Genomic DNA, 224,649 nt, shown 5'->3' with positions numbered 1-224,649 from the left:
TTGATTTCCGGATGTGACGCTTTTGCATCGCATCCGGCATTTCACAGATACAAAGCCGGGAAAATCAAATTTTCCACCCCGCGCTCGCGCAATTTTTGCGCGAGGATCTCCACATCCTCCGGCGTGGCGCTCGGCCAGTCTTTTGCTTCGCCGTATACCCCGTGCGCATGAAAGGCATTCAGTCGCACCGGCACGTCACCTGAACGTGTGATAAACGCCGCCAGCGCATCGATATGCTGGAGATAATCCACCTGACCAGGAATAATCAGCAGGCGCAGTTCCGCAAGTTTCCCTTGCCCGGACAGAAAGGTAATGCTTTGTTTAATCAGCGTGTTATCGCGACCAGTCAACTGACGATGACATGCGCTATCCCAGGCTTTTAAATCGAGCATCACGCCGTCGCACACCGGTAGCAATCTTTGCCAGCCGGTTTCGCTCAGCATGCCGTTGCTGTCTACCATGCAGGTCAGGTGTTGCAACTGCGGATCGGTTTTGATCGCGCTAAACAGCGCCACAATAAACGGTAGCTGGGTCGTCGCTTCGCCGCCGCTGACCGTAATTCCCTCAATAAACAGTGCTGCCTTGCGAATAGACTGCAGCACCTCATCAATGCTCATGGTCTGCGCCATCGGCGTAGCCTGCTGTGGGCACATGTGCAGGCAGGTGTCACACTGCTGGCATACGTCGGACTGCCACCACACTTTTCCTGCACTCAGGCTGAGTGCCTCATGCGGGCAATGCAGGACACACTCCCCGCAGTCATTGCAGCGTCCCATCGTCCACGGATTGTGGCAATTTTTACAGCGCAGATTGCACCCCTGCAGAAACAGAGCCAGGCGACTGCCCGGCCCGTCGACGCAGGAGAAAGGGATAATCTTACTTACCGAAGCGCATCTGCTGTTCATGGCTAATCACGCGAGGTTGTCGTTCCAGAATGCGCGTATTGCGCGCGGCTTCTTCGCCCAGCCAGGTTGTGTTGGTGCGAGAACCTGCGGCGCGATATTTTTCCAGATCCGACAGGCGCACCATATAACCGGTGACGCGAACCAGATCGTTACCGCTCACGTTAGCGGTAAATTCACGCATCCCGGCTTTAAACGCGCCGAGGCATAATTGCACCAGCGCCTGGGGATTACGCTTGATGGTTTCATCCAGCGTGAGAATGTCGCTGATACCGGCGTGATAATACGCGTGATGCGGCGCAACGGTCTGCAGGTGAGTGATTGGGTCCGGTTCATCGCCGTAGGGCAGACGTGCGCCCGGCGTGGTGCCGATGTCAGAACTGATCCCCGACTGTGCATGCAGCATCGCGCGCTGATTCCAGCCATATTTCACTGGCGTGCTTTCTACAAATTCCGCCAGTTGGGCGCTAATGCGATAGCCAAGCTGATTGGCAAACTCATCTTTCCCGTAACGCGCGCATTGCCCTGCTTTTTCACACAGCAGATTTACCGCCTCCGCCAGGCCATACATACCGAACATAGGCACAAAACGTTTGGGATCAATCAACCCTTCCTGCACCAGGAAGCTATTCTCAAAGAAATGTGATTTTTCATAGAGGAATTCACATCGTGCATCAATGATGGCGATTTGCTGCTGGCAGTAGTGCGGTAGGGTGCACGTAAAGAAGTCATCGACAGAGGTGCTGCGCTCTGCGATGGCTTTCAGATTGAGCCTGACCAGCGTACTTCCGCCGCCAGCCAGCGGCAGTGAGTTGTAACAACTGACGACGCCGTAGTGGCTTTTTGTGAAAATTTTATCATTTTCAGGGCCGTTGGAAATGTGTGGTTTACTGCATTCACAGATATTTTTCGCCACGTTAAGCAGCAGATCGTCAGGGGTGATTTGCGGATCATAAATAAAAGTAAGATTAGGTGAAACCTGCTTTAACTCTGCATCTGCGCGTAAAATTGCGCGTGTAATCGGCGTGTCGGCTGGACCAATGTTGGCATGCATAAAAGCATCTGGCAGGGTGCGGTCGAGATAACGCCAAAAACGTTTTATTCGAATATCGATCTCATCTTGTGTTAGAATTCTAACATATGGTTGCAGTAGAGCATCGAGCTGACCGAGATAGACCGGCGTCGACGTTACTGACGGAACGTGATGGTACAGGATGGTGAGTAAGGATAACGCGTCATCAAGATCCTTTGCTCCTTCCAGCTCCAGCCATGATGAACCGTTGGCCAGAAAACGCGCGTAGTCGGGTAAAACATAACGCGGTTTGAACGGGGCATGGCCTTCGTACATATCGCAGATCACCCCGTCATCCAGCGCCTGGCGTGCTTCAGCAGGCAGTTGCGGGTAAGGCAGTGCGTTTTCAGCCTCCAGCGCCAGAAAGTGGCGTTTCTGCTCAGGGCTGAGCACCGGACTGGTCACGATTTGTTGGCAACGCTGTTGCAGCGCGAGTTGGCTTGAAGTGGGCATCGTTGATTCCTTTTTATCCCGGAGGTGTAACGCCATTGTAGAAAGCACACCGCCACACTTTTGATCAGAATGTGCCTGATGCCACCGCATTCCCTCTGGAAAGGCAATTTATTTGAAGTAGATGTCATATTCTGCAAAATCTCGTAAATATAAATCCCAAGTCTGCCATTCTGACCAACTCCGTTATGTGGTTAAGCTTCATAATGAAGGTGACACTGGCAAAGACGCTGCAGTTCTGAGTTTTGATGCGTTCGACGATGCCATAAACGGTTCTGTTGCATTAAGGCTGTGGCAGGTAACGTACTGTTTTTTGCGATGTTACCTGCTCATGTCTCTGCTCCGAAAAGCCTTTAAACGTTTATATTACCCTGTCGATATTATCGCGCAATGTGTTCGCTGGTATCTGGCTTACTCCCTGAGCCTCCGTAATCTGGAGGGAATGATGGCGGAGCGCAGTATTGTCGGTGACCATTCCACGCTCCATCGCTGGGTTATCCGTCTGGTAACATTACAGGATAAGACATATCGACGGCATAAGCGCGCCGTGGGGTACCGCTGGCGAATGGAAGAAACCGACAGTAAAGTCAAAGGTCAGTGGAAATATCTCTACCGTGCGGTGGATACTTCAGGCCAAACTATCGACTTCTTGCCGGCCGCTAAAGGGGTCTGAAGCGTATTGCAGAACTGACGGATCTCGACCTAGGCAATTATGACGATCGTTTCTTGCTGTATGTCGCCGCCCAGCTTGATGAGGGAGACTGAGCCGGCACGGCGGGGATGATCATTTTTGTGACAGGGAGGCCTGCGATACTCCCTGTCCGATGACCTGTTGCCATTGTAGGGGGGCCGTGGTCAACAAAAACTGGCCACGGTTTTAGAGCTTTCCCAAAATAATCGCTCTGATTCATTCGGCGTCAACCCACCATTATATTGGTGGGGTCTGAGCTGGCTGTAATAACCAATGATGTAATTCGTTATTGCTCTGCTGGCCTCATTAAAATTTGTGTATCCACTGTTGGACACCCATTCCCTCTTCAGGCTGCGGAAAAATCGTTCCATCGGGCTGTTGTCCCAGCAATTACCACGCCCACTCATGCTTTGCTTTATTCTGTATCGCCACAGTAACCGTCTGAATTCTCTACTGGTATAGTGACTTCCCTGATCCGAATTATACATAACTCCTGTCGGTTTTCCCCGAGCTTCCAAAGCCATCGTCAAGGCTTTTCCCGTCAGGCTTGAGTCCGGCGAAAACGACATCGCCCAGCCGACTGGCTTACGGGAAAATAAATCCAGAACAACAGCCAGATAGGCCCAGCGCTTTCCCGTCCAGATGAACGTCACGTCACCACACCAGACCTGATTAGGCTCTGTTACAGCAAACTGGCGATCCAGATGATTGTAAGCGTCTCAATTAGACCGTCTGTGCAGCAGACTCCCGTTCCGGTTAAAATACTCTCAGTATGACAGTAAGCGGGAACCCGCCAGAATTTTGCGGGCAAAATAAAGAAGGAAAAGAGCACTCAGTGACGCTGACAAAAAAATCGGGCCATCTGGCGTGGTGTGCCCTGGTCGCGCTGGCGCTGGCCAGACAGAACGGCGATGTGCGGTCACCGGCACAGGAAAATCTCTTTCTCACCCGCTGGCTGGCCACCGCGCTGAAGCAACGGCGTTTTTCGCGTGATGTGGCGCCCGATATCGGGTGGCTTCTGAAACAGGGACGCCAGCAGGGTATCAGCGCGAATCTGACCAGCAAGCTGAGTTACCTCTGGCGTTCCTGCTCCGGCGAACTGTCTGAGCAGAACGACCTGTTCCGGCTGACGTATGCCCTGGAAACCGCGAAAGACATGCACTGGCAATACCGCCTGCTGAGCGACAGGGAGTGGACCGGACGGTATGCCGTGGTCCTGAGTGCCGGCGTGAACGGCATTTATCTCTCACAGACCAACCTCGACGCGGCATTCGACGACGACGGGCGACAGATAAATCTGCTGACAGCGCGTCTGACGGGGAACGTGGCAGGGGTGATGAAACTCTTTAACCGCTGTGGCTGGCAGGCAGAGCCTGAGTCAGGTGCCTCCCTGCCACACCAGTATTCGCTGATGGCCGGCGACGGATTGCCATCCGCGGAGCCCTGTCATCCGTTAACGACCTGAAACACAGGTGGCGCCACTGAGACTGACTTCCGGTCGCTTATGTGACAACTCATGGCATTACTGCTCCCGGAGGAACGGTAATAATGACGTGGAACCAAAAAAATCCGGCCCCGGGGCCGGATAACAGCGCTTGTCACGACAGGGTAAAAATATCCTGCCTGAACCCATATAATGGCCTCATCTCAATATCAGTATCTGTATTTAATCTTGTTAAAATGTATTATTTAATTACCGGATAATGCATTTGTAATATTCAGCAATATAATAACAGAGATAATACCCGGCGTTATTTCTCCCGCAGTCAGCCGGCAGATTTTATTCCCCTTCCTTATTTCTTTTTCCTGGCGCAGGAATGTTTTTATTCCGGCCCGGGTGACAGCCCCTTTTGTGATTTATATCACCCTTCAATATATTCGCGATTATTTTGTAATAATTGTATTTCCGATCTTATCATCTGTTATCAGATCGTTTTGAAGATCATCAATCTGATAAATGGCATTACAGAGCTATTTACTTTTATTTTATGCTGTTAATAGTGAAAATGGAGATCTCAGATCTGTTTTTACCGCATTAATCAGATCTATATACTATCCGCTAACACCTTTACCGGAATTTTCCGCTTATCCCGCCGCGACGCGGGCCGGACTTTTATTGTCTGACACAGAGGGCCCATGACTTATGGAAACACCTGGTCTTCAGCACCGCCGGAATTTCGCGCAGGACCTGCAGCGCCTTTTTCCGGGAATTACGGTGAGATACACCGACTACTATTACCGGCTGACCAACCGCTATACGCGCGATGATCTCATCGTCCTGCCTCTGCAGGACTCCCTGACCGAACTGACCCTGCACCGGATACTGGCCCTGCGCCGCCGTCTGCCGCCGCCGGTGCTGTTTGCTGCCCTGACTGACCCGGCCGACGAGGGGCGTCGCTGGTTTATCCGGATGCTGGGCGGCGAGATGGTGGATGCAGGCAACAGCTTCTCCCATATTGCCCTGACCCTGAATGCCTTTATTACCGGCGGCGCTGAGCCGGCGGACTGTCCGCTGTCCTCCCTCACTGAAACAGAATGGCTGTCCCTGAAGCTGGCCATGTGCGGTCAGGGACAGAAAGAGATAGCACACTATACCGGTGTCACCCTCTCCGCCGTGAGTCAGCGTATCCGCCATGCGCTGGACAAGCTGGGGGTGACCGGGCGCGCCGTACCGGCGACGCTGCTGGCGCAGGTCACGCATAATCCGGCCAGCCACCTGACGCTGATGGAGCTCAGCGCAGCCGGGCTGAATGATGCGGGCTTTCCGGACATGCCGGAGCGGGTGGTCCCGGACCGCCCGCAGGACCGGGTCTGCAGCCCGGGGCTGACCACCACTTTTTTCTGACGCAGGACGTTCCGGAGATAAGGATGGCGAGCCACAAGGTGTATCAGCGGGTCCTGTGGGCGGTGACGGCCGGTCTGTTTGTTGCAGCCGGGGGCGTGGCCGTGGCGCTTTATTACGTCATCACACTCTGACCCGAAAATCCCGCATCCCGGGGGTGTTTTTTCGCCGGGAGAGCCGGCCCGGTTTTTCATTCTCATCACAGGAGGCAGAGCACCGAACGACACCAGACCACTGACTGCATCTGCCGCAGACCGGCTTCACCGTTTCTCCCGGCGCTCCCCCCCTTACTCAGGGCAGGTTTTCCGGGGACCGTGCCTGAATTTTACCGCCTGCTTTTCCCCTGGCCCTGCCACGGGGACGGCCCGGTGCTGCCGTTATTCCGCCCACAGAGCGGTTATCTGTCTGCCGGCAGACATTTTATTCCACTGAGATTACACGCAAGGATATTTATGAACAGGAACAAATGCGGTCCGCAACAGGGGGGCTTCTCCGTGCGGATGCGACGGCTGGCATGGCTGAATATCGCCGTCCAGATGGCCTTCCCCCTGGCGGGAGCCTTCACGCCGGCGATAGCCGGGATGAACCATGAGCAGCATCTGCTGAAACAGACGCCCGGCACCGTGGCCGGGCAGCCGACGACAGTCCATACCCTGACGACGGGAGAGACCGTGGCCACCGTGGCCAAAAAATACCACATGAGTGTGGATGAACTGCGTCAGCTCAACGCCCTGCGCACCTTTGCCCACGGGTTTGACCACCTGCAGCCGGGGGATGACCTGGATGTGCCCGTGGCACCGCTGGCGACGGTGACATGGGACACCCGTCAGACGACGGGGTCAGCCAGCGATACGCGGGCCGAAGACCCGGCGATGCAGGTGGCCTCCGCCGCCTCGCAGGCCGGCGGGTTCCTGGCAAACCATCCCGACAGTGACGCCGCCGCTTCCATGGCGCGCGGGATGGCCAGCGGGGCGGCCAGCGAAGCCGCCCAACAGTGGCTCAGCCGCTTCGGGACAGCCCGGGTACAGCTGGACACGGATGAGCATTTCTCACTGAAAAACTCACAGCTTGACCTGCTGGCCCCGTTATATGACAGCCAGACAGGCCTGCTGTTCACACAGGGCAGTGTGCACCGGACTGATGACCGGTCCCAGACCAACCTGGGTCTCGGCTACCGCTGGTTTAATGATGGCTGGATGCTGGGGATGAACACCTTCTGGGATAACGACTGGTCCCATAACCACACCCGGGGCGGGGTCGGTATGGAGTACTGGCGGGATTTCCTCAAAGTGTCGGCCAACGACTACTTCCGCCTGTCCGGGTGGAAAGACTCCCCGGATGTCGAGGATTACCAGGAGCGTCCGGCCAACGGCTGGGATGTGCGCCTGCAGGGCTGGCTGCCGGCGCTGCCGCAGTTGGGCGGGAAGCTGGTTTATGAACAGTACTACGGGGACGAAGTGGCGCTGTTTGACGAGGATAACCGGCAGCGTAATCCCCACGCCATCACGGCGGGGCTGACCTACACCCCGGTGCCGCTGCTGACCTTCAGCGCGGAGCAGCGCCAGGGCGAATCCGGAGAGAACGACACCCGTTTCGGGGTGGAAATGAATTATCAGCTGGGCATTCCGTGGCGCCAGCAGCTTGACCCGGCGGGCGTGGCCGCCCTGCGGACGCTGAACGGCAGCCGGTATGACCTGGTGGAGCGTAATAACAACATTGTACTGGAATACCGTAGGAAAGATGTTATCAGACTGAGGATGGCTGACCTGGTGACCGGCCACGGGGGCGAGAACAAATCGCTCGGCGTGTCGGTGACCAGTAAGTATGGCGTGGACCACATAGACTGGACGGCGCCGGCGCTGCTGGCGGCGGGCGGAAAGATAGTGGCCAACGGGGGAAGTGACTACAGTGTGGTGCTGCCGGTGTGGCAGTCTGCGCCGTCGGCCGTGAATAACTACACGGTGAGTGCGGTGGCGGTGGACACGAAGGGCAATCGCTCGGAACGCAGCCAGACGCAGGTGACGGTACAGAAGCCGGATATCAGTCAGCAGAACAGTACCCTGACGCCGGTGCAGAGCACATTACCGGCGGACGGCAGGACGACGGAAACCCTGACGCTGACGATAAAAGACGGGAACGGCGCGCCTGAGGATGTGGCGCTGGCCGACATTCACATCAGCACCACGCAGAAGGTGACCGCGGTGCAGGGGACACAGGACATTACGGTCAGCGACCCGGTCAGGAAGAACACAGGGGTCTATGAGATGACAGTGACGGCCGGGACGAAGGCGGAGACGGCGACGGTCAGCGCGACGGTGGATAATGTCGCGGTTAAACCGGTCACCATTGCGGTGAACAGTACGGCGCCGTCAGAACGGCACTCGGCCATCAAAACCGACAGCACCACTTATGTGTCCGGTTCAGATATGCTCATCACGGTGACGCTGAAGGACGCGCAGGACAACGCCGTGACCGGGGCAGCGTCCTCGCTGACGGTGGATGTAACGGTCCCGAACGCGACCCTGAAAACCGGCAGTCGCTGGCAGGACAACGGCGACGGGACCTACACAGGGACGTACACGGCCACTACGGCGGGGACGGGGCTGAAGGCGAAGGTGAAGCTGAGCGGCTGGGGCACGGCGACGAAGTCTGAGGCGTATGCCATTACAGAGCCCGTCACAATAAAAGGCGTCTCCGCAAATGGTTATACTTTTAAAAAAGACGCCGGCTTCCCGACTACGGGCTTTAAGGGGGGCTGGTTTACCCTTGTGCTAAGCGGTGGCAGCGCCTCAGATTTTAACTGGAGGGCAGATGCCTCTTGGGTGAGTGTAAACAATGGAGTTGTGTCATTCACTGGCACGGGAAACGGTAAAAAGGTCACCATCACCGGTACCCCGACCAGCGGCCAGGGGGAAACCATCAAGTACAGTTTCACGCTCAAGAGCTGGTTTATCAATCGCGGCAAGACACTAGCTAACTGGTCTGAAGCCGGTGCATACTGCACTACTCAGTCCGGCTACAGTCTAGCGACTGTGCAACAGCTTAACGGCGGTGGCACACGCGGCGCTCTGGGCGGCTTGTGGAGCGAGTGGGGGAATTTATTGGTGTATGGTGGTACGGGTTTCTCCGGCTACCTCTACTGGTCGTCGGAGCAGAAGTTCAGCGGATTCCACAACGACGTCAGCCTGCGCTATGGCCTCGCCCTCAGCTACGACGACAGTGTCCCGAACTACGTGGTGTGTCGTCAGGGTCTTTAGCGTTTAGTCTTTAGCTTTTAACCTTTGTTTTTTTACTTTTAATTGTTTTTATCTTCCCCCGTGCTTACGCAGGGAAGCCTGAGGAGAATGAATGATGGATATAAAGGAGAGGCTGGCGCTGAGTGCCCGTACGGATACGTCCTGCAAATCCCGCGGTCTCACTTTCCCGGTCCAAGGGCAGCAGTAGTGCCCGTGACCACTGTTCGCGGTGTTTGCTAATCGTGCGGGGAGCGAAGGTCTGCACCCCGCTTTCTGTAAACCATAACCTCATCCAGTCAAAATCCCGTTCAGTGTACCCGAATCGGGTTTTGTCCGGGTGGAGCGTAAAACCGTAGTCCTCCAGTTCGTGTTTCAGGTCGCGAACCGCCCGGCGTAATACCCAGCGGGTGGGCGCGAGAAGCAGAACGTCATCCATGTAGCGGATATACCGGACGCGTGGATGGTGGATTGCCATCCGGGTGTCCACGTTATACAGGTGAAAGGCGGCCAGCTGCGGGCTTAGTGTGGAATGTGCCGGGGTCTTCCACGTTGTAGTGCAGAAACTGCCCCAACAGATTACGCAACACAGGGTCTGTGACATACCGGTAGAGCTGGTGGTACTCTGCCGCCCGCCCGCGTGGTCCCTGATATGCTCACAGAGGGGATGGGCCGGCAGCTGTTTTTCCAGTACCCCGGTCAGCATTTTTATCACCAGGGCATCACGCGACGACCAGAGTGCGACAGTTTCTCCGTAAGCCTTTTTGACAACCAGCAGGGGAGAAAAAATATAGTTACCTGAATTAATAACCGATGCGAGGAGACGTCTCCGCTCCTGTGTCCAATGAAAGCGCAGGTCCCATATATCAGCATTGTCGGGATAATGTCGGCGATGCTGAATCAGCCACTGATACGCATTATCAACATGCACAGGGGGGAAATGGGGTATGTGTTTTTTTCGGGAGTCGCGGGGGAGATATTGACGGGGATGCGTTCTTTTTTTGATGCGGAGACGAGGAGATGTTTCATGGTCGTCATTATAACGTGCGAAAGCGGTGCAGTCACTTCATCAAACCGGATGACGGCACTTGGTTGAATATTTTTCATAAATGGAACTGTTGCGTAAGTTTTTACTATTGTGGTGTCGCCTGAATGCGGAACGGTCTTAAAAATACAGGCGCTGATTTATGCAACAGGACCTTCATATGAGTAAATATAAATATACCGATATGGAATATTAAAAATATTTCGGCAGGGCAATATATTCTGAAATATACAAACACATTTTTGTGTTTGTAATTTATTTTAAAAAATATTATTTTAATTCCCTGTAAGTTGAGTGCTTACATCGATATACCCTGAGAGTATTATTTTTAGCCACGGCCCGAAATGTTAACTATCCGACAGGCCGTGGCCCTTTTTATTCCGGCGTCTTCGCCATTACAAAATGAAAAATACCCGGCAAACCAGTTACTTTTTCTTTAAATAAGAAACCTTCATTAACAGTGCCGGCGGTTCATGTAAATAAAAAACACAGCTTCATCCAGATGCCGAGTTCTTACAGACTTGCCTGTTGCGTATTAACATGAATGGATACCGCCCGGATGGCCAATAGCTCGCCGCTATCTCGGCAATACGACCAGGGAAACTAAATCAGATAACAAATAGCGCACGTGCCCTTGTTGCCGGAGGATGGAGAATAAGCCTTGTCAGTCGTTGCCTCCGGGGGCACGTGCGTAACTGTATGCAATGGGCCGTCGGTCGAAGAACTGACAGGATCGTTGGTCCAAGCGTAAACCTGATGATACTGAAGCGCTTGCCCGTATCCATACCTTTATCGGCGATCTGCCCACCAATGGTTATCGTTGGGGCCCTGCTGCGCAGACAATCAGAAACTGACGACATTGCAGTGATCAATGCCAAACGCGTATACCGCATCATGTGTCAGAATACGCTGTTGCTTGAGCGTAAACCGGCAATATATCGTCCTCGGAAGCGGGCGCATACAGGAAAAGTGGTCACTGGAAAAAGTAACCAGCGGTGGTGCTCTGACGGCTTCGAGTTCAGCCATGATAACGGTGAAAAACTGCGTGTCACTTTCGCGCTGGACTGTTGCGATCGCTAGGCACTGCACTGGACGGCCAGTACCGGTGGATATGACAGTGAAACCGTGCAGGATGTGATGCTGGGAGCAGTGGAGCGTCGCTTCGGTAACAGTCTACCGGCATCCGCCGTTGAGTGGCTGACGGATACCGGGGCTTCACCTTTGCTTTGATCTGATGCATCACCAGCACAATACACATTCTGTATGTTTATTAACCAGGACGTCGCCTAAGGAGCATCATATGTCACAAAATGAACAGTTCTGTCAGGCTTGCGGAATGCCGATGCCCGCACCTGATGCACACCGTGCCAGCGTTCAATATTGCGCGTAATGCAGCGACAGCAACGGCAATCTTAAATCCTGGGAAGAAGCGGTATCAGGCTTAGTCAGCGTCGCAAAAAGTCGGCCCAGAAGAAGCACAGAAGCGGGCAAAACGTTATCTGACGGCGATGCCAGCCTGGGCTCATAAAGCGGACGAGTGATTTGAGCTGATTATCTACACTCCCCCTGAATCCATTAAGGAGAGCCAATGTTTTCTTACATTATGCTCGGAACCAACGACCTGCCACGCGCCATTACATTCTACGATCCGCTGATGGAATTACTTGGTCATCCGCCCGCAGGACGCAACGAGGAAGGCGCGTCCTGGGGCACATTTAGTGCGAACACGACTACCGGCCTTTGCGTGGGGCGACCATTTGATAAACAACCGGCGTCCGCTGGTAATGGGACCATGGTGGCATTAAATGCCGCGTCTGTAAAACAGGTACAGCAGGCCCATACTCTCGCTCTGTAGCTTGGCGGCACAAATGAAGACGTTGCGGGCTATCGACCTCAGTACGGTGACGGATTCTATTGCGCCTATGTACGTGAGCCGGATAGCAACAAGCTTGCTTTCGTCTATTACACCGCACAATCCTGAGAACGATAAACCGGGGGCCTCAGGGCCCCTACCTGCCGCTCGTATATCCTTTATAAAACCCGTTCCAGACCAAACAGTTGCGCATTCTAAAGTCGTTCTCACGTTCAAAAACACAGTTGCCATTTTGCCTGAAGCCATGAGCCTGCTGGCAATATAAGTCGCGCAACCGCATTTGATATCGATCGGTGCCAACGATCGATACCGATAAATTGATCTATCAAAACGATTATCTTTCATGCGCCAGGCCTAGTTATCCTTGTCTTATATTGCTCGCAGAAAAGTCTTTCATTACGGTTAGTTATCTGGCCGAGGCTTGCTGCGTCCATTTTCTATGTAATCCCCATAATGAGGTCACCAGGACGCGGAAAGATGAAGAGATGTGCACGTTGCAACAAAAAAAGAAGCGTCCTTGAGCAGTGGCTCTCCTTTGATAAAGAATTCTGCGACGCGTGTTTATTTGATATCGACGAGGAAATCAGGGAAAGACGGATTATCCCAATCAGACGCCTCAAGGATGACAACGAAGGAAAATCGTAGTTCAATGAAAAATAGAATCGATGTCAGCGTCATTATCCCTGCTTACAACGCCGCTGCGACCATTGTAAGTCTGGTTAATAAAATCCTCAGTGAAACCCGCGTGGCTATTGAACTTATCATTGTCGATGACGGTTCTACTGATGAAACAGTTAACGTTCTTCGTCAAATCCATGATGACCGACTCATTCTCATCAAGCAGGCCAACGAGGGGGTCTACGGAGCACGCAATGCAGCACTAGACATCCATCGGGGAGAGTGGGTTGTTTTCCTCGATGCTGACGATGATATTGCCGACGGGTTTATTGAAAAAAGATGGCAAGCAGCTACCGCGTCGCAAGCCGACGTCGTGATCTTTAATGGCTGGCATTCTGGCGCTGACAACCATCGCAGAGCTGTTCACACAAAGCAGCCCTATGGGACGACTCTGTCAGGTCATGAATGGATTTGACACTGTGTTACACACCGCGAATGGCCGCATTTTCTGTGGCTGCAGATGGTCAGGTCATCCTATATTAGACAACACTCACTATGCTTCCAGCCCGGCAAGAGCCATAAAGACATTCTGTGGACGGTTCATCTTGCGGCGAGTAATGGCCGGTTCTGCATATTGGATATTAAGGATTATATCTACACAAGCAACATAACCTCCATAACGCATCGGTCTAACTACTACGATGTTCGTGCAATAAGTTATGTTGAAGTGATCGCAGAAATCATCCACGTAGCAGAACTGGAACAAAACAAAAAAGAAAGGTATTTTTGTACAGACATGCGCTGGTAGAGACTCGTCACTTTTTGGGACTTTACCGAAAGAAAATTCGGGGCAAGTCAGTTATGGCAGTCTACTTCAAAGCAAAAATTTCCCAGAGCTGCCTTGCCAAAGGCATAAACAGTTTTAGCGATATATTTTTTTTCTTAAAACTGACGTGGAAAATTCTATAAATATAAACTGAAACCATTTGTCCAATGGGGGCCAGATAAAGTCAATTTATGGCAAAAAGGGAAAAACAAAGCCTATTATCTGTCATTTCTACATTGACCAATGCCCTGCAAAGGATTAATGAATATCACTCATAGTCCCTATCCTCCCCCTATGATTATCAGTGAGCACAAACCCGTTAACATACCCTTATCCACCAGTCTGGTGGATAGTGGGCATGATAGAAGAATGATATCTGTCGAACATTCTGGCGATATCATGCAGGGAATCACCTTGCTTATATCTGTCCCAGATAATCGCTTTCTGTTCTGGCGTGTAGTTAATGCGCGTTCTTTGTTTCATAGCAAAGTCCCCCTTGATTAAGGATAGCGTTGCATCGACCCGTTGAACTCACAGCGAAAAGCGGACCTTCAAATCCGAACAGGTTCAATTGATTAACCTTGGCTGTCAGTTAAGCCATCGTTAACATGAAGCCGATCGAATAATTCCCTATCGCATTTTTTACAAATACGCAGTGGCAAGAAAGATAGATTCTGGCTCATGACAAGTTGAGTTGTTCATTTGTATAAAGAGACTTCGCCTTCAGGACGCGTTTTGAACCTGCGATGCATCCACAGGTATTGCTCAGGAGCACGGAGAATTTCACGCTCGATGATCTTGTTCATATAAGCCGCTGCGGCGACCTTATCTTCCCCTGGATAACCTGCCAACGGATTGCTGATATACATGTGATAACCTTTTTTATCGCTACGTCGAACCATGCTAAGTGTTATCAAGTGTGCACCAGCGAGTTTTGACAGAGCATACGTTCCGTTCGTCGTGGCTGCTTTTTTTACCGAGAAAAAAGGTGCAAAAACGCTTCCCTTAGACCCATAATCCTGGTCTGGTGCAAACCAAACGGCTTCACCTGCTTTTAGCGCATGAACAAAACCTGATAAATTACGTCGATTAATCATAGCCTTATTTGAACGCATACGCCCTTTTGTCTGTACCCATTCCATTAATGGATCATTGTGTGGGCGATACGTTGCCATCATAGGATGGCATAACCCCATTACTCTTCCACACAACTCAAGGGACATAAAATGAATCCCGACAACCATTACTCCTTTTGTCGCGCCGGTCAGGTTTTCAAGCCCTTCGACATCAAACCATTTTTTGACTCTCGCATCGCTCCAGAACCAGGCCATTCCTGTTTCCATCAGTCCCAGCCCGAGAGAAACAAAGTTTTTATTGACCATCTGGCTCCGGGCAAACGGTGTCATCTCGGGAAAGCACAGTTCGATATTTCTAATCGCAATTCCTTCCCGGCGTTTCAGAAAGGGTCTGGATATTTTTCCAAGGCCAGAGCCCAGAGTATGTAAAACCGGGTAAGGAAGTTGAACGAGAAGCCACAGCAGACCCAAACCAGACCAGGTAAGCCAGTGGCGAGGATGAAGTAAATTATGAGTAAAAGTCTGTGCCATAAATTTCCTTAATGCTAATGAAGGTTATAACGCAAAAGGAAAACAATGAAGCAATTCGTCTTTAGCGATACATTTTGTTTTAGACAATTTGAAGTCATCTAAATTCAGAAAAAAAATAACTTTGCAATGACTGGTAAAGAATTTAAAGAGTCAGGAATGAATTGTAAGCCAGCAAAGTTATTCTGTTATAAATCCATATTTTATCATTGATACTCAAGAAATTGTCTTCTTGATTCATCATCATCAAGGTACTCAAAAGAAAGAAGCCGAATTTTGGTAAGTTTATAAAACCACTCACAATCGTTTCGTTGAATAATTTCGCCTGGTTTGAAACATATCCCGGATGCCACCCGAATAATCGCATATTTACCATTACTAAACCTGACCCGGTGAATACAGAAAGGTTGGCCAGCCTGTCCGTGACAGCTGTTCGACATGATATGCCCTTCAATAAAAACAGATTTTTTAGATTTCATTATCATACCCTCGACAACAGCAGTACAGGAGGAATGTTGTCATTTTCCGACATCACTGACGTTAAGTGGCAGAAGCTGATCAGCCGCCGATACACCAGCATTCTGAAGGTCTGAACAACAGTCCGCAGGCAGGGCACTCAAGAACCGCATCTTTTCTTAGTTTACCTGCTTTCTGATCGGCTCTGTGTGCACATACCGGGCAGGCAACATGAACCGGTCTTTCTTTAAAATACCTGAGCCCATTTGTATAAGACATAAATAATTCTCTGAGGAATAGAGTAATTATTATACGCTTTAATATAAAAATAACTGGCATAAGTTATGTTAAGTTGTGTCTGAATCAGGATATCAGATATTGAAAATTGAACGTCTTATTTATGATACACTACCCTTCCGTGAGAAATTTAAGATGAAATCAGAAGACACCCTTGACTGGTATCCGGCACAATTACCGCCTGTGAAAATTATTCTTGGAGAAGCCGTGCTGGCTGTGGGTAAACAGGGCCGACCGATTAATACCCGCACCTTGCTGGAATACCTTCAGGTCATGCAGGACAAACAAAAAAGGCGGGATGACAAAATCGCCATGCAGACTGCGATTGATGTTCTCAGGGATAATCAGCGCATTAACGGTAGACGTTAATGCACCTCCGGGATCAGTGTCAGTTCTGAATGATCTCAACCGTATGGTTTTGTCCATCATCCTTCAGCGGTATTCTGTCATCAGGGAGGAGAACACCATCCAGCGTCACGCAATATTCTGCATCGCCGCGTGAAACACTAATCTGATAATGGCTTTCACCATATTGATATGCCATAGAAAAAGACGACCACTCATCCGGTAACCTGGCATGAACACTAAAGTCAGTGCCGGAACGTTTTATCCCCAGTAATTCCTCGGTAAGTAAACGCCAGGCCCAGGCTGCTGAACCGGTATACCAGCTCCACCCTGCACGTCCGGTATGGGGAGCGACGCTGTAGACATCAGCACTCATGACATAAGGCTCAGCTTTATAAATCCCGACAGAGTCCGCATTCAGGGTATGATTTATAGGGCTGAGCATTGACCAGAGTTGCCAGGCTCGTTCGGCATTCCCCATTCGGGCAAAGGCCATCACTGCCCAGATGGCGCCATGCGTATACTGCCCTCCGTTTTCCCGCACGCCGGGCAGGTACCCCTGTATGTAGCCCGGATTTGGACCGTGTCCGTCGAAAGGAGGCGTTAACAGTTTGATCAGCCCTCCTTCGTTATCCACAAGGTGCTTATCCAGCGCCTGCATGGCCTTTGCGCACCGTCCCGGGCTCGCAGCGCCGGACAATACAGACCAGCTCTGCGCAATCGCATCAATCCGGCAGTCCTGTGAGGTTTTCGATCCCAGGGGAGTACCATCGTCAAAATAACCGCGCCGGTACCATTCCCCATCCCAGGCGTGGGTTTCGAGATTACTTTGCAGGCGCAGAGCCTGTGAACGGCACATCGCGGCGACGCTTTCATCCAGCCTGCGCTCCGCCAGCGCTGCAAACCGCTGCAAAATGTCGTACAGGAAGAAGCCCAGCCAGACGCTTTCACCTTTGCCTTCGATACCCACCCGGTTCATCCCGTCATTCCAGTCACCAGCCCCCATCAGCGGCAGGCCATGCTCCCCGAAGCGAAGTCCATAGTGAATAGCTTTGACGCAGTGTAACCAGAGTGTCTCTTCGGTGCCGCTGATGACCGGCGTGTCATAGACAGACTCTTCACCAGGCTGAAGCGAGCGTCCCTCCAGATAAGGAATGCGTATTTCCAGTGCATCCATATCCCCCGTCGTTTCAACATAGTGGCAAACAGCAAGCGGCAGCCAAAGATAGTCATCGGAACAGCGGGTACGCACACCATTGCCGTGTGGCGGGTGCCACCAGTGCTGCACATCCCCCTCGATAAACTGCCGTGATGCACAGAGTATTATCTGTTCACGCATCCGGTCCGGAGCAGCGTGGCTCAGAGCCAGCGTATCCTGCAGCTGATCGCGAAAACCAAATGCACCGCCAGACTGATAGTAGCCACTCCGGGCCATAAGACGGCAGGCGACCGTCTGATACAACAGCCAACCATTAACCAGTAAATTTACGGACGTGTCGGGGGTGTTAACCACGACTTTATCGAGAACATTGTGCCAGTGATTATGAATCCGGTTCAGCTCCTGGCGGACCGTATCCTCGTTCATGTAGCGGGCCAGCGTCTCCTGAGCACAAACATCATTCTCCTCTGCGCCGAGGATAAAAATAAACGTCCTCTGGTCCCCGTCAATTAATGTAACCGCCGATTGCACCGCTCCGCAGGGATCCAGACCGGCCCCCGTCTTACCAGAAAGCTTTTGCAGTTTCATGGCCGAAGGGGCGTGAAGGGAACCATTACGGCCAATAAACTCCCGGCGATCCCCTGTCAGAGAACAGTCATTACCGCTGACGGCAAAAAATGCAGTTCGGCCGCCACCATTATCACCATAAAAGTTATTCGCAAGCACCCCGCAGCCGCCGGGCGTTCTGGCCACATGTGTCACAATGTGAGGGGCTGAGCGCGTTCGTGTTTCTCCGAGCGTCCACTCTACATAGCCTGTGACGGAAAGTTGACGTGTCCGTCCCGAAGAGTTACTGAGCGTCAGGAGCACCAGTTTAACCGGATCTTCTTCAGCAACTAGGACCGTCAACTCGCTGTCTATACCACTCTCACGATGGGCAAAAACGCTGTAGCCAAAACCATGGCGGGTCAGGTAATCACCGTGTCCGCGAACAGGTAAAGCCGTCGGCGACCAGCACTCCCCGCTCTCTTCATCGCGCAGGTAAAATGCCTCGCCGCTGCGATCGCTCACCGGATCGTTCTCCCACGGCGTCAACCGGTATTCATGGGCATTCTCATACCAGGTATAGGCCTGCCCTGCCTCTGAGATCACACTGCCAAAACGAGAATTTGCCAGTATGTTCGACCAGGGAGCCGGTGTAAGCGCATTTTCCCGAAGGACGATCTGATACTCCCGCCCATCCTGAGAAAATCCACCGTACCCATTGAAATGGCATAACTGACTGGTATCAGGGCTCCAGTCCGTATGTTGATTACGCTCGCGCACAGCACGCGGAATGAATGCCCTTGCCGGCGATTTCAGGGTATGAATACGCTGTTTAAGCTGCTCATTAATACCCCCTGCGCGGTCATCAAGATAAAGACAGGCCACGCTCATCAAAAGCAACTTATCCTCAGCGGAGAGATGCTCACCGTTCCGGACAAAAAGCCCGCCCTTTTTATCCAGCAGACTGGCTTCAGACCCGGCATAAATTAACTCCATAATCTGATTTTGTAATCCCTGCTGGTAGCCGCCGGGGCTGTTATTCAGGATAACCAAATCAACATCCAGCCCTTTCTGTCTCCAGTAACGGTGTGCCTGAATCAGTGTGGTCACTGAGGTGATACTTTCCTCGCTGGTTATACTCAGCAGCACTATCGGCAGATCCCCTGAAATTGCCCAGCCCCACAGTCCGGACTGGCCACGCCGGTTGCGGCCGATCGCCTGGCCTTCGGCGCGCAGCTCCTGGACAGGGTAAAGCACAGCGCTGGCGAGACTATTGAACAACGTGGCATCATCTTCACTGGCGTTCATCTGGCGCAATACCACCAGACTGTGAGACCAGGCCAGTTCAAAGACGCGATCGGCGATAGGGTAATCGCGATATTTCTCCAGCAACGCCAGGCTCTGCTGACGGGTCTCGCTGATGCCATAAATGATATCAATCGTAACCGGCTGCCCCGGCTGCAGAATGATGGCGTTGCGAATTGCCAGTATCGGATCCAGCACCGAGCCCGACGTGTTACTTAGCATCCCTCCCGTCTCTATTGCCTGGGCATTCGCAGGGTTTCTGCCACGTCCAATAAATCTTGCCCTGTCCGTTTCAAACGACACGTTATGTCGGTTATCGCCATGCACCACCATCATGTGAAACAGGCAAGGGCCCGGTTCATCCGGTGAGCGCGGGCGCCGGTGGCAAAGAATAGCGTCACGCTCAGGAGCCAGCTCAGTCTGAATAAACAAATTGCTGAATGCTGGGTGTGCCAGATCGCTGGCATCAGGTGCCAGTACCACTTCAGCATAGGTTGTCAGCTCCAGAGAGCGAGGCTTGCGACCACGATGAATCAGTGTGAGCCGTCGTAATTCAACATCATCCTCCGGAGAGATCACCACCTGAGTTTTGACGCTGAGTCCCCCGAAGCTGCGTCTGAATTCTGCCCCCGCATCGGTGAACAACACTTCCTCGTCTTGTCCGCTGGTGTAGCCTGTCGGTTGCCAGGTATTGCTCCACACATCTCCCGTCTGGGTATCGCGGATGTAGCAGAATGCTCCCCAGTTATCACGGGTGGTATCACTGCGCCAGCGCGTTAGTGCAATATCATTCCAGCGACTGTAACCACCGCCCCCCGCGGTCAACATCAGATGATAATGGCCGTTGGACAGCAGTTGAATATCCGGGGCGGGAGTATCCACGCTATAGAAAATACGGGGTTCATAGCGGACGGGTTTGACCATGCCCTCATGAGATTCAAAATGACGGCGCGGACTGTACAGATCGACCGCATCCGGCACGCGCTCCTGTAACAGCAGACTCGCTGACCGGAATACCGTGCTGGACATAAAGCGTTCAGTCATGGGGGCGTCAAGCAGCACATGAGCCAGCGCCTGAAATGCCATACCCTGGTGATGCGCCATCCAGGACTGTACCACCGCATAGAGCTGACCGGTTGCAAGACGTGAGGGGGTATAGTCCAGCGCTTCATAAAAACCGTATTCTCCGCGTGCACCATTTTTTTGCAGCCTGAACAGGTTCTCACAGGCTCTCTGTGGGGAAACCATCAGCGCCAGCAGCGTGGCGTAAGGAGCAACAACCATGTCATCGGCAAGTCCTCTGCGTAGACCGAGCCCCGGTACGCCAAATGCCTGATACTGATAATTATGCTGAACATCAAAAGCATGATAGCCAGACTCTGAAACACCCCATGGTACCCCGCGTTCTTTCCCCCAGTGAATCTGGCGCATAACCGCCGACTGACTCATTTCATCGAGCAGGCTGCCGGGCCAGGTGGGCATCACCAGATTCGGCATCAGATATTCAAACATGGATCCGCTCCATGACATCAGGGCAGTTTCATTATCAATCGTTGTAAACAATCGACCCAGCACGTACCAGCTTTTAAGAGGCAGCTGATTAGTCGCAATGGCAAGAAAACTGGTCAGGCGGATTTCAGACGGCAGGAGATCGTAGTGGCTCTTGTCAGGCATATTGGTGTCACAGTTATAACCGACGCTGAGCAGACTGGTTGCTTCACTGTACAGAAAGGCGAAATCCATCCGGGCATGCTCATCCAGCCGCTGTTCCAGCTCGGTGATAATATTGAGTCGCATTCGGGCCTGCTCCGCCACTGACGCCGGAGGCGTTCCTGTACCGGTTAATGTCGGACGGGCAAGCTCGCTCAGCGTCGGCAGCTTCTGTTCATTCCAAGATGCAGGCAACCAGCCAAGCAACAGAGACCACTCATGGCAAAGCTGAACCAGTTGATGCTCCAGATGTCCAGCCCAGCGCATCTGAAGAGGAGATCCCTGATGACATGCGCTGGTCAGATGGTTGCACTGGGTGCGCATGCTTTTCAGTTCGCTGAAAAGCGCCTGCGGAGAGAGCGACACCGCGTTCAGGCAATGCTTGCGCAGCAGTCTCAGGTTGTCAGGTGGGTTCTTACCCCACTGTTTTTCCAGAATATCTAGCGTATCGTTCAGTCCTGCCAGTATCTGTTGGTTGCTTAAAACAGGCTGATGACGCATGGCGGACAGGCCTGCACGCAGGGTCAATAAATGCCCGGCCATATTGCCGCTGTCGACGCTGGAGATATAGCGTGGACTTAGGGGGACCAGCGTACGGGTGTCATACCAATTGTAGAGATGGCCCCGGTAGTGCTCCATTTTATCCATCGTGTCGAGCGTGAGCGACACGCGCCGGAGCACCTCTCCGCCAGGCAGGTAGCCAAAGTCCCATGCCGTCAGGTTAGCCATAAGTGAAAGACCAATATTGGTAGGAGAAGTTCGGTGTGCCACCGTCGGTTGCGGTATTTCCTGATAATTATCAGGCGGAAGCCAGTTCTCTTTTGCTGTGGCAAATGTTTCAAAAAAAGCCCAGATTTCACGGCTTGTCTGGCGTAACAGCTGTTTTTGTTCCTGATTAGGCGAAAAAACCTTACGCACGGGCTGGCGACTCAGCCAGCTCATCAGCAGCGGTGCCACACACCATACCAAACCGATCGGTAACGCAATCCCCAGCAGCTGTGGGGCAAATTGTCCGGTCAGTATTGTCAGCGCCACGCCACCGGCAACGTTCAGCCACATCGCCTGATAAAAACGTGCAACAGTGGGTCTGGCCTGACTGCTGTCCTGGCTGTGGCTGACCCACTGGCTGAGGTGACGCCTGCTTATCCCCAGTCGCCATAGCGTCACGGCGATCGCTTTCAGCGAATATCCGGCTTCGTGCGGCAGTATCGCAAAATTAAGGCTGATACCTGACAGACGCTTTAGCGCGCCCGCCCCCACCAGTAACAGATGCGGCTTCACGCGGCGACGCAGAGGTTTATGCAGAAGGTCGTGGCTAATGCAGAGGATGGCTGGCAACAGCCATATCAGCAACAGTATGCCCAGCCAGTAAACCGGATTGGGTACCCAAAGCAGAGTGAAGAACAGCAATACCAGTAAGGAGGGGGCGACCAGACTGCGACGTAGATTATCGAGTAATTTCCAGTAAGAAAGCGCGGTCAGCGGATTCCTGACCCGGGTTCCATCGGCTTTTCTGACGCGTGGTTTTAGCCAGTTAAGCAGTTGCCAGTCACCCCGGATCCAGCGTGAACGTCGTGCAACATCCGACAGATAATTATTAGGGTACTGTTCGTACAGTAACACCTCGCTCAGCAGACCCGAACGTGCATAGCATCCTTCAAGCAGATCGTGGCTGAGTACCAGATTTTCCGGGCAGATGTTGGTAGTGGCCTGCATAAAAATATCAACATCGTAAATCCCTTTGCCCACAAACGAGCCTTCCCCAAAGAGATCCTGATAAATATCCGAAGACATCATCGAATAAGGGTTATTGCCCGGTACGCTGCTACGCAGGGCTGCGTAACGCCCCTGACCGTTGCGTGGTATCTCCTCCGCAAGACCGGGCTGTAAAATACCGAATCCTTTGACAACCCTCTGGCGTACCGGATCATACTCAGGCGTATTCAGCGGATGCGCCATCGTCGCGACGAGTTTGTGTGCCGTATCGCGCGGGAGCACCGTATCGCTGTCCAGGGTAATGACGTATTTTATGTGACCCGGTAAAAGGTGGGCAGGCATCTCTGCAACGCTGACGAATTGCGTTCCGGGATGGCGCAACCAGCTGTTCAGTAACGCCAGTTTTCCCCGCTTGCGTTCATAGCCCATCCACGCTCCTTCCGAGGGGTTCCATTCAGGCTGGCGATGTAACAGATAAAAACGTGGTCGGCCGGAGGGGTAGCGGCGATTAAGCGCCTGCGTATCGGCGATAGCCTGTCTGAGCAGCGCGTGACTTTCCGGCGAGGGTTCATTTTCAGAATCAGCAAAATCAGTGAGCAGCGCGAACCTGAGATTTTCGTTTTCATTCCCCAGCCAGCAGACTTCAAGACTGGTGAGGAGCTGGCTGAAACTTTCGTGGCTGGTCAACATGCAGGGAATGACTAACATGGTGGCACTGTCAGCGGGAATACCGGCTGAAAAATCCATCCCAGGCAAGGGGCGAGGAACGCGAAAACGGGTGGTTGCATCACTGAGCAAATCGCTCATTAACTGAGTTAATGCGATAATCAGAGGTAATATCACCGCGATCAATAGCCAGTCTGCGCCCTGCATGGCGGTTTCGTGCAATATTGCTGCGGTCGCTGCGGTTGTCAGCAACGCCAGGCTTCCAAGCCATAACTGCAGGGTTATTCTGTTGAAACTGTGCCGCAAGCGTATGAGCCTTGAGGCGTCTGCTAGGAGATGAATATCCAGCGCCTGTCGACCTTCGCCCGCAAGATAATAACCAACATGATGTTCCGGTGTATCAGGCGCTTTTTCCTCTGAAAACGCCAGCGCCTTCTCAGCAACCTCAGGCTCGCTGAGACCGCTGTCTCTGGCCAGAACCTCAACTACGTGCCGGTAATGATCCCGGGTATTGAAGTGCATCCGGGGATAGATGCCGGCGGGATCATTGCGTAATGCCTGTTCGACAACGCTTATCGTTTCGGCGAAATCAGCCCAGTCCGTTTCACTCAATAAACGCAGGCCGGCGATGCTGTTACTGACGGACAGCTGGCTGGCGGCAAGCTGCTGATTGAAACTATGTATGAGAACGTCAGTGGTGATCCCCTGTTCCCGAAGGCACTGATCAACCCAAGTCAGAGGTAACGACAGCGCGTTGCCATGCCCCTGCAGGCGCCGCACCAGCTCTGCGACAAACGCACTGGTTAAAGGAGGTCGGGAGCGCGCCATATCGGCAACCACCATGATTAAATCACCAGGCGCACTCTCTGCGCATTCGACAATCCTTGTTATCCACGTATCAGCAAGGTTTCTGTCCTGCTGCGCTTTTATCACTTCCATACTGATACGACGAAGATTTTCAATCAGCGCAAGGCGCAGCATTCCCGGTAACGCCCAGACTTCACCCAGCGTCAGCGGCGTCACCTGTTGATAGGCAGTGAGATAGCTGGTCAGGCTGGCGCCATCCCAGCGGCCATCGCCATGAGCAATGGCCTCTGATGCAATATGATAAATTCGTGGGCAATTCAACGGCGATACCAGCGACGGAAGACCTTTGCCAAAGCTTTTCGGCAGATGCTGGCGGACAGTGCGGATTTGTTCCTCAATCAGATAATAATTGTCCAGCAGCCATTCACCGGCGGGCATGATACTGGTCTTTTTACCCGCGTTAAGCTCATAGCAGTTTTGGGTAATGACGGCCTCATTGTCGCCAAGCCGTTTCAGAAGATAATAAGGATGCCTATCCGGTGATACTTTATGAGTCCGCGCCAGCTTCTGGCCGTAGCGTTCCATCTGGACGGTCGAAAAGAGTTCTGACCGCGGCGAGCTTTCACCGGCAGGATCGTTCGCCGAAAACGTTATGTTTTCGGCAGCATTCATCAGAATACGGGAGCGGTTAAACCACGCTCTGGGGATCATTTTCATAGCATTGCTCTGATGCAACGTTAGCGCGCAGGAGCAGTTGCGAAATCAGTTCAGAAACGTTCTCTCAGGATGGGCGTCAGGCATCAGGGATTTAACAGCTGCCGGAATCTAACATAAGTATAGGACATGAGCTCTGTTCTGCGGTTTTGGTCGAGCTAGCGTCGGGAGATAAACAGAGCCTTACATCCGGGGCAAAGCATGGTTTGGTTGAGCCGGACTTTTGACAACGGTTGTACTGATTTTAAACCACAAACAGGACAGGCAGCAGTGGCAGTAGACGCACTGCTGAAGAATTTCATTGCGTAATTGATAACAGACATAACCATTAACCTTTCAATGAATGAGCTTCACCGTACCACATGTGGTTAAGTTTTAATCTATCTATTTTGACACACTGAAAATCAGGAAAGATAAATGTTCGCAGCCACAGGCCCCCTGAGACCGTTTATCCGGCAAAACTCTATGCGGCTTCCAGGGATGAGTAATTCTGATTCGCGAGAGTTAACGGCTGAAATGTGAAGCAGAACGTCTTTTCGTCCATCAGATGGGATGATGAGGCCTTTACCACTAAGAATATCAAAGCTTTTGACAATTCCTGTCATTTTATGGGACAAGTCAATTCCTTATTGAAAACACGTAAAGACTATACATTGAAAATGGCATTCAGCCACTTTTATTTTTCCTACAGGACCTCTGGACGGCTAAAAGATAATTTGCTTATATCAATTCCCTGTGCCTTAATGAATCCCATCAGTTCGATGTACTAATGAAAGTTAGAAATTTTCCGGGCAGTTCTCATTACCAGGCGCTATCGTTGATATCCCCTCTTTTTGAGTTCATACGTTTACTATCAATACAATGATGCATAACTGGAGTCAGTATGACCTCTAGAATTACAGGCCTGGTAAAATGGTTTAACGAAGACAAAGGTTTTGGCTTCATCTCTCCTCTTAATGGCAGCAAAGATATCGTTGTCCATTTTTCTGCGCTTAATGGCGACAACTTTAAAACTTTATTTGAAGGACAGAAAGTTGAATTCGCCATTCAGATCGGAGACAAAGGTCCTGCGGCTGCAAACGTAATACTTTGCGATAAATAAATCAATGTGGATCTGCGATAACGATGAAGGATTATCCCTGAGTAGACAGATTCATAACTTAAATCAGTGAAAAGCCGTTGATTCTTAATATCTGATCAGCATATTTTTCACAATTATGAGTGCGCTGACCGATGTAATGGAGTGCAGGACTACAGCATAAAAATTTTAAAAGCACAAACTAACTGCTTGTTAAATAAGAAGTGCGTAATGAGCGAGGCTATCTCCGAAAGCACCACGTAATGGCTTTGACCTTAATGGCATCTGCCAGTTAACACCCACGAGAGAACAGGGTAATAGAATATGATTAAAGTCCTTGTTTTCTTTAATGCTGAATCCTGTAAAGTCATGACCGTTCTGGAAGGTATATCCTCTATCAGGCAGGAATATCCAAACGGTGAAGAAACACATCTTCGGATTATGTCTGCAGGTTTTCCTTCCTTAACTGGCGATCATGGTATTGTTTACGTGGCTACTGACAGGGAGTTAACGTCACAGGAGATACTTGATGCGGTCAGGAAATATTTATAGCATTTTTGTCATGCTCTCTGCTCCAGGTTTAATTGCATGCTTACCCTATTTATCAGAATCGAACAAAAAATGAGTTAAAAATATTTATGGCCTGCTAACAGCAGGTTTTTTTTACATTACACTTTTTTAGAAACACCTCAATATAGAGAGAGTAATTCGCTACCCTCTGACAAAATGCAGGTGTCTCTCACCTGCGTGCCATCTTGCCATTTGTGAAAAATCTTACTAAGTGGCCGCGCTAATTCACTAAATGTCTCTCCTGATTTAAGCTCACCAGATATGACTGAAGCAATAGTTATGAGGGTATAAAAAGGCTCTCTGGATGGCTCCTGGCATCATAGTTTTTAGTACCTTCAAAAATGCAGGGACATTTTGTAGGAGTTGGAATTTAGTTCTTGCACATTATTCTTAATTTTGTCTTGCGATAAGAGATTTATATAAGTAGTCTAAACCTCGTTAATAACAATATGTACCAATCTGATTAAAATGCTCAGTAAGAAAAATCGGGTTGATGAGCAACCGTCGACATTGGTATTTGCTGAACAACGAAAAAACTTTAAAAGGTCTCTTTATGTCAGATGCTCTTACACAGTTAAACAATATCCGTACCTTACGTTCTCAGACTCGTGAAATGTCATTAGATGTACTGGAAGATGTTCTGGAAAAGTTTAAAATTATTCTTATAAAACGACGAGAAGAAGAGACATTACGTCTTGCAAACGAAAGTCAGCGCCGCGATAAACTGGCAACACTTCGTCAGATGATGCTTGATGAGGGTATCGACCCCTCCGAACTTTTAGCTGCTATTGGCTCTCCGGGTAAGGCTAAAAGGACGCGCTCCCCCCGCCCCCCGAAGTATCGATATACTGACGAAACTGGAGAGTCAAAAACATGGTCAGGTCAGGGGCGAATGCCGAAGCGGATCTCAAATCTTATTGCTGAAGGTGGGGAATTAAAAGATTTCGAAATCAGCTAAAAAGAGCCGGGTATAACCCGGCTCTTTTTTGTGTAGGCCTCAAGTTGCCTTAGAGAATAGTCGAGAAACATTTAGTTCTGTCGATGTAGCCGAGAAGCTGTTTAAAATCACAGTGCTGCTTAAGAGACAAACCGGTTATCTTGCAGATCGTTACAGCGAGCAAAAAGAGAGCCATCAGGAGCTTTCATCCCCATTCAATTAGGACAATATATAATGTATGTTCTTCGTGAATCCATACTGCATGAGCTTAACAACGTCCGTTATTGGCACAGAGCGGACAAGCTCACTGGGCCAAAGGTCTGCTGTGAGCGAGGTATAGTCATTCGCACCCTGAGAATTACACTTTTAAGTGATTCAGGGTATGCGCTTACTGGTTACGAATATTGAGCGAGAATCACGTGATGATCGCCGCTTTTCTTTCGAGCCAGTAGGTGCTCCACGTTCGCTAACGAATACTCAGGGCATGCAGATAAACTGCTGGCTATATTTCTTTCGAAGAGCGTGGAATGCATACCAATCCCCGATAAAAAGGAGTTGGTGATGACTGCGATTAATCAATTTGCTGTGCACGTTGGTCTGGACTGGGCAGATAAAAAGCACGATGTCTGTGTTCAGTTTAAAAACGGTGAACGCACATTCCATGTGATTGAGCATACGCCGGAAGCGCTTGATGTCTGGCTTACCGAGTTACACCAGAAGGTAAAAGGCAGGATCGCTATCGCCGTTGAGCTGAAGAAAGGTCCCGTGGTGTATGCTCTTCAGAAATATCCATTTATCACCGTTTTCCCCGTCCACGCTTTGTCTCTGGCTCGTTACCGGCAAGCCTTCTCGCCCAGCGGCGCTAAAGATGATCCGCAGGATGCTGAGCTGGCATTAGAGTTAATGCTGCGTTATCCCCAAAAGATAAAAGCCATTGAACCCGATAATGCGGATATTCGCTTACTTCAGCAACTGGTAGAGCAGCGTCGTCAGCTGGTTGAAGATAAACGCCGTTTTGTGAACCGACTAATCAACACGCTTAAACAGTATTATCCTCAGCCACTGGAGTGGTTCTCACATCGGGGTAGCTTACTATTGTGTGAGCTGATTATCCGGTAGCCCAGTCTGCAACAACTGAAACGAGCGAGGCGCGACACGATCCGCAACTTTCTGAATGCCAAAGGTGGCCGCGCAATGGCTCTTACCGAGCAACGTGTTGTGAGTATTGATAACTCCATCCCGTTGACGACAGATCCGAGTGTTATAGAGGCTAATGCTTTGATGGCAACAGCACTGGCGACACAAATTAAAGTCGTGAGTGAAATCATCAAAACCTATGACGAACGAATCGAAGCGTTGTTTGATACATTGCCAGATGCGAAGCTGTTCAAATCACTTCCGGGCATGGGGCCGTGTATGGGCCCACGAATGCTTGCTGCACTTGGTGATAACCGTGGCCGGTTTAACAGCGCTGAAGAAATTCAAAACTACGCAGGTATTGCACCGGTGACAGAACGAAGTGGCCAGAAATCCTGGGTTCACTGGCGATGGCAGTGTGCCAAGTTCGTCAGGCAGACCTTTGTTGAATGGGCTGCCAAGACGGTTAATTCATCATACTGGGCCAAACTGTATTATCAGGGCCTCAGAGAGAAGGGCAAATCTCATCAGTCTGCGATCCGGGCACTGGCGTTCAAATGGATAAGGATCATTTACCGCTGCTGGAAGGCCAGAACCCAGTACGATGAAGCAAAATATTTGCTGGCTCTCGAAGCGCGACACTCGCCCTTGCTGAAGCCATAAAAAGCTTGTCGAATGTCTCAGGGCGTGAAGCGGACATTCCAACCTGTAATGGGCAGCACGTTTAAATAATCATTATTCATTCAAAGCATTCTTACTACGCTACCTAACCAACCGGGGAGATGTTCCTTATACCATTTGAGATATAAGGGCAATGCTGTCTTTTGCCGCTCATCAAGTAGCACAACCACTTCAGTGACAATCCACGCTTTGGTAATAGCAATTTCTCTCGCTAACCAATTGTGATTATTATAAAAAGATAATCGACAATAACGTTCTGCAAGATTAATGAATGTTTGCTTCGTACCCATTCCCTTGATAAGAGGTGCCAGGTCGATAGCGGGACTCCCTTTTCCAAACCTCTCCCAGTCAAAAAGAACCAGATCACCGTTAACTCTTCTTCCCCAGTTTCCAGCATTACTATCGCCAGAAACCAGACTTTGGTAGCCAAACAAAACATCACTACACTGCTGAAATCGGCGTAGTTGCTGTGCACTTTCTTCAGGTAATGCCAAGAGTATGAGGGATTTTTCGAGCGCTAACTCTGACCATAAGTGAGTATGGTAGAGCCATTCAGAATTCACAGGATATCGATGTAAACGCCCCAGCATAGCTAATGCTTCATCTGAGGCTAAATAGGCCTGCTCAACCTGATGAGGGATATATTCCATTCTTAACTTACGCAGGACGGCATCAACGGATAAGAGCTTTGGAGTAGCGATCTCTGCCTGATTAAGTTTTGTCGCAGTGTGTTGATAAAAAGCGAACTCCACTTCTCCAACAGGAAACTTTTCAACGACCTGGTGACCGAAGTTATCTAAAGCCAGCGCCACGTTAGCGGTGCCCATTTTGGATAAGTCCCTAGCAGACATACATTATCCCTATAGCTTAGAGGTTTAGTTATTCTGGTTTAAAGTGTAATGCAAGTTGGATGTTACATCGACAACGCTAAGCCAACCATCAACATCGCCTAAGGTTAGCAACGGCCGCAATTGGCACGAAGCAGACAAGATAATTGGGCTGGATCTCCGCTATGAGCGTGAAGCGGAAGTTGGCACTTTTGTGGGGGCAGTCCAACTATAGGGCAGGATCGTCTACCGGGGCGGGGTCAGTCCAGCCACCTAAAAGGATGACTACCAAAACAGTGGCAATTCAGTTCTCGTTAATCGGGAAACTCAGAGCGCAGTATCCTGTGGTCACACTTTGCCACGTGTTCGGGGTTCATCGTAGCAGCTACAAATACTGGGGAAAAAGCCCCGAAAAGCCAGACTGCAGGCGAGCTGTGTTACGCAGTCAGGTTCTGGAACTGCATAACATCAGCCATGGCTCTGCTGGCGCAAGAAGTATCGCGATTATGGCAACCCTGAGAGGCTTCAGAATGGGACGCTGGCTTGCCGGCAGGTTCATGAAAGAACTGGGGCTGGTGAGTTGTCAGCAGCCTACCCACCGGTATAAACGTGGTGGTCATGAACACATCGTTATCCCGAATCACCTTGAGCGACAGTTCGCAGTGACAGAACCTAACCAGGTGTGGTGCGGCGATGTGACGTATATCTGGACAGGTAAACGTTGGGCTTACCTCGCTGTTGTTCTCGATCTGTTTGCAAGGAAACCGGTGGGCTGGGCAATGTCATTCTCGCGGACAGCAAGCTGACCATCAAAGCGCTGGAAATGGCGTGGGAAGCTCGCGGTAAACCAGCCGGGGTGATGTTCCATAGTGACAGTAATAATGCCGATGTCAGCCTTTACCACCACTCAGTTTGCCGTTTAACCCGATTGGTGTGATTACTGATGCAGTGAAGACCTTCCCGCATCCTGACTCACACAGCGATCGACCTTTTGTGTCCTGCCCTGGACCCGTCGGTTGCCGGAAGCGCCTTCATGCGAGGCATCTCCTCACCGATGCGCGTGACTCAAGAAGGGCCTGACGGCTTGTCTCGTTACTGTCCTGTCCGGGTTATCTGTCTGGAGATTCAACTCTGTTTCCTCACAGGAGCTCTGTCATGGCTGATAAAGTTACCGAAGCCGCCGTTGTGGGTGGCGTGGATACACATAAAGATCTGCACGTTGCCGCTGTCGTTGATCAGAACAATAAAGTCCTGGGGACCCAGTATTTCGCCACAACACGACAAGGTTACCGGCAGATGCTGGCATGGATGACCTCATTTGGGGCATTAAAGCGAATTGGTGTTGAGTGTACAGGCACCTATGGATCAGGTCTGCTTCGCTATTTGCAGAATGCCGGGTTAGAAGTTCTTGAAGTGACCGCACCAGACCGGATGGAACGACGCAAACGGGGTAAAAGTGACACGATTGATGCTGAGTGTGCTGCTCATGCCGCATTCTCCGGAATAAGAACCGTCACACCCAAAACACGCAATGGCATGATTGAGTCTCTTCGGGTGTTAAAAACTTGCCGCAAAACAGCGATATCGGCCCGAAGAGTCGCTCTCCAGATTATCCATTCCAATATTATCTCTGCCCCGGATGAATTACGTGAACAGCTCAGAAATATGACGCGCATGCAGCTCATCAGGACTCTGGGATCCTGGAGACCTGATGCCAGTGAATACCGCAATATTACCAACGTTTATCGCATTTCATTAAAGTCCCTTGCCCGACGCTATCTCGAATTACATGACGAAATCGCTGATCTGGATGTCATGATTGCGGCAATTGTCGATGAGCTGGCACCTGAACTAATTAAACGTAATGCTATTGGATACGAAAGCGCTGCACAGTTGCTGATCACTGCCGGAGATAATCCCCAACGGTTAAGATCCGAATCAGGTTTTGCGGCACTGTGCGGTGTCAGCCCGGTTCCTGTCTCTTCTGGAAAAACGAACCGTTATCGACTTAATCGGGGTGGAGATCGTGCTGCAAATAGTGCACTTCATATCATCGCTATCGGACGTTTACGAATTGACGATAAAACGAAGAAATATGTTGCCAGGCGAGTAGCCGAAGGACATACAAAAATGGAAGCAATACGCTGTCTTAAGCGCTATATCTCACGCGAAGTTTATACATTACTACGAAATCAAAATAGGCGGGTCAACAGCATCCCGATAATGGCTTGACTCTTAGAAGGGCGTCCAGGGTAGCCACTATACAAGCAGGCAGTTCCGGCAGTTACTGTGGCGTTGCCGGATCAGGCAGAGTATGAGCCGACGTGGAAACTGTTGGGACAACAGCCCGATGGAACGCTTCTTCCGGAGTCTGAAAAACGAGTGGGTGCCAGTGACAGGTTATATAAACTTTAGCGAAGCTGCTCATGCGATCACAGACTATATCGTCGGGTATTACAGCTCGCTAAGGCCGCATGGCTATAACGGTGGATTACCTCCAAACGAATCGGAAAACCGATACTGGAAAAACTCTAAAGCGGTGGCCAGTTTTAGTTGACCACTACAAGAGTGAGAACACCAGTTACTAAGTAGGTGTACAGCACGGAGATTTCGTTGACCAGCTTCGATTGCCTCTTCAAATCTTTTTTTATCTTCAAAATCATCCATTTAGACAACACCCTTATAAGGAACATGTACTCATCTAAAATGCTGTAACTGGATTATTATACCTAAAACAATGAATACTGTGTATTATGAAATGTGATATAAGTCAATTAGTTACATATAAAAACCAACTCACATCCAAAGGGATAGTATTTCGAGGTTTGTAGCATCATTAAATGTGAACTTATTTATCGCCACCTCAAGTTAACTAATAAATAATTTATAATTTACATATACTTCTGGAATTTAGAAACCTTATGTCTAATAGTTAAGGAAGTTAATAATCAACTTGAGTGTGATTCATAAAAAATAATTACTATTTTCAGCCCCTCCATTATGGAGGAGCAATAATTGTATAGTTTTCCTGTATTCCTAACGATCCAGTTAGGCTTAGAGAAATCTAATTATGAAGCACTCCTGAGAGCAACCCTTCCAACTTTATCGATATAATCCGAATACCACTGCATCATCTCTCTCCTGCCTTCCAAATACAACGCATGGTTGTACGTCCCACGAATCGCATTCTTATCGACATGCGCAAGCTGGGTTTCAATCCATGCCGTATTGAACCCTTCCTCGTGCAAAATCGTACTCATCGTGTGACGGAAACCATGCCCCGTTACCTTCCCCGTATATCCAATCCGCTTAAACACCTGATTAATACTCGCTTCACTCATCGTCTTGCGAGGATCATTACGTCCCGGGAACACCAGTGGATATTGCCCAGTCATCACTTTGAGCTGTTGTACGATTTTCAGCGCTTGGGTAGAGAGGGGGACAAGGTGAGGCCGTTTCATCTTCATTCGGTCGGCAGGAATTTCCCACACCGCTTTCTCAAGATCAAATTCACTCCAGAAAGCACCTCGGAGCTCGCCAGTACGAACTCCCGTAAGGATCAGCAAACGAGCGGCAAGAACAACTAATGGGCTGCCTGTATAGCCAGAGAGAGCTTTAAAGAAGTCTGGTAACTCCTCAACTGTAAGGAAGGGATAATGCTTCGATTCATGTCCTGACATCGCGCTGGTTAGATCCGCCGCAGGATTGTATTCCGCACGACCGGTAACGATGGCGTAACGAAAGACTTCGCTGCAGCGCTGGCGAACCTTCTTAGCCTTCTCTGTCGCGCCACGGCTTTCCATTCGACGCAGCACACTCAGCAGAACCAGTGGTTTGATTTCATTCACCGGAAGTTGGCCGATATAGGGGAAAATATCTTTATTGAAAGCTTCGATAATGTCGGAGGCATAGCCTTCTGACCACCGGCTCACCTTCGTACCATGCCACTCAAGTGCCACAGACTGAAACGTGTTGTTGAGTTGCACATCGCGAACTAGCTTTTCTTCTTTCTTGGCAAAAGATGGATCGATACCCTCAGCCAGCTTTTTCTTGGCGTCGTCACGCAGTGCTCTTGCTTGCGCAAGCGACACTGCTGGATAGACACCGAAAGCCAGACGTTTCTCTTTTCCATTGAAGCGATACTTCATCCGCCAGTATCTGGAACCAGAGGGAACAACCTCAAGATACAAACCAGCACCATCTGCCAGCTTATAGGCTTTCTCTCTGGGTTTAGCAGCGTCTACCAGTCTCGCATTAAGTTTCATTGGGGGCATCTCCCTGGACCGAATACAGAATGCCCCCACTTATGCCCCCAACTGTGACTTGATTTCGGTTGAGTCCAGTTGATAACAGGAGATAAGATACGGGCCATGAACCGCAGTATACGGGCTTTTAGTTGATTTCGGTAGACTTGGGAAGAGTTTGAAATGGTGCCGATAATAGGAGTCGAACCTACGACCTTCGCATTACGAATGCGCTGCTCTACCAACTGAGCTATATCGGCCCTGAAAAGGACATGTCCACGAATGTGAGCACGGGGTAGAAGGTTAAAACTAACCGGGCGACGCGTCAATGGCCTTGCGAATCAAACGCCTATTTTTGCATCATCCGGTATCAATTAGGCACGAATCGTGTCGTCACAGGAATGCTTGTACGCGGTCGGGTAATTCTATAACCGGCGACAAACACGCAGCTCATAGTGTTCCCATTCCAGCCCAAAATGTATCCGCAGTTGCTCCTCTTCAAAATCAATATGCAATCTGGCAACCGCCAGCATAAACAGCGGTACAACCCGTATCCCAACCAGACTGACGTTCTTTGGGCGTGACATGGAATTTTGTTTTTTCACCGCGAAGAACCGTAACCAATGCACGAAGATTCATGGCGAACAGTGAAAGATAGGACGATTTGCCATCCCATGCGGATATCCCCCACATACCGAACATAAATGCCAGCTCGGAGAATAGAAAGAAGGGTAAAAAGTGGAGATAAAATGGCGTGGAGTAGGCCGAAACAGGAGGGATCCCGGTAAAAAGATACACCAGCGGCGAGATTAAAAAGACGGTATTCCACAAGCAAGCAAGGTACGACCAGAAGGTAGTACCGTACATTAACGTCTGCGCAATGCTCAGTTTAATCTTACTATTCCTGAATATCGTGTCGTGAAGGAGGATATCGAGGGAACCTGCCGCATATTTAAAACGCTGGATCATCCAGGTCAACAGATCCTGCGGCGATAACATTTTTGATTCAATCTCAGGATGCATGACCGAGCGCCAGCGATGTTCGCGATCCCCGTGCAGCAGAATAGAGGTATAGATATCTTCAGAGACATGGAATTTATAGGGGGTTAGCTCAGTGTCATAAGCCACATGCATTTTCATGGCCTGGCGTTGCTATTCCCGCAGCGCACTGTCCGGCACCTCCCGGGTGTAACGCGCGATTTCCGATTCCACTGTATGAGCATAATGACGTAACGCACTTTGCATGATGGCTTCCCGGCGATGAATGGACGCAGCTCCACAGCAAAATGCGGTATTAGCCCAGTTTCTGCGCCGCAGTATGACGTCGTAAAATATCTGCGGATCGTTAAAAAAGGGGGTCACGACCAATGGTGTGCGGACCCACCAATTTTTCCACAAACCTGCCAAATGCGTGGCCCGGTCGGCCTAACTTTTCTCGCAGTACTTTGGGCAGACGCCTCCCGGCAGGGAGATCATAAAACCACTGGGGAGTCTGAATCCAGGCGACGGCCGGGGCGCGAAAATAACCCAAGGTATTGGTTAGGATGGTGGAGAAAACGCGAGTGTCTGCATCGCATATGACGATAAAATCGCCGTAGGTGTGCTCCATACCGTTGCGTAGGTTATCGGCCTTAAAACCAACATTATATATTGTTGATATTGTCATTATTCTCACTATTCTTATTTTACGGCATTTTAGCTTTGTTGATACATTCGAGTTGACACATTTTACTGATCGCTATTCTGGCGTGGCTTACGCTATGTACCCGGTCAGTGAACAGGTAAAAGAAGCTTGGTATAATGAAATTAATTTTTTACAAATAGGCCCACATCAGTCACAGATCCTGGGGTTATATTTTTATCTACTCATTCTTAGGGTGAAAGCAGCATTCCGTGCCTGAGAATAGGGTTTCGCTAATAATTTCTGTGGGCTTTTTCTAAATGTGTTTCATTTTCACCTTTTAGAATGAATTAACCAAGTCTGGTTGATTCCCTGTTTAACATTTTTTAGTCTGGATTATATTATCCTCACTATCTTGAACTATTGGGGTACTAATGAGGATTTATGGGGCTCAATGAAAATAAATGCAATGATAACGAATATCATAATCGTTCTTTGATGGCGAAAAAAAGTACGATGGTGAGTGTGGTTGTTAATATATTCTTATCCTGCGCTCAGATTTTGCTGGGAATATTTTCTGGATCACAGGGGCTAATCGCTGACGGTATACATTCGTTTTCTGATTTGGTTTCGGATTTTGTCGTTTTGATTGCCAATAAAAAAAGTCGCAAACCTTCTGACGAAGATCACCATTATGGTCATGGACGCTATGAAAATGGGGCTTCGTTGATTATTGGCGCAATCCTGTTCCTTGTCGGATCCATTATGATTTGGTCCGCAAGCGGCAAGCTGTGGCACCCTGAAGCCATTTCAGAGGTGCATATTATTGCGTTGTGGGTAGCACTGTTCGCGCTGGTAACTAAGGAACTGCTATTCCGCTATATGCTGGCTGTCGCGACACGCATTCAGTCGTCTCTGCTCATTGCTAACGCCTGGCATGCACGATCTGATGCCGCATCATCAGTAGTCGTGTCTGTCGGGATTGTCGGCAATTTACTTGGTTTTCCATGGGTTGATCCGGTAGCAGCAATGGTGGTTGGTGTTCTGATTGCCCGTATGGGCTACACTTTTGCCGCCAGTGCACTTCATGACCTGATGGATCGTTCAGCAAGCACGGAGATGGAAACCGCAATTAAAGCAACTATTCTCGCTGTCTCTGACGTCCTCGGAGTACACGATCTGAAAACACGAAAAACGGGCGATCTCATACTGGTAGATGCACATATTGAAGTTGATGGAGGGCTTTCTGTCAGTGAAGGGCACAATATTGCCAGAGCAGTACGCCAGGCAGTGCTGGAAAATAAAAATGTGCTGGATGTCATGATCCACACAGACCCTTATCAGGGAAATGGATTGCCCGTTTGTTAATTATTCCAGGCTTATTGTTTCCTCCATAAACACGTAGTCAAGATGACATCTTAAAATATAGAGTGATCTGACTACGCTATTTTTCATGACCGCGCCGGATGTCCGTCAGCAACAGGTTGGCGGACGCCATACTCAGAGAAAGTCTGTCCTGCACTACAGGTACATCTGAATTACGCTCTTTTCTGAACCGGAAATTATTCATGCGACCTGTGCCATGACATAACGGCGAGTAGTTTTGCCATCCTGCACCAGCCTGTCATTCCGGCAAGCATCAGACCCGTTCCCACAAATCTGGGATAACATACAGCACAGGGGGGGGGGGCAGGAATAGTCCTGCCCAGTTGAGATGTCCATTTCGAGGATGCAGATGTTTTCATGGACGATTTTATTGCGCGATGCTGAGTTGTCGTCGGTACATTTCCTGGCTGAGTGCTCCCAGCGATAACTTGATACGATGTTCGTTATACCATAGTATAATCATCTGAATTTAAAATTCCTATTAAATAGCATCATGGAATCATTGAGGTAACTCTTAAATATCCACTATACGGTCCTGCCGTAGTGTTTTTATTCGTAATTGATATATTTCGCATCAGTGTCACCGGTGAGTTTTTGACTCCTGGCGAAGTTATCGTGTCGGATAAGCCATCAATGCCAGTTGCATTTATTTTTAAATTCGCCTCCCCCACGTCATCAGTAAACTCATACTCAAGGTTTATTTTTGTATTGAGCACATTACTTTTTGTCGTTATGGTAACAGGAAGGGACTTAACCTCATCAAACAATACTTGACCAAAAGCAAGACTTGCAGGAGATATTTCAACAGAAACATCAGCTATTTCAGTGTAATTTACTGTACCAACGGCAACGCCAGCAGAATATGTACCCCACGGAGCGGTCCATAATATATTTCCGTCAGCATCCCGTATCTGAGGCGGCGGATGTCCGCCCTGGTTTCTGTCACTCAGATACACTTGAAAGGTATACGAAGTCCCGACAGGGACTGAGGGATGGCACATTCCATCCTCAATCCCGAAGTAACGTCCTGCGGTCATGGTTGTATCTACGATATAACCATATCCGATCTTTTTTCCTGAGAATCTTGAGTCTATCGGCACCTTAATTTCCGGTACGTTATTTCCCAGGCCCACACTCTCATATCCATACTCAGTCATCTTAACTATTGGTTCTAACCTGGCGGACTCATGACTATAGTTATTTATCTCATCCCAGGCAGTTTGCTTAACCGACATGGTAAATGGACCATCATGGCTGAGAATATTTTTCCAACCAGTTAAATAATAAGGGAGTTGATTATTATTGACGCTCGAAAACACCGGTCCAACAGTTCCCGCATTTAATACATAGACTAAACCCGGCACGGATAAATCAATATCTGGTGGGATAGTCCACCTGGAATCGGTAACTTCTTGTCTAGTGTTTGCCGGAAGTCCTGCTGTGACAACGACACCGCACACAGCCTCGATATAGAAGGGGGTAATTCCAGTAGCTATGAAAATAATAAAAGATAATTTGTTTTTTTTCATTCTGACATATCCAATCAGGGATTATTTATTGTAAATATGATAGCGGCTGTGAGTTTAGTGCCGGCCACAATTCCCGCTCCTGACCTCACCGTTGTTACCGGTGTGATAATACAGGTTCTGGTTGAATCACCGGGGCAAAATGGTTTACCCGTATCAGCTCCGGATATTGTGTTAAACTCAATAGCAGATGACTGACTATCCTTAAGAGAAAGATACGCTGGGGTAACGTTACCTGTCGTTTCATCCTGCATCTGAATTAATCTTTTGTCATCCACTGACAAGCTACCAGTGACCACCCCAGCATTTATCGAGGATCCCCTGCTGTATTTGCATTCAATTTTTAAGGAAAATGGCGCGTGTATTTTCTCCCCCAAAGTAATATCACCAAGGTTAACTTCCTGCGTGTTACTGCCATCAGAGAAACTTACATTGCAGGGTGGAGCAACAAAAGTAGCGGTGATGGGTATTAATTTTGTGGCTGATGAAGTAGCTGCACTGGAGCATAAAGGCATCACAGTAAAAAAAAGGGAAAGGAGGTTATAGTAATTTATTTTCATGACCACTTTACTCATTTTAATTTCAGAAATAGACACCCAGAACACTAGCCATTTACACAGAACACTGTGTTTATTTATTTCTTTTCATTATAAAAATATTCTTCTGTCAGTTCAGGGTCAGCGTGACCAGCACATTTGCTGCAGCCTGTCCGGCACGCGCTGTGGATGCGTCAAGAAACACAGTGAAATCCATATTCTTTCCCGTCAGTGCAAGGGGTTCGTTGAGTCTGGCAGACATCCCGTCACTGACCCGCTGAAAACTGACTCTCCCCCCATTCAGAACCAGTTTTCCATCATCTGAGTCCGCATGGCTGAAAGTCAGCGTGGCGGAGGGTAGAATGGCCGGTGCAGTCACAATACTGAAGCTGAGTGGGCGGGTAAGTATCTGGCTACTGCCTGTCGGCACATCGCCAAAATCAATGGTATCCGGCGTCAGTATAAATTTCACTGGCGTAGCCTTTCGCGTGCAGGTGACAGAGGGCCATGGCTGAGCTGACTCGGTTGTCAGGTCCCCCTGCAGGGAAAAACTTCCGGTATAACCTTGGATATAAGTCACCGGTCCGAGCGTCCAGGTGATAGTGTGGTCCTGAAATTCATCCGGAGGTGCTACCGGAAAATCCAGAGGCGTCGCCTTATTACTGGTCACTCCATTCAGTGCCAGCGTGCTGTAAACCAGGGTATTGAGTATCTGTGAATTACCTGTAGTCTCGGTAACTATCACATCATTGGTATAATTCACAGGACACTTGCTGCCAAAGCTGAGGGTTCCGGGTGTGCTGTAAACGCAGGCTGTAAGCACAGTCTGCCCTGTTCCTGTTGACATCCTGTCCGCATCAAACCAAATGCCAATGTAAGCCACTCCTCCTTCCTGATTAACAAAAGCCCTCACAAAAGAATATCTGGTGTTATTTCTTATCACTTCATCATTAGCGTAAGCCGGAAGTCCGGGTGACTGTGAATCATTTGTCCGGATGATGCGGTTTTTATTGAGAGTGACTGTACCCATCCACAACGTCCCAGTGGCAGATGGCGGCAAAGTAAACGTTCTCCCCCTTATACTGATGTCTCCATTTTTGAGGGTACAGTCATATGTCCATGCCGCCCGGGCAAACGGAGAAGATAAAATCAGCAACGTCAGTACTGCGCAGCGTATCTGTTTATTCCTTTTCATTACCTTCCTGTCCAAAGCCTTTTGAAACACCATCATGGATACATCACGCTGAACCGTACGGTGGCCGTGGTCTGCCCCCGGGGCGTGTCTGGCATCACCCGCGTCGATGGCGTCACCGTGCAGCTGCGGTTGTCCGTCCCGGCACAAAATCCCAGTGTTCCATCGGTCGCCCCGCCACCTGTCAGGTCGATGTCCTTATTCCCCGCGCTCAGCCAGAACGCAGCCGGCGTGCCACTGCCTCCTGCCGGACCGGTCATCGCCATTTGTGTACTGCTCCCTGCGACCAGCACACTCCCCACCTGCTCACCGTAAATCACCGTGGAGACCGGGGCCGGGCAGCTGATATTGATCTTCACCGGATAATGGGTCTGTGTCCCGTTTAGCAGACTGCCAAGAAATACCGTGTCCGGCACCGTCAGCGTGCAGGGAGGTACCGTGAAGGTCGCCTTTATTGTCACTGTTGCCGTGGCCGTCGTCGCCGCCCGCACTGGATGCAGACCGGCTATCGAAATACCTTCCAGCCCGACGATGTTCTGTACCCGTTTTGCCGTCCAGTCGGCCATTTTTAACGATAGCGCCGCATGGCAGATTGCCCCCAACACACCATAAATCAGGCTACCGGTCATAAGCTGGACCACCGTACCCGTAATGGCGTAGTGCCAGTAATTGTAAATATCGACGTTCATCGTTTTGGTCAGACGGGTGACCAGCATGGCGACATTGAGAAGAAAAATAACCGGGATAATCATGGCGCCAATGGCAGTCGCATAACCAACGCCGGAGGCGGGTCCTGCGCCAACGTCAAAGACATGCAGGGTCAGGCCGAAGCGTTCAATCATCACTTTAATAGGGGGACTGAGGCTGTCGATCGCCATGACGATCACCAGTCCCATACCGACAAAACCGATCCCGACCGTTACCCCTGCCTTAATCGCCTGCAGCCAGGGGATGCGGAAGATAAGGCCAATTACGATCATGATGATAGGGACGAAAACGGTACCGCCGAGAGACAGGATGTAATCAAACATAATGCCTCCTTTTATTGGGTTAACAGAGCCTTGATTTGTTGTTTTAACGCGTCGTCGTTGATCCCTGTGAGCAGGGCGGCGCCATTAAGCGTAGGGATGCCGTAATCACTGTTGGTTCGCATGGAGGTAACAATAAGGTCCATACCGTTACAGTTAAGAGGGATCTCATTCAGACAGCATTGGGCGGTAGTGGCTGCAATGCCCTGTTCAGTCAGGAACTCTTGCAGCTTGTGTGCAATCATGGTTGAAGTCGACATGCCGGTACCGCATGCCACAAGGATCTTTTTCATAATGGATGTGCCTCTTGTGTAGCGCCTGAATCAGGCTCAATGGGGAAATGTGCTGCTGGCATACCTGCCAGAGCAGTCAATAAGCGGATGCAGTCAGTCAAATCACGCAGGCTGGCAACCTCCGCCGGAGAATGGGTATAGCGACAAGGAATAGAGAGACTGGCGCAGGGAATACCATCCTGCTCAACCTGGATATAACCGGTTTCTGTTATCACGCCGGGAGCCACTTCTCGCTGCACCGGAATGTTGTGTTCAAGAGCCGTCTGTTCCAACATCCGTATCAGGCGAGGAGGCGTGATTAATCCTGCCAGCGTTCCCCGACCATGGTAGTTCAGGCAGGTGATCCCAACGCCCTGATTAATCCTGACTTCGGAATAATCGTGTAAATCAGGGGTGTCACACGATGGCGTGATATCAATACCAATCGCCAGATCTGGTTTTACACGGCGTAATACGGGAACAATGCCACGGATATTAAATTCTTCCTGTACCGAAGCCACCAGATAAACAGCGATATCAAGCTCCGTAGTACTGATAGCATCCGCTACACCGAGCAGCGCAGTACAGCCCAGACGATCGTCAAGCGCTTTACTGCACACCAGATCGTTTGCCAGGAGTTGGGGCGGGTTATACAGAGTGACAGGCGTACCGACCTGAATGCCCATCCGTAAGGCGTCATCTTTGTCTTTGGCGCCAATATCAATCCACAGTTTGTCTACGGAAGGTGACTGCGTGCGCTCGTCGCCTTTGGCAAAGTGGTATGACTTAATCCCGATACATCCCATCACCGGCCCATTGTCCCCGGCGAGGGTGACGACGGAACCAGCCATAGTGACTTGCGCAGGACCGCCTACGCGTTCAAAACGTAAAAATCCAGACGGCTCTATTTTGCGAACCATAAAACCGACTTCATCCATATGCGCAAAAATCATTAGTCTCAGTGCATCAGGTTTATCACTACCGTAGCGTGCGACGACATTCCCAAGCCTGTCTCCCCAGACCTCTTTTGCATGACGCCTGAATTCGCGCAGCATGACATCAGCGACTGCGTTTTCGTGTCCTGAGATCGCATTATGCTGCAAAAGCGAGAACAGGGTTTCCTGAACAGAAAATGACATAGCTATCTCCGTAGAACGTAAAACAATCACTCGTTGAGCGTTTTATAGGCGCTCACTGGTCGAATAATTGTGAGAACGCTCACGTGAAAACGCGCAAAGCTGCACAAATAAAAAATAATGTGAACCGGGTGGAATAAAAACGCTCAACGTTTGTGAAAGTTACGGGCTGGAGAGACCAGTATTTATGCTTGAAATAATGAGGATGAATAAAACGCGGTAACTGTTATCGCCCACTTTGTTGCAGGACGCTCCCTCTTTATGCCTGTGTATATCCAGGTTTTCTACCAAGGGAGCGTAGAACTTAATGGCATGTGGTAAATCGTTAGTATCCTGGTGATAAAAGAAAATATAGCAGTACTTATTGCGCTGAATGAATTGTAGCGAGCCAGTGAGAGATATTGTCCGTCAGAGCATCGTTCCTGAAGAGTGCGCTGCCGGATACTACACGATCCACTCCGCTGGCGATGATCTCTGGAAGTTCTTCCAGGTTTAGCGAACCATCAACTGCCAGCAGAATGGCGTCTCGCTTGCCGGCTGCATTGAGTAATGCGACAACCTGCGCGATGCGTCTCAGTAACGCTGACTTGCTGAGTTTGCTACCGTAGCCGGGATTTACCGCCAGAATTTGTATTATTTCAACGTCTTCAATGACCGGTAGAATATATTCCAGTGGTGTTGCAGGGCACAGGCTAATCCCTCGCAAAAGCGGCATAGTGCCACCGGAAACTTCAGCATTTTGCTCACCAAGCCAATGAAGCATATGGTGTAGATGCGGCGTGTTTTCCACCTGCAACGTGACGCAGTGTGCTCCTGCCTTTACGCTTGCCTGCACAACGGGCCAGGGATTATCCACCATAAGGTGGACATCCTTAATCATCTGCTGTGGCAACTGTGCGATAGCCCAGGGGCCAACGGTGAACTGAGGGCAAAAATGTCCGTCCATCAGATCCAGGTGAATAACGGGTTGTTCAAGCGCGCGAAGATTTTGCTGATACTCCCCGAGTTTGAGCCACTGACCGGCAAGAATGCCGATGCTTAACGGGTAGTGCTTCATTAACGATACGCACTCTGTGCGATTCAAACCGGAAAAGGAACGGTTCATTTTTAGATCCTTATGGCATCAATCCATTGAAGACGCGTTTTTTTCGTGGGCAGCTCATCAGTGATTCCAGTTTTTCCACACAGGCAAGGTAGTGGGGCGTAGTTTTATGGAACGCAACGGCGGCTTCATCCTTATAGGCTTCATAAATATAAAAGCGGCTCTCAACTTCCGGATCCTGCAACACATCGAAGCGGAGATTCCCCTCTTCACGCACCGACCCCAAATGATTGAGGCGAAATACCTCGATAAACTCGTCGACTTTATCTTCGTGGACGTTAATTTCCACCAGAGTGACATGCATACTTTTCTCCTTAAAACGCATGGGCCCACCAGGGCAGGCCCATACCCTTTTTAGTTTTTTTCGCTCAGATAGAGTTCGTACGCGCGTTCAGCGGTTTCATTACGATGCACCACCGCGTGGACGGCCTTCATCATGGCGACTGGGTGCTCGGACTGGAAGATGTTACGCCCCATATCGACGCCGGATGCGCCCTGATCGATGGCCTGCCAGCACATCTCAAGCGCTTCACGTTCAGGTAATTTTTTACCACCCGCGATAACAATCGGAACCGGACAACCCGCGGCGATGCGCTCAAAACCTTTATCGACATAGTAGGTCTTGATGATCTGCGCCCCCATCTCTGCGGCGATACGGGTGGCGAGTGAGAAGTAGCGCTGATCGCGAACCATGTCTTTCCCCACGCCGGTCACCGCCATTGTTGGCATGCCGACTTTAATGCCGGCATCGATCAACTGAATGATATTTTTGATCGACTGATGTTCATACTCACTGCCGATATACACCTGTGCCGCTACGGCGCAACTGTTGAGACGAACGGCATCATCCATGGAGAGCGCGACCGCCTCATTGCTTAACTCGGTGAGAATTGAGTTAGCGCCTGAGGCGCGCAGGACTACCGGTTTGTTGGTGGCGGGGGGGACCACACTGCGCAGGATGCCGCGTGTGCACATCAGTACATCAGCGAGAGAGAACAGGGGAGCTATATTGATATCAATACGCTCCAGTCCTGTTGTTGGTCCCTGAAAATAGCCATGGTCAAACGCGAGCATAACCGTTCTTCCGGTCTCAGGATTAAAAATGCGCGACAGTCGGGACTGCATCCCCCAGTCAAGTGCGCCGCATCCCTTAAGTGTGAACGGGGTATTGCGTTGCGGCGTATCGGTATGGAAATCCTTACCATCTTTGATGTCATCTAAATCAGCCATTTTTTACTCCACGGTTACGGAATGAAAATCAGAAATCGTATTTGTCGATGTTATCTTTAGTGAACACCACGCGTTCAGGCAGAAGCACAATGCCATTTCCCTTCGCCTCGTAGCTGTAGCCCTGCACGCTGTTCGGCGAGACTTCAACTTGCCCAACACCCGGAATCTCCAGCTTGTCCCCAATGTTCATGTCGCCTTTTTTCAGCAAGGCATCAGCCACGTATATGGAAATCTTGCCTTGCTGGACCACGTCCCAGAGGCCAAATTCTTTTACCGTGCCGCGTTCAACATAAGGACGCATTACGTTTGGTGTGCTGAAACCGACAATCGCCACGCTGGTATTCTTCAGGTTCTCAGCGGCCTGAGCTGCAGCAGGAAGGGCGTTGGCATCCGGCGCAATGATGGCGTCGAGATCGGCATAAGCTTTAATAATGCCTTCTGCGGTTTGCAGCGATTTGGTGGCGTCGTTATAGCCAAACTGAGTGGTGACAACTTCCCAGCCCGGATGATCTTTGGAGATCTTATCTTTGGCCTCTTTCACCCACTGATTCTGATCGGTTACGGTCGGGCTGGAGTAGAAGAAGGCCACTTTGGCTTTCTCTTTTTTGACCTGGTTTGCGGCCATATCAACCAGCATGCCGCCTAACTGCGCTGGTGTACCCTGGTTGATGTAGTACGAGCGACATTCCGGTTTGGTGTCAGAATCCCATGTCAGAACTTTCACACCGCGTTGCATGGCGCGCTTTAACGCCGGGCATAACCCATCAGGTGAAACAGCGGAAACCACAATGGCGTTATACCCCTGGTTAACAAAGTTATTGATGAGTTGAACCTGACCAGAGACGCTGGGCTCTGTCGGACCGTCATAGGTAACATCGACACCAAGCTCTTTACCGGCCTCCAGGGCACCGTTACCACCACTGGTAAAGAACCCCACCCCAACCAGTTTCGGGATAAATGCGATTCGCTCTGCGGCATAAGCGTTGAGGGTGAACGCCGCCAGGCTAAGGGTACTGATTACGGCAATTTTTTTAATGCTCTGAATAGTCATGTACTTTTCCTTTAGGGCAATGGGTTTCAGGCCTGCCGAACAGCGCGACGACGTGCCATCCAGTCTTTAATTTGCTGACGATGCAGGCTGACGGAACGACCTACGACAACGACAATAAGTAATGCACCAGAGAGGGCGCTGGATATCTGGTTAGGCACGCCAGCCATCTGCAACCCCTGCTGCAGATAGCCCACTAACAGCGCGGCGATGGCTGTGCCGAGAATTGACCCGGAACCGCCATAGATGTTGGCACCGCCCAGGACGACCGCCGTAATGGCCGGCATCAGGAAGGAGGCCCCCAGATCGGAGCGAGCAGAGCCAAAGTAAGAAACCAGCAGCACCGCTGCGACTGCCGATGCAAAGCCGGTCATCGCGTACAATGCGTATAGCGTCTGATTCACCGGGATAGCGCTATACAGCGCCACGCGGGGGCTTTGCCCAATCAGGAAGACATTTCGTCCGGCGTGGGTTCGGTGCATCAACAGCCAGAAAAAGAGCACGCTGACGAGAAAGAAGATCAGTGGCACGGGCAGGCCCAGCACATCAAGGTTGGCAAAATCGGTGAAGCCCTGTGGGAAGCCGCCAATACCTTCATAACCGGTCGCCCCTGCCATCCCCGACAGCAACAATGCGCTGCCGCCAAACAGGTACAACGTTCCCAGCGTGATAACCAGAGGATTCACGCCCGTGTAGATAATCAGCCCGGCGTTGATCAATCCGCACAGCGCGCCCAGCGCGAGCGTCAGGATAATGGCCAGCGGCAACGGTACGCCCCCCTGGAACATCACGCCCAGCGCGATAGCGCACAGCCCCATCGTGGAGCCAAAAGAGATATCGATCCCGCCGCTGACGATCACCATGGTTAAGGGGAGGGCAACAATACCAATGCAGATAAAGTCGCTGGTGCTGAACAGCAGTACGTTCAGATCTAGCAGTCGAGGGTTCAGAGCGCCAAATCCCAGAATTTCAATCACCAGTAGCGCGGCGAGCGCCAGTTCCCAGCCGTAACGATGTAAACGAGTCATCAGGCAACCTCACGTTTTTTAGCGGTGCGCACAGTATCCGCGGCGCTTTTTGTCGACGGACACGGCTGAGACTGCGGAGTGAAGCGGGCATATTTTTGTCGGCGGATATTACGTTCCAGCGCGCAGCGCAGTCGGCCGTCAAATACCAGCACCGCCAGCAGGACCAGACCGGCAATAAAGTCATTCCACCAGGCCGGAATGCGCAGCAGGACCAGTACGCTATCGATTTGAGTCAGGAAATAGGCACCAAGCACGGCGCCAATGATTGTCCCGGAACCGCCCAGCAGACTGATTCCACCCAGTACGCAGGCAGCAATGGCTTTCATTTCCAGCCCGGTTCCGGTCTGATTAGGGATGAAGCCAATCTGAGAAGCAAAGACGATCCCAGCCAGCGCCGCCATGCAACCGTTGAGCGAGAAGGCCAGAATACGGATGGCTTCGGTACGTACTCCCAGTTGCCGTGCGCCCTGCAAATTATCCCCGGTGGCATAAAAACAGCGACCAAAGGCGGTTTTTGCCAGTAGCCAGGCCATCAGCAGCATCAGGAGTAGGGTCAGCCAACCGATGGCGGAGATCCCGAGGAAAACCGGGGCGGAGAGTTGCTTAAGCTGTGCAGGCAGTCCTTCAATCCATTTACCGCCCGTCCAGAGCAGCATGACGCCGCGATACAGACCCAGCGTTCCTAACGTGGCAACAATTGCCGGGATTTTCAGCCAGGCGACCAGCACGCCATTAATAACCCCCGCCAGCAATCCCAGTAGCAGCGTCGCTACGCAGGCCACGGGCAAGGGATATCCCGCGTTCAGCAGCAGCCCCAGCAGCACGGCGCACATCCCGGTTATCGAGCCGACCGATACGTCGATGTTGCGGGTCAGCATCACCAGCGTCGCTCCCATCGCCAGCAGCATGAGAATTTGGGCGCTGCTGAAGATCATCGTCAGCGTCTGAACACTGAGGTACTGGCTGTCAAGCATCCCCGGCAGAACGAACAGCAACAGCACTGCCAACAGTGCGGTTGCCTCGCGATTATTCTGAATAAATTTCAGCATGGCGCCTCCCCGGTATGTGGCGTAGTCCCTGACGGGCGGTCGCCGAACGCAACGTGCATGATGGTGTCGACATTAATCTCGTCGCCCTGCAGGGCATCGTTGCCTGTTTCCCCCTGGTGCATGACGTAAACGCGATCGGCCATCTGTTCGATCTCCTCCAGATCGGACGAGATGAACAGCACCGCGACATTCTGAGCCGCAATACTGCGGAGCAACTGGTAGATGTCGTTACGGGCAGAGACGTCCACTCCGCGCGTCGGCTCATCCACAATCAGCACTTGCGGCGAAGCTTCGAGGCATTTGGCGATCAAAATTTTTTGCTGATTACCACCGGAGAGCGTGCGGGCAGGTTGTTCGGGATCGTTCAGCTTGATATTGAGCGCGCGGCGATAACGTTCGAGCGTGGCGCTGTCTTTTGCCGGATTTGCCCAGAAACCGCTGTGGTTATGGGTTAATGCGCAAACATTCCACGCCAGCGAGGCATCCAGATTCAGTCCTGATGATTGCCGATCCTCCGGTAGATATACCAGACCATGCTGCAGACGCTCGCGTGTGGAAAGCGTGGAGATATCCTTGCCGCCGAGTACGACGCGTCCGGCCCGCAGAGGTCGTAGCCCGTAAAGCGTTTCTGCAAGTTCGGTGCGCCCGGCGCCGACCAGGCCAGCCAGACCTAAAATTTCCCCGGCACGAACCTCGAAACTGACGTTCATGAATCCTTCACCGGTGACATTTTCGAGGCTCAATACTGGTGTGCCTGCATCGTGCTGCGGACGGTTGCCAGGCAATTCCAGCCACAGTTTCTGGGTCGCGCTCAGCGTGTTAGTACGTGACGCTGGCGTAATGGCCTGGATAATTTCGTCTGTGCTCAGGTCCGCCGTTTTACCGGAGAGCGCAATGGTTCCGTCCCGCATCACGCTAATGTAATCCGCAATCTGGCGTATCTCAGGCAGCTTGTGGGAGATGAAAACGATCCCTACGCCGGCACTCAGCAACTCACGCAGACGACTGAACAACCGATCTGTTTCTGCTGGTGTGAGTGAGGCTGTGGGTTCATCAAGGATCAAAATTCGCGAATCGCGCATCAGCCCGCGCAGGATTTCGACCATTTGCCGGTCGGCGACATCCAGTGAACCGGCCTGGCTGTTGATATCAAACTGGCAGCCCAGCGCGGCGAGCATCGCGCTCATTTTTTGCGCCGAGCTTTGGTGTTTGGGCAGACCAAACAGGACATTCTCTTTTACCGTCAGGCTGGGGAAGAGCAGTGGCTCCTGTGGTACAAGGTAGATCCCCAACTGATGCGCCAGGATCGGCGTCAGTTTTGTACAGCGGGATCCTTCAATCTCAATGCTTCCGCTGTCCGCCGGAGTAATACCGGCGATAATTTTCATCAGCGTGGATTTCCCGGCACCATTCCCTCCCAGCAGCGCATGGACTTCGCCTTTGCGCAAGGTAAAGTTAATACCTTTCAGTACCTTAACGCCGGAGTACTGCTTACAGACAGACTGTGCGCTGAGTAGCGGAGCGATTTTTTCGTGACTCATTTACGTGCCACCTCCGTTCGGCCTGGGTAGAATCAGGTTGAACAAATGTATTGAGCGATTCGAATTGTTCATAACCTTATGACCTAACTGCTCATAAAACCGACGAATAGATCACGTTTTATGCTAAAATGATCGGAGTAATTAAATTTGTTCAATAAAAAGCCACCGAAATGTGGGTTTAATCACAGTTATTAACTACCAATGAATGAACAATTGCGTTCAGAAATTCGATATGTTCAAAGTGAAGACAGAATGATGACTATTAACGACCCGATGATTTCCGGGCAAGGGATGTGTGAAGAAGAGTTGGTGGCACGCATTGCGTGGTTCTATTACCACGACGGTATGACGCAGAGCGACATCAGCAACAGGCTGGGGCTGACGCGGCTTAAAGTGTCGCGCCTGCTGGAGAAGGGGCATCAGTCCGGGATTATTCGTGTACAGATTAATTCTCGCTTTGAAGGCTGTCTGGAATATGAAACTGAATTACGTCGTCGCTTTGAGCTGAACAATGTACGGGTCATCCCGGGACTTCCCGGAGCAGATGCCTGCGTTCGCCTGGGGATTGGCGCCGCGCATATGCTGATGGAGTCACTCCAGCCACAGCAGATTCTGGCGGCCGGTTTCGGCGAAGCGACCATGAACACGTTAAAGCGACTGAGCGGATTTATCTCTGCTCAACAAATTCGCCTGGTGACGCTCTCGGGTGGCGTGGGGCCTTACATGACTGGGATTGGACAACTCAACGCGGCCTGTCCGGTCAGTATTATTCCGGCTCCGCTTCGCGCCTCCTCAGCAGAGATTGCCCGGACGTTAAAAAATGAAAACAGCGTCCAGGATGTCCTGCTGGCTGCCCAGGCTGCCGACGCGGCCATTGTCGGTATCGGCGCAATCAACCAGAAAGATGAGGCCACCATTATTCGCTCAGGCTATATCACTCAGGGTGAACAGCTGATGATTGGCCGCAAAGGCGCTGTAGGCGACATTCTGGGCTACTTCTTTGATGGCGAAGGGCAGGTGATTCCGGATATGAAGATCCACGATGAACTTATCGGGTTAACCCTCAATACCCTGAAGACGATCCCGACGGTGATCGGTGTTGCCGGGGGCGTGAATAAAGCGGAAGCGATCGCTGCGGCGATGAAAGGGGGTTATATCAACGCATTGGTCACTGACCAGGAAACTGCCGCCGCTATTGTCAGCGGGCAGTAATGCGTATCTGCCGTGCAGTCGCGCGGCAGGGAAGTAACAGAATTTCCGTTTGTACTGTGGAGAAAGCATTGACGACCTGACAAATATAATAAGCCGAGGACAAAAACGATGGCCCGACTCTGTACCCTCTCTGAATCAGCACATTACCTGATGGCACTGGACGCCGGAACCGGAAGCGTTCGCGCCGTGATTTTCGACCTGGAAGGTAAACAAATCGCGGTGGGGCAAGCGGAATGGCGGCATCTCGCCGTACCGGATGTGCCCGGCTCGATGGAGTTTGATCTGGGGAAAAACTGGCAACTGGCCTGTGAGTGTATTCGTCAGGCGCTGCATAACGCCGGGATTGCGCCAGAAGCGATTGCTGCCGTTTCAGCCTGTTCGATGCGTGAAGGCATTGTGGTCTATGATGCAGAGGGGACGCCTGTCTGGGCCTGCGCAAACGTGGATGCCAGAGCGGCACGGGAAGTCAGCGAACTTAAGGAGATCCACGATTACACCTTCGAAAGTGAGGTCTATCGCAGCACGGGACAGACGCTGGCGCTGAGCGCCATCCCACGCCTGCTCTGGTTGGCGCATCATCGTTCGGATATCTATCGTCGCGCCTCAACGGTCACGATGATCAGCGACTGGATGGCCTACATGCTCAGCGGTGAGCTGGCGGTGGATCCTTCCAATGCCGGAACAACGGGCCTGTTGGACCTCAAAACGCGAGACTGGAAACCGTCATTGTTGCAGATGGCAGGATTGCGGTCGGATATTCTCTCACCGGTTAAAGAGACAGGAACGCTCCTGGGAAGGGTGACGGCCCAGGCTGCTGCACAGTGCGGGTTGAAAGCAGGTACGCCAGTGGTAGTAGGCGGCGGAGATGTTCAGTTGGGCTGCCTTGGCCTTGGGGTCGTACGTCCGGCGCAAACCGCCGTGCTGGGCGGCACATTCTGGCAGCAGGTGGTGAATTTATCCGCTCCGATTGTTGATCCGGAGATGAATGTGCGCATTAATCCGCACGTCATTCCGGGAATGGTGCAAACCGAATCCATCAGCTTTTTTACTGGCCTGACGATGCGCTGGTTTCGTGACGCTTTCTGTGCAGAAGAAAAGCTGATCGCTGAGCGTCTGGGGGTAGATACCTACACCCTTCTGGAGGAGATGGCTTCCCGGGTACCGGCAGGTGCATGGGGAGTGATGCCAATTTTCTCTGACCGGATGCGTTTCAAGAGCTGGTATCACGCCGCTCCTTCGTTTATCAACCTGTCCATCGATCCGGAAAAATGCAATAAAGCTACGCTGTTTCGTGCGCTGGAAGAGAATGCGGCCATTGTATCGACCTGTAATTTGCAGCAAATCGCCGATTTTACCGGCATCCATCCTACTTCACTGGTATTTGCTGGGGGGGGCTCGAAGGGCAAACTCTGGAGCCAGATTCTGGCGGATGTATCAGGGCTGACGGTTAATGTGCCGGTCGTCAAAGAGGCAACGGCGCTCGGCTGCGCCATTGCTGCCGGTGTCGGGGCAGGGATCTGGTCATCTATGGCCGAGACCGGTGAACGACTGGTACGCTGGGAGCGGGAACATGTGCCGGATAAAGAGAAGCACGAGCTTTATCGGGAATCACGTGAGAAATGGCAGGCGGTATATCAGGAGCAGTTAGGTCTGGTCGATCACGGGTTGACGACCTCTTTGTGGAAAGCGCCGGGTTTATAACAGGAGATCGCCATGATTAAATCGAACGAAGCGCAGCATGAGTACCGTTTTGGTGATAGCGGCCCGAAATATCTCATTCGCGGTCCGGTATGTGACATGGGCGTCGTCATGCTCCAGCCCGGTCAGTCTTTTCCCAACCATCGTCACATCGAAGCCTGCGAGATTTTTTATACCCTGGCAGGTGAAGTGACGTTATATCTGAACGGTGAGCCCTACACGTTAGGCTCGGGGGATGTTTTGCACTGCGATCCCGGTGAAGCACATTTTCTGGTGAACAGAGGTGAGGTTCCGTGGAAAGGCGTCTTTGTTAAATCTCCGCATATTCCGGGAGACAGTCATCCGGTTGAGCCGACGACGTATTAGCCTCTGGTATTTTAAGTAAATCGACTCCATTAGATGAAGGCTGGGGCGGGTGATGTTACTCGCCTTGCTCCATTTATCGAATGTAGACATGGTCGAATCCTACCAACTTGCCGGGCCTCTGGCATATTGCTACCGCGCTATTGTCTATACCTAATCGCGACCGCGGGGCTTTTCTTGCCGCCGTAATAATACAAAGTAAATTTAAAGAAAGTCTGAATTATGAAAATCAGCCTCTTCTCCAGCTTGATTATCACCAATACAGCCTCTGAGTATATTTACTCAGAGGCTAATCTTTGATTTTAAGTACTGAATAATTAAAGTTTGCTCAGAGTATCATTTCCCTCACATACGATATTCGATCATCCCGCTCTTTTTAGCAACCCAGTCATACAAGCGTTGTCCACGCAGATTGGTTTCATGTGTATGCCAATATAATCTTGACGCGTGGTGTTTTTGAGCCTCTTGTTGAACATACTCGATAAGCTGTTTACCGATGTGTTGTCCGCGTACATCTTCGCTAACAAATAAATCTTCAAGATAGCAATAATTTGAATCTGTCCAGGTTGAACGGTGAAAGAGATAATGCACCAGACCTACTATTTTTCCATCATATTTAGCGACAGCACAATAAACAGGCTCGCACGGCGTAAGGAAACGCTCCCATGTTAATTTTGTTACTTCCTCGGAAATTTTAGTGCGATAAAATGTTTGGTAGTTTAGCCATAAAGGAAGCCAGTTGGTGTAGTCTTGTTGTTCTGCGGTTACTATAGTAATAGTCTTTTTGTCGTTCATATATTTATCCTGATATTATAAGAATAATGTGCCCGGATGATTATCCTGGATTTTTTATAACTTCTTGTAAAGTGACACTTTTCATCAATTGATAGGATCCACTTTTAGCATAAAGGTTAATAAAATGAAGAAAAACAATGCACCTTTATTTCAAGGATTTGTTTTAGGCAACGGCATCGTGAAGGAACAGATCTATCACACACTCCGTGATCACATTCTTACAGGCCGATTACCCGCAGGAACAAAAATGCCTTCAACCCGGGCGTTGTCCGAGATGATGTCAATTTCACGCAACTCGGTGATTGCCGGTTATGACCGGTTATTAGATGAAGGGTATATCCTGACCCGAAAAGGGTCTGGTACGTATGTAGCGCACAATATTCCGGATCTAAGTATCAGCAATAGTTATCCGAAGATAGAGTTAGGGGAAGTCGTCGCGCCAGATGAACAAGTAAACAACCGAAATGACCCGGTTCTGGATTTATGGTCGAATGAGTATGAAGGGCGCGGCATGAACCGTCTGTTTGCGGTTGGCGTTGGGTGCACGGATCTCTTCCCACATGCGTTATGGGGAAAACTACTGCAGCGTGTCTGGAGACAATCCAGGCATCAACTGGGCGCTCACACTCATCCTTGCGGCTATCTTCCTCTGAGAAAAGCGGTTTGCCGTTATATCAAAACAACGCGTGGAGTGAACTGTAACGAAGATCAGATCATTATCGTAAATGGCATCCAACAGGCATTGAACATTACTGCGCGAGCGCTACTTTCAACGGGAAGTGATGTTTGGCTGGACAACCCTGGTTACAAAGGTGCGCGAGGGGTTTTTATGTCAGTTGGCGCTATGGTTAGGCCAGTCCAGGTAGATAGCGAAGGAATGAACGTCCGCTATGGCATTGAGAATTTTCCAAACGCTAATCTCGCCTATGTTGTTCCGTCGGATCAATATCCATTAAGCGGATCGTTGAGTTTAACCCGGCGTTTTGAATTGCTGGAATGGGCGAAGTCAAACCAGGCATGGATATTTGAAGATGATTATAATAGCGAATTCCGGTATGCCGATCGTTCTTTACAAGCATTACAGGGATTAGATCAGAATCAACGGGTAATCTATGCTGGAACATTTTCTAAAATGATGTATCCAGAATTCCGTTTAGGTTTTTTAGTTGTCCCTCCTGGTTTAAAAGAACAGATTATGGTGACGAAATATTTTACCGATCTCGGCACCAGCTATCTTGAGCAGGCAGTGATGACGAGTTTTATTGAGGATGGGCATTATGCCAGTCATGTGCGTCGAATCCGCAAGGCGTGCTATGAAAGAAGAACGACGCTGGTCAATGCCATTCAGGATTATCTCGCTGATAAAATGATCGTTCAGCCTTCTGACTCCGGCGTTCATATTGTGTGTTGGCTACAAAATGGCTTAACCGGAAATGAAGTTGAAGAGAAAGCCAGATTACTTGGCATGGGAATACTCTCCCTAAGCCGTTATTACCACGGGGATGTCTTACGACAGGGGATTTTAATTGGCTTTGCCAATCATCCGTCAGAGGAAATTGTTGATGGGATACGTCGCCTTGCTCAGGTTATTTAAATTGTAACTTATTCAATTTTTATCATTAATACAGTGGATCCGTAAAAAATACGCATTGTGGTTCTTTTGGCCTGGTCAGTTTGATCATACTCTGCGCGGGTTTAATCCTGTTTTGTAAGAGGTACGGATATGTCAGACATCTTTAATCAATTCCATCAACCCATTGGTATGTCTTTGTCTGACTGGCGTGGAGCCCCTTTTCCCGAGGCTCAACAAATTACAGGTCGCTATTGCCAGCTTGAACGTATTAACGCCGCTCGCCATGCAAAGGGTCTTTACGAAGCGTACTGCGAAGCGAGTGATTTTCGCGACTGGACTTACTTGCCGGTAGGACCCTTTGAGACCTTTGATGCCTTCTTCGTTTATTTAAAAAAGATTGAAGAACAAACAGATCCCATGCATTTTGCCGTGATCGATTTAGCCAGTATGAAACCTGTGGGTACGTTTGCGCTTATGCGTATTGATCCCTCCAATGGTGTGATTGAGGTTGGGCACATTTCTTACTCCCCTCTGATGAAACGCACGCGAGCGTCAACGGAAGTCATGTCATTGGTTTTAAAGTACGTTTTTGAGGACCTGGGCTATCGTCGTTTTGAATGGAAATGTGATGCTTTAAATGCGCCTTCCCGTGAAGCGGCAGAGCGCTTTGGCTTCAGTTTTGAAGGCATATTTCGTCAGGCTATCGTTACCCGTGGACGTAATCGTGATACTGCATGGTACTCAATCATTGACGGGGAGTACCCGACGCTCAGACCCGCCTACGATATGTGGCTCGATGAGGGTAATTTCGATAACCAGGGACGGCAGATTAAGCGTCTTGCAGAGCTGATGAAAAGGGCATAATTAAATTACATTTCCAGCTACCATCCTAGTGAGAAATTAAAACCGACCTGCGTGCTGCCTTTATTGCTGCTATTTTTCTGATACCCCGCCTGTAACGTGTAGGCGGCATTCGCGGTCACGTTACCCGTCAGGCCTATCGCCATGAATGGTCTTAATCTATGATTTTCATGAGGTTTGTTGCTGAATCCCCCGGCATATTCAATATCCCCTTGAAAGCCATTAGAACGGCTGGAGAGATTGGTGCTGACGCCGAATTGCGAATTGAGCCTGAGCGTTTTGGCGAGCTGATACTGAGTTTTGAGCCCGGTCTGTAATTCTGTTGTGGCTATTTCAAGTCGCTCAAAATGTGCAGGGAAGGCTATATCTCTGTTCTCCTGATAGCCATCGCGGGTCAAGGATGAATACCGAAGCCCGGTAAATGGGCTGAAAAAAAACGGTTCCGAGACGACAAAGGTATAACTTGCCTCGGCCGATGCAGTATAACCCTTAATGGTCGAGTGACCTTTTCCTGCCTCGGTGTTAGCTCGTGTATTACGTTGGATAGTAACGTTATCCCGGATCCCTGCCATTGAGAGAGCGACAGTCAATCCTGCGGGTTGTGTTCCCCGGTGGTATTGCAGATATCCGGCGATACCAGGGTGTAGGTTGTTACGAAAACGATAATTATCGTTGATCCTGCCTCCGAGCGGAAAACTCAATGCGATCCCCGATACCAGTGAACCATCCGCGAGAAGTGACATACTGGCATTGAAGCCCGCACTATCCCGGCGATTGCCTTGCATCGCGTCGGCCTGGAAAAAAGACTTCAGGCAGTAACGGTTGCCAGGGGTACTATAGCAACGTTGGTCCGACAGTGATGTTAATGCCTGCTGGTATAAATCCAATACCTGGTAGCTTCTCTTTGCTGTGTCGGCCATTGCCTGGCGGCTATTGATAACATCAATGATAGTGATCTCCGGTTTTTCCTGAGGGATGTCCTGTGGCGGCGTCACGGGCGGATTAACCGCTGGCGGCGTCACTGGCGGATTAACCGCTGGCGGTGTCACGGGCGGATTAACCGCTGGCGGTGTCACGGGCGGATTAACCGGCGGTGGTGTCACGGGCGGATTAACCGGCGGTGGTGTCACGGGCGGATTAACCGGTGGCGGTGCCACGGGGGGATTTACCGGAGGAACAGGCGCGGGGTATTTTATTCTCCAGAGAGTGGCGTGAGTTTCTCCTGCATCAGTGTCAGCACTGCCTGCAATAAGGGTTCCATCGTGATTAACAACCCGCGCCACAGAACTGCCGCTGTTGTCCCGGCGTAAAGTCCCGAGTCCCGTCATCTTCGCGTTTCCCTGACGGTACAGGTATGCCTGGGAATCGCCTGAATCGGTATGCGCGCTACCGACAACAACCTGACCATCAGCAGAAATGGCATAAGCGTAGGAAGGACCGTTATTATCTGTTTGCAGCGATCCAAGATTGGTCATGCGCCGATCGCCTGCATTATACAAAAATGCTTGTATCCCGCCACTGTCGCTGGCGGCGTTCCCGACAATAATGTTACCATCGGCCGAAGTGGCCAGGGCCAGCGAAGAACCGCTATTATCAGCGCGCAGCGACCCTAATCCTGTCATCTGTAATTCATCGATAGAATAGCGGAATGCCTGGCTGACACCTCTGTCGGTTTGTGCGGAGCCGACGATGATTTTTCCATCGGCAGAAATGGCTGTCGCCTGTGAACTGCCCTTATTGTCACTGCGTAGCGTCCCTATCCCTGTCAGGTGAGTACTTCCATCACGATAGAAAAAGGCCTGACTGCTACCGTAGTCGGTATCTGAATTTCCAGTAAGAATGCTGCCATCATCTGAAACCGCGGTGGCCGAAGAATAACCCTGATTTTTAGCGCGAAGTGTGCCCAGATCGCTCAGGCTGCCACTGCTCACCAGATAACGAAAAGCGTGAGAATAACGAGCGTCGACATCAGCCTCTCCAACAACCACCTGACCGTCACCCGATAAGGCATGAGCGCTGGAATAACCGATATTATTCGCCCTGAAAGTACCGATTGGCGTCAGATGCGTATCGCCAATGCGGAAAACAAAGGCCTGGCTTCTGCTGGTATTGGTATCCGCCCAACCTGCAATAACGCTCCCGTCATTGGAAATGGAGGTTGCTTCTGAATACCCTTGGTTATCACTTTGCAACGTACCTAAATCATGCGCAATAAGATTATCCAGATTGATAATAAACGCCTGGCTGTTTTGCTTGATGGTGACCGTTCCCACCGCATGAGAACCATTTTCGGCAATGGCGGTAATTTTGGAGGTGGCGTTATCGGGAAAATTGCCAGCAATATCTTGGGGATCAATAGTCAAAGGCTGCGCTGACGCGCCTGAGTTGATTAACAGCCAGGAATATAACAATGTTTTTACTTTCATAACTAACTATATACCGTGAAAATTTTTGTCTGTGTTATATGAATTCGGAGGGGAGTTGATGAGATTTATCAACTAAATAATGATTGTGGTATTAATGGCTAAATAAAATTATCTTATTTTGTGATAATTGAGATAACAATTGGATATCCATTACTAAAAGTGCAGTTGTACGCTGAAAATAACAATCCCAGGTAATATCACCCCACCTTCAACACTGGCAGATTTATTAATGTTATATTGCAAAGCATGATAGATGTAAGGTGCAAATCCTATGCCGGTAACATCCTTAATGTTTTTATAGACTCCTTCATCGCCACAATGGCTAAAGGTGTTGAGGAAAAACTCCCCGGCATAGGCATATCCACCTTTAAAGATCCAGCGTCCCTCGGTAATCCAGTCTTTGCGTACGCCTAGCAGTAAACATCTGTCAGCAAAACTATTTTTCAGTGAACCGATGGCCAAACTATAGTCAGAATCCGGGCTAAGCCTTCTCTCAAAAGCAACATACTGATTCTGAAAATATTGGGTATAGCTTTTGGCTGGATTATAGGCATGATAAACGAATGCGGTCGGATTGATCGCATACAACGTTTTCTCGCTACACATCGCAAATGTTGAATAAGAAAGGATTAACACTGCTACTAAATACTTCATGGACAACCTTGTTCATTAGCTGGAAATTATACTGGATGGTGAGTCACCAGATTAGCGATCCTGATTTATAAATCAGGTTGTGTAAACTGGCAGGAGTATAATTAAATCTTAGGTGTAGCATAAACCTGCATGGTTTTAGGAAAATAATATTTAAATACGGTATGGCTTGCAGCAATCAAAAATAAACCGGAGACAGTCCATCGCTCCCTCCGGTTTCAGGATTATTTCAGCCGGGGCTCAAGCCAGACCAGCGCCAGTGTGGAGAGCGCGCACATCAGCAGAATGCCGACAAACCAAAATAGATACCACATCGTACACTCCTCCCTAATAAAGTTCGTGGTTGTCGCGGCGGATCGTTTCTACATTTATGCGCCCCAGCATCTTGTAATAACTCCACACGGTATAAAGCAGAACGATCGGTAAAAAAATCAGCACAATAACCAGCATGATGCTGAGCGTCATCTGGCTGGAGGTACTGTCCCACACCGTCAGGCTGGAGAGCGGATACGCGCTTGAAGGCATCACAAATGGAAACAGGGTAATGCCGGCGGTGAAGATCACGCAGGCCTGAGTCAACGAAGCAAACAAAAATCCCCACACGGCCCGATGCTGGTCGCAGGTATAGAGTGTCAGCATCGGGAAAATCATGCCCAATAGCGGGATCAACAGCAGTGAAGGTGAGTTTTCAAAGTGCCCCATCCACGCGCCCGGTGCGATCGTTACGACTTTTAATAGCGGGTTGGAAGGACCATTAGGATCCTGGTTAAGCAGCACAAAGCCGTCAATCCCCGTCCACAGCCAGTATCCGGCTAGCAGGAAACAGAGCACTACCAGCATCGCGCTGCGGCGGGTGGCAGATAACGCACGCTGGCGAAGTATGCCGTCGGTTTTCAACTGTAACCACACGCCTCCCTGCAGAATAACCAGCATCAGGCTTAATGCGCCGCACAGCAGGGCAAAAGGAGAAAGTAGCTGCCAGAAGGTACCCAGATAGTGCACATGAAGCTGTGGCGTGAAGAGAAAAGGTACCCCTAAAAACAGATTACCGAACGCCACGCCGAAGATAACCGGCGGCACCAGACTGCCGATCACCAACCCTGTGTCCCACATGGCTCGCCAGCGTGCATTGGCTATTTTTCCACGGTAATCAAAGGCCAGCGGGCGAAAAAAGAGCGCGCACAACACCAGAATCATCGCCACATAAAACCCCGAAAATGCGGCGGCATAGACCCGCGGCCAGGCTGCGAATAATGCGCCGCCCGCCAGAATGAGCCACACCTGATTACCTTCCCAGTGCGCCCCGACGCTATTGATTAGTACCCGACGTTCCTCGTCGTTGCGCGCGATCAGCGGCAACAGGCAACCAACCCCCATATCAAACCCGTCGGTGACCATAAATGCCACCAGGATGATGCCAATCAGCAGCCACCAGATGAGCCGCAACGTTTCATAATCCAACATGATTATCTCCTTTATCCCTGTTGTTGCGCCGGTTGCTGACGTTGCATCGTATCCGGGCCCAGACGCGCGTATTTCTGCATCAGGTAGACCTCTGCAATTAAGAACAAAGTGTAAAGCGTCAGGATTAGCCCCATGGAGAAGGCCAACTGGCCTGCGGTCAGCGCGGAGTGGGCGTACCAGGTTGGCAAAATATCCTGAATCGCCCACGGCTGACGGCCAAACTCCGTCATAAACCAGCCAGCTTCAATGGCAATCCACGGTAGCGGCAAGCTCCACAGCGTCATGCGCAGCACCCAGCGATGCTGGTCGATGCGCCTGCGTAAGGTTTGTATTAGCGCAATCGCCATTACCAGCAACAGCAGCGAACCGCATGCAATCATGATGCGAAAGCTCCAGAATACCGGCGCAACTTGCGGGATTGCGCCGCGTTGCGCTGCCTGATATTGCTCAGGAGTGACATGGTTCATATCAGGCGCGTAGTTTGCCAGCAGAATGCCGTAACCCAGATCTTTTTCCACGTCGTAAAACGCCTTGAGCACCTGTGGCGTACGGTTACCTTTGGCGATTTCCTGCATCAGCAGCCACGCTTCCCGACCTCGTTGCAGGCGGGGGAGAGCATCCGCCATCAGGTTTTTCAGCCCGGGAACAGGCGTGTCTAAAGAGTGCGTCGCCAGGATGCCCAGCAGAGCCGGTATCTTCACGGCAAAGGCGTTGCGTTCTTGTTCTTGCTGCGGCCAGGCGATCAGATGAAAGGGGGCTGGTGCTGGCTCGGTCTGCCATTCACCTTCCATTGCTGCCAGTTTTACCGGCTGGCGTTGTGCCACCTCATAGGCTGAGCTGTCACCCAGTTGCAGGGTGCCGAGAATCGCCAACGTGCCAAAGACGGAGCCCACTGCGAAGGAGCGTTGGGCGAACTCGCGATTGCGACCCCGCAATAGATACCAGGCGCTGATGGACATCACAAACATAGCGCCTGTGACATAACCGGACATCACGGTATGTACAAATTTCACCTGGCTGATGGGGTTAAAGACCAGCTCGCTAAAGCTGCTCATCTCCATACGCAAGGTATCAATATTAAAGTGAGCGCCGGTGGGATATTGCATCCAGCCGTTGGCGTTGAGGATCCACAGGGCCGAGATATTAGAACCAAACGCGACCAGCCAGGTGACCATCAGGTGTTGGTATTTGGTTAAGCGTTGCCAGCCGAAGAAGAACAGACCAACGAACGTCGATTCGAGGAAGAAGGCCAGCAGGGCTTCCATTGCCAGAGGCGCGCCGAAAATATCACCCACGTAGTTGGAATACAGCGACCAGTTAGTGCCGAACTGAAACTCCATGGTCAGGCCGGTCGCCACGCCGAGCGCAAAGTTAATCCCAAATAACTTACCCCAGAAACGTGTCATGTCGCGGTAGACTGTTTTGCCGGTCACCACATAAATGGTTTCCATGATGGCCAGCATAAAAATCAGCCCCAACGTCAGGGGAACAAACAGAAAATGGTATAGCGCGGTCAGCGCAAACTGCCAACGCGATAAGTCAATGACGTCCCACATGCGAACTCCATCAGGCATTAGAGAGAGAATAGGTAAGGAAGAAAACGTCAGACCCGCTGCAAAAAATACGCGGGTCCGAAGAGAATGTTCAGGCCGGTGGGCCGGATGCCAGCCAGCCGCAGACTTCATCCAGGCGCTGGAGCGAGTCGCGAAGATCTTCCGGCGCAGCCTGCACCAGCTCTGGTAATGGGCAGATCTCATAACTTTCGAGCAGAAGCCCTTTCAGGGTATCCAGACAGCGCACATGCCAGACATGGCGCAGCGCCGTGGCATCGATTTGGCTCTCGCCGTAACCGATAGTGCGGATCTGGATGCGTCCTTCGCCACATAATCGAGCAAGAAACAGGCGATCCGCATCGCTAATCGGAAGTTGGGTGAGGTTAATGCTATGGGGTTGCAAGGCCGGATCGCGCACGTGCGCCAGCAGTTCCTGTGCCAGCGTCAGGCCATTCATTAGCCCGTCCACCGGCGGGGGCAACAAGCTGTCGTCCGGCAGTGTATTGAATGTTGCCGCCAGCCACAGCGCCCGCGGCGCGCTACCTGCTTCCAGATGCTCCTCCCACTGTCCCTTGTCATTCTGACTACGTACCCGCCAGATACCGCAGAAAATCGACTCCTGAATTTCGCTCGTTCTGCCGTCAGCATGCTGGATGCGCACTGAAACTTCGCCTTCGCCGAGTAGCGTATTTAAAAACGTGAGATCGTCTGCGTTGAGCGCGGATAATTCCCACCCCAGCACGTCCTGTTTGGCCGGAATACACCTCCTGAGCTGGTGGCGCACATCGGCTAACAATCCCATTACCGCCGGACTGTGCGGGCAGTTTTCCAGGGACGCCATGCTGGGGTCGCTGTTAACCTGGCAGGTAAGGGGCAAAGGATTCATGCTGAAGCTGTCATCATTTGGCTGCGTCCCCGGCCCCAGAAGATGAAAAAAAGTGTCGCTCATCGTACGGACTCCGGCGGCATGTGTGGTTCAACTAACGGGCGCATCAGGTTAAGCAGATCGGCCCACGTGTGGATACCGCTGAGAATGCCGCGCAGTTCGCCGTGGATAAACACCAGTGTGGCTGGAAAGCGGAATACGCCAAAACGATCGCCAATCGCCTCACTGTGCTCAAGATCCGTCATGGCGATATGCCAGTCAAACTGGGGAAACTCGCGGAGCAACTCAGCAATCATCACCGGGTTATCGCTGACTTCGGGGGTCCGGCGGGGATCGCTACTGAGCAGCACCACACCGTCGCGAACGTGGGTTACCCAGTCATCCAGTTCGGAGGCGTTTAGCGGCTGCCAGCCTCGCGCTATCATACGTTGCCATAGAGTAGAAAACGGGTTGTCATTCAACATCTTGCTTATCTCTCCAGCGTTACGCGATACTGGCGAATACGCACGCCTTCATAGTTTTCCATCGACAGACATTCATAGTTCAGGCAACGCGTGTCATCGTTGGTCTGTGGCACAACCCCCCACGCAGCCAGTTGCGTAAGTGCGGCCTGCTCCGCCGCCGGAAGCTGAGCGCGGGCGATGTCGGTCAGGCTGCCGCCATAGTCGTCCAGCTGTACCGGTTGAAGTCCTACAAGGGCGATGTGCGGGGGCAAATGACCGCGAATGTCCGCCAGCGCCAGCACTTCGGAGAAACTGTTCTGGTGCAGACTCATTTTTTTGGCGCTGAGGTAACTGGGGACTTTTTCACCGGCGTAGGTTTGCAGGGTACCCGGCATGAGTCCGTAGTCGATGGCGTCCAACAGTAGCAAATGACTGGCCTGCTCAACGTAGCCCAGCAGATTCAGTCCCTGCGTGCCGCCGTCGACGATTTCAACGTATTCCGGCCAGTGATAATGGGCGTACAGGCGCTCGGCGACGCGAATGCCAAATCCTTCGTCTGCCCACAGCAGGTTGCCTAGACCCATCACGATGACGTGTGGTTCACTCATAACGCCTCCTTGTCGTGCTGACGACGGTTAAATTTGTGGCTACGGTAGCCGTTGACCATGGTGGAGATGACGGTATCGTCAGACATGATGTCCTCGCGAATCGCCATGTAGACATGACCAACAATGAAGGCCGCAATGAACCACATCCCCAGCCGATGCCAGCTGTGGATGTCGAGAGAGTTGCCGCCGGTCCAGTAGAAAAACTCCGTCACATAGCGAAAAGGGGTAAAAATGGCGTACTGGCTGTGCTCGCTGTATAAGGCGAAGCCGGTGAGGATCATAAAAACGGAGAGCAGGAAATAGCCGAACATTGCCGCCTGTGCGACGGGGTTATGGCCGATATCATTTCCCGGTTTTTTCTCCAGAAACAGATACCAGCGCACCACCGAATACGCGCCATGCCACCAGCTACGACGCCAGACCGGCACGATAAACAGCTCGCGCGAATAGCGGTTCCCGACGAAGGCCCAGTAAATTCGACCCAGCAGGATCACCGTGAACACCATGGCGGCGGCGAAATGCACCAACCGGATGTCGCCCATATAGAACAGATATGTGGCCTCGCCGCTGACCGACGGCAGTGGTCGGCCAATGAAGTAGCCGGTCACCATCAACACCAACATGCAGCCGACCGTCAGCCAATGCCACAGGCGCACAGGTGCTTCAAACACATAGTGGCTGATAGCGGTATCACGCGCCTCCCCGGCGCGGGGGGATGTCTTTCCAGTCATCGTTCCTTTCCTCAGCGATTAGCGAACCTGGACGGCGATGAGTTCGCTGCCGTCGTCGCCGAGCACGTGTGTTGAACATGCCAGGCAGGGGTCGAAGCTGTGCAAAGTGCGCAGGATCTCCAATGGCTGATCGGGAATCGCCATTTGAGTACCCATCAATGCCGCCTCGTAAGCGCCAATTTGTCCTTTTGGATCGCGTGGGCTGGCATTCCAGGTGGTCGGCACCACGCACTGATAGAGATCGATTTTCCCGTCGCGAATCGATGCCCAGTGACCTAACGCGCCGCGCGGTGCTTCGGTAAAACCGATCCCGCGGCACTGCTGCGGCCAGCTCTCTGGCTCCCATTTTTCGGTGTTTGCGGTTGCCAGATTGCCGTTTTTCAGGTTAGTCATCAGCTTGTCGAAGAAATATTGCAGTTTGCTCACGGCCCACTGGGCTTCGTGTGCGCGACACAGAATACGCCCCAGCGTTGACTGCATACCTGACAGCGGCAGCTTGAGGGCAGACATCATGCGATCGACGGATTCAATCGTGGCGGCATCCCCTTTGTGATAGGCAATCAGCGTGCGCGCCAGTGGGCCAACTTCCATGGCATGTCCGCGCCAGCGCGGAGCTTTAATCCACGAATAGCGTTCCTGTTCGTTGAGCTGCTGAATATCAATATCGCTGCCTTTGACATCACCCGGGTTATACCAGGGTTCAGTGATTCCTTCGAACGGGTGACGGCCTAATTGATCGTCCGGATAACGGTACCAGGCATGATCGACAAACTCCTGAATTTGCTGTTGATCGGCCAGATCCACTGGCAGCACGTTTTTAAAATCACCGTTAATCACCGCACCGCCCGGCATTAGCAGACTCTTTTGGCTGAAGTCATTAGCGATATCCGGGAACGCGCCATAGCTCAAAACGCACTTATCAGAAAGCCCGGTGCCAATCTGGCTCCAGGACTTATTGAACTGGCCAATAGCCAGCGCGTCCGGAACCATGACGTTGTTGATGAAGTCGGCGGTGCGGGTGATTATCGACTGCACCAGGTTCAGGCGTTCCATATCAACCGCACCTACCGCGCCGCGCTGATCGATATTAATCGCGCACGGCATACCGCCGACAATCCAGTTAGGATGCGGGTTCTTACCGCCGAACACCGTATGGATTTTTATGATCTCGCGCTGAAAATCGAGTGCCTCCAGATAATGGGCAAAACCCATCAGGTTAGCCTCAGGCGACAGTTTGTACTGCGGGTGACCCCAATAACCGTTGCGGAAAATCCCCAACTGACCGCCGTCGACAAATTTCTTCAGGCGATTTTGGACGTCAAAGAAGTAGCCTGGGGAGGACTTTGGCCAGGCGGAAAGGCTTTGGGCAAGTTGTGATGTGGCGCGCGGGTCTGCTTTCAGGGCATTCAGAACGTCAATCCAGTCCATTCCGGCTAACTGGTAAAAGTGTACCAGGTGATCGTGGCACCAGAGTGTGGCCAGCATAATATTGCGAATGATGTTGGCGTTGTCGGGTACCTTGATGCCAATAGCATCTTCAATGGCATACACCGATGCCAGGGCATGTACGCCGGTGCATACTCCGCAAATACGTTCGACAAACGCCCAGGCGTCACGTGGGTCGCGCCCCTGCAGAATGATTTCCAGTCCGCGGAACATGGTGCCGCAGGAAACCGCGTTGGTGATGATGTTCTGCTCATCAATGTTCACTTCACAACGCATGTGTCCTTCAATGCGGGTTATTGGGTCCACAACCAGACGGCGACCCGCATTGTTTAACGTGTATCCCTGGGTTTGATACGAATTGCTCATGCCTGGTTATCCTCTTTGTCCGGCTGCGGTTGTTCGGCTTCAGTTAATTGCTGTTTGTGGCGGTTATGTTGATTGACGGCGCTGGCAACCGCATGGACGCCGACGCTGGCCGCCACCACGCCGAGCGCGGTGAGGCCCACTGTGTCGGCGGTTGAATGGGTGCCCATCTGTGGAATATCGACCACACGGCTGTAGAACGAACCGCGATCCCAGAAGCCGTTCTCCGAACACCCCAGACAACCGTGACCGGACTGGATGGGGAAAGAAACACCGCCATTCCAGCGGGTAGTGGAGCAGGCGTTATAGGTGGTTGGCCCTTTGCAGCCCATTTTGTACAGGCAATAGCCTTTGCGGGCAGCGTCATCGTCCCAACTTTCAACGAACTCTCCAGCGTCAAAGTGGGCGCGGCGATAACATTTGTCGTGAATACGCTGACCGTAGAACATCAGCGGACGCCCCAGACGGTCGAGTTCAGGCAGTCTGTCAAACGTCACCATGTAGGTGATTATGGCGCTCATGACGTCCGGAATCGGCGGGCAGCCGGGCACTTTCACGATCGGCTTATCGGTAATCACTTTATCGATCGGAGTGGCCTGGGTTGGGTTAGGCCTCGCAGCCTGCACGCAGCCCCAGGAGGCGCAGGTGCCCCAGGCGATGATCGCGCTGGCTCCGGCGGCGGCTCTTTTCAGTTTTTCAATAAACGGTCGCCCGCCGCTAATGCAGAACATCCCTTGTTCTCCCAGCGGAGGATTACCTTCGACTGCCAGAATGTATCGGCCGTGGTAGCGGCTTAGAATGTCTTCAAAAACCTCTTCGGCCTGTGTTCCGGCGGCTGCCATCAGGGTGTCGTCGTAATCAAGGGAAATCAGAGAGAGGATGACGTCTTTGGCGAGTGGGTGAGAGGAGCGGATAAATGATTCGGTACAGCAGGTGCATTCCAGACCGTGGATCCAGACGACCGGGATCCGGGGTTTGTTTTCCAGCGCCCAGGCGATTCTGGGCGTCATTCCGGCTCCCAACCCTAGCGATGTTGCCGCGAGACTACAATATTTAAGAAAACTGCGTCTGCTCACGCCCTTGCGGCGCATCGCCTGATAAAAGGTCTCCTCGTTATTCGTATTCATAACACGCGTTTCTTCCCCCGTTGAGTTCTGGCGTACGCCGCCAGCGATAATCTAAAAAAGCCTATCCGATTAGCGGGGAGAAACAATGCAAAGCATGTGGTTATGTCCTATTGCGATATTTTCGTGCCTGTTATCTGTTTTTCGCTTTTTGGCAATAAAAAAACGCACAGGGGGGACCACCCTGTGCGTCGGGTTTATCGCGGAAGAACTTAAACCCCAAGGCGATCGCGTAAGCTGTAATATGCCGCTCCCATGGCTGTAAACGGAATGCGCAGGCTGCGGCCTCCCGGGAACGGGTAGTGCGGCAGTTTGGCGAACGCGTCAAAACGCTCGGCATCCCCGCGCAGTAGTTCGGAAATCAGGCGTCCGGCCAGGTGAGTACAGGTCACGCCGTGGCCGCTGTAGCCCTGCATATAGTAAATGTTGCTATCAAGACGACCGAACTGCGGCATGCGCGACAGGGTTAACAGAAAATTACCGGTCCAGCGGTAATCAATCTTTACCCCCTGCAATTGCGGGAAGGTCTTCAGCAGTTTCGGCATCACCAGACGCTCAATATCGTCCGGATCGCGGGCGCCGTAGACTACGCCACCGCCGTACAGCAGGCGGTTATCGCCGGTCAGACGGTAGTAATCCAGCAGGTAGTTACAATCTTCCACACAGTAGTTTTTTGGGATCAGCGAGCGCGCCATCTCCGCCGACAGCGGTTCGGTGGTTAACACCTGCGTGCCGCATGGCATGCTGCTTTTTGCCAGCGCAGGTTCCAGTTTGTCGCCGAGGTAGGCGTTGCCCGCGACAATCACAAAACGTGCCGTAACCTGACCTTTTTCGGTGCTAACTACCGCCGGGGTGGTGTGCTGAATACGCGTCACAGGTGATTGTTCGAAGACGCGCCCACCGTTCAGACGAATGGCGTTAGCCTCGCCAATCGCCAGGTTGAGCGGATGAATATGACCACCGCTGTGGTCGAGCAGTGCCCCGACATAACGATCGCTGCTGACTTCGCGGCGAATTTCGCTGCTGTCTAACAGTTCAAGCTGCGTATTGCCGTAGCGTTCCCAGTTCGATTTCTGCTCCTCCAGCGTTTCCATCTGCTTGTGGTTCAGAGCCACAAACAGCCCGCCAGGACGATAGTCGCAGTCGATCTGATAACGTTTGATACGTTCGCGAATGATATTGCCGCCTTCAAACATCATACTGCCAAGCATTTTAGCGGCGTCCGGGCCGTAGGTGCGTTCAATGACGTCGATATCGCGACTGTAGGAGTTTACCAACTGGCCGCCGTTGCGCCCGCTGGCCCCGAAGCCAATTCGTGCGGATTCCAGTAGCACTACGTCGTAACCCATCTCTGATAAATGTAGGGCAGAGGAGAGTCCGGTATAACCGCCGCCGACGACGCAAACATCACAGCTCACCGATTCGCTAAGGGTAGGAAACGGTTCGTACTGATTGGCGCTTGCGGCGTAATAACTGCTGGTATGTTCAGTCATGATTAAGACTCCAGGGAGATCCAGATGGTTTTTAATTCGCTAAATTTTTCCAGCGCATGCAGGGATTTATCGCGTCCGTTACCGCTTTGTTTATAGCCGCCGAATGGCACGGTCATATCACCGTCGTTATAGTTGTTCACGAAGACGGAACCGGCCTTCAGGCGGCGACTCATGCGGTGCGCGCGCGACAAATCACGGGTCCAGACTGCGGCGCCCAGACCGTAGTCGCTGTCGTTGGCCAGCGCCAGAGCTTCGGCTTCATTGCTAAAACGGGTGATGACCAGTACCGGCCCGAAGATCTCATCGCGACTGACGTGGGCTTGCGGCGCGGTGTCGACAAAAATAGTCGGGCCGATGGCCGCCGGGTGTACGTGGCTGCGGCCATCCAGCGCCAGCGTGCCTTGCGCTTCACCGTCGCGAATAAAACTGTGTACGGTGTCGGCATGCGTGTTGTCGATAAGCGTGCCCATCGTGGTTTCCGGATCCAGCGGGTTGCCCGGCTGCCAGTTTTTCGCCTGTTCTTTTAAAAGCGCGATGAACTCGTCGGCAATACTCTCTTCCAGCAGCAGACGCGTACCGGCAATACAAACCTGGCCCTGGTTATAGAAAATACCTGCCGCGGCATTGGCGGCGGCTTTCGGCAGATCCGGGCAGTCAGCGAACACGATGTTGGCGCTTTTACCGCCGGCTTCCAGCCAGACGCGTTTCATATTGCTGTCGCCAGCGTCCTTGAGCAGTTGTTTGCCGGTGCGAGTCGATCCGGTAAAAGTGATCACATCGACATCCGGGTGCTGAGACAGCGCCTGGCCTGCTTCATGACCGTATCCGCTCACAACGCTGAGCACGCCATCGGGCAAACCTGCTTTTTTAGCCAGTGCGGCCAGGCGAATCGCGGTCAGCGGTGATTTCTCCGAAGGCTTGAGGATCACGCTGTTGCCCGCAGCCAATGCCGGACCTAGCTTCCAGCAGGCCAGCAGCAGGGGAAAATTCCACGGCACGATAGCCGCAATTACACCCACCGGCTCGCGCACAATCAGCGCCAGATCGTTTACCGGGGTGGTGGCTACTTCGCCATAGACTTTATCTATCGCTTCGGCGTACCAACGGATGGCGCGCGCTGCGCCTGGAATATCATCACGCAGGCTATGGCGGATAGGTTTACCGGTGTCGAGTGTTTCCAGTAGCGCCAGCTCCTCGTGATGCTGCTCCATTAAATCCGCGAGCGTGTGCAGTACTGCTTTGCGCTCTGCGGGTGATGCTTGCGACCAGTCCCCACGTTCAAAGACGCTGCGGGCTGCGGTGACCGCGCGGTCTACATCCGCTTTTTTGCCGCGGGCGACTTTCGCCAGTGGGCGCTGTCCTGCTGGATCCAGCGTAATAAAGGTTTCGTTATCGGCGGCCGCGCAATATTCGCCGTTAATAAATAAACGGGTTTCTGGCGAATAATGGCTGGCTTTCTCACGCCAATATTTAAGATTCTGAAAGTTCATAGCTACCCCTTTTATATCAATAAGATAAAGTTCGTTGCTGATCTATTCAGGCAAAATCAGGCTGCACGATGCCCCAGGGATGTACCCTGTTAATGCGCGTTATTTAAGAAGGCCTGAGAAACTCAGGCCGGTACTAATTAGAATGTGGTGGGAGTGTGGGCACTGATGATGCGGCAGATCCCTGCCGAGGTGTTGCTGAAGCTATGGGGTATGCCGGTGTTAATGGCATAACTTTGTCCTGCAACAAGATGATACGTTTGACCGTTGATGGTCAGTATCACTTCACCTTCCAGTATTGTGCCAATCTCTTCACCCTGATGTTTAATTCTCTCCCCGGTTGTCGTGCCTGGCTGATAGGTCTCAAACATCATTGCCAGCGTACGATTCGGATTGCCGTTGTGTACCAGCTTCATGGATACTCCCTGACTTCCGATCTCAATCAAATCCTCCTGATTGATAACCACCTGCGGTTCGTCAGGCTTTTCCGGTTCCGCGAAGAACTCGGAGAGCGACAGCCCATAGACTTTCAATAGCTTTTGCAGCGTACTGATGGCAGGACTAACTTTATCCTGCTCTATGGTGCTGATGGCGCTATGCGTTAACCCAGACAGTTCGGCGGCACGACGCTGCGAAAGACCCAATTGCTGGCGGATCTCTGACAAACGTTTACCCGGCGCCAGGCCGTCATCGCTCATAATTGCATTTCCTTAACTGTAGTAGTCAGAGTCGCTGTTTTTCAGCGAGGTGGTTCTGACAAGCGGTGATAAAACCTTCAAGTAACATACGCGACAGGGCGTATTCGCTACTGTTCCATTCCGGGTGCCACTGCACGCCGAGCGCGAAAGGATGGTCTTGAACGCTGGCTGCTTCCACTAATCCGTCCTGCGAGCGTGCTTCCACGCGCAACTGCGGGCCAAGGGTTTTTGCACCCTGACCATGCAAGGAGTTAACCCAAAACGTGCTGCAACCTGGTATTAGCTGAGATAGCAATCCTCCCTGTTGAACCTGAACTTCATGAGATGGCGCATATTGCTGCTCCACCGGGAGTTCCGCATCTTCACGATGTTCCAGAAACTGTGAGTGATCGCACAGGCGACGATACAGAGTCCCGCCAGTGGCGACAACTAATTCCTGTAAGCCCCGGCAGATGGCGAAAATGGGAATGCGCCTTTCGAGCCCGGCGGTAATTAGCGCCATGCTCAGAAGATCACGCCCGGGATCGGCGTCAGACTCATCGCCATTTTCACCATAGAGGTGCGGCTGCACGTTGCTTGGGCTTCCAGGCAGGAAGATACCATCCAGTTTTGGTAACAGTGCGTTCAGTAATTCGGGTTCCGCGAGTGCATGAGGCAGCGCTATCGGTAATCCACCGGCATGTAATACCGCATTCAGGTACTTTTCTTGCAGAGTCTGGGTCTCATGACCCTTAAGCCTGTTTCTACACATCACTACACCAATAACTGGCTTGTCAAATATATTGCCCATGATCGACCTCACGTTTTGGAATAAATTATTGCCAAACGGTTCCATGTTGTGCCATTCCGTTCATTATTTTCTCAATCTAGCAGTGGAATAACCTTCTAGTAAACTTAATTTAACATTTGACAAACAATTTATTTGCATCCAGAGTCGAAAGGTGGACATTATATTTAACAGTCAAATCACAGAACAGCTTACAGGCCAACGGCGGTGAATCATGGAAACCAATATCGTAGAAGTTGAGAATTTTGTGCAGCATTCTGAAGAGAGACGAAGTAGCGCGTTTGCGCGTGAGGTTAAGCAGTATCTGGAACGCTATCCCAATACGCAGTATGTGGATGTGCTGTTAACCGATCTTAATGGGTGTTTTCGCGGTAAGCGCCTTCCGGTTGCGGGATTACATAAGTTAGAGAAAGGCTGCTATTTTCCGGCATCCGTTTTCGCGATGGATATTCTCGGCAATGTGGTCGAAGAGGCGGGATTAGGTCAGGAGCTTGGCGAGCCGGATCGGACCTGTGTACCGGTACCAGGCACATTAACCCCTTCGGCTGCCGATCCGGAATTTATTGCGCAGATGATGCTGACGATGCTGGATGAAGATGGCGCTCCCTTTGACGTTGAGCCGCGGAACGTTCTGAACCGACTCTGGCAGAAACTTCGCCAGCGCGGTCTGTTCCCCGTCGTAGCGGTAGAGCTGGAGTTCTATTTACTCGATCGTAAGCGCGATCCTGAAGGTTATCTGCAGCCGCCGTGCGCGCCGGGTACGGACGATCGTAATACTCAAAGCCAGGTTTACTCCGTTGATAACCTGAACCACTTTGCAGATGTCCTGAACGATATTGATGAACTGGCCCGTTTACAATTGATCCCGGCTGACGGTGCAGTGGCTGAAGCCTCTCCCGGGCAGTTTGAAATCAACCTCTACCATACCGATAACGTGCTCGACGCCTGCGACGACGCGCTGGCACTGAAACGCCTGGTACGGCTGGTGGCGGAGAAACACAAGATGCATGCCACGTTTATGGCAAAACCTTATGAGGAGCATGCAGGGAGCGGGATGCATATCCACATCAGCATTATGAATAATAAAGGCGAGAACGTACTGGCCGATGCGAATGGCGATGATTCTGCGTTACTTAAGCGTGCGCTTGCCGGGATGATTGATCTGATGCCCGCGTCAATGGCGCTGTTGGCGCCGAATGTGAACTCTTATCGCCGCTTCCAGCCGGGGATGTATGTTCCAACTCAGGCTTCCTGGGGGCATAACAATCGTACGGTGGCGCTGCGCATTCCTTGCGGCGATCGAGATAACCATCGGGTTGAATATCGCGTGGCGGGGGCGGATGCCAATCCGTATCTGGTAATGTCGACCATTCTCGCCGGGATCCTTCACGGTCTGGATAACGATCTGCCGTTGCAGGAAGAGGTGGAAGGTAACGGCCTGGAACAGGAAGGGTTACCGTTTCCTATCCGTCAGAGCGATGCGCTGTGGGAGTTTATGCAAAACGATCGCTTGCGCGAATTACTTGGTGAACGTTTTAGCCACGTATACCACGCCTGTAAAAACGATGAGCTGATCCAGTTTGAACGCCTGATTACCGACACGGAAATTGAGTGGATGTTGAAAAACGCCTGACTACCCTGCAGGCCATTTAAAAAGAAGTCGCATCATGCGGGCTGAGCGGAGCCAGCCCGTCAAAATTGCAGGACTACCTGCCATTTCCCGGATGTCGCGTAATGGAGCGCGGGCGACAACGGGTCTTCAGATAACCGACAGAGTTTGTGACGAGGAAATGTGATGATGCCAATGTTTAAAAACCCGCCCCGCGTGAGCATCCATGGCTCCCGCAGTAATTACGGACCACTTTTGTACCGTATGACATTAACATCTTATTTTTGGCGGTTCGCCCCGACACGACCCCGATCTGCTGTACCCACGTTTCGAACGCAGATCTGGGCGCGTAGCGGGGAGGAAAGCTATGTCGACTAATTCTTCTGCCGATCTCGCAGCCCAGCCAGGCAAAGCACAGCTGCGCAAATCTCTCAAGCTGTGGCAGGTGGTGGTGATGGGGCTGGCTTACCTCACGCCGATGACGGTGTTTGATACCTTTGGCATTGTTTCAGGTATCAGTAATGGTCATGTTCCGGCGTCCTACCTGCTGGCTCTGGCGGGTGTACTGTTTACCGCCATCAGTTACGGCAAGCTGGTACGCCAGTTTCCACAAGCCGGTTCGGCTTACACCTATGCGCAAAAAGCGATCAACCCGCATGTGGGGTTTATGGTTGGCTGGTCGTCACTGCTTGATTATCTTTTCCTGCCGATGATTAACGTTCTGCTGGCGAAAATTTACCTTTCCGCGCTGTTCCCGGGGGTTGCGCCATGGATTTGGGTGGTGGTGTTCGTGGCGATCCTCACCGCGGCAAATTTGAAAAGCGTTAATTTGGTGGCGAACTTTAATGCACTGTTTGTACTGGTGCAGGTCGCGATAATAGTGGTATTCATTTTCCTTGTGGTGCAGGGGCTGCATAAAGGCGAAGGGGTCGGCACCGTCTGGTCGCTGCAACCGTTTGTCAGTCAGAATGCGCATCTGATCCCGATTATTACCGGGGCGACCATCGTCTGCTTTTCGTTTCTCGGTTTTGATGCGGTGACGACGCTTTCAGAAGAGACGCCAGATGCCGCACGTACTATCCCGAAAGCCATTTTTCTCACCGCGCTGTACGGCGGACTGATCTTCATTGCCGCCTCGTTCTTTATGCAGTTGTTCTTCCCGGACATTAGTCGATTTAAAGATCCGGATGCAGCGCTGCCGGAGATTGCGTTGTACGTCGGCGGCAAACTGTTCCAGTCTATTTTTCTGTGTACCACCTTTGTGAATACGCTGGCATCCGGTCTGGCGTCGCATGCCAGCGTTTCGCGTCTGCTGTACGTGATGGGCCGCGATAATGTCTTTCCGGAGAAGTACTTCGGTTATGTCCATCCGAAATGGCGCACGCCTGCGCTGAACGTCATTATGGTCGGGATTGTGGCACTCTCGGCGCTGTTTTTTGACCTGGTGACCGCCACGGCGTTGATTAACTTTGGCGCGCTGGTGGCCTTTACGTTCGTTAATCTTTCCGTGTTTAACCACTTCTGGCGTCGTGAAGGACGTAAGCATACCTGGCAGGAAAAGTTGCACTATCTGGTACTGCCGATGGTCGGCGCTGCTACCGTTGCCGTACTGTGGGTGAACCTGGAGGTGACATCGCTGACGCTTGGGCTGGTGTGGGCCGGGCTAGGGCTGATTTATCTCGCGTACCTGACCGGACGCTTTCGCAAACCGCCGCCGCAGTTTGACGCTGCGAAATCTGAGCGCGCCTGGGAGTGATAGAAATAACATTCAGCTAAATGTCCCTTCGGGCGTAAACCACAGGGCGTGCCGTCAGGGACGCCCTCAGCTGTAAAAAGAGTTCGGGCCTCGTAAATTCTTCGTAGAGAGATATGGCACCAGGTTGGATAAGCTTTTAATGCCACCCTTTTTCTCTTCGAGGTTCATATGCCAAAGCATATTGATTTAGCACAAGTCAAAGCGATGAAAGTGGTTAATTATGCCACGTTGCGTGAAACGCTAAAATCAGGTGACCTTTTTTTCGCCTCCGGAGACTACCTGGTATCAAAAGCAATTGAAAAGGTGACGGATTCGCCATGGAGCCATGTGGGGATTGTTTTTGTTTTACCGCAAATAGATCGCGTGTTGCTCCTGGAAAGCGTGGAAGATATGGGGGTACGACTCGCTCCATTATCAAAATATCTATCTGATTATGATGATATTGGAAAACCTTATAAAGGCCGGGTTGTTCTTGCTCGATATGATACGTTGGCTAAATCTGCCGTTGAGCAAATAGCCGCTTTTGGTCTTAATGAGCTAACCCGCCCATATGATAAAGAAGAAATAGCACGCATCCTTGCGAGGATCGCACTTGGGAAAGGAAAAGCGAAAAAGGACAGGGAGTACATTTGCTCTGAACTCGTCTACGCTTGCTTCAACAATGCCGGAGTTAACATTGCATATAATCCGAAAGGATTTATTAGCCCTGAGGATGTATGGCAGGATTCTCATATTTCTTTGATAAATAGAATATTGTAAAGGCCGCCATTATTCAGAATAGTATCTAATAGTGGTGCAATCACGGCATCATTACAGAGATTAAAATGGGTTCAGCCGGCGGTGAATCATCACATGCCTATATCGGAGGGACAAGGATAACTACTTTCAGACGTCGGGTGACGGTGTTTTCTGCTGTATTTATTAATGCCGTGAGACGTGTGGGCTATAGTAAAGGAGGCCGTTATTTCTCATCATTAATAACCGGGAGTAGGGGATACGAATGAAGAAGATACTGATGCTGGTCGGGGATTATGTCGAAGATTATGAAACGATGGTGCCTTTTCAGGCGTTGCAAATGCTGGGCCATCGTGTTGATGCCGTCTGTCCGGATAAAAGTCAGGGTGATTACGTTCAAACTGCTATTCATGATTTTGATGGGGCGCAGACCTACAGTGAAAAGCCCGGGCATCGTTTCACGTTGAACGCGAATTTCTCTGACGCGCGGGCGGTAGATTACGACGCGCTGCTAATCCCCGGTGGGCGAGCACCAGAATATCTCCGACTCAATCCGGATGTCATTAAACTGGTGCAAGATTTCAATGCTGCTGATAAACCCATCGCTGCAGTTTGTCATGGACCTCAGCTGTTAGCTGCTGCGGGGGTGTTAGAAAATCGGACCTGTAGCGCCTATCCGGCTTGTGCGCCAGAAGTTCGTTTGAGCGGCGGACATTACGCAGATATTGGCATTGATCAGGCCCACGTTGATGGCAATCTGATTACCGCGCCTGCATGGCCAGCGCATCCGCAATGGCTGGCTAAATTTGTGGAAGTATTAATGAAGTAAGCGATGAGAAAGTCGGTATAACCCGTCCGGCTATACCGACTGCGCATATTACCTCTGCATGAGGGCGAACACGCCCCAACCAATGTATTCCCGGGTGAAGGCAACGTGGCGTTCTGGTGAACTTCTCAGTTGCTCTGTAACTTCTGGGGCAAATTCATCGTCCGGGTTTGCCTCCAGCCACCGGCGCATCGTCAGCCACTTTGCCGCCTCGTATCTGTCCCAACCTTCCTGGTCAGCCAGTACCATTTCAACCATGTCGTAACCGAGCAGGCCGAAAGACGAAACGAGTTCAGGCAGAGAAAGAAAATCAGTCATCGCAGTAGCGCCGCAGGCCTGGGCAATCTTCTCCGTTGCGGGGATCTGACGCCAGTACGGTTCGCCGATGAGCATGATCCCGCCTGGTTTGAGGCTCTGCTTCAATTGTTGGACCGTTCCGGCGACGCCACCGCCAATCCAGGTCGCGCCAATGCAGGCGGCGATATCAAATTTTTCTTCGGCAATATACCCCGTTGCATCGGCATGAATAAAACGCACGTGCTCAGTGACGCCCAACTCCCTGGAGCGCAGGGTAGCTTGCTCACTGAACAGCAGACTCATGTCGATACCCAAGCCGGAAATACCGTGATCGCGTGCCCAGGTGCACAACATCTCACCCGAACCGCTACCGAGATCCAGAATGCGGGTGCCCGGGGGCATCCGTAAAACCCGACCTAACGTAGCGTATTTCTGCGCGGTGAACGGGTTATGGATGCGATGTGCGCTTTCGCTGATAGTAAAAATCTTCGGGATATCCATTTCTCTCTCCTTAGCGATTATCCAGTTGGGCGCGAACGTTGTTCAGCCCGGTAGTATTGATACGGTAGGGCTGACCATTGACGGATTTGATCAGTTTTTTGGTTCTGAGCTTTTTGAATACGTCAAGGGTACAGTCGCAGAGCAGCAGCCCTTCGCGGCTATAGCATTCGACAGAAGTTACGCGGCCTGAGGCATCACGGACGTGAACAATACGGCCCCCTTTGGCGAGAACGTGTAAAGTACGTTGTTCCTGACGGGATAAATTCATACTGGAAAACCTGTTTAATCATCATGTGCAAAACGTGCAAACACACAACGGTGTCCGCATTCGAATTCGGCGCATTGATAACCAGTCCGGCCTGAAAAGGTCGGGAAGCTGATTATCAGATGATTACATTCTCCAGCATCAAAGCCTCGGGTTGAGTTGAAAGGTATTTACCTGCTGAATCATACCAGCAAGGAAATTCAGGGGAAAACCCCTTTTGGAGTAAGTGTGATCTGTAACGAAAAATTGTATTTCTTTTATTTACTAACTTTTTAATTCTCGTTAAGTGAAAACGCATTGATTCATTAAAGTAATTTAATGTTCCATTATCACCAGTAACGTTATCGGTAGCCATGCAGCATTGTTGCTTTTATCCGTATTACATCATTGATTAGTTTGATTTAATCTTCTTGTTGGTTGTTTAAACACTTTGATAAATACTCCTGTATTATAATTGTAGCTTTAAATCAAATTTTCAATTTGATGGTTTTGGGAATTTTCTTAACGTGGCTAAGTGTGTATACTCGATCCTGCAAGAAGCTCTTCTGTTATCATTAAAACTATAAGTATGTCCTTGACACCCGTATTGCCTCTGCCCTGAATCTCTTCTCGGGGGAGAGGTTTTTTTTGCCTAGGTGTTATTTGGTTAATTACCATAAATAGAAACCTAAATATTAATGTTATTAATATTTAAGTTTTGTTTTCTTAATTATGACGATGCTGTTTTGTCGAAGTCTACGGCTGTGTTGTAATCGTATTACTCTGAAGCTATTTCGTACTGAAATAGTATAAATGTAACTATGTTTGTATGGGTATTATATAGTTTTTCTTATAACTGCCTTTTTTTCAGTGCGATAGAAGTTTTTTGCTTTTGAGGTAATTGTGATTTTGTTCACGGATTTTAGTGTGCTAAGTGGCTATTTGTAGAGAGGTGCAAACGGTTGCATGTAGCTGATACAGTATTTGTTCATTAAAAAAATATAGCGATAGTATGTCTTGTGCCAATAAAGAACACAGGAATCTAAATGATTTCTATTATCTCTTAGGTTAGGCATACTGTTTATGACTTCTGTTAGCTTAACGCCATGGGAAATAGCAGTAAAAACAGACAGGGAATATGATTTTATCAATCAGAAAGGAGTTTTATAATCACAGGTATAATTACTGGCCTTTTTTATCTTCCTTTACATAAATCGTTGTCGTAATGCCCATAAAATCAGCGTTCCAGGATGAACGCTGATTTTATTTGGTTTCAGATAATTCAACCCGCGCTGCATGCCGAACACCTCTCGCAGTACCTCGTAAATGACAAATTAAAGGATCTCCAGGAATGGATATTGTTGAACGTTTTATTAACTACACGAAAATCAATACCACGACGTCACGGGAAAACGGCGCTAATGGGATAATGCCTTCTTCTCCCGGTCAAATGGAACTGGCAAAACTGCTTGCAGCAGAACTTGAAGCATTAGGAATGGAAAACATTAAGGTCAGGGATACCGCTATTGTGACGGCAACCCTACCAGCAAATACCGACGACACAATTCCGGTCGTCTCCTTTTTTGGTCATCTGGATACCAGTGCGGAACAAACCGCAGACACCAAAGCACAGCGCCTGCATTATCTCGGTGGGGATTTATGCCTGAACAAAGCGCTGAATATTTACCTGCGCGAAAGTGAATTCCCGGAACTGAAAAATTATATCGGTGATGACCTGCTGGTGACCGACGGGACCAGTCTGTTAGGTGCTGATGATAAAGCCGCCATCGCTGCGATCATGAATGCTCTTGCGTATCTGGTCGCTCACCCGGAGATTAAACATGGGCCGGTAAAAGTGGGGTTTGTCCCGGATGAGGAGCAGGGCTTGCGTGGCGCAAAAGCGTTTGATGTTGCCACGTTTGGCGCTGATTTTGGCTATACCCTGGACTGCTGCGGTATCGGTGAGTTTGTTTACGAGAACTGGAATGCGGGTGATGCGGAAATCATCTTTACCGGCCAGTCCGCACACCCAATGTCGGCCAAAGGTAAGCTGAAGAACTCGCTGCTGATGGCGCATAAGTTTATTTCCATGCTACCCGGGGGAGAAGCGCCTGAGTATACGGAAGGGCGCGAAGGTTATTACTGGGTAAAACAGCTGCAGGGGAACAGTGCCCGCACGGTACTTAAGCTGGATATCCGCGATTTCAGTGAAGAAGGTTATAAGGCACGGATGGCGTTTATCCGCCAGCTTGCCGTCAGCACCTGTGCGCTGTGGGGAGAAAACAGCGTGGTCTGTCATTTAGCCGATCGCTATCAGAATGTGTTTAATAGCCTACAAGGTGATGCGCGTTATCCGATTGATATTGCATTACGCGCTTATCAGAAATGCGGCATAACGCCAGCCCCTGTCGCCATGCGTGGCGGATATGATGGTGCCGTGTTGTCGCAGAAAGGGTTGCCATGCCCAAATATTTTCACCGGTGCCCATAACTTCCATTCAATTTATGAGTATTTGCCGGTGCGTTCCCTTCGGGCTGCCAGTGATGTTGTGGTGGCTGTCATTGAGGAAACTTATGCTGAGTTCGCGCAGCGGGGAACCCAGCCATGATTCAGGTGTTAATAGCGCTACTGGTTATCGTGGTGGTCGCGCGTCTGATTCTGAAAGGTTATCGCGCTGAGCCCGTACTATTCATTGCAGGCTTAGTCCTGATGATTTGCACCGCGTTAACCGGATGGGGTTCCGTATTACCGAAGGGCGTTGCCAGTACGGGAATTTCATTTCTCGATCCTTTTGAGGTGATGCGCGATCTCTTCAGCACGCGCGCCGCCGATCTCGGTCTGATGATCATGGCGTTAATGGGATTTGCGCATTACATGGATCATATCGGCGCAAATGAAGCGGTCGTGCGTGTCGTCACGAAACCCTTACGGGCGCTGCGTTCACCCTATGTGCTGCTCTTTTTCTCCTACCTGCTCGCCAGCCTTCTGCAACTGGCCATTCCTTCAGCAACCGGGCTTGCCGTATTGCTGATGGGGACGATGTTCCCCATTATGCTGGGATTAGGCCTCTCAGCAGCCTCAGCTGCCGGGGTCATTGCGACTTCGCTTGGCGTGGCATACACCCCGACGGCAATCGATGCTATCAGGGGGTCTAAAGCGGTGAACATGGATGTGGTGGAATATGTTGTCTACCACCAGGGACCCGCCGCGCTGGCTACGGTTCTGGTCGTCGGGGTATGTCATTTTTTCTGGCAGCGGCATTGCGACCGTAAAGCAGGGACGTTACCGCGGGAAATAGGGAGCGCTGAGGTGACTGACTCAGGAAAAGCCCCTGCTTTTTACGCACTGCTCCCCATGCTTCCGATACTGATGGCTGTGGGATCATCCGAAATGTTCGTCAGGGGGATTAACCTGAATATCATCACTATTGTCCTTATTTCAATGACCATTTGTATGCTGATTGAATGGATTCGAGTGCGTGATTTAAAGTCGGTATGCGAAGGGTTCAGCCATTTCCTCAAAGGAATGGGGACCGCGTTTACCGGTGTGGTTGGACTGCTAGTTGCTGCAGGGGTTTTTGCTCACGGCATCAAAGTAATCGGTGCGATCGATCAACTCATTCTGATGGCAGAACACGTGGGATTACCGCCGTTTGCTATGGCGGTGGTGTTTGCGCTGGTGACGCTGGCCGCGGCTATCATTATGGGCTCGGGGAATGCACCATTCCTCGCCTTTGTTGAGCTCATTCCGCAAATCGCCGCCAGCATGGGCGCTAACGCCGTTGCTATGATCCTGCCGATGCAGCAGGCGTCGCATATGGGCCGGGCAATTTCGCCGGTTTCCGGCGTGGTGATTGCCGTTTCCAGTGGGGCGAAAATAACCCCATTCGATGTGGTGAAGCGTACTGCCGTACCGTTGATTGTGGGGTTTGTGACTCACACCCTGATCATCGGTATTTTCTATTAACGGTATCTGAGACAAGCCAACCTCCTGTGCATCGACTCGGGGGGGGGCTTTTTTGTATTGGACGAAATTAAAAGCGTTAATATTACTGATACCTCTTTAAAAAAAACGGCCTGTGGCCGCGAGGCTATCCGTTGCGTTGCGTAGGCAAAAATGTGATTTCATCAGGATATTTAAAGTCTGTTTTGTGTTGAAAGGGGGGATTTCCTGGAATGTCAGGCGGAACATGCCAGGATATTTCCTCAAATCAGCAATTTTTGAAATTTTATGATAATCATATTGCTAACGAAAGGCGGAGTTGATAACTGGTAAGTATTATTAGTTTTTGTCTTTATTATATAATTCTTATTATTTATTGCTGAACCACACTGTCATCAATGATTAATAAGAATAATGTATTGAAATTGCATTTTTATTACATAGTGATAATTTAATCTGGATCATATTTTGATGTTTTTAGTTGTAGTAATTTTTCAAATGGAATAATGCAATGTTTACATGTATCAATGATTTATTTGGGCAGGTTTAAGTGGTAAGGGATTCAGGAAAAGTTAGTACGTTACGACACCATTATCAGGATGATCTTGAAGCATTTACCTGGAGTGCATTAGTCGCAATTGGTATCGCAATACAGGACCGCAAGATTCACTCTAAAATGTCAGAGCATCTTTTTATTATGCAATGGCTGGCGATCGCTAAAAAAAGAAAGCTCTTCTCAAGGAACGTCGTCAATGAACTTCAATGGTTAATTGATGAAGGAAAGAAAAAAAGTCTCAATGCGCAACTTAAATTTAAAATAGAATATCTATACTCAACGTCGAGTGGTGATGTATCGATGCAAAATGACTACTTTAAGTTTACTCATTCGATTGAGGTATTGAGAAATAATGGCTGGGAAAGCTTTCTGCTTACGCCAGAGAAGTGGCGTGATCTGCATGAAAAGATTAAAGTAAGAGCAGGTGATTTTATTTTTATGGATGACACACGGCTTCAGGAGTGTTTTGGCGTACAGGGTGAGATTGTCAAACCATTCTGTATCCGGGTATATGGTGATGTTGAGTTTGCCAAGTTAACTTTCATTAAACATAACCTTCCGGCTGAGTTTGTAAAGCACATTTCAAATGAATTTTATCACTTCCATTTTCTTTTGGTAAGTAATGCTTAACTGAAGAAATGAGCAGTGTGCTGTTAATTAAAACATTGTGTTGATCAACATGTGAGATTATCGGATATAAACCACGTTCCAGGGATAGCGAATGTTTACTCGAAAGTTAGTGATTACCAGCGAATGGATAAGGTTATCTGATATTCCAGACAGCGTGTCCATTTCTTTTCGCGGAGTTCTCGAGATAGCTGAAAGCACAGGCGCGCCAGAAGCCAGTACACCTTTGTTACGTTTAGAAAATGAAATGGCGCAGATCGTTGTTGATTCGTTGTCCTGGGTGCGGGCGCCCGTCGATTATCAGGAAGAGGTTACCGTTCATATCTATAAGTAATATTAATGTTGAATGGTTTTGACCTTATTATTGCCGATACAAAAGGGTGGCTGTTAATCGCAGTATGTACACCTGTGTAATTAATTTATTACGTGAGAATGAATGCGGAAACTTTCTAATAATTAACCATTTTACAGGTTAAGATATTGCGTGATGTGTCGATAACTATTAAGTCGCAGATGACTTTATTGTTATGGAGATGTTTAAATGTTAAAGGATATGAGAATTAAAACCAGCCTGTTATTATTGCTGTTGCTATTTACTTTCATGCAGTTTTTTTCCAATGGATTTGAGTTGGTAGATCTCAAAGGAAATCAAAAAAACACCTTGTTACTACATAATATCATTAAGGAGCAGGATACACTGCATAATGTCGTTGAGGCTGTTTATAAAGTAAGAAGCGTGCTTGATAATATTCAACAACATAATCCGACTGATGTCCAACAGACATTACAACAGGTGCAAGATCAGCTGGCGTATGCCAGAAAACAGTTCGATGTTTTCTGGGGGATTCCTGGCTTGACTGCTGACGATCCGCAAATCGGTAAAATTATCAGAACGGCTTTTGAGCAACAAATGGATGCTGAACAAAAGTCTGTTGATAAATTAAACGTGACGCTTTCCAGCAATAGTGTGATTAATACACAAGAAAATGCTAATGCAGAACTGCTCGCGGCCCGCAAAAATTTTGATAACGAAGTGACGAATTATTACCAGTCAACAATGCTGATTGGTGAGAAGATCGTTGCACAAACACACGTTCAGTTTAATAACTCAATCCTGAAGGTATCGGTGATCCTGGTCATTACGGTGCTTATCTTCTTTATTTGTAACTTCTGGTTGAACCGGACCATCATTCAGCCTTTAAAAATCGTATCTGAGCATTTTGAGCGGATTGGTAAAGGTGATCTAAGCCATCCTGTCAAGGTGTCGGGTAACAATGAAATCGGGGTATTGTGCTTAAATTTGCATAATATGCAAAACGGCCTGCGGGAGACTGTCAGCACTATTCGTGATGGTGTTGAATCGATTAATGTCGGTATGCAGGAAATTGCTTCCGGTAATTCCGATTTATCAACTCGTACGGAACAACAGGCTGCGGCAGTAGTGGAAACGGCAGCCAGTATGGAGCAGATTTCAGTTACCACAAAAAATAATACGGATAAGTCACATCAGGCATCCGTCATGACCAGTGAAAGTACGGAAATGGCATTGCGTGGTGAGCGTTTAATGAGCGATATGGTTGAGAAAATTCACTTGATCAGCCGAAATGCGCAAGGCGTGAACGAAATATCCAATGTTATTGATAGTATTGCTTTTCAAACCAATATCCTGGCATTAAACGCGGCGGTGGAAGCTGCACGCGCGGGTGAGTCCGGGCGTGGGTTTGCCGTAGTGGCGAGTGAAGTCCGAACCCTTGCGCAGCGCAGCGCCTCCTCGGCGAAAGAGATCAGTGAACTGGTTGCCAAAGCGGCAATTAGCGTTAAAGAAGGGGTGGAAATAGCCGAAAATAGTGGCGCCATGATGGCGGATATTGCGAAGGCAATACGCAACATTAATGTACTAATGGAAGATATATCCGGAGCATCAGGGGAACAAAGTCGCGGCATAGAGCAGATCCGTGTTGCCGTGACTCAAATGGAGCAGGTGACCCAGCAAAATGCCTCGTTAGTGGAAGAAATTGCTGCGACGACTGGCAGCGTGGAAGAACAATCGGCAATGTTATCTGAGGCGGTGGCTGTGTTCCAGGTGGAAGAAAAATCGTAGCATAGTATTCAAGGCGTTAACCAGACGCTGCTCATCTCATCAGTAGGTTATTCAGCCTGATGAGATGGCTGGCTACTGAGAAACTTTTTATCACTTAATTGATAATGGTTCTCATTATTATTGTTGTGTTCTGCGCGGAATGGTAATGTTGCTATCAGTCATAAACCATTAATCCCATTTTCTGTGCAGAAGAGAGCATGAACAACACCACCGGCCAAAATACATCCGCACGCCTGACACGTACCTACTCCGTCAGTGAATTTATGGATTTTGGTGAGCGCTACGGAATTGATTACCGCTTTCCGCAACTGTCGCAAAAGCCAGCTTTACTTCACTCCAGTCCCGTACTGCAGGGGAATGTCGAAGAGATGACATTACCCTGCGGGATGTGCGTCACCCACTCTGATGTCCAGGTGCTGCAACCCTACGAAACCACCTCCCGTCATAGTAGCCCCCTGTATATGCTGGTGGTGCTGGAAGGCTGTGTGATCCTGACGATCAACGGGCTGGAACACGTGGTGCGCTCCGGGATGGCGTTTAGCTCGCGCCTTAGCGAACACCAGACCATGAATGCCCGTCACGCTGCGCACTGCAAACTGCGTACGTTATCGCTGGGGCTGTATCCTGATGGCGCGTGGCGTACGGGGTTGCTGGAGGCGTTGATGCGCGAGTGGGAAAGATGCCTGACGCCGACGCTTATCTGGCAGGTGCCGGGTTTTTTGCTTAGCGGATTACAGTATGCCCAGCAAAGTACGCTCAGCTATGTTTCTCGCCAACTGATGCTGGAAGGGCTAATTCTGCAGTTGTTTGGCCACGGCCTCAGCATTTGTCAGCTGGAGAGCGGTAAGCGCCAGGCCGCCAGCAGCGAACAGCAGCGCCTCGAGATCGTGCGCCGACTGCTGGAGCTGAGTCCTGAGAATGACTACACCCTCAGTGCACTGGCCCAACGCGCAGCGATGAGCCCCAGCAGCCTGCGCAGCAAGTTCCGTGCGGCGTATGGCTGTTCCGTTTTTGACTACCTGCGCGACTGTCGCCTGGAACGTGCGCGCGGCTATTTACTGGAAGGATACAGCGTACAGCAGGCAGCCTGGATGTCGGGATACCAGCACGCCACCAACTTCTCTACCGCTTTTCGTCGTCGTTACGGCTTTTCGCCGGGCGATATGCTCAAACTTTGCTAATCCATTTTTGCGTTTTGCGCACGTTTCTGCCTGACAATTTGGCACTGCGCATAGGCAACCTGGCATCCGGCATAGCTATCTCTGCCAGCAAAAGGGTAATAATTCTCACTTACAATTAGACATGCCTTGGGAGATATTCATGTTCGCGAAGACTCGGTTGGCGCTGATGGTGGGATGGGTGACCGGTAGCGTAGCTTTTCCTCTGCTGGCGCAGGAAACAACAAAAAACGATACGGTGGTGGTTACCTCGCAAATGCAGAGCGGAGCCACCAAACTTGCCACGCCGGATATTGAAACCCCACAGTCGGTGTCAATTATTACTCGCGAACAGTTTGAAGAGCAGGGCGCTACCAGCGTGCGTCAGGCCGTCAGCTACACGCCAGGGGTGTACAGCAACCAAATTGGCGCCTCTAACCGTTTTGATTACATCGTACTGCGCGGTTTCTCCGACGGTAGCCTGGACAACGTTTATCTCGACGGCCTCAAGATGATGGGCGACACCAATTCGCACAGCTCGTTGGTGGTCGATCCGTGGTTCCTTGAAGATATCGAAGTGGTACGCGGCCCGGCTTCCGTACTGTATGGCCGTTCCTCTCCGGGCGGTATTGTGGCGCTGACATCACGTAAGCCGTCGTTTGATGCGGGCGGAGAAGTGAAGCTGTTTGCTGGCAACAACAACCAGCGCGGCGCGGCGTTTGACGTTACCGGGGCGCTGGATGATAACGATCGCGTCGCCGCACGACTGAGTGGAATGACGCGTTATGCGGACTCGCAGTTTGGTCCCTTGAAGGAAAAACGTTACGCGCTGATGCCGAGCCTCACCTGGCGCATCACCGATCAAACGCGTCTGGATCTGATGGCCTATCTGCACCGTGACCCCGAAGGTGGTAGCCACTCCGGTTTGCCGTATGACGGTACCGTGGTTCCACATTACGGCCAAAAGATCTCCAACACCTTTTATGAAGGCGAGGATGATTACGATAAATACGATCGTCGCGAAAACATGGTGGGCTACAACATTGAGCACCTGTTCGACAGCGGCTGGTCGGTACGGCAAAAGCTGCGCTATCTGCATACCGACGTTGAACTGAACCAGGTGTATGCGGCAGGCTGGCTGAATGAAGCCGAGCTTAATCGCGGCTACTCAGGTTCTGATGAAAAAATGTCGGCGATTACGCTGGATAACCAGCTCGATGGCAGCTTTGATACCTGGCAGGTTAACCACCGTCTGCTGGTGGGGATCGACTATCAGGATCGCAGTAACAATACCACCGGCTACTACGGGGCGTTTCCGCCGATTGATGCCTTTAATCCGGTGTATGGTGCAAAGCCTGAGTACATCAACATGTATGCGCGTGAGAAGCACAAACTACGTCAGACGGGCTACTATTTGCAGGATCAGATGTCATGGGATCGCTGGCGTATTACGCTCGGTGGTCGTTACGATCAAGTCAGCGTATCTAACATTGATAAGCAAAACGATACCCGCAGCGACCTGGATAAAAACAACTTCAGCACCCGCGCCGCGCTGCTTTATCTGTTCGATAATGGTTTTGCACCGTACGTGAGTTATTCCACTGCCTTTACGCCAACCAGCTTTGCTGATGAGAACGGGAATCTGCTGGACCCGATGAAAGGTAAGCAGTGGGAAGCCGGCCTGAAATATGAGCCGGAGGGACTCAACAGCCAGTTTAGCGCGTCGGTGTTCCGTATCAATCAAACCAATATCGCCACCAAAGAAGAACCGACCGATCCGTATCGCTCGATTGGGGAAATTGAGTCTGAAGGGATAGAACTGGAGGCGATTAGCCAACTGACGGAGAGTTTCCGTCTGCAGGCGGCATATACCTATACTGATATTCGTTATAAGAAAAGCAGCCCGGCAGAGCAGGGCAAGCGCGCGGTATACGCGCCGCGTAATCAGGCCAGTACCTGGCTGAGTTACGATGTAAAAAGCGGCCCGCTGAACGGTTTGACGCTGGGCACAGGTGTGCGTTACGTCAACGGTATTACCAGCGACCGCCTGAATACTCACACCCTGCCTTCCTACACGCTGGTGGATATGGCGGTTGGCTACGACTTAATGAGTATTGGTATTAAAGGTTGGAGCGTGCAGTTGAACGTCAACAATCTGACCGACAAGCGTTACGTTGCGGCCTGTAATTCGCTCTCATACTGTTATTTCGGCGCCGAGCGTAGCATTGTCGGTAGCGTGTCCTGGAAATTCTGATGCTTCAGCCGGATGGCGGCGCTGACACGTTATCCGGCCTAAGGGGGGCACACTTATCCAGGCCGGATAAGCGAAGCGCCATCCGGCTGGGTGGCGCGGTTATTGCGTAAAACCGTTTTGCATACAAATCTGCGCGCTGGTTCTCAGAGTAAAGGCGACTTTATCTGGGTACTGGCTGTAATAGTTATGTTCTTCTTCCAACCCTTTCGCCTGCGCCAGACGTACCGTTTCCAGCGAGCAGGTACGGTAGATAAGGTCTTTATTCATATTGCTTTGCTTCTCGCGCTGTTTATCTGCAGACAGCGCCAGCCAGCTCTCGGACAGCGAGTAATCGTAGACCACTCGATTTCCTTTTGCCTGCACGTTCTCAATGGTAATGAATTCGTCGATCTTTAGTCTTGGCTGCCCACGCATTTTTTTCTTATCTTCTGCGGCGGCATATTGCGCCAGCGCATTAATATCCATCCCGGCTATTTTCTGCTTATAGATATCGACATACGCGGCGGGTTGCTGATAATGCTGAGTATAAGCATTTCTTAATTCTCCGTCGCTCATCGTACAACCCGCCAGAAACAGAGGTAATAGCAGCGCCAGTTTTAGTTTAGTCATGATGTTGTCCCGTTCATTATTGTGGTCCCGGTCACCCATAACAGCTATTACGGGCGATATTTAAGGTTGTATAAACGGGGAGGCGGGGGGACAAGTTCAAAAGTCTTAAAATGGCGTATCAGGCGGCAAACCCTGCCAGAATTGGCAGGGTTTTTGAGCATACGGTAAAGAATTAATGGCCGATCATTTTGGCCTTCGGGATCAACTGGAAATACATATGATCCGGCACCGGCGTCTGCCAGACATTGGCATACATCGCATAGCCTACGGCGGCAAACAGAATACCGAGCAGCAGTAGTGTCATTGTCCACCCTGATAACCTACCTTGTCGCCACCATGGTTTAGACGCTGCACTGTGCCCTGATTGCGCGCCAAGTGGTGTTTTCAGTGACATGGTCAGTGTCAAGGCCACCGGGCAGGATTCAACACAGGTCATGCATCCCGTGCATTCCACGGTACGCACCTGAATCAGCTTGTCGACCGGGATATTCGACGGGCAGTTTTTCGCGCATTTCCCGCAGTCGATGCAACTGTCAGCGTTGCGGCGGATTTTAAACGGCGAGAGCAGCGAAAACAGACCAAGCAGCGCGCCGTAAGGGCACAGATAACGACACCAGGCGTTGCGAATAAACAGGCTCAGGACGCTGATACCTCCTACGAAGATGAGCGTGGCGGAGCCAATATGGCGAAAGAAATCGAGCATCTTCACATCGATAATGATGCCATAGGCCGACGTCAGAAAATATTGGATCCCCTGAGCAGGCATCGACAGGGCGATATACAGGAAGAAACTCAGCAGCAGATACTTCAGGCTGAGCAGCGGGATATCCAGCCAGCGCGGTAGCGTGAAGTGACGACCAAATACTTTTTTTCCCAGATTCCCGAGCAATTCGGAAAGCGTGCCCACTGGGCACAACCACGAACAAAAAGCTTTTTTTAACAACAGGCTAATCAGGATAAACGCAACTAACAGCAGCATAGAGGCGGCATGGATGGGCGGAAGAAAACCAGTCTCCAGCGTGTAACGGATATTCATCAAGCCCGCTATCGGCAGCCATCCCTCAATACCGCCGGGTCTTGATATATAGACGCTGTTACCGGCGGTTTCAAAATAGCGAACCCAGTACCAGAACGTTACACCTATATAAATATTGATAGCCAGCAGCAGAAACTGGGTGGCTTTTCGCCAGCTGCTGGCGTTGCGCCAGTCATTCCACGGCAGTTTGCCCCCGCTTGTGCCTGGACGGCGCTGCCAGCGCATTCTCTTCTTCCCGTTCATGGTCTTCTACATTCCCTCATATTTTCCCACTTACATTCAGCGGGGTTAGCTCAGGGATATGCTTACGCGACTCATATATGATGTATTTGATTTGCATCTTATTAAGCGAATGATAACGGTCATTCATGGTAAACCTCAACGCGGTCGCGGCCATTGCTTTTTGCCAGATATAGTGCGCGATCGGCTTTATCAACCAACTGTTTATAGTCGGGATGATAGTCATATTCGGCAATACCAATACTGACGGTAATAGAAAATGACTCTGTTGCTGAGGTTGTCATGCGCATCTCGGCAATCTTCATGCGCAGTGTTTCCAGAATAATACTGGCCTGCGATTTGTCAGACTCGACGAGCAGAATCATAAATTCTTCGCCACCATAGCGGAATACGTAATCGCTGCTGCGGATATGATCATATATGATCGCTGCAACGTTTTTGAGCGTCTGATCGCCGGTGTTATGTCCGTAGCTGTCGTTGATTTGCTTAAAGTAGTCAATATCCAGCATTGCCAGGGTAAAAGGCTTACGCGTATGCAACGCCAGCGAAATCTCACGGCGCATAATCGTTGGAATAAAACGCCGGTTAAGCAACTGAGTCAGTGAGTCCTTACCATTTTCCTGCTTAACCAGCGCGTCAAACATTGAGGCGAGCAGGAAATGGATTTGTGCCGATAGCTGGCGAATATCCTGCAATAAGCTCATCCGCTCAGATTCTGTCGGCTGATGCTGATGCGACAGGGTGGTTGTCAGACGGCTGTCGATCTCTGTAATCAGTGATTCCATCTTTTTCAACAGATTGCTGCTGCCGAGAATGTGTTTTCCCTTGTGTGAGAACCACATACCGAAATCAGAATTCGCCAGAAGCACCATCTCACCGAAAGGCATTCCGGTGGCGATGTTATAGATAAACTGGTTTTCCCAGTCGGTAAATGAACGGATTTGCCGCTCGCGCTCGACGTTAACGTCATCGTAAATAGTCTGCAGGCGGTACTGTTCCTGCGTATGCATTGAGTTTTGAAAACTGGGGGAATAGGAGACCGTCATAGCCTCCAGCGCCGTGTCCATTGCCAGGCTGCTGAAACAGATGGCATCGCTCAGCAGGACGGATGAGTCATGCGCTTTGTTTTTCAGGACCCGATACAATTCATCTTTCAGTTTACGCGCGCCGCGGTTCACCAGATCGATGGGCAGACCAATACGGGCATGCACCACGCCAATTTTGCGCTGTTTGGCCAGGAGTTGTGAGAGATCTTCATGCGCGCTACCAAGGACACTGCGCAGCCAGTCAAACATGCTGCCGCTGAGGCGGGTGCTGACCTGCTCTGTATTGAGGAACAATGCGCTCTCCGCGTGGGAGAGCATATAGTCATAAAAAACGGTTACTAAATGACGAATCTCCTCATCGCTTAATGACATCAGGAGCGAATGAACTTCAGGAGATGTTTGACGTAACAGCGCCTGCCATTCTGTAAGGAGTAATGTGTCGTTTACCGGATCAACTTGTTCCATCTCACAACCACTCAAAATACGATTAAAAAATTCAGGCGGTATTACGGACAATTACCTCACGATGGTCAAGTTAAACTCTCTTATCGATGGCTAATACCCTCATAAATAAGCCTGAGCGCGAAGATACCAATAATTGCGCCAATCACCCGACTGGCAACGCGTTGGATTCGGCCATATGCACGGCGTACAGCGGGTAACGAAAATGCCTGGCTGAGAAAAATACGCCAGATAATGGAAGACAACACAATACCAGCCCAGGCCATCAGCCTGGCCCACGTTGGCGTGTCTGCGCTTAAGGTGACCGAGAAGATACTAATAAAAAACAGTACGGTTTGCGGATTAGATAAATCCGTTAATAACCCACGGCGGAAAAACACATACCACGGGGCGGAAAGCGGCTGCTGTAACGTTGGCATTTGCGGTGTCGCCTGATGGCGAATGCTATTCCAGGCAAACCACAGCAGATAGGCGCCGCCAACAATCTTAATCAACGAAAATATCTCTTCACACTGGGTGATGAGCGTCGCCATACCAAACAGGCCAAGGCCGGAGTAGAACGCATCGCCCAGGGCCACGCCCAGACCGGTCATCACCCCCGCACGCCGCCCTGACGCCAGGCTGGTTTGCACCACCACAAACAGGTTCGCGCCGGGATTAAAAAAGGTTAAAACAAACAGGCTGACGGTGAGCACGACGGCATGTAGCGGTTCCATAGACAACCATTCCTCAAATATTCATAAAGTTAACACTATAATTTCAGCGAGCGGGCTGTTCTGAGGATCAACTCACACTGGCTATTGAAACTTTGAACAAGTTGATGTGCTGATACTCGATGGTGCAGTTTTATCTGCGCCACAAAATTTCTATATATTTCTGCTGAGTGTGGATTTTTTATCCAGTTTGGACTAGTTATTAATCATCCTTGAATCGCGTTATCTCATGTTCAGGGATGGATGATGGCATCATAACAAAACTTGGAGCTCGTCTATGAAAACTGGAATTAAAGTACTTATTGGTGCATTAGCTTTTGTCGTGACCAACGCATATGCCGCAGAATTTATGACAAAACTTGAGTTTGAAAAGGTTGAGTCGCAGTACACAAAAATCGGTGATATCTCAACGAGTAATGAAGTTTCTGTCGCAGATGCCAAAGAAGAACTGCTGAAGAAAGCCGAACAGAAAGGTGCCGATGTTGTGGTATTAACTTCCGGTCAAACGGATAATAAAATCCATGGCACAGCCAATATCTACAAGAAAAAATAATACGCTGCTGTAAAAATCACGACTCCCGTCGGTCATTGTGCTGGCGGGTTTTCTTTTAATCTACGCCAGAATGTGGTTCGGCTTACCCCGAGATATCGCGCGGCCGCAGTTTTATCACCATTAAATTGCGCCAGTACCTGCTGCGGCGTTAGCGCTGAGGATACCTGTGGCGTGTCAGCCGCAGCGGCCAGTTCTGGTAACAGCTGCTGCAAAAATTGTATGTTTAGTTCCGGCTGTGGCTCGACGCTTAAGAACAACGCAAGGCGCTCCATCATATTACGCAGTTCGCGGATATTTCCCGGCCAGCCATAATTCAGTAACGTCGGCTGACTCAGACTCAGCCCCTTGCGCACAGACTCAGAAAACGGCACGTCCAGATCCGCCAGCGACTGTTTTAAAAAACCTTCCGCCAACGGCAGGATATCGGGTAAGCGCTCGCGTAGCGGCGGCAGCGTGAGGCGTAATATGCTCAGGCGATAAAACAGATCGGTGCGAAACTCACCCTGTTTCATCTCCTGCTCCAGGTTGCAGTGCGTGGCGCTGATCACCCGTACATCGACCGGAATCGGCTGATGTCCCCCGACCCGGGTAACCTCTTTTTCTTCCAACACGCGCAGCAGCCGGGTTTGTAACGGCAGCGGCATTTCGCCTATCTCATCAAGAAACAGCGTTCCGCCGTGGGCGATTTCAAACAGGCCCGCGCGTCCTCCCCGACGGGAGCCGGTAAAGGCGCCATCCTCATAGCCGAACAGTTCCGCTTCCAGTAGTGATTCGGTGATGGCCCCGCAGTTGACGGCGACAAACGGCGGCGAAGGTTTACCGCGCCGATTCTCCTGACGGGTGAAAAACTCACGATGAATGGCCTGCGCCGCCAGCTCTTTACCGGTGCCGGTTTCGCCCTGAATCAGCACCGGGGCGCGGGAGCGGGCGTAAAGCATAATCGTGTGCCGCACCTGTTCCATTTGCGCAGAGTGGCCGCGCATATCCCCCAGCGCATAGCGGGTACGTAGCGTATCGCCGGACGCGTACTGACCGTTTCTGTGCAGCGTCAGACGCGTCATATCGAGTGCATCAACAAAGGCCTGGCGCACGGTGGCCGCCGAATAGATAAAGATGCCGGTCATGCCTGCTTCTTCAGCCAGGTCAGTAATCAACCCCGCGCCGACTACCGCTTGTGTACCGCTGGCCTTCAGTTCGTTGATTTGTCCACGAGCATCTTCTTCGGTGATATAGCTGCGCTGTTCAAGTTGCAAATTGAAGGTCTTTTGAAAGGCGAGAAGCGCAGGGATAGTTTCCTGATAGGTAATGACACCAATCGACGAGGTGAGCTTACCTGCTTTTGCCAGCGCCTGTAGCACGTCAAACCCGCTGGGTTTAATCAGAATAACCGGGATCGATAGACGGCTTTTCAGATACGCCCCGTTGGAGCCTGCCGCAATGATGGCATCGCAACGCTCGGTGGCCAGCTTCTTTCGGATATACGTCACCGCTTTTTCAAAACCCAACTGAATAGGGGTGATGGTTGCCAGGTGGTCGAACTCCAGGCTGATGTCGCGAAACAGTTCGAACAGACGGGTGACAGAAACCGTCCAGATAACCGGTTTGTCGTCGTTCACCCGCGGCGGAAGATGCCTATCAGCCATAACCAACCCAAAAAAGTAAGGAACCGAATAATGGGTTTAGTCGTGTTTCATAAATGTTGCAATGAAACGTTAAGGTCGGTTTCATGAAACGATAGCTGACACGCTTTTGTACAACAAAGATACAGGAATTTATTTTAATCTATTGTTTTTGAAGGTGAATATATAAATTGATTAAAAATTAAGGTCTTTGGCATATCCCTTGCTTTAGGTAAATCAACGAATGCTAACAAGTTGATAACAAGAGGACGGGATATGTCTCAACACTCCCCAGGGCTGGCGTTTCGCGCTGCGCTCACTAAAGAAAATCCATTACAAATCGTTGGCACCATCAACGCCAATCACGCTCTGCTGGCCCAACGCGCCGGGTATCAGGCGATTTATCTCTCCGGCGGCGGTGTGGCGGCAGGGTCGTTAGGGCTGCCGGATCTCGGTATTTCTACCCTTGATGATGTGCTGACCGATATTCGTCGCATTACTGATGTTTGCCCGCTGCCCTTGCTGGTGGATGCGGATATCGGGTTTGGATCGTCAGCGTTCAATGTGGCGCGTACCGTGAAGTCGATTTCCAAAGCTGGGGCTGCCGCGCTGCATATTGAAGATCAGATCGGCGCCAAGCGCTGCGGCCATCGCCCGAACAAAGCGATCGTCTCTAAAGAAGAGATGGTCGACAGGATCCGCGCTGCGGTGGATGCACGTACCGACCCCAACTTTGTCATCATGGCGCGGACCGATGCGTTGGCAGTGGAAGGGTTAGAGGCGGCCATCGATCGTGCCCAGGCGTACGTCGAAGCCGGCGCGGACATGCTGTTTCCGGAAGCCATCACCGAGCTTGCGATGTACCGCCAGTTTGCCGACGCGGTGCAGGTGCCGATCCTCGCCAACATTACTGAATTTGGCGCTACGCCGCTGTTCACCACCGATGAATTGCGTAGCGCGAACGTTGCGATGGCGTTGTATCCGTTATCGGCCTTTCGCGCCATGAACCGCGCTGCGGAAAAGGTTTACAACGTGCTGCGCCAGGAAGGAACGCAGAAGAGCGTGATCGACATTATGCAGACGCGCAACGAACTGTACGAAAGCATCAATTACTACCAGTTCGAAGAGAAACTCGACGCGTTGTATAGCAAAAAGTAACCGTCTTAGGCCGGATAAGGCACAGCCGCCATCCGGCAATAAATTTGTACCCTACATATTATAAAAATGACGAGGACAACATGAGCGACACAACGATCCTGCAAAATAGTACCCATGTCATTAAACCTAAAAAATCGGTTGCGCTGTCAGGCGTTGCCGCCGGAAATACCGCGCTGTGTACCGTAGGCAAAAGCGGTAACGACCTGCACTATCGCGGTTACGATATTCTCGACCTGGCGCAGCAGTGCGAATTTGAAGAAGTCGCACATCTGCTGATCCACGGGAAATTACCCACCCGCGATGAACTCACCGCCTATAAAAGCAAACTCAAAGCGCTGCGCGGACTGCCGGCTAACGTGCGCACCGTGCTGGAAGCGCTGCCTGCCGCCTCGCATCCGATGGATGTGATGCGCACCGGCGTCTCCGCGCTGGGCTGTACGCTGCCGGAAAAAGAAGGTCATACCGTCTCCGGTGCGCGCGATATCGCCGACAAGCTACTGGCGTCGCTTAGTTCAATCCTTTTGTACTGGTATCACTACAGCCATAACGGCGAGCGTATTCAGCCAGAAACTGACGATGATTCTATTGGCGGTCACTTCTTGCACCTGCTGCATGGCGAAAAGCCGTCGCGAAGCTGGGAAAAAGCGATGCATATTTCGCTGGTGCTGTACGCCGAGCACGAATTTAACGCCTCCACCTTTACCAGCCGCGTGATTGCCGGGACCGGCTCCGATATGTATTCCGCGATTATCGGCGCGATTGGCGCACTGCGTGGTCCGAAACACGGCGGAGCGAATGAAGTGTCGCTGGAGATCCAACAGCGCTACGAAACGCCGGACGAAGCCGAAGCGGATATCCGTAAACGCGTGGAAAACAAAGAAGTGGTGATTGGTTTTGGTCATCCGGTTTACACCATCGCTGACCCGCGCCATCAGGTGATCAAGCGCGTGGCGAAACAGCTTTCTCAGGAAGGCGGTTCGCTGAAAATGTACAACATTGCCGACCGTCTGGAAGACGTGATGTGGGAAACGAAAAAGATGTTCCCCAACCTCGACTGGTTCTCGGCGGTCTCCTACAACATGATGGGCGTCCCCACTGAAATGTTCACCCCGCTGTTTGTCATCGCCCGCGTCACCGGCTGGGCGGCGCACATCATCGAACAGCGTCAGGACAACAAAATTATCCGTCCTTCCGCCAATTACACCGGCCCGGAAGATCGCGAATTTGTCCCGATTGAAAAACGTTGCTAATTCAAAAACCTCTAAAGATAAAAAACAGGAAATGTACCCTATGTCCGCACATATTTCGAACGTCCGCCCGGAATTTGACCGTGAAATCGTTGATATCGTTGATTACGTCATGAACTACGAGATCACCTCGAAGGTGGCGTATGACACCGCGCATTATTGCCTGCTTGATACATTAGGCTGCGGCCTGGAAGCGCTGGAATATCCGGCCTGTAAAAAACTGCTGGGACCGGTCGTCCCAGGTACAGTGGTGCCGAACGGCGTACGCGTACCTGGCACCCAGTTCCAGCTCGACCCGGTGCAGGCGGCGTTTAACATCGGCGCGATGATCCGCTGGCTGGATTTTAACGATACCTGGCTTGCCGCTGAGTGGGGTCATCCTTCCGATAACCTCGGCGGTATTTTGGCCACGGCTGACTGGCTGTCACGCAATGCGGTGGCGGTGGGGAAAGCGCCGTTGACCATGAAAAAAGTGCTGACCGGCATGATCAAAGCTCATGAGATTCAGGGCTGTATCGCGCTGGAAAACTCGTTTAATCGCGTTGGTCTCGATCACGTCCTGCTGGTAAAAGTGGCCTCCACGGCGGTGGTCGCTGAGATGCTCGGGCTGAACCGGGATGAAATTCTCAACGCCGTGTCGCTGGCGTGGGTCGACGGGCAGTCGCTGCGTACTTATCGCCATGCGCCAAATACCGGTACGCGTAAATCCTGGGCAGCAGGCGATGCGACCTCACGCGCGGTACGTCTGGCATTGATGGCGAAAACCGGTGAGATGGGGTATCCGTCCGCGCTGACGGCGAAAACCTGGGGCTTTTACGATGTCTCTTTCAAAGGCGAATCGTTCCGCTTCCAGCGCCCGTACGGCTCTTATGTGATGGAAAACGTGCTGTTTAAAATCTCCTTCCCGGCAGAGTTCCACTCGCAGACCGCGGTAGAAGCGGCAATGACGTTGTACGAGCAGCTACAGGCCGCAGGTAAAACGGCGGCGGATATCGAAAAAGTCACTATTCGCACGCATGAAGCCTGTATCCGCATCATCGACAAAAAAGGCCCGCTGAATAATCCGGCGGACAGGGATCACTGTATCCAGTACATGGTTGCCATTCCGCTGCTGTTCGGGCGCTTAACGGCGGCAGATTACGAAGATGGCGTGGCGCAGGACAAACGCATTGATGCCCTGCGCGAGAAGATCAACTGCTTCGAAGATCCGGCTTTTACCGCTGATTACCACGATCCGGAAAAACGCGCCATCGCCAACGCCATCACTCTGGAGTTCACCGACGGTTCACGCTTTGAAGAAGTGGTGGTGGAGTACCCAATCGGCCACGCGCGTCGTCGTACTGACGGCATACCGAAGCTGGTCGAGAAGTTCAAAATCAACCTGGCGCGTCAGTTCCCGACCCGACAGCAGCAGCGCATTCTGGATGTCTCCCTGGACAGAACTCGCCTGGAGCAGATGCCGGTCAATGAGTATATGGATCTCTTCATTATTTAAACCAGCGTGCAGCAAGGCGTAAGTTCAACAGGAGAGCATTATGTCTTATAGCGAGTTTTATCAACGTTCTATAACGCAACCGGAGTCGTTCTGGGCCGAGCAGGCCCAGCGTATTGACTGGCAGCAGCCGTATACGCAGGTACTGGATCACAGCAACCCGCCGTTTGCCCGCTGGTTTTGCGGCGGCATGACCAATCTGTGCCATAACGCCATCGACCGTTGGCTGGAGAAACAGCCCGAGGCGCTGGCGCTGATTGCGGTGTCATCCGAAACCGAAGAAGAGCGCACGTTTACCTTTCGTCAGCTGTATGACGAAGTGAACGTCGCGGCGGCAATGCTGCTGTCGCTGGGCGTACAGCGTGGCGATCGGGTGCTGGTGTATATGCCGATGATCGCCGAGGCGCACATTACGCTGCTGGCCTGCGCGCGCATTGGGGCAATTCATTCGGTAGTGTTCGGTGGGTTTGCTTCACACAGCGTGGCAGCGCGCATCGACGACGCCCGGCCGGTGGTTATCGTCTCGGCGGATGCCGGGGCGCGTGGGGGCAAGATCCTGCCGTATAAAAAGCTGCTTGATGATGCGATCGCACAGGCGCATCACCAGCCGCGTCATGTGGTGCTGGTCGATCGTGGTCTGGCGAAAATGGCCCGGGTCGAGGGGCGTGACCTCGACTTTGCTAGCCTGCATCAACAGCATCTCGGGGCGCGGGTGCCGGTGACCTGGCTGGAATCGAACGAAACCTCCTGCATTCTCTATACCTCCGGGACAACCGGTAAACCGAAAGGCGTGCAACGCGATGTTGGCGGTTACGCGGTGGCGCTGGCGACCTCGATGGATACCATTTTCGGTGGTAAAGCGGGCGGCGTGTTCTTTTGCGCGTCGGATATCGGTTGGGTAGTTGGACATTCCTATATCGTGTATGCCCCGCTGCTGGCGGGGATGGCGACGGTAGTTTATGAAGGGCTGCCAACGTACCCGGACTGCGGCGTGTGGTGGAAAATTGTTGAGAAGTATCAGGTCAGTAGGATGTTCTCGGCCCCGACAGCTATCCGCGTGCTGAAGAAATTCCCGACCGCGCAAATCCGCAATCACGATCTCTCCTCGCTGGAGGTGCTGTATCTGGCGGGGGAACCGCTGGACGAACCAACTGCCAGTTGGGTAACGGAAACGCTGGGTGTCCCGGTTATCGACAACTACTGGCAGACCGAATCCGGCTGGCCAATTATGGCGATTGCCCGCGGGCTGGACGACAGGCCGTCGCGTCTGGGCAGTCCCGGGGTGCCGATGTACGGCTACAACGTACAACTGCTCAATGAAGTCACTGGTGAACCCTGTGCGGCGAACGAAAAGGGCATGTTGGTGATTGAAGGCCCGCTGCCGCCGGGCTGTATCCAGACCATCTGGGGCGATGACGCGCGGTTTGTGAATACCTACTGGTCGCTGTTTTCTCGCCAGGTGTACGCCACCTTTGACTGGGGCATTCGCGACGCCGATGGCTATTACTTCATTCTGGGACGTACGGATGACGTAATAAACGTGGCTGGACACCGACTCGGTACGCGAGAGATCGAGGAGAGTATTTCCAGCTATCCGAACGTTGCGGAAGTGGCGGTGGTCGGCGTGAAGGATGCGCTTAAAGGGCAGGTGGCGGTGGCGTTTGTCATTCCAAAACAGGGCGACAGCCTGGAAGACAGCGACATCGCGCATTCCGAAGAGAAGGCGATTATGGCGCTGGTGGACAGCCAGATTGGCAATTTTGGCCGCCCGGCACACGTCTGGTTTGTATCGCAACTGCCGAAAACACGTTCCGGTAAAATGCTCAGACGGACGATCCAGGCGATCTGCGAAGGCCGCGATCCCGGCGATCTGACGACCATTGACGATCCCGCGTCGTTGCAGCAAATCCGTCAGGCTATCGAGGAATAGCTGTTTTGACCAGGCCCGGTGGCGCGAAGCTCACCGGGCCTACAAACGGCACAACTGGTAGCCGGATGAGTCGCAATGCGGCACCATTCGGCTCTTATGCCCGGTATCAAAGAGCATGTTCTAATTTATAGTTTTTATAATAATATTGCTTATCTCTGTCATTTATCTCGCGGATAACCCGACAAGGAACCCCCATGGCCACGACATTTGCCGGAATGTCTTTTGTGACGACGCTCCCCGCGCCAATCACGGAATTATCGCCAATCGTTATGCCTGGATTAATGACCACATTACTGCCAATCCATACGTTATTGCCGATGGTGACCGGAAAGGAAAACATCTCTCCGGATTGCCTTAATTCATGATGAACAGGGTGACCTGTTACTGAGATGGTGACGTTTGGCGCAATTAATACGTTATCGCCAATGCTGACCGTGTAATCATCCACAATGGTAAAGTTAAAATTGGCGTAGAAGTTTTTGCCAATGTGAATATTGCTGCCGTAAGAGAAATAAATCGGGGGCTCGATCCACGCATTCTCTCCCACGGTGGCAAACATTTCACGAATAAGTTTCTCCCTCTTTTTAATCTCCGATGGACGCGTGTGGTTAAATTCATACATCAACTCTTTTCCGCGCAATCTCTCTTCCGGCAGCCCTTCGCACATATCGGTATACAATCTGCCTGCTTTTATTCTGTCTCTCATAGACATGCTCATCGCAGCTATTCCTTTATTGTCATTCGTCTTCAGACTTGTTTGCTTGTTTGAGTGAAAACGCGGGAAAACGGCCCGGGCCCGCTAAGGGTAAAGACGGAAATCAGGGTGAAGCTCAGCGCAATTATTCCCAGTACCAGATAAGCCCCCTGGAAACCAATACTCTCATACATTTTTCCAGCCAGGACTGACATGAAAATCATGGCTAACTGCTTGAAGAAGCAGAAACACACCAGATAAATCGTCGCCGAGAAACGCACTTCAAACTGACTGGTGATGTATTTGAAGCAACCGACGATCAGGAACGGTATCTCAAACATATGCAACGTTTTGAGAATAACGACCTCCAGCGCAGAGGTGGCAAAGGAGGAGCCGATGATCCGCACCGACATAATCATCCCCGCCAGCAGCAGAGCGTTCTTACCGCCGATGCGATTCACAATCAGCGGCGCAAAGAACATGATTGAGGCATTGAGTAATTCCCCCATGGTCGTGACGTAGCCAAACACTCGGGTGCCTTGTTCGCCGGTGGCAAAGAACGAGGTAAAGAAGTTGGCGAACTGCTGGTCAAACACGTCATAAGTACAGGACACGCCGACCACGTACAGAGAGAGGAACCAGAGCTTCGGCTGTTTGAATAACTCCAGCGCCAGCTTCAGGCTGAATGCCGAGTTGTTGGCGCCTACCGCATCCGCGACTTTTGCAGAAGAGGGCGCATCGGTTTTTGAAAAGAGCAGCAGCAATGCCAGGATCACCGCGCAGCCAGAACCTAACCAGAAGACAAACTGGTTGTTGATGGTGAACATAATTCCGGCAATCGAGGCGCACAGCGCCCAGCCCACGCAACCGAACATACGCGCGCGACCAAATTCAAAGTTGCTTCGGCGGCTGGCCTTTTCAATATAGGCTTCAATCGCCGGGGCACCGGCATTGTAAATAAAACCAAGGTAAATTCCACCGACAATCGACCCCAGTAAAATATTAACCTGTAACAACGGGCCAAAGACGTAAATAAAGAATGGGGCAAACATCACCAGCATTCCGGTAATCACCCACAGCAGGTGTTTACGCAGACCAAGCTTATCGGAAAGCAGCCCAAAAACCGGCTGGAACAATAATGAAAATAGCGAAATACAGGCGAAAATAATTCCCGTATCCCCTTTACTGATGTGGTTTACATCGTGTAACCAGATAGGGAAGAAGGGGAAATATGCACCCATAATGAAAAAATAAAAGAAGAAAAAAAAGCCAAACATCCAAAAGTTCGTGTTCTTTAAATAATACATAATGGACTTCCTTAGGCAAAATAAGGGCAGGTTGCGACCTACCCTTTATTATGTTTAACCCCAGATAACCTGGTAGTGGTAACGCCCTGCGCTCAGTAGAAATTCCGGTGATACCGAAGGACTCCACGAATCATCGCCACCGACGCCCATATGGAAGCCATCAATATTGAGCCAGCTACCCGCTTCCGGTTGCAGCAGATGGCGGTGGCTGGTTTCCATCAATTGCTGCTGGCTAAAGCGGCTGATGTTGAACAGGAAGTCTCCGCGCCACTGGTGCGCGCCGTAGTGCAGTTCTCGCGTGCCGCAGCGCAGACCGTTTTCACTTGGAAAAACATACGGCGTGTACATTTCATCGAGCGATAAATCCCAACGGTCGAAACAGGCGGCGCTCAGCCTGTCCGGGTAGTTCTCATGCGGGCCAAGACCTAACCAGTTCACCCGCTCAGCGACCTGCGTCAACTGGCAGCTCAGACCGATACGGGCCGGATGCGGCGTGTCGCTGGCGACGTTGACATCCACCGTTATCTGCATTTCACCCTTGCCGTCAATACGGTAGCTTTTTCGGCTGATGAACAGCGTTTCACCCTGATACTGCCACACATGTTCGGTGGTAATCAGAACCGCATTGCTCAGCGTGTCGGCTGCACAGTGCAGTAACGTTGCCTCGACCTGATAATGACCGGCAGACTTCCAGCGTTCGACCCAGGCGTTAGGGTCGATGCGGGTTGACTCGCTCACGCCGATGTCGTTGTCCAGTGGGGCACGGATGAACTGGTCGGTTAGCGGAGTTAACAGTTGGGCTGTATCGCCAATCCAGTACTGTGCCAGCAGGCCAGACTGACGGTCGAATTGCCAGCGCTTGTTGCCGCTCTCAACAGTAAAGACGTTTTCGCTAGCGGTAAGCTGTGGCGCGATGTGGGCAGTTGGCAGTTGCGGCAGGCTGAGTTTCTCTTGAAGCTTCCATTGCTGCCAGGCGCTGATGTGCCCGGCGTCTGACCACGCAGTTGCCTGAGGTTGTTCTACGCGTACCGTCAGCCACACCTGACCTGCGGTTTTCGGCATCGGGACATCTGGCAGGGTAATCACCTGGCGACCCTGTGGAGCGATATCCAGAACGATTTCTCCGGCGGCTAGCGGGTTGCCATCCTGGGCGATCGACCAGTGCAGAACTTCGTTATCGCTGCGGCGGAACAGATATTCGCTGGTCACTTCAATCTGGCGTTCAGCGCCCGGCAGTAACGTGAACTGGAAAAACTGCTGTTCATGTTTGGCCTCATATAACGCCGGGTGTGGGGTGCGATCGGCGAACACCAGTCCGTTCATGCAAAACTGACGATCGTTAGGTGTGTCGCCAAAATCACCACCGTAGGCAGACCATGCCTTGCCGTTTTCATCATATTTAATCAGCGACTGATCCACCCAGTCCCAGACAAAGCCGCCTTGCAGGCGCGGATATTGACGGAACGCTTGCCAGTATTTGGCGAAGCCGCCAAAACTGTTGCCCATGGCGTGGGCGTATTCGCAAAGGATCAGTGGACGTTGCTCGCCGGGCATCGACAGCCACTTTTTAATCGACCATTTGGGTACGGCGGGGAAGGGCTGATCCTGATCGACGCGGGCATACATCGGGCAAATGATGTCAGTCGCCGTAGTATTTGCGCCGCCGCCTTCATATTGTACCGGGCGTGACGGGTCTTCTGATTTTATCCAGCGGTAGAGCGCGTCGTGATTGACCCCATGACCGGATTCATTGCCCAGAGACCAGATGATAATGCTCGGATGGTTGCGATCGCGCTGTACCATGCGCGTAACGCGCTGGCTCATGGCTGGCAACCACGCGGGATCGTCGGTGAGGCGATTCATCGGCACCATGCCATGGGTTTCAATGTTGGCTTCGTCCACCACGTACAGCCCGTAGCGATCGCACAGCGTGTACCATAACGGATGGTTCGGGTAATGCGAGCAGCGCACGGCGTTAAAGTTGTTCTGCTTCATCAACAGAATATCCTGCACCATCGTTGCTTCGTCCATCACCTGACCATTGACCGGATGGTGCTCATGACGGTTGGTGCCGCGAATCAACAGTGGCTTACCATTGAGTAACAGCAGTCCGTTTTCAATGCAAACCTGACGAAAGCCGACGTCACAGGCTTCCGCTTCAATCAGCGCTCCGTCCGCGGTGCGTAACTGCACAACGGCACGGTACAGATTGGGTGTTTCGGCACTCCACAGCGCCGGGTGTTCGACGTTCAGACGCAGGGTAACCCGGTCATGATAAGCACCGCGTTCATCAATAATCTCGCTGCCGAGTGGAGAAGTCGTTTCGGCTGTGAGCGTTTCTCCCTCCCACAATTGCAGGGCTACGCGTAAATCTTCGCTCGCGTTGCCCGCCACTCTGACTTCCACTGTCAGCGCAGCGCGGCTGAAGTCGTCGTTAAAACGGGTATTAATGCGCAGGTCGCGAATTTGCGTTGTAGGCTTATGTAGTAAAGATACGTCGCGAAAAATACCGCTCATGCGCCACATATCCTGGTCTTCCAGATAGCTGCCGTCGCTCCAGCGCAGCACCATCACTGCCAGACGGTTTTCGCCGTGCAGCAGATAATCGCTAAGATCGAATTCAGATGGCAGGCGGCTGTCCTGTCCGTATCCCACCCAGCGGCCGTTGCACCACAAATGAAATGCGGAGTTCACGCCGTCAAAAATAATGCGCGTCTGACCCTCATCTAACCATGCATCGTCAATATTGAATGTGAGCGAGTAACATCCTGTCGGGTTCTGTGCCGGAACGTACGGGGGGGTAACCGGAATCGGATAGGTGACATTGGTATAAATTGGGGCGTCGTAGCCGTCCATCTGCCAGTTAGAGGGGACGTTGATAGTGTCAGCCTGGGGCAGATCGCTTGTCAGCCAGCTTTCCGGCACTGCCTCTGGCGCGGGAAACCAGGCAAATTGCCACTGGCCATTCAGCGAGCGTAACTGAGTCGAGTGCTGATTAGTACGCGCGTCATCTGCTGAACGCCAGCTACAGAACGGTGGGTGCGCCTCCAGGCGGTTGAGCTGCGTAACGCCGGGATTTTCCCAGTCGCGACGTTTCAGAACAGCGGAGAGTGAATCTGTGTTCAGGTTCATAACGGTATCCTGTTTGAATTTGTTATTCGCTCACAATTTCAATCAAAATACGGATAAGCGATCCCAACTGTAAAGGATGGGGCGTTCAATGAGTGAACTGACTCACACAATTGTTACGCGTTCACAATTTTGGTGTGAGCTGAGAAACTTGCCGCGCAAGCTGGATCAGTGAATCGGCCAGCGCCTGGGGCGAGGCGGTCTGTGTATCGGGTGGCAGAACTGTTTGGCGCTTAACCAGGGTGACGGGCAGTAATTGATTGCCAACGGTTGATTCACCACGGGGAAGTTGCAGCAGCCTGTCGACGCTGGTTTCACCCAATAACGGAAAATCCTGCCTGATGGTAGTCAGCGGTGGAATGTAGCAGGCGCTGTCTTCGGTGTCATCGTAGCCTATCACCGAGATATCCACCGCCACCCGCAGACCGAACTCGCTGATTGCCCGCATCGCGCCCAGCGCCATTTGATCGTTAGCGACGAGCATAGCGGTGGGGTGATTACCACTATTGAGCATATGCAGCGTTTGCTGAAAACCGGACATCGCGCTCCAGTCGCCTTCCAGCTCCGCGACGGGCTTTAGCTGGTAGTGCGCCAGATATTTATGCCACCCCGTATGGCGAAGCCTTGCCGACACTGAAGTATGCGGCCCGCTCAGCAGGGCAATCCGCTGATGTCCATGCTGTACCAGATGTTCAACGCCGAGGCGTGCGCCGTCGTCATGGGAGAAAATCACGCTGTTAATCGGTGTCTGGTCAGAGACATCGAGAAACAGTACCGGCACCGTACCGCAGGCGGTGGCCACGGCAATGGCATCTTCTTCATCCAGCGGATAGTTGATGATAAGCCCAGTTACGCGTTGAGAAAGCAGGTTGTGGACGGCGGCTTTACATGCCTCAACGCCGCTACGCTCGACCATGGCGATCACCACGCTGGCACCGGACTGGTCGGCGCGGGATTTTATGGCGGCCACGATTTGCGAGGGGGCATGCAGGGCAAGGTTCGCCGTCACGACGCCAATTAGCGGCGTCTGTTTACCTGCCAACTGCTGTGCGACGCGGTTGGGGATGTAATTGAGCTCCGCCATCGCGGCCTCAACTTTCTGTCGGGTTTTTGCGGAAACGTGGCTGGCCTGATTCACGACGCGAGAGACGGTCTGGTAAGAGACACCTGCATGGTCTGCCACATCGTATAGCGTTACCGGTTTCACGTTTATCACCCCTGTCATGACGTTATCTGCGCGCTATGATGCCACAGCGGGAAGGTTTTGGGGTATTTACGCATGGGTTATGCGAGGTGCATTCCAGGGTTGCGGATTGTGTGCTGGAGGATTTATCGTCGTGATGCTGAACGGAATAAAAAGTGAGGACATCGTGAGCGACTCTGCGGCAAATAATATTCTGTCCATCTACCGACGCCATGCGGAGGCTTTTGCCAGCCAGCGCTCTCGCGCCTTGTTTGAGAAAAGCTGGCTGGACAAGTTCATTACCGTAATGGGCGGGCAGGGCTGCATTGTGGATATTGGCTGCGGCAATGGTCAGCCGATTGCGGATTATTTTATCCAGCAAGGCTTTCAGCTGACGGGCGTTGATGGTTCCCCGGAAATGCTGGCGCTGGCGCGGCACTCTTTCCCCGCACAGCGCTGGCTGGAGCAGGATATGCGCGAGCTGGCGCTTAACGAGACATTCGACGGACTGATCGCCTGGGACAGCTTTTTCCATTTAACCCAACCGGATCAGCAAAAGATGTTCCCGATTTTTGACCAGCTCAGCCATCCTGGCAGCGCGCTGATGTTTACCAGTGGTACGGAAAACGGCATTGCGATGGGGGAATTTGAGGGCGAACCGCTGTTTCACGCCAGCCTCGCGCCGGATGAATACCGCGCATTGCTGTCAGCACACGGCTTTACGGTGGTCGAGATGGTGATGGAAGATCCGCACTGCGCCGGGCATACCATCTGGTTGGCGCAAAAAAGAAGCTAGTCGCCGCGAAAGGTTTTACGCCATTCTGCCGGGCTAACGCCAAAGTGGGATTTAAAATGCTGGCGCCAGGTGACGGGCGACTGGAAACCAACTTGTTCGGCGATGCGCTCAACGGGCAATGGGCTGGATTCCAGCAACGTCTGGCTACGCCGAAGACGCTCGGTAATCAACCAGTCGGCTACGCTCGACCCGGTGGCCTTCATAAAGTGGCGGGTCAGGGTGCGGCGACTCATCATCACCCGCTGTGCCAGCTCGTCGAGATTATGCGGTTCGTGGAGATGCTGGCGCAAATAGTCGAGCAAGGCGTTGATGCGTTGATCCTGGGTATTTTTCGCTACCGGTTGTTCGATAAACTGCGCCTGACCGCCCTCGCGGTGCGGTGGCACGATCATCCGTCGGGCAATCTGATTCGCCACCGTGCTGCCAAAACGCTGACGGATGACATACAGACAGCAATCCAGCGCCGCAGCGGTGCCTGCCGAGGTAATAATTCCGTCGTCATCCACGTACAGGGCGTTGATATCCAGACGGGCCGCCGGGAAGCGCGCCTGAAAATCCTGCTCGAACTCCCAGTGCGTAGCCGCCCGTTTTCCATCCAGCAGGCCGGCATATCCAAGGACAAACGCTCCCAGACATAGCCCGACAATCTGTGCGCCGTTTTGTCGTGCGCGGTTGAGCGCATCCAGCAAGCTTTGTGGTGGACGATGTGCGGTGGTGCTCCACCAGGGGATCACCACGATGTCGGCGGCCTCTACCGCTCCATAGCCGTAAGCGGCAGTAATGGAGAAGCCATCCTGCGAGGAAATGATGCCCGGTTTTTCGGCGCACAGTTGCACCTCGAAACGCTTTTTCGTTGCCACTTTGTCACTGAAAATAATGCACGGCACCGAGAAGTGAAACGGGCTGAAATCTTCCACGGCAACAATGGCGACGTTGAGCGGCTGCATACGATTCCTCTGTGGATGTTAGAACGTCAGGGTTTCGCCATCTTCCGGCACGTTAATGAATTGCGCAATCTGGTTGTCGCGGGCGTACTCTTTCAGCACCTCTCGGGTCAGCAGACAGTGGTTAATCGCCTCCATATGGGTCGCCACAATGTGTGCTTCGGGTAGCGCGAAGTGGGTTTTCAGCACATCTTCCGCGCCCATAATAATTGGGCCAAACCCGATAACGTGGGCAAAACCTGCATTCAAAATAACCACGTCTGGCTGGAATGTCCGCATGTTAGTTTCCACCTCATCGCGCCAGATGGTGTCACCGACCAGATACAGCGTTTTTTCTGCTGGATGCTGGAATATAACCCCACAGGCATCACCCAGACGCTCCGCCATTTGTGGGATAGCGTAGGCGCGATCTGAGCCGTGCTGGCCGCCGGTTTTACGCAGGGTGATATCGCCGATCACGGTGTTCTGCATCAGGACGGTCAGTTGTGTGAACCCCTGACCCCGCAACACCTGTGCGTCCTGCTCATTTTGCACATAGATCGGTTTATCTTTCGGGACGATGCGAGCCGCAGCTTCATCCCAGTGGTCTTCATGCAGATGGGTGACGATCAGTGCATCAACGTTGAGCAGCGTGTCGATATCGACAGGCAATTCCACGGTCGGGTTGCGGATCTCGGCGCGCGCCGTTCCGGCAAAGCCTGGATAAGCCCCTTTCTTCGCCAGCATCGGATCAACCAGAAAAGTTTTACCGCCAAAGGTGATGCGCTGCGTAGCGTTACGGATTTGCGTAATGTTCATGGTGTTTACTCCACGTGTTGGGTCTGTGGTGTCATCGTAGAGTGTTGTCCAGAAGATGAATGTGGGCAAATGGGCGACTAGCGATGAGATTGGGCCAATTGCATTCAGCCTGCAGAGAATGTTATTTACTGCGTTTAATCTCCGTCTCATTGCCTAAATTAATAAACATCTATCTTCCTTTTTTCTGCATTATTTATTCTGCAGGTATTATCAGAGTCTGAATAAAAATGCAGTTATTTTAATAAAAGGAAGGTTTATTAAATTCGAAGCGACTCCGGAAAATAGTGTTGATATCTGCTACGCATCACAGACAGGAAACAGATCGCGAACCACGAAATAAGAATGCTATCATTCACATCAGACACGGCAGGAACCTGCTGGCCCACGCATTCACCCCGGAGTACCTGATGAACAACGACATAGCGCTAAAATATTATGATATCGCTGACGAGTACGCGACCGAAGCGGCAAAGCCGGTGAGCGACGCTGAACGCGACGCGCTGGCGCACTACTTCCAGCAGTTGATCACCCGTCTAATGAACAACGAAGAGATCAGCGAAGAAGCACAGCAGGAGATGGCAACCTTGGCCGGCGTCGACGCGCAGCGCATCGATGATATCGCGGAGTTTCTCAATCGTTGGGGTAACGAGTAGCCAAAGGTGTGGCCTGTGTTTTACACTGCGCGCAAATTGAGTAGGTATACTCTACAAGTAATAGGTTTAATCAGGCGGAAACAGCAATGAACGGAACAATCACAACGTGGTTTAAAGATAAAGGCTTTGGATTTATCAAAGATGAAAACGGCGATAACCGCTATTTTCATGTGATTAAGGTTGCGAATCCTGAGCTGATCAAAAAAGACGCGGCGGTGACCTTTGAACCCACCACCAACAACAAAGGCCTGTCTGCCTATGCGGTGAAAGTCATTCCGGACAGCAAATACATCTATATTGCAGGTGAGCGCCTGAAGCTTACCTCTATCAAATCATACCTGGTCTACAGCGAAGACGTTCCTGCCGAGACCCGTATCGATAAAGAGAACGCGGTACTGTCTGTTGGCGTGCTGATGAACAGCATCCGACCGAAATCAGACGTCAAGCCTGGCGAAATGCGCACGCTGAAAAAGCTGGCCATCACCACCTTCCAGGGCACGACGCTGATCTTCTCGGAAGATGAAATCGATATCGACGAGACGGTGAAACTGCTTAAAGTCTGAAGCCCTTCAGAGTGAATGAATGCCGAAACGCTGCTCTTTCTGAGCGGGTTTCGGTTTTTTGCATCAAATAGTCAACTCAGTAATTTAAGCCTTCTGTAATAAATGCCATCGAGAGCCGCGTGCTCTGGCCATTCTTCTATAAAAATAACATGGCCCGGATCTTTTTCATCAATATAAAGGTTATAAGCAATACAGCGCGGTTCTTTCCTGGTGGTCGATATTTGCTCACGATACAAAGCAAGACCGGTTTCAATATACTCAAGTTTGATGAAATCATTCGGCAATAATCTTTAACATTCAACCTCCTGGCAAAAAACGTAAGCACACTATGTAATGAAGATATATTGCGGGGAAGACGCCACAGTGATATATCGGTCGGTGAGTGAGTTATTCCAGCGCTCAATCAGATTATCTGCATAACTGTGATCAACTTCACCTCCCGGCAACCAAAATCTCCTGTGACTCGACGCCGTCCTCTATCTGTTTCGCCACCTTTTGTAAGGCTGGAAGATGCTTTTCCGCAGCCTGTTCGATGGTCATGGCGCTGGCCATATACACCAGATTCAGGCAGCCGATGACCCGCTGTTCGCTGCGGATGGGAACGGCGATAGAGGCAATTTTCTCCTCCTGATCCCAGCCGCGATAGTTCTGACCAAAACCGTCTTTTCGCGCACGAGCCAATATGGCGTCGAGCTTTAAGGGTTCTCGCGCCAACTGGAACTCTTCCCCCGGTCGTGAGGCCAGCATTTCAATCAGTTCCTGACGTTCATTTTCCGGGCTAAATGCCAGCCAGGTCAGGCCGGAGGCGGTTTTCAGCAGCGGCAGTCGACGCCCGACCATCGCCCGGTGAAACGACAGGCGGCTGAAGCGGTGGGTGGTTTCACGCACCACCATGGCGTCCACATCCAGCGTGGAAACGTCGGTCGGCCAGATCACCTCGCGTAGTAAATCTCCCAGCAGCGGGGCGGCCAGCGCAGAAATCCACTGCTCGTCACGAAATCCCTCGCTAAGCTGGCGGACTTTAATGGTTAAGCGAAAGCTGTCATCGGACAAGCTGCGTCGGACGTAACCTTCATCCTGCAACGTTTCCAGCAGCCGCCTGACCGTGGTGCGGTGCAGGCCGCTCAGCTCAGCCAGCAGGCCAACACTGGCCCCGCCATCGAGTCGATTTAACATATTTAATAACATTAATCCGCGCGTTAGACCGCGCACGGTTTTGTATTCGGTGTTGTCATCATTTTTCATATTCGTTGACAAATCTAAAGGTAAAACAACGTTGTGCACCTGGTGCACATCCAGGCATGTTTTGATTGTAGCGCAAAAACTCACTTCTATACTGACCGCACAATAAAAAATAATTTACATCTTTTTAACAAAACGCAATTGCACCTCACCTGGGGTAGCAATTGCGTTTTGACCGAGTCGTGAGGTTCTGAAATGACAACAATAAACCCTGATATCCAACCCGCAGTGCAACACACCGTTCAGGTCGCGATTGCCGGAGCCGGTCCGGTAGGGCTGATGATGGCGAACTATCTTGGCCAGATGGGCATTGAAGTGCTGGTGGTGGAGAAGCTCGACACGCTTATCGACTATCCCCGTGCTATCGGGATTGACGATGAAGCGTTGCGCACCATGCAGTCCGTCGGTCTGGTCGAAAACGTGCTGCCGCATACCACGCCGTGGCACGCGATGCGTTTCCTCACCCCGAAAGGCCGCTGCTTTGCTGATATCCAGCCGATGACCGACGAATTTGGCTGGTCGCGGCGCAACGCGTTTATTCAGCCGCAGGTGGATGCAGTGATGCTGGAAGGGCTGTCGCGTTTTCCCAACGTGCGCTGCCTGTTTTCCCGTGAACTGGAAGCCTTCAGCCAACAGAACGGGGAAGTAACACTGAATCTGAAAGCGCCGGACGGCCAGCGCGAAACGGTGAAAGCCCAGTGGCTGGTGGCCTGCGATGGCGGGGCCAGTTACGTCAGACGGTCGCTGAATGTGCCATTTGAAGGCAAAACCGCTCCAAATCAGTGGATTGTGGTGGATATCGCCAACGATCCGCTCAGCACGCCGCATGTGTATCTGTGCTGCGATCCAGTGCGCCCGTATGTCTCCGCCGCGCTGCCGCATGCGGTGCGCCGCTTTGAATTTATGGTGATGCCGGGAGAAACCGAAGCACAGCTCAGTGAGCCGAAAAATATGCGCCAGTTGCTGAGCAAAGTGCTGCCGAACCCGGACAACGTCGAACTGATCCGCCAGCGTGTGTATACCCATAACGCCCGTCTGGCCGAACGTTTTCGTATTGACCGCGTGCTGCTGGCGGGCGATGCGGCGCACATTATGCCGGTCTGGCAGGGGCAGGGGTACAACAGCGGCATGCGCGATGCCTTTAACCTGGCGTGGAAACTGGCGCTGGTGATTAAGGGCAAAGCCGGTGATGCGCTGCTGGATTCCTACCAGCAGGAACGTCGCGACCACGCCAAAGCGATGATCGATCTCTCCGTGACCGCAGGCAACGTACTGGCGCCGCCGAAACGCTGGCACGGTGCTGTGCGCGACGGGGTTTCCTTGCTGCTGAACTACATTCCGCCGGTCAAACGCTACTTCCTTGAGATGCGTTTTAAACCGATGCCGCAATACCACTCCGGGGCGCTGGTGCGTGAGGGCGACGCGAAAACTTCTCCGGTCGGCAAGATGTTTATCCAGCCGAAGGTGACGCTGGAAACCGGCGACGTGACGCTGCTCGACAATGTCATCGGACCGAATTTCGCTGTGATCGGTTGGGGGTGTAACCCGCTATGGGGCATGAGCGAGGCGCAGATCCAACAGTGGCAGGCGCTGGGCACGCGGTTTATCCAGGTGGTACCCGACACGCAAATAAGCACCGAGCAGGATAACTATGACGGCGTGACCCGCCTTGGCGATACGCAAAACCGCCTGCGCGCGTGGTTTGCCCAACATAACGCCTCGCTGGTGATTATGCGCCCGGACCGTTTCGTCGCTGCTACCGCTATTCCGCAAACCCTGGGCAGTACCCTGAATAAACTGGCGTCGGTGATGACCCTCACCCGAGTAACCGCCGACATTCCCGTTGAAAAGGTAGCCTGATATGCATGCTTATCTTCACTGTCTCTCCCACTCGCCGCTGGTGGGTTACGTCGACCCGGCTCAGGCCGTACTCGACGAGGTTAACGGCGTGATCGCCAGCGCCCGGGCGCGTATCGCGGCGTTTGACCCTGAACTGGTAGTGCTGTTTGCCCCCGATCACTACAACGGTTTTTTTTACGATGTGATGCCGCCGTTCTGTTTAGGTGTGGGAGCCACGGCGATCGGCGATTTCGGCAGCGCGGCGGGGGAACTGCCAGTGCCGACAGATCTCGCTGAAGCTTGCGCCCACGCGGTGATGAAAAGCGGCATCGATCTCGCCGTGTCCTACAACATGCAAGTCGATCATGGTTTCGCCCAGCCGCTGGAGTTCTTGCTCGGGGGGCTGGATAAGGTCCCTGTGCTGCCAGTGTTTATTAACGGCGTCGCCACGCCGCTGCCGGGCTTTCAGCGTACCCGCATGCTCGGGGAAGCGATTGGCCGTTTCGCCAGCTCATTGAATAAACGCGTACTGTTTTTAGGCTCCGGCGGGCTGTCACATCAGCCGCCGGTACCGGAGCTGGCGAAGGCCGATGCTCATATGCGCGACCGTCTGCTCGGCAGCGGTAAGCAGCTGCCCGAAAACGAGCGCGGGCTGCGCCAGCAGCGGGTGATTAGCGCCGCCGAGAAGTTCGTGGCCGATCAAAACACGCTGCACCCGCTGAACCCTGTCTGGGATAACCGCTTTATGACCCTGCTTGAACAGGGGCGTTTGCAGGAGCTGGACGCGGTCAGTAACGAAGAGTTGTCTGCGATGGCGGGCAAATCAACGCACGAAGTAAAAACCTGGGTTGCCGCCTTCGCCGCTATTTCTGCCTTTGGCAACTGGCGCAGCGAAGGCCGTTATTACCGCCCGATCCCGGAGTGGATCGCCGGATTCGGCTCCCTGAGCGCCACCACAAAGAACTGAAACAGAACTGAATATGCAGGAGAAAACCATGACTTACCAACCGCAAACCGAAGCCGCGACCAGTCGTTTCCTGGAGGTGCAGGAAGCAGGCGAAACCCTACGCGTGCATTTCAATGACTGTGGACAGGGAGAAGAAACCGTTGTGCTGCTGCACGGCTCCGGTCCGGGGGCGACCGGCTGGGCGAACTTCAGTCGCAATATCGATCCGTTGGTGCAGGCCGGATACCGGGTGATCCTGCTGGACTGTCCTGGCTGGGGTAAAAGCGATGGGATCGTTAACCGCGGTTCGCGATCCGATCTCAACGCTCGCATCCTGAAAAGCGTGGTCGATCAATTGGATATTCAAACAGTCCACCTGCTGGGTAATTCGATGGGCGGTCACAGTGCTGTGGCGTTTACCCTGAGCTGGCCGGAGCGCGTGGGCAAACTGGTGCTGATGGGCGGCGGAACGGGCGGCATGAGTCTGTTTACCCCGATGCCGACCGAAGGTATCAAGCGGCTGAATCAGCTGTACCGCGAGCCGACCATCGAGAACCTGAAGCTAATGATGGAGATCTTTGTCTTCGATACCAGCGATCTCACTGAGGCGCTGTTTGAAGCGCGTCTGAACAATATGCTGTCGCGCCGCGATCACCTGGAAAACTTTGTGAAAAGCCTCGAAGCCAACCCGAAACAGTTCCCGGACTTCGGCCCACGCCTGGGGGAAATTAAAGCCCAGACCCTGATTGTCTGGGGACGCAATGACCGCTTCGTACCGATGGACGCCGGACTGCGCTTGCTCTCCGGAATTGCGGGTTCTGAGCTGCACATCTACCGCGACTGCGGACACTGGGCGCAGTGGGAACATGCGGATGCCTTTAACCAGCTGGTGCTGAATTTCCTCGCACGCCCTTAAGGAACGGACATGACCAATCTTAATCTTGAGCAGTTAGCCGCCGATTTACGTCAGGCTGAGGAAAAAGGGGAAGCGATTGCTCCGCTGCGTGAACTGATCGGCGTGGACAACGGCGAAGCGGCCTACGCTATTCAGCGCATCAACGTACAGTACGACGTGGCACGTGGGCGTCGCGTGGTGGGGCGCAAAGTAGGGCTGACGCACCCGAAAGTGCAGCAGCAACTGGGGGTCGATCAGCCGGATTTCGGCACGCTGTTTGCCGACATGTGCTACGGCGATAACGACACCATTGCGTTTGAGCGCGTGCTGCAACCGCGAATTGAAGCGGAAATCGCGCTGGTGCTGAACCGCGATTTGCCCAATGCCGACACTACCTTTGACGAGCTGTACAACGCCATTGAGTGGGTACTGCCCGCGCTGGAAGTGGTCGGCAGCCGTATCCGCGACTGGTCAATCAAGTTTGTTGATACCGTGGCGGATAACGCCTCCTGTGGCGTGTATGTGGTCGGTGGTCCGGCACAGCGTCCGGCAGGGTTAGATCTGAAAAACTGCACGATGAAAATGACGCGCAATAACGAAGAGGTCTCCAGCGGGCGCGGCAGCGAATGTCTGGGACATCCGATCAACGCCGCCGTCTGGCTGGCGCGCAAAATGGCCAGCCTCGGCGAGCCGCTGCGCGTCGGAGACATTATTCTCACTGGGGCCTTAGGTCCGATGGTAGCGGTGAATGCGGGCGATCGTTTTGAAGCCCATATCGAGGGTATTGGTTCAGTCGCCGCCACCTTTTCAGCGGCGGTTACAAAAGGAAGTCAGTCATGAGTAAGCGTAAAGTGGCCATTATCGGCTCTGGTAACATCGGCACCGATTTGATGATTAAAATTCTGCGTCACGGGAAACAGCTTGAAATGGCGGTGATGGTCGGTATCGACCCGCAATCCGATGGTCTGGCGCGTGCCAGACGTATGGGCGTTGCTACCACCCATGAAGGGGTGACGGGACTTATCGCCATGCCGGAATTTGCCGATATCGACATCGTGTTTGATGCCACCAGTGCGGGTGCGCATGTGAAAAACGACGCCGCGCTGCGCGCCGTAAAACCGGGGATCCGCCTGATCGACCTGACGCCTGCGGCGATCGGTCCGTACTGCGTCCCGGTGGTGAATCTGGACGCTAACGTTGACCAACAGAACGTCAATATGGTGACCTGCGGCGGGCAGGCGACTATCCCGATGGTGGCGGCAGTTTCTCGCGTGGCAAAAGTCCATTACGCCGAAATTATCGCCTCGATCGCCAGTAAATCTGCGGGTCCAGGCACGCGCGCTAATATCGATGAGTTTACTGAAACCACCTCGAAGGCGATTGAAGTGGTTGGCGGCGCGGCAAAAGGTAAAGCGATTATCGTCCTTAACCCGGCCGAGCCGCCGCTGATGATGCGCGACACGGTGTATGTGCTGAGCGAAGTGGCTTCCCAGCTTGAAGTTGAAGCGTCTATTAATGAGATGGCGGCGGCGGTACAGGCGTACGTGCCGGGCTATCGGCTGAAACAGCGCGTGCAATTTGAAGTCATCCCGCAGGATAAACCGGTCAATCTGCCGGGCATCGGTCAGTTCTCCGGGCTGAAAACCGCGGTGTATCTGGAAGTGGAAGGCGCGGCGCACTATCTGCCAGCCTACGCGGGCAATCTCGATATTATGACCTCCAGCGCGCTGGCGACCGCTGAGAAGATGGCGCAGTCATTGGTACGCAAGGCAGGAGAAGCAGCATGAACGGTAAAAAACTCTATATCTCTGACGTGACCCTGCGCGACGGCATGCACGCTATTCGTCACCAGTATTCGCTGGAAAACGTGCGCCAGATTGCCAAAGCGCTGGACGACGCGCGGGTCGATTCCATTGAGGTGGCACACGGAGACGGCTTACAAGGTTCCAGCTTTAACTACGGCTTTGGCGCGCACAGCGATCTGGAGTGGATTGAAGCGGCAGCGGACGTGGTGAAGCACGCTAAGATCGCCACGCTGCTGCTGCCGGGTATCGGCACGATTCATGACCTGAAAAATGCGTATCAGGCTGGGGCGCGCGTCGTGCGTGTGGCGACCCACTGCACCGAAGCGGATGTGTCGGCCCAGCATATTCAGTATGCGCGTGAACTGGGTATGGATACCGTCGGCTTTCTGATGATGAGCCATATGACCACGCCGGAAAACCTCGCGCAGCAGGCGAAACTGATGGAAGGTTATGGTGCAACTTGTATCTATGTGGTCGATTCCGGCGGGGCGATGAACATGAGCGATATTCGCGCCCGCTTCCGCGCCCTGAAAGCGGTGCTGAAACCGGAGACGGAAACCGGGATGCACGCCCACCACAACCTGAGCCTCGGCGTGGCGAACTCGATTGCCGCGGTGGAAGAGGGGTGTGACCGTATCGATGCCAGCCTGGCCGGTATGGGTGCAGGCGCAGGCAACGCACCGCTGGAAGTGTTTATCGCCGCGGCGGATAAGCTCGGCTGGCGGCACGGGACCGATCTGTATGCGCTGATGGACGCCGCCGACGATCTGGTACGCCCGTTGCAGGACCGCCCGGTGCGGGTGGATCGCGAAACGCTGGCGCTGGGTTACGCCGGGGTGTACTCCAGCTTCCTGCGCCATTGTGAAGTCGCGGCGGCGCGTTATGGCCTGAGTGCGGTAGATATTCTGGTTGAACTGGGCAAACGCCGGATGGTAGGCGGCCAGGAAGATATGATCGTCGACGTGGCGCTGGATCTGCGCAACAGCAAATAAAAATGATTACGCGGCTGGCAATGTATCAGCCGCGATTCACCTGCATCGTGACCTCAGAGGTACATCTTATGACTACTCGTACCCCCGCATCCTCATCCCGCCTGACATTGACCGTCGGGTTGTGTTTTTTAGTCGCCCTGATGGAAGGACTGGATTTACAGGCCGCCGGGATCGCTGCTGTCGGTATCGCCCATGCGTTTGCATTGGATAAAATGCAAATGGGCTGGATCTTCAGCGCGGGCATTCTCGGGCTGCTGCCCGGCGCGCTGGTGGGCGGCATGCTGGCCGATCGCTATGGCCGCAAACGCATTCTTATTGCCTCCGTGGCGCTGTTCGGCCTTTTCTCGCTGGCAACAGCGGTTTCCTGGAATTTCTCATCGCTGGTGTTTGCACGTCTGATGACCGGCGTCGGGCTGGGCGCGGCGTTGCCGAATCTGATTGCGCTGACTTCCGAGGCGGCGGGTCCGCGTTTTCGCGGTACGGCGGTAAGCCTGATGTACTGCGGCGTGCCGATTGGCGCGGCGCTGGCGGCGGCGCTCGGGTTTAGCGGCCTGGCTTCAGCCTGGCAAACGGTGTTCTGGGTCGGCGGGGCGATCCCGCTGCTGCTGGTGCCGCTGTTGATGCGCTGGCTGCCGGAATCACAGGTTTACGCCCAACAAACGCAGGTTGCCGCCGCACCGCTGCGCGCCCTGTTTGCGCCAGCGACGGCCACCGCCACGCTGTTGCTGTGGCTATGCTATTTCTTCACCCTCCTGGTGGTGTATATGCTGATCAACTGGCTGCCGATGCTGTTGGTCGGGCAGGGTTTTGAGCCCTCGCAGGCGGCGGGCGTGATGTTTGCCCTGCAAATTGGCGCAGCCAGCGGCACCTTAATCCTCGGGGCGTTAATGGACAAACTGCGCCCGGTGGTCATGTCGCTGCTGATCTACACCGGGATGCTGGCATCTCTGCTGGCGCTGGGCACGGTATCGTCATTGAGCGGCATGTTGATGGCCGGATTTGTGGCGGGGATGTTTGCCACCGGCGGGCAAAGCGTGTTGTATGCGCTGGCACCGCTGTTTTACAACACGCAGATCCGCGCCACCGGCGTGGGTACCGCTGTTGCCGTCGGGCGTCTGGGTGCGATGAGTGGTCCGTTGTTGGCAGGAAAAATGTTAGCGCTCGGCACCGGAACGGTGGGGGTGATGGCGGCTTCTGCGCCGGGGATATTGCTGGCAGGGCTGGCGGTATTTATTCTGATGAGCCGCAAATCGCAGATGCCGATCCCGGCCAGCGGTGCTTAAGCGCTCATTCGGTAGTATGAGCAGGGAGATACGGTTCCCACTTCCGGGTGAACGCCAGTCGGTGAGGACGTTGCCAGAGTTTACATAAAGCCTGGCAACGGAGGCGTTATGAGCTGGCGGCCCTTTTTGTATTTGATTATTAATCCCCACCCGATCTTAAGCGCCCGGCGCGGGCATCTGCGCCTGGTGCAGGGTTGACTTTGCATTCTGTTAACAAACGCGGTATAACAAACCTTCTTTGGATGTTTAGATGTCCATACGTTTAGAAGGTTATATGCAAACAGCACAACAAAATGCGCCACTGAAGCGCACAATGAAAACGCGTCACCTGATAATGCTCTCCTTAGGCGGCGTGATTGGCACAGGGTTATTCTTCAATACCGGGTACATCATCTCCACCACCGGGGCGGCGGGAACGCTACTGGCCTATCTGATTGGCGCGCTGGTGGTCTGGTTGGTTATGCAGTGTCTGGGCGAGCTGTCGGTCGCGATGCCGGAGACCGGGGCGTTTCACGTCTATGCTGCGCGTTATCTCGGCCCCGCAACAGGATATACCGTGGCCTGGCTCTACTGGCTGACCTGGACTGTCGCGCTGGGTTCGAGTTTTACCGCCGCCGGATTCTGTATGCAATACTGGTTTCCACAGGTGCCTGTATGGGTCTGGTGCGTGGTGTTCTGCGCGATTATTTTTGGTCTGAACGTCATCTCCACGCGCTTTTTTGCCGAAGGGGAGTTCTGGTTCTCGCTGGTGAAAGTGGTCACCATCATCGCTTTTATTATTCTCGGTGGGGCGGCGATTTTTGGTTTTATCCCGATGCAGGATGGCTCGCCCGCGCCTGGACTGAGTAATATCACGGCGGAAGGCTGGTTTCCACACGGTGGCTTACCGATCCTGATGACGATGGTGGCGGTGAATTTTGCTTTTTCGGGAACCGAGCTTATCGGTATTGCCGCCGGAGAAACAGAAAACCCGCGCAAGGTCATTCCGGTGGCGATCCGTACTACCATCGCGCGACTGATTATTTTCTTTATCGGCACCGTGTTTGTGCTGGCGGCGCTGATCCCGATGCAGCAGGCGGGCGTGGAGAAAAGCCCGTTTGTGCTGGTGTTTGAAAAGGTGGGGATTCCTTACGCCGCCGATATTTTTAACTTCGTGATCCTGACGGCTATTCTTTCCGCGGCGAACTCCGGGCTGTATGCCTCCGGGCGCATGCTGTGGTCGCTATCGAATGAACGCACGCTGCCAGCCTGTTTTGCCCGAGTGACGAAAAATGGCGTGCCGCTGACGGCGCTGTCGGTCAGTATGCTTGGCGGCGTACTGGCGCTATTTTCCAGCGTGGTGGCCCCGGATACGGTATTTGTCGCGCTGTCGGCAATCTCCGGGTTCGCAGTGGTGGCGGTGTGGCTGAGCATTTGCGCTTCGCACTTCGTCTTTCGCCGCCGTCATCTGCAGCAGGGTAAGGCATTGAGTGAATTACATTATCGCGCGCCGTGGTATCCACTGGTGCCGGTACTGGGATTTATGCTGTGTCTGGTGGCTTGTGTCGGGCTGGCATTCGATCCAGCGCAGAGAATTGCGCTGTGGTGCGGGTTACCGTTTGTGGCGGTGTGTTATGGTGCCTATTTCCTTACTCAACCGCGTAAAGCCAAACAGGAGCCCGAACATGTCGCAGAATAATCCGTTAAGCGCCATCCTCGATAAACAGGATTTCCTGCTGCTCGATGGTGCGATGGCGACGGAGCTGGAAGCGCGTGGCTGTAACTTAGCTGATAGCCTGTGGTCAGCCAAAGTGCTGGTCGAAAATCCGGAGCTTATCCGCGAAGTCCATCTCGATTACTACCGGGCGGGGGCGCAGTGTGCGATCACCGCCAGCTATCAGGCGACACCGGCGGGGTTTGCCGCCCGTGGTCTGGATGAAGCGCAGTCGAAAGCGCTAATTGGTAAAAGCGTGGAGCTGGCGCGTAAAGCCCGTGAAGCGTATCTGGCCGAGAACCCGCAGGCAGGCACGCTGCTGGTAGCAGGATCCGTCGGGCCTTACGGCGCATATCTGGCGGACGGTTCTGAATACCGTGGTGATTACCAATGTAGCGCTGAAGAGTTTCAGGCGTTTCACCGCCCGCGCGTGGAAGCCTTGCTGGATGCCGGGGCCGATCTGTTAGCCTGTGAAACCCTGCCAAATTTTGCCGAAATTCGCGCACTGGCTGAGCTGCTGACAGCGTATCCGCGCGCACGGGCGTGGTTCTCGTTTACCCTGCGCGACAGCGAGCACCTGAGTGACGGTACGCCGCTGCGTGACGTAGTCGCGCTGCTGTCGGGTTATCCGCAGGTGGTGGCGTTAGGGATTAACTGCATTGCGCTGGAAAACACCACCGCCGCGTTGCAGCATTTACACAGCTTAACGACGCTGCCGCTGGTGGTGTATCCGAACTCGGGTGAGCACTACGATGCCGCGAGCAAAACCTGGCATCATCACGGTGAGCATTGTGCGCATCTTGCAGATTATCTGCCGCAGTGGCAGGCCGCTGGCGCCCGGTTGATTGGCGGGTGCTGTCGCACCACGCCGAAAGATATTGCTGAGCTGAACGCGCAGCGCTAAGAATAATGCCGGGTAAGCGCAGCGCCACCCGGCATAAATCATGCCGCATCCGCCAGAACAAACATGCCGTACGGGTGGATTTCGAGATAATACTGCTCGCCGACGTCCGGCTGCAGACGTGTGGCGTTGACCTGTAATAAGATCTCCTGCCCGTGCCATTCCACCGTGACTTCATACTGGGGGCCCATATAGGCCACGTGGCGGATCACGCAGCGCTGACTCTCTTCGCCGCGATCGCTGAGCGTGATCGCTTCCGGGCGCACGCCGACCATACCTTCGCCTTGCGTACCAAAGTGCAACGGGCGCGGCAGGTGATAGCCGTAGATATCAACGTATTGGTCACTGAAGGTGGCCGGGAACAAGTTGGCATCACCCATAAAGCTTGCCATAAAGCGCGAGGCGGGCTGGCGATAGAGATCCTGCGGTGAACCGATCTGCATGATGTGTCCCTTGTTCATCACCAGCACGGTATCGGAAACCGCAAAGGCTTCGCTTTGATCGTGGGTGACGTACAACGAGGTGATATCAAACTGCTTTTGCAGTTCGCGGATCTTGTCGCGCATGCTGCGACGCAGGTTGGCGTCGAGGTTACTTAACGGTTCATCAAACAGCAGCACTTTCGGTTTGAGGATCAGTGCGCGCGCCAGTGCCACGCGCTGCTGCTGACCGCCGGAGATCTGATCAACATAGCGTTCTTCGAACCCCTCCAGATCGACCATCGCCAGCGCCTCTTTGACGCGGGATTTCACCTCAGCGCGGGACACACCGAGCATCTTCAGGCCATAACCAACGTTCTCTCCCAGCGACATATGCGGGAACAGGGCATAAGACTGAAACACCATACAGATATCACGCTGCTGAATTGAGCGATGGGTGACGTCTTCGCCATCAATGAAAATCTGTCCTTCGCTCGGTTTTTCCAGCCCGGCGACCAGGCGCAAAATGGTGGTTTTGCCACAGCCGGACGGGCCGAGCAGCGTGACCATTTGTCCCTGCGGAATGGTGAGATTGATATTGTCGATAACCGTGTTGCTGTCAAATCGTTTGGTGACGTTGCGCAGTTCAACGAAATTTTTCTGAGTCATAGTGCGCTCCATTACGCCTGGTTTTTGGCTTTTGAACGGGAGGTTCGTGATTCACCGATCAGCCAGTCAAAGATGAAAATAATCGCCAGCATCACCACGATCAGAATAGAACCGTAGGCAATCGCCACGCCGTATTCGCCGTCTTCCACGCGGTTAAGGATATAGGCTGTGGCTACGCGGGTATCCGGCGTGACGAGGAACACAATGGCGCTGACGGTAGTAATGGCGCGCACAAAGCTGTAGATCAGCGCCGAGAGGATCGCCGGGCGCAGCAGCGGCAGCAGGATGTGCGTAATGGTCCGCAACGAGCCAGCGCGCAGGCTAAGCGAAGCTTCATCCAGTGATTTATCGATCTGGCCTAAGCCCGCGATACCTGCCCGAATACCGACCGGGACGTTACGCATTACCATCGAGATAATGACAATCGCCGCCGTACCAGTGAGGTACACCGGGGCGCTGTTAAAGGCCAGAATGTACGACACGCCCGCGACGGTGCCCGGAACGGCAAAGCACAACATAGTGGTGAATTCGATGGTCTTTTTGCCCTTAAACTGCTGGCGCACCACAATCCAGGCGATCAGCAGGCCGAAGATAGCAGTGATCGGCGCGGCAATCCCGGCGTAGAGCAGGGTGTCGAGCAGTGAAGGCCACGCGCCGTCGCTCATCCCCTGGCCGAACAGTTTGGTAAAGTTCGCCAGCGTCAGCGTGTAGTCCACGCCCCAGTTAACGGTGAAACTGCCGTAGAAAATGCTGCCGTACAACAGGGCGTTAAAGGCAATCCACACTGCCAGCAGCGCGACCACGCTCCACACCAGCGTCACCGGCAGTGGCTGTACGTCGCCCCGGTAGGATTTACCGGAAACGGTGACGTACGAGCGTTTACCAATCCACATGTACTGCACGCAGAACACCAGCAGTGAGAATAGCAGCAGGAATGCGCCCAGCGTACTGGCGGCCTGGTAGTCGAGCTGAGAACCGGTGATGTAGAAGTAGATTTGCGTTGCCAGCACGTCGAAGTTTCCGCCGAGCACCAGCGGGTTACTGAAGTCAGCCAGCGATTGCACCACCACAATCAAAAAGGCGTTGGCCAGTGCTGGTTTCAGTAGCGGGACAAACACGCCGTTAAAGGTCTGCCAGCGGCTGGCGCGCAGGGTGTAAGAGGCCTCTTCCAGCGACGGATGAATGGTTTTAATCGCCCCGTCGAGGATCATAAATGCCATCGGCGTGAAGGCCAGTACTTGCGCCAGCCAGATGCCGGTAAAACCGTACAGCCAGTTGGTGTTGGTTAAGCCAAACCATTCGACCATAAATTCGGTGATGTAACCGGATCGCCCCATCATCAGCGTGACGCCTAACCCCACAACAAACGGCGGGGTGACGATCGGCAGAATCGAGAAAATTCGTCCGATAATGGCGCTGCGTTTGGCGATCCGGGTAGTGTAGATAGCCAGCACCAGGCCAAAGAAGGTGCAGCCGACGCCGACGGCAATCGACAGCATAATCGAGTTGAGGATCACCTGAATGATATGCGCCTGAGACAGCACATTCATAAATGCCAGCGGGGCAAATTCTCCGGCGTCGTTGGTGAACATCGGAATAAAAATAGCGATGCTCGGCCAGACGATAAAAATACCGATTAGCGCGACAATCGCGGTGAGCGAACCGATGACGAAACGGTCGCCGCCCAGCCATTCCAGACGGGTGAGTGCCAGGGTCATGATCGCGCCAAGTGCCACAAACAGCACAATGGTGGCATAGCCTAAGCCGCGCCCCTCAAGAGTCGCGCTGGCGACGATAAACGCCATACAGAAGAATGCCCAGCCTGCGTCAAGATAATGGCGGCCGCGCTGTTCGCGCCTGGCCTCATGGAACGGACGTACCAGCAGCAGGCTCGGCAGCAGATACCATAACCAACTGATATTGAACTGTGACCAACCGTAGGCGGCGAGTATTTCCTCGCGCGTCGACTCCAGCAGGCCGTAGTCCAGGCTCCAGCTTGGTAACAGGGCAAACGCCAGCCAGCCAAGCAAAACCCAAAGAAATATCGCATCCCGTTTTTTCACGGGATGGAGTGCAAGTGTGTGTGACATAGCGGTTCCGGTATTCCAGGCCGGATGCGGTATTTACGCCGCACCCGGCAAATGATCGCCGATGTAGGTTTATTTACCCATCTTCACTTCGCTGACCCACTTATTGATCAACGCTTTACGGACATCGGTTGAGCCGTACTTATCCATGTCGTAATTGATAAGCTTCAGGTCGTCGAGTTTCAGCGAGTTAGGAGACGTCTCGGCGGTGGTGTTGGTCAGGATCTGATAGGACTTGCCTTTCTTCCACGCCAGTTCCTGAGCATCTTTTGACAGTACCCAGTCAACGAAAAGTTTGGCGTTATCGAGGTTGCGCGCGCCTTTCAGAATGCTGACGCCGCCGATCTCATAGCCAGTACCTTCGCACGGTGAAATTAGCTCCAGCGGTGCGCCCTGTTCTTTTTCCAGCGAGTAGTCGTGCAGGAAGCCAATACCAATCGCTGTTTCGCCACGTGCGGCGTTACGCGCTGGGGCAATGCCTGATTTAGTGTATTGAGAGACGTTGGCGTTGAGCTGTTTCAGGTAGTCAAAGGCCTGATCTTCACCCCACAGTTGGGCAAAAGTCGCCAGCGCGGTGTAGGCGGTACCGGAGCTTTGTGGGTCAGCAATCTGGATTTCGCCTTTGTATTCCGGTTTGGTCAGATCTTTCCAGCATTTTGGCACCGGCAGATTTTTCTCTTTCAGGCGCTGGGTATTGACGCCAAAACCCAGAATACCGACGTAAACCGCAGAGGACAGGTTGCCTTTCACCTTCGCGGGATCGCGGAATTTCTCCATGATCTGTTCGAGATTGGGGGATTTATAGGGCTGCAGCAGACCCATTTCACCGGCCTGGGACTGCGGATCCAGCGTCCCGCCGTACCAGACATCCGCCTGCGGGTTTTTCTTCTCGGCATCCACTTTTGCCAGCGTACTGCCCGAGCCGTTGCGAATGAATGAGGTTTTCACGTCATATTTTTCACCGAAGGCCTTGGTTTCGGTTTCGCACATCTCGTTAGTGGCGCTGCAATACACCACCAGACGGCCCTGCGCCTGAGCGGCATTGCTGAAGGCCGCCAGCGTCAGAGCGGAAGCAATCAGGGTAGAGGTAAGCGTCAGTTTCATTGTTTTATCCTTTGACTGAGAGAAGGGGTAATACCCGCAATGAGCAGCGGCATTAGCAATAAACCCATAAAGACAGCAGCGACCGAGAGCAAACTGAACATTCCCGACCAGCCGTAGTGTTCTATGACCAGCGACAGCGGCCAACCCGCAAGCGCGGCCCCCAGATAGGCGAACAGTCCGAGAAAACCGGTGATTGAACCTGCCGCCGCCTTGTGTCCGCACTCCACCGCCGCGAGGCCAATCAACATCTGTGGGCCAAACACAAAAAAGCCCACCGTAAAGAAACACATTGCCAGTAGTGCGTAGTGGTGTACCGGTGCCAGCCACAGCGCGGCGACAGAGACCATCAGCCCCAACGTGAACAACAAAATCATCGGCGCACGCTGACCGCTGAACAGCAGATCTGATCCCCATCCGGCAAACAGCGCGCCGAACAAGCCGCCGACCTCAAACAGCATCACCGTGGCATTGGCGCTGAGCAGATTCACGCCGTGGCTTTCTGTCAGCCAGAGATTGCCCCAGTCATTAAGCGCAATACGGATCAAATAGACCAGCACATACGACACGCCGAGCAGCCAGATCATCGGGTTCTTCAGCATGGTGGTGCGCAACATTTGCCACAGTCCCATCGGCGGGCTTTGCTGTTCCTGGCGCAGTTCCAGCGGGTCGTGTCGCCATTCTCCAACCGTTGGTAATCCCTCTTCCCGGGGCGTGCCTTTCAGTTGCAGGGTGAGCCAAATGCCTAACGCCATGCTGATAATCCCCGGTGCCAGCATCGCCGCCTGCCAGCCCCACCAGTGGGCGGCAAAGGCGCTTATCAGCGGGATAATTGCCCCACCCATGTTGATCGACATATTCCAGCAGCCCCACCAGAATCCGCGTTCGTTGCGCGAGTACCAGTGAGTCAGCAGTCGGGCGCAGGGAGGCCAGCCCCAACCCTGGAAAAAACCGTTTAGTGTCCACACCACCAGCAGCAGCGTTAGCGATTCACCAAAGGCGAACAGCACATTCAAAACGCCGGTGGCGAAAAGGCCGATGCCCATAAATGCGCGCTGTCCGTGGCTGTCGTGCCACAGTCCGGCGGTAAATTTCGACAGGCCATAGGTCAGGTAAAACAGCGACCCCAACAGGCCGATATCGCTTTTATCCAGACCGAGGTCCGTTTGCAGCGCCGGGAGAACGTAGTTGACGCTTTTGCGTGTCAGATAAAACGCGGCGTAACCAATTACCATACACATCAGCAGCCGAGGGCGTAGCGCCCGGTATTGTTGGTCTGTTTCGCTGGCTGAGCGTGCGTGCATGGCTGTCTCCGTTTGTGCTGACTATAGGAAAGTGAAAGCAAAAGAGGATGAGAGAAAGTCCAGAGTGGCTAAGACTTTTTCCTGGTTAGCGGCTGATTTGTTGCAAATTTGTGGGCAGGTTAACAATTACCCGTGTGCCACCGTTCGATTCGAGCGTCAGTTCGCCGCCAAGAGCGCTGACCCGCTCACGCATCCCCTGAATACCGAAACCGGGAATTTTTTCCGGCAGAATGCCCACGCCGTTGTCAGCGACTTCCAGAAACAAGCGCTGTTCCTGCTGACGCAGCGTAATCGATACTTCGCTGGCGTCGGCATGTTTACAGACGTTGTTGAGTAACTCCTGCAGCAGCCGATACAGTGTGAAGCGCACCGTTTCATTTTCTGGCGTATTTTCAAGCTGATAGTCAAACCAACAGCGAATGCCTCGTTCGGCAAAGGCAAATTCATTCACCAGGTGATGCAGGGCATCTTTAAAGGCCAGTTCATCGAGCGCGGGCGGGCGCAGTTGGCGCAGCAGCTGGCGGGTGGAGTGGTGAATACGCCGGGCAAGGTCGTTGATCTGATTTGCCGCCACAAGCGTTTGCTCGCGTCCCGGCGCGCGTTTGACCAGCTGCGACTGAATTTGAATGGCGGTGATATTCTGACCAATTTCGTCATGCAGTTCCCGCGCCAGGCTTTTGCGCGTATTTTCTTCGGTGCGGATCAGTTGCTCGGTCAGCTCGCGGCGTGCCGCCAGTTCGGCTTCCAGACGCTGGCGATAATGGTGCAGGTTTTGTGCAAGATGTTGCTGGCGGCTGATAGCGATCCCAAGCCCGATGCCCAGCAGCGCCTGGGTGGCGAGGAAAATCTCCAGCTCCAGTAAATTACTGAACCCGACGCCGATTTGCCGGGCGATAGTGATCATCATACTGCCGAGCAATCCGGACAACACGCCGCCCTGCCAGCCGAATTTCCATGCCATCACCACGTTCGGTAGGAACACCACGATCAGCAGCAGACGCTCAATCTCTGGTGACAGCACCATCTGGGTGCCAATGCCAATAATAAAAAACAGACTGCACCAGATGATAAGTGAGGTGCGCAGCGGGGGATTGGTGGTATCCAACCCGAGCAGATGATAGCGGTGCTGCTGGCGCAGAAATTCATAGATCAGATAGACAAACGGCGTCAGCAGCACGCCACCGGTAAATGACGCCAGGCCAATTAACGTTGCCGGGCTTTGGATAAATGGTGAAAGCAGGGCGGTATTGAGCAATGAGGTAAGCGTCACCGCAGCCAGCAGTAGCGTTAAGCGCTGCCAGTAAAGGGGGAAGCGGTGCCAGTATGACTGGCCGATGCTTGCCGGAATAAGGCTAATAAACGGCGCAGCCAGCAGGATATAGCCGCTCAATAATTGCTCGCTGTGCAGCCAGAACAACATCAGCACCGGCGGCAATATCAGCGCGGGCCAGTAACGGCGAGAAAGCAGGATGAGCAGCGCGAGATAGACGCCGTGCGGCAGGAATAGCGCCGCCTGCTGGCCGTTGTGGGTCAGGTAAAAACCCAGCGTCCACAGCATCAGCCAGCCCGATCCCCAGGCCAGCAGAATAAACAGAGAAATAACCCAATGACGAAGGTTACGCGACATTAATGCCCCGTCAGCAACTGGTGGTCGAGGGCAAAATGCACCAGATCGATGGTGCTGTGGCATTGCAGTTTGCCCAGCACGTTCGCGCGATGAACATGCACCGTTTTATGGCTGAGATCGAGCTTGAAGGCTATCTCTTTCACGCTGTCGCCTTTGACCAGCAGATCAAACACTTCGCGCTCGCGGGGGGTAAGTACCTCCAGGACCCGTGCGGGTTGTTCGCCGCCGCGTAGCGCCCGCAGCGCGTCGGCGCACAGGTAATGCCCGCCCATACCGACTGAACGTACCGCCTGCACCAGTTCCTCTGGTCCGCAGCGTTTGGTCAGATAACCGCTGGCGCCGGCATCCAGCGCGCTTTGCACAAATGTGGGAGAGTCATAAATGCTGAGAATAATGGCGCGAAAACCGGGCTTTTGTGCTCGCAGTCGTTTTAACAGGCTCAGACCATTTTCATCCGGCATGGCGATATCCATCACCGCAACGTTTACGTCATCATGCAGTAACGCAGGCCACGCCTGAGCTGCGCTGCTGTACTGACCGGTAACGTTGAGATCGTCTTCGAGACTGAGTAATTGCGCAAAGCCGGAACGCACCACCACATGGTCATCCACCAGCACAACATGAATCATGATATTGCTCTCTTGCCTGATAATGCAGTCTATGATGCCTGCCAGCGCCGCGCTGGCAATCATCCAGGTGCAGTTATGTAACGAATGTAACAAAATCGCAATACAAGGCATCCTTCAAGCTGCCTCATTGTTGGCTGCGGATTACTCGGCCCATCCCTGGGCCTCGCCCCTTATGGGGCCGCTGCAAACAGCGTTCAAATCTGCTCCCGGCAGATTTGTCAGAAACCCCAGTCACATAGTTATCTATGCTCCTGGGGGGCTTCCGTTACCGCCTCAACGTATCTTGAATGATTTTGTGTATAAGCATTGCCGCTTTTTTTCTAAAAACGCTTTGTTCTTAGCCAGAATTTTTAATTCCTTTATCAAATTGTGCCGCAACGAAATACTGCCCCCATAACAAGACAGGGGAACAGAAAATCATGGCTATTTCATCGCGTAACGCATTTCTCGGCGTACTGGCATTCATCGCATTTCAGGCACAGGCGGTGAACGTCACCGTCGCTTATCAGACCTCCGCCGAACCCGCCAAAGTGGCGCAGGCGGATAACACTTTTGCGAAGGAGAGCGGCGCGACTGTTGACTGGCGCAAATTTGACAGCGGCGCGAGCATCGTCCGGGCGCTGGCCTCCGGCGACGTGCAGATCGGTAATCTTGGCTCCAGTCCGCTGGCGGTAGCAGCCAGTCAGCAGGTGCCGATTGAGGTTTTCCTGCTGGCATCAAAACTTGGCAATTCTGAAGCGCTGGTGGTGAAGAAAAATATCAGTAAACCGCAAGACTTGATAGGTAAACGCATTGCCGTGCCGTTTATCTCTACTACTCATTACAGCCTGTTGGCAGCGTTAAAACACTGGGGCATCAAGCCCGGTCAGGTTGAGATTGTGAACCTGCAGCCACCGGCAATTATTGCCGCCTGGCAGCGTGGGGACATTGATGGCGCGTACGTCTGGGCGCCTGCGGTCAATGCGTTGGAAAAAGATGGCAGGGTGTTAACCGACTCATCGCAGGTTGGCGAGTGGGGCGCGCCGACGCTGGACGTATGGGTGGTGCGCAAAGATTTTGCCGAGAAATACCCAGAGGTAGTTAAAGCCTTTGCCAAAAGCGCTATCGACGCGCAGCAACCTTATATCGCCAATCCTGATGAGTGGCTAAAGCAGTCAGAAAATATCAGTAAATTGTCGCGTTTAAGCGGTGTGCCGGAGGCGGATGTACCGGGGCTGGTGAAAGGTAACGCTTACCTGACGCCGCAACAGCAGACTGCCGAACTAAATGGAGCGGTGAATAAAGCGATTATCGACACCGCGCAGTTCCTTAAAGAGCAGGGCAAAGTCCCCGCCGTGGCGACAGATTACAGCCAGTACGTGACCGATCGCTTCGTGCAATAAATAAGGAGGCACTGATGCTGAAAATCTCACATCTTGCCGCCAGCTACGGTGGAAAACCGGCGCTGGAGGATATCAACCTGACGCTTGATAGCGGCGAACTTCTGGTAGTACTCGGACCTTCCGGCTGCGGGAAAACCACGTTGTTAAATCTGATTGCCGGGTTTGCGCCGTATCAGCACGGTAGCATTACGTTGGCGGGCAAGAAAGTTGACGGTCCCGGCGCAGATCGCGGAGTCGTGTTCCAGAACGAAGGCCTGCTGCCCTGGCGCAACGTGCAGGACAACGTGGCTTTTGGTCTGCAGCTAGCGGGGGTGGATAAACCACAGCGTCAGCGTATTGCCCTGGAGATGTTGCAGAAAGTCGGGCTGGAGGACGCGGGCAAACGTTTTATCTGGCAGCTTTCCGGTGGACAGCGGCAGCGCGTCGGTATTGCCCGGGCGCTGGCAGCCAACCCGCAGCTGTTGCTGCTGGATGAACCCTTTGGCGCGCTCGACGCTTTTACTCGCGAGCAGATGCAAACTCTGCTGCTGAAGCTGTGGCATGAGACGGGCAAACAGGTGCTGTTGATTACCCACGATATTGAAGAAGCCGTGTTTATGGCAACGGAGCTGGTATTGCTATCGCCAGGCCCTGGCCGGGTACTGGAGCGTCTGCCGCTGAATTTCGCCCGTCGCTTTGTGGCTGGAGAGTCGAGTCGCAGCATTAAGTCCGATCCGCAGTTTATCGCCATGCGCGAGTACGTGTTAGGTCGAGTCTTTGAACAACGGGAGGCATTTTCATGAGCGTGGTCATTAATGATAAACCCCGTCGCCAGCGCGCGCTCAACTGGCGCTGGCCGTTCTCGCGGCAGATTACCTTAAGCCTTGGTACGTTGGCCGTCATTTTGGTGTTGTGGTGGACTGTGGCGGCGCTGCAGTTAATCAGCCCGCTGTTTTTGCCGCCACCAGGGCAGGTTTTGCAAAAGCTGATCGTTATTGCCGGTCCGCAGGGATTTATGGATGCCACGCTGTGGCAGCATCTGGCGGCGAGTCTGACACGTATTGTTATCTCGCTGCTGGCGGCGGTGCTGCTGGGCGTTCCGGTTGGAATCGCTATGGGACTGAGTCCGACGATGCGCGGCATTCTCGATCCGATCATTGAGCTGTATCGTCCGGTTCCGCCCCTGGCCTATCTACCGCTGATGGTCATTTGGTTTGGCATCGGTGAAACCTCGAAGATCCTGCTGATCTATCTGGCGATTTTCGCCCCTGTAGCAATGTCTGCGCTGGCGGGGGTCAAAAGCGCGCAGCAGGTGAGAGTACGTGCTGCTCAATCGCTGGGAGCCAGCCGTGCGCAGGTGCTGTGGTTTGTTATTTTGCCGGGGGCATTGCCGGACATACTCACCGGGTTACGGATCGGGCTTGGCGTGGGCTGGTCGACGCTGGTGGCCGCAGAGCTGATTGCCGCCACGCGAGGTTTAGGATTTATGGTGCAGTCAGCCGGTGAGTTTCTGGCAACGGATGTGGTGCTGGCGGGGATCGCGGTGATTGCCGTTATCGCGTTTATTTTAGAACTGGGTCTGCGTGCGCTTCAGCGCCGTCTGACGCCCTGGCATGGAGAAGTACAATGAGTGAACGTCTGATCATTACCCCGCTGGGGCCGTATATTGGCGCACAAATTACCGGTGCGGATTTGGCGCGCCCGCTGAGTGATAACCAGTTCGAGCAGCTTTATCACGCAGTACTGCGTCACCAGGTGGTGTTTCTGCGTGAGCAGGTGATTACGCCGCAACAGCAGCGTACGCTGGCGCTGCGTTTCGGCGATCTGCATATTCATCCGGTCTATCCGCATGCCGAAGGGGTAGAAGAGATTATCGTGCTGGATACACATAATGATAATCCCCCGGATAACGACAACTGGCACACCGATGTAACCTTTATTGACACGCCGCCTGCCGGGGCGATTTTAGCGGCGAAAGAGCTGCCATCAACCGGGGGCGATACCCTGTGGACCAGCGGAATTGCTGCGTTTGAGGCGCTTTCAGAGCCTTTGCGTCAGTTGCTGAGCGGTCTGCGGGCAGAGCATGATTTCCGTAAATCATTCCCGGAATATAAATACCGCAAAACGGAGGAGGAGCATCATCGCTGGCTGGAGGCGGTAGTGAAGCATCCGCCTCTGTTGCATCCGGTGGTGCGCACACATCCGGTAAGCGGAAAACAGGCGCTGTTTGTGAATGAGGGATTTACGACGCGAATTGTCGATGTGATGGAAAAAGAGAGCGAGACGTTACTGGGATTTCTGTTCGCGCATATCAATAAACCGGAGTTCCAGGTGCGCTGGCGCTGGCAGCCTAACGATGTCGCGATTTGGGATAATCGCGTGACACAGCATTATGCGAATGCGGATTATCTACCGCAGCGGCGCGTTATGCATCGGGCAACGATTCTGGGAGATAAGCCTTACTTCCGTGCAGGCTAACAGTCCGGTGGTGCTTTTTCATCGGGCCTGAAAAAGCAGGCCCGATAAGGCGACGTTATTAACGCAGGATTTTTTTCTCAGCCAGATCCAGTGCGAAGTAGCTGAAGATCAGATCCGCGCCAGCGCGTTTGATCGACCCTAAGCTTTCCAGCACCACTTTCTCTTCATCAATAGCGCCCGCCATTGCTGCGAATTTAATCATCGCATACTCGCCGCTGACCTGATAAGCGCCAATCGGCAACTCGGTGCGCTCGCGAATATCGCGCAGAATATCGAGGTATGCGCCAGCCGGTTTTACCATCAGGCAGTCTGCGCCCTGGGCTTCATCCAGCAGTGATTCACGGATCGCCTCGCGGCGGTTCATCGGGTTCATCTGATAGGTTTTACGATCGCCCTTCAGAGCGGTGCCTGCAGCTTCACGGAACGGGCCGTAGAAAGAAGAGGCAAACTTAGTGGAGTAGGACATGATCGCGGTATCGGTGAAGCCCGCAGCATCCAGCGCCTGGCGAATCGCCTGCACCTGACCGTCCATAGCGGCGGAAGGCGCAATGAAGTCCGCACCCGCTGCTGCGGCAACGACCGCTTGTTTGCCGAGGTTAGCAAGGGTTAAATCGTTATCAACGCCGTGATCGCATAACACACCACAGTGGCCATGCGAGGTGTATTCACAGAAACAGGTGTCGGACATGACAATCATTTCCGGCACGGTCTGTTTACAGATACGCGACATGCGCGCCACCAGACCGTCTTCTTTCCAGGCATCGCTGCCGGTGTCATCCGTATGGTGGGAAATGCCGAAAGTCATGACCGAACGGATGCCCGCATTGGCAATGCGTTCAATTTCGCGCGCCAGATGCTTCTCTGGAATACGCATCACGCCAGGCATGGCGTCAATAGCTTTGTAATCGTCGAGTTCTTCTTCAACAAAGATCGGCAACACCAGGTCATTTAAGCTGAGTGTTGTCTCTTCAAACATAGCGCGCAGCGCAGGAGATTTGCGCAGGCGGCGAGGGCGTTGGATTAGGTCTGTCATAGTATGCCTGATGTTTGTGGAATCGAAGATCGCAGTATACCCGAACCTGAAGGCGAGGGGGTTACGAAAGTTGGCGTTATATCTGGATTTCCCTTGATGGAAGGTTGAGTCATTAGAGCCATTTATTCATATTCATTATGTTGTTTATTATTATTTATTATTTTAAATATCTATATGTTTGCTTTTATATCCCGATGCATAAGATGCGTCTATTTATTAGTTATTTGTTTGTATGCATCGTAATTCATTGGTAAATAATATGTTTTGAACGACTGGTTGTCCGTAATTAATTGAAGGTAATGATTTTTTTGTTTCTTAAATAAAGAAGTTGGCATTCGTGGTGTTGTCCGTTTTCGGACAACGGGCAAAGAATAATTGAACCTTTCCTCCATGACGCCGCATAATCGTTCCTGCGAAACATAAAATGTTTTCTATGCATTGATAATTGATGGATCAACTATATTACGTCCCTGAGGAGGGATGACAAATGCACACTTGGAAAAAGAAACTTGTAGTCTCACAATTAGCATTAGCCTGCACTTTGGCAATCACTTCTCAGGCGAATGCTTCCACTGATATCTCTGGCACTCCTTATACTACTTTCACGCATTATAACGACGCATCTTATACTGATGGCGTTTACTATGATGGATATGTCGGTTGGAATAATTACGACACTGATAGTATTTATAACGGTGATATTTATCCGGTAATCAATAACGCTACTGTCAACGGCGTTATTTCGACTTATTACCTGGATGATGGAGTTTATGCTGACAGCAATAACAATAGCCTGACGATTAAAAATAGTACTATTCACGGCATGGTGACATCCGAGTGTATGACCACGGATTGTGCTAACCGTACGGGCACCGACTATTACTACGATCGTCTGGCGATGAACGTCATTAATTCAACTATCGATGACAACTACGAACATTATACCTACAACGGTACGTATAATGACGCCGCTGATACGCATGTTGTCGATGTTTATAATCTGGGCACGGCTATTACTCTGGATCAGGAAGTTGATCTGTCTATCTCCAATAACTCTCACGTTGCGGGTATTACGCTGACTCAGGGTTACGAGTGGGAAGATATTGACGATAATACCGTTAGTACTGGTGTAAACAGCAGCGAAGTATTTAATAATAATATTGCTGTCAGTGATTCTACTGTGACCTCAGGTTCATGGTCTGATGAAGGCACTTCTGGCTGGTTTGGTAATACCAGCAATGCAAGCGATTACAGCGGTTCTTATACTGCTGATGATGTTGCATTGGCTGTTATTGCGCATCCAGATGCCGACAACGCGATGCAGACTACTGCCACCTTTAACAATTCCACGCTGATGGGCGACGTGGTGTTCTCCAGCAACTTCGATGAGAACTTCTTCCCGAACGGCGCTGATACTTACCGTGATACTGATGCCGATCTGGATACCAATGGTTGGGACGGTACTGACCGTCTGGATCTGACCCTGAACAACGGCAGCAAGTGGGTTGGCGCAGCGATGTCCGTACATCAGGTTGATGTTGATGGCGATGGTGTTTACGACAGCTATACTGCGGGTACAGAAGCTACCGCTACGCTGATTGATATTGCAGCCAATAGCCTGTGGCCTGATTCAACCTACGGTATTGACAGCGATACGAGTTCTTATAATGAAAATGGTCATGTGGTTGGCAACGCCGTCTACCAGAGCGGTCTGTTCAACGTCACGCTGAACGGCGCTTCACAGTGGGATACCACCAAAACTTCTCTGATTGATACCCTGAGCATCAACAGTGGTTCCGTCGTGAATGTAGGCGATTCTGATCTGATTTCTGACTCTATCGCGCTGACCGGTGCTTCTGCCCTGAACATCAACGAGGATGGTCATGTTGCGACCGATACCCTGTCTATTGACAACAGTACCGTCACAATTGCGGATGATGTTGCTGCTGGCTGGGGCGTAGGTGATGCTGCGCTGTATGCAAATACTATCAACGTAACCAACAATGGTGTTCTGGATGTGGGTAACAGCACAGGTGATGCACTGCAGGTTGATACGCTGAATCTGACCAGCTACACCGACGCTTACAACCATGTTAATGCGGGTGTTTTCGACATCAACAGTACCAACTATGTGTTGAATGCCGACCTGACCAACGACCGTACTAACGACAAAACTCAGGCTAACTATGGTTACGGCGTGATCGCAATGAACTCTGATGGTCACTTGACTATCAATGGTAACGGCGATTCCGACACCTCCTACGATCAGTCTGAAGTTGATAACTATGGTGACCACGTTGCAGCTGCAACTGGTAACTATAAAGTACGTATCGATAACGCGACCGGTACTGGTTCTATTGCTGATTACAAAGGCAAAGAACTGGTTTATGTTAACGACACCAACAGCACTGCGACCTTCTCTGCAGCTAACAAAGCGGATCTGGGTGCTTACACCTATCAGGCGCAGCAGCAGGGTAACACCGTTGTTCTGCAGCAGATGGAGCTGACCGACTACGCGAACATGGCGCTGAGCATTCCGTCTGCTAACACCAATATCTGGAACCTGGAACAAGACACCGTTGGAACTCGTCTGACTAACGCTCGTCATGGTCTGGCAGATAACGGTGGTGCATGGGTAAGCTACTTCGGCGGCAGCTTCGACGCGGATAACGGCAGTATTAGCTACGATCAGGATGTCAGCGGCATCATGGTCGGTGTTGATTCCAAAATCGATGGCAACAACGCTAAGTGGATTGTCGGTGCTGCGGCAGGCTTTGCGAAAGGTGATATGAGCGACCGTACTGGTCAGGTGGATCAAGACAGCCAGACGGCCTACATCTACTCTTCTGCTCGCTTTGACAACAACATCTTTGTTGACGGTAACTTAAGCTACTCCCACTTCAACAACGATCTGTCTGCTAACATGAGCAACGGTCAGTATGTTGATGGCAGCACCTCTGCTGATGCCTGGGGCTTTGGCCTGAAACTGGGTTACGACCTGAAACTGGGTGATGCCGGTTACGTGACGCCTTACGGTAGTGTATCCGGTCTGTTCCAGTCTGGTGATGACTATAAGCTGAGCAACGACATGAAAGTTGACGGTCAGTCTTATGACAGCATGCGTTATGAACTGGGTGTAGATGCAGGTTATACCTTCGCCTACAGCGAAGATCAGGCGCTGACCCCGTACTTCAAACTGGCCTATGTTTACGATGACTCTAACAACGATTCTAACGTAAACGGAGACTCTATCGACAATGGCGTAGAAGGTTCTGCGGTACGTGTTGGACTGGGTACTCAGTTCAGCTTCACCAAGAACTTCAGTGCTTACACCGATGCTAACTACCTCGGTGGCGGTGATGTTGATCAAGACTGGGCTGCAAACGTTGGTGTTAAATATACCTGGTAAGAATTTTCTCGCTGAGAAGTATAAGGTAATTTAATTCAGAATAATGCCCGTCACGGATTTGACGGGCATTTGTTGCAAGGAATGCACAAATGTTCTCGACGAATAAACCTCTTTTGGAATTTGGTAAGCTTGATAAATGTTTGTCAAAATACGGACAACATTTCAAATATGATAACGAAAAGCAAATTATATATTCCAGTGATATAAATAGTGACGATACCTTTATTATATTAAGCGGCGTAATTTCCCTGCGACGAGGAGAAAATGTGCTGGTTGGCATCGCGCAGGCTCCGTTTATTATGGGGCTTTCGGATGGCGTGATGAAAACAGATGTACCTTACAGATTAATAACCGAAAGTAATTGTACGGGATATCATCTTCCGGCTTCACAAACGATTAATATAATTGAACAATGCCAGGTTTGGCGCGAAGCCTTCTGCTGGTTAGCGTGGCAAAACTGCATGCTTGAAATGCGCGACTTACAGTTAATTGGCAATAACTCCTACGATCAGATCCGCGCGACGCTGATATCCATGACGAAATGGGACGACGAACTGCGTTCGCGTGTCGGTGTCATGAACTATATTCACCAACGCACGCGAATTTCACGCTCAGTTGTTGCTGAAGTTCTCGCGGCTTTGCGTAAAGGTGGTTACATTGAAATGAATAAAGGCAAACTGGTGAACATTAACCGTTTGCCTTTTGAGTATTAAGTCAGGATGCGGGAATAACCTGCGGTTTGTTTCCGCTCAACTCTGCAACCAGATCGTTGATACCGTCGCTCATATTGGTAAAGCGGGTCAGCGGAGAACGTGTTACCACGACAAACGCCCCAACGTTTTGCTGCGGGATCATCGCCATATAGGTGATGAATCCGCCGCCGCCGCCGGTTTTTTGAATAATTCCCGGTCGGCCATTTTTCGGTGCCATATAGACCCAGCCCAAACCAAGTGCATCGGCCTTGCCCGGAACATCCATCCCTATCACTTTGGTCAACTGTGTACGCTGATAAATCAGCGTCTGCATCCGATCGGCCTGTTGGCTACGATGATAAAAATCAGATGAGAGATACTGCTGCATCCAGCGCATCATATCGCCGGGTGTTGAATAGACGCCGCCGCTGCCCATCGCCGCCAGCGTGTTGTTGCAAGGGCTGGCTCCTTTTTCCGCGACCATCAGGCGTCGACATTGATCGGGGGACGGCGTAAAGGTGGTGTCTTTCATCCCCAGCGGACGGGTGATTTTTTCTTCAAACAGCTGCGGATAAGGCTTACCTGAGGCGGTTCCCAGCGCATCGGCCAGTAGATCAAACGCCAGGTTGGAATAAGAAGCCTGCGAGCCCGGTGCGGCTTTTAGCGTGGCGGTTGAGAGATAGCTCCAGCGCTGTTCGCGGGTTGGCCAGACAAACACGGGGCGCTTTGCTGCGCCGCCTGGCTGTTCGCGCGGCAGCGCACTGGTATGCGTCGCCAAATTCACCAGTCTAATCGGTGTGCCCTGATAAGTCGGCACGCGTGCGCCAGGTGGTGCATATTTACTCAACGGATCGTTGAGTTTAACTGTGCCCTGATCGAGTAATTTTACCAGCATTTCGCTGGTCATTAATTTGGTGATGGAGGCAATACGAATTACGGAATCCAGTTGCGGATGGACGTTGTTACCGGGACGCGTTTCGCCAAAGCTGCGAAATACGCGCTGATTGCCATCAATCACCACGAGTGCCATCCCTGTAGCACCACTGCCGTAAAATATATGGTCGGCATAACGATCGACGATATCAGAGGCGAAGACCGGATCGGTTATAGGCTGTGCCGCCTGGACAGATGTCAATGACGCCGCACACAGCGCGGCAGAAAAAAGCAGACTACGTTTCAACGGTGGTGTCCATGAGTTAGAGAAAGTGAAAAAGGATGTCGTGCGTATGCGTATTTATACTACTCATCAGCGTATTGCAAAGCGCTTATCAGCCAATGATAGTGTGAAAAACGTAACGATGAGTAAACGCGAGCGTTTTCGGGATTATGCATATTCGCTTTTGTGATCTCACGCTGTGATAATCAGCACAGATTGGAACGTTGTCGAGTGTGAAAACCACAGAAACAATTCTTCATAACTGGGGGGCGAACTAAGTGCCCCGGTTTTGGTCACAATGTGGGTTTCAGCTTGTGTTTTTGGGCGTAAGCCATCTGGCCACGTACTTTCAGAGTGGCAAATGCACAGCAGTCGTCATAACGATAAGAAGTTAGCAGGAGAGCACTATGTTTAAGTCTTTTTTCCCAAAGCCGGGAGCGTTCTTTATTTCGGCATTTATTTGGGCACTGGTCGCTGTTGTATTCTGGCAAGCAGGTGGGGGAGCCTGGGTTGCACGCTTTACCGGCGCGTCGGGAGATGTACCGATTAGCGCGGCTCGATTCTGGTCGTTGGATTACCTGATTTTTTATGCGTATTACATTCTTTGCGTTGGGGTGTTCGCGCTGTTTTGGTTTATCTACAGCCCGCACCGCTGGCAGTACTGGTCGATACTCGGCACATCGCTGATTATTTTCGTGACCTGGTTTCTGGTTGAAGTTGGCGTCGCCGTCAACGCCTGGTATGCGCCATTCTATGATCTGATTCAAACCGCACTCAGCGCGCCGCACAAGGTGAAGATTGAGCAATTCTATCATGAAGTGGGCATCTTTCTCGGCATTGCACTGATTGCCGTAATTATTGGCGTGATGAACAACTTTTTTGTCAGTCACTATGTCTTCCGCTGGCGGACCGCAATGAATGAACACTATATGGCGCACTGGCAGCATCTGCGTCATATCGAAGGCGCTGCGCAGCGTGTGCAGGAAGACACTATGCGTTTTGCCTCCACGCTGGAAAATATGGGAGTCAGCTTTATCAACGCGATTATGACGCTGATCGCCTTTTTGCCCGTGCTGGTCACACTCTCTGCCCATGTTCCTGACCTGCCAATTATTGGGCATGTGCCTTATGGCCTGGTGATTGCCGCGATTGTCTGGTCCCTGATGGGAACTGGCTTACTGGCGGTAGTCGGGATTAAACTTCCTGGGCTGGAGTTTAAAAACCAGCGCGTGGAGGCGGCCTACCGTAAAGAACTGGTATACGGTGAAGATGACGCCAATCGTGCGACACCGCCAACGGTGCGTGAACTGTTTCACGCGGTACGCCAGAACTACTTCCGCCTCTATTTTCACTATATGTACTTCAATATCGCCCGTATTCTGTACCTGCAGGTTGATAACGTTTTCGGTTTGTTCCTGCTGTTTCCGTCGATTGTTGCCGGTACGATTACGCTTGGTTTGATGACGCAAATTACAAACGTGTTTGGTCAGGTGCGCGGCTCGTTCCAGTATTTGATTAACTCCTGGACAACGTTAGTTGAACTGATGTCTATATATAAGCGTCTGCGCAGCTTTGAACGTGAGCTTGATGATCAGGATATTCAGGAAGTTACCCATACCCTTGGTTAATAATGAGGAGATGTTATGTCGACGGTTTCCCGTCTTTACCCCTTGTCCGGTTTGGCCGCTCTGGTGCTGGTGGGATGTAGTAGCCAACCCGCGCAGCCGTTAAAAAAGGGGGAGAAAGCCGTCGATGTAGCGAGCGTGGTGCGCCAGAAAATGCCCGCCAGCGTGAAAGACAGGGACGCGTGGGCACAGGACCTGGCGAAGACGTTTGAAAGCCAGAAGCTGGCGCCGACGGTTGAAAATATCTGTTCGGTGCTGGCGGTGGCTCAGCAGGAGTCTAACTATCAGGCGGACCCTGCTGTTCCAGGACTGAATAAAATCGCCTGGAAAGAGATCGACCGCCGAGCCGAGCGGATGCACATTCCGCTGTTTGTGGTGCATACCGCGCTGAAGATTAACTCGCCAACGGGGAAAAGCTACAGCGAGCGTCTGGATTCGGTGAAGACGGAAAAACAGCTGAGTGCCATCTTTGATGATTTTATTAATATGGTACCGATGGGGCAGACGCTGTTTGGTTCGCTTAATCCGGTGCATACCGGCGGTCCGATGCAGGTCAGTATCGCCTTTGCCGAGCAACATGCTGGCGGTTATCCGTGGAAAATGGCGGGAACCGTGCGTCAGGAAGTGTTCAGCCGTCGCGGCGGGCTGTGGTTTGGTACATATCATCTGCTTAACTACCCGGCGAATTACAGTGCGCCCATCTTCCGCTTCGCCGATTTTAATGCCGGGTGGTATGCCAGCCGCAATGCGGCTTTCCAGAATGCGGTCAGTAAAGCCAGCGGGGTGAAGCTGGCGATGGATGGGGATTTGATTCTCTACGGTAGCAGCGAACCGGGTAAAACCGAGCTGGCAGTGCGTAAACTGGCCGGGAAACTGGATATGAGCGAGAGTGAGATCCGCCGTCAATTGCAAAAAGGTGACAGCCTGGCGTTTGAAGAGACTGCGTTGTACGAGAAGGTCTATAAGCTGGCGGAAGCGAAGACCGGGAAAGCGCTCCCCCGTGAAATGCTGCCAGGCATTCAACTGGAAAGCCCGAAGATCACGCGAAATCTGACTACCGCGTGGTTTGCGAAACGCGTGGACGATCGTCGGGCGAGATGTATGGGTCAGTCGTCGTTATGATGACGACGGCGCCAGTGCACGAATGCCGCGATAGCACCCAGAATCAGGCTATCAGGCTTCCGGTGATGAAAGGGACCAGCCCAAAAAGGGTACCGACACCCAAACCGATTTCAACTCGCGGTCGCCCTGTCTCTTGCATTTGTAACTGCATTAGTTGTTCATAGATGCCGGGAGCGTGGGCCAACAGATTTAAAATCTGCGCGCCCGCCCAAAAGCAAAACAGCACAAATACGGCATACGCAATGTTGCCGGGCAGGGAGGAGGTGTCCCGATGCTTGCCCTTAAAAAGGGATTTTGAGAGCGTAAAATCAGCCATAAAGACCTCCGGAAATAACCTGCTTTTTTGACGTAATGCCTGGAACTCACCGTGAGTCTGACAGGTGATCGGCAATGTCAATATCAGAATGATGGTAATTTCAGGTAGAGATTATTCCTGGATTTCGGTTTTTTGCTTTCCGTCACAATTGAGTAACCTTAAGTGAAATTAAGTTACATTTCAGAATTTCCGTACAGGCCACAGACGTCCATGAGGAAATGTGCGAGGATGCGCTTCCATGTTGTATTTCTACCGGAGCTGTTATGAACCTGCCTGTAAAAATCCGCCGAGACTGGCACTACTATGCCTTCGCAATCGGGCTTATCTTTATTCTGAACGGCGTGGTGGGCTTGCTCGGTTTTGAAGCGCAGGGGTGGCAAACCTATGCGGTGGGGCTGGTTACCTGGGTGATTAGCTTTTGGCTGGCCGGATTAATTATTCGTCGCCGGGTGGAAGATGAAGATGAAGCAAAGGATGCCCAATAGAGATCGGGCATCCTGACGGGTTTACATACTGGTTTTCAGCGCGCTATCTGCCGCATGGCGTTCCAGCGCCAGTTCGATCAGGCGAGTGATCAAATCGGTATAGCCTAAACCGCTCGCCTGCCACAGTTTTGGATACATGCTGATGTTGGTAAAGCCCGGCAGTGTGTTGATCTCGTTGATCACAACCTCGTTCTCTGCGGTTAAGAAAACGTCCACGCGGGCCATGCCGGCACAGCCCAACGTCTGATAAGCCTGAATTGCAATGTCTCGGATCTTATCGTTAATTTCCGGTGCGATTGCTGCCGGAACAACCACTTTGGCACCGTTGTCGTCAATATATTTGGTGTCGTAAGCGTAAAAATCACTGTTCAGCACGATCTCGCCACAGGTACTGGCCTGCGGATGATCGTTACCCAGCACCGCGCATTCGATCTCGCGGCCTTTGATCCCTTGTTCGACGACGACTTTATGATCGAATTCAAATGCCAGTCCGACGGCCTGGTCGTATTGTGCTTCGCTGGTCACTTTACTGACGCCAACGGACGATCCCTGGTTGGCCGGTTTTACAAACAGCGGCAGACCCAGGCGAGACTCAACCTCGGCAAAGCTGATGCTGTTGCGATTGGCGCGAGTCAGCGTAATAAACGGGGCGATGTTTAATCCGGCATCGCGCAGCAGACGTTTGGTCACGTCTTTATCCATACAGGCCGCAGAACCTAATACATCAGATCCGACGAATGGTAGATTCGCCACGCGCAGCATCCCCTGCAAAGAGCCATCTTCACCCAGCGTGCCGTGTACAATTGGGAAAATAACATCGACCGTAGGCAGTGGCTGACCGTTTTGCGCATCGATCAACTGATGTTCTTGTTTACCCGGTACCTGAGCAAGGCTGGTCGCGGAGGGACGCAGCGCAATATGCGCCGGATCGTTTGAATTGAGCAGATAATTACTGGCATCGCTGACGTGCCATTGCCCTTGTTTATCAATACCTAACAGCACAACGTCAAAGCGAGTCTTGTCGATGGCATCGACAATATTTTTTGCCGATTGCAATGACACTTCATGTTCCGCTGATTTACCACCAAATACGATTCCTACCCGCAACTTTGCCATCTTAAAAACCCATTCCATGAATGCAAAGCACATACATTACCACGACAAAACGTAGGTTTCCTCGGCTTCTGGCAGATTGTTTTAGTGGATAACCGGGGAAGTGATGGGCGTAAACGCGCAGATCGACCGTGAAGCATAATTCCCTGTTTAAATTATGGGTTTGGTGTGAGGTGTATCACAAATATGATGAGCGGGGAGATAAAATCCTAAACTGTGATTTATCGCACCTGTGACCCCTTATTTGGCTAAGTAATTTGTTAAGCTGCTCGCAGTTTTCAGCTATTTATCGTTATGAGTCCTTATGGAATCCTGGAGAGTTAACCTTATTTCCGTGTGGTTCGGTTGCTTTTTTACCGGACTGGCGATTAGCCAAATCCTGCCTTTTTTACCGCTCTATATCTCCCAACTGGGAGTGACCTCGCATGAAGCGCTCTCAATGTGGTCCGGCTTAACGTTCAGCGTCACCTTCCTGATTTCAGCCATTGTCTCTCCGATGTGGGGCAGTTTAGCGGACCGTAAAGGACGTAAGCTGATGTTGCTGCGTGCTTCTCTGGGGATGGCGATTGCGATTTTACTGCAGGCCTTTGCCACCAACGTCTGGCAGCTTTTTCTTCTGCGTGGGGTGATGGGGTTAACTTCTGGCTATATTCCCAATGCGATGGCGCTGGTGGCCTCACAGGTACCGCGCGAACGCAGCGGATGGGCACTGAGTACACTTTCGACGGCGCAAATTAGCGGCGTCATTGGCGGGCCGCTGATGGGGGGCTTTATTGCCGATCATGTTGGTTTACGGGCAGTATTCTGTATTACCGCAGCCTTGCTGGTGGTGAGTTTCCTGGTCACGCTGTTCTTAATCAAAGAGGGCGTGCGCCCGACTATCAAAAAAAGCGAACGTCTGAGCGGTAAGGCCGTCTTTGCCTCACTGCCTTACCCGGCGCTGGTGATTAGCCTGTTTTTTACTACTATGGTTATCCAACTGTGTAACGGCTCAATTGGACCGATTCTGGCGCTGTTTATTAAATCGATGGTGCCAGACAGTTCGAATATTGCCTTTCTCAGCGGGTTGATTGCTTCGGTGCCGGGCGTCTCGGCCCTGATTTCAGCGCCCCGGCTAGGTAAGTTAGGCGACCGTATTGGGACCGAACGGATTTTAATGGCGACGTTAATCTTCGCGGTAGTGTTGTTTTTCGCCATGTCATGGGTCACCACGCCATTGCAGTTGGGAATCTTACGTTTTCTGCTCGGATTTGCCGACGGCGCAATGTTGCCCGCAGTGCAGACACTGCTGGTGAAATACTCCAGCGACCAGATAACCGGGCGAATTTTTGGTTATAACCAGTCATTTATGTACCTCGGTAACGTGGCCGGGCCATTAATGGGAGCAACGGTATCAGCAATGGCGGGCTTTCGCTGGGTGTTTATTGCCACGGCGAGCATTGTGCTTATCAATATCTGGCAACTGGCTATCGCGCTGCGACGTCGACGTAGCGTACGCTGAAGTTCTGATTAACAACGCTGCTCGTCAGCGTTGTTAATCCATAATTGTGCATTATATATCTATGTTATTATTAATTCCCATACCCTTTTATATGCAATGATTCTACGTTACTACGCCCCTCCTTATTTTGTGTTGTGATTGTTTTCGCAAAATGTTTTATTTTTTATAAAAATACAACTTTCATCCTCTAGGCAGTGGTGAGTCTTAATGATAACGTGGCTCATATTTGGTTAAGGGAATACGCAAATGAAAAATCTCATCACTGAGTTGTTACTTAAGCTCGCCCAAAAAGAAGAAGAGTCGCAAGAGCTGGCGACGCAGGTTGAAACGCTCGAGCAGGTAATCATCGAAATGCTGCGTAATATGACGTGGAACGATCGGCAAATTTTTATTCGCCAGATAGAGGATGCTGTGGCTGGGGTAGGCCGTATGCCTGCATTTCTGACCAGCATTCATAACGCAGGCGAGAGTGTGCCAAAAGCGTTTTGAGTCATCTGTGGCGCGTCGTCCACGAATTATCATAAAAGTGTCACATCAAATACTTATAGTCGCTTTGTTTTAATTTTACTGTATTTATACATGGAGAAAATAAAGTGAAACAAAGCGCACTCGCTATTGCCCTGTTACCTTTGCTGTTTACCCCGGTTATTTATGCAGAATCATCTGCTATGCCGGTTCTGGATAATCGTGCCGCTCAGGGTGATATCACCACACCGGGCGGTGCCCGCCGATTGGCTGCCGATCAAACGGCGGCTCTGCGCGATTCTCTGAACGATAAACCTGCCAAAAATATTATTCTATTGATTGGTGATGGGATGGGTGACTCAGAAATAACGGCAGCACGAAATTATGCCGAAGGCGCAGGCGGCTTTTTTAAAGGTATTGATGCTTTACCGTTGACCGGACAATACACGCATTATGCGCTGGATAAAAAAACGGGCAAACCCGATTATGTGACGGATTCTGCGGCATCCGCCACGGCGTGGACCACCGGTGTGAAAACCTATAATGGTGCTCTGGGCGTGGATATCCACGAAAAAGATCACACCACAATTCTTGAAATGGCAAAAGCAGCGGGGCTGGCGACGGGCAACGTTTCTACCGCTGAATTGCAGGATGCGACTCCGGCAGCGCTGGTTGCTCACGTGACCTCGCGTAAGTGCTATGGCCCTGACGTGACCCGTGAAAAATGTCCAACTAATGCGCTGGAAAAAGGCGGCAAAGGGTCAATCACCGAACAATTACTCAATGCCAGGGCTGACGTTACGTTGGGCGGCGGGGCAAAAACGTTTGCGGAAACCGCAGCGGCAGGCGAATGGCAGGGTAAAACATTGCGTGAACAAGCCCAGGCCCGCGGTTATCAACTGGTGAGTGATGCGGCTACGCTGGCGGCGATTACTGAAGCTAATCAGGATAAACCGCTGCTGGGTCTGTTCTCTGACGGCAATATGCCGGTACGCTGGGAAGGACCGAAGGCATCTTATCATGGCAATCTGGATAAACCGGTTGTGACCTGTGCGCCAAATCCAAAGCGTAATGACAGTGTGCCGACGCTGGCGCAGATGACGGATAAAGCGATTGAGCTGTTAAGCAAAAATGAGAAAGGTTTCTTCCTGCAAGTGGAAGGGGCGTCAATTGATAAACAGGACCACGCCGCCAACCCATGCGGACAGATTGGCGAAACGGTCGATCTGGACGAAGCGGTACAGCGCGCGCTTGCCTTTGCGAAGAAAGATGGCAACACCCTGGTAGTGGTAACCGCAGACCACGCGCATGCCAGCCAGATTGTCGCACCGGATACCAAAGCACCAGGCCTGACTCAGGCACTGAACACCAAAGATGGCGCGGTGATGGTTATTAGCTACGGTAACTCTGAAGAGGAATCTCAGGAGCACACTGGCAGCCAACTGCGAATTGCAGCCTACGGCCCGCATGCGGCGAATGTGGTTGGTTTGACCGACCAGACCGACCTGTTCTACACCATGAAAGCGGCGTTAGGACTGAAATAACCCGACGCCCGGCGGCAATACTTTTGCCGTCGGGTGGTATTTTTATCGTTAGCAGCCAAACTTACCTGTGTGTCGTCGTTCAGAAAAGGATGGTGCTATGAAAATTACATTATTAATGACGTTGCTTTTTGGTCTTATTTTTTTAACTACCGTCGGTGCTGCCGAGAAGACATTAACCCCGCAACAACAACGTATGACCACCTGCAATCAGCAGGCAACGGCGCAGACCTTAAAAGGGGATGCGCGTAAGACATATATGAGTGATTGCCTGAAAAACAGTAAATCTGCGCCTGAGGAAAAGAGCCTGACGCCGCAGCAGCAGAAAATGCGTGAATGCAACGTCAAGGCGACGGAGCAGTCCCTGAAAGGTGATGATCGTAATAAATTTATGAGCGCTTGCTTGAAAAAATCTGCGTAGCACTTACGGGTGAGCAGGTAAAATCGCTCACCCGAAATATCATACTTCCGCCGCCAGACCCCTTCCTATAATTTGGGAAATTTGTTTCAGAATATTCCCAAATACGATGAATGATGAAAACTTTTATCAAAAGAAGGTCGTCCCGAATGACGCATTTTTATCGCTTCATCAGAATGACCACCAGCGCTCCGGTCTGCGATTCGCCCGACGGATCAGGCTGCCGCGAGCGGTGGGATTGGGGGGAATGTTTTTATCTATCGCGTCGGTACTCGTTACTCAGCCCATTACCGGTGGCTGGTGGCTGTTACTGGTGGGATGGGCGTTTGTCTGGCCGCATCTGGCCTGGCAGCTGGCAAGCAAAGCTGACGATCCTCTGCATAGTGAATTTACCAACTTAAAAGCTGATGCCATTCTTGCCGGTATGTGGATAGGAATTATGGGAGTGAATCTGTTGCCATCCACGGCGCTGCTGATGATTACCTGCATCAACCTGATGGGTGCAGGGGGGATGCGAATATTCATTGCAGGCGCTGTTTTGATGGTGGTTTCATGCCTGGTGACGTTACAGTTAACCGATATCTCCGTCGCGTTCAGCAGTACTCAACTTAGCGTGCTATTGACGCTGCCGGTGCTGGTGATCTATCCGCTGATTTTTGCCTGGGTAAGTTATCAAACGGTCATCAAACTGGCGGAGCATAAGCGCCGCTTACAGGTGATGAGTACGCGAGATGGCATGACTGGAGTGTATAACCGTCGTCATTGGGAGCTGTTACTGCGTAATGAATTTGATAATTGTCGCCGCTACCAGCGTGACGCCACGTTACTGATTATCGATATTGACCATTTCAAAAGCATTAATGATACCTGGGGTCATGACGTTGGGGACCAGGCGATTGTCGCGCTGACCCGCCAGTTGCAAATGACCTTACGCGGTAGCGATGTGATAGGGCGCTTTGGTGGTGATGAATTTGCAGTGATTATGTGTGGTACGCCGGCAACCAGCGCGATAGCAGCGATGTCTCGTGTGCACGAACGACTTAGCCACTTGCGTTTATCCTGCGCGCCACAGGTTGCCCTGCGTATTAGCGTGGGCGTTGCGCCGCTGACCTCAGAAACCGAGCATTATCGGGAATGGTTAAAGTCGGCGGATATGGCTCTTTACAAAGCAAAGAATTCCGGACGTAACCGCACTGAAGCGGCGGCCTGACGTCCGGAGGTGTTGACTCAGGAGTGGCTGAGTTTTTCAGACTGTTCCATGCACTTAATCATCGCTTCGATCACTGCTGAACGGAAACCGCGTTCTTCAAGGACGCGTACCGCTTCAATGGTGGTTCCACCAGGCGAGCACACCATATCTTTCAGCTCTCCGGGATGTTTACCCGTTTCCAGCACCATCTTCGCCGAACCCATTACCGCTTGTGCCGCGAATTTATAAGCCTGTGCGCGAGGCATGCCGCCTTGTACGGCGGCGTCCGCCATTGCTTCGATAAACATAAAGACATAGGCCGGTGCTGAACCGCTGACGCCAACAACCGGGTGAATCATTGCCTCCGCAATGACTTCTGCTTCGCCAAAGCAGCGGAAGATATTCAGCACGTCGGCCGTATCTTCCGGCGTGACTAAAGCGTTCGGTGTGACGGAGGTCATTCCCGCGTTCACCAGAGACGGCGTGTTTGGCATCGCGCGAATGATTTTACGGTCATGGCCCAGCGCGCGGGCGAGTTGATCGAGGGTGACGCCTGCGGCAATTGAGACGACCAGAGAGTCTTTGTTCAGGCTGGAGGTAATTTCGCTCAGCACCTTAATCATGATGCCTGGTTTTACGGCCCCAAATACGATATCGGCGATTTGTGCGACTTCTTGTGCAGACTGCGCCGCATTAATACCGTACTGGTCGTGCAACGCAGCGACTTTATCGGGGGAGGGAGTATAGACCCAGATTTGGCCGGGGAGAACCTGGCCGCTGGCGATCATGCCGCCAAGTATCGCTTTGCCCATATTACCGCAGCCGATAAAACCAATTTTCTTGTCCATTTGTCACTCCCTATGGATGATATTCATTGTTTTATACCCTAATTACTTCAAGTAACTTGAATTATTTAAGGTAAACCGGGGAAAGCTAAGTCTAGCGCGGAAAGAATATGTGCAGAAGGATAAACAGCACTTTGCCTGAAAGTAAAAGCACGCGACAATGTGCGATTGCACATCAGTGGGAGAGGTTATGACAATATGGGTGGATGCCGATGCGTGTCCGAATGTGATCAAAGACATTTTGTACCGCGCTTCAGAGCGCATGCAAATGCCGCTTATTTTGGTAGCGAACCAAAGCCTGCGCGTCCCTGCTTCGCGTCTTATCCGTACACTACGCGTTCCCCCCGGATTTGACGTGGCGGATAACGAGATTGTGCGCCAGTGTAGCGCCGGTGATTTAGTGATCACGGCGGATATCCCGTTGGCGGCAGAAGTGATTGAAAAAGGTGCGGCGGCGCTTAATCCACGCGGCGAACGTTATACCGTAGCCACGATCCGTGAGCGTCTGATGATGCGTGATTTTATGGATACGCTACGCGCCAGCGGTATTCAGACCGGGGGACCAGACAGCCTTTCCCCTCGTGACAGGCAGCATTTTGCGGCTGAACTTGATAAGTGGTGGCTGGAAGTACAGCGGAGAAAATAAAATGTGTAATTTATTATTTACACTACATTCGTTGTGAATTCTTGTTATAGTGGGTTTTAATAGGTATCGCCACTCTATCTGTAATTTAATCTTTACGAATTGGTGATGTACTAGTTTGATGATATGATTAGATCTTTAACCGCATCAGATCCCGCTCGTTTGCGGTTCTCTGGGGAATTTCTGTGATGACGCAACCTCTATTTCTTGTTGGCCCCCGGGGGTGTGGTAAGACAACTACCGGTATGGCGCTGGCGAAGGCTATCGATTTCCAGTTTGTCGATACCGATCGCTGGTTGCAATCGCACGTGCAGATGACCGTGGCGGAGATCGTTGAAAGAGAAGGATGGGAAGGGTTTCGTGCCCAGGAGACGACCGCGCTGCAGGCCGTCACAGCCCCGGCAACGGTTATTGCGACCGGCGGCGGCATTATTCTTACCGAATTTAATCGTCACTACATGCGCAGCCACGGCGTGGTTATCTATTTAAGCGCATCGGTATCGGTACTGGTCGATCGTCTGGAGGCCACGCCTGAAGAGGGCTTGCGTCCAACCTTAACCGGTAAACCTCTGACTGAGGAAGTGCAGGAGGTTCTCGCCCAGCGCGATGTTTTGTATCGTGAGGTAGCGCACTATATCGTTGATGCCACCAATGAACCTGCGCAGGTGGTGGAAGACATTCTTGGGATACTGGCGCAGGCAGCACCACGGTTACAGGGCGGTGTCTATACTTAGTGTTCATCCAGTGAAAAGGAAGAACTATGCCGACAAAACCACCTTACCCACGTCAAGCGACCATTGTTACGGTTGAAAAAGGGACGCCAGGCCAGACGGTAACCTGGTATCAACTTCGAGCCGATCACCCTAAACCGAATTCGTTGATCAGTGAGCACCCTTCTGCGCAGGAAGCCATGGATGCCAAAAAGCGCTACGAAGACCCCAATAAAACCTGATATAAGCACCGCCCGGGCACGTGTCTTAAAAGTGCCAGTACGGGCGTGCATCACATTTTTTTAAATTTCGCCGTGTACAGTCAAAATTGAAAATTAAACAATAACAATCCAGTACTGGAATGATTTGGAATCTTTACACAATACACCGCCGATCTACTGCTACGCTTTTGAGCATTTATAGTGCAGGTCAGCGCCCGGCAATTGTCCGGGATTTCACAGCAAAGTAAGAAGACGGTGGAGCAACAAATGAGTACGTCGTTGGCTATCCTCACGATTGGCGTGGTGCCAATGTGTGAGGTGTTACCGCTCCTGACGGAATATATCGATGAACAGCACATTACTCACCACAGCCTGCTGGGGCAGATGCGGCGAGAAGATGTGATGGCTGAATACGGGGTTTCGCCCGGTGACGAGCTATTATTAACGTTGCTCAGTGACCATCAACTTGCACATGTCTCACGTCAGAAGGTGGAGCGCTCCCTGCAAAGCATTGTAGAGGTGCTGGATAACCAGGGCTTTGACGTTATCCTGCTGATGAGTACCGCCTCAATCGCTCGTCTGACCGCACGCAATAGCATTTTGCTGGAGCCGTTACGGATTATCCCGCCACTGGTGGCCTCGATTGTCGATGGGCATCAGGTCGGGGTGATTGTCCCCGTCACCGAATTACTCAAAGCCCAGACGCAAAAATGGCAGGTGCTACAAACGCCGCCAGTGTATGCCGTGGCAAATCCGATCGACGGTAGCGAAGAACAATTGATTGATGCGGGGAAAGAACTGCTGGAGCAAGGTGCGGATGTGATCATGCTGGATTGCCTTGGGTTTAATCAACGCCACCGTGATCTACTGCAAAAATCGCTGGATGTCCCGGTACTTCTGTCCAATGTGCTAATTGCCCGACTGGCTTCGGAATTGTTGACGTAATTTTGCGTGACAGGTGGAACGTCAGCCCCCTATATTGGTTGTTAACTTAATCACGAGACAGGGCCAGTTGTATGCTTCAAAGTAATGAATACTTTTCCGGCAAAGTAAAATCGATCGGTTTTACCAGCAGCAGTACTGGCCGCGCCAGTGTTGGCGTAATGGCTGAAGGTGAATATACCTTTGGTACTGCGGCGCCTGAAGAGATGACGGTCGTCAGTGGCGCACTGAACGTGTTGCTGCCAGGGGAAACAGAGTGGAAGGTGTATGCCACAGGGGACGTGTTTAACGTACCGGGCAACAGCGAGTTTCATCTGCAGGTGGCAGAGCCAACGTCCTATCTTTGCCGCTATCTGTAAGCGTAAAAATAACGAATGGCGACACTGAGCCGCCATTCGGTAAATACGGCTTAGCGCTGTGCTTCGCCGCCTAATCCTTCCACCAGACTTTTAATCAGAGCAGCCAGTTCACCCGTCATCAGGATGAAATCGGCGTCAAAACGCTGAGCATAATCTTCGCGGTCGATATCTTCGTTCTGATCGCGCAGCTCGTCGCTAAACTTCAGACGCTTAATGGAGCCGTCATCACACATAACGAACTGAATGCGCTGCTGCCAGTCGAGGGCCAGTTTGGTGACCAGTTTGCCTGCTTCGATATGCACGGCGATTTCGTCGCAGACCAGATCCTGTTTTTTCGCGCGGATCACGCCGCCGTCTTCAAGGATCGCTTTCAGTTCGGCTTCGTCCAGCAACTGGAATCCTTGTGCCGTTGTGCCGGAGCGAACCCATTCAGTCAGCGTCAGCTCAATAGGGTTTTCCATCGTCAGCGGAACGACCGGCAGCGAACCGAGGCTCTTACGCAGTAGCGCCAGCGTATCTTCCGCTTTCTTCGCGCTCGCACAGTCGACCATGATCAGATCGTTGACGGTGTCGATCCACATCATTGTCTGGCTGAAGCGGCTAAAGGCGCGCGGCAGCAATGAGTGCAGAACTTCATCTTTCAGCGAGTCTTTTTCAGTCTTCTTGAGTTTGCGACCTTGCTCAGCTTCCAGTTTGAATATTTTGGCTTCCAGCGCCTGTTTGATAACCGGCGACGGCAGAATTTTTTCTTCTTTGCGGGCGCAGATAATAATTTGGCCATTGGCGGTATGCGTTAATGCATCACTGTGCGATCCCATCGGCGGAACCCAGCCCATTTTTGCCATATCCTGGCTACCGCAAGGGGTGAACGTCATTGATGCCAGCTGCTTTTCCATCTCTTCGGCACGCAAAGAAACATCGCGGCTAAGACGGTAAACCATTAAATTTTTGAACCACAGCATGATAATTTCCACGGCCTTGTCGTTAAATCCAGCGGGCATGATAGCGAATTGTCGCTATGCTTGCATTGTTAATCGGGAAGAGGAGCAAACAGTGCGTATAGGTATCGATTTGGGCGGTACAAAAACGGAAGTTATCGCGCTTGGCGATGCGGGCGAACAGCTTTTTCGCCATCGCCTGCCTACGCCGCGTGATGATTATCGGCAAACGATAGAAACCATCGCTGCGCTGGTGGAGATGGCGGAAAAAGCCACCGGGCAGACGGGAAGCGTAGGGATGGGCATTCCCGGTTCAATATCGCCCTACACCAGAGTAGTGAAGAATGCCAACTCGACCTGGCTTAACGGGCAGCCTTTTGACAAAGACTTAAGTGCGCGTCTTAACCGCGAAGTGCGGCTGGCAAATGATGCCAACTGCCTGGCGGTTTCTGAAGCGGTGGATGGCGCAGCGGCGGGGGCGCAAACCGTGTTTGCGGTGATTATTGGCACCGGATGTGGTGCAGGCGTGGCGCTGAACGGCCGGGCGCACACGGGCGGCAACGGTACTGCGGGCGAGTGGGGACATAACCCACTGCCGTGGATGGACGAAGATGAGCTGCGTTATCGGCAGGAAGTACCTTGTTATTGCGGCAAGCAAGGCTGCATTGAAACCTTCATCTCCGGGACCGGTTTTGCCACCGATTACCAGCGTCTGAGCGGTAATCCGCTCAAGGGCAGTGAAATTATCAACCTTGTTAATGTGCGGGATGCGCTGGCAGAGCAGGCGCTGAGTCGTTATGAGCTTCGCCTGGCGAAATCATTGGCGCATGTAGTGAATATTCTTGATCCAGACGTCATTGTGCTGGGCGGCGGAATGAGTAATGTCGACAGGTTGTATCAAACCGTTCCGACGTTGATGAAGCAATTTGTTTTTGGCGGCGAGTGTGAAACGCCTGTACGCAAGGCGTTGCACGGTGACTCCAGCGGTGTACGCGGCGCAGCCTGGCTGTGGCCGCATATATAAACGGTTTCTATGTCGCGGGTGCAACCTGTTGTTGCACGCCGCGCTTCAGGCGACCATAGAGCAGCAGCGACGACATCGCAGAAAACGACAGCAGTGCCGCCGGCAGCGTCACGTAGTTGTAGGCAAATCCCAGCGTCAGCATCATGCCCCCGCAGTACGCGCCAATCGCGCTGCCGAGATTAAAGGCAATTTGCCCCCCAGCAGCACCCAGTAGCTCGCCCCCTTTAGCATTTTGCAGCAGCAAAATTTGCAGCGGTGCCGACAGGGCAAACAGACCCGCGCAGCAAATGAAAGCGAAGGTCAGCGACGCGGCTTTGATCCCGCCAAAAGCAAAGAGCAACAGCAAAGCCAGCACAATGACGAAGTCGGTAATTACCGCAATTCGCAGCGGCGTATAGCGGCCAGACAACCTACCGCTTAGCAGATTTCCCAACACCATTCCCAATCCCACCAGCATCATGATGAAAGTCATTAGCGCCTCGGAGAAGCCGGAGATGTACATCATGTACGGTTTGATGTAGCTGAACCAGGCGAAAACCCCGGCGTTACCAAACATGGTGGCGGAAAAGATGAGCCACGTGGCGGGGTTTTTTAAGAAGTGAAATTGCTCGCGCAGTTTCCCTTTTGCTTCATCGCTGATGTTGGGTACCCAAAACGCGACCGAGACTATCACCGCGATATTAAAGACGGCGATCAGCAGAAACGTGTAGCGCCAGCTAAATTCCTGACTCAACCAGGTGCCAACGGGAATGCCAATCAGATTAGCAACGGTCATTCCCGAAATCATGCCCGCGACGGCGGCGGTGACTTTTCCCGGACGAGCCAGCTTCGACAGGATAATAGCGCCAACGCCAAAAAATGCGCCATGTGGGAAGCCGGAAACCAGCCTGCCCACCGCCAGCATAAAATACGAGGAAGAGAGGGTGAAGATGGCGTTGCCAATTACGCACAGTGTGACCAGAAACAGCAAAATATGCTTGAGCGAAAAGCGATTGGAAAAGAGCGCAATAATGGGCGCGCCCAGCACCACGCCAAAGGCGTAAAACGAAATCATATGGCCAGCGGCAGGAATGGAAATTCCCACGTCCCGCGCCAGCTCAGTGAGGACACCCATGATACCAAACTCGGCCATGCCCAGCCCAAATGTTCCCAACGCTAAAGAGAAAATGACTTTTTTCATACCACCTGCCAACAAGAAAGACGCAGGATTTGCGCCATAGCGGCGAACGTTCGCTGCCAATCGGGATAGCTTGCGGATAAGCGAAGTGGAATGCCATTTCATATCCGTCCCTGAGTATGCAATATTGTGCTACATAGCGTGCTGGATAGCGCTGGCGCTTATCCAGCCTGTGAAATCATATCCGCGGGTCGATTACTCCACCGCAAACATCTTGTCGAGCTTGCTGTAGCCCAGTCCGTTGATTTTTTTAACTTTGATTTGCACCGGTATACGTTCTTTCATCGCTTCAACGTGGCTGATGACGCCAATAGTCTTGCCGGTGGCGTTGAGTGCATCCAGCGCGTCAAGAGCGGTATCCAGCGTTTCGCTATCCAGCGTGCCGAAACCTTCGTCGAGGAACAGGGAGTCAATTCGCGTTTTGTGGCTTACCAGATCGGACAACGCCAGCGCCAGCGCCAGACTGACGAGGAAGCTCTCACCGCCTGAAAGCGTACGCGTGTCACGTACCGCATCGGCCTGCCAGGTATCTACCACTTCCAGCTCCAGCGCTTCGCTGGCCTTGCGCTGCAACAGATAGCGGCCGTGAAGACGGGTTAGCTGGTTGTTGGCAAGCCAGACCAGATTATCCAGCGTTAGCCCCTGGGCGAACTTGCGGAATTTATCCCCCTCTTTTGAGCCGATCAGGGCATTCAGATAGCCCCAGTCTTCAACCTGTTGTGCGACCCTTTCAATCTCCAGCATCAGCGTCTGCTGCTGTTGGCGGTTGTCTGCATCCTGTTTGAGCTGCTGGCGAATTTCACCCTGACGCGTGGTGTTATCCCGTAACTGCTGGGTGAGCTGAGCCAGCGCGTCGCGCAGATGCTGCGCCGTCAGCGTGAGATCCACTTCTGTTGGTAGCTGCTGTTGATGAGCCGCCAGCGCTTGCTGGGCCTGATTAAGCAGCGTTTGCGCCTGCTGTCGCTGGCCTTCCAGTGATTGCTTTAACTGCTCCAGGCGGTTAAAGGTCTCTTCGTCCAGCAGGGCGGCAATAAAGGCGTCGCGATCGGCAAAGATGCTGGCCCGCAATGCGGCATCAAACTGTGCCTGGATTTCCGCGGCGCGCTGAACGTCCTGCGCCTCCTGCTGTTGCAACGTTTGCCACTGTCCCTGTAAAGAGAGGCAATCGTCGTGCACCTGCCGCCAGTTTTCCAGCGACAGATCCTCAGTGCTTTCAGATAGCGCCTCGGTTTCTGGCAGTGTTTCCAGCAGCGGAGCAAGCTGGGCTATTTGGGCCTGTAAAGCGGCCAGTTCGTTCTGGCGCTGTTGCCAAATTTGCGCTTCGTTCGCCCGTTCGCTCAGCCATGAGGCGACGTCATCCTCGGCAGGCAGGACAAGACCATGGCGTGCCAGCTCGGTGGTTAGCGTCGCCTGTCGCTGGTCAATATGTTGCTGGAGCTGAGTAATCTGTTCCGTATGCGCGGTGATTTGCGCCTGCAAGGTATGACGCAGGCTCAGCTGGTGAAGCTGCTGCTCGTGTTCTTCCTGAGCGGCAAGCCATGGGACGATATCATCCTGAGGTTGCAGCGTTATGTTGAGGCTGGCGGTGACCGTCTGCCATTCCAAAGTAAGCGCTTGCTCCTCCTGAGAAAGCGTCTGTACTTCGCGTTCATCTCGCTGAAGCTGCTGAGTTATTGCTTCGAGCTGACCGCGTAGCGTTGAACCTTCATCGGCCAGCGCTTTGACCTCTTTTTCCAGTGCTTCACGTCGCGTCTGATTCACGCTCAGTTCGAGCGTGTGATAGCGTTCAATTGCCGGATGAGCGGTCGAGCCGCAAAGCGGGCAAGGCATGCCGGATTGCAACAATGCCCGTTGGCTTTCCAGATCTTTGATGCGGGCTTCTTGCTCGCAAATGACTCTCACATCAGTAAGTTGCTGATTTTTATCTTTATAGCGCTGACGTTTTTCGGCTAATACCACGTTACGTTGCGTCAGCTCTTGCTGACGCTGCACAAGCGTGGTGCGTAACTGCGCCAGTTGCTTTTGCTTCGGTGCAATTTGCCCGCGCAGATTGCTTAACCGCTGGCGTAATGGGCGAAGCTGTGCATGCTGCGCCAGCGCCGTCGCTACCTCTTGCGGCGAAAGAGTCAGCGAGGGTTGCGTCAGCGCATCGAGCTTGCGCGTATCGTTCTCCCGTAGCTGCTGCCACTGGCGCAGTTGGGTTCTGGCGTCGGACTGCTGGGCCAGAAGCGCTTTCCATCCTGCCAGTTCGCTACTCCATAAGCGGAAGTTTTCATGTTCCTTCAGCCAGTCGGTTAACGTTTGTTGTCCGGCGAGCATGGCGGCTGACTGCGTTTGCGCCTGCTGACGAATACGACCGCGCAGCGCTAAGCTGCTTTGTAAGCGAGCATTTACTTCCTGAATCTTCTGTCTTGTGCGGTCAATAGTAGCCGTTTGTTCCTGGATTCGCTCCCAGTGCGGACGTAACGCTCTGGCTGGCAGTGCCAGGCTCAGTACCGCCAGCTGCGGCTGCGCATCTTCTTGCGCCTGAAGCACTGCCTGTAATGCCTGCTGGTGACGGTTTAAATCCGCCTGTAGCTCATTTTGCCGAATGAGCCAGTTGAGGTGCTGTTGCTGGGCTTGCTGGCTGGTAAGGTATTGTTTTTCTTCGTCAGTAAGTGCCTGCAAACTTTCCGTCAGGGACTGTACCTGCTCTGGCGCTAACAGCGCCACGCCGCTGGCCTGGGCCTGCAGTTTTTCCAGCTCCGTGCGCGCTGATTTGTGCTTTTCAAATACCATCGCCGAAATCTGTCCGTAGATCTCGGTGCCGGTCAGCTCTTCCAGCAGTTCGGCGCGCTCTTTCGGTTTGGCATTGAGAAATGCGGCAAACTGCCCCTGTGACAGCAGCATCGAGCGGGTAAAACGGCCGTAATCCAGCCCGGTAAGCTCGGCGGTCATCTCCAGTTTGTCTTTGACTTTATCGGCGAGGATTTTTCCGTCGGCGCAGCGGGCCAGCTCTACGCGCGGAACCTGCAGATTGCCCTCTGGCTGATTACGCGCCCGGTTCTGGCTCCAGAATGCGCGGTAGGCTTCGCCTCGCACCTCAAATTCCACCTCGGCCAGACACTCTGCGGTGTCGCGGGTCATCAGGTCGTTTTGCGACTGTGACACGGTATTCAGGCGCGGCGTTTCGTGGTACAGCGCAAGGCAAATTGCGTCCAGCAGGGTGGTTTTTCCCGCACCCGTGGGCCCGGTGATGGCGAACAGCCCGTTGCTGGCAAAAGGTTCTGCCGTAAAATCGACTTTCCATTCTCCCTTCAGGGAGTTGAGATTTTTCAGGCGCAGGCTGAGTATTTTCATGCTTCAGCCTCCCCCGCAAGCGTCTGTACGGTTGCGCTAAACAGCTGATTAAGCCGCTCGCGCTGCGGTTCTTCGAGTTCTTCCAGCGCCAGGCGGCGGTCAAAAACCTCCGCCACGCTCAGCTCGCTTAATGTTTCACGACGTTCATTGGCCATAATACGTTCGCGCTGTTCCCGACTGCGGCGCACCAGTAACACCTCTACCGGTAAATCTTCGGTCAAGGCCTGGATTTTACGCTGCATATCATGCAGATAGTCATCGGTGGTAATTTCAATATCCAGCCACACCGGCGGCTCTTGCTGTACGTTGCGCCACTGTTCAAGCTGGGCGGTTATGGCGGCTAGATCGCCTTTCAGTACCGCAAGTTGCTGCGTGATCGGTACGGTGATATTTTCAACGGCGCTGAGTTTCCCGGCATCAAAACTCACCAGATGCACGCATTTGTTTTTGCCGCACTCGTCAAAACTGAGCGCAATCGGCGAGCCGCAGTAGCGAATATGCTCTGTGCCACCAATAACCTGCGCCCGGTGAATATGGCCCAGCGCGATGTAGTCCGCCGGAGGGAAGTTTTGCGCCGGGAAGGCGTCCAGCGTACCGATATAAATCTCACGGACGGCGTCACTTTTACTGGCGCCGACAGTGGTCAAATGCCCGGTCGCAATGATGGGCAGATTCTGGTCACCACGTAGCGTGCAGGCGTCCTGATACTGCTGCTGGTAATAGTCGGTGATGGCTGACAGCAAATGCTGCTGTTTCTCTTGTCCGGTCAGCCCCGCCTGGCTGGTTATGATGTCGCGCGGACGTAAGAAAGGAACCGGGCACAGGATCGCCCCCGGCGTGCCGTCACGTTGCAGCAGAACCTGCGGCGCATGACCGGCGCTGGCAACGACTGTGGTGTTGAGAAACGCCAGAATATCGCGGGACTCATTGAGTGTGGCGACGGAGTCGTGGTTGCCTGCCAGTACCACCAGATGACAGCCGGTTTGCTGCAGATTAACGACAAAACGGTTATACAGCTCACGGGCATAGCTTGGCGGTGAGCCGGTATCAAAAATATCGCCTGCCACAATAATGGCATCCACCTGATGGGATTGTGCCGTTTCCAGCAGCCAGTCGAGAAAGGCATGATGTTCAGCGGCGCGGCTCTTGCTGTAGAAATTTTGGCCCAGATGCCAGTCAGACGTGTGAAGGATGCGCATAAGAGTTCCATGACGATAAAACAATGGCGGGGATTATAACCCTGCATGGGAGAGAATATCTTGTCTCCGGGCTGTCATAATTCAATGGCCTGCGTTAAACCTGGATGATCTTTTCATAAATCTGTCATAAATCTGACGCATAATGACGCCGTATTGATACTGATGATGACAAGCAACTAATAACAGGGCAAATCATGGCGAGACGTATTCTGGTCGTAGAAGATGAAGCTCCAATTCGTGAAATGGTCTGCTTCGTGCTCGAGCAAAACGGTTTTCAACCCGTAGAAGCCGAAGACTATGACAGTGCTGTGAACCAACTCAATGAACCCTGGCCGGACCTCGTCCTGCTTGACTGGATGCTTCCCGGTGGCTCGGGTCTACAGTTTATTAAACATCTCAAGCGTGAAGCGATGACGCGGGACATCCCGGTGATGATGCTGACGGCGAGGGGAGAAGAGGAAGACCGCGTTCGTGGTCTGGAAACCGGCGCGGATGACTATATTACCAAACCGTTTTCTCCTAAGGAGCTGGTGGCGCGTATTAAAGCTGTTTTGCGTCGTATTTCGCCGATGGCAGTGGAAGAGGTTATTGAGATGCAGGGGCTAAGCCTTGATCCCACCTCGCATCGCGTGATGACTGGTGATGATCCGCTGGATATGGGGCCGACCGAATTCAAGCTGTTGCACTTCTTTATGACTCACCCAGAGCGTGTCTACAGCCGCGAGCAACTCCTCAATCATGTCTGGGGAACCAATGTATACGTGGAAGACCGGACAGTCGATGTGCATATCCGCCGCTTACGTAAGGCGCTGGAGCACAGCGGACACGATCGTATGGTGCAGACGGTTCGCGGAACGGGATATCGTTTTTCGACCCGCTTCTGACTGACAAGAATCAGGGCCTGAAGGATGAGGCCGTTTAGGGAGTAAGGCGTTTGCTAGAACGATTGTCATGGAAAAGGTTGGTACTGGAGCTGATCCTGTGCTGCATACCGGCATTTATCCTTAGTGCTTTTTTTGGTTACCTGCCCTGGTTTTTACTGGCGTCGGTAACGGGCCTGCTTATCTGGCATTTCTGGAATTTATTACGTTTGTCCTGGTGGCTATGGGTCGACAGAAGTATGACGCCCCCGCCGGGGCGCGGCAGTTGGGAACCGCTGCTGCATGGGCTGCATCAAATGCAGTTGCGCAACAAAAAACGTCGTCGTGAACTGGGTAATCTGATTAAGCGCTTTCGCAGCGGGGCGGAATCGCTACCCGACGCAGTGGTGCTAACCACCGAAGAAGGCGGTATTTTCTGGTGTAACGGACTGGCTCAGCAGGTTCTTGGACTGCGCTGGCCGGACGATAGCGGGCAAAATATTCTTAACCTGCTGCGCTACCCGGAATTCACACAATATTTAAAAACGCGCGATTTTAGCCGGCCCATCAATCTGGTGCTCAATACCGGACGGCATCTGGAAATTCGCGTAATGCCCTATACCGATAAGCAATTGCTGATGGTGGCGCGCGACGTTACCCAGATGCATCAACTGGAAGGTTCACGACGTAACTTTTTCGCCAATGCCAGCCATGAACTGCGTACCCCGCTGACGGTGCTGCAAGGCTATCTGGAAATGATGCAGGAGCATCCGTTAGAAGGGACAACGCGCGAAAAAGCGCTGCATACCATGCGTGAACAAACGTACCGGATGGAAGGGTTAGTGAAGCAACTGCTAACGCTGTCAAAAATTGAGGCTGCGCCAGCGCTGCAATTGAATGAGAAGGTCGATGTGCCCATGATGCTGCGCGTGGTTGAGCACGAAGCGCAAACGCTGAGCCAGCACAAACATACGTTTACTTTTGATGTTGATAACAGCCTGAATGTGCGGGGTAACGAGGAGCAGTTGCGTAGCGCTATCTCGAATCTCGTCTATAACGCGGTGAACCATACGCCTGCGGGAACGCACATTACCGTACGCTGGCAGCATGTGCCTGCGGGGGCGGAATTTTGTGTGGAAGACAACGGTCCAGGCATTGCCGCCGAGCATATTCCACGCCTGACCGAGCGTTTTTATCGCGTAGACAAGGCGCGATCGCGGCAAACGGGCGGGAGCGGACTCGGGCTGGCCATCGTGAAGCATGCCTTGCATCATCACGACAGCCGTTTGAATATCGACAGCGAACCCGGCAAAGGGACGCGATTTAGTTTCGTGATCCCGGAACGTTTAATTGCCAAAAATAACGGTTAAGGCGTATTCGTAAGATAATCTTTCCAAAAGCCAGCGTAAGCTGGCTTTTTCTATATGGTCAATATAAGTATCCTGAATTTTACGACGTTTGGTTGTTTTTTGTTCGAACTATTACCCATACCTTTTTCCATGAAATGGTGTTTTGTGCTAACCCTATCTTTCATATCGCTATATTGTTCTGGTTTTTGGATCCCACCTTGCTTTAAAACGTTATAAGCGTTTAAATTGCGCCCCAGGTGCTGTCATACCGACTGCATTTACGCGGTAAATCGAAAAACTATTCTTCGCCGCGCCAGGTCGGGAGTGTTTCCCGCTGGAATTGAGCAAAAATGCCGCTGTATTGTCCCCCAGGGAAAGGCAAAAATTTACTATTTTCAACACCACATCCACAGGCAGTAAGACTTTATGACCCATCAGTTAAAATCGCGCGATATTATCGCTTTGGGATTTATGACATTTGCACTGTTCGTTGGTGCAGGTAACATTATCTTCCCCCCAATGGTTGGTTTGCAGGCAGGTGAACACGTCTGGACTGCGGCTTTTGGCTTTTTGATTACCGCCGTGGGTCTGCCGGTGCTTACCGTTGTCGCACTGGCGAAAGTCGGTGGCGGTGTGGACCGACTGAGCACGCCTATTGGTAAAGTCGCTGGACTGCTGCTGGCGACCGTTTGCTATCTGGCTGTTGGGCCGTTATTTGCTACCCCGCGTACCGCGACGGTCTCTTTCGAAGTCGGGATTGCACCGCTGACTGGTGACTCCGCACTGCCACTGATTATCTACAGCGTGGTCTACTTCGCGATTGTGATTCTGGTTTCGCTGTATCCCGGCAAACTGCTGGATACGGTGGGTAATTTCCTGGCTCCGCTGAAAATTCTGGCGCTGGTGGTTCTGTCTGTCGCCGCAATCGTCTGGCCAGCAGGTCCGATCAGCAATGCGATGGAAGCCTATCAAACTGCGGCGTTTTCTAATGGCTTCGTGAACGGGTATCTGACCATGGATACGCTGGGCGCGATGGTCTTTGGTATTGTTATCGTTAACGCCGCTCGCTCGCGTGGCGTTACAGAAGCGCGTCTGCTGACCCGTTACACCGTTTGGGCGGGTTTGATGGCGGGCGTGGGCTTAACGCTGTTGTATCTCGCGCTGTTCCGTCTGGGTTCAGATAGCGCGATTCTGGTCGATCAGTCTGCTAACGGCGCGGCAATTCTGCATGCGTATGTTCAGCATACCTTCGGTGGTGCAGGGAGTTTCCTGCTGGCGGCGCTGATTTTTATCGCCTGTCTGGTCACCGCGGTTGGCCTGACCTGCGCATGCGCAGAGTTCTTTGCCCAGTATGTTCCACTGTCTTATCGTACGCTGGTATTCATCCTCGGCGGCTTCTCGATGGTGGTGTCTAACCTGGGACTGAGCCATCTGATTCAGATCTCTATTCCAGTGCTGACGGCCATCTATCCGCCATGTATCGCACTGGTTGTATTAAGTTTTACCCGCTCCTGGTGGCATAATTCTTCCCGCGTCATTGCACCTGCGATGTTTATCAGCCTGATTTTTGGTATCCTTGATGGCATTAAAGCTTCTGCAATTGGCGACGTGTTACCAGCCTGGACCCAGCGTTTACCGCTGGCGGAGCAGGGGCTGGCGTGGTTGATGCCAACAGTCGTGATGGTGGTCCTGGCCGTTATCTGGGATCGCGCGGCGGGTCGACAAGTGACCTCCAGCGCACACTAATATCACTGACAATAAGTTTTAACCACGGGGCTATTAACATGGCCCCGTGGTTTTTTTATTGTGTTAACAGGTTAGGAATCGATGGAAAGTAATAACAAGCTAAAGCGTGGGCTGAGCACCCGGCACATTCGCTTTATGGCATTAGGTTCAGCAATTGGTACCGGGCTGTTCTACGGCTCGGCCGATGCCATCAAAATGGCGGGGCCAAGCGTGTTGCTGGCCTACATTATCGGCGGCGTAGCGGCGTATATTATTATGCGCGCGCTGGGCGAAATGTCAGTTCATAACCCGGCTGCCAGCTCTTTCTCGCGCTATGCGCAGGAAAACCTCGGACCGCTGGCAGGCTACATCACCGGCTGGACCTACTGTTTTGAAATCCTGATTGTCGCCATTGCCGATGTGACCGCCTTTGGTATTTACATGGGCGTCTGGTTCCCGGCGGTACCGCATTGGATATGGGTACTCAGCGTGGTGCTGATTATCTGCGCCATCAACCTGATGAGCGTGAAGGTGTTTGGCGAGCTGGAGTTCTGGTTCTCGTTCTTTAAAGTTGCCACCATTATCATCATGATTGTCGCCGGGTTCGGCATCATTATTTGGGGGATTGGCAACGGCGGGCAGCCAACCGGGATCCATAATCTGTGGAGTAACGGTGGTTTCTTCAGCAACGGCTGGCTCGGCATGGTGATGTCGCTACAAATGGTGATGTTCGCCTACGGCGGGATTGAGATTATCGGTATTACCGCAGGCGAAGCCAAAGACCCGGAAAAATCTATTCCGCGCGCCATCAATTCTGTACCGATGCGCATCCTCGTGTTTTACGTGGGGACACTGTTCGTCATTATGTCGATTTACCCGTGGAACCAGGTCGGTACCGACGGTAGTCCATTCGTTCTGACATTCCAGCATATGGGGATTACTTTTGCCGCCGGGATCCTCAACTTTGTCGTCCTGACCGCATCGCTGTCGGCGATCAACTCTGACGTCTTCGGTGTGGGTCGTATGCTGCATGGTATGGCGGAGCAGGGCAGCGCCCCGAAAATGTTTGCCAAAACGTCGCGTCGTGGCGTGCCGTGGGTCACGGTGATGGTGATGACCATTGCGCTGTTGTTTGCGGTTTATCTTAACTACATCATGCCGGAAAATGTCTTCCTGGTGATCGCCTCTCTGGCAACTTTCGCAACTGTTTGGGTGTGGATTATGATCCTGCTCTCACAAATTGCTTTCCGTCGTCGTCTGCCGCCGGAAGAGGTCAAAGCGCTGAAATTTAAAGTGCCGGGTGGGGTGGTTACGACCGTTATTGGCCTGATTTTCCTGGTCTTTATCATCGGGCTCATCGGCTACCATCCGGATACTCGCATTTCGCTGTACGTTGGCTTTGCATGGATTGTCCTGCTGCTGGCTGGGTGGGTTTTCAAGCGCCGTCGCGAGCGTCAACTGGCTGAAGCACAGTAATATTTTTGCCGGGTAGCCTGTCGTTACCCGGCAATTTTCTCCTCCCCCAAGCTCCTCCCCCAATAAACGTTAAGATGAGGAGTGATCCTGCACTTCGCTATGGCAAGGTGACGTCATTATCATCAAAGGGGATACGTGATGTTGAACGCCTGGCACCTTCCGGTTGCCCCATTTGTTAAGCAAAACAAAGATCAACTGACGATTACGTTATGGCTGGCGGGGGAAAATCCACCCCAGCGGGTGACGCTACGCGCAGAAAATGATAACGAAGAGATTTCGCTGAGCATGCACAAGCAGCGTAGCCAGCCGCAGTCGGGCGTGACCGCGTGGCGAGCGGCGATCGATCTCTCCAGCGGTCAGCCTCGAAGACGCTATAGTTTTAAATTACTTTGGCGCGACCGTCAGCTGTGGTTTACCCCACAAGGATTCAGCCGTTTTCCGCCTGCGCGTCTGGAACAATTTGCCGTCGATGTGCCGGATAATGGTCCTCAGTGGGTCGCTGACCAGATTTTTTACCAAATTTTCCCGGACCGTTTTGCCCGCAGCCAGTCGTGTGAAGCTGATCAGGATAACGTCTATTATCACCACGCTGCCGGACACGATATTGTGCGGCGCGAATGGGATGAACCGCTTACGGCTCAGGCCGGTGGCTCAACGTTTTATGGCGGTGATTTGGACGGTATCAGCGAAAAGCTGCCGTACCTGAAAATGTTAGGGATCACGGCGCTGTACCTGAATCCGGTGTTTACCGCGCCGAGCGTGCATAAATACGATACCGAAGATTACCGTCATGTTGATCCGCAATTTGGCGGCGACACGGCGCTGCTGCGCCTGCGTCACAACACGCAACAGCAGGGCATGCGCCTGATTCTGGACGGTGTTTTTAACCATAGCGGCGATTCGCACGCCTGGTTTGACCGACATAATCGGGGAACGGACGGGGCGTGCCATAACCCAGAATCTCCCTGGCGCGACTGGTATCATTTCTCAGCCGACGGCGTTGCGCTCGACTGGCTGGGATATGCCAGCTTGCCTAAGCTGGACTTTTCTTCGGAAAGCCTGGTAAATGAAATTTATCGCGGCGAAGACAGTATCGTCCGTCACTGGCTGAAAGCGCCGTGGAGTATGGACGGCTGGCGTCTTGATGTGGTGCACATGCTGGGAGAGGCAGGAGGCGCACGTAACAACCTACAACACGTGGCTGGCATTACGCAGGCGGCGAAAGAAACCCAGCCAGAGGCGTATATAGTGGGCGAGCATTTTGGCGACGCGCGCCAGTGGTTGCAGGCCGACGCGGAAGATGCCGCCATGAACTATCGCGGTTTTACCTTTCCGATCTGGGGATTTCTCGCCAATACCGATATCTCATACGATCCGCAATCTATTGACGCCCAGACCTGTATGGTGTGGATGGATAACTACCGCGCGGGGTTGTCGCATCAACAGCAATTGCGCATGTTCAACCAGCTCGACAGCCACGATACCGCTCGCTTTAAGTCTCTGCTCGGTAAAGACGTCGCACGTTTACCGCTGGCGGTGGTGTGGCTGTTTACCTGGCCGGGCGTACCCTGTGTTTACTACGGCGACGAAGTGGGACTGGACGGAAATAACGATCCGTTTTGTCGCAAACCGTTCCCGTGGCAGCCTGCAAAACAGGACGCTGACCTGCTGGCGTTGTATCAGCGTCTGGCCAAATTACGTCACCAGAGCCAGGCGCTCCGCCACGGTGGATGTCAGGTGATTTACGCCGAGGAGAACGTGGTGGTGTTTGTACGGGTGCTAAACCGCCAGCGCGTATTGGTGGCGATTAACCGTGGTCACGCCTGCGAAGTGGTCCTGCCTGCCTCGCCATTATTGAGCGTCAGTCAATGGCAGCTCAAAGAAGGAACAGGCGTGCTTGTCGACGATATCCTGACGCTGCCGGCAATTTCCGCCTCGGTGTGGTCAGGTCATTGATACAAGCGCGCCACCTCCGGGCTTGCCAGCAGCGCTTCCCGCCACCAGCGCTGCGCCAGCCCATCGCGGTTATTACGCCATGCCATATAGGCCACGTCTTTTTGGCGAAATGAGATGACCGCTTTTTCCACCAGCTCGCCCGTGGCAAGCCACGGGTTGGCAATATGGCGGGGGAGAAATCCGCATCCCATGCCTGCTCGCAATAGCATCACCTTACTGTGGAAATCATCGACGCGGATCTGCGCCTGCTCCTCCATCAGGTTGGTTTGTAACGGATGACAAAAGCGGGCGCTGTCGCTGATAACAATCGCCCGATGCAGACACAGCTGTTCGTTCGTCAGACCGTCAGGTGCTGCAGCCAGCGGATGATCAGGCGCAACGACAAACACATTGTCCAGCGTGCCGAGCATTTTGTAAGACCAGGCCGCTGACGTTGGCGGTTCATTAATCGCCCCCAGAATGATATCTGCTCCATTATGGGTCAGCTCCTCCCATGATCCTGCCAGCGTGTGGTGGGTAAAGCTCAGGCGGGTTTGCATATTAAGCGCGTGAAATTCATCGATAATGGGCAATAGCGCGGTGAAAGGAAAAGAGTCGTCCAACGCAATCGCCAGCTCTTTTTCCCAGCCTGAACTTAGCTGTATCGCTTGCTTTTCGAGATCTTTGGCCGCGCTCAGCAGCAAACGTCCTTTTTCCAGCATCATCTGCCCGGTGTCGGTAAATTTTGCCCGATGCCCAGAGCGGTCAAGCAATTCGATATTCAAATCGCTTTCCAGCTTCTGAATCATATAGCTGAGTGCCGCAGGGGTTTTAAACAGCGATTCGGCCGCCGCAGCAAAGGACCCCTGTTTGTCGAGTGCGTCGAGGATTAGCAATACATCCAGATTGATGCGCATAAGCAAAAAATATCCTGAAAATTAAACCCCTCTGTTTTACCGAATGGAGAAAAACAATGCCAGTGAATAAATTAGATGAGACATGCGCATTTTTTTGACATTGTTTAAGATATATCGCAACACAGAACGAATAGTTTCACTAGACGGTAAGTTTTCTTTAATAACTCGTTAGAAATTTCCCGCTATACTCAACAAGCTTTCTGATTCAGGATCCTGCTGCTGACGGCAGAAACAGACCGTTGCCTTTTAACTTATTGATTAAGAAGGTGTGCTATGTCTATTCGGGAACTGATTGACCCACAAAACTCTACGCTAATTTTTATTGATCATCAGCCGCAAATGTCATTTGGTGTGGCGAATATCGATCGCCAGACATTGAAAAATAATACCGTCGCATTAGCGAAAGCCGGGAAAATATTCAATGTTCCAGTGATTTATACTTCTGTGGAAACAAAAAGTTTTAGCGGATATATCTGGCCAGAATTATTAGCGGTACATCCTGATGTGAAACCGATTGAACGCACCTCGATGAACTCCTGGGAAGATGCGGCGTTTGTGAAGGCCGTAGAAGCGACCGGGCGTAAAAAACTGATTATCTCCGCGCTGTGGACCGAAGTGTGTCTGACTTTCCCGGCGCTGATGGCGCTGGAAGCGGGCTATGAAGTGTATGTGGTAACAGATACTTCAGGCGGCACGTCGGTGGATGCCCATGAGCGTTCCATTGACCGCATGGTACAGGCGGGTGCCGTACCCGTGACCTGGCAACAGGTACTTCTTGAGTATCAGCGCGACTGGTCCCGTAAAGAAACCTACGACGCTGTCATGGCTCTGGTGCGCGAGCACAGCGGTGCCTACGGTATGGGCGTGGATTACGCCTATACCATGGTGCATGGCGCGCCGGAACGTAAAGCCTGAATACACTTCATCCTTCATGCTGCATCTTTGTTGGCTTCGCTTGCGTACCCCGGTCGCTTACTGATGTAAGCTCCCGGGGATCCACAACCTTGCCGCCTCGATGCACCATGAATGATTTTGTGTATTGCTTTCCTGGCCTAAGCGGTCTGTTTCCTCTCAACAAGGAATCCTTCATGGCGCAGAACAAACATGTGACGTTGGTGATTACCCACACCCTGCTGCCTGAGCAGGCACAGCGATATGAGCAATGGCTGGGGAAAATTATGCCAGTGGCGGCCGAGTTTCCCGGTCATCTCGGGGCGAATGTGATTCGCCCTGCGGATGGCGACAACCTGTGGAATATCATTATTCGTTTCGACACGCTTGAGCATCTTTATAACTGGACCCAGTCCGATACGCGCCGTGGGCTGGTAGAAGAGATTGCTCCGATGCTGGCGGAAGGTGATAAAACCGAAATTCGTACCGAAGCCGCGTTCTGGTTTACTCCGCCCGCGCCCCATGTACGTCAGCCGAGACGCTGGAAACAGTTTCTGATAACCCTGCTGGTGATTTTTCCCAGCACCAATCTGGTGCCGTGGTTGACCGGCATTGTGTTGCCTGCATTGAAGGGTTCGTTACTCCTGCATCTGATCAATGATGCCTGTGTGGTTGCGTTGGTGGTCTGGTTCTGGATGCCCATCGTAACCCGTCTGTTTGCCGGATGGCTGAAAAAAGTCTGACCGGTTTCTCAGGAGATTGTTATGTCGCAAACTGCCACACTGATTCTGACTCACGGAAAAATTCATACGCTCGAAAGACAAAACCCGCAGGTCGAGGCGGTGGCGATCGCCAACGGTAAGATTCTGGCGACCGGTAGCCATGATCGGATCATGAGCTTTGCCACCGAAGGGACGCAGATTGTCGATCTGCAGGGGCATACGGTGATCCCCGGTCTGAACGATTCACACCTGCACCTGATTCGCGGCGGTCTGAATTACAATCTGGAATTACGTTGGGAAGGCGTGCCGTCACTGGCGGACGCGCTACGTATGCTCAAAGAGCAGGCGGACAGAACGCCGTCGCCGCAATGGGTACGCGTGGTGGGCGGCTGGAGTGAATTTCAGTTTGCCGAACGGCGCATGCCAACCCTCGAAGAACTCAATGAAGCGGCCCCGGATACCCCGGTTTTTGTTCTGCATCTCTATGACAGAGCGCTGCTGAACCGCGCCGCGCTGAAAGCCGTCGGCTACACCAAAGCAACGCCGGATCCGATGGGCGGCGAGATTGTACGTGACAGCAACGGCAACCCGACCGGCATGCTGATTGCCAAACCCAACGCCATGATCCTCTATTCGACGCTGGCAAAAGGACCAAAACTGCCGCTGGAAATGCAGGTTAACTCGACCCGCCAGTTTATGCGAGAGCTGAACCGTTTGGGACTGACCAGCGCCATTGACGCGGGCGGTGGCTTCCAGAACTATCCGGAAGATTACGAGATAATTGAACAGTTACATGCCAACAAGCAGATGACGGTGCGTATTGCCTACAACCTGTTTACCCAGCGTCCTAAGCAGGAGCTTGAAGACTTTGAACGCTGGACCGACATGCTCAAGCCTGGGCAGGGGACTGACTTTTACCGTGCCAATGGGGCAGGGGAAATGCTGGTCTTCTCGGCTGCGGATTTTGAAGACTTCCTCCAGCCGCGCCCGGATCTGCCGGAGGGTATGGAAGATGAACTGGAGCGCGTGGTTCGTCACCTGGTGGAGCACCGCTGGCCGTTCCGCCTGCATGCCACCTACGATGAATCCATCAGCCGTATGCTGGACGTGTTTGAGAAGGTAAATCGCGATATCCCGTTCAATGGCCTGCACTGGTTTTTCGATCACGCCGAAACGATTACTGAACGGAATATCGAGCGCGTTAAAGCGCTGGGTGGCGGGATTGCGGTTCAGCACCGAATGGCATTCCAGGGGGAATACTTTGTCGATCGTTATGGCAAAGATGCGGTCAAACATACACCGCCAGTGGCAAAAATGCTGGCGGCTGAAGTTCCGGTCGGGCTGGGAACTGACGCCACCCGCGTGGCCAGCTACAACCCGTGGACCGCGCTCTATTGGCTGGTTTCGGGTCGTACTGTTGGGGGAATGGCGATGTACGATGATAACAACCGCCTGCCGCGCGACGTGGCGCTGGAACTGTGGACGGCTGGCAGCGCCTGGTTCTCCAGCGAGCAGGGTAAGAAAGGGCGCATTGAGAAAGATCAATTGGCCGACCTGGTGGTGCTGTCCAAAGACTACTTCAGCGTGCCGGAAGAAGAGATCAAAGGTATTGAGTCAGTGATGACCATTGTCGATGGCAAAGTGGTGTATGCGGCCGGGCACTTCACCCCACTTGCACCGCCGGCTATCCCGGTAATACCTGACTGGTCGCCGGTAGTGAAGGTGCCGGGGCACTATCGCGCAGCGCCGCCTGGTGCGGCAAAAATTGGCGCCATAGTGCAGATGCACCAGTGCTGCGGTAGCTGCGGCGTACACGGTCATCAGCATGATATTGCGCGTCAATCAGGCATTCCGGTGTCGGATGACCGGGCTTTCTGGGGCGCGCTTGGCTGTTCCTGTTTCGCGTTTTAATCTCTCATTGCAGTCCCTGCCCAGGGGCTGTGCAGTGTGGTGCAAGCGTCTGTGACTCAGGCTAATGCTGTTGTGCCAACGGCTGTAGAAGTGCTAACCGGTTAAACGTGTTATACAGAAGTAAGAAGCGGGGGATAAATTAAATAATCCGTAATAATTAATAATCAGCGGTGAATCATATAAATTATCATCGAGCCTACCGAAACAATACCATAATAAAAAGCCCAGTTCCCATAGCCTAAACAAAGCGAAGTGATGGTGCAACTTATTGTGGCAAGTGTCAGTATGAAGAAAATGGCTTGCATCACTTTGTGATATCTAAACATAAATATTTTCTCCTGTACGTCATTCTTGAAAAGAAATACTCGCCTCCCGATTTGAGGAGGGCGAGTATTTTTTAAATCACATCAGAAGTTATAATTAAATACGGCCATTGCCCCCTGACCTGTCTGGTGTTCAGATGCGTCGAGGTTGTAGTTGATACCGAAACTTACATTTCCTTTCTGCGCCTTCACACCGAGTTGTCCTGAGAACGAAGTATCATCAACAATCGTTGAAGACAGTGTATCGGATGCGTTAATACCGTAGGTACGAATATGCGTTTTCGCGTTGGTGTCGCCAGTAACCGGAATGACCGACAGATCGGCTTGCGGGCTAACTGCCCAGCCAGAATCAAGCGAGTATGTGGTGCTTAAACGCACGCCAACCGGGAATTGCCAGAGGTTCTGCTTCTGCTCAGCGGTATCAAACAGCTTCTCTCCGGACTGGGTAGTAGTATCAAAACGTTCAGTTTTGAGTTGTACATAGCGTACACCGGCGTGTGGAACGATATCGATAGAGGACAGGTTGTACAGGTATTCACCCGTAATTCCCGCGGTCAGCATTTCGGAATCAATATCCGCTTTTAACTTACTGCCCATATCCACCCAAGCCGGAAGATTCTGCTCAACGTCATTACTGTTCCTGGACAATCCTAAATCAACGGTCACGCTGAAATTATTATTTGTCCAGTTTTCATAAAACGTTGCACCCCAAAAATCAACATCATTTTTGGTATATTGCAGATCTCCTTTGGACGATGATTTACCGGTTCCGGAATGGAATGCTAAACCGCTGCGCAAATTACCCAGAGAGGTTTGATGAGTGATATCTGCGCCAATCATTAAACCAAAGTAATTAACATTATTGCCGGTTTCCAGTGCGCCAGTTTTAAAACCACTGTTACTGTCGTGGCCATACAGTGTGCTGGCCCAGAAATTCAGACCTTCAGCTCCTGCGTCAGGTTGGAGTTTGCTGTTAAGCACTGAGTTACGATCGTTGATCGCTTTGGTGGCAGACAACCCTGTGGACAGGGTAGTGTTCTGCACACCTCCGGCCACAGCCAACTGCGCTGCACTGTTAATGGTTTTCACGATATCCTGCGTAGAGACGTAAGGATTATCTATCGCACGTGACAGGAAACGAACGCCGGCAGACTGACTTTGCGTGTCATTGATTCCCTGGCCCATCATAGTATCCAGCGTTTGCGTCAGTGCGACGCCAGGTAACGCGTCAGCAGAGGATTTAGCCTCCGTGGTGACCTGCAATTGTCCGCTGTCTACATCCCAGTGACGTGTTGCAGAAAGCAGTCGGTTGGTCAGTAAATTTTCACCATTCCATCCCTTTTCCGATACACCTGTTTGAGTGGAATCATCGATAGGACCTGGTGAACCACCGTTAAAACCGTCGACAATATAATAGGTCTGACTGGCTTTGGCGTCGGCAATGTAAAGGCTGGCGCTGTCGCTAACGTTGAGCGTTCCATTTTCAGCTGTGAGCGCATACTGCCCGCCGGCAATGGTTTTGCCATTCACCATTAACAGTGAATTATCGGCAAAAGTAGCCGTATTGGCATTTGCGCTGGGGGCTGAGGTCTGTGAACCATCCACAACCAGACTACCATGGTCTTTATCCAGTAATTGCGGGGCATTAATGGCTAATGCGGCGGTAATCCCGTCAGCAGACCATTGCAGACCCGTTTTGGCAAACTGTGTTTCAGCCCACTCGGTCGTTGCCTCACCCAGGACCAGTAAGGCGTTTTGCCCGGCAGTGAGCTTGCCGTCAATTTTGTCATCGATAAATTGCAGCGCAGCTTTGGAAGCCTGACTGATGGTGCTATTGGTTTGCCATTGCGGATCAAGGAACAGAGTTGCCCCGTTCAGGCTTACGTTCTGTGCGAGCAGATGTCCAGCAGCGCCTTGATCTGCGGTAGTGCCCACATTGATAGTCGTACCTGAGTCGGCGTTGAGTGCAGCGGTTTGCAATACGCCATTGACCTGCATATTGGTGCCTGTCATATCAATTTTAGACGCTTGTAACGCCGCGCTGTCTGCAATGGTAATGGCGCTGTCATTGCTTGCTGAAATTTCTCCGGAAACGCTGTATTTGCCACCAGCGACCTGTAAATTCCCATTGTCCAGGTTTACGGTGGCATTCAAGGAACCTGTGGCTCCGGACAGAGAAGCATGACCCAACTGCAATGTACCCTCTTTGACATTAACACTGACACTGGCGTCTTCCCCTGCGGAAACAAGGCTGGTGTTATTCATGCCTGTGGCATCGCCAGTTAAGGTGAGCGTTTTTTGGCCTGTTACGAATACATTTGCTTTATTGTCACCATCAGCAGTTAATTCCAGATTTTTCACTGCAATACTGTTTTTGCTGCCGTCATCACCGTCAGCGCCAATAACGACGTCACTTTTATCAGATTTAACGGTAACACCGGCAAGCACGGTGTTTTCACCCACAGCACCAACCGTGTCAAAATCTACACTACCAGCAGGACCAGTACCATCAGCAGACACAACGTTGCCCAGCATAATAAGTTCGGCATTGTCCACCAGACCATTAACAGATTTTACATAATCGAGGTTAAATAGCGCATCAGAGAGCGCTAATGTGCCATCGTTGAAAGATACCTGCTGGCCTGTGGTGTTCAGGCCGGTGGCAGAAGTATTAAGACCGTTACTACCCAGACCATCAGTAAATATTTGCGCTGAGCTGGTTTGCAAAGTTCCATTATCGATGGTTAACGAAGCGTCGCTGCTCAAAGAGATATTATCTGCCTGTAGCGTGGAATTACCTGCTACGGTGAGTGCGCCATTGCCCGTTATATTAACATCAGCAATGATGTGATTCCCCGTCAGATTGAGTGCTGACCCTACGTTTGTGTCATTCAGACCATTGAGGATGGTACTTTTACCCAGCACGTTTAACACCGTAAAATCGACAAATTTACTGCCGTCTAATTCAGTGACTTCTTGGCCTAACTTAAGAGTGGAATTGGTTTTGTTGCCGGTGATTTTATTAACATTGCTGGTTGCAACATTATCGCCCAGAGACACCTGGGCTTGATTGCTCTTGCTGACGTTGATGTCGCCGAGTACTTTCGAGTTGTCATTAATACTGACAATACTTGTGCCCTTACCGGTGACAATATTACCGGTGAGTGTTGTTTGCTTTGTCAGTTCAATATTGACATCTTCAGAATATCCGGCTTGTACAGAACCGAAAATGTTACTTTCAGAAGCAGTAATGTTAACGGAGTCAGATCCGCCGGTAAAAATACCTGCTTTCCAGGTTTCTGAGCCTAACTGACTGTTATCAATATCGACAATTACATCGCCTGTGTCACCGAGATCGACATAAATACCATATCCGCCATCACCATTTTGATTTGCCACCCAGTTTTTGTTCTTTGCCACCCCATTTTTAAGGGCATTATCATAGTTGGTATCCATCTGAGCGCCGTTAAGCTGAGCGTCCTTTAAGTTGATGGCTATATTAGTGTCGGTGCCAGACCCTCCTGATTCGATAAAATCAACGGTGGCCTTGGTCAGATTGAGAGTAGACTGATTACCAGCAAGATCGGTTTTGCTAAAATTAATGTAGTATCCGCTCAGGTCAAGATCAGTAACATTTACTGTTCGACTTAGAAGGTCGTGATGTGGAGGGTTAAAATAGATATTACCTTTATTACTGGCGGAATCGAGAGAGGCTTCCTCCTGGGTGTTACTAAAGTTCCAGGCATAAATTCCTTTAACGGCAGTATCACCGGCGCCAGAGTTAGGCACCAACAAACTCCAGTTAAGCCCACTCACCATACCAGAGCCTTCATCAGAAGCTGTAGCAGTACCTGATATTGCGAGTAGTATAGAGACGACTAATATCTTTTTTGAGAAAGAAACGCTTTTTTGCGACATAAATAAATCCTTATATTTGCTAACACATGGCACTTCTATAAAATAGGGGTGAAACAATAGAAACCGCATCGTGATTGATAGCGATTTTTTATTTTGGAATTTAAATGAGCTCTATATACGCGACATACTATTATTTATGCGCGGCTTTCTTGTCGGGTTTTTTCCAGTTTGTTGGTCCTGCATTTACCGTCAGTGAGTGAATGAAATCTCTGCTGCAATGGCGTATACCTAAAGCTTGCATCATCATCCAGCGATAGTGGTACATCACTTTTTCACTTCTTTTCAATTGTTTTGCAGTTTCCCGAAGTGAAATGCCTCTGGCTAACCAATCCAGCGTAATTGTTCGTGTGCGTGATGAAGGTATCACTTCTGATAACCTTCTTCTGATCCACTTTTCAAGTGAACCTAATACCACCTGCGGAGGAACGCTTGAACAAAAAAATCTGAGCCGAGGATATGCAGCTGAGAATATTGGTGACGTAAGATGCTCAGCAATGCCTATATTGGGATATCCAGATATTAAAGCATCATATTCCTTTAGCAATATCCCACCAAAATACTCAGCAACCATACGATCTGAGTAGAGAAAATAATGCTGAGTACAAATCATTTGTGCTTGAGGAAAACTTTTACGGAGAGCCAGGATTAATGCCACATATCTTCCTGGTGGGACATCCAGGATGATTATATGTGGTGGCGGTCCGGTATATTCGCACAACTCACTGATGGTGAGTTGTGGCAATGAAATATAGTTATCAGGAGTTTTTTTACCGCTGATTAAATTTTGTAATGCAGCCGCATGCGTCCAGTCTGCGGAATAAATAAAAAACCGCGTGCATTTATCTTTACTGCTCATGCATATCTCTCCCTAATCTGCAAGAAAAACACTGTTAATAATGTGGTTTCCTGGAGAAATCCTAATCTGCTGATAAATTGATGTGTAATGATTAAAATCGATCGATAAGATCTGTTTTTTTAATTGAATTTGTAGAATGATAAGTAAAAAGTGTTAATATTTGTTGGAATAATTAGCACAGTTAATAAATTTATAACTTATTTATAAGCGCTATGATTAACATGGGTTTTTTATAGCGTTCTATTTTGAAAAGAAACAGGAATGCCTTATATAACAATGGGATAAGAATTAAAATACAAGGTGTGTGGCGGCATTATTCAGATGTGAAGACATTAAATATATTTATTGCATGTTGGTTAAATTTAGCGAGTTCACTCTTCCTTTATTGCTCTTTGTCTTAAAAATTCAGATATCATCTTAAAATTGTTAGGAAAATTCTTAGAGAGAAATATGTTGATGCGTTAAGGATGTTTATCCAGAGATAGGACAAAAAAACGGTTATGACGTCATTTACTTACTTCAAAATGAGCGAAGAGGTATAAGGAGAAAGGGATGATTGGAGACTAATAACCAGATGTAAAAAAGGCCCGCATTTGCGGGCCTCTTACGATTCATGCCATTTACAGGCTGGAAACGTTCTCGGTCAGGTATTTTGCTACGCCGTCCGGAGACGCGTTCATACCTTCTTTACCTTTTTCCCACTGTGCCGGACATACGTCGCCGTGCTCTTCGTGGAACTGCAGCGCGTCAACCATGCGCAGCATTTCGTCGATGTTACGACCCAGCGGCAGATCGTTAACCACCTGGTGGCGAACAACGCCGTTAGCGTCGATCAGGAAAGAACCGCGCAGAGCAACACCTGCTTCAGGATGCTCAATGCCGTAGGCTTTCTGGATTTCGCGTTTGATGTCAGCAACCATTGCGTATTTCACTTCACCAATGCCGCCTTTTTCGACAGGGGTGTTACGCCATGCGTTGTGGACAAATTCAGAGTCGAAGGAAACGCCAACAACTTCAACGCCGCGCTTCTGGAATTCTTCGTAACGTTTGTCGAATGCGATCAGTTCAGACGGGCAAACGAAGGTGAAGTCCATCGGCCAGAAGAACAGAACGGTAGTTTTACCGTTGGTATGCTGCTTGAAGTTGAAGTTTTCAACGATCTCACCGCTACCCAGTACCGCAGCTGCTGTGAAATCCGGAGCCTGACGAGTTACCAGTACCATATAATTCTCCTGCAATGTTAAGGGGTTTTTGGAACGCAACGCGGGCCAGTATAGAGAGTGTTCGGGAATAAGACAAAGAGGCGCTGGCAATCAATGAGACAGGTTTTGTCTATCAATCTTTTGCCGGATAGCGGCTGCTGCTTATCCGGTGCATGATGCGGGCTATAATCAAAGGGATTTACGTCGCGCCTGTCCCATCATTTGGGGATAAAACTGCCAGAAACGTTCTTCTAACGCATCGTAGTGCGTATCGAGGTCATACCATGAGTCGCGCAGGGCATCGAGCCGCGGGCGGCGGCTGGCCATGCCGTTCAGGACGTTCTGGATAAAATCCATATTCCGATAGCGCTCGAGCCATTTCTCCGACCAGATGTAGTTGTTCAGATTGATAAAGCGCGGCGGCGATTCCGGTAAAATAGGGGTCACCTGGGCGCGGGCATAGCGTACAAAGTCCGTCAGCGGGAAGTCGGGGGAGATTTCCGACCAATGGCGCGACAGAAAATGATCCCACATGACGTCCAGCGTAATCGGTGCGACGCGGCGCGTTTCGCTGCGAAACCACTCTTTGGCTTCACGCACCTGTGGCAGGTTATCGGTCATCACGTCGATACGACGGTGCATAAAGATGCCCTCCACCACGTCGGGCGAATAGTGCGTTTGGGGATTACCCCGGACAAAATCCGCCAGTAGATTACCGGAAAGCGAGCTGTCGGCGAGGTGAGCCAGATGCAAATGTGCAAGAAAATTCATAGTTAAATGTTTATCCAGAGGGGTAAAGGTTGCAGGGAGAACGCCCCGGCACTAGACTACCCGCCTCTTATTTTAGTCTGAGTCAGTGTCATGCGCGTTACCGATTTCACCTTTGAACTACCCGAATCCCTGATTGCCCACTATCCGCAGGCTGAACGCAGTAGCTGCCGCTTGCTGTCTTTGGACGGGCCGACGGGCGCGCTGACGCACGGTACTTTCACCGATTTGCTCGATAAGCTCAACCCTGGCGATTTGCTGGTTTTTAATAATACCCGCGTTATTCCGGCGCGTCTGTTTGGGCGTAAAGCCAGCGGCGGCAAGATTGAAGTACTGGTCGAGCGTATGCTGGATGACAAACGGATTCTGGCGCATATTCGCGCCTCTAAAGCGCCGAAGCCGGGTGCCGAGCTGCTGCTGGGCGATGACGAAAGCATTAAAGCAACGATGGTGGCGCGCCATGACGCGTTGTTTGAAGTCGAGTTTGATGACGAGCGTAGCGTGCTGGATATCCTCAACGCGATTGGCCATATGCCGCTGCCGCCATATATCGACCGTCCGGATGAAGACGCTGACCGCGAGCTGTACCAGACCGTGTATAGCGAAAAACCAGGGGCTGTCGCCGCGCCGACCGCCGGTCTGCATTTTGACGAACCACTGTTGGCAAAACTGCGTGATAAAGGTATCGAGATGGCGTTCGTTACGCTGCACGTGGGGGCGGGTACCTTCCAGCCGGTGCGCGTAGATACCATCGAAGATCACATTATGCACTCCGAGTATGCGGAAGTGCCACAGGATGTGGTTGATGCTGTGCTGGCGGCGAAAGCACGCGGCAACCGCGTGATTGCGGTAGGTACCACCTCCGTACGTTCACTGGAAAGCGCGGCGCAGGCGGCCAAAAATGACCTTATCGAGCCGTTCTTCGGTGATACGCAAATATTCATTTATCCAGGCTATAAATATCAGGTGATTGATGCTCTGGTCACCAACTTCCACCTGCCGGAATCGACACTGATTATGCTGGTTTCCGCATTTGCTGGTTATAAAAACACCATGCACGCCTATCATGAAGCGGTAAAAGCGGAATATCGCTTTTTTAGTTACGGTGATGCCATGTTTATCACGTACAATCCGCAGGCTATTTCTGAGCGCGTTGGGGAATAAATCCGCGATGCGAGTGTTTAACGTCGGACTGTTTTTCTGACGCAGGAGTTAAAATGAAATTTGAACTGGACACCACAGACGGTCGCGCCCGCCGCGGCCGCCTGGTTTTTGATCGTGGCGTAGTGGAAACGCCTGCTTTTATGCCGGTCGGTACTTATGGCACCGTGAAAGGCATGACGCCGGAAGAAGTTGAAGCGACCGGCGCACAGATCATCCTCGGTAACACCTTCCACCTCTGGCTGCGCCCGGGTCAGGAAATCATGAAGCTGCACGGCGATCTGCACGATTTCATGCAGTGGAAAGGACCGATCCTCACCGATTCCGGCGGCTTCCAGGTATTCAGCCTGGGCGACATCCGTAAGATAACCGAGCAGGGCGTGCATTTCCGTAATCCGATCAACGGCGATCCGATCTTCCTCGATCCTGAGAAGTCGATGGAGATTCAATACGATCTCGGTTCCGATATCGTGATGATCTTCGACGAATGTACACCGTATCCGGCCGACTGGGACTATGCTAAACGATCGATGGAGATGTCTTTGCGTTGGGCGAAGCGCAGTCGCGACCGTTTTGATAGCCTCGGCAACAAAAATGCGCTTTTTGGCATCATTCAGGGCAGCGTTTACGAAGATTTACGTGATATCTCCGTCAAAGGTCTGGTAGATATCGGCTTTGATGGCTACGCTGTCGGCGGTTTGGCTGTTGGTGAACCGAAGGAAGATATGCACCGCATTCTGGAGCATGTTTGCCCGCAGATTCCGGCTGATAAACCGCGTTACCTGATGGGCGTTGGTAAACCAGAAGATCTGGTTGAAGGCGTGCGTCGTGGTATCGATATGTTTGACTGCGTGATGCCAACGCGAAATGCCCGTAATGGTCATTTGTTTGTGACTGACGGCGTGGTAAAAATTCGTAACGCGAAACATAAAAGCGACACCAGTCCGCTCGATGCTGAGTGTGATTGCTACACCTGTCGCAATTATTCGCGCGCATACTTGCATCATCTTGACCGTTGCAACGAAATATTGGGCGCGCGACTCAACACGATTCATAACCTTCGCTACTACCAGCGTTTGATGGCGGGTTTACGCAAGGCTATTGAAGAGGGTAAATTAGAGAGCTTCGTGACCGATTTTTACCAACGTCAGGGTAGACCAGTTCCACCTGTGAACGTTGATTAATTTTAATAATGAGGGAATTTGAATGAGCTTTTTTATTTCTGATGCGGTAGCGGCAACAGGTGCTCCGGCGCAGGGCAGCCCGATGTCTCTGATTCTGATGCTGGTGGTGTTTGGTCTGATTTTCTATTTCATGATCCTGCGCCCGCAGCAAAAGCGTACCAAAGAACACAAAAATCTGATGAACTCCATTGCGAAAGGCGATGAAGTGCTGACCAACGGTGGTCTGGTGGGTCGCGTGACCAAAGTAGCAGAATCCGGCTACATCGCTATCGCGCTGAACGACACCACTGAAGTGGTTATTAAACGTGATTTCGTAGCTGCCGTTCTGCCGAAAGGCACCATGAAGGCGCTGTAATTTATTGTTTTCCCAAAGGGAACTGCCGTGTTAAACCGTTATCCTTTGTGGAAGTATGTCATGCTGATCGTCGTGATTGTCGTCGGTCTGCTCTATGCGCTTCCCAACCTGTATGGTGAGGATCCGGCTGTTCAAATCACTGGCGTGCGCGGTGCCGCCGCCAGTGAGCAAACGCTGATCCAGGTCCAGAAAACGTTACAAGAAGATAAAATCACACCTAAGTCTGTGGCTCTGGAAGAGGGTGCTATTCTCGCGCGCTTCGACTCCACTGATACCCAACTGCGCGCTCGTGAAGTGTTAATGGGCGTATTGGGTGATCAATACGTCGTGGCGCTTAACCTTGCTCCGGCAACCCCGCGTTGGCTGGCAGCCATTCACGCAGAACCGATGAAACTCGGTCTTGATCTGCGTGGCGGCGTTCACTTCCTGATGGAAGTGGATATGGACACCGCGCTGAGTAAGTTGCAGGAACAAAATATTGATAGCCTGCGCAGCGATCTGCGTGAAAAAGGCATTCCTTATACTACCGTTCGCAAAGAAGATAACTACGGTCTGAGCATCACTTTTCGTGATAGCAGCGCCCGTGATGAAGCTATCTCTTACCTGAGCAAGCGTCACCAGGATTTGGTTATTTCTAGCCAGGGCAGCAATGCACTGCGTGCGGTGATGACCGATGCGCGCCTGAGCGAAGCCCGTGAATACGCGGTACAGCAGAACATCAACATTCTGCGTAATCGTGTTAACCAACTGGGTGTTGCTGAGCCGGTTGTACAACGTCAGGGTGCTGACCGCATTGTGGTCGAACTGCCGGGTATTCAGGATACCGCGCGGGCGAAAGAAATTCTGGGCGCTACCGCGACGCTGGAATTCCGTCTGGTAAACACCAACGTTGACCAGTCCGCTGCAGCATCGGGTCGTGTTCCGGGTGATTCGGAAGTGAAACAGTCTCGTGAAGGCCAGCCTGTTGTGCTGTACAAGCGCGTGATCCTGACCGGTGACCATATCACCGATTCTACTTCCAGCCAGGACGAATACAATCAGCCGCAGGTTAACATCTCGCTGGATAGCGCGGGTGGTAACATTATGTCCAACTTCACCAAGGACAACATCGGTAAGCCGATGGCGACTCTGTTCGTGGAGTACAAAGACAGCGGTAAGAAAGATGCCAACGGTCGCGCCGTGCTGGTGAAACAGGAAGAGGTGATTAACATCGCCAACATCCAGTCTCGTCTGGGCAACAGCTTCCGTATTACCGGTATCAACAACCCGAATGAAGCGCGTCAGCTTTCTCTGCTGTTACGTGCCGGTGCGTTGATTGCGCCGATTCAGATTGTGGAAGAACGTACCATCGGCCCAACCCTGGGTATGCAGAACATTAAACAGGGTCTGGAAGCGTGTCTGGCTGGTCTGGTGGTGTCTATCCTGTTCATGATCTTCTTCTATAAGAAGTTCGGTCTGATCGCCACGAGTGCGCTGATTGCGAACCTGGTGCTGATTGTCGGTATTATGTCGCTGCTGCCGGGCGCTACGCTGAGTATGCCGGGGATTGCGGGGATCGTCTTAACCCTTGCTGTCGCGGTCGATGCGAACGTACTGATCAACGAACGTATCAAAGAAGAGTTGAGTAACGGGCGTTCGGTGCAGCAGGCCATCAATGAAGGTTATGCGGGCGCATTTAGCTCCATCTTCGATGCGAACATTACGACGCTGATTAAGGTCATTATCCTGTACGCAGTCGGCACCGGGGCAATTAAAGGGTTCGCGATTACTACCGGTATTGGGGTAGCGACGTCGATGTTTACCGCAATTGTCGGTACACGTGCCATCGTAAACCTGTTGTATGGCGGCAAGCGCGTCAAAAAGCTGTCAATCTGAGGAGTGCGAAGTGGCACAGGAATATACTGTTGAACAATTGAACCACGGCCGTAAAGTCTGGGACTTTATGCGCTGGGACTACTGGGCTTTCGGCATTTCAGGTTTTCTGCTGATCGCGGCCATCGTGATTATGGGCGTGCGCGGCTTTAACTGGGGTCTCGATTTCACCGGTGGTACGGTCATTGAAATCACGCTGGAAAAACCAGCGGAAATGGACGTGATGCGCGATGCGCTGGAGAAAGCGGGCTTTGTTGACCCGCTGCTGCAGAACTTCGGCAGCAGCCACGACATTATGGTGCGTATGCCGCCAACCGAAGGCGCAGACGGCGGTCAGGTGCTGGGTAGCAAAGTGTTGAGTGTGATTAACGAATCCACCAACCAAAACGCGGCGGTGAAGCGAATTGAATTCGTGGGGCCGAGCGTAGGTGCAGACCTGGCGCAAACGGGGGCGATGGCGTTGATGGCGGCGCTGATCTCCATCCTGGTGTACGTCGGTTTCCGCTTTGAGTGGCGACTGGCGGCAGGGGTGGTTATCGCGCTGGCGCATGACGTAATCATTACACTTGGGATCCTGTCGTTGTTCCATATCGAGATTGACCTGACTATCGTCGCCTCGCTGATGTCGGTAATCGGTTACTCGCTGAACGACAGTATCGTTGTATCTGACCGTATTCGTGAAAACTTCCGCAAAATTCGTCGCGGTACGCCTTACGAAATCTTTAACGTGTCATTGACTCAGACGCTGCATCGTACGTTAATTACGTCCGGTACGACGTTGATGGTTATTCTGATGCTGTTCCTGTTCGGTGGTCCGGTACTGGAAGGCTTCTCGCTGACGATGCTGATCGGTGTTTCCATCGGTACCGCATCTTCTATCTACGTGGCATCGGCGCTGGCGCTGAAGCTGGGTATGAAGCGTGAGCACATGCTGCAGCAGAAGGTCGAGAAAGAAGGGGCGGATCAGCCGTCAATTCTGCCTTAACCCATTAAGAGTGAAGATAGTGGAATCCCGATCGCAAGGTCGGGATTTTTTTTGCCTGTGATTTAGCGGCAGACCATTATTGGTTTCGGTCGCCACACTACTGACAGTATGCTGTCAGTAGCACTGTCTTATAGTCCTTCTGACACTACTCACACAGGCAGGAGGAAGTATGAACAACGTCATTAACTGGTTTGAAATCCCCGTGGCAGAAATGGATCGCGCCATTGCATTTTATGAGCCCGTGATGCAGGTTTCTTTGCGTCGGGAAAATATGGACTGCGCCGAGCTGGCCGTATTCCCGCATCAGGATCCTGCTCCCGGCGGAGCGCTGGCTAAATTTGACGGCATTACGCCTTCAGCGCTAGGCGCTATTATTTACCTGCATACGGACGATTTGGCTGCAACGCTTGAGCGTGTCGCCACCGCTGGCGGCCACTGCGTGTTTGGCCCGCTCGAACTGGGGCAAGACATTGGCACGATTGCGCTGTTTACTGACAGCGAAGGCAATCGCGTTGGTTTAAATCAACCCGCGTAATTTTTTCAGCACTGAGGATTAATATGTCCAGACGCGCCGACCGCTTGTTTCAGATTGTACAAATCCTGCGTGGCAGGCGAGTGACAACGGCGGCGCTGCTGGCAGAACGTCTGGAGGTATCTGAACGGACGATTTATCGCGATATCCGCGATCTCTCTTTATCCGGCGTGCCCATTGAAGGTGAAGTGGGCAGTGGATACCGCCTAATGGCAGGGTTTGATTTGCCGCCGTTAATGTTAACGCAACACGAATCAGAAGCGTTGATGGTGGCTATTCGGCTGCTGAAAACATGGGGTGGGGATTCACTCTCACAGGCGCTGGAGTCTGCGCAGGAAAAAGTGCTGGCGATATTGCCGTCAGAGAGTCGGCGCAGGGCCGAGCAAACACGGATTTTCGCACCTGATTTTGGTAATCAGCCGCATTCACGCAGTGCGTTCGATCTCATTCATCGCGCGGTTTCGGCGCAGCAGACACTAGCGCTGCATTATCGCGATGAGGTCGGGAATCTTTCCTGGCGCGATGTTCAGCCGCTGGGACTATTTTTCTGGGGTGAGCACTGGCTGCTCGTTGCATGGTGTGAAAAACGTGACGATTATCGCTGCTTTCGGGTTGATCGATGTCTGAAGATCACGCCACTCGACAAGTACTTTCGCGAATCAGCGGATCGCTCGCTAAGTGACTTTTTACGTAAAGTACGCTGTGAAGACCAGCCATAAAAAAGCCAGCGGTTAAGCTGGCTTGTCTGCGGACAGATTTCCTGAATTAGAAGTTGTAACCTACAACCAGGTAACCACCCCAACCGGTAGATTTCGCGCTGAAATCGCCTTCGCCCCAGTTCAGAGTGTCGCCACCTTTCCACTGACCGCCGTTATGGAAGTAACGCGCCACTACGGAGTAGTGCCAGTGATCGTAGTTCAGCGCCAGAACGTGGCTGGAAGCGATAGAGTTGCTGGTGCGGTTCGGATCGTCACCCAAATCTGAGCCCCAGTCGAAGTTGGTGAAGCCGATGTAAGTTAACTGACCGCCCCATACCTGAGTGATCGGCACAAAGTATTTCACTTTGAAACGGTAGCCATCCCACTCGTTTTCGTTGGATGCGCCATAGTTCTGCCACTGGTATTTAGCATACACGTTCAGAGACAGACCCATCGGCAGACCGGTATCGATATCGGTACCCAGACCCATATACCAGGTGCTCTGGCGACTGGCTTTGTTATCACCCATATCGTAGATGTAGTTGTTGGCGAAATACCATTCTTTGAACGGACCAAAGCTCAGGTCAGCGCCGGTCAGTTTGTCGATAGAGAAACGCGGTTCGATTTCCATAAACAGCGGAGAACCGTCAGACCAGATGCCTTTATCGTTGCCGTTACCCCAGTCGAAGGTTTTAGGAATATCGATGTAGCCATAGAAGTCAAACCAGTCTTTTTTGGCAAACGCTTCATATTCCAGATACACGTCGTTGTTCAGTTTCGGGGAGAAACGGGTGTGGTAGCTACCCACCACGTTGACGCTCTGGTGCCACCAGTCGGACAGATATTGCGGTTTGTCATTTTCTGCTGCGTTGGCAGTAAAAGACGAGGAGAGCGCCAGCACTGCACCGGCTGCAAGTAATGTTTTTTTCATATGTATGTCACTGTTTGAAATCCCTTTAGGGAGTGAAAAATGCGCAAATTGCGTTTCTAAATATTTCGTAACTCTTCGGAGCCTATTATAAAAATCATTGTTCACAAAAATATGTCTTGTTTCACAGTTCTATCATTTACGTAATCGATTGCGTTCACGTTTGCGTACTTTAGGCGGCGAATTGTACTGGCTCTCATCAATGTTGCCAAGTTTTACCAGAAATATCGGTTATGTCAGAGGAGTAACAAAATAGACGGGAGTGGTGTTGCGGAACGCACAAAACGTTCCGCAAAAAAGTTTATTGACTAACAGGTTGAACGTCGTGGATGCGAACAAAACCTAACTGTTCGCGAGTGAGACCATTTATCTGCAGCGGAATGTCGACGTCGCTGGGGGCAAGAATACTTGCCGGGGCGTTGACCAATTGGTTGTGAACGTTCACTTCCTGATAGTTGTCCGTGGTACCCTGAATTTGCCCGTATTCGACGGTGGCGCTAAAGGCGGGTAAAGGCGTGTTGGATTCACCCTGAATCCGCAGCGTCAGGCGCGTTCCGTCGGCGTTCGGCGCAATATTTATCAGCGACATGCGTAACGTGCCTATCTGGCTGTCCAGTCGGGCAGGGGTTTTGGAACCTGGCAGCAGATAGACGCCGCTGGTCGATTTTGCGTTCAACATATTTTGCTGGGTAATTTTTACCGTTTCCTGATTGAGCCGCGTCATCTCTTTATTCAACGTGCTAACGCTTTGATGCATCTGGCGTACTTCACTTTGCTGCGCGCAGGCGCTAAGGCTAAAGAGACTTCCCACCAGGAGAATTCTTAGGTAACGTCTTGTCATTGTGATCACTTCCTTTATTGTCGCGATAGCATAATGGTAGTGCGCACTGAGCGCGAAGGCATCGATCCTTTGTCTCAAAAGCGCTGCGCCTTTGTTGTCACGCCAGTTCAGGGTAAAATAGATTTCTGTTAACCACTGAGGTACAGGACGCCGTATGCATTGCCCATTCTGTTTCGCCGTAGACACTAAGGTAATTGACTCTCGTCTTGTCGGCGAGGGCTCCTCAGTACGCCGCCGTCGGCAGTGTCTGGTCTGTAACGAACGTTTCACCACTTTTGAAGTGGCTGAACTTGTCATGCCGCGCGTTGTGAAAAGCAACGATGTGCGTGAACCTTTTAATGAAGATAAGCTGCGCAGCGGCATGCTCAGAGCGCTTGAGAAACGCCCGGTCAGTTCTGATGACGTCGAAATGGCGTTGAACCATATCAAATCACAACTGCGTGCCACTGGCGAGCGTGAGGTGCCGAGCAAGATGATTGGCAACCTGGTGATGGAGCAGTTGAAAAAACTCGATAAAGTCGCCTATATCCGCTTTGCCTCGGTGTACCGTAGTTTCGAAGATATCAAAGAATTTGGCGAAGAGATTGCTCGCCTACAGGACTAAGCCATGCAGGATGAATTGTACATGGCGCGCGCGCTGAAGCTTGCTGCGCGCGGACGCTTTACCACTCACCCCAATCCTAACGTGGGCTGCGTGATTGTTAAAGATGGGCAGATCGTCGGTGAAGGGTATCATCACCGCGCGGGCGAACCGCATGCCGAAGTCCATGCCTTGCGGATGGCGGGAGCAAAAGCGCAAGGGGCAACCGCCTATGTCACGCTTGAACCCTGTAGTCATCATGGGCGTACGCCGCCGTGCTGCGAGGCGCTGATTGCCGCAGGCGTGTCACGTGTGGTTGCCGCGATGCAGGATCCCAATCCGCAGGTAGCAGGTCGTGGGCTCTATCGTTTGCAGCAGGCTGGCATTGACGTCAGCCACGGGCTAATGATGAGCGAGGTTGAGCAGCTTAATAAGGGCTTCCTGAAGCGCATGCGTACGGGATTCCCCTATGTGCAGCTTAAGCTTGGTGCCTCGCTTGATGGACGTACGGCGATGGCCAGCGGTGAAAGCCAGTGGATAACCTCCCCGCAGGCGCGTCGAGATGTGCAACGTTTACGAGCGCAAAGCCATGCTATTTTAACCAGCAGCGCTACGGTATTAGCCGACGACCCTCAGCTTACTGTGCGTTGGTCGGAGCTTGGAGAGTCTACCCAGGCCAGTTACCCGCAGGAAAATCTGCGCCAGCCGATCCGCATTGTTCTTGATAGCCAGAATCAGGTCACGCCGGAGCATCGAATTGTGCAACAGCCAGGAGAAACCTGGATTGCCCGGACTAAAGACGACCCTCGCAGTTGGCCGGAGACGGTGCGTAGCCTGAAAGTTCCGGAACATAACGGGCATCTGGATCTGGTGGTGCTGATGATGCAACTGGGTAAGCAGCAAATTAACAGCATTTGGGTTGAAGCTGGCCCAACGCTGGCGGGCGCGTTACTACAGGCCGGTTTGGTTGATGAGCTAATCGTGTATGTTGCGCCTAAACTGTTAGGCAGCGATGCGCGAGGATTATGTGTGCTTCCAGGCCTTGAGAAACTGGCCGACGCCCCCCATTTCAAATTCAATGAGATACGCCAGGTGGGCCCGGACGTTTGCCTGCATTTAACGACTGCGTGAGGCTTTCTGATTTAGAGGAAGCAGCGCACAGAATATTATGATAAAATCCGCCCCCCTTACGGGGCTATAAATCGAACCCGAAGGAAGAATATGAACATTATTGAAGCTAACGTTGCTACCCCGGACGCTCGCGTCGCCATCACCATTGCGCGTTTCAACAACTTTATCAATGACAGCCTGCTGGAAGGTGCGATCGACGCCCTGAAACGTATTGGTCAGGTTAAAGATGAAAACATTACCGTTGTTTGGGTTCCTGGTGCCTATGAGCTGCCGCTGGCGGCTGACGCTCTGGCGAAAACCGGTAAATACGACGCGGTGATTGCGCTCGGTACGGTGATCCGTGGCGGTACCGCGCACTTCGAATATGTGGCTGGCGGTGCAAGCAATGGCCTGGCGCATGTCGCTCAGGACAGCGGCATTCCGGTAGCCTTCGGTGTTCTGACCACCGAAAGTATTGAACAAGCCATCGAACGTGCTGGCACTAAAGCCGGTAACAAAGGCGCAGAAGCTGCACTGACTGCGCTTGAAATGATTAATGTATTGAAAGCCATCAAGGCCTGATTTTTGTAAGGGGAAATCCGTGAAACCTGCTGCTCGTCGCCGCGCCCGTGAGTGTGCCGTCCAGGCGCTCTACTCCTGGCAGTTGTCCCAGAACGACATCGCTGATGTTGAATACCAGTTCCTGGCGGAACAGGACGTAAAAGATGTCGACGTTCTGTATTTCCGTGAACTGCTGTCCGGGGTGGCGACTAACAGCGCGTACCTGGATGGCTTAATGAAGCCTTACCTGTCTCGCCTGTTGGAAGAGCTGGGTCAGGTAGAAAAAGCCGTGCTGCGTATTGCGCTGTTTGAACTGTCTAAGCGTAGCGATGTGCCATACAAAGTGGCCATCAACGAAGCGATTGAACTGGCGAAAACCTTCGGCGCTGAAGACAGCCACAAATTCGTGAATGGTGTACTGGATAAAGCAGCACCTGTGATTCGCCCCAACAAAAAGTAATTCCGAGGCCGGTCGGATGGTGGAACGTGTTTCCACTATCCCCGGCTTTTTCTTTTTTTCTGCTGAGGCATAACGTATGGCATGTGGCGAATTTTCCCTGATTGCCCGTTATTTTGACCGCGTAAGAACCTCTCGTCTTGATGTCGAAACCGGTATTGGCGACGATTGCGCACTCTTGAATATCCCTGAAAAACAGACGCTGGCGATCAGTACCGATACGCTGGTGGCTGGCAACCACTTCCTCCCTGACATTGATCCCACCGATCTCGCCTGGAAAGCGCTGGCGGTGAATTTGAGCGATCTGGCGGCGATGGGGGCGGACCCTGCATGGCTGACGTTAGCACTCACGTTACCTGAAGTCGATGAAGCCTGGCTTGAAGCCTTCAGCGATGGCCTGTTTGAACTGCTTAATTACTATGATATGCAGCTGATTGGCGGTGACACCACGCGTGGGCCACTGGCGATGACGCTGGGTATCCATGGCTACGTTCCTGTCGGACGGGCCTTAAAACGCTCCGGAGCGAAACCGGGAGACTGGATTTATGTGACTGGCACACCGGGCGACAGCGCGGCGGGGCTGGCGATTTTACAGAATCGGTTGCAGGTTGGAGATGCAAAAGACGCAGACTATCTGCTTAAACGTCATCTGCGGCCAACGCCGCGCATCTTGCAGGGTCAAGCCCTGCGCGATCTTGCCAGTGCGGCTATCGATATTTCTGACGGCCTGATCTCCGATCTCGGGCACATTATTAATGCCAGCGGCTGCGGCGCGCGGGTTAACGTTGATGCGCTGCCTTACTCTCCGGCATTTGCCCAACACGTGGAATCGGAACAAGCGCTGCGCTGGGCGCTCTCGGGTGGTGAAGATTATGAGTTATGCTTTACTGTACCGGAAATTAACCGTGGCGCGCTGGACGTCGCGCTGGGGAATCTCGGCGCATCGTTTACCTGTATCGGGCAGATGAGCGCGGATGTGGAAGGTATTCACTTTACGCGCGACGGAAAACCCGTCACGTTCGACTGGAAAGGATATGACCATTTTGCCGCGCCTTAAAAAAGATGTCGCCAAAAGTCGCCTGAGCATGCGCAACCCGTGGCATCTGTTGGCGACCGGTTTTGGCAGTGGGCTGAGTCCAATTGTTCCTGGCACGATGGGATCGCTGGCGGCGATCCCATTTTGGTATTTAATGACGTTTTTGCCGTGGCAACTGTATTCACTGGTGGTCATGTTGTCTATCTGTATTGGCGTTTATCTGTGCCATCAAACGGCGAAAGATATGGGCGTGCACGATCACGGCAGCATTGTCTGGGACGAGTTTGTCGGGATGTGGATAACCCTGATGGCGCTTCCGACCAATGACTGGCGGTGGGTTGCTGCGGGTTTTGTGATTTTCCGTATTCTGGATATGTGGAAACCGTGGCCGATCCGCTGGTTCGATCGCAACGTGCATGGCGGAACGGGGATCATGATCGATGATATTGTGGCCGGGATACTTTCTGCCGGGATCCTCTATTTTATCGGCCATCACTGGCCGGTAGGTATCATTTAAATGCTTTTGCCGGATGGCCGCGTAAATGCCTCATTCGGCCTACAAACGGCCCGATAAGCGCAGCGCTATCGGGCATTGCCAGATTATTTAAATCCCACCACCGGATGCTGTTTGTACGGCGTTTCCAGCTCGGCGATCTGCTCCGGCTTCAGTGTTAAATCCACCGCATTAAGCAATTCATCCAGCTGTTCCTCACGCGACGTACCGATAATCGGTGCGGCCACACCGGGTTTGCTCAGCAGCCAGGCCAGTGCGACCTGTGCCCGCGTGACGCCTAATTCCTCACTGATACCGGCGAGCCGTGCGGCAATTTGTGCATCGTTTTCATCGCTCTCGTTGTACAAATTTTTACCGACTTCATCAGAAACCAGACGTGCAGTGGTTTCTCCCCAGGGGCGTGTCAGGCGACCACGCGCCAGTGGACTCCATGGGATCACCGCCACGCCTTCCTGATAGCAAAGCGGCAGCATTTCGCGTTCTTCTTCGCGATAAATCAGGTTGTAGTGATCCTGCATGCTTACAAACTGCGCCCAGCCGTGTTGTTTCTGTAAGGCCAGCGCCTGAGCAAACTGCGAAGCGTGCATGGATGAGGCGCCGATATAGCGCGCTTTACCGGCTTTAACAACGTCGTTCAGAGCTTCCAGCGTTTCTTCGATTGGCGTGTTGTAATCCCAACGGTGAATTTGCAGGATGTCGACATAGTCCATACCCAGACGTCTGAGGCTGTCATCGATCGAGCGCAGGATTTGTGCGCGGGATAATCCTTCTGCTAAATCATCAACCTGGTGAAAAACCTTGGTGGCGACCACGACATCTTCGCGGCGGGTGAAATCACGCAGCGCGCGACCGAGAATCTCTTCGCTACTGCCAGCGGAGTAACTGTTGGCGGTATCGAAAAAGTTAATGCCACCCTCAAGGGCGTGTTTGATTATCGGGCGGCTGCTTTCTTCAGGTAGCGTCCAGGCGTGATTGCCGCGATGGGGTTCGCCAAACGTCATGCAGCCCAGGCAAAGGCGGGAGACACGAAGGTCGGTTTTTCCTAAGGTGTTGTATTTCATCAATCCACTCCTGCTTAGCTCGTGATGAGTTAAGCATAGCAGGAGCGGAGAGGGGATTATGCCAGCCAGGCCTTGATTTTGGTCTCAATGCCAGCGGCATCAAGACCCAGATCGGCGCGGGCCTCCTCCTGAGTCCCCTGCGGGATGAAGAAATCAGGCAGGCCAATGTTCAGTACCGGAACGGGCTTGCGATGAGCCATCAGCACTTCGTTTACGCCGCTGCCAGCACCGCCCATAATGGCGTTCTCTTCAATGGTGACCAGCACTTCGTGTTGAGCTGCCATTTCCAGGATCAGCGTTTCATCCAGCGGTTTCACAAAGCGCATATCCACCAGCGTGGCGTTCAGCGACTCGGCGACCTGAGCGGCTTCCGGCATCAGGGTACCGAAGTTGAGAATCGCAACTTTCACTCCGTGACGTTTCACTATACCTTTCCCGATAGGCAGTTGTTCCAGCGGCGCCAGCTCAACGCCCACCGCGTTACCGCGCGGATAGCGCACTACCGTTGGACCATCGTTATAGTGATAGCCAGTGAACAGCATCTGGCGACATTCATTCTCATCGCTTGGGGTCATAATGACCATTTCCGGGATGCAGCGCAGGAAGGAGAGATCGAACGCCCCCTGGTGGGTTTGTCCATCTGCACCAACGATACCCGCCCGGTCAACGGCGAACAGGACCGGCAGTTTCTGAATGGCGACATCATGCAGCACCTGATCGTAAGCGCGTTGCAGGAAGGTAGAGTAAATAGCCACGACCGGCTTATAGCCGCCAATCGCCAGACCGGCAGCAAACGTCACCGCGTGCTGCTCGGCAATTGCCACATCGAAGTAGCGGTCCGGGAACTTACGTGAGAATTCCACCATGCCGGAACCTTCGCGCATCGCCGGGGTGATCGCCATCAGCTTATTGTCTTTCGCCGCGGTCTCGCACAGCCAGTCACCGAAGATTTTTGAATAGCTTGGCAGGCCGCCGCTACTTTTCGGCAGGCATCCGCTGGACGGATCGAATTTGGGTACCGCGTGGAAGGTAATCGGATCTTTTTCCGCTGGCTCGTAGCCACGACCTTTTTTGGTCATGATGTGCAGGAACTGTGGACCTTTCAGATCGCGCATGTTCTTCAGCGTAGTGATAAGCCCCAGCACGTCGTGACCATCCACCGGGCCGATATAGTTAAAGCCCAGCTCTTCAAACAGCGTACCCGGAACAACCATGCCTTTGATGTGTTCTTCGGTACGTTTGAGCAGCTCTTTAATCGGCGGTACGCCGGAGAACACTTTCTTTCCGCCTTCGCGCAGCGAAGAGTAAAGTTTGCCGGAGAGCAATTGCGCCAGGTGGTTATTCAGCGCGCCGACGTTTTCTGAGATCGACATTTCGTTGTCGTTCAGAATAACCAACATGTCGGGCTTAATATCGCCCGCGTGGTTCATCGCTTCAAACGCCATGCCAGCGGTGATGGCGCCGTCGCCAATCACGCAGACGGTACGACGTTCTTTGCCTTCTTTCTCGGCGGCAACCGCAATACCGATGCCAGCGCTGATAGAGGTCGAGGAGTGTCCGACGCTCAGTACGTCATACTCGCTCTCACCGCGCCACGGGAACGGATGCAAACCGCCTTTTTGGCGAATCGTACCGATTTTATCGCGACGGCCGGTCAGAATTTTGTGTGGGTAAGCCTGATGCCCCACATCCCAGATTAACTGGTCAAACGGGGTGTTGTAGACGTAGTGCAGCGCGACGGTGAGTTCCACCGTGCCCAGACCAGAGGCGAAGTGCCCGCTGGAACGGCTTACGCTGTCGAGCAAATAGCGGCGCAGTTCGTCGCAAAGCTTTGGCAGGCTCTCTTTTGGCAGCAGGCGTAACTCCTGGGTGGAGTCGACCAGCGCCAGGGTCGGGTATTTGGCTATATCAAAACTCATCGCAAGCTCATGGGATATGTTGGTTTATTTATCACGCTGGATTATATAGTCCGCTAGCGCTTCCAGTGCCGAGGTATCGAGTGACTGTGCGGCCAGCAGATTCAGCGACTGGCGGGCATCTTCGATTAAATCCCGGGCTTTATTCCGGGCTTGCTCAAGACCCAGAAGTGCAGGATAGGTACTTTTGCCAAGCTGCTGGTCAGCACCCTGACGTTTACCCAATATTGCAGTATCGCCCACCACATCCAGGATGTCATCCTGAACCTGGAAAGCCAGGCCGATGCTTTCTGCATATTTGTCGAGTGTTGCCAGGCATTCTCGCCCTTTGTCACCTGCGCTTAATGCCCCCAAACGTACGGCGGCGCGAATCAATGCCCCGGTTTTGTGGCGGTGAATACGCTCCAGCGCATCCAGCTCAACCTGATGGCCTTCGGCTGCCAGATCCAGCGCCTGGCCGCCGCACATTCCGGCGATACCGCTGGCCTGGGCCAGTTCAGAGATCATCGCGATGCGGTCACGGTCAGACACTTCCGGCATCGGGGCGTCGCTGATAATGGAGAACGCCAGCGTTTGCAGCGCATCTCCGGCGAGGATCGCATTTGCCTCGCCAAATTTTACGTGGCAGGTCGGCAGACCGCGGCGCAGGTCATCGTCGTCCATCGCAGGTAAATCATCGTGCATCAACGAATAAGCATGGATGCACTCGACGGCTGCCGCGGGAGCATCAAGCGTACTCAGGCTGACGCCAAACATCTGACCGGTCGCGTACACCAGAAACGGGCGCAGACGTTTACCGCCTAATAATGCGCCATATTGCATGGTTTCGACCACGGGAGTGTTCTGAAAGGGCAGTGGCGCGATAAAACGGCTCAGTGCCTGATTGGCCTGCTCAACGCAAGCCTGTAGCTGCTGCGTAAAATCCATTTACTCATTATCCGGTGTAAAAGGCGTAAGGGCGGCGTCTTCAGTATCTGACAGCAGGATTTGCACGCGCTGTTCAGCCTGTTGCAATTTAACCTGTCCCTGACGCGCCAACTGTACGCCTCGTTCGAATTCGTTCAGCGCTTCTTCCAGCGGCAGGTCGCCGCTTTCCAGGCGGGTAACAATCTGTTCCAGCTCGCTCAGCGCTGTTTCAAAACTGGCTGGCGCTTCATTTTTCTTCGGCATAATGAATGTCTGACTCTCTGTATTGGCAGCACAAGACTATGGTAACGGACTCGCACTGATAAGCAAATAACGCGCAATGGTAAGGCGATGTGCACAGGATGACCATGATGGTGGTATACTTGCGCGCCTGGATGCAGCCGCAGGGTATGGGCTGCTGTATTTTTTTCCATTACAAGTCATTCAGACTTGCCAAAGAACCATTGCCGCCATGAAGTTTATCATTAAATTGTTCCCAGAAATCACCATCAAAAGCCAATCTGTGCGTTTGCGCTTTATAAAAATTCTGACAGGGAACATTCGTAACGTTTTAAAGCACTATGATGAAGACCTTGCCGTTGTCCGTCACTGGGATCACGTTGAGGTTCGCGCGAAAGATGAAAGCCAACGCCTGGACATTCGCGACGCGCTAACCCGTATTCCGGGGATCCACCATATTCTCGAAGTAGAAGACGTGCCGTTTACCGATATGCACGATATTTTCGAGAAAGCGCTGGTACAGTATCGCGATCAACTGGAAGGTAAGACCTTCTGCGTTCGCGTCAAACGTCGCGGTAAGCATGAGTTTAGCTCTATTGAGGTGGAACGCTATGTTGGCGGTGGACTGAACCAGCATATTGAATCCGCGCGCGTGAAGCTGACGAAGCCGGACGTGACGGTGAATCTTGAAATCGAAAACGACCGCCTGTTGCTGGTTAAAGGCCGCTATGAAGGTATCGGCGGTTTCCCGATAGGGACACAGGAAGACGTACTGTCGCTGATCTCGGGTGGTTTCGACTCCGGCGTGTCCAGCTACATGCTGATGCGTCGCGGCTGCCGCGTACACTATTGCTTCTTCAACCTGGGCGGGGCAGCGCATGAAATCGGCGTTCGCCAGGTGGCGCATTATCTGTGGAACCGCTTTGGTAGCTCGCATCGCGTGCGTTTTGTTGCCATCAACTTTGAGCCGGTAGTGGGCGAGATCCTGGAGAAAGTCGACGACGGTCAGATGGGCGTGGTCCTCAAACGTATGATGGTACGCGCGGCGTCGAAAGTCGCTGAGCGCTACGGCGTACAGGCGCTGGTAACCGGTGAAGCGCTGGGCCAGGTGTCCAGCCAGACGCTGACCAACCTGCGCCTGATCGATAACGTTTCTGACACCCTGATCCTGCGACCGCTTATCTCCCATGATAAAGAGCACATTATCAATCTGGCACGTGAAATTGGTACCGAGGACTTTGCCCGTACTATGCCGGAATACTGCGGCGTGATTTCAAAAAGCCCGACGGTGAAAGCAATTAAGGCGAAGATTGAGGCCGAAGAAGAAAACTTCGATTTCTCGATCCTCGATAAAGTGGTTGAAGAAGCGAACAATATCGATATTCGTGATATCGCCCAGCAGACGCAGCAGACCGTGGTGGAAGTGGAAACCGTGAGCGGCTTCGGCCCGAACGATGTGATTCTGGATATCCGCTCTGTGGATGAACAGGATGACAAACCGCTGAAGGTTGACGGCGTGGACGTCGTTTCTCTGCCGTTCTACAAGCTGAGCACCAAATTCGGCGATCTGGATCAGAGCAAAACCTGGCTGCTATGGTGTGAACGCGGGGTGATGAGCCGTCTGCAGGCGCTTTACCTGCGCGAGCAGGGCTTTGAAAACGTGAAGGTGTATCGCCCATAATTGAGCAAACACCATGTTGAAGGCCGGATATGGCGGTTACGCCGCCATCCGGCAATACAACGTTATTATTCAAAACGCATGGGAAGCGTTTTCCCGTTCGACTCCCAGACGCCCTGATAAACTCCGTCTTTTAAATCCAGTGTTATTTTCTCTTGCGATTGTTCAGCTGCAGACGTCTTCAGTTCATAATGTTGATTATCGGCCGTATCGCACTTACCGGTTAATTCAATCGGTGCGCCAAATTTCTGGTAAAAGTAAGCCCCGTCAAAAAAATCACCGTATTTGCACTCCACCTTCAACACAATACGCATGCTTTTTCCCAGCGTGCCGTACATCACCTTGCCGTCAATGCCGGGGGCGGGCTCAACCGGTGTTGTACTCTTTGCGCCAGTCAGATACTGGCCGTATGACGTGAGCTGATTATGCAGTTCTGCGGTAGGTATTTTCGTGGTGAAATCGCCCAGATCGTCGAGCGCACGGCTGGCATGGTTGCTACAGCGTCCATTCAGGAAGGCCAAATGGTCTTTTTGCAGAGAGAATTTATCGATGTAGTACAAACCGTCGGTGTAGGTTGCGCATGATGCGTAGAATTCGGCGTAGTCAAAATCATCGCCTTTCTCTTCTTTTATTTGCGCCGACGTCTGCGATTTATGCGCATCAACAAAGGTGTCGATTTGGCCACGGATATCTTTTCTGATGCGGGTATTTAATTCGGCCATCGTAGAGCGGGAAAAGAGATCGTTGAGGGTAATTGCTGCGCCGTTGGCTAAATCGAAGCTGAGCGGTACATTGTACGATTCACAATACGCGCCGCACCCTTCGACAAACATGTTCAGTGACAGTATTTTGTCGTCGCGATACTCAACCGTGTAATCAAGGTTTGCGGTGGCGTTTCTCTCTGCTTTGGCGAACTGCTTCAGCGTAGCCTGTGGGTTGCTACCCGGCAACTGATTGATAAAGCTTGCGAAAATATAATCGTTAATGCGTTTAGCGACCTGAGGGTTATCCGTTGAAGTAAACCACGGCACGCGATACTGTATCTCAGCGCTTGCGGGGTAGCGATATTCAAGGTTTTTTATTTCAAGTTGCGTTGCTGCGGCGTAGCCGGAAAGGAGCAGTAAAGCCACTGCGCTCAGATATCCTTTCATTCTTATTCCTTGTAGGTAAGTGGCCTGAAGATTTATTCGTAGTAGTTATAAATTCCCGCAGCCATCACCAGCTGTGACGCTACCTCATGGGCTTTTTCACGACTAACCAACAGATCAATGATTTTTAAACCGAAATCGATGGAGGTTCCCGGTCCCTGGCTGGTTAACAGGTTAACGCGCGGATCCCACACGACGCGCTTGTCCTGCCATTGCTCCGCGGGGATCTTGTCTTTCAGCGCCGGGTAGCCGGTCATGTTGCCGATGGGAAAAATGTCGTGTGGGACGAGGACGGTCGCGGCAGCGGCGCAGATTGCCGCGACTATGCGTCCGGAGCGATGAAACTGTTTCACGGTTTCGACCAGCAGGGGACTGTCGCGAAAGCACTCGGCACCTTTGACACCACCGGGCAGCACGATGATGTCGAAATCGCCGTCGGCAACTTCGACTAATGGCGCATCCGCCAGCAGTTTCACACCGCGCGAGCACACGATCGTCAGATTGCCATCGCTGGCGACGCTGGCGGTTGTGACCTTAATTCCGCCGCGAACCAGCAGATCGATAGTAGTAACTGCTTCGGTTTCTTCACTACCAGGGGCGAGACATACCAGTGCTTGAGCGCTCATACTCACTTTCCTTTCTTTTAACCATTTCAAACAGGCGGGCATTTTCCGGAACGGCGATGCCGTGCGCGCGTGCGCGTTTTAACAAATAACCGGTAATGTAGTCGATCTCGGTATGACGCATGGCGCGAATGTCCTGCAGCATAGATGAGATATTTTCCGCCGTACTGTCAATCACTTGCTCGACATAATAGCGTAAATCATCCGCTGATGTGTGGTGGCCTTCGCGTTCGATCACCGCTGCCACTTCCTCGCAGATGAGCGCTATTTTTTCCGGATGGTGGCGTAACTCACCGTTTGGGCAATCCCATAATGCGGTCAGCGGGTTAATGACGCAGTTGACGGCCAGCTTGCGCCACAGCTCGGCGCGAATAGTGTTGTGCCAGGCGACGTCCGGCAGCACCTCTTGCAGGGTTTCAGCCAGATAGCTGAAATCTCCGTCTTGCTCACGCGCCGGTCCAATACGCGTTGTTCCCTGAGCGACATGAATGATGACGTTCCCGTCACGGCGCGCTGCGTGGGTGGTGGTACCCATCAGCAAGGGTTGCTTAATGTTATGTAACTCTTCAATCGTGCCCATGCCGTTGTGAATAAGCAGAATGGGCGTGGTTTCAGGCAGAATTGCGGCCAGGCCTTTTACCGCATCAGAAACCTGCCAGGCTTTCAGGGTGACCAGCAGCAGGTCGCTTTTTGCCAAAAAGTCGGGGTCGTTTGCCGTCAGGGATTCATTAAAAACTGAGCCATCCGTGTCGATCAGGTTTACGCTGCAGTAGGGTTGCGGTACGCGCAGCCACCCTTGCACCTCATGTCCATGTTTGCACAGTGCTGTAAGCCATAGCTGTCCTAACGCTCCACATCCCAGTACGGTAATTTTCATTCTTCCTCCTCACCTGCAACAACACCAGGTGTTAATCCATTTCGACCGCACCCCATTATTGTTCGCAGATGTCACTACCACGTACAATGAAGGGATACAGCCTAGTATAGCGCTGTCTGTTGAGTAACTTTGCAGGTATTATGCTTTGCATCAAAAATGAAGGGAGAGGAAAAGATGCCATCTTTCGATATTGTCTCTGAAGTTGATCTTCAGGAAGCCCGTAACGCGGTGGATAACGCCAGCCGTGAAGTCGAGTCACGCTTTGATTTTCGTGGCGTTGAAGCCACTTTTGAGCTGAATGAGTCAAATAAGACGATTAAGGTGCTGAGCGAGTCTGATTTCCAGGTCAATCAGCTGCTGGATATTTTACGTGCAAAGCTGCTGAAACGCGGTATTGAAGGCACGTCGCTGGACGTACCAGAGACCTTCGTGCACAGCGGTAAAACCTGGTTTGTTGAAGCTAAGCTGAAGCAGGGCATTGAAAGTGCGGTGCAAAAGAAAATCGTTAAGCTGATCAAAGACAGCAAGCTGAAGGTGCAGGCGCAGATTCAGGGTGAAGAAATTCGTGTGACCGGTAAGGCGCGTGACGATCTGCAATCCGTCATGGCGCTGGTTCGCGGTGGCGATCTCGGCCAGCCGTTCCAGTTTAAAAATTTCCGCGATTAAGTCGTAATGCCTGATCCGGCCTACAGGTCGCACACGCTATTTGTAGGCCGGATAAGACGATAGTCACCATTCGGCACTCTTCACGCCTGGCTTATGGCCTGCTCAACTTCGAATCGATTGGTGACTTTGCTGTCGATTTTCACGTAGGCTGAATGCTCTTTCGCCACGATTAACACTTCGCTTATCCCTTCTTTCGCCAACAGACGCTGCTTCAACGTGTCATCCGCGGCAATTTCTGGTGGGATTTCCACGCGCAGGCTGCTGACGTACGGCGGTTCTTTCATTGTGCTTGCCACCAGTAACCAAATGGCTGCCAGCAGCGCGCCAGCCAGGAATACGGCCTGACCATCAAACATTTCGACCACCCAACCACCGAGTGAACCGCCAATCGCCACGCCAAGAAACTGGCTGGTGGAGTAAACGCCCATCGCCGTGCCTTTGTAACCCGCAGGCGATTCTTTGCTGATAAGCGAGGGGAGAAGGGCTTCCATCAGGTTAAAGGCGAGGAAGAAAATCTGCACGCCCGCAATCAGACCCCAGAAACGAATGTTAGCGCTCCACAATACAATCTCTGCAATAAGGATCAGTAACACGCAGGCGAGGAATACGCGTTTCATCTTGCGCTTTACTTCGGCGTAAATGATGAACGGCACCACGGAAACAAAGGACAGCAGCATCGTCACCAGATAAATTTTCCAGTGTTCTGCGGCGGGGAAACCGGCTTTCGCCAGTTGTCCTGGTAACGCGACGAAAGTGGACATCAGCAAAATGTGCAGACACATGATGCCGAAATTGAGTTTCAGCAGTTTGGGCTCCGCCAGCACTTTGCTGAAGCTGCCTTTTACCATGCCCGACTCGCGGTTCAGCACGTGGTTGGTACTATTGGGAACGACCCAAATAGTCAGCACGATACCCGTGGTGGCAAGAGCGGCAATCATCCAGAACAGCGCGTGTAGCCCCAGCGCGTGGGTAACGATGGGCCCCAGCACCATCGCAATGGCGAAAGTGATACCAAAGCTGACACCGATAAACGCCATCGCTTTGGTGCGGTTTTGCTCGCGGGTTAAGTCGGAAAGCAGCGCCATCACGGCCGCGGCAATTGCTCCGGAACCTTGCAATGCGCGACCAAGAATAATGCCCCAGATTGAATCGGAGAGCGCGGCAATCACGCTGCCGAGAACGAATACCGCCAGCCCGCCGACAATAAGCGGCTTACGACCAATGCGGTCAGAGAGCAGACCAAAGGGGATCTGGAAGACGGCCTGTGCCAGACCGTAAATGCCGATGGCAAGGCCAATCAACGCTTCGCTGGCACCCTGTAGCGCCATGCCGTACGTGGTCAGAACCGGCAGAACCATAAACATGCCAAGCATGCGCAACGAGAATACGGTCCCTAAACCCCAGGTGGCGCGCAACTCACCGGGCGTCATTTTGTAATCGTTCATTCCCACCTCTGTATTAATTTCGCGCCTAGTGTAAAGCGGGGAAGGAATGGGGTAAACCTCTACGATATGTGGAATTGTGTAGCACGGAAACTTAAATAGTTACGATTGCAACTAATTTACTTGCGATAATTACAGGTGTAGTCTTTTTGTGGTTATTACTAATGGAAACAGGGAAAAGGAAAATGGTATTTCGTAATAAATATCACCAATTGATTCAGGCTGATGACGGTATTCAATGGAGATCATTCTAATGAGTATTCAAGACGATGTGTTAAAGCTTTTCAGGGAAGAAATACCCGGGTATTTGGATGAAAACTGGAAAGAGATTCCTTTAGAACTCGACTCAGAACTATTTGATGTCCCCGGTGATGACCTCCACAGTGCTCTGACTCGATATGAGAAAGAGTTTAAAGTCGATTTATCATGTGTGAACTGGAAACCGTATTATCCGTGGCACAATTTGCCACTATTCACTAGATGGTTCAAAGCTAAATGGGAAGAAGTAGAAGGCACACGTTTACCTTTAACCGTAAGGATGTTTGCGGAGTCAGCAGAGGCGGGGAAATGGTTGTTTGAGATCTGGCCTGATGAACAAAAAGACGAGACCTGACGCTGTCAAAATCGGGTAGTAAATAAAAAGGATGCCGAAGTACCCTTTTAGCATTCGCTGAATTTACCCAACCAAGGTCAACAGGGTGTATGAATAATACATCATAAAGTCTAATGATATCATGATATTAGTACGACTAAAGATCGCATACAGTGGACATCCTTCTGATGAGAAATTATGAAGCTGAAGTTATTGAGTACATCATGAAGAATTACCCAATCAGGGAACGTTGGTTCAGACCTGGTCTTAAGCAGGTCACTAAACAATGGACCCTTGAGGATGATTTTCAGTTTGTTCCGGAAGATGCGTATGATTTTTTAGCTGATTTATTTGAGCATTTTGATATTGAATATTCGAAGTTTGATGGAAGGAATTATATTGAACAAGAATACCCTTTCTGGCGAAAAGATCCTCCTGAAATTGAGTTGAAGCCTTTGACAGTAGGTATGATTATTGAATCAGCAAAGGCTGGGAAATGGCTTTACGACTGAATAACATTCCTGCCAATAAAAAGGGTGCCAGAGCACCCTTTTCGTATCTGCAGATTCTTACCAGACGTAAGTCAGCAGGTTCTGCGAGTTTGGCACCATAAAGTCGACGGACATCATCACGGAAAGCGCGGTAATGGCGATGATGGAGAAGCCGAACAGCTTGCGCGCCCAGACTTTGTCATCTTCCACTTTATAACCGCGCAGCGCCATGCCCAACCACCAGACACTCACCGCCGCAGCAACAATCAGGTATTTGTAACCTGCATAGCCGCCCAGGGTTAGCATCAGCGTGGCGATAGCAAATGCCACGATGTACAGCGTGATATGGTTTTTCGCGACCGAAATACCTTTCACCACCGGCAGTACAGGGATGTTGGCAGCCTGATAATCCTTGAAGCGGAAAATCGCAATCGCGTAAGAGTGCGGCATCTGCCACAGGCTGAAAATAGCCAGCAGAATCAGCGCACCGCTATCGAACGCACCGGTTACGGCGCAGTAGCCAATCACCGGCGGCGCAGCGCCGGAGAGTGAGCCAATCAGCGTGCCATAAACGGAATGGCGCTTCATGTACAGGCTATAGACGCCCACATAGACCACGAAGCCCATTACCCCCAGCCAGCAGGCCAGAGGGTTCGCGCCAAACCACAGCAGCATAAAGCCAGCAATACCCAGCAGGGTGGCGTATACCAGTGAGACCGCAGGGGAAATCAGACCTTTAACCAGCACGCGGTTTTTGGTCCTCTCCATCTTCCTGTCGATATCCCTGTCGATGTAGTTGTTAAATACACAACCCGACGCCACAACCAGTGACACCCCAACCAGCGTGTAGATAAACAGGGGATAATCAATGCTGCCTTTCGAGGCCAGCAGGAACCCCCCAATCACCGAGATCAGGTTGCCAAAGATGATGCCTGGTTTCGTTACTTGCAGGTATTGCTTAAACATCATAATCGCCGCTCTTAGTGCATCATCATGTTGTAGTTAAGGTTCCACATAATCCAGATGGAGCCCACAACCAGGATGGCGATGATTAGCACAGTAAAGACAAAGGCCGTCATGTTCCAACCTTCATCAGATTTGCTATTCATGTGCAGGAAGCACACCAGGTGCACCAAAATCTGTACCACTGCCATTGCCAGAATAGTTCCCAGAATGACGGCCGGAGAGGCAGAACCTGTCATCACCATCCAGAACGGAATAACCGTCAGGATGATCGACAGGATAAAACCTGTCATGTAGGTTTTTACGCTGCCATGGGATGCGCCGCCGCTCTCGTTAGCATGACTCATTACATCGCCCCCATCAGATAAACAACAGTGAACACACAGATCCATACCACATCCAGGAAGTGCCAGAACAGGCTCAGGCACATGATGCGGGTACGGTTAGTACTGGTCAGGCCGCGACGAGCGACTTGCACCATCAGAACTGCCATCCAGATAAGACCGGAGGTGACGTGCAGACCGTGCGTGCCGACCAGCGCGAAGAACGCAGACAGGAAACCGCTACGATCCGGGCCCATGCCGTTAACAATCAGGTGATGGAATTCATAGAGTTCCATCCCGATGAATCCGGCACCGAACAAGAAGGTCAACGCCAGCCAGGAGATAACCTGGCTCTTGTTGTTCTTGTACATGGCAATCGCTGCCATGCCGTAAGTAATGGAGCTGAATAACAGCAGGAATGTTTCAACCAGAACGAACGGCAGTTCAAAAATGTCCTTACCTGTCGGGCCACCTGCGGTGCCGTTCACCAGAACGGCATAGGTTGCAAACAGAATAGAGAACAGAATGCAGTCGCTCATCAGGTAGATCCAGAATCCGAAGATTTTGGTCTGGCCTGCATCGTGGTGCCCGTGTTCGTGCGCGTGGGCAGTCGCGTGCGTTAAAGTATCAGTTGCCATTTTTCAGCCCTGCCTTAGTAATCTCATCGAAATGCTGGTTTTCCAGTTTTTCGATTTCCGGGACCGGCACGTAGTAATCCACGTCTTCATCAAAGCTTTTCACAATCCAGCTGATGATCATGCCTGCGAAGCTTGCAATCGCCAGCCACCAGATATGCCAGATCATGGCGAAACCAAACAGTGTTGCGAAGGCGGTAATGACGATACCGGCACCGCTGTTCTTCGGCATATGAATCTCTTCATAGTGCGCAGGCTGCTTGTACGCTTCACCTTTTTCTTTCATTTCCCAGAAGGCATCACGCTCGTGAACGTGCGGCACAACGGCAAAGTTATAGAACGGAGGCGGGGAAGAGGTTGCCCACTCCAGCGTACGACCACCCCATGGGTCACCGGTCAGGTCACGATTCTGCTCGCGGTCGCGAATGGACACGTACATCTGAATGAACTGGCACAGGATACCCAGTGCAATCAGCGCGGCACCACAAGCGGCAACAACCAGCATCGGATGGAACTGCGGGTCAATCTGCTGGCTGAGGCGACGGGTCATACCCATAAAGCCCAGCACGTACAGCGGCATAAATGCCACGAAGAAGCCGATGATCCAGAACCAGAATGCGCGTTTACCCCAGGTCTCGTTCAGCGTGAAGCCAAACGCTTTCGGCCACCAGTAGGTCATCCCCGCGAAGCAACCAAATACCACGCCGCCGATGATAACGTTATGGAAGTGCGCAATCAGGAACAGACTGTTGTGCAGTACGAAGTCGGCACCCGGAACCGCCAGCAGTACGCCGGTCATGCCGCCGACTGAGAAGGTCACGATAAAGCCAATCGTCCACAGCATTGCTGAGTGGAATACGATACGGCCCTGATACATGGTGAACAGCCAGTTGAAGATCTTCACCCCGGTCGGGATGGCGATAATCATGGTGGTAATACCGAAGAAGGCGTTTACGTTTGCGCCGGCACCCATGGTGAAGAAGTGGTGCAGCCAAACAATGAACGACAGAACGGTGATACACACGGTTGCCCACACCAGCGAGGTGTAACCAAACAGACGCTTACGCGAGAAGGTTGCAGCGACTTCGGAGAATACCCCGAATACTGGCAGGATCAGAATGTACACTTCCGGATGGCCCCAGGCCCAAATCAGGTTGATGTACATCATCATGTTGCCGCCCATATCATTGGTAAAGAAATGGGTGCCCAGATAGCGATCCAGGGTCAGCAACGCGACGGTAACCGTCAGGATTGGGAAAGAAGCGATAATCAGGATGTTCGCGCACAGAGACGCCCAGCTAAATACCGGCATCTTGAACATGGTCATTCCTGGCGCACGCATCTTAATGATGGTCACAAAGAAGTTGATACCAGTCAGCGTTGTACCAATACCGGACAACTGGACTGCCCATATCCAATAATCGACCCCGACGCTTGGACTGTACTCTATTCCCGAGAGCGGCGGATATGCCAGCCAACCGGTCTGAGCGAATTCACCTACGCCCAGAGACAGGTTAACCAGGATTACGCCGACAACGGTGAACCAGAAGCTCAGGTTGTTCAGGAATGGGAACGCAACGTCACGTGCGCCGATCTGCAGCGGAACCACCAGGTTCATCAGACCGATAACAAATGGCATTGCCACGAAGAAGATCATAATCACGCCGTGAGCCGTGAAGATCTGGTCGTAGTGGTGAGGTGGCAGGAAACCCGCTTCACCTGCTGAAGCCAGCGCTTGCTGACTACGCATCATGACGGCATCTGCAAAGCCACGAATCAACATGACGATTGCGACGATGACATACATGATGCCAAGGCGTTTGTGGTCAACCGAAGTCAGCCACTCTTTCCACAGGTAGGTCCACTTACCGAAGTAAGTGATTAGGCCCAGTAAGGCCGCACCACCGATGATAATGGCAGCGATCGTAACCATGACAATGGGTTCATGGAACGGCACTGCATCCAGCGTCAATTTTCCGAACATCGTATTCTTCCTCGGCCCCTTAGTGAGCGGATTCCGCGTGGCTCATGTCCATGCCTTCCATGCCTTCGTGTGCGTTGTGCTCACCTTCGGGTTGGGTCATGTCCATGCTCTTACCGTGAGCCATAAATTTGTTAATAACGTCTTTAAACAAATCAGGTTTCACGTTGGAGAAGTATTCCACCTGGTTGTATTCGCTTGGCACAGCCACTTTTTCGAACGCAGCCATGTCGCTCATGGTGTTCGGAGACTGTTTAGCTTTAGCAACCCATTGGTCGAATTCGGCGCGGTCCTTTGTTGCGATAGCCTTGAACTTCATACCGGAGAAGCCTGGTCCGCTATAGCTTGCGGAGATACCATCATAAGTACCGACTTCGTTGGCGATCAGATGCAGTCGAGTCTGCATACCGGCCATGGCATAAATCTGGCTACCCAGACGCGGGATAAAGAAGGAGTTCATCACGGAGTTAGATGTCACTTTGAACTCAACCGGAGTATTCGCCGGGAAGGCGATTTCATTCACGGTAGCGATACCCTGTTCCGGATAGATAAAGAACCATTTCCAGTCCATGGAAACCACTTCGATGGTAATGGGCTTCTCGTCATGCGCCAGCGGTTTGCTTGGCTCAAGAGCGTGAGTGGTTTTCCAGGTCAGTACGGCAAGGAAAATGATGATTAAGATCGGCACCGTCCAGACCACAGCTTCCACTTTATTGGAGTGTGACCAGTTCGGGCTGTACTTCGCATCTTTATTGCTTGCACGATACTTCCAGGCAAAACCAACAGCCATCAAGATGGCTGGAATAACGACAATCAACATCAGGCCAAATGCCGTCAGTATCAGTGAACGTTGTTCCAGTCCAATCTGTCCTTTAGGGTCAAGCAGCGCAGAATTACAGCCACTGAGTAACGCAGTGCCTGCAATTAATGACAACCATCCCAAACTTTTATTGTATTTCCTGAGTCTCATTTAACGACCTCAATTCCACGGGACCGGGTGGCGTTTAAAGTGTGAGGGCATTTTACGGGAAGGTTACATTACTGTAAACATCCTTGGATCTGTGTTACTGGGTTCTGCCATGCGTGTCACATATGTTACAATATATGTCGCTTTGACTTTAAGAACCTGTTGCAACATCACGTTATAACGAAAGCGGACAGGCGGAGGAGATGCTGAGGGTAATTGGTATAACCAATACGAAAATAAAACAATTAATTAACAATTAATTATCAATAAAAAGACAACTCAGGAACAAAAAATAAATCTGTAGTGGCTGAATCGAGTAAGGAAAATAGAATATATAAAAGGCGTCAATAATTTCCAAATTCTTTGGCGCACAAAATAACAAATATTATTTTTATCAATTGTTGTTTATTTAGCCGTTATAATTACGCAGGGTGATTACAACGGCTTATTAATACGGATTTTTACGCCAGACGGGTTTTGCGCAGAGCCAGATAATCCAGCAATCCGCCAAAAATGACCCCGCAGACGGCGACCGTCACTGAGACTTCAAGCAGTTCCGGCAGGAAGGAGAAGTGAGTGTAATCGAGGGCGTTCATCGTCAGCAGTAGCAGCCAGACTGCCAGCAAACAGCAACCCACTACCAGCGTCATTAATGCCAGACCGTACGCTCCACGAAATTCCGTGCGTGGAAGAAAGCTTTCATTTTGCCAACTATGCTCCAGGGTCTGACGACAAACCAGCAACAGTATGAGACCAGGGATCGCGGCAAACACCGAGAACAGATAAAACGTCGGCCATCCGTGCGCTTCGACAAACCAACCCGCTACCGGGCCAACATAAACGCGACCAACGGCTGAAAGCGCGGAGAGCAGGGCGAACTGGGTCGCTGAGAAAGACTTATTGCACAGCGTCATTAATAAAGCGACAAACGCTGCCGTGCCCATTCCGCCACACAGGTTTTCAAAGAAGACGGCGGCCGCCATACTGAACATGTGTTTGTCAGTGATGGACAATAGCCAGTAGCCTGCATTTGACGCCCCTTGCAGAATGCCAAATATCAGCAATGCGCGGAACAGCGAAAGACGCTGCATCAGGATCCCACCGTACAATGCACCAACGATGGTTGCCAGAAGCCCGAGCGTTTTATTCACCATGCCGACTTCACCCGCATCAAATCCGACGCCGCGGATTAAAAAGGTGGTGGTCAGACTCATGGCGAAGGCATCCCCAAGCTTATACAACACAATAAGCAGCAGGATAAGCCAGGCGTTGTTACGACCAAAGAAGTCGCGCAACGGAGCCGCCACTGCCTGCTCCAGCGTTTTGGGCACCGGAATGGCATCAGTCGGTTCGGGTGCTAACAATGTGGCAATGATGCAAGGTATCAGCAGCGCCGCCATCAGCCAGTACATGCCTTGCCAGCCCAGCCAGCGATCGGCCATCCACAGAGCCAGCCCACCGGAAACCAGCATCCCTAAACGATAGCCCAACACGCTGATTGCTGCGCCAGTGCCACGTTCTTCGGCAGGTAACACGTCGGTTTTCCAGGCGTCGAAGACGATATCCTGCGATGCTGAACAAAACGCGATCACCACGGCCAGTGCGGCCATCCAGCGCAGTTGTGTGCCGGGCTCAAGAAAGCCCATCGCGGCGATAGAAATGAGTAACAGCACCTGGGTTGCCAGCAGCCAACCGCGGCGTCGACCTAAAAATGGCGGCGTGTAGCGGTCCATAAGCGGGGACCAGAGGAACTTAAACACGTAGGCCTGGCCGACCAGAGAAAAGAAACCAATGGTTTTAAGATCGATATTCTCAACCGTCATCCATGCCTGAAGCGTACCTGAGGTCAGTGCGAGCGGTAAACCGGAAGCAAACCCCAGAATGAGCAGGATAGCTGAACGTGGTTGCTGAAAAATACGTAAGTAATGACTGGACATGGGCTTCTATAGGCCCGACGAACGCCGGGCCATATGGGCAGAAATTAACGCGCGTTCTGCTTGATGAAATCGTGAACGCTGGTGTCCTGAGACATATCAGCGATGGTGTCGGTCAGCACGCTGTTAACGGCGTCAGCGATATTTTTGTTAGAGGCCTGCAGAGCACCTTCAACAGAATAGCTTGCTCGGTAATTTTTGGTCATCTTGTTGCCGTTAGCCGCGGTCGCAATGATGGCGATATCTGCTTTGGTGGCGATGTTATAACGCACGCTACCCTGAGATACGTCAGCGTATAGCTGGCTAACAATGATTTGCAGGTTTACAGCACCGTTCGGCCCAATCATATAGCCGCGTGCGGTCATCTGTTTTTCCAGCACTTCTTGCAGCAGGAAACGCAGATCGCGGGACGCGGTCAGGGTAACCAGCTGGTTGTCGCGGGTGACTTTTGCCAGCGCTTGATCCTGACGCTGGTCGGCACCGTTGATGCTAACGGTCACGCCCATCAGGCTTGGGTCCTGCTGCGGCAGCGTAATCTTCGGGGAGACTTCAATAGTGGTTGGCGGCGTTGCGCATCCAGCTAACATGAACAGCGCGACTAACGGGAAGAGGATTTTTTTAAACATGCCAGGGCTCTCAGCGAATCTAAATTGTATGGTTGGAGAAAATTCCCGCCATCATAACATCGCCAACGATGAGGGGAAGTGGGTAACGCATGTAAATTCATTGTGTTGTCCGTTTTATGACTTTCTAAAGACCATAAACGGGATTTTTGCAATAAATCGAAGTGAGGATTCAGTGAACTTCATCCGTTTGGCTGAGAAAATCAGACAAGCGCTAATTTTTTGTTGCTAAGGTGTAATGAAAACGGTAAAAGCGGCTAGTATTTAAAGGGATGGGTGACATCTCAGCGTTGTCGGAGGAAAAATTTCATGATGATTCGTGAGCAAATAGAAGAAAAATTAAGGGCAGCGTTCGAACCCGTATTCCTCGAAGTTGTGGATGAAAGCTATCGTCACAATGTCCCGGCCGGTTCTGAAAGCCACTTTAAGGTTGTGCTGGTTAGCGATCGCTTTACAGGTGAACGTTTTCTTAATCGTCATCGGATGATTTACAGCACGTTAACGGCGGAGCTTTCCACAACCGTTCATGCCCTTGCCCTGCATACCTACACCATTAAGGAGTGGGAAGCGTTGCAGGATACGATCTTTGCATCGCCTCCGTGTCGTGGGGCGGGAAGCATCGCGTAAAAACGGATTTGCAACAACCGACGCTTTTCCAGTATGTTGCTACAGATTATGTGAAAACGGCCTGCGGGCCGTTTTGTTTTGTCTGAATTCTGGGAGTGTCGTACAGTATTCAGACAAAAATTAGCCGGGAATTGTGAAAAAAGCCGCAGCAACGCGCGATAACCGTTCTCGACTCATAAAAGTGATGCCGCTATAATGCGCGTCTTATTTTTCGGAATGTCTTCGGGATGATTCTGACGACAGGGAATGTGATTGATTATGAGAACATCCCAGTTCCGCGAAGCCAACAACCTGTGCTTGCGGAGAAGAGTTGACCGAGCACTGTGATTTTTTGAGGTAACAAGATGCAAGTTTCAGTTGAAACCACTCAAGGCCTTGGCCGCCGTGTAACGATTACTATCGCTGCTGACAGCATCGAGACCGCTGTGAAAAGCGAGCTGGTCAACGTAGCGAAGAAAGTGCGTATTGACGGTTTCCGCAAAGGAAAAGTACCGATGAATGTTGTTGCTCAGCGTTATGGCGCGTCTGTTCGCCAGGACGTTCTGGGCGACCTGATGAGCCGCAACTTCGTTGACGCGATCATCAAAGAAAAAATCAATCCGGCTGGCGCACCGAACTACGTTCCGGGTGAATACAAGCTGGGTGAAGATTTTACTTACGCGGTAGAGTTCGAAGTTTACCCGGAAGTTGAGCTGACTGGCCTGGAAGCAATCGAAGTTGAAAAACCGGTTGTTGAAGTTACTGACGCTGACGTTGACGTGATGCTGGATACCCTGCGTAAGCAGCAGGCAACCTGGAAAGACAAAGACGGCGCTGCTGATGCAGAAGATCGTGTAACCATCGACTTCACCGGCTCTGTAGACGGCGAAGAGTTCGAAGGCGGCAAAGCGTCTGACTTCGTTCTGGCGATGGGCCAGGGTCGTATGATCCCAGGTTTCGAAGAAGGCGTTAAAGGCCACAAAGCTGGCGAAGAGTTCACTATCGACGTGACCTTCCCGGAAGAGTACCACGCTGAAAACCTGAAAGGTAAAGCCGCTAAGTTCGTTATCAACCTGAAGAAAGTTGAAGAACGTGAACTGCCGGAACTGACTGAAGAATTCATCAAACGTTTCGGCGTTGAAGATGGTTCCGTCGCGGGTCTGCGCGCTGAAGTACGTAAAAACATGGAGCGCGAGCTGAAAGGCGCAGTGCGTAACCGCGTTAAGTCTCAGGCGATCGAAGGTCTGGTAAAAGCTAACGACATCGACGTTCCGGCTGCGCTGATCGACAGCGAAATCGACGTTCTGCGTCGTCAGGCTGCACAGCGTTTTGGCGGTAACGAGAAACAAGCGCTGGAACTGCCGCGTGAACTGTTCGAAGAACAGGCTAAGCGTCGTGTAGTTGTTGGTCTGCTGCTGGGCGAAGTGATTCGCACCAACGAGCTGAAAGCTGACGAAGATCGCGTTAAAGGCCTGATCGAAGAGATGGCTTCTGCTTACGAAGATCCGAAAGAAGTTGTTGAGTTCTACAGCAAAAATAAAGAGCTGATGGACAACATGCGTAACGTCGCTCTGGAAGAGCAGGCTGTTGAAGCCGTTCTGGCGAAAGCGAAAGTGACTGAAAAAGCCACTTCCTTCAACGAACTGATGAACCAGCAGGCGTAATTCGTCGCTTTTTTAGCACGAATTTCCTACGCAAGCCCGTCACCTTTTGGTGGCGGGTTTTTTTTTGTCACGCATTTTGCATGGGAAGAGTGCGAAAACAGCGTTTCAGTGTTAGCGTTACAACAAAAGATTGTTATGCTTGAATTATGGCGATGTCGTACCCATTACTGAGGGACTAGCTGATAATCCGTCCATAAGGTTACAATCAGCACAGCAGGTTTTTTCAAATTTTATCCAGGAGACGGAAATGTCATACAGCGGCGAACGAGATAACTTTGCACCCCATATGGCGCTGGTGCCGATGGTCATTGAACAGACCTCACGTGGTGAGCGCTCTTTTGATATCTATTCTCGTCTACTTAAGGAACGCGTCATTTTTCTGACCGGCCAGGTCGAAGACCATATGGCTAACCTGATCGTGGCGCAGATGCTGTTCCTGGAAGCAGAAAACCCAGAAAAAGATATCTACCTGTACATCAACTCCCCTGGTGGGGTGATCACTGCCGGGATGTCTATCTATGACACCATGCAGTTTATTAAGCCGGACGTCAGCACCATTTGTATGGGCCAGGCGGCCTCAATGGGCGCGTTCCTGCTGACCGCCGGGGCGAAGGGTAAACGTTTTTGCCTGCCTAACTCTCGCGTCATGATCCACCAACCTCTGGGCGGTTACCAGGGCCAGGCAACGGATATTGAAATTCATGCCCGTGAAATCCTGAAGGTAAAAGGGCGCATGAACGAACTTATGGCGCATCATACGGGTCAATCTCTTGAGCAGATTGAACGTGATACCGAGCGCGATCGCTTCCTCTCTGCTTCTGAAGCGGTAGAGTACGGTCTGGTCGACTCGATTTTGACCCATCGTAATTAATGCCCAGCGCGCATGTGTGCCGCTATAATTACCTGGAGCGGCACAACGCTGACTAGCGTCTTGCGCCTGAGAATGGCATTTGCGTCGTCGTGTGCGGCACAAAGAACAAAGAAGAGGTTTTGACCCATGACAGATAAACGCAAAGATGGCTCGGGCAAATTGTTGTACTGCTCTTTTTGCGGCAAAAGCCAGCATGAAGTGCGTAAGCTGATTGCCGGACCATCCGTGTATATCTGCGACGAATGTGTTGATTTATGTAACGACATCATTCGCGAAGAGATTAAGGAAGTAGCACCGCACCGTGAACGCAGTGCGCTGCCGACGCCACATGAAATTCGCAACCATCTGGACGATTATGTTATCGGCCAGGAGCAGGCGAAGAAAGTGCTGGCGGTCGCGGTATACAACCATTACAAACGTCTGCGCAACGGCGACACCAGCAATGGCGTCGAGTTGGGCAAAAGTAACATCCTGCTGATTGGCCCAACGGGTTCCGGTAAAACGCTACTGGCTGAAACGCTGGCGCGCCTGCTGGACGTTCCGTTCACCATGGCTGATGCCACCACGCTGACCGAAGCCGGTTATGTGGGTGAAGATGTTGAAAACATTATTCAGAAGCTGCTGCAGAAGTGCGATTACGACGTGCAGAAAGCACAGCGCGGGATTGTCTATATCGATGAAATCGACAAGATCTCTCGTAAGTCTGACAACCCATCTATTACCCGTGACGTTTCTGGCGAAGGCGTTCAGCAGGCGCTGTTGAAACTGATTGAAGGTACGGTTGCCGCCGTTCCGCCGCAGGGGGGGCGTAAACATCCTCAGCAGGAATTCCTGCAGGTTGATACCTCCAAGATCCTGTTTATTTGCGGTGGGGCATTTGCCGGTCTGGATAAAGTCATTGCTAATCGTGTTGAAACCGGCTCCGGCATTGGTTTTGGCGCAACGGTAAAAGCGCAGTCTGACAAAGCCAGCGAAGGTGAACTGCTGTCGCAGGTGGAACCGGAAGATCTGATCAAATTTGGTCTGATCCCTGAGTTCATCGGTCGTCTGCCGGTTGTGGCAACGCTGAGCGAACTGAGCGAAGAAGCGCTGATCCAGATCCTCAAAGAGCCGAAAAATGCCCTGACCAAGCAGTATCAGGCGCTGTTCAATCTTGAAGGTGTTGATCTGGAATTCCGTGAGGAAGCGCTGGATGCGATCGCCAAGAAAGCGATGGCGCGTAAAACCGGTGCGCGTGGTTTGCGTTCTATCGTCGAAGCTGCGTTGCTCGACACCATGTACGATCTGCCTTCTATGGAAGACGTCGAAAAAGTGGTGATCGATGAGTCGGTGATTGGCGGCCAGAGCAAGCCATTGCTGATTTACGGTAAGCCGGAAGCACAGCAGGCATCTGGCGAATAATTCATCAATTCATACAGACATTTAATTTAAAAGGGGGGATTTTATCTCCCCTTTTATTTTTCCGTAAACATGGCGTTGAATGTGTGGGAAACATCCCCATATACTGACATACATGTTAAAGGTGGTGTGGAGCACAGTCGTACCACCTGATTACCTGGCGGAAACTAAACTAAGAGAGAGCTCTATGAATCCTGAGCGTTCTGAACGCATTGAAATCCCCGTATTGCCGTTGCGCGATGTGGTGGTTTATCCGCACATGGTCATACCCTTATTTGTAGGGCGGGAAAAATCTATCCGTTGTCTGGAAGCGGCTATGGACCATGATAAAAAAATCATGCTGGTCGCGCAGAAAGAAGCGTCAACGGATGAGCCGGGTGTAAACGATCTTTTCACCGTCGGGACCGTGGCCTCTATTTTGCAGATGCTGAAACTGCCTGATGGCACCGTAAAAGTGCTGGTCGAGGGGTTACAGCGCGCGCGTATTTCAGCGCTGTCTGACAACGGCGAGCACTTCTCTGCGAAAGCGGAGTACCTTGACTCGCCTGCTATTGATGAGCGCGAACAGGAAGTGCTGGTACGTACTGCTATCAGCCAGTTCGAAGGCTATATCAAGCTGAATAAGAAAATCCCACCAGAAGTGCTGACGTCGCTGAACAGCATTGACGATCCTGCGCGTCTGGCGGACACCATCGCAGCGCACATGCCGCTGAAGTTGGCTGACAAACAGTCCGTGCTGGAGATGTCCGACGTTAACGAACGTCTGGAATATCTGATGGCGATGATGGAGTCTGAAATCGATCTGCTGCAAGTTGAGAAGCGCATTCGCAACCGCGTGAAAAAGCAGATGGAAAAATCCCAGCGTGAGTACTATCTGAATGAGCAAATGAAAGCGATTCAGAAAGAGCTCGGCGAGATGGACGACGCGCCGGACGAAAACGAAGCGCTGAAGCGTAAGATCGACGCGGCGAAAATGCCGAAAGAGGCAAAAGAGAAAGCGGAAGCAGAACTGCAGAAGCTGAAAATGATGTCTCCGATGTCGGCGGAAGCGACCGTGGTGCGTGGTTACATCGACTGGATGGTACAGGTGCCGTGGAATGCGCGTAGTAAGGTCAAAAAAGACCTGCGTCAGGCGCAGGAAATCCTCGATACCGACCATTACGGTCTGGAACGCGTCAAAGACCGTATCCTTGAGTATCTCGCGGTACAAAGCCGTGTAAACAAAATCAAAGGCCCAATTCTGTGTCTGGTAGGACCGCCGGGGGTGGGTAAAACCTCTCTGGGACAGTCCATTGCTAAAGCTACTGGGCGTAAATACATCCGTATGGCCCTGGGCGGCGTGCGTGACGAGGCTGAAATTCGTGGTCACCGCCGGACCTACATCGGTTCAATGCCGGGTAAACTGATCCAGAAAATGGCCAAAGTAGGCGTGAAAAACCCGCTGTTCCTGCTTGATGAGATCGACAAAATGTCTTCTGACATGCGTGGCGATCCGGCTTCCGCACTGCTTGAGGTGCTGGATCCAGAGCAGAACGTGGCGTTCAGCGATCACTATCTGGAAGTGGACTACGATCTCAGCGACGTGATGTTTGTTGCGACCTCTAACTCCATGAATATTCCGGCCCCGTTGCTGGATCGTATGGAAGTGATCCGTCTGTCTGGATATACCGAAGACGAGAAGCTGAACATTGCTAAACGTCACCTGTTGCCGAAACAGATTGAGCGTAACGCGCTGAAAAAAGGTGAACTGACGGTCGACGATAGCGCCATTGTAGGCATTATTCGTTACTACACCCGTGAAGCGGGCGTGCGTAGTCTGGAGCGCGAAATCTCCAAACTGTGCCGCAAAGCGGTGAAACAGCTGCTGCTTGATAAGTTACTGAAACATATTGAGATCAACGGCGACAACCTGCACGACTACCTGGGCGTACAGCGCTTTGACTATGGCCGTGCGGACAACGAAAACCGCGTGGGCCAGGTGACCGGTCTGGCGTGGACGGAAGTGGGCGGCGATCTGCTGACCATCGAAACCGCCTGCGTACCGGGTAAAGGTAAGCTGACCTACACCGGTTCGCTGGGTGAAGTCATGCAGGAATCCATTCAGGCTGCGCTGACTGTGGTGCGTGCGCGTGCGGAAAAACTGGGTATTAATCCGGATTTTTACGAAAAACGCGACATCCACGTTCACGTTCCAGAAGGGGCGACGCCGAAAGATGGTCCAAGTGCGGGTATCGCCATGTGTACCGCGTTGGTTTCTTGCCTGACCGGTAACCCGGTCCGCGCCGACGTGGCGATGACCGGCGAGATCACCCTGCGTGGCCAGGTTCTGCCGATCGGTGGTTTGAAAGAAAAACTGCTGGCGGCACACCGTGGTGGTATTAAAACGGTCTTAATTCCAGACGAAAACAAACGTGACCTGGAAGAGATTCCGGACAACGTGATTGCCGATCTGGACATCCATCCGGTGAAACGCATTGAGGAAGTACTGACTCTCGCGTTGCAAAATGAACCCTCCGGAATGCAGGTTGTGACCGCAAAATAGTGACCTCGCGCAAAGAGCACTAATAAAAACTGGGCTGGCAGGCCATTTCGGACTTGCCAGCCTTTTTTTGTATAGCTAATTTAGATGACGGATTGGGCTTGCCATCATTAACGGGTGTTGTAAGGGCATGGCAGGCCTGATATAACTGCTGCGCGTTCGCACTTTGAAGGATTCATGTGCGATATAAATTATAAAGAGGAAGAGAAGAGTGAATAAATCTCAACTGATCGACAAAATTGCTGCAGGGGCTGATATCTCTAAAGCTGCGGCTGGACGTGCGTTAGATGCAATTATTGCTTCTGTTACCGAATCTCTGAAAGAAGGTGATGACGTAGCGCTGGTAGGTTTTGGTACTTTTGCCGTTAAAGAGCGTGCTGCCCGTACTGGTCGCAACCCGCAAACAGGTAAAGAGATCACCATTGCCGCGGCTAAAGTACCGGGCTTCCGTGCAGGTAAAGCACTGAAAGACGCGGTAAACTAAGTGATTTCCCCTTTGGGGATGTGACGAAGTACAAGGGCGCATCGACTGATGTGCCTTTTTTATTTGTAATTCCGGTACTTTCTACGTGTTGTGGGCTGACAATTACCCCTGTTTCTTGTCACAATAGGCCTTTGTGCGCAGCGTTCAGGAAACGCTATGCTGCGTGAAGCATATATACTCAAAATCCTTGCCGCCGTTGTTGTGTCAACGCGCAGGCGGCTTGAGAGATAACGCGTATAGTCATCTACAGCGGAGTGTGGTTACACCATGATGGACAGCTTACGCACGGCTGCTAACAGTCTCGTGCTCAAGATTATTTTCGGTATCATTATCGTGTCGTTCATTTTGACCGGCGTGAGTGGTTACCTGATTGGCGGGGGCAATAACTTCGCCGCCAAAGTGAATGGCCAGGAGATCAGCCGCGGGCAGTTCGAGAATGCGTTCAACAGTGAACGTAACCGCATGCAGCAACAGCTGGGCGATCAATACTCCGAGCTGGCCGCGAACGAAGGCTACATGAAAACGCTGCGTCAGCAGGTGCTGAATCGTCTTGTTGACGAAGCGCTGCTGGATCAGTATTCCCGCGAGCTTAAGCTCAATATCAGCGACGATCAGATTAAGCAGGCTATTTTTGCCACGCCTGCTTTTCAGGTCGATGGCAAATTTGATAACAACCGCTACAACGCGATTGTTAATCAGATGGGCATGACCGCGGATCAGTATGCACAGGCATTACGTAATCAGCTTACTACCCAGCAGCTGATTAACGGCGTTGCCGGTACGGACTTTATGCTCAAAGGTGAAACGGATGAGCTGGCAGCGCTGGTTGCACAGCAGCGTATCGTGCGCGAGGCGACAATTGACGTTAACGCTCTGGCCGCGAAGCAGTCTGTAACCGAGCAGGAAGTTGCCAGCTACTACGAGCAGAATAAAAATAACTTTATGACGCCGGAACAGTTCCGTGTGAGCTACATCAAGCTGGATGCTGCAGCAATGCAGGAGACGGCCAGCGATGCTGATATTCAGTCTTACTATGACCAGCATCAGGACCAGTTCACGCAGCCGCAGCGTAACCGCTACAGCATCATTCAGACCAAAACGGAAGATGAAGCCAAAGCGGTACTGGACGCGCTGAACAAAGGTGGTGATTTCGCTGCGCTGGCAAAAGAAAAATCTGCTGACATCATCTCTGCGCGCAAAGGCGGGGACATGGGATGGCTGGAAGATTCCACCACCCCGGACGAGCTGAAGAGTGCCGGTCTGAAAGAAAAAGGTCAGCTGTCTGGCGTGATTAAGTCTTCCGTTGGTTTCCTCGTTGCGCGTCTTGATGACGTACAGCCTGCGAAGGTTAAACCGCTGAGCGAAGCCCGTGACGACATTGCGGCGAAAGTGAAGCAGGAAAAAGCGCTGGATGCTTACTATGCGCTGCAGCAGAAAGTGAGCGATGCCGCCAGCAACGACAATGAATCCCTGGCTGGCGCGGAGCAGGCTGCGGGCGTGAAAGCGGTTGAAACGGGCTGGTTTAGCCGTGACAGCCTGCCGGAAGAGCTGAATTTCAAACCTGTTTCAGACATCATTTTCAATGGCGGTCTGGTTGGCGAGAACGGAACGCCTGGCAGCAACTCTGACATCATCACCGTGGATGGCGATCGCGCATTTGTCCTGCGTATTGCAGAGCACAAAGCCGAAGCCGTTAAGCCGCTGGCGGAAGTGAAAGAGCAGGTAACTGCGCTTGTTAAGCACAATAAAGCAGTGCAACAGGCGAAGCTGGATGCTGATAAACTGCTGGTGGATCTGAAGGCCGGTAAAGGCGATGAAGCCATGAAAGCGGCGGGTCTGAGCTTTGGTGAAGCGAAAACCCTGAGCCGTACTGGTCAGGATCCGCTGAGCCAGGCTGCGTTTAGTCTGCCTCTGCCGACGAAGGATAAACCGAGCTACGGCGTGGCAAACGACATGCAGGGCAACGTTGTTCTGCTGGCGCTGGACGAGGTGAAAGCCGGTTCTATGCCTGAAGCGCAGAAGAAAGCGATGGTACAGGGGATTACCCAGAACAACGCGCAGATTGTCTTCGAAGCGCTAATGAGCAACCTGCGCAAAGCGGCAAAAATTAAAATCGGTGATGCGCTGGATCAGCAGCAATAACCGAGGCTGCTCGCAAAAAATTGCAAAAAGTTGTATCCCCCAAAGGCCGCTTTCGCGGCCTTTTCCAATTCTGATATTTGCTGTTTGTCTGCCGTACTGCACCTCGCTATCGTGATTCCACTGTTAACAAACAAGGAGAAAACAGTATGAAACATGGAATCAAAGCTCTGCTTATCACCCTTTCATTGACCTGTGCTGGCATGGCTCAAAGCGCACTGGCTGCAGAGCCTGTCGCCAAAAGTCAGGCGGTACAAACTAAAGCGGAGACCTCAGGGGCGGCACAAAGCAAAGCCACACTGCCGACTAAGGCAAGCGACGATGAAGGCACCAGGGTAAGCATCAACAGCGCTTCCGCGGAGGATTTAGCGCGAGTCATGAACGGTGTCGGCCTGAAGAAAGCACAGGCGATTGTGAGCTATCGTGAGGAGTACGGGCCGTTTAAAACGGTGGAGGACTTAAAGCAGGTACCGGGTATGGGCAGTTCGCTGGTGGAGCGTAACCTGGCAGTTTTAACACTTTAATAACTTGCACAGCGCTGAAAATTTGCCAGACTATAGAGGTCATACCAGTTATGACCTCTCTACCCTAAAGTATGTTCTTATAAAAACAACCTAAGGTTTCTGCGCTATGCAAACACAAATCAAAGTCCGTGGTTTTCATCTTGATGTCTATCAGCACGTCAACAACGCCCGCTATCTCGAGTTTTTGGAAGAAGCCCGCTGGGATGGTCTGGAAAACAGCGACAGCTTTCAATGGATGACTGCGCACAATACTGAGAGATCCCCTCATAATTTCCCCAAAACGTAACCATGTGTGAATAGATTTTGAGTAAGCAGGGTTGCAGCCACGAGTGAGTCTTCCCTTGTTATTGTGTAGCCAGAATGCCGCAAAACTTCCATGCCTAAGCGAACTGTTGAGAGTACGTTTCGATTTCTGACTGTGTTAGCCTGGAAGTGCTTGTCCCAACCTTGTTTCTGAGCATGAACGCCCGCAAGCCAACATGTTAGTTGAAGCATCAGGGCGATTAGCAGCATGATATCAAAACGCTCTGAGCTGCTCGTTCGGCTATGGCGTAGGCCTAGTCCGTAGGCAGGACTTTTCAAGTCTCGGAAGGTTTCTTCAATCTGCATTCGCTTCGAATAGATATTAACAAGTTGTTTGGGTGTTCGAATTTCAACAGGTAAGTTAGTTGCTAGAATCCATGGCTCCTTTGCCGACACTGAGTAGATTTTAGGTGACGGGTGGTGACAATGAGTCCGTGTCGAGCGCTGATTTTTTCGGCCTTTAGAGCGAGATTTATACAATAGAATTTGGCATGAGATTGGATTGCTTTTAGTCAGCCTCTTATAGCCTAAAGTCTTTGAGTGACTAGATGACATATCATGTAAGTTGCTGATAGGTTTCCAGTTTTCCGCTCCTAGGTCTGCATATTGTACTTTTCCTCTTACTCGACTTAACCAGTACCAACCCAGCTTCTCAACGGATTTATACCATGGCACTTTAAAGCCAGCATCACTGACAATGAGCGGTGTGGTGTTACTCGGTAGAATGCTCGCAAGGTCGGCTAGAAATTGGTCATGAGCTTTCTTTGAACATTGCTCTGAAAGCGGGAACGCTTTCTCATAAAGAGTAACAGAACGACCGTGTAGTGCGACTGAAGCTCGCAATACCATAAGCCGTTTTTGCTCACGGATATCAGACCAGTCAACAAGTACAATGGGCATCGTATTGCCCGAACAGATAAAGCTAGCATGCCAACGGTATACAGCGAGTCGCTCTTTGTGGAGGTGACGATTACCTAACAATCGGTCGATTCGTTTGATGTTATGTTTTGTTCTCGCTTTGGTTGGCAGGTTACGGCCAAGTTCGGTAAGAGTGAGAGTTTTACAGTCAAGTAAGGCGTGGCAAGCCAACGTTAAGCTGTTGAGTCGTTTTAAGTGTAATTCGGGGCAGAATTGGTAAAGAGAGTCGTGTAAAATATCGAGTTCGCACAT

186 protein-coding genes, 1 tRNA gene and 17 pseudogenes are annotated in these 224,649 nt (G+C 51.9%); 107 read left to right on the top strand and 97 right to left on the bottom strand.

Features of this window, described 5'->3' with window-relative positions:
• Positions 1 to 41 precede the first annotated feature (41 nt).
• On the bottom strand, positions 42 to 905 hold the full coding sequence (locus OGY15_RS17635) for a YjjW family glycine radical enzyme activase (protein ID WP_286540379.1): 864 nt from the start codon (positions 903 to 905) through the stop codon (positions 42 to 44).
• The gene (locus tag OGY15_RS17630; RefSeq protein ID WP_286540377.1) at positions 877 to 2,427 is read right to left on the bottom strand and encodes a YjjI family glycine radical enzyme; all 1,551 of its coding nucleotides are present in this window, start codon (positions 2,425 to 2,427) and stop codon (positions 877 to 879) included. Before OGY15_RS17630 ends, OGY15_RS17635 begins: the two co-directional genes overlap by 29 nt.
• A gap of 328 nt (positions 2,428 to 2,755) precedes the next feature.
• On the opposite strand from OGY15_RS17630, the pseudogene OGY15_RS17625 reads away from it, so the two are divergent.
• Both OGY15_RS17625 and OGY15_RS17620 read left to right on the top strand, forming a co-directional pair.
• Positions 2,756 to 3,088 (top strand): annotated as a pseudogene (locus tag OGY15_RS17625) (DDE-type integrase/transposase/recombinase); the annotation flags it as partial.
• Between the two features lie 5 nt (positions 3,089 to 3,093).
• Positions 3,094 to 3,189, top strand: a pseudogene (locus tag OGY15_RS17620) (hypothetical protein); the annotation flags it as partial.
• Between the two features lie 90 nt (positions 3,190 to 3,279).
• Here OGY15_RS17620 and OGY15_RS17615 read toward each other — a convergent pair.
• Positions 3,280 to 3,825 (bottom strand): annotated as a pseudogene (locus tag OGY15_RS17615) (IS3 family transposase); the annotation flags it as partial.
• Positions 3,826 to 3,950: 125 nt separating this feature from the next.
• On the opposite strand from OGY15_RS17615, the gene OGY15_RS17610 reads away from it, so the two are divergent.
• The 3 genes from OGY15_RS17610 to OGY15_RS17600 all read left to right on the top strand — a co-directional run bounded on the left by OGY15_RS17610 (position 3,951) and on the right by OGY15_RS17600 (position 9,214).
• A complete protein-coding gene (locus tag OGY15_RS17610; protein WP_286540375.1) occupies positions 3,951 to 4,580 on the top strand; it encodes a DUF2913 family protein in 630 nt (209 codons plus the stop codon).
• A 678-nt stretch (positions 4,581 to 5,258) separates the two neighbouring features.
• Positions 5,259 to 5,960, top strand: a complete 702-nt coding sequence (locus OGY15_RS17605; RefSeq protein WP_286540372.1) for a helix-turn-helix transcriptional regulator — start codon at positions 5,259 to 5,261, stop codon at positions 5,958 to 5,960.
• 449 nt (positions 5,961 to 6,409) lie between these two features.
• A complete protein-coding gene (locus OGY15_RS17600; protein ID WP_286540369.1) occupies positions 6,410 to 9,214 on the top strand; it encodes an inverse autotransporter beta domain-containing protein in 2,805 nt (934 codons plus the stop codon).
• Positions 9,215 to 9,278: 64 nt separating this feature from the next.
• Here OGY15_RS17600 and OGY15_RS24720 read toward each other — a convergent pair whose 3' ends face one another.
• The gene (locus tag OGY15_RS24720; RefSeq protein ID WP_353655357.1) at positions 9,279 to 9,794 is read right to left on the bottom strand and encodes a reverse transcriptase domain-containing protein; all 516 of its coding nucleotides are present in this window, start codon (positions 9,792 to 9,794) and stop codon (positions 9,279 to 9,281) included.
• A gap of 1,059 nt (positions 9,795 to 10,853) precedes the next feature.
• Between OGY15_RS24720 and OGY15_RS17595 the strand changes: the two are divergent.
• The 4 pseudogenes from OGY15_RS17595 to OGY15_RS24865 form a co-directional block, all read left to right on the top strand.
• Positions 10,854 to 11,453: pseudogene (locus tag OGY15_RS17595) on the top strand (transposase); the annotation flags it as partial.
• A gap of 124 nt (positions 11,454 to 11,577) precedes the next feature.
• A pseudogene (locus OGY15_RS17590) lies at positions 11,578 to 11,776 on the top strand (hypothetical protein).
• A 47-nt stretch (positions 11,777 to 11,823) separates the two neighbouring features.
• Positions 11,824 to 12,216 (top strand): annotated as a pseudogene (locus tag OGY15_RS17585) (VOC family protein).
• Between the two features lie 541 nt (positions 12,217 to 12,757).
• Positions 12,758 to 13,695 (top strand): annotated as a pseudogene (locus OGY15_RS24865) (glycosyltransferase).
• 190 nt (positions 13,696 to 13,885) lie between these two features.
• On the opposite strand, the pseudogene OGY15_RS17575 reads toward OGY15_RS24865, so the two are convergent.
• The 4 genes and pseudogenes from OGY15_RS17575 to OGY15_RS24715 form a co-directional block, all read right to left on the bottom strand.
• Positions 13,886 to 14,035 (bottom strand): annotated as a pseudogene (locus OGY15_RS17575) (helix-turn-helix domain-containing protein); the annotation flags it as partial.
• A gap of 215 nt (positions 14,036 to 14,250) precedes the next feature.
• Positions 14,251 to 15,159, bottom strand: coding sequence for a kdo(2)-lipid IV(A) palmitoleoyltransferase (gene lpxP, locus OGY15_RS17570; protein ID WP_023329314.1), 909 nt, complete (start codon positions 15,157 to 15,159; stop codon positions 14,251 to 14,253).
• A gap of 203 nt (positions 15,160 to 15,362) precedes the next feature.
• A complete protein-coding gene (locus OGY15_RS17565; RefSeq protein ID WP_170833537.1) occupies positions 15,363 to 15,635 on the bottom strand; it encodes a hypothetical protein in 273 nt (90 codons plus the stop codon).
• A gap of 79 nt (positions 15,636 to 15,714) precedes the next feature.
• Positions 15,715 to 15,891, bottom strand: a complete 177-nt coding sequence (locus OGY15_RS24715; RefSeq protein WP_213076229.1) for a YnfU family zinc-binding protein — start codon at positions 15,889 to 15,891, stop codon at positions 15,715 to 15,717.
• Positions 15,892 to 16,044: 153 nt separating this feature from the next.
• Between OGY15_RS24715 and OGY15_RS17560 the strand changes: the two genes are divergently transcribed.
• On the top strand, positions 16,045 to 16,278 hold the full coding sequence (locus tag OGY15_RS17560) for a YnaE/YdfK family cold shock protein (RefSeq protein WP_004132711.1): 234 nt from the start codon (positions 16,045 to 16,047) through the stop codon (positions 16,276 to 16,278).
• Positions 16,279 to 16,297: 19 nt separating this feature from the next.
• Here the strand turns inward: OGY15_RS17560 and OGY15_RS17555 are convergent, their stop codons facing one another.
• The 3 genes from OGY15_RS17555 to cspF all read right to left on the bottom strand — a co-directional run bounded on the left by OGY15_RS17555 (position 16,298) and on the right by cspF (position 25,494).
• Positions 16,298 to 24,880 carry a glycoside hydrolase family 94 protein gene (locus OGY15_RS17555; protein ID WP_286540362.1) on the bottom strand — a complete coding sequence of 2,861 codons (8,583 nt, stop codon included), beginning with the start codon at positions 24,878 to 24,880 and terminating at the stop codon, positions 16,298 to 16,300.
• A gap of 155 nt (positions 24,881 to 25,035) precedes the next feature.
• Positions 25,036 to 25,200, bottom strand: a complete 165-nt coding sequence (locus OGY15_RS17550) for a YnfU family zinc-binding protein (RefSeq protein WP_269199496.1) — start codon at positions 25,198 to 25,200, stop codon at positions 25,036 to 25,038.
• An 81-nt stretch (positions 25,201 to 25,281) separates the two neighbouring features.
• Entirely contained in the window at positions 25,282 to 25,494 is a 213-nt protein-coding gene (cspF, locus tag OGY15_RS17545; RefSeq protein ID WP_001446195.1) for a cold shock-like protein CspF, read from the bottom strand.
• 266 nt (positions 25,495 to 25,760) lie between these two features.
• On the opposite strand from cspF, the gene OGY15_RS17540 reads away from it, so the two are divergent.
• From OGY15_RS17540 to OGY15_RS17520, 5 genes and pseudogenes are all read left to right on the top strand, one after another.
• Positions 25,761 to 25,979 (top strand): cold shock domain-containing protein, encoded by a 219-nt coding sequence (locus tag OGY15_RS17540; protein ID WP_286540360.1) that lies wholly within the window; start codon positions 25,761 to 25,763, stop codon positions 25,977 to 25,979.
• A 300-nt stretch (positions 25,980 to 26,279) separates the two neighbouring features.
• Positions 26,280 to 26,507, top strand: a complete 228-nt coding sequence (locus OGY15_RS17535; RefSeq protein ID WP_096924194.1) for a hypothetical protein — start codon at positions 26,280 to 26,282, stop codon at positions 26,505 to 26,507.
• Between the two features lie 571 nt (positions 26,508 to 27,078).
• Positions 27,079 to 27,483, top strand: a complete 405-nt coding sequence (locus OGY15_RS17530; RefSeq protein ID WP_286540388.1) for an H-NS family histone-like protein — start codon at positions 27,079 to 27,081, stop codon at positions 27,481 to 27,483.
• Between the two features lie 52 nt (positions 27,484 to 27,535).
• Positions 27,536 to 27,685, top strand: a pseudogene (locus tag OGY15_RS17525) (arsenical resistance protein ArsH); the annotation flags it as partial.
• Between the two features lie 338 nt (positions 27,686 to 28,023).
• Positions 28,024 to 29,262 (top strand): annotated as a pseudogene (locus OGY15_RS17520) (IS110 family RNA-guided transposase).
• Between the two features lie 80 nt (positions 29,263 to 29,342).
• Here OGY15_RS17520 and OGY15_RS17515 read toward each other — a convergent pair.
• Positions 29,343 to 30,131, bottom strand: coding sequence for a phosphotransferase (locus tag OGY15_RS17515; protein ID WP_286540357.1), 789 nt, complete (start codon positions 30,129 to 30,131; stop codon positions 29,343 to 29,345).
• Between the two features lie 281 nt (positions 30,132 to 30,412).
• Here OGY15_RS17515 and OGY15_RS17510 point away from each other — a divergent pair.
• The 3 genes and pseudogenes from OGY15_RS17510 to OGY15_RS17500 form a co-directional block, all read left to right on the top strand.
• Positions 30,413 to 30,990, top strand: a pseudogene (locus tag OGY15_RS17510) (IS3 family transposase); the annotation flags it as partial.
• Between the two features lie 272 nt (positions 30,991 to 31,262).
• Complete coding sequence (locus OGY15_RS17505) at positions 31,263 to 32,339, top strand: IS110 family RNA-guided transposase (RefSeq protein WP_286540355.1); 1,077 nt, start codon at positions 31,263 to 31,265, stop codon at positions 32,337 to 32,339.
• A 16-nt stretch (positions 32,340 to 32,355) separates the two neighbouring features.
• A pseudogene (locus OGY15_RS17500) lies at positions 32,356 to 32,664 on the top strand (integrase core domain-containing protein); the annotation flags it as partial.
• A 511-nt stretch (positions 32,665 to 33,175) separates the two neighbouring features.
• Here OGY15_RS17500 and OGY15_RS17495 read toward each other — a convergent pair.
• The 3 genes and pseudogenes from OGY15_RS17495 to OGY15_RS17485 all read right to left on the bottom strand — a co-directional run.
• Positions 33,176 to 34,372: a tyrosine-type recombinase/integrase gene (locus tag OGY15_RS17495; RefSeq protein ID WP_286540353.1), complete on the bottom strand. Its 1,197-nt coding sequence runs from the start codon at positions 34,370 to 34,372 to the stop codon at positions 33,176 to 33,178.
• A gap of 163 nt (positions 34,373 to 34,535) precedes the next feature.
• A tRNA-Thr gene (locus OGY15_RS17490) sits at positions 34,536 to 34,611 on the bottom strand.
• 244 nt (positions 34,612 to 34,855) lie between these two features.
• A pseudogene (locus tag OGY15_RS17485) lies at positions 34,856 to 35,996 on the bottom strand (glycosyltransferase family 2 protein); the annotation flags it as partial.
• Between the two features lie 420 nt (positions 35,997 to 36,416).
• Between OGY15_RS17485 and OGY15_RS17480 the strand changes: the two are divergent.
• Complete coding sequence (locus OGY15_RS17480; protein ID WP_187259305.1) at positions 36,417 to 37,340, top strand: cation diffusion facilitator family transporter; 924 nt, start codon at positions 36,417 to 36,419, stop codon at positions 37,338 to 37,340.
• Between the two features lie 509 nt (positions 37,341 to 37,849).
• On the opposite strand, the gene OGY15_RS17475 is transcribed toward OGY15_RS17480, so the two are convergent.
• From OGY15_RS17475 to lsrA, 13 genes are all read right to left on the bottom strand, one after another.
• Positions 37,850 to 38,887: a hypothetical protein gene (locus OGY15_RS17475; protein ID WP_286540348.1), complete on the bottom strand. Its 1,038-nt coding sequence runs from the start codon at positions 38,885 to 38,887 to the stop codon at positions 37,850 to 37,852.
• A 14-nt stretch (positions 38,888 to 38,901) separates the two neighbouring features.
• Complete coding sequence (locus OGY15_RS17470; RefSeq protein WP_279574309.1) at positions 38,902 to 39,459, bottom strand: fimbrial protein; 558 nt, start codon at positions 39,457 to 39,459, stop codon at positions 38,902 to 38,904.
• Positions 39,460 to 39,550: 91 nt separating this feature from the next.
• On the bottom strand, positions 39,551 to 40,183 hold the full coding sequence (locus OGY15_RS17465; protein WP_210904672.1) for a hypothetical protein: 633 nt from the start codon (positions 40,181 to 40,183) through the stop codon (positions 39,551 to 39,553).
• A gap of 464 nt (positions 40,184 to 40,647) precedes the next feature.
• Positions 40,648 to 41,643, bottom strand: a complete 996-nt coding sequence (locus tag OGY15_RS17460) for a PTS transporter subunit IIC (protein WP_286540346.1) — start codon at positions 41,641 to 41,643, stop codon at positions 40,648 to 40,650.
• A gap of 11 nt (positions 41,644 to 41,654) precedes the next feature.
• Positions 41,655 to 41,933, bottom strand: coding sequence for a PTS sugar transporter subunit IIB SgcB (gene sgcB / locus OGY15_RS17455; RefSeq protein ID WP_103768556.1), 279 nt, complete (start codon positions 41,931 to 41,933; stop codon positions 41,655 to 41,657).
• The gene (locus OGY15_RS17450; protein ID WP_286540343.1) at positions 41,930 to 43,051 is read right to left on the bottom strand and encodes a M42 family metallopeptidase; all 1,122 of its coding nucleotides are present in this window, start codon (positions 43,049 to 43,051) and stop codon (positions 41,930 to 41,932) included. The genes sgcB and OGY15_RS17450 overlap by 4 nt, the downstream gene beginning before the upstream one ends.
• 358 nt (positions 43,052 to 43,409) lie before the next feature.
• Positions 43,410 to 44,153 carry a beta/alpha barrel domain-containing protein gene (locus OGY15_RS17445; protein ID WP_187259321.1) on the bottom strand — a complete coding sequence of 248 codons (744 nt, stop codon included), beginning with the start codon at positions 44,151 to 44,153 and terminating at the stop codon, positions 43,410 to 43,412.
• Between the two features lie 10 nt (positions 44,154 to 44,163).
• Complete coding sequence (gene lsrG, locus OGY15_RS17440) at positions 44,164 to 44,454, bottom strand: (4S)-4-hydroxy-5-phosphonooxypentane-2,3-dione isomerase (RefSeq protein WP_103768553.1); 291 nt, start codon at positions 44,452 to 44,454, stop codon at positions 44,164 to 44,166.
• Positions 44,455 to 44,504: 50 nt separating this feature from the next.
• Entirely contained in the window at positions 44,505 to 45,380 is an 876-nt protein-coding gene (gene lsrF, locus OGY15_RS17435) for a 3-hydroxy-5-phosphonooxypentane-2,4-dione thiolase (RefSeq protein WP_151218519.1), read from the bottom strand.
• Positions 45,381 to 45,408: 28 nt separating this feature from the next.
• Positions 45,409 to 46,431 carry an autoinducer 2 ABC transporter substrate-binding protein LsrB gene (gene lsrB / locus OGY15_RS17430; protein WP_187252977.1) on the bottom strand — a complete coding sequence of 341 codons (1,023 nt, stop codon included), beginning with the start codon at positions 46,429 to 46,431 and terminating at the stop codon, positions 45,409 to 45,411.
• 26 nt (positions 46,432 to 46,457) lie between these two features.
• Positions 46,458 to 47,456, bottom strand: a complete 999-nt coding sequence (gene lsrD, locus OGY15_RS17425; protein WP_151224198.1) for an autoinducer 2 ABC transporter permease LsrD — start codon at positions 47,454 to 47,456, stop codon at positions 46,458 to 46,460.
• Complete coding sequence (gene lsrC / locus OGY15_RS17420; protein ID WP_151224199.1) at positions 47,456 to 48,505, bottom strand: autoinducer 2 ABC transporter permease LsrC; 1,050 nt, start codon at positions 48,503 to 48,505, stop codon at positions 47,456 to 47,458. The genes lsrD and lsrC overlap by 1 nt, the downstream gene beginning before the upstream one ends.
• Positions 48,499 to 50,046: an autoinducer 2 ABC transporter ATP-binding protein LsrA gene (gene lsrA, locus OGY15_RS17415; protein WP_151224200.1), complete on the bottom strand. Its 1,548-nt coding sequence runs from the start codon at positions 50,044 to 50,046 to the stop codon at positions 48,499 to 48,501. The genes lsrC and lsrA overlap by 7 nt, the downstream gene beginning before the upstream one ends.
• A gap of 255 nt (positions 50,047 to 50,301) precedes the next feature.
• Here lsrA and lsrR point away from each other — a divergent pair, with 255 nt between their 5' ends.
• The 3 genes from lsrR to OGY15_RS17400 all read left to right on the top strand — a co-directional run bounded on the left by lsrR (position 50,302) and on the right by OGY15_RS17400 (position 53,322).
• Complete coding sequence (gene lsrR, locus OGY15_RS17410; protein WP_151218769.1) at positions 50,302 to 51,258, top strand: transcriptional regulator LsrR; 957 nt, start codon at positions 50,302 to 50,304, stop codon at positions 51,256 to 51,258.
• A gap of 108 nt (positions 51,259 to 51,366) precedes the next feature.
• Positions 51,367 to 52,959, top strand: coding sequence for an autoinducer-2 kinase (lsrK, locus tag OGY15_RS17405; protein ID WP_286540337.1), 1,593 nt, complete (start codon positions 51,367 to 51,369; stop codon positions 52,957 to 52,959).
• Between the two features lie 12 nt (positions 52,960 to 52,971).
• Entirely contained in the window at positions 52,972 to 53,322 is a 351-nt protein-coding gene (locus OGY15_RS17400; protein ID WP_151218525.1) for a cupin domain-containing protein, read from the top strand.
• A 342-nt stretch (positions 53,323 to 53,664) separates the two neighbouring features.
• Here OGY15_RS17400 and OGY15_RS17395 read toward each other — a convergent pair whose 3' ends face one another.
• Entirely contained in the window at positions 53,665 to 54,114 is a 450-nt protein-coding gene (locus OGY15_RS17395; protein WP_151224201.1) for a GNAT family N-acetyltransferase, read from the bottom strand.
• A 124-nt stretch (positions 54,115 to 54,238) separates the two neighbouring features.
• Here OGY15_RS17395 and pdxR point away from each other — a divergent pair, with 124 nt between their 5' ends.
• Both pdxR and OGY15_RS17385 read left to right on the top strand, forming a co-directional pair.
• The gene (pdxR, locus tag OGY15_RS17390) at positions 54,239 to 55,708 is read left to right on the top strand and encodes a MocR-like pyridoxine biosynthesis transcription factor PdxR (RefSeq protein ID WP_278238077.1); all 1,470 of its coding nucleotides are present in this window, start codon (positions 54,239 to 54,241) and stop codon (positions 55,706 to 55,708) included.
• A 129-nt stretch (positions 55,709 to 55,837) separates the two neighbouring features.
• Positions 55,838 to 56,551 (top strand): GNAT family N-acetyltransferase, encoded by a 714-nt coding sequence (locus tag OGY15_RS17385; protein WP_151224203.1) that lies wholly within the window; start codon positions 55,838 to 55,840, stop codon positions 56,549 to 56,551.
• 17 nt (positions 56,552 to 56,568) lie between these two features.
• Here OGY15_RS17385 and OGY15_RS17380 read toward each other — a convergent pair whose 3' ends face one another.
• The 15 genes from OGY15_RS17380 to puuD form a co-directional block, all read right to left on the bottom strand.
• On the bottom strand, positions 56,569 to 58,911 hold the full coding sequence (locus tag OGY15_RS17380) for an autotransporter domain-containing protein (RefSeq protein ID WP_286540329.1): 2,343 nt from the start codon (positions 58,909 to 58,911) through the stop codon (positions 56,569 to 56,571).
• Between the two features lie 216 nt (positions 58,912 to 59,127).
• Positions 59,128 to 59,628, bottom strand: a complete 501-nt coding sequence (locus OGY15_RS17375; RefSeq protein WP_151218530.1) for a hypothetical protein — start codon at positions 59,626 to 59,628, stop codon at positions 59,128 to 59,130.
• Positions 59,629 to 59,849: 221 nt separating this feature from the next.
• A complete protein-coding gene (gene cbdX, locus OGY15_RS17370; RefSeq protein WP_151218531.1) occupies positions 59,850 to 59,939 on the bottom strand; it encodes a cytochrome bd-II oxidase subunit CbdX in 90 nt (29 codons plus the stop codon).
• Positions 59,940 to 59,952: 13 nt separating this feature from the next.
• Positions 59,953 to 61,089, bottom strand: a complete 1,137-nt coding sequence (appB, locus tag OGY15_RS17365) for a cytochrome d ubiquinol oxidase subunit II (protein ID WP_286540326.1) — start codon at positions 61,087 to 61,089, stop codon at positions 59,953 to 59,955.
• Between the two features lie 11 nt (positions 61,090 to 61,100).
• The gene (gene appC, locus OGY15_RS17360) at positions 61,101 to 62,645 is read right to left on the bottom strand and encodes a cytochrome bd-II oxidase subunit 1 (protein ID WP_187259328.1); all 1,545 of its coding nucleotides are present in this window, start codon (positions 62,643 to 62,645) and stop codon (positions 61,101 to 61,103) included.
• An 88-nt stretch (positions 62,646 to 62,733) separates the two neighbouring features.
• Complete coding sequence (locus tag OGY15_RS17355; protein ID WP_187252970.1) at positions 62,734 to 63,591, bottom strand: hydrogenase expression/formation protein; 858 nt, start codon at positions 63,589 to 63,591, stop codon at positions 62,734 to 62,736.
• On the bottom strand, positions 63,588 to 63,992 hold the full coding sequence (gene hyaE / locus OGY15_RS17350) for a hydrogenase-1 operon protein HyaE (protein WP_286540324.1): 405 nt from the start codon (positions 63,990 to 63,992) through the stop codon (positions 63,588 to 63,590). Before hyaE ends, OGY15_RS17355 begins: the two co-directional genes overlap by 4 nt.
• Before the next feature lie 5 nt (positions 63,993 to 63,997).
• The gene (gene hyaD, locus OGY15_RS17345) at positions 63,998 to 64,579 is read right to left on the bottom strand and encodes a hydrogenase 1 maturation protease (RefSeq protein ID WP_278238074.1); all 582 of its coding nucleotides are present in this window, start codon (positions 64,577 to 64,579) and stop codon (positions 63,998 to 64,000) included.
• A complete protein-coding gene (gene hyaC, locus OGY15_RS17340) occupies positions 64,576 to 65,310 on the bottom strand; it encodes a Ni/Fe-hydrogenase b-type cytochrome subunit (protein WP_286540320.1) in 735 nt (244 codons plus the stop codon). Before hyaC ends, hyaD begins: the two co-directional genes overlap by 4 nt.
• A gap of 18 nt (positions 65,311 to 65,328) precedes the next feature.
• A complete protein-coding gene (hyaB, locus tag OGY15_RS17335; RefSeq protein WP_286540318.1) occupies positions 65,329 to 67,122 on the bottom strand; it encodes a Ni/Fe-hydrogenase large subunit in 1,794 nt (597 codons plus the stop codon).
• Positions 67,119 to 68,246, bottom strand: coding sequence for a hydrogenase 1 small subunit (hyaA, locus tag OGY15_RS17330; protein ID WP_151218537.1), 1,128 nt, complete (start codon positions 68,244 to 68,246; stop codon positions 67,119 to 67,121). The genes hyaB and hyaA overlap by 4 nt, the downstream gene beginning before the upstream one ends.
• 209 nt (positions 68,247 to 68,455) lie before the next feature.
• Complete coding sequence (locus OGY15_RS17325; RefSeq protein ID WP_151224813.1) at positions 68,456 to 69,736, bottom strand: NAD(P)/FAD-dependent oxidoreductase; 1,281 nt, start codon at positions 69,734 to 69,736, stop codon at positions 68,456 to 68,458.
• A gap of 2 nt (positions 69,737 to 69,738) precedes the next feature.
• Positions 69,739 to 71,226, bottom strand: coding sequence for an aldehyde dehydrogenase PuuC (gene puuC, locus OGY15_RS17320; protein WP_286540315.1), 1,488 nt, complete (start codon positions 71,224 to 71,226; stop codon positions 69,739 to 69,741).
• Between the two features lie 137 nt (positions 71,227 to 71,363).
• Positions 71,364 to 71,921, bottom strand: coding sequence for an HTH-type transcriptional regulator PuuR (gene puuR, locus OGY15_RS17315; RefSeq protein ID WP_006685847.1), 558 nt, complete (start codon positions 71,919 to 71,921; stop codon positions 71,364 to 71,366).
• A 25-nt stretch (positions 71,922 to 71,946) separates the two neighbouring features.
• Entirely contained in the window at positions 71,947 to 72,711 is a 765-nt protein-coding gene (gene puuD, locus OGY15_RS17310; RefSeq protein WP_151218540.1) for a gamma-glutamyl-gamma-aminobutyrate hydrolase, read from the bottom strand.
• A 211-nt stretch (positions 72,712 to 72,922) separates the two neighbouring features.
• On the opposite strand from puuD, the gene OGY15_RS17305 reads away from it, so the two are divergent.
• The 4 genes from OGY15_RS17305 (at position 72,923) to OGY15_RS17290 (ending at position 77,637) form a co-directional block, all read left to right on the top strand.
• Positions 72,923 to 74,341 carry a glutamine synthetase family protein gene (locus OGY15_RS17305; protein WP_151218541.1) on the top strand — a complete coding sequence of 473 codons (1,419 nt, stop codon included), beginning with the start codon at positions 72,923 to 72,925 and terminating at the stop codon, positions 74,339 to 74,341.
• 343 nt (positions 74,342 to 74,684) lie between these two features.
• Positions 74,685 to 76,073: an APC family permease gene (locus tag OGY15_RS17300; protein WP_151224814.1), complete on the top strand. Its 1,389-nt coding sequence runs from the start codon at positions 74,685 to 74,687 to the stop codon at positions 76,071 to 76,073.
• Between the two features lie 168 nt (positions 76,074 to 76,241).
• Entirely contained in the window at positions 76,242 to 76,832 is a 591-nt protein-coding gene (locus tag OGY15_RS17295) for a YiiX/YebB-like N1pC/P60 family cysteine hydrolase (RefSeq protein ID WP_187252967.1), read from the top strand.
• Between the two features lie 241 nt (positions 76,833 to 77,073).
• Positions 77,074 to 77,637 (top strand): DJ-1/PfpI family protein, encoded by a 564-nt coding sequence (locus OGY15_RS17290; protein WP_151218544.1) that lies wholly within the window; start codon positions 77,074 to 77,076, stop codon positions 77,635 to 77,637.
• Positions 77,638 to 77,685: 48 nt separating this feature from the next.
• On the opposite strand, the gene OGY15_RS17285 is transcribed toward OGY15_RS17290, so the two are convergent.
• Positions 77,686 to 78,432, bottom strand: a complete 747-nt coding sequence (locus tag OGY15_RS17285; protein ID WP_187259331.1) for an SAM-dependent methyltransferase — start codon at positions 78,430 to 78,432, stop codon at positions 77,686 to 77,688.
• 10 nt (positions 78,433 to 78,442) lie between these two features.
• Positions 78,443 to 78,700 carry a YjhX family toxin gene (locus OGY15_RS17280; protein WP_149334960.1) on the bottom strand — a complete coding sequence of 86 codons (258 nt, stop codon included), beginning with the start codon at positions 78,698 to 78,700 and terminating at the stop codon, positions 78,443 to 78,445.
• 1,327 nt (positions 78,701 to 80,027) lie between these two features.
• Here OGY15_RS17280 and pepT point away from each other — a divergent pair.
• From pepT to foxA, 8 genes and pseudogenes are all read left to right on the top strand, one after another.
• Complete coding sequence (gene pepT, locus OGY15_RS17275) at positions 80,028 to 81,284, top strand: peptidase T (protein WP_210904687.1); 1,257 nt, start codon at positions 80,028 to 80,030, stop codon at positions 81,282 to 81,284.
• Positions 81,281 to 82,642, top strand: a complete 1,362-nt coding sequence (dcuC, locus tag OGY15_RS17270; protein ID WP_151218547.1) for a C4-dicarboxylate transporter DcuC — start codon at positions 81,281 to 81,283, stop codon at positions 82,640 to 82,642. The genes pepT and dcuC overlap by 4 nt, the downstream gene beginning before the upstream one ends.
• Before the next feature lie 526 nt (positions 82,643 to 83,168).
• Positions 83,169 to 83,804: a DUF2913 family protein gene (locus OGY15_RS17265; protein ID WP_187252964.1), complete on the top strand. Its 636-nt coding sequence runs from the start codon at positions 83,169 to 83,171 to the stop codon at positions 83,802 to 83,804.
• Between the two features lie 91 nt (positions 83,805 to 83,895).
• Positions 83,896 to 84,135, top strand: coding sequence for a hypothetical protein (locus tag OGY15_RS17260; RefSeq protein WP_151218548.1), 240 nt, complete (start codon positions 83,896 to 83,898; stop codon positions 84,133 to 84,135).
• Between the two features lie 207 nt (positions 84,136 to 84,342).
• A pseudogene (locus OGY15_RS24860) lies at positions 84,343 to 85,119 on the top strand (HAMP domain-containing protein); the annotation flags it as partial.
• Positions 85,111 to 85,902 carry a methyl-accepting chemotaxis protein gene (locus tag OGY15_RS24855; protein ID WP_444505648.1) on the top strand — a complete coding sequence of 264 codons (792 nt, stop codon included), beginning with the start codon at positions 85,111 to 85,113 and terminating at the stop codon, positions 85,900 to 85,902. The pseudogene OGY15_RS24860 and the gene OGY15_RS24855, both read left to right, overlap by 9 nt.
• 197 nt (positions 85,903 to 86,099) lie before the next feature.
• Positions 86,100 to 87,083, top strand: coding sequence for a helix-turn-helix transcriptional regulator (locus OGY15_RS17250; RefSeq protein ID WP_151224818.1), 984 nt, complete (start codon positions 86,100 to 86,102; stop codon positions 87,081 to 87,083).
• Positions 87,084 to 87,204: 121 nt separating this feature from the next.
• Positions 87,205 to 89,313, top strand: coding sequence for a ferrioxamine B receptor FoxA (foxA, locus tag OGY15_RS17245; protein WP_286540294.1), 2,109 nt, complete (start codon positions 87,205 to 87,207; stop codon positions 89,311 to 89,313).
• A 99-nt stretch (positions 89,314 to 89,412) separates the two neighbouring features.
• Here the strand turns inward: foxA and OGY15_RS17240 are convergent, their stop codons facing one another.
• The 4 genes from OGY15_RS17240 to OGY15_RS17225 all read right to left on the bottom strand — a co-directional run bounded on the left by OGY15_RS17240 (position 89,413) and on the right by OGY15_RS17225 (position 93,422).
• Complete coding sequence (locus OGY15_RS17240) at positions 89,413 to 89,961, bottom strand: hypothetical protein (protein WP_187252960.1); 549 nt, start codon at positions 89,959 to 89,961, stop codon at positions 89,413 to 89,415.
• A gap of 133 nt (positions 89,962 to 90,094) precedes the next feature.
• Positions 90,095 to 91,201, bottom strand: coding sequence for a 4Fe-4S binding protein (locus OGY15_RS17235; protein WP_286540292.1), 1,107 nt, complete (start codon positions 91,199 to 91,201; stop codon positions 90,095 to 90,097).
• Between the two features lie 119 nt (positions 91,202 to 91,320).
• A complete protein-coding gene (locus OGY15_RS17230; RefSeq protein WP_286540291.1) occupies positions 91,321 to 92,709 on the bottom strand; it encodes a diguanylate cyclase in 1,389 nt (462 codons plus the stop codon).
• A gap of 80 nt (positions 92,710 to 92,789) precedes the next feature.
• Positions 92,790 to 93,422: a LysE family transporter gene (locus tag OGY15_RS17225; protein ID WP_151218554.1), complete on the bottom strand. Its 633-nt coding sequence runs from the start codon at positions 93,420 to 93,422 to the stop codon at positions 92,790 to 92,792.
• A gap of 274 nt (positions 93,423 to 93,696) precedes the next feature.
• Between OGY15_RS17225 and yahO the strand changes: the two genes are divergently transcribed.
• Positions 93,697 to 93,972 carry a DUF1471 family periplasmic protein YahO gene (yahO, locus tag OGY15_RS17220; protein ID WP_151218555.1) on the top strand — a complete coding sequence of 92 codons (276 nt, stop codon included), beginning with the start codon at positions 93,697 to 93,699 and terminating at the stop codon, positions 93,970 to 93,972.
• A gap of 32 nt (positions 93,973 to 94,004) precedes the next feature.
• On the opposite strand, the gene prpR is transcribed toward yahO, so the two are convergent.
• Complete coding sequence (gene prpR / locus OGY15_RS17215; RefSeq protein WP_151224820.1) at positions 94,005 to 95,615, bottom strand: propionate catabolism operon regulatory protein PrpR; 1,611 nt, start codon at positions 95,613 to 95,615, stop codon at positions 94,005 to 94,007.
• Positions 95,616 to 95,867: 252 nt separating this feature from the next.
• On the opposite strand from prpR, the gene prpB reads away from it, so the two are divergent.
• The 4 genes from prpB (at position 95,868) to prpE (ending at position 101,418) form a co-directional block, all read left to right on the top strand.
• Positions 95,868 to 96,749 (top strand): methylisocitrate lyase, encoded by an 882-nt coding sequence (gene prpB, locus OGY15_RS17210; protein ID WP_151218557.1) that lies wholly within the window; start codon positions 95,868 to 95,870, stop codon positions 96,747 to 96,749.
• 80 nt (positions 96,750 to 96,829) lie between these two features.
• Positions 96,830 to 97,999 carry a bifunctional 2-methylcitrate synthase/citrate synthase gene (prpC, locus tag OGY15_RS17205; RefSeq protein ID WP_003838667.1) on the top strand — a complete coding sequence of 390 codons (1,170 nt, stop codon included), beginning with the start codon at positions 96,830 to 96,832 and terminating at the stop codon, positions 97,997 to 97,999.
• Positions 98,000 to 98,039: 40 nt separating this feature from the next.
• Positions 98,040 to 99,491 carry a bifunctional 2-methylcitrate dehydratase/aconitate hydratase gene (locus OGY15_RS17200; RefSeq protein ID WP_187259338.1) on the top strand — a complete coding sequence of 484 codons (1,452 nt, stop codon included), beginning with the start codon at positions 98,040 to 98,042 and terminating at the stop codon, positions 99,489 to 99,491.
• A gap of 40 nt (positions 99,492 to 99,531) precedes the next feature.
• The gene (gene prpE / locus OGY15_RS17195) at positions 99,532 to 101,418 is read left to right on the top strand and encodes a propionate--CoA ligase (RefSeq protein ID WP_151218560.1); all 1,887 of its coding nucleotides are present in this window, start codon (positions 99,532 to 99,534) and stop codon (positions 101,416 to 101,418) included.
• Between the two features lie 106 nt (positions 101,419 to 101,524).
• On the opposite strand, the gene lacA is transcribed toward prpE, so the two are convergent.
• The 4 genes from lacA to OGY15_RS17175 all read right to left on the bottom strand — a co-directional run bounded on the left by lacA (position 101,525) and on the right by OGY15_RS17175 (position 107,755).
• Positions 101,525 to 102,136, bottom strand: coding sequence for a galactoside O-acetyltransferase (gene lacA, locus OGY15_RS17190; RefSeq protein WP_151224822.1), 612 nt, complete (start codon positions 102,134 to 102,136; stop codon positions 101,525 to 101,527).
• Between the two features lie 29 nt (positions 102,137 to 102,165).
• The gene (locus OGY15_RS17185) at positions 102,166 to 103,419 is read right to left on the bottom strand and encodes an MFS transporter (protein ID WP_187252955.1); all 1,254 of its coding nucleotides are present in this window, start codon (positions 103,417 to 103,419) and stop codon (positions 102,166 to 102,168) included.
• 54 nt (positions 103,420 to 103,473) lie between these two features.
• Complete coding sequence (locus tag OGY15_RS17180; RefSeq protein WP_286540282.1) at positions 103,474 to 106,551, bottom strand: beta-galactosidase; 3,078 nt, start codon at positions 106,549 to 106,551, stop codon at positions 103,474 to 103,476.
• A gap of 121 nt (positions 106,552 to 106,672) precedes the next feature.
• Positions 106,673 to 107,755, bottom strand: a complete 1,083-nt coding sequence (locus tag OGY15_RS17175) for a LacI family DNA-binding transcriptional regulator (protein WP_278238110.1) — start codon at positions 107,753 to 107,755, stop codon at positions 106,673 to 106,675.
• 163 nt (positions 107,756 to 107,918) lie between these two features.
• Between OGY15_RS17175 and OGY15_RS17170 the strand changes: the two genes are divergently transcribed.
• Entirely contained in the window at positions 107,919 to 108,527 is a 609-nt protein-coding gene (locus OGY15_RS17170) for a class I SAM-dependent DNA methyltransferase (RefSeq protein ID WP_502872313.1), read from the top strand.
• Here the strand turns inward: OGY15_RS17170 and OGY15_RS17165 are convergent.
• Together OGY15_RS17165 and OGY15_RS17160 are read right to left on the bottom strand one after the other, a co-directional pair.
• Complete coding sequence (locus OGY15_RS17165) at positions 108,524 to 109,474, bottom strand: GlxA family transcriptional regulator (protein ID WP_151218772.1); 951 nt, start codon at positions 109,472 to 109,474, stop codon at positions 108,524 to 108,526. The genes OGY15_RS17170 and OGY15_RS17165 overlap by 4 nt on opposite strands.
• A gap of 18 nt (positions 109,475 to 109,492) precedes the next feature.
• The gene (locus OGY15_RS17160; protein WP_278238065.1) at positions 109,493 to 110,269 is read right to left on the bottom strand and encodes an MBL fold metallo-hydrolase; all 777 of its coding nucleotides are present in this window, start codon (positions 110,267 to 110,269) and stop codon (positions 109,493 to 109,495) included.
• Positions 110,270 to 110,676: 407 nt separating this feature from the next.
• Between OGY15_RS17160 and OGY15_RS17155 the strand changes: the two genes are divergently transcribed.
• Together OGY15_RS17155 and OGY15_RS17150 are read left to right on the top strand one after the other, a co-directional pair.
• On the top strand, positions 110,677 to 110,922 hold the full coding sequence (locus OGY15_RS17155; protein ID WP_151218563.1) for a DUF2543 family protein: 246 nt from the start codon (positions 110,677 to 110,679) through the stop codon (positions 110,920 to 110,922).
• 86 nt (positions 110,923 to 111,008) lie between these two features.
• Positions 111,009 to 111,485 carry a cold-shock protein gene (locus OGY15_RS17150; RefSeq protein WP_187252951.1) on the top strand — a complete coding sequence of 159 codons (477 nt, stop codon included), beginning with the start codon at positions 111,009 to 111,011 and terminating at the stop codon, positions 111,483 to 111,485.
• Positions 111,486 to 111,571: 86 nt separating this feature from the next.
• Here OGY15_RS17150 and OGY15_RS17145 read toward each other — a convergent pair.
• Positions 111,572 to 111,782, bottom strand: a pseudogene (locus tag OGY15_RS17145) (putative quinol monooxygenase); the annotation flags it as partial.
• 135 nt (positions 111,783 to 111,917) lie between these two features.
• Positions 111,918 to 112,730, bottom strand: coding sequence for a DNA-binding transcriptional regulator (locus tag OGY15_RS17140; protein WP_219608506.1), 813 nt, complete (start codon positions 112,728 to 112,730; stop codon positions 111,918 to 111,920).
• Between the two features lie 192 nt (positions 112,731 to 112,922).
• Here OGY15_RS17140 and OGY15_RS17135 point away from each other — a divergent pair, with 192 nt between their 5' ends.
• From OGY15_RS17135 to mmuM, 9 genes are all read left to right on the top strand, one after another.
• Positions 112,923 to 114,587 (top strand): bifunctional 3-(3-hydroxy-phenyl)propionate/3-hydroxycinnamic acid hydroxylase, encoded by a 1,665-nt coding sequence (locus OGY15_RS17135; protein WP_286540276.1) that lies wholly within the window; start codon positions 112,923 to 112,925, stop codon positions 114,585 to 114,587.
• Position 114,588: 1 nt separating this feature from the next.
• Positions 114,589 to 115,533: a 2,3-dihydroxyphenylpropionate/2,3-dihydroxicinnamic acid 1,2-dioxygenase gene (gene mhpB, locus OGY15_RS17130; RefSeq protein ID WP_286540274.1), complete on the top strand. Its 945-nt coding sequence runs from the start codon at positions 114,589 to 114,591 to the stop codon at positions 115,531 to 115,533.
• Positions 115,534 to 115,561: 28 nt separating this feature from the next.
• Positions 115,562 to 116,428, top strand: coding sequence for a 2-hydroxy-6-oxonona-2,4-dienedioate hydrolase (gene mhpC, locus OGY15_RS17125; protein WP_151224829.1), 867 nt, complete (start codon positions 115,562 to 115,564; stop codon positions 116,426 to 116,428).
• Positions 116,429 to 116,437: 9 nt separating this feature from the next.
• Positions 116,438 to 117,247, top strand: a complete 810-nt coding sequence (mhpD, locus tag OGY15_RS17120; protein WP_286540271.1) for a 2-keto-4-pentenoate hydratase — start codon at positions 116,438 to 116,440, stop codon at positions 117,245 to 117,247.
• On the top strand, positions 117,244 to 118,194 hold the full coding sequence (gene mhpF / locus OGY15_RS17115) for an acetaldehyde dehydrogenase (protein WP_286540269.1): 951 nt from the start codon (positions 117,244 to 117,246) through the stop codon (positions 118,192 to 118,194). Before mhpD ends, mhpF begins: the two co-directional genes overlap by 4 nt.
• Positions 118,191 to 119,204 (top strand): 4-hydroxy-2-oxovalerate aldolase, encoded by a 1,014-nt coding sequence (mhpE, locus tag OGY15_RS17110; protein WP_151218570.1) that lies wholly within the window; start codon positions 118,191 to 118,193, stop codon positions 119,202 to 119,204. Before mhpF ends, mhpE begins: the two co-directional genes overlap by 4 nt.
• Positions 119,205 to 119,272: 68 nt before the next feature.
• Positions 119,273 to 120,487 (top strand): 3-(3-hydroxy-phenyl)propionate transporter MhpT, encoded by a 1,215-nt coding sequence (gene mhpT / locus OGY15_RS17105; RefSeq protein ID WP_151218571.1) that lies wholly within the window; start codon positions 119,273 to 119,275, stop codon positions 120,485 to 120,487.
• A 274-nt stretch (positions 120,488 to 120,761) separates the two neighbouring features.
• Entirely contained in the window at positions 120,762 to 122,165 is a 1,404-nt protein-coding gene (gene mmuP, locus OGY15_RS17100) for an S-methylmethionine permease (protein WP_151218572.1), read from the top strand.
• Positions 122,152 to 123,084, top strand: coding sequence for a homocysteine S-methyltransferase (gene mmuM / locus OGY15_RS17095; RefSeq protein WP_187252945.1), 933 nt, complete (start codon positions 122,152 to 122,154; stop codon positions 123,082 to 123,084). The genes mmuP and mmuM overlap by 14 nt, the downstream gene beginning before the upstream one ends.
• Before the next feature lie 38 nt (positions 123,085 to 123,122).
• Here the strand turns inward: mmuM and fbpC are convergent, their stop codons facing one another.
• From fbpC to OGY15_RS17065, 6 genes are all read right to left on the bottom strand, one after another.
• Positions 123,123 to 124,169: a ferric ABC transporter ATP-binding protein gene (gene fbpC / locus OGY15_RS17090; RefSeq protein WP_286540265.1), complete on the bottom strand. Its 1,047-nt coding sequence runs from the start codon at positions 124,167 to 124,169 to the stop codon at positions 123,123 to 123,125.
• Positions 124,170 to 124,180: 11 nt separating this feature from the next.
• Positions 124,181 to 126,259, bottom strand: a complete 2,079-nt coding sequence (locus tag OGY15_RS17085; protein ID WP_151218575.1) for an ABC transporter permease — start codon at positions 126,257 to 126,259, stop codon at positions 124,181 to 124,183.
• A gap of 69 nt (positions 126,260 to 126,328) precedes the next feature.
• A complete protein-coding gene (locus OGY15_RS17080) occupies positions 126,329 to 127,360 on the bottom strand; it encodes an ABC transporter substrate-binding protein (protein ID WP_003021397.1) in 1,032 nt (343 codons plus the stop codon).
• Positions 127,357 to 128,661, bottom strand: a complete 1,305-nt coding sequence (uhpC, locus tag OGY15_RS17075) for an MFS transporter family glucose-6-phosphate receptor UhpC (protein WP_151224833.1) — start codon at positions 128,659 to 128,661, stop codon at positions 127,357 to 127,359. Before uhpC ends, OGY15_RS17080 begins: the two co-directional genes overlap by 4 nt.
• Before the next feature lie 85 nt (positions 128,662 to 128,746).
• A complete protein-coding gene (locus tag OGY15_RS17070) occupies positions 128,747 to 130,288 on the bottom strand; it encodes an MASE1 domain-containing sensor histidine kinase (protein ID WP_151224834.1) in 1,542 nt (513 codons plus the stop codon).
• Positions 130,288 to 130,917: a response regulator transcription factor gene (locus tag OGY15_RS17065; protein WP_151218773.1), complete on the bottom strand. Its 630-nt coding sequence runs from the start codon at positions 130,915 to 130,917 to the stop codon at positions 130,288 to 130,290. Before OGY15_RS17065 ends, OGY15_RS17070 begins: the two co-directional genes overlap by 1 nt.
• 419 nt (positions 130,918 to 131,336) lie before the next feature.
• Here OGY15_RS17065 and tauA point away from each other — a divergent pair, with 419 nt between their 5' ends.
• Genes tauA through tauD form a run of 4 tightly spaced genes read left to right on the top strand, consistent with a single transcriptional unit; the run spans position 131,337 to position 134,756 of the window.
• Positions 131,337 to 132,299, top strand: coding sequence for a taurine ABC transporter substrate-binding protein (gene tauA / locus OGY15_RS17060; protein WP_210904701.1), 963 nt, complete (start codon positions 131,337 to 131,339; stop codon positions 132,297 to 132,299).
• A 14-nt stretch (positions 132,300 to 132,313) separates the two neighbouring features.
• A complete protein-coding gene (gene tauB, locus OGY15_RS17055) occupies positions 132,314 to 133,081 on the top strand; it encodes a taurine ABC transporter ATP-binding subunit (RefSeq protein WP_210904702.1) in 768 nt (255 codons plus the stop codon).
• Positions 133,078 to 133,908, top strand: a complete 831-nt coding sequence (gene tauC / locus OGY15_RS17050; protein ID WP_278238060.1) for a taurine ABC transporter permease TauC — start codon at positions 133,078 to 133,080, stop codon at positions 133,906 to 133,908. The genes tauB and tauC overlap by 4 nt, the downstream gene beginning before the upstream one ends.
• Positions 133,905 to 134,756 (top strand): taurine dioxygenase, encoded by an 852-nt coding sequence (gene tauD / locus OGY15_RS17045; protein ID WP_286540258.1) that lies wholly within the window; start codon positions 133,905 to 133,907, stop codon positions 134,754 to 134,756. The genes tauC and tauD overlap by 4 nt, the downstream gene beginning before the upstream one ends.
• A gap of 58 nt (positions 134,757 to 134,814) precedes the next feature.
• On the opposite strand, the gene hemB is transcribed toward tauD, so the two are convergent.
• Positions 134,815 to 135,789, bottom strand: coding sequence for a porphobilinogen synthase (hemB, locus tag OGY15_RS17040; RefSeq protein ID WP_042310217.1), 975 nt, complete (start codon positions 135,787 to 135,789; stop codon positions 134,815 to 134,817).
• Positions 135,790 to 136,276: 487 nt separating this feature from the next.
• Here hemB and ehaB point away from each other — a divergent pair, with 487 nt between their 5' ends.
• Positions 136,277 to 139,198, top strand: a complete 2,922-nt coding sequence (gene ehaB / locus OGY15_RS17035) for an autotransporter adhesin EhaB (protein ID WP_286540255.1) — start codon at positions 136,277 to 136,279, stop codon at positions 139,196 to 139,198.
• Positions 139,199 to 139,287: 89 nt separating this feature from the next.
• On the top strand, positions 139,288 to 139,911 hold the full coding sequence (gene iprA, locus OGY15_RS17030) for a hydrogen peroxide resistance inhibitor IprA (RefSeq protein ID WP_151218582.1): 624 nt from the start codon (positions 139,288 to 139,290) through the stop codon (positions 139,909 to 139,911).
• A 1-nt stretch (position 139,912) separates the two neighbouring features.
• Here iprA and ampH read toward each other — a convergent pair whose 3' ends face one another.
• Positions 139,913 to 141,070 (bottom strand): D-alanyl-D-alanine-carboxypeptidase/endopeptidase AmpH, encoded by a 1,158-nt coding sequence (ampH, locus tag OGY15_RS17025; RefSeq protein ID WP_151218583.1) that lies wholly within the window; start codon positions 141,068 to 141,070, stop codon positions 139,913 to 139,915.
• 383 nt (positions 141,071 to 141,453) lie between these two features.
• On the opposite strand from ampH, the gene sbmA reads away from it, so the two are divergent.
• Both sbmA and OGY15_RS17015 read left to right on the top strand, forming a co-directional pair.
• A complete protein-coding gene (gene sbmA / locus OGY15_RS17020; RefSeq protein WP_187252938.1) occupies positions 141,454 to 142,674 on the top strand; it encodes a peptide antibiotic transporter SbmA in 1,221 nt (406 codons plus the stop codon).
• A gap of 15 nt (positions 142,675 to 142,689) precedes the next feature.
• Complete coding sequence (locus OGY15_RS17015; RefSeq protein ID WP_151218584.1) at positions 142,690 to 143,793, top strand: DUF1615 domain-containing protein; 1,104 nt, start codon at positions 142,690 to 142,692, stop codon at positions 143,791 to 143,793.
• Here OGY15_RS17015 and OGY15_RS17010 read toward each other — a convergent pair.
• Positions 143,778 to 144,109 (bottom strand): annotated as a pseudogene (locus tag OGY15_RS17010) (DUF2755 family protein). The gene OGY15_RS17015 and the pseudogene OGY15_RS17010 overlap by 16 nt on opposite strands.
• A gap of 263 nt (positions 144,110 to 144,372) precedes the next feature.
• On the opposite strand from OGY15_RS17010, the gene OGY15_RS17005 reads away from it, so the two are divergent.
• A complete protein-coding gene (locus OGY15_RS17005; RefSeq protein ID WP_286540253.1) occupies positions 144,373 to 144,594 on the top strand; it encodes a DUF2754 domain-containing protein in 222 nt (73 codons plus the stop codon).
• A gap of 21 nt (positions 144,595 to 144,615) precedes the next feature.
• On the opposite strand, the gene ddlA is transcribed toward OGY15_RS17005, so the two are convergent.
• Positions 144,616 to 145,710, bottom strand: a complete 1,095-nt coding sequence (gene ddlA / locus OGY15_RS17000) for a D-alanine--D-alanine ligase (RefSeq protein WP_286540251.1) — start codon at positions 145,708 to 145,710, stop codon at positions 144,616 to 144,618.
• Between the two features lie 301 nt (positions 145,711 to 146,011).
• On the opposite strand from ddlA, the gene OGY15_RS16995 reads away from it, so the two are divergent.
• From OGY15_RS16995 to adrA, 5 genes are all read left to right on the top strand, one after another.
• On the top strand, positions 146,012 to 147,208 hold the full coding sequence (locus OGY15_RS16995) for a multidrug efflux MFS transporter (RefSeq protein ID WP_151218588.1): 1,197 nt from the start codon (positions 146,012 to 146,014) through the stop codon (positions 147,206 to 147,208).
• 246 nt (positions 147,209 to 147,454) lie between these two features.
• The gene (locus OGY15_RS16990; RefSeq protein ID WP_151218589.1) at positions 147,455 to 147,697 is read left to right on the top strand and encodes a sigma-S stabilization anti-adapter protein IraP; all 243 of its coding nucleotides are present in this window, start codon (positions 147,455 to 147,457) and stop codon (positions 147,695 to 147,697) included.
• A gap of 104 nt (positions 147,698 to 147,801) precedes the next feature.
• Entirely contained in the window at positions 147,802 to 149,217 is a 1,416-nt protein-coding gene (phoA, locus tag OGY15_RS16985) for an alkaline phosphatase (RefSeq protein WP_187259354.1), read from the top strand.
• Between the two features lie 97 nt (positions 149,218 to 149,314).
• Positions 149,315 to 149,635: a phosphate starvation-inducible protein PsiF gene (gene psiF, locus OGY15_RS16980; RefSeq protein WP_003830956.1), complete on the top strand. Its 321-nt coding sequence runs from the start codon at positions 149,315 to 149,317 to the stop codon at positions 149,633 to 149,635.
• A gap of 91 nt (positions 149,636 to 149,726) precedes the next feature.
• Positions 149,727 to 150,842 (top strand): diguanylate cyclase AdrA, encoded by a 1,116-nt coding sequence (gene adrA, locus OGY15_RS16975; protein ID WP_187259458.1) that lies wholly within the window; start codon positions 149,727 to 149,729, stop codon positions 150,840 to 150,842.
• Positions 150,843 to 150,859: 17 nt separating this feature from the next.
• Here adrA and proC read toward each other — a convergent pair whose 3' ends face one another.
• Entirely contained in the window at positions 150,860 to 151,669 is an 810-nt protein-coding gene (gene proC, locus OGY15_RS16970; RefSeq protein ID WP_286540244.1) for a pyrroline-5-carboxylate reductase, read from the bottom strand.
• A 187-nt stretch (positions 151,670 to 151,856) separates the two neighbouring features.
• Between proC and OGY15_RS16965 the strand changes: the two genes are divergently transcribed.
• The 5 genes from OGY15_RS16965 to ppnP all read left to right on the top strand — a co-directional run bounded on the left by OGY15_RS16965 (position 151,857) and on the right by ppnP (position 154,541).
• Positions 151,857 to 152,312 carry a YaiI/YqxD family protein gene (locus OGY15_RS16965; RefSeq protein WP_151218592.1) on the top strand — a complete coding sequence of 152 codons (456 nt, stop codon included), beginning with the start codon at positions 151,857 to 151,859 and terminating at the stop codon, positions 152,310 to 152,312.
• 185 nt (positions 152,313 to 152,497) lie between these two features.
• Positions 152,498 to 153,043 carry a shikimate kinase AroL gene (gene aroL, locus OGY15_RS16960; protein ID WP_151218593.1) on the top strand — a complete coding sequence of 182 codons (546 nt, stop codon included), beginning with the start codon at positions 152,498 to 152,500 and terminating at the stop codon, positions 153,041 to 153,043.
• A gap of 26 nt (positions 153,044 to 153,069) precedes the next feature.
• Positions 153,070 to 153,261 (top strand): protein YaiA, encoded by a 192-nt coding sequence (gene yaiA, locus OGY15_RS16955; RefSeq protein WP_151218594.1) that lies wholly within the window; start codon positions 153,070 to 153,072, stop codon positions 153,259 to 153,261.
• A gap of 246 nt (positions 153,262 to 153,507) precedes the next feature.
• Positions 153,508 to 154,185, top strand: a complete 678-nt coding sequence (locus OGY15_RS16950; protein WP_151218595.1) for an AroM family protein — start codon at positions 153,508 to 153,510, stop codon at positions 154,183 to 154,185.
• A 71-nt stretch (positions 154,186 to 154,256) separates the two neighbouring features.
• Positions 154,257 to 154,541 (top strand): pyrimidine/purine nucleoside phosphorylase, encoded by a 285-nt coding sequence (gene ppnP, locus OGY15_RS16945; protein ID WP_151218596.1) that lies wholly within the window; start codon positions 154,257 to 154,259, stop codon positions 154,539 to 154,541.
• A gap of 50 nt (positions 154,542 to 154,591) precedes the next feature.
• On the opposite strand, the gene rdgC is transcribed toward ppnP, so the two are convergent.
• On the bottom strand, positions 154,592 to 155,503 hold the full coding sequence (gene rdgC, locus OGY15_RS16940) for a recombination-associated protein RdgC (RefSeq protein ID WP_003021479.1): 912 nt from the start codon (positions 155,501 to 155,503) through the stop codon (positions 154,592 to 154,594).
• Positions 155,504 to 155,594: 91 nt separating this feature from the next.
• On the opposite strand from rdgC, the gene mak reads away from it, so the two are divergent.
• Positions 155,595 to 156,503 carry a fructokinase gene (gene mak / locus OGY15_RS16935; RefSeq protein WP_151224844.1) on the top strand — a complete coding sequence of 303 codons (909 nt, stop codon included), beginning with the start codon at positions 155,595 to 155,597 and terminating at the stop codon, positions 156,501 to 156,503.
• Between the two features lie 7 nt (positions 156,504 to 156,510).
• Here mak and araJ read toward each other — a convergent pair whose 3' ends face one another.
• The 3 genes from araJ to sbcD all read right to left on the bottom strand — a co-directional run bounded on the left by araJ (position 156,511) and on the right by sbcD (position 162,218).
• Entirely contained in the window at positions 156,511 to 157,683 is a 1,173-nt protein-coding gene (araJ, locus tag OGY15_RS16930; protein WP_286540381.1) for an MFS transporter AraJ, read from the bottom strand.
• A 192-nt stretch (positions 157,684 to 157,875) separates the two neighbouring features.
• A complete protein-coding gene (sbcC, locus tag OGY15_RS16925; protein ID WP_286540238.1) occupies positions 157,876 to 161,019 on the bottom strand; it encodes an exonuclease subunit SbcC in 3,144 nt (1,047 codons plus the stop codon).
• Positions 161,016 to 162,218: an exonuclease subunit SbcD gene (gene sbcD / locus OGY15_RS16920; RefSeq protein WP_286540236.1), complete on the bottom strand. Its 1,203-nt coding sequence runs from the start codon at positions 162,216 to 162,218 to the stop codon at positions 161,016 to 161,018. The genes sbcC and sbcD overlap by 4 nt, the downstream gene beginning before the upstream one ends.
• Positions 162,219 to 162,412: 194 nt before the next feature.
• On the opposite strand from sbcD, the gene phoB reads away from it, so the two are divergent.
• The 5 genes from phoB to malZ all read left to right on the top strand — a co-directional run bounded on the left by phoB (position 162,413) and on the right by malZ (position 169,584).
• On the top strand, positions 162,413 to 163,102 hold the full coding sequence (gene phoB / locus OGY15_RS16915) for a phosphate response regulator transcription factor PhoB (RefSeq protein WP_151218600.1): 690 nt from the start codon (positions 162,413 to 162,415) through the stop codon (positions 163,100 to 163,102).
• 50 nt (positions 163,103 to 163,152) lie between these two features.
• Positions 163,153 to 164,448 (top strand): phosphate regulon sensor histidine kinase PhoR, encoded by a 1,296-nt coding sequence (gene phoR, locus OGY15_RS16910; RefSeq protein ID WP_252837929.1) that lies wholly within the window; start codon positions 163,153 to 163,155, stop codon positions 164,446 to 164,448.
• Positions 164,449 to 164,853: 405 nt separating this feature from the next.
• Positions 164,854 to 166,173: a branched-chain amino acid transporter carrier protein BrnQ gene (gene brnQ, locus OGY15_RS16905; protein WP_286540232.1), complete on the top strand. Its 1,320-nt coding sequence runs from the start codon at positions 164,854 to 164,856 to the stop codon at positions 166,171 to 166,173.
• 81 nt (positions 166,174 to 166,254) lie between these two features.
• Positions 166,255 to 167,628, top strand: coding sequence for a proline-specific permease ProY (gene proY / locus OGY15_RS16900; RefSeq protein WP_151218601.1), 1,374 nt, complete (start codon positions 166,255 to 166,257; stop codon positions 167,626 to 167,628).
• A 138-nt stretch (positions 167,629 to 167,766) separates the two neighbouring features.
• Positions 167,767 to 169,584 carry a maltodextrin glucosidase gene (gene malZ / locus OGY15_RS16895; protein ID WP_286540229.1) on the top strand — a complete coding sequence of 606 codons (1,818 nt, stop codon included), beginning with the start codon at positions 167,767 to 167,769 and terminating at the stop codon, positions 169,582 to 169,584.
• Here malZ and OGY15_RS16890 read toward each other — a convergent pair.
• On the bottom strand, positions 169,578 to 170,480 hold the full coding sequence (locus OGY15_RS16890) for a LysR family transcriptional regulator (protein WP_151218603.1): 903 nt from the start codon (positions 170,478 to 170,480) through the stop codon (positions 169,578 to 169,580). The genes malZ and OGY15_RS16890 overlap by 7 nt on opposite strands.
• Before the next feature lie 273 nt (positions 170,481 to 170,753).
• On the opposite strand from OGY15_RS16890, the gene OGY15_RS16885 reads away from it, so the two are divergent.
• The 3 genes from OGY15_RS16885 (at position 170,754) to OGY15_RS16875 (ending at position 174,004) form a co-directional block, all read left to right on the top strand.
• A complete protein-coding gene (locus tag OGY15_RS16885; RefSeq protein WP_187252927.1) occupies positions 170,754 to 171,395 on the top strand; it encodes a hydrolase in 642 nt (213 codons plus the stop codon).
• A gap of 173 nt (positions 171,396 to 171,568) precedes the next feature.
• A complete protein-coding gene (locus OGY15_RS16880) occupies positions 171,569 to 172,114 on the top strand; it encodes an antibiotic biosynthesis monooxygenase (protein ID WP_151218604.1) in 546 nt (181 codons plus the stop codon).
• A gap of 21 nt (positions 172,115 to 172,135) precedes the next feature.
• Entirely contained in the window at positions 172,136 to 174,004 is a 1,869-nt protein-coding gene (locus OGY15_RS16875) for an amidohydrolase (protein WP_187252925.1), read from the top strand.
• Positions 174,005 to 174,411: 407 nt separating this feature from the next.
• Here the strand turns inward: OGY15_RS16875 and OGY15_RS16870 are convergent, their stop codons facing one another.
• From OGY15_RS16870 to acpH, 4 genes are all read right to left on the bottom strand, one after another.
• Positions 174,412 to 178,245, bottom strand: coding sequence for an autotransporter outer membrane beta-barrel domain-containing protein (locus tag OGY15_RS16870; protein ID WP_286540223.1), 3,834 nt, complete (start codon positions 178,243 to 178,245; stop codon positions 174,412 to 174,414).
• A 130-nt stretch (positions 178,246 to 178,375) separates the two neighbouring features.
• A complete protein-coding gene (locus tag OGY15_RS16865) occupies positions 178,376 to 179,101 on the bottom strand; it encodes a helix-turn-helix domain-containing protein (RefSeq protein WP_286540219.1) in 726 nt (241 codons plus the stop codon).
• 620 nt (positions 179,102 to 179,721) lie between these two features.
• On the bottom strand, positions 179,722 to 180,324 hold the full coding sequence (locus tag OGY15_RS16860; protein ID WP_151224855.1) for a peroxiredoxin C: 603 nt from the start codon (positions 180,322 to 180,324) through the stop codon (positions 179,722 to 179,724).
• A gap of 168 nt (positions 180,325 to 180,492) precedes the next feature.
• On the bottom strand, positions 180,493 to 181,074 hold the full coding sequence (acpH, locus tag OGY15_RS16855; RefSeq protein ID WP_151224856.1) for an ACP phosphodiesterase: 582 nt from the start codon (positions 181,072 to 181,074) through the stop codon (positions 180,493 to 180,495).
• A 90-nt stretch (positions 181,075 to 181,164) separates the two neighbouring features.
• On the opposite strand from acpH, the gene queA reads away from it, so the two are divergent.
• The 7 genes from queA (at position 181,165) to OGY15_RS16820 (ending at position 187,879) form a co-directional block, all read left to right on the top strand.
• Positions 181,165 to 182,235: a tRNA preQ1(34) S-adenosylmethionine ribosyltransferase-isomerase QueA gene (gene queA, locus OGY15_RS16850; RefSeq protein WP_151218609.1), complete on the top strand. Its 1,071-nt coding sequence runs from the start codon at positions 181,165 to 181,167 to the stop codon at positions 182,233 to 182,235.
• A 53-nt stretch (positions 182,236 to 182,288) separates the two neighbouring features.
• On the top strand, positions 182,289 to 183,416 hold the full coding sequence (tgt, locus tag OGY15_RS16845) for a tRNA guanosine(34) transglycosylase Tgt (protein WP_003021535.1): 1,128 nt from the start codon (positions 182,289 to 182,291) through the stop codon (positions 183,414 to 183,416).
• 22 nt (positions 183,417 to 183,438) lie between these two features.
• Entirely contained in the window at positions 183,439 to 183,771 is a 333-nt protein-coding gene (gene yajC, locus OGY15_RS16840) for a preprotein translocase subunit YajC (RefSeq protein ID WP_003021544.1), read from the top strand.
• A gap of 27 nt (positions 183,772 to 183,798) precedes the next feature.
• A complete protein-coding gene (secD, locus tag OGY15_RS16835; protein WP_003021547.1) occupies positions 183,799 to 185,646 on the top strand; it encodes a protein translocase subunit SecD in 1,848 nt (615 codons plus the stop codon).
• 10 nt (positions 185,647 to 185,656) lie between these two features.
• Positions 185,657 to 186,628, top strand: a complete 972-nt coding sequence (gene secF, locus OGY15_RS16830; protein WP_038638190.1) for a protein translocase subunit SecF — start codon at positions 185,657 to 185,659, stop codon at positions 186,626 to 186,628.
• Between the two features lie 169 nt (positions 186,629 to 186,797).
• On the top strand, positions 186,798 to 187,163 hold the full coding sequence (locus OGY15_RS16825; RefSeq protein WP_286540215.1) for a VOC family protein: 366 nt from the start codon (positions 186,798 to 186,800) through the stop codon (positions 187,161 to 187,163).
• 23 nt (positions 187,164 to 187,186) lie between these two features.
• Positions 187,187 to 187,879: a helix-turn-helix transcriptional regulator gene (locus OGY15_RS16820; RefSeq protein ID WP_151218611.1), complete on the top strand. Its 693-nt coding sequence runs from the start codon at positions 187,187 to 187,189 to the stop codon at positions 187,877 to 187,879.
• Between the two features lie 46 nt (positions 187,880 to 187,925).
• Here OGY15_RS16820 and OGY15_RS16815 read toward each other — a convergent pair whose 3' ends face one another.
• Positions 187,926 to 188,789: a nucleoside-specific channel-forming protein Tsx gene (locus OGY15_RS16815; protein ID WP_003021561.1), complete on the bottom strand. Its 864-nt coding sequence runs from the start codon at positions 188,787 to 188,789 to the stop codon at positions 187,926 to 187,928.
• Positions 188,790 to 189,087: 298 nt separating this feature from the next.
• On the bottom strand, positions 189,088 to 189,627 hold the full coding sequence (locus tag OGY15_RS16810; protein ID WP_286540212.1) for a SadB/YajI family lipoprotein: 540 nt from the start codon (positions 189,625 to 189,627) through the stop codon (positions 189,088 to 189,090).
• Positions 189,628 to 189,781: 154 nt separating this feature from the next.
• On the opposite strand from OGY15_RS16810, the gene nrdR reads away from it, so the two are divergent.
• The 6 genes from nrdR (at position 189,782) to pgpA (ending at position 193,888) form a co-directional block, all read left to right on the top strand.
• Positions 189,782 to 190,231 (top strand): transcriptional regulator NrdR, encoded by a 450-nt coding sequence (nrdR, locus tag OGY15_RS16805; RefSeq protein WP_016152032.1) that lies wholly within the window; start codon positions 189,782 to 189,784, stop codon positions 190,229 to 190,231.
• A gap of 3 nt (positions 190,232 to 190,234) precedes the next feature.
• Entirely contained in the window at positions 190,235 to 191,338 is a 1,104-nt protein-coding gene (gene ribD / locus OGY15_RS16800; protein ID WP_151218614.1) for a bifunctional diaminohydroxyphosphoribosylaminopyrimidine deaminase/5-amino-6-(5-phosphoribosylamino)uracil reductase RibD, read from the top strand.
• Positions 191,339 to 191,428: 90 nt separating this feature from the next.
• Positions 191,429 to 191,899, top strand: coding sequence for a 6,7-dimethyl-8-ribityllumazine synthase (gene ribH / locus OGY15_RS16795; protein ID WP_003021575.1), 471 nt, complete (start codon positions 191,429 to 191,431; stop codon positions 191,897 to 191,899).
• A 19-nt stretch (positions 191,900 to 191,918) separates the two neighbouring features.
• Positions 191,919 to 192,338, top strand: a complete 420-nt coding sequence (nusB, locus tag OGY15_RS16790) for a transcription antitermination factor NusB (protein ID WP_000801129.1) — start codon at positions 191,919 to 191,921, stop codon at positions 192,336 to 192,338.
• A gap of 76 nt (positions 192,339 to 192,414) precedes the next feature.
• Positions 192,415 to 193,392 carry a thiamine-phosphate kinase gene (gene thiL, locus OGY15_RS16785; RefSeq protein ID WP_151224859.1) on the top strand — a complete coding sequence of 326 codons (978 nt, stop codon included), beginning with the start codon at positions 192,415 to 192,417 and terminating at the stop codon, positions 193,390 to 193,392.
• On the top strand, positions 193,370 to 193,888 hold the full coding sequence (gene pgpA, locus OGY15_RS16780) for a phosphatidylglycerophosphatase A (RefSeq protein ID WP_061067419.1): 519 nt from the start codon (positions 193,370 to 193,372) through the stop codon (positions 193,886 to 193,888). The genes thiL and pgpA overlap by 23 nt, the downstream gene beginning before the upstream one ends.
• An 83-nt stretch (positions 193,889 to 193,971) precedes the next feature.
• Here the strand turns inward: pgpA and yajO are convergent, their stop codons facing one another.
• The 4 genes from yajO to xseB are packed head-to-tail and all read right to left on the bottom strand — an operon-like array spanning position 193,972 to position 198,032.
• Complete coding sequence (gene yajO, locus OGY15_RS16775; RefSeq protein WP_210904717.1) at positions 193,972 to 194,946, bottom strand: aldo/keto reductase; 975 nt, start codon at positions 194,944 to 194,946, stop codon at positions 193,972 to 193,974.
• Positions 194,947 to 195,002: 56 nt separating this feature from the next.
• Positions 195,003 to 196,865, bottom strand: a complete 1,863-nt coding sequence (dxs, locus tag OGY15_RS16770) for a 1-deoxy-D-xylulose-5-phosphate synthase (protein WP_286540206.1) — start codon at positions 196,863 to 196,865, stop codon at positions 195,003 to 195,005.
• Positions 196,866 to 196,889: 24 nt separating this feature from the next.
• Entirely contained in the window at positions 196,890 to 197,789 is a 900-nt protein-coding gene (ispA, locus tag OGY15_RS16765; protein WP_151218616.1) for a (2E,6E)-farnesyl diphosphate synthase, read from the bottom strand.
• The gene (gene xseB, locus OGY15_RS16760) at positions 197,790 to 198,032 is read right to left on the bottom strand and encodes an exodeoxyribonuclease VII small subunit (protein WP_038638224.1); all 243 of its coding nucleotides are present in this window, start codon (positions 198,030 to 198,032) and stop codon (positions 197,790 to 197,792) included.
• A gap of 208 nt (positions 198,033 to 198,240) precedes the next feature.
• On the opposite strand from xseB, the gene thiI reads away from it, so the two are divergent.
• Complete coding sequence (gene thiI, locus OGY15_RS16755; protein WP_005125147.1) at positions 198,241 to 199,689, top strand: tRNA uracil 4-sulfurtransferase ThiI; 1,449 nt, start codon at positions 198,241 to 198,243, stop codon at positions 199,687 to 199,689.
• Positions 199,690 to 199,754: 65 nt separating this feature from the next.
• Here thiI and OGY15_RS16750 read toward each other — a convergent pair whose 3' ends face one another.
• From OGY15_RS16750 to panE, 3 genes are read right to left on the bottom strand one after another with little or no spacing between them, the layout of a single operon-like run.
• Positions 199,755 to 200,837 (bottom strand): polysaccharide deacetylase family protein, encoded by a 1,083-nt coding sequence (locus OGY15_RS16750; RefSeq protein WP_187252920.1) that lies wholly within the window; start codon positions 200,835 to 200,837, stop codon positions 199,755 to 199,757.
• Positions 200,838 to 200,869: 32 nt separating this feature from the next.
• Positions 200,870 to 201,460 (bottom strand): protein deglycase YajL, encoded by a 591-nt coding sequence (gene yajL, locus OGY15_RS16745; RefSeq protein ID WP_187259369.1) that lies wholly within the window; start codon positions 201,458 to 201,460, stop codon positions 200,870 to 200,872.
• Positions 201,423 to 202,334: a 2-dehydropantoate 2-reductase gene (panE, locus tag OGY15_RS16740; RefSeq protein ID WP_040232714.1), complete on the bottom strand. Its 912-nt coding sequence runs from the start codon at positions 202,332 to 202,334 to the stop codon at positions 201,423 to 201,425. The genes yajL and panE overlap by 38 nt, the downstream gene beginning before the upstream one ends.
• A 174-nt stretch (positions 202,335 to 202,508) precedes the next feature.
• On the opposite strand from panE, the gene OGY15_RS16735 reads away from it, so the two are divergent.
• Positions 202,509 to 203,000, top strand: a complete 492-nt coding sequence (locus OGY15_RS16735; RefSeq protein WP_003831002.1) for a YajQ family cyclic di-GMP-binding protein — start codon at positions 202,509 to 202,511, stop codon at positions 202,998 to 203,000.
• A gap of 80 nt (positions 203,001 to 203,080) precedes the next feature.
• On the opposite strand, the gene OGY15_RS16730 is transcribed toward OGY15_RS16735, so the two are convergent.
• Positions 203,081 to 204,445, bottom strand: coding sequence for an MFS transporter (locus OGY15_RS16730; RefSeq protein WP_187259371.1), 1,365 nt, complete (start codon positions 204,443 to 204,445; stop codon positions 203,081 to 203,083).
• A gap of 235 nt (positions 204,446 to 204,680) precedes the next feature.
• Between OGY15_RS16730 and OGY15_RS16725 the strand changes: the two genes are divergently transcribed.
• Together OGY15_RS16725 and OGY15_RS16720 are read left to right on the top strand one after the other, a co-directional pair.
• Positions 204,681 to 205,055 (top strand): DUF1493 family protein, encoded by a 375-nt coding sequence (locus OGY15_RS16725; protein WP_252837943.1) that lies wholly within the window; start codon positions 204,681 to 204,683, stop codon positions 205,053 to 205,055.
• Between the two features lie 167 nt (positions 205,056 to 205,222).
• Positions 205,223 to 205,546 carry a DUF1493 family protein gene (locus tag OGY15_RS16720; RefSeq protein ID WP_286540199.1) on the top strand — a complete coding sequence of 108 codons (324 nt, stop codon included), beginning with the start codon at positions 205,223 to 205,225 and terminating at the stop codon, positions 205,544 to 205,546.
• 57 nt (positions 205,547 to 205,603) lie between these two features.
• Here the strand turns inward: OGY15_RS16720 and cyoE are convergent, their stop codons facing one another.
• From cyoE to OGY15_RS16685, 7 genes are all read right to left on the bottom strand, one after another.
• Complete coding sequence (gene cyoE / locus OGY15_RS16715; RefSeq protein ID WP_151224862.1) at positions 205,604 to 206,494, bottom strand: heme o synthase; 891 nt, start codon at positions 206,492 to 206,494, stop codon at positions 205,604 to 205,606.
• 11 nt (positions 206,495 to 206,505) lie between these two features.
• The gene (locus tag OGY15_RS16710) at positions 206,506 to 206,835 is read right to left on the bottom strand and encodes a cytochrome o ubiquinol oxidase subunit IV (protein WP_003021607.1); all 330 of its coding nucleotides are present in this window, start codon (positions 206,833 to 206,835) and stop codon (positions 206,506 to 206,508) included.
• Positions 206,835 to 207,449, bottom strand: coding sequence for a cytochrome o ubiquinol oxidase subunit III (locus OGY15_RS16705; protein WP_003021608.1), 615 nt, complete (start codon positions 207,447 to 207,449; stop codon positions 206,835 to 206,837). The genes OGY15_RS16710 and OGY15_RS16705 overlap by 1 nt, the downstream gene beginning before the upstream one ends.
• Entirely contained in the window at positions 207,439 to 209,430 is a 1,992-nt protein-coding gene (cyoB, locus tag OGY15_RS16700) for a cytochrome o ubiquinol oxidase subunit I (RefSeq protein ID WP_151218623.1), read from the bottom strand. Before cyoB ends, OGY15_RS16705 begins: the two co-directional genes overlap by 11 nt.
• Before the next feature lie 19 nt (positions 209,431 to 209,449).
• Positions 209,450 to 210,397, bottom strand: a complete 948-nt coding sequence (gene cyoA, locus OGY15_RS16695) for a cytochrome o ubiquinol oxidase subunit II (protein ID WP_151218624.1) — start codon at positions 210,395 to 210,397, stop codon at positions 209,450 to 209,452.
• Between the two features lie 458 nt (positions 210,398 to 210,855).
• Positions 210,856 to 212,331 carry a muropeptide MFS transporter AmpG gene (ampG, locus tag OGY15_RS16690; protein WP_286540195.1) on the bottom strand — a complete coding sequence of 492 codons (1,476 nt, stop codon included), beginning with the start codon at positions 212,329 to 212,331 and terminating at the stop codon, positions 210,856 to 210,858.
• Positions 212,332 to 212,375: 44 nt separating this feature from the next.
• Positions 212,376 to 212,954, bottom strand: a complete 579-nt coding sequence (locus OGY15_RS16685) for a lipoprotein (protein WP_151218626.1) — start codon at positions 212,952 to 212,954, stop codon at positions 212,376 to 212,378.
• A gap of 306 nt (positions 212,955 to 213,260) precedes the next feature.
• Here OGY15_RS16685 and bolA point away from each other — a divergent pair, with 306 nt between their 5' ends.
• The 9 genes and pseudogenes from bolA to fadM all read left to right on the top strand — a co-directional run.
• A complete protein-coding gene (gene bolA, locus OGY15_RS16680; protein ID WP_003021619.1) occupies positions 213,261 to 213,578 on the top strand; it encodes a transcriptional regulator BolA in 318 nt (105 codons plus the stop codon).
• A gap of 344 nt (positions 213,579 to 213,922) precedes the next feature.
• Complete coding sequence (tig, locus tag OGY15_RS16675; RefSeq protein ID WP_003021622.1) at positions 213,923 to 215,221, top strand: trigger factor; 1,299 nt, start codon at positions 213,923 to 213,925, stop codon at positions 215,219 to 215,221.
• Positions 215,222 to 215,468: 247 nt separating this feature from the next.
• Positions 215,469 to 216,092: an ATP-dependent Clp endopeptidase proteolytic subunit ClpP gene (clpP, locus tag OGY15_RS16670; RefSeq protein ID WP_003021624.1), complete on the top strand. Its 624-nt coding sequence runs from the start codon at positions 215,469 to 215,471 to the stop codon at positions 216,090 to 216,092.
• Positions 216,093 to 216,218: 126 nt separating this feature from the next.
• Positions 216,219 to 217,493: an ATP-dependent protease ATP-binding subunit ClpX gene (gene clpX / locus OGY15_RS16665; RefSeq protein WP_003831013.1), complete on the top strand. Its 1,275-nt coding sequence runs from the start codon at positions 216,219 to 216,221 to the stop codon at positions 217,491 to 217,493.
• Between the two features lie 184 nt (positions 217,494 to 217,677).
• Positions 217,678 to 220,032: an endopeptidase La gene (lon, locus tag OGY15_RS16660; RefSeq protein WP_286540190.1), complete on the top strand. Its 2,355-nt coding sequence runs from the start codon at positions 217,678 to 217,680 to the stop codon at positions 220,030 to 220,032.
• A gap of 190 nt (positions 220,033 to 220,222) precedes the next feature.
• On the top strand, positions 220,223 to 220,513 hold the full coding sequence (hupB, locus tag OGY15_RS16655) for a nucleoid-associated protein HU-beta (protein ID WP_219352570.1): 291 nt from the start codon (positions 220,223 to 220,225) through the stop codon (positions 220,511 to 220,513).
• A gap of 267 nt (positions 220,514 to 220,780) precedes the next feature.
• Positions 220,781 to 222,655: a peptidylprolyl isomerase gene (gene ppiD / locus OGY15_RS16650; protein ID WP_286540188.1), complete on the top strand. Its 1,875-nt coding sequence runs from the start codon at positions 220,781 to 220,783 to the stop codon at positions 222,653 to 222,655.
• A 146-nt stretch (positions 222,656 to 222,801) separates the two neighbouring features.
• A complete protein-coding gene (locus tag OGY15_RS16645; protein ID WP_151218629.1) occupies positions 222,802 to 223,176 on the top strand; it encodes a helix-hairpin-helix domain-containing protein in 375 nt (124 codons plus the stop codon).
• Between the two features lie 106 nt (positions 223,177 to 223,282).
• Positions 223,283 to 223,426 (top strand): annotated as a pseudogene (fadM, locus tag OGY15_RS16640) (long-chain acyl-CoA thioesterase FadM); the annotation flags it as partial.
• Positions 223,427 to 223,440: 14 nt separating this feature from the next.
• Here fadM and OGY15_RS16635 read toward each other — a convergent pair.
• Entirely contained in the window at positions 223,441 to 224,649 is a 1,209-nt protein-coding gene (locus tag OGY15_RS16635; protein ID WP_286540185.1) for an IS4-like element ISVsa5 family transposase, read from the bottom strand.

The organism is Citrobacter sp. Cu231 (genome assembly GCF_030332265.1).
Taxonomy (GTDB): domain Bacteria; phylum Pseudomonadota; class Gammaproteobacteria; order Enterobacterales; family Enterobacteriaceae; genus Citrobacter; species Citrobacter meridianamericanus.
This window is presented reverse-complemented; position numbering and strand designations above follow the sequence as displayed.

What these genes read in the sequence shown, in the direction of transcription:
- OGY15_RS17635 (WP_286540379.1), bottom strand. Translation starts at nt 905, where the DNA reads ATGAACAGCAGATGCGCTTCGGTAAGTAAGATTATCCCTTTCTCCTGC.
- OGY15_RS17630 (WP_286540377.1), bottom strand. Translation starts at nt 2,427, where the DNA reads ATGCCCACTTCAAGCCAACTCGCGCTGCAACAGCGTTGCCAACAAATC.
- OGY15_RS17605 (WP_286540372.1), top strand. Translation starts at nt 5,259, where the DNA reads ATGGAAACACCTGGTCTTCAGCACCGCCGGAATTTCGCGCAGGACCTG.
- OGY15_RS17600 (WP_286540369.1), top strand. Translation starts at nt 6,410, where the DNA reads ATGAACAGGAACAAATGCGGTCCGCAACAGGGGGGCTTCTCCGTGCGG.
- OGY15_RS24720 (WP_353655357.1), bottom strand. Translation starts at nt 9,794, where the DNA reads ATGTCACAGACCCTGTGTTGCGTAATCTGTTGGGGCAGTTTCTGCACT.
- lpxP (WP_023329314.1), bottom strand. Translation starts at nt 15,159, where the DNA reads ATGGCACAGACTTTTACTCATAATTTACTTCATCCTCGCCACTGGCTT.
- OGY15_RS17565 (WP_170833537.1), bottom strand. Translation starts at nt 15,635, where the DNA reads ATGAAATCTAAAAAATCTGTTTTTATTGAAGGGCATATCATGTCGAAC.
- OGY15_RS24715 (WP_213076229.1), bottom strand. Translation starts at nt 15,891, where the DNA reads ATGTCTTATACAAATGGGCTCAGGTATTTTAAAGAAAGACCGGTTCAT.
- OGY15_RS17560 (WP_004132711.1), top strand. Translation starts at nt 16,045, where the DNA reads ATGAAATCAGAAGACACCCTTGACTGGTATCCGGCACAATTACCGCCT.
- OGY15_RS17555 (WP_286540362.1), bottom strand. Translation starts at nt 24,880, where the DNA reads ATGAAAATGATCCCCAGAGCGTGGTTTAACCGCTCCCGTATTCTGATG.
- OGY15_RS17550 (WP_269199496.1), bottom strand. Translation starts at nt 25,200, where the DNA reads ATGTCTGTTATCAATTACGCAATGAAATTCTTCAGCAGTGCGTCTACT.
- OGY15_RS17540 (WP_286540360.1), top strand. Translation starts at nt 25,761, where the DNA reads ATGACCTCTAGAATTACAGGCCTGGTAAAATGGTTTAACGAAGACAAA.
- OGY15_RS17535 (WP_096924194.1), top strand. Translation starts at nt 26,280, where the DNA reads ATGATTAAAGTCCTTGTTTTCTTTAATGCTGAATCCTGTAAAGTCATG.
- OGY15_RS17530 (WP_286540388.1), top strand. Translation starts at nt 27,079, where the DNA reads ATGTCAGATGCTCTTACACAGTTAAACAATATCCGTACCTTACGTTCT.
- OGY15_RS17515 (WP_286540357.1), bottom strand. Translation starts at nt 30,131, where the DNA reads ATGTCTGCTAGGGACTTATCCAAAATGGGCACCGCTAACGTGGCGCTG.
- OGY15_RS17505 (WP_286540355.1), top strand. Translation starts at nt 31,263, where the DNA reads ATGGCTGATAAAGTTACCGAAGCCGCCGTTGTGGGTGGCGTGGATACA.
- OGY15_RS17495 (WP_286540353.1), bottom strand. Translation starts at nt 34,372, where the DNA reads ATGAAACTTAATGCGAGACTGGTAGACGCTGCTAAACCCAGAGAGAAA.
- OGY15_RS17480 (WP_187259305.1), top strand. Translation starts at nt 36,417, where the DNA reads ATGGGGCTCAATGAAAATAAATGCAATGATAACGAATATCATAATCGT.
- OGY15_RS17475 (WP_286540348.1), bottom strand. Translation starts at nt 38,887, where the DNA reads ATGAAAAAAAACAAATTATCTTTTATTATTTTCATAGCTACTGGAATT.
- OGY15_RS17470 (WP_279574309.1), bottom strand. Translation starts at nt 39,459, where the DNA reads ATGAGTAAAGTGGTCATGAAAATAAATTACTATAACCTCCTTTCCCTT.
- OGY15_RS17460 (WP_286540346.1), bottom strand. Translation starts at nt 41,643, where the DNA reads ATGTTTGATTACATCCTGTCTCTCGGCGGTACCGTTTTCGTCCCTATC.
- sgcB (WP_103768556.1), bottom strand. Translation starts at nt 41,933, where the DNA reads ATGAAAAAGATCCTTGTGGCATGCGGTACCGGCATGTCGACTTCAACC.
- OGY15_RS17450 (WP_286540343.1), bottom strand. Translation starts at nt 43,051, where the DNA reads ATGTCATTTTCTGTTCAGGAAACCCTGTTCTCGCTTTTGCAGCATAAT.
- OGY15_RS17445 (WP_187259321.1), bottom strand. Translation starts at nt 44,153, where the DNA reads ATGAACCGTTCCTTTTCCGGTTTGAATCGCACAGAGTGCGTATCGTTA.
- lsrG (WP_103768553.1), bottom strand. Translation starts at nt 44,454, where the DNA reads ATGCATGTCACTCTGGTGGAAATTAACGTCCACGAAGATAAAGTCGAC.
- lsrF (WP_151218519.1), bottom strand. Translation starts at nt 45,380, where the DNA reads ATGGCTGATTTAGATGACATCAAAGATGGTAAGGATTTCCATACCGAT.
- lsrB (WP_187252977.1), bottom strand. Translation starts at nt 46,431, where the DNA reads ATGACTATTCAGAGCATTAAAAAAATTGCCGTAATCAGTACCCTTAGC.
- lsrD (WP_151224198.1), bottom strand. Translation starts at nt 47,456, where the DNA reads ATGACTCGTTTACATCGTTACGGCTGGGAACTGGCGCTCGCCGCGCTA.
- lsrC (WP_151224199.1), bottom strand. Translation starts at nt 48,505, where the DNA reads ATGCTGAAATTTATTCAGAATAATCGCGAGGCAACCGCACTGTTGGCA.
- lsrA (WP_151224200.1), bottom strand. Translation starts at nt 50,046, where the DNA reads ATGAGTCACGAAAAAATCGCTCCGCTACTCAGCGCACAGTCTGTCTGT.
- lsrR (WP_151218769.1), top strand. Translation starts at nt 50,302, where the DNA reads ATGACTATTAACGACCCGATGATTTCCGGGCAAGGGATGTGTGAAGAA.
- lsrK (WP_286540337.1), top strand. Translation starts at nt 51,367, where the DNA reads ATGGCCCGACTCTGTACCCTCTCTGAATCAGCACATTACCTGATGGCA.
- OGY15_RS17400 (WP_151218525.1), top strand. Translation starts at nt 52,972, where the DNA reads ATGATTAAATCGAACGAAGCGCAGCATGAGTACCGTTTTGGTGATAGC.
- OGY15_RS17395 (WP_151224201.1), bottom strand. Translation starts at nt 54,114, where the DNA reads ATGAACGACAAAAAGACTATTACTATAGTAACCGCAGAACAACAAGAC.
- pdxR (WP_278238077.1), top strand. Translation starts at nt 54,239, where the DNA reads ATGAAGAAAAACAATGCACCTTTATTTCAAGGATTTGTTTTAGGCAAC.
- OGY15_RS17385 (WP_151224203.1), top strand. Translation starts at nt 55,838, where the DNA reads ATGTCAGACATCTTTAATCAATTCCATCAACCCATTGGTATGTCTTTG.
- OGY15_RS17375 (WP_151218530.1), bottom strand. Translation starts at nt 59,628, where the DNA reads ATGAAGTATTTAGTAGCAGTGTTAATCCTTTCTTATTCAACATTTGCG.
- cbdX (WP_151218531.1), bottom strand. Translation starts at nt 59,939, where the DNA reads ATGTGGTATCTATTTTGGTTTGTCGGCATTCTGCTGATGTGCGCGCTC.
- appB (WP_286540326.1), bottom strand. Translation starts at nt 61,089, where the DNA reads ATGTTGGATTATGAAACGTTGCGGCTCATCTGGTGGCTGCTGATTGGC.
- appC (WP_187259328.1), bottom strand. Translation starts at nt 62,645, where the DNA reads ATGTGGGACGTCATTGACTTATCGCGTTGGCAGTTTGCGCTGACCGCG.
- OGY15_RS17355 (WP_187252970.1), bottom strand. Translation starts at nt 63,591, where the DNA reads ATGAGCGACACTTTTTTTCATCTTCTGGGGCCGGGGACGCAGCCAAAT.
- hyaE (WP_286540324.1), bottom strand. Translation starts at nt 63,992, where the DNA reads ATGTTGAATGACAACCCGTTTTCTACTCTATGGCAACGTATGATAGCG.
- hyaD (WP_278238074.1), bottom strand. Translation starts at nt 64,579, where the DNA reads ATGAGTGAACCACACGTCATCGTGATGGGTCTAGGCAACCTGCTGTGG.
- hyaC (WP_286540320.1), bottom strand. Translation starts at nt 65,310, where the DNA reads ATGACTGGAAAGACATCCCCCCGCGCCGGGGAGGCGCGTGATACCGCT.
- hyaB (WP_286540318.1), bottom strand. Translation starts at nt 67,122, where the DNA reads ATGAGCAATTCGTATCAAACCCAGGGATACACGTTAAACAATGCGGGT.
- hyaA (WP_151218537.1), bottom strand. Translation starts at nt 68,246, where the DNA reads ATGAATACGAATAACGAGGAGACCTTTTATCAGGCGATGCGCCGCAAG.
- OGY15_RS17325 (WP_151224813.1), bottom strand. Translation starts at nt 69,736, where the DNA reads ATGACTGAACATACCAGCAGTTATTACGCCGCAAGCGCCAATCAGTAC.
- puuC (WP_286540315.1), bottom strand. Translation starts at nt 71,226, where the DNA reads ATGAACTTTCAGAATCTTAAATATTGGCGTGAGAAAGCCAGCCATTAT.
- puuR (WP_006685847.1), bottom strand. Translation starts at nt 71,921, where the DNA reads ATGAGCGATGACGGCCTGGCGCCGGGTAAACGTTTGTCAGAGATCCGC.
- puuD (WP_151218540.1), bottom strand. Translation starts at nt 72,711, where the DNA reads ATGGGCAATATATTTGACAAGCCAGTTATTGGTGTAGTGATGTGTAGA.
- OGY15_RS17305 (WP_151218541.1), top strand. Translation starts at nt 72,923, where the DNA reads ATGGAAACCAATATCGTAGAAGTTGAGAATTTTGTGCAGCATTCTGAA.
- OGY15_RS17300 (WP_151224814.1), top strand. Translation starts at nt 74,685, where the DNA reads ATGTCGACTAATTCTTCTGCCGATCTCGCAGCCCAGCCAGGCAAAGCA.
- OGY15_RS17295 (WP_187252967.1), top strand. Translation starts at nt 76,242, where the DNA reads ATGCCAAAGCATATTGATTTAGCACAAGTCAAAGCGATGAAAGTGGTT.
- OGY15_RS17290 (WP_151218544.1), top strand. Translation starts at nt 77,074, where the DNA reads ATGAAGAAGATACTGATGCTGGTCGGGGATTATGTCGAAGATTATGAA.
- OGY15_RS17285 (WP_187259331.1), bottom strand. Translation starts at nt 78,432, where the DNA reads ATGGATATCCCGAAGATTTTTACTATCAGCGAAAGCGCACATCGCATC.
- OGY15_RS17280 (WP_149334960.1), bottom strand. Translation starts at nt 78,700, where the DNA reads ATGAATTTATCCCGTCAGGAACAACGTACTTTACACGTTCTCGCCAAA.
- pepT (WP_210904687.1), top strand. Translation starts at nt 80,028, where the DNA reads ATGGATATTGTTGAACGTTTTATTAACTACACGAAAATCAATACCACG.
- dcuC (WP_151218547.1), top strand. Translation starts at nt 81,281, where the DNA reads ATGATTCAGGTGTTAATAGCGCTACTGGTTATCGTGGTGGTCGCGCGT.
- OGY15_RS17260 (WP_151218548.1), top strand. Translation starts at nt 83,896, where the DNA reads ATGTTTACTCGAAAGTTAGTGATTACCAGCGAATGGATAAGGTTATCT.
- OGY15_RS24855 (WP_444505648.1), top strand. Translation starts at nt 85,111, where the DNA reads ATGCAAAACGGCCTGCGGGAGACTGTCAGCACTATTCGTGATGGTGTT.
- OGY15_RS17250 (WP_151224818.1), top strand. Translation starts at nt 86,100, where the DNA reads ATGAACAACACCACCGGCCAAAATACATCCGCACGCCTGACACGTACC.
- foxA (WP_286540294.1), top strand. Translation starts at nt 87,205, where the DNA reads ATGCCTTGGGAGATATTCATGTTCGCGAAGACTCGGTTGGCGCTGATG.
- OGY15_RS17240 (WP_187252960.1), bottom strand. Translation starts at nt 89,961, where the DNA reads ATGGGTGACCGGGACCACAATAATGAACGGGACAACATCATGACTAAA.
- OGY15_RS17235 (WP_286540292.1), bottom strand. Translation starts at nt 91,201, where the DNA reads ATGAACGGGAAGAAGAGAATGCGCTGGCAGCGCCGTCCAGGCACAAGC.
- OGY15_RS17230 (WP_286540291.1), bottom strand. Translation starts at nt 92,709, where the DNA reads ATGGAACAAGTTGATCCGGTAAACGACACATTACTCCTTACAGAATGG.
- OGY15_RS17225 (WP_151218554.1), bottom strand. Translation starts at nt 93,422, where the DNA reads ATGGAACCGCTACATGCCGTCGTGCTCACCGTCAGCCTGTTTGTTTTA.
- yahO (WP_151218555.1), top strand. Translation starts at nt 93,697, where the DNA reads ATGAAAACTGGAATTAAAGTACTTATTGGTGCATTAGCTTTTGTCGTG.
- prpR (WP_151224820.1), bottom strand. Translation starts at nt 95,615, where the DNA reads ATGGCTGATAGGCATCTTCCGCCGCGGGTGAACGACGACAAACCGGTT.
- prpB (WP_151218557.1), top strand. Translation starts at nt 95,868, where the DNA reads ATGTCTCAACACTCCCCAGGGCTGGCGTTTCGCGCTGCGCTCACTAAA.
- prpC (WP_003838667.1), top strand. Translation starts at nt 96,830, where the DNA reads ATGAGCGACACAACGATCCTGCAAAATAGTACCCATGTCATTAAACCT.
- OGY15_RS17200 (WP_187259338.1), top strand. Translation starts at nt 98,040, where the DNA reads ATGTCCGCACATATTTCGAACGTCCGCCCGGAATTTGACCGTGAAATC.
- prpE (WP_151218560.1), top strand. Translation starts at nt 99,532, where the DNA reads ATGTCTTATAGCGAGTTTTATCAACGTTCTATAACGCAACCGGAGTCG.
- lacA (WP_151224822.1), bottom strand. Translation starts at nt 102,136, where the DNA reads ATGAGCATGTCTATGAGAGACAGAATAAAAGCAGGCAGATTGTATACC.
- OGY15_RS17185 (WP_187252955.1), bottom strand. Translation starts at nt 103,419, where the DNA reads ATGTATTATTTAAAGAACACGAACTTTTGGATGTTTGGCTTTTTTTTC.
- OGY15_RS17180 (WP_286540282.1), bottom strand. Translation starts at nt 106,551, where the DNA reads ATGAACCTGAACACAGATTCACTCTCCGCTGTTCTGAAACGTCGCGAC.
- OGY15_RS17165 (WP_151218772.1), bottom strand. Translation starts at nt 109,474, where the DNA reads ATGCAGCCGCTCAACGTCGCCATTGTTGCCGTGGAAGATTTCAGCCCG.
- OGY15_RS17160 (WP_278238065.1), bottom strand. Translation starts at nt 110,269, where the DNA reads ATGAACATTACGCAAATCCGTAACGCTACGCAGCGCATCACCTTTGGC.
- OGY15_RS17155 (WP_151218563.1), top strand. Translation starts at nt 110,677, where the DNA reads ATGAACAACGACATAGCGCTAAAATATTATGATATCGCTGACGAGTAC.
- OGY15_RS17150 (WP_187252951.1), top strand. Translation starts at nt 111,009, where the DNA reads ATGAACGGAACAATCACAACGTGGTTTAAAGATAAAGGCTTTGGATTT.
- OGY15_RS17140 (WP_219608506.1), bottom strand. Translation starts at nt 112,730, where the DNA reads ATGAAAAATGATGACAACACCGAATACAAAACCGTGCGCGGTCTAACG.
- OGY15_RS17135 (WP_286540276.1), top strand. Translation starts at nt 112,923, where the DNA reads ATGACAACAATAAACCCTGATATCCAACCCGCAGTGCAACACACCGTT.
- mhpB (WP_286540274.1), top strand. Translation starts at nt 114,589, where the DNA reads ATGCATGCTTATCTTCACTGTCTCTCCCACTCGCCGCTGGTGGGTTAC.
- mhpC (WP_151224829.1), top strand. Translation starts at nt 115,562, where the DNA reads ATGACTTACCAACCGCAAACCGAAGCCGCGACCAGTCGTTTCCTGGAG.
- mhpD (WP_286540271.1), top strand. Translation starts at nt 116,438, where the DNA reads ATGACCAATCTTAATCTTGAGCAGTTAGCCGCCGATTTACGTCAGGCT.
- mhpF (WP_286540269.1), top strand. Translation starts at nt 117,244, where the DNA reads ATGAGTAAGCGTAAAGTGGCCATTATCGGCTCTGGTAACATCGGCACC.
- mhpE (WP_151218570.1), top strand. Translation starts at nt 118,191, where the DNA reads ATGAACGGTAAAAAACTCTATATCTCTGACGTGACCCTGCGCGACGGC.
- mhpT (WP_151218571.1), top strand. Translation starts at nt 119,273, where the DNA reads ATGACTACTCGTACCCCCGCATCCTCATCCCGCCTGACATTGACCGTC.
- mmuP (WP_151218572.1), top strand. Translation starts at nt 120,762, where the DNA reads ATGCAAACAGCACAACAAAATGCGCCACTGAAGCGCACAATGAAAACG.
- mmuM (WP_187252945.1), top strand. Translation starts at nt 122,152, where the DNA reads ATGTCGCAGAATAATCCGTTAAGCGCCATCCTCGATAAACAGGATTTC.
- fbpC (WP_286540265.1), bottom strand. Translation starts at nt 124,169, where the DNA reads ATGACTCAGAAAAATTTCGTTGAACTGCGCAACGTCACCAAACGATTT.
- OGY15_RS17085 (WP_151218575.1), bottom strand. Translation starts at nt 126,259, where the DNA reads ATGTCACACACACTTGCACTCCATCCCGTGAAAAAACGGGATGCGATA.
- OGY15_RS17080 (WP_003021397.1), bottom strand. Translation starts at nt 127,360, where the DNA reads ATGAAACTGACGCTTACCTCTACCCTGATTGCTTCCGCTCTGACGCTG.
- uhpC (WP_151224833.1), bottom strand. Translation starts at nt 128,661, where the DNA reads ATGCACGCACGCTCAGCCAGCGAAACAGACCAACAATACCGGGCGCTA.
- OGY15_RS17070 (WP_151224834.1), bottom strand. Translation starts at nt 130,288, where the DNA reads ATGTCGCGTAACCTTCGTCATTGGGTTATTTCTCTGTTTATTCTGCTG.
- OGY15_RS17065 (WP_151218773.1), bottom strand. Translation starts at nt 130,917, where the DNA reads ATGATTCATGTTGTGCTGGTGGATGACCATGTGGTGGTGCGTTCCGGC.
- tauA (WP_210904701.1), top strand. Translation starts at nt 131,337, where the DNA reads ATGGCTATTTCATCGCGTAACGCATTTCTCGGCGTACTGGCATTCATC.
- tauB (WP_210904702.1), top strand. Translation starts at nt 132,314, where the DNA reads ATGCTGAAAATCTCACATCTTGCCGCCAGCTACGGTGGAAAACCGGCG.
- tauC (WP_278238060.1), top strand. Translation starts at nt 133,078, where the DNA reads ATGAGCGTGGTCATTAATGATAAACCCCGTCGCCAGCGCGCGCTCAAC.
- tauD (WP_286540258.1), top strand. Translation starts at nt 133,905, where the DNA reads ATGAGTGAACGTCTGATCATTACCCCGCTGGGGCCGTATATTGGCGCA.
- hemB (WP_042310217.1), bottom strand. Translation starts at nt 135,789, where the DNA reads ATGACAGACCTAATCCAACGCCCTCGCCGCCTGCGCAAATCTCCTGCG.
- ehaB (WP_286540255.1), top strand. Translation starts at nt 136,277, where the DNA reads ATGCACACTTGGAAAAAGAAACTTGTAGTCTCACAATTAGCATTAGCC.
- iprA (WP_151218582.1), top strand. Translation starts at nt 139,288, where the DNA reads ATGTTCTCGACGAATAAACCTCTTTTGGAATTTGGTAAGCTTGATAAA.
- sbmA (WP_187252938.1), top strand. Translation starts at nt 141,454, where the DNA reads ATGTTTAAGTCTTTTTTCCCAAAGCCGGGAGCGTTCTTTATTTCGGCA.
- OGY15_RS17015 (WP_151218584.1), top strand. Translation starts at nt 142,690, where the DNA reads ATGTCGACGGTTTCCCGTCTTTACCCCTTGTCCGGTTTGGCCGCTCTG.
- OGY15_RS17005 (WP_286540253.1), top strand. Translation starts at nt 144,373, where the DNA reads ATGAACCTGCCTGTAAAAATCCGCCGAGACTGGCACTACTATGCCTTC.
- ddlA (WP_286540251.1), bottom strand. Translation starts at nt 145,710, where the DNA reads ATGGCAAAGTTGCGGGTAGGAATCGTATTTGGTGGTAAATCAGCGGAA.
- OGY15_RS16995 (WP_151218588.1), top strand. Translation starts at nt 146,012, where the DNA reads ATGGAATCCTGGAGAGTTAACCTTATTTCCGTGTGGTTCGGTTGCTTT.
- OGY15_RS16990 (WP_151218589.1), top strand. Translation starts at nt 147,455, where the DNA reads ATGAAAAATCTCATCACTGAGTTGTTACTTAAGCTCGCCCAAAAAGAA.
- psiF (WP_003830956.1), top strand. Translation starts at nt 149,315, where the DNA reads ATGAAAATTACATTATTAATGACGTTGCTTTTTGGTCTTATTTTTTTA.
- proC (WP_286540244.1), bottom strand. Translation starts at nt 151,669, where the DNA reads ATGGACAAGAAAATTGGTTTTATCGGCTGCGGTAATATGGGCAAAGCG.
- OGY15_RS16965 (WP_151218592.1), top strand. Translation starts at nt 151,857, where the DNA reads ATGACAATATGGGTGGATGCCGATGCGTGTCCGAATGTGATCAAAGAC.
- aroL (WP_151218593.1), top strand. Translation starts at nt 152,498, where the DNA reads ATGACGCAACCTCTATTTCTTGTTGGCCCCCGGGGGTGTGGTAAGACA.
- yaiA (WP_151218594.1), top strand. Translation starts at nt 153,070, where the DNA reads ATGCCGACAAAACCACCTTACCCACGTCAAGCGACCATTGTTACGGTT.
- OGY15_RS16950 (WP_151218595.1), top strand. Translation starts at nt 153,508, where the DNA reads ATGAGTACGTCGTTGGCTATCCTCACGATTGGCGTGGTGCCAATGTGT.
- ppnP (WP_151218596.1), top strand. Translation starts at nt 154,257, where the DNA reads ATGCTTCAAAGTAATGAATACTTTTCCGGCAAAGTAAAATCGATCGGT.
- rdgC (WP_003021479.1), bottom strand. Translation starts at nt 155,503, where the DNA reads ATGCTGTGGTTCAAAAATTTAATGGTTTACCGTCTTAGCCGCGATGTT.
- araJ (WP_286540381.1), bottom strand. Translation starts at nt 157,683, where the DNA reads ATGAAAAAAGTCATTTTCTCTTTAGCGTTGGGAACATTTGGGCTGGGC.
- sbcC (WP_286540238.1), bottom strand. Translation starts at nt 161,019, where the DNA reads ATGAAAATACTCAGCCTGCGCCTGAAAAATCTCAACTCCCTGAAGGGA.
- sbcD (WP_286540236.1), bottom strand. Translation starts at nt 162,218, where the DNA reads ATGCGCATCCTTCACACGTCTGACTGGCATCTGGGCCAAAATTTCTAC.
- phoB (WP_151218600.1), top strand. Translation starts at nt 162,413, where the DNA reads ATGGCGAGACGTATTCTGGTCGTAGAAGATGAAGCTCCAATTCGTGAA.
- brnQ (WP_286540232.1), top strand. Translation starts at nt 164,854, where the DNA reads ATGACCCATCAGTTAAAATCGCGCGATATTATCGCTTTGGGATTTATG.
- proY (WP_151218601.1), top strand. Translation starts at nt 166,255, where the DNA reads ATGGAAAGTAATAACAAGCTAAAGCGTGGGCTGAGCACCCGGCACATT.
- malZ (WP_286540229.1), top strand. Translation starts at nt 167,767, where the DNA reads ATGTTGAACGCCTGGCACCTTCCGGTTGCCCCATTTGTTAAGCAAAAC.
- OGY15_RS16890 (WP_151218603.1), bottom strand. Translation starts at nt 170,480, where the DNA reads ATGCGCATCAATCTGGATGTATTGCTAATCCTCGACGCACTCGACAAA.
- OGY15_RS16885 (WP_187252927.1), top strand. Translation starts at nt 170,754, where the DNA reads ATGTCTATTCGGGAACTGATTGACCCACAAAACTCTACGCTAATTTTT.
- OGY15_RS16880 (WP_151218604.1), top strand. Translation starts at nt 171,569, where the DNA reads ATGGCGCAGAACAAACATGTGACGTTGGTGATTACCCACACCCTGCTG.
- OGY15_RS16875 (WP_187252925.1), top strand. Translation starts at nt 172,136, where the DNA reads ATGTCGCAAACTGCCACACTGATTCTGACTCACGGAAAAATTCATACG.
- OGY15_RS16870 (WP_286540223.1), bottom strand. Translation starts at nt 178,245, where the DNA reads ATGTCGCAAAAAAGCGTTTCTTTCTCAAAAAAGATATTAGTCGTCTCT.
- OGY15_RS16865 (WP_286540219.1), bottom strand. Translation starts at nt 179,101, where the DNA reads ATGAGCAGTAAAGATAAATGCACGCGGTTTTTTATTTATTCCGCAGAC.
- OGY15_RS16860 (WP_151224855.1), bottom strand. Translation starts at nt 180,324, where the DNA reads ATGGTACTGGTAACTCGTCAGGCTCCGGATTTCACAGCAGCTGCGGTA.
- acpH (WP_151224856.1), bottom strand. Translation starts at nt 181,074, where the DNA reads ATGAATTTTCTTGCACATTTGCATCTGGCTCACCTCGCCGACAGCTCG.
- queA (WP_151218609.1), top strand. Translation starts at nt 181,165, where the DNA reads ATGCGCGTTACCGATTTCACCTTTGAACTACCCGAATCCCTGATTGCC.
- tgt (WP_003021535.1), top strand. Translation starts at nt 182,289, where the DNA reads ATGAAATTTGAACTGGACACCACAGACGGTCGCGCCCGCCGCGGCCGC.
- yajC (WP_003021544.1), top strand. Translation starts at nt 183,439, where the DNA reads ATGAGCTTTTTTATTTCTGATGCGGTAGCGGCAACAGGTGCTCCGGCG.
- OGY15_RS16825 (WP_286540215.1), top strand. Translation starts at nt 186,798, where the DNA reads ATGAACAACGTCATTAACTGGTTTGAAATCCCCGTGGCAGAAATGGAT.
- OGY15_RS16820 (WP_151218611.1), top strand. Translation starts at nt 187,187, where the DNA reads ATGTCCAGACGCGCCGACCGCTTGTTTCAGATTGTACAAATCCTGCGT.
- OGY15_RS16815 (WP_003021561.1), bottom strand. Translation starts at nt 188,789, where the DNA reads ATGAAAAAAACATTACTTGCAGCCGGTGCAGTGCTGGCGCTCTCCTCG.
- OGY15_RS16810 (WP_286540212.1), bottom strand. Translation starts at nt 189,627, where the DNA reads ATGACAAGACGTTACCTAAGAATTCTCCTGGTGGGAAGTCTCTTTAGC.
- nrdR (WP_016152032.1), top strand. Translation starts at nt 189,782, where the DNA reads ATGCATTGCCCATTCTGTTTCGCCGTAGACACTAAGGTAATTGACTCT.
- ribD (WP_151218614.1), top strand. Translation starts at nt 190,235, where the DNA reads ATGCAGGATGAATTGTACATGGCGCGCGCGCTGAAGCTTGCTGCGCGC.
- ribH (WP_003021575.1), top strand. Translation starts at nt 191,429, where the DNA reads ATGAACATTATTGAAGCTAACGTTGCTACCCCGGACGCTCGCGTCGCC.
- thiL (WP_151224859.1), top strand. Translation starts at nt 192,415, where the DNA reads ATGGCATGTGGCGAATTTTCCCTGATTGCCCGTTATTTTGACCGCGTA.
- pgpA (WP_061067419.1), top strand. Translation starts at nt 193,370, where the DNA reads ATGACCATTTTGCCGCGCCTTAAAAAAGATGTCGCCAAAAGTCGCCTG.
- yajO (WP_210904717.1), bottom strand. Translation starts at nt 194,946, where the DNA reads ATGAAATACAACACCTTAGGAAAAACCGACCTTCGTGTCTCCCGCCTT.
- dxs (WP_286540206.1), bottom strand. Translation starts at nt 196,865, where the DNA reads ATGAGTTTTGATATAGCCAAATACCCGACCCTGGCGCTGGTCGACTCC.
- ispA (WP_151218616.1), bottom strand. Translation starts at nt 197,789, where the DNA reads ATGGATTTTACGCAGCAGCTACAGGCTTGCGTTGAGCAGGCCAATCAG.
- xseB (WP_038638224.1), bottom strand. Translation starts at nt 198,032, where the DNA reads ATGCCGAAGAAAAATGAAGCGCCAGCCAGTTTTGAAACAGCGCTGAGC.
- thiI (WP_005125147.1), top strand. Translation starts at nt 198,241, where the DNA reads ATGAAGTTTATCATTAAATTGTTCCCAGAAATCACCATCAAAAGCCAA.
- OGY15_RS16750 (WP_187252920.1), bottom strand. Translation starts at nt 200,837, where the DNA reads ATGAAAGGATATCTGAGCGCAGTGGCTTTACTGCTCCTTTCCGGCTAC.
- yajL (WP_187259369.1), bottom strand. Translation starts at nt 201,460, where the DNA reads ATGAGCGCTCAAGCACTGGTATGTCTCGCCCCTGGTAGTGAAGAAACC.
- panE (WP_040232714.1), bottom strand. Translation starts at nt 202,334, where the DNA reads ATGAAAATTACCGTACTGGGATGTGGAGCGTTAGGACAGCTATGGCTT.
- OGY15_RS16735 (WP_003831002.1), top strand. Translation starts at nt 202,509, where the DNA reads ATGCCATCTTTCGATATTGTCTCTGAAGTTGATCTTCAGGAAGCCCGT.
- OGY15_RS16730 (WP_187259371.1), bottom strand. Translation starts at nt 204,445, where the DNA reads ATGAACGATTACAAAATGACGCCCGGTGAGTTGCGCGCCACCTGGGGT.
- OGY15_RS16725 (WP_252837943.1), top strand. Translation starts at nt 204,681, where the DNA reads ATGGAGATCATTCTAATGAGTATTCAAGACGATGTGTTAAAGCTTTTC.
- OGY15_RS16720 (WP_286540199.1), top strand. Translation starts at nt 205,223, where the DNA reads ATGAGAAATTATGAAGCTGAAGTTATTGAGTACATCATGAAGAATTAC.
- cyoE (WP_151224862.1), bottom strand. Translation starts at nt 206,494, where the DNA reads ATGATGTTTAAGCAATACCTGCAAGTAACGAAACCAGGCATCATCTTT.
- OGY15_RS16710 (WP_003021607.1), bottom strand. Translation starts at nt 206,835, where the DNA reads ATGAGTCATGCTAACGAGAGCGGCGGCGCATCCCATGGCAGCGTAAAA.
- OGY15_RS16705 (WP_003021608.1), bottom strand. Translation starts at nt 207,449, where the DNA reads ATGGCAACTGATACTTTAACGCACGCGACTGCCCACGCGCACGAACAC.
- cyoB (WP_151218623.1), bottom strand. Translation starts at nt 209,430, where the DNA reads ATGTTCGGAAAATTGACGCTGGATGCAGTGCCGTTCCATGAACCCATT.
- cyoA (WP_151218624.1), bottom strand. Translation starts at nt 210,397, where the DNA reads ATGAGACTCAGGAAATACAATAAAAGTTTGGGATGGTTGTCATTAATT.
- ampG (WP_286540195.1), bottom strand. Translation starts at nt 212,331, where the DNA reads ATGTCCAGTCATTACTTACGTATTTTTCAGCAACCACGTTCAGCTATC.
- OGY15_RS16685 (WP_151218626.1), bottom strand. Translation starts at nt 212,954, where the DNA reads ATGTTTAAAAAAATCCTCTTCCCGTTAGTCGCGCTGTTCATGTTAGCT.
- bolA (WP_003021619.1), top strand. Translation starts at nt 213,261, where the DNA reads ATGATGATTCGTGAGCAAATAGAAGAAAAATTAAGGGCAGCGTTCGAA.
- tig (WP_003021622.1), top strand. Translation starts at nt 213,923, where the DNA reads ATGCAAGTTTCAGTTGAAACCACTCAAGGCCTTGGCCGCCGTGTAACG.
- clpP (WP_003021624.1), top strand. Translation starts at nt 215,469, where the DNA reads ATGTCATACAGCGGCGAACGAGATAACTTTGCACCCCATATGGCGCTG.
- clpX (WP_003831013.1), top strand. Translation starts at nt 216,219, where the DNA reads ATGACAGATAAACGCAAAGATGGCTCGGGCAAATTGTTGTACTGCTCT.
- lon (WP_286540190.1), top strand. Translation starts at nt 217,678, where the DNA reads ATGAATCCTGAGCGTTCTGAACGCATTGAAATCCCCGTATTGCCGTTG.
- ppiD (WP_286540188.1), top strand. Translation starts at nt 220,781, where the DNA reads ATGATGGACAGCTTACGCACGGCTGCTAACAGTCTCGTGCTCAAGATT.
- OGY15_RS16645 (WP_151218629.1), top strand. Translation starts at nt 222,802, where the DNA reads ATGAAACATGGAATCAAAGCTCTGCTTATCACCCTTTCATTGACCTGT.
- OGY15_RS16635 (WP_286540185.1), bottom strand. Translation starts at nt 224,649, where the DNA reads ATGTGCGAACTCGATATTTTACACGACTCTCTTTACCAATTCTGCCCC.